The organism is Streptosporangium heterodermiicola (genome assembly GCF_051390675.1).
Classification (GTDB): Bacteria; Actinomycetota; Actinomycetes; order Streptosporangiales; family Streptosporangiaceae; genus Streptosporangium.
Map to the genome: position 1 here is coordinate 56,468 of NZ_JBPJSR010000008.1, position 227,553 is coordinate 284,020.

Below are 227,553 nucleotides of genomic sequence, written 5' to 3' on the forward strand. Positions count from 1 at the left end.
CCAGACCATCAGATAGTCTTCTTTACCCCCCGTTTTGGAAGGGAATAGCACCATGAAGCGCCTGATCAGCACCGCGGCGGTCCTCCTGTCCGCGGCGCTCACACTTACCGCGTGCGGCGGCGGAGATCCGCTCACCAGCGCCTCCCCCGCCCCCGCGGGTTCCGGGTCGGCCTCGGCGCCGGCGGCCGGGGGGAAGGTCATCATCGGGTCGGCCAACTTCCCGGAGAACGTCCTGCTCGGTGAGATCTACTCGCAGGCCCTGGCCGCCAAGGGCGTCCAGGTCGAGGAGAAGTTCAACATCGGCAGCCGCGAGGTCCTGTACGACCAGGTCAAGAGCGGTGGCCTGACCATCCTGCCGGAGTACATCGGCTCGCTCCTCGCCTTCGTCGACAACACGACCACGGCGAAGTCGAAGGACGACGTCGTCGCCGGTCTCAAGGAGAAGCTCCCCGCCGAGCTGGAGGTCCTCACCCCCGCCCCGGCCGAGGACAACAACTCGCTGACCGTCACCAAGGAGACCGCCACCAAGGACGGTCTCACCACGATCGAGGACCTGGTCAAGGTCGCCAAGAACTACTCGGTGGGCGGCCCGCCGGAGTTCCAGACCCGCCAGGAGAAGAACTTCAAGGACACGTACGGCCTGGAGTTCAAGGAGTGGAAGAAGACCGGCGACGCCACCGCCGACGCCATCAAGGACGGCACCGTCCAGGTCGGCAACGTCTTCACCACCGACCCGAAGATCATCGTCAATGACCTGGTCTCCCTCCAGGACAACAAGAGCGCCTTCGCGGCCGAGAACATCGCCCCCCTGGTCAACAAGGCGGGCGTGAACGACACCGTGAAGACGACCCTCGACGCGGTCTCCGCCAAGCTCGACACCGCCGGCCTGGTCGCGCTGATGAAGCGCGTCGCGGTCGACAAGGACGACGCCGAGATGGTGGCCAAGGACTGGCTCACCCAGAACGCCCTGCTCTAGGTTTCTATCAGCGGTTTCACCGGAAGGCGGGTGGACGTCCACCCGCCTTCCGGCGTTCTCACCGGCCGTCGTCGGGCCGGTAGCGCGCTGAGCGACCGGCTGCGGAGACGATGGCCGCGCCGTCGAGTCCGACGGTGGTCAGCTCGATGCCGCCCAGCGGCCACTCCACGGCGAATCCGAAGTCCTCCGCCGGCGGCGGCCACGGCCACAGCCCGAAATGGCTGAAACCGAGCCGGCTCCCGCGCCGGCGTGCGACCGGCCGAGGGCGGGATGGCCGGCGGGTTCCGGGATGATGGCCGGATGAACGAGTTCGTCGAGTCCATGGCCCAGGTGGTGACCGGTGTGACGGTCGTCACGGTGAAGGACGAGCGCGACGACGTGGGGGTGACGGTCGCCACCTTCACCTCGCTGTCGCTGGACCCGCCGCTGGTGATGGTGAGCCTGGACAACACTGGCTATCTCAACGAGCTGCTGCTCCGGCACGACCGCTGGGCCGCCAGCGTGCTGTCGGCCGGGCAGAAGGCGATCGCCAGCCGCTTCGCCACCGCGGGTCGTCCGGGGGCCAGGTTGCTGCTCGCGGGCACGCCGCACCACCGGGGAAAGCTGAGCGAGGCCCTCGTCGTGGACGGCGGTGTCACCGCGCTGGAGGCCGAGACGGTCAAGGTCGTCCCGGCCGGGGACCACACGATCTTCATCGCCAAGGTGCTCGGGGTCGACTACGTCGACGCGTCGGTCCTGCCGCTGGCCCGCTACCGGAGCCGCTACCGCTGACCCGTCCGTCAACCGGGACGTCGCCCGCCCCCTGGTTCGGGAGAGGCGGCTCCTCGCGCGGAGGACGGCTTCTCGCGCGGGAGGAGTGCTCCCCGGAGAAGGCCGCCCGGTCCGGGCGGCCCTTCCGCACAAGGCCCCGCACAAGGCCCCGCACAAGGCCCCGCACAAGGCTCAGCGTGGGGCCGCCGTGTCGGACGTGCTGTCGTCCGGACGCGACGGCCTCACGGAGAACGCGGGAGAGCGAGGGAGAACGGGGTCAGCGGATCGTCCAGGAGCCCGGGAGCATCAGCGGCCCGTACGACGGCAGGCCCAGCTCGCCGGCGAGGTGGGCGAGCGGGCCCCAGGCCTCCAGGCGGACCTGGGCCGTCGCGGCGGTCCTGTCCTCGCTGGACTCCGGGGGACGCAGCCGCTCCAGGGGGCTGAGCTTGGGGTAGACGCGCACCGGGGCGTCGACGGGCAGCCCGGCCTTCTTGCGGGCCAGGGCGAGGGCGTCCTCCAGGCCGCCGAGCTCGTCGACGAGGCCGCCCTCCAGGGCGTCCGCCCCGGTCCAGACCCGGCCCTTGGCCAGCTCGTGGGCCCGCTCGCGGGACAGGCCGCGACCTTCGGCGACCTTGTTCACGAAGTCGTCGTAGACCCGGTCGAGCCAGGCGTTGACGCGCGCCCACTGCGCCTCGGAGAAGGCGTTGCTGGGGGAGAGCATCCCGGAGTTGGCGCCCTCGCCGACGATCTCCGAGGAGACGCCGATCTTCTCCAGCAGGCCGCCGATGACCGCCTTGCCGCCGAACACGCCGATGGAGCCGGTGAGCGTGCCGGGCTGGGCCACGATCGCGTCGGCGGCCATCGAGACCATGTAGCCGCCGGAGGCGGCCAGGTCGCCCATCGAGATCACGATGGGCTTGCCCGCCTGGCGGGTGAGCACGACCTCGCGCCAGATGGCGTCGGAGGCCGTGTACGAGCCACCGGGGCTGTCGACCCGGAAGACGACCGCCTTGACGTTGTCGTCGCGCCGGGCCGCGCGCAGGGCCGCGCAGATGGTGTCGGAGCCCATGGCGCCACCGCCGCCCAGCGGGCTGCGGCCGCTGCGGCCGAGCCGGATCGCGCCGTTGCCGCGGACCAGGGCGACGGTCTGCTCGCCGGGGTGCGGGAGCTTCTTCGCGGACAGCGCCTTGGCGTAGCGGCCGACGTACAGCAGCAGCGTGTTGTCGCCGAAGGCCTCCTTGACCTCGTCGTAGACCTCGTCGCGGTAGGCCAGCCGGTCGACGAGCCCGGCCTCGACGGCCTCGGCGCCGATGAACGGGCCCTGGTCGATGAGCTCGCGCACCCTGGCCGGTTCGAGGCGGCGCCCGTCGGCGATGCCGGCCACGACCTGTTCGGTGATCGACTCGGTGATGCGGCCCATCGACTCGCGGTGGGCCTCGGTCATGTGGTCCTGGGTGAAGGTGTTGGCGGCCGTCTTGTACTCGTGCCGCTGGCCGATCTGGTACTCGACGCCGAGCTTGCCCAGCGCGCCCCGCAGGAAGCGCTGCTCCATCGCGACGCCGGTCAGCCCGACGTCGCCGGACGGCTGGAGGTAGACCCGCTCGAAGGCGCTGCCCAGGTAGTAGGGGACGGTGCCCCCGCCGAGCTCGCCGAAGGTCTCGGCGAACGCGACGGTCAGCTTGCCCGAGGACCGGAAGTGGATCACGGCCTGGCGGAGCTCCTGGACGATCGCGAGACCCAGCGGCCGGCCGCCGATCTTGACGATCAGCGCCTTGACCCGGTCGTCCTTCCTGGCGCGCTTGAGCCCGGCCAGCACGTCGGTCAGGCTCGTCTTGCGCATCGCCAGGACGGCGCTCAGCGGATCCGCCGGGGGACTGCCGTCGGTCAGGCCCTCGGTGAGGTCGAGCTCAAGGACCAGTGGAGCGGTACGCCGCTGCTTGAACCGGTCGACAGTGTCGATGATCACCTTGGTCGCGTCCATGCTCCTCACCCTAAGCGACACATACCGGGCTTATGCGGTCCGGCGGGTGTTCACCTGCTTTCGTCCCCCGGGGGTCTCCACGATCTCCGGGGCCCACGCGGTCCGGCGGGCGTTCGGGGCCTGTTCGATCCCCGGGGCCGTGAGGCGGGTGCCCACCCGACTCACGGCCCTGAGGCGCCTACGCGATCCGGCGGGCGTTCACCTGCTTCTTGAGCATCGAGGTGGACGCGGTGGGGGAGCTGCCCTTCAGGCGTGCCTTCTCCACCGAGGTGAGGACGGTCTTCAGGGTGGCCGTCTCCTTGATCTTGGCGGTGAAGTTCACGCCGCCGTTCGCCCAGTTCAGCCAGGCGGCCAGCAGCTCGCTCTCCAGCTTGGCCTTCGACGTCCTCTTGGCCGGCTTGAGCACCTTGTACGCGGCGGCCGTCGTGGCGGCGGGCGTGACCTCGGCGAAGACCTTGCTGGCCTTGGTCACCATGCCGAGGTAGCAGCCGAGCGTCGCGTCAGCGATCTTGCCCTTGCCCCGGGTGACCTCCACCGCCCACTGCGCGGCGCTCAGCGTCCTCGTGGACTTGCCGCGCGTGCACACCGTGGGCGCCGTCGTCCTCGCCGGGGGGACGGTCACGGTCACGGTGATTGTCACCGTCGGCAGCGGTACCGGCGTCGGCGCCGGGTCGCTCGGCGTGGCCGACGGGGAGGGGCCCGAGCCGGGTTCGGGGCTGGGCTCCTCGGACGGCTCTTCCGACGGTTCCCCGGAAGGCTCCTCGGACGGCTCGTCGGAGCCGGCGGGGGGATCCTCGGGGGCGGGCGGCGTCTGGGTGACGGGAGGACCGGGGGTGCCCCCGGCGATCGCGGCGCCCAGGTCGAGACGCGGGGTGGTCACCGTGCCGTAGGTGATCGGGCGGCCCGTCGTCTTCAGCTGCTCGGCCAGCGCGTCCGGGGCGCCCGGGGCCTTCTGGGCCACCAGCGCCAGGGCGCCGGTGACGAACGGGGTGGCCATCGAGGTCCCGCTGTAGACCTGGTGGCCGCCGCCGGGCACCGCGGAGTCGATCTCAAGACCGGGGGCGAAGAGGTCGAGCACGGAGCCGTAGTTGGACCAGTAGGGGACGGCGTCGTCGTCGCCCGTCGCGCCCACCGTCACCGGGCCGGAGAAGCAGCCGGGAGCCCCGGCGCCGGGCACGCCCTCGTTCCCCGCGGCGGCCACGACGGCCACGCCCTTGGCGCGAAGGTCGTCGACCCGCGTCTTCATCGCCGCCAGTTCGGGTTCGGCGTCACACGTTCCCTCGTAGAGGCCGCCGCCGAGGCTGAGGTTCACCGCGGCGATGTTCCTGCCGCCCTCCTTGAGCTTCGCGACGTGCTCCATGGCGAGCAGGAGCGTGGACTCGAACGCGGTCAGGCAGGCCCCGCCCCCGTCGGAGCAGTCGTTGATCCTGCTGAAGACCTGGATCGCCACGATGTCCGCGTCGGGCGCGACGGCGTGGGCGATCCCCGCCACGTGGGTGCCGTGGTCGCACAGGTTGACCTCGCCGTTGAGGCAGGCGGGGGTTTTCGCGTCGGCGGACCCGGGGTCGCTCGTCTGCCCGTTGGGGCACAGGGACTGCGCGCCGTCGTCCGTCGCGGAGAAGCAGGCCTGCTCCACGACCTTGCCCCCGAAGTCGGGGTGGGCGGCGTCGATCCCGGTGTCGATGATCGCGATCGTCTGGCCCTGGCCCCTGGTCCCCGCGGCGTGCGCCTTGTCCGCGCCGATCACCTGCAGGCTGGTGGCGAGCGAGCCCGAGGTCAGCGCTCCCAGCGACGTGGGGGAGTACGTGCGGTCGCGGCGGATGGAGAGGACGCGCGGGTCCTCGGCCAGCTTGGCGAGCGAGTCGCCGGTCCCCTCGACCACGATGAACGAGGTGTCCGCGGGTTCGAGGACGACCTCGGCGTCGGGCAGCCGCCGCGCCTCCCCGGCCACCGGCGCCGCCTCCGCGGGGGCCGCCAGCTCGACGATGACCCGGGCCCCGTCGTCGTCGGAGGCGAGTCCCGCCTCCAGCTTCGGCAGCGGGGGTGGGGGCGTCGCGTCGACAGGGGGTGGGGCCGGTGTCTCCTGGCCGTCCGGGGCCGCGGGGGGGCTCACCGGTGGGCTCGCGCTCGCGGAGGCGGCCGGCGGTGCCGGGGAGTCCTCGGCGAGGGCGGGTATCGCGGGAGCGATGGTGAGAACCAACGCCATGGCCACGAGAGCTCGAAGTCGCACACGTCCTCCGGGGGGTCAAACGGGCGTTTCGGAGTCTAAGCAGCCGTATGCGGCGCGTGAATACTTTGCCCCAGATTTGGAGGATCTTCGGAGAAAAGCTCGACCCCCCGCGGCGTAGCGCACACGGAGGGTCGAGTGGTCGAAATATTACTTGAGGCCGTTGGAGATAGCGGTGATCAGCTCACCGTTGGTGGTGTCGCCGCTGGTCTCCCAGAAGAACGCCCCGCCCAGACCCTGGTTCTTGGCGTAGGTCATCTTCCCGGCGATGGTGGCGGGGGTGTCGTAGCTCCACCAGTTGCCGTTGCAGAAGGCGTAGGCGGTGCCGGCGACGGTGCCGGTGGCCGGGCACTTGGTCTTGAGGACCTTGTAGTCCTCGTTCCCGGCCTCGTAGGTGCCCTGGGCCGCGCCGGTGGCGGAGCCGCCGGGAGCCGCCTGGGTCACGCCGGTCCAGCCGCGTCCGTAGAAGCCGATGCCCAGCAGCAGCTTGCTGGCCGGGATGCCCTTGGACTTGAACTTCTGGATCGCCGCGTCGGAGTAGAAGCCCGCCGTCGGGATGCCGGTGTAGGAGGTCAGCGGGGAGTGCGGAGCCGTCGGGCCCTGAGCGTTGAACGCGCCGAAGTAGTCGTACGTCATCGGCATGAGCCAGTTCAGGTTGTTGATGGCACCCGCGTAGTCGGCGACGTCGATCTTGCCGCCGTTGGAGCCGTCGGCCGTGGTCGCCGCGGTGATCAGCGCGCTGGAGCCGAACTTGGTGCGCAGCGCGGAGATGACGTTCTTGAAGGCGTTCGGGCCGCTGCTGTCACAGGTCAGGCCACAGGCGTTGGGGTACTCCCAGTCGATGTCGATGCCGTCGAACACGTCGGCCCAGCGCGGGTCCTCGACCAGGTTGTAGCAGGAGTCGGCGAACGCGGCCGGGTTCTGCGCGGCCTGGGTGAAGCCGCCGGACCAGGTCCAGCCGCCGAAGGACCAGATGACCTTGATGTTCGGGTAGGCCCTCTTCAGCTCGCGGAGCTGGTTGAAGTTGCCGCGCAGCGGCTGGTCCCAGGTGTCGGCCACGCCGTCGACGCTCTGGTCGGCGGTGTAGGCCTTCTCGTAGTCGGCGTAGGAGTCACCGATGGTGCACCGGCCGCCGGTGGTGTTGCCGAAGGCGTACAGGATGTGCGTCAGCTTCGAGGCGGAGCCGTTCGTGACCAGGTTCTTCACGTGGAAGTTGCGGCCGTAGACGCCCCACTGGGTGAAGTATCCGACGATCTTCTTGCCGCCGGGGGGCTGGACGGTGGGGGTGACCGTCGGGGTCGGGGTCGGGGTGGGGGTCGGCGTCGGGGTGACCGTGGGCGTCGGGGTGGGGGTCGGGTTCGTGGGGCCGCCGGTGCAGGCGGCGCCGTTGAGCTTGCAGTTCAGCACGCCGGTGATGCCGCCGGGCGCGCCGTTGAAACCGAAGCTCGTCGAGGCGCCCGCCGCGAGCGCGCCGTTCCACGCCTTGTTGACGAAGGTGTAGTGGTTGCCGCTCTTCGTCATGTCGGCGTCCCAGGCCGAGCTGATCGAGGTGCCGGAGGGGAGGTCGAACTCGACCTTCCAGCTGGTCAGCGCGCTCGTTCCGGCTTTCACGACGACCTTGCCCTCGAAACCGGAGCCCCAGTTCGAAGTGGTCGAGTAGGTCGCGGTGGCGGGTGTGGCGGCCGTCGCCGTGCCGATCCCCAGGGGGACCAGCAGCGCCGCCGCCGCGATGAAGGAGCCGATGGTAATTCGTCGCAAGGGTCGCTCCAGGTCAGAGAGTGCCAAGTCCCCGTATTCATAGGAAAGTTTCCTATTAGTTTCCTGAGCGTAGGTTCTCGTACGCCGACGGTCAATGCCTTGTTCGGGGATATAAGGCCGATTTAAGGTTTTCGGCCGGGCAGGTGGCGGCGCGGGTGCCGGAAGCATGGAGCGCGAAACGGGCCGGTCGCGCGAGTGCGCGACCGGCCCGTTTCCGACTGGTCCGTCAGAGGGTCAGGCCGGCCCGTGAGAGAGCCCGCTTGGTCAGACCGGTCCGACGCCTGATCGATGAGTCCGATGCCCGGTCAGGCCGGTTCGGCCTCCCTGCGCTCCTCCGGCTCCCCGGGGCCCTTCGGCTCGTCGGCGACGGGCAGCACGGTCACGCCCCGCTCCTCCAGCCGCTCCCGTACGATCTCCCGTTCCGCGGCCTCGATGATCTCCACCGCGCGCTCGTCCACGGCGGGCGCGAGCTCGCCGGGGTGGCGCAGCCAGAGGGCGCCCAGGGGCGGGACGCGCAGGTTGGCGGAGTACGGGAGGCCGTGCCGGGGTTCCTCGACGGCCTCGACGGCGCCGAGGTTGCCCACGCCGCTGCCCGCGTAGTCGTAGGCGTCGGTGTTGAGCACCTCCTCCCACGCCCCGGGGAAGGGCAGCCCGAGACGGTAGTCGTCGTGCGGCGCGCCGGAGAAGTTGGCCACGCACGCCACCACCGAGCCGTCCTCGGCGTAGCGGAGGAAGGAGAACACGTTGCCCAGCGCGTCGTCGGCGTCGATCCAGCGGAAGCCGTCGGGAGAGGCGTCCACGCTCCACAGCGCCGGGGACTCCTTGTAGACGCGGTTGAGGTCGCGGACCAGCCGCTGCACCCCCCTGTGCCCGTCGAAGTCGAGCACCCACCAGTCGAGCCCGCGCTCCTCCGACCACTCCGAGCCCTGGCCGAACTCGCCGCCCATGAACAGCAGCTGCTTGCCGGGGTGGGCCCACATGAAGGCGAACAGCGCCCGCAGGTTCGCGAACCGCTGCCACTCGTCGCCGGGCATCTTGCCGAGCAGCGACCCCTTGCCGTGCACCACCTCGTCGTGCGAGAGCGGCAGCGTGAAGTTCTCCGAGTACGCGTACATTAGCGAGAACGTCATCTGGTGGTGGTGGTACTGGCGGAAGACCGGCTCGTGCTTGAGGTACGCGAGCGTGTCGTGCATCCAGCCCATGTTCCACTTGAAGCCGAAGCCGAGCCCGCCCAGGTGCACCGGCCGCGAGACGCCCGGCCACGCGGTCGACTCCTCGGCGACGGTGATGATGCCCGGCGCCTCCCGGTAGGCGACCGCGTTCATCTCCTTGAGGAACGCGACGGCGTCGAGGTTCTCCCTGCCGCCGTACTCGTTGGGCGTCCACTCGCCCTCGCGCCGCGAGTAGTCGAGGTAGAGCATCGAGGCGACCGCGTCGACGCGCAGCCCGTCGATGTGGAACTCGCGCAGCCAGTACACGGCGTTGGCGACCAGGAAGTTGCGCACCTCCCTGCGGCCGAAGTCGAAGATGTAGGTGCCCCACTCGGGGTGCTCGCCCCGCGCGGGGTCGGCGTGCTCGTACAGCGGGGTGCCGTCGAACCTGGCCAGCGCCCAGTCGTCCATCGGGAAGTGCGCGGGCACCCAGTCGACCAGCACGCCGATGCCCGCCTCGTGCAGGCTGTCGACCAGGTGGCGGAAGTCGTCGGGGGAGCCGAAGCGGGAGGTCGGGGCGTAGTAGGACGTCACCTGGTAGCCCCAGGAGCCGCCGAACGGGTGCTCGGCCACCGGCATCAGCTCCACGTGCGTGAAGCCCATGTCCACCACGTAGTCGACCAGCTCGACGGCGAGTTCCCGGTACGACAGGCCGGGCCGCCACGAGCCGAGGTGCACCTCGTAGACGCTCATCGCCTCCCGCAGGGCGTCGCCCTCCGCGCGGCGGCGCATCCACTCGTCGTCCCGCCAGGCGTACTCCGACCTCTCGATCACCGACGCGGTCGCGGGCGGCACCTCGGTGCGCCGGGCCATCGGGTCGGCCTTGGCCCGCCAGACCCCGTCCGCGCCGAGGATGCTGAACTTGTAGCGGTCACCGGGGCCGAGACCGGGGACGAAGAGCTCCCACACGCCCGACCTGCCGAGCGAGCGCATCGGGTACGCGCCGCCCTCCCAGTGGTTGAAGTCGCCGATGACCCGGACGCCGCGCGCGTTGGGCGCCCACACGGCGAAGGCCGTGCCGTCCACGTCCTCGTGCCGCATCACCCGCGCGCCGAGGGTCTCCCAGAGCCGCTCGTGGCGCCCCTCGCCGATCAGGTGCAGGTCCACCTCGCCCAGCGTGGGCCAGTGCCGGTAGGGATCCGTGGTCTCGTACGGCTCGGCGTCGGCGTAGGTGATCCGGAGCCGGTAGTCGGGGATCTTGTCGACCCCGGGCAGGGTCACCGCGAACACGCCGTGGGCCACGTGCCTCATGTCGTGGGCCTCGCCGTCCACGAGCGCCTGGACCTTCCGCGCGAAGGGGCGCAGCGTCCGGATCGTCACGCCCTCGGGACCCAGATGCGACCCGAGGATCGAGTGCGGATCGTGGTGCGCTCCGCCCGCGAGCCGGTCCAGGTCCAAGTGCGCGTTCATGGCTTACTCCCGTAGATCGATAGCCCCTACCTTGCCCTACTCGGGTGACCCATCCCATGCCCCTGTCCGCTATCACCATGCGCGTTGGGAAAACGTGCGGATCCAGGAGAGAGAAAAGTCACGATTGTCGGTTATGTGGGGCACATCACAACGCCGTTCGCCGACCGTATCCGATCATCGGCGGCGTCGTGCGCGAGTTCCGGCCGCCACCGGTGACCGGCGCCGCCCGAAACGATGGGAACGGCCGCTCGGCACGGTTCGGTACAGGTTGGTACGGCGAGAAACGACCCGGTCAGTACGGGTTCTTGGCGGTGACGTCGCGCGGGGTGATGCGGAACCCCTGCCAGTGGCTCGGCATCGGGTCGGCGTCCTCGTCGCGGGGGACGTGGTGGAAGCCGACGTTGACCCACAGCACCGGGTCGGCGAGCCGTTCCCCGTTGGTGTAGCGGTCGACGGACCTGGCGCACCGGGGGGACGGGTTGACCGTCGCCAGGCGCTCGCAGGAGCGGTAGTCGGTGACGTAGAGATCGGCCCGGGTGAAGGCCTCGTCGGCGGGGCCGCGGTACTGGGCGGTGTCGGAGTTGTTGATCTCCCAGGAGACGCGGTGCCCGTCGGCGTTGCGCACCTTCCCGTCGACCACCCGCCACCAGCGCATCGGCCTGCTGACGGACCTGGCCTCCGTCGCGAACGCCGTCCGCGCGATCTTCCGGCTCGCGGTGCCGGAGCCGCTGAAGTCGTACTGCTCCACGACGTCGTCCGCCCGGCCCGCCACGTCGAAGTCCAGGCGCCAGAAGATGTTGTGGGTGTGGCTCGCCTCGAACCCGCTCGCGCCCACCCCGATGGGCCAGCCGTGCTCGGGCGTGGTGGCGAACCCGGCGAGCGACCCGGTGGCCCCCACCCGGGGGGTGATCGCGCCGTCGTCGGAGAAGGCCCATTCGGCGAGGTAGGTGTACCAGCCGACCTGGAAGGCGGCGAACACCACCAGGTCACGCCCCTGGGCCGTCAGGTTCAGCCCCTCGGGGACCGCCTTCAGGTGCGCGTGCCCGCGAGCCCTCGTCGTCACGCAGACGAACTGCTCGCGACGCTCGCCGAGCGGGCAGTCGGCGGCCCGCAGCGGGATCGCGGTGTAGCCAAGCGACCCGATGTCGTGGTAGCGGGGCCGGCCCCTGTCGTACGGCACGTGGATCTGGGCCAGCGAGGTGCTGCGCAGCACGGTGATCGGCCGCTGGCCCCTCGGTGTGTAGACGATCCTGGTCAGGGTGAGCCCCTCGACGTTGCGCATCTCCCAGCAGAGCTGCCAGCGCGCCCCGTTGGGCAGGGTCTTGTCGACGCGGTACGGGGCGTTGCAAGGGGCGGCCGGAGGCCGCGCGCCGGTCCCCGGCGTCGCCTGTGGCCGCGCCGGGGAGCCGGACGAGGTGGACGAGCTGGACGGCCGCGGCTGCGGCAGCGGGGGTATCGGCGCGGAGAGCCCCCCGGCGAGCAGGGCGCAGAAGAGGGTGAGGCGGAGGAACACGGATTACCACTCCAGGGTGTGGATCTTCTTGGCGGACAGGTCGACGACCATCCGGCTGGTGTCCAGCCAGGTGCCGTCGGGCAGCCGGACGAACAGCCGCAGGCACCGGTGGACCTCGCACTCCCTGGCGGGCCCGCTCTCGCCCGACGGGGTGAAGATCAGCCCGCGCAGCCCCAGGTCCACCGCCGACCGCAGCGCCCCGCCCCCCGCCCTGGTGTACGCGTCGCGGGCGATCTTGCCGTATCCCGGGTGGGACAGCAGGAGACCGGCGGCCGTCGTCTCCTCCTCCTTCGACGGCGGCGGCTGCACCCCCCGCGCCACGGTCTCCCGCACGATCTCGCCCCGGCCGAGGTCGACGGTCCGCACGATGAGGCGGTCGCCGCCGTAGTCGTAGAGGTACGCGTCGGCGCGGCGGCTGCCGGGGGAGTCCTTGTCGTCGTCGCGCTCCACGTAGAGGAGCTTGATCCGCCCGGCGGCCAGGTGCGATCTCGACCCCGCCGACGCGATCGTGGTGGCCTGGGCGACCTCCTGGCCGGTCAGCGGGTCCTCTATCGCGGGCAGCCGCAGGGTGGACCTCGCGGCCTGCGACCCCTGCTCGCCGGAGAGGAACAGCGCCGCCCCGGCGACGACGGCCACCCCCGCCCCCGCGACCGTCATCACCATCAGTCTTCGTCCCATGAACGCCCTCTTTACTCACCGTTGACTTTTCCTTGCGAAGAGTAGCGATCGGTGAGTGTCCCGGCGGGTCCAAAGGCGTATTGCGCTTTTGGTTTATGTTGTTGAGGTTTGCGAGCTTTTGTCCGCATTCTGGATCGGGAGGGCCGGAGCTCCCCGGCCGGGCCCGGGAGGATGCCCGGCCCTCTTCACCTGCGGCTCATCCGGTGCTGGGACCGCTCCCTCCGGTCCGCGGCGCCGTGGTGGCCGTGACGGCCGGGCCGGCGTCGTACGGCGACCGCTCTCCCCTCGGTCCCACTTGGCAAAATCGGATGGGTTGCACCGATATTTTGCTTCTTGACGGATATGTCCGCCTCTAGCGAAGATCTTGCCGATAGCGCGCTTATTTCCAGGTGTCCCCCAACCTGAGACGTGCGCCAACTGGAGGAATCTTTCATGAGGAGCCCCCTCACCGGCAGGAGGGCCGTCCGCGCCGCGGTCGTGCTCGCCCTGCCTCTCGCCCTCAGCCTCAGCTCGATGCCCGTGCTCGCCGACCCGTCCCCGCCGGTCAGCGAGGTCGTCCCCGACCGGCGGTCGACCGCCGAGCAGAACGGCGTGGCGCTGCTGCGCGTCATCGTCCCCGACCAGGCGGCCGTCGACCGGCTCACCTCCCTGGACGTCGACCTCGCGGAGTACAAGAAGTCCGTCGAGGGAGGCCTTGAGGTCCACGCCGTGCTGAGCCCCCCGGAGGCCCAGAGGCTGCGTGACCTCGGCTTCGACGTACGCGGCGCCATCTCCGACCAGAGCGACGTCGCGGAGAACAAGGCGGAACGGCGGGAGGCGCTCAAGGAGGCCGCGGAGGCGGCGGCGGAGGTCGACACGCTGACCCCGCTCCGCGCCGAGTGGTTCACCAGCCTCGACGACCAGCGCTTCCTGTCGGTGGAGGTGAAGTCGAGCGCCGTCGACGCGGAGACCGTGCTCACCGCCGCCTGGGACAGCGGTAAGAAGACGCCCCCCGACTCGGGCGGCACCGCGACGATGTCGCGCTTCACCGACGCCGGTCAGTACATGTACCACCGGTTCAGCGCGCCGCTCTCCCTCACCGCGGTCCCCGCCAAGGTCACGATCACGAGCAGCCGCGGCGGCTCGGTCACGGTCCCGGTGACCAAGTGGCTGGGATCCCCGCGCAAGGCGCCGAAGCCCCACTACGTCGCCGACTTCGTCGACCGCTACATGGACCCCACCGAGCTCACCGGCCGGATCACCGCCCTGGCCGCGGAGTTCCCGAAGATCAGCCAGATCGTCGACCTGCCCCACAAGACGAACGGCTACCGCCGGGCGGCGCAGGCGCAGTTCGGCACGGTCGCGGCGAGCACGTTCTACGTGAGCTCGAAGGCGTACGGGCACGAGGGCGGCAACGACATCAGCCTCGCCCTGGTCAAGCCCGACGCCGCCTCCAGCCCGCTGAGCGTCTCCGCGAGCGGCAAGGACGTCGTGGTCAACCTCGGCACGGACGCGTCCTCCGCGGTCAGCAGCACCGCGATCCAGGTGGTCGAGGCGCTCAACGGCAACAGCGCGACGTCGGCGCTGCTGACCGCCGCCACCTACCGGGGCAACGCCGGTACCGGCCTCGTCGAGGCGGCGGTCGCGACGAAGCTGACCGACAACCTGAAGGCTCCGGCGACCGTCTCGCGCGACCCGTTCCAGACGAAGGCGCTGCGCATCGGCAAGAAGCGCGACGGGTCGAAGACCGGCGTGTTCCTCTACTGCCAGGAGCACGCCCGCGAGTGGGTGACCCCGCTGGTCTGCCTGGAGACCGCCGAGCGGCTCCTGCGCAACTACGCCCGTGACAACCGGACCAAGAAGCTCGTCGACGACCTCGACATCTTCATCCTGCCGACGTCCAACCCCGACGGCGGGCACTACAGCATGTACGACTACAACATGCAGCGCCGCAACCTGACCAACCACTGCCCGGTCAACGCGGCCGACCCGGCGCGGCGCAACTCCTGGGGCGTGGACCTGAACCGCAACTTCTCGGTCGGTTCCGTCTTCGACGGCTACAGCGGCGCCTCGACCACCTGCACCAGCGACACCTTCGCGGGCCCGGCCGAGCTGTCGGAGCCGGAGGCGCGCAACGAGGTCTGGCTCACCACCCAGTACCCGAACATCAAGTTCGCGATGAACACGCACTCCTACGGCGGCTACTTCATGTGGCCTCCTGGCGCGTACAAGGCGGCCGGGCGGGAGCTGCTGCCGAGGGTCGACTACGGCACGGAGAACTTCTTCTGGGACGCCTCCGACCACATCCTCTCCGCGGTCCAGTCGTGGCGCGGTACGGGCATCTGGCCGGGCCGCACCGGTCCGGTGCCGGACGTGCTGTACTCCGCGGCCGGCAACAGCGCCGACGAGCACTGGTTCAACCGGGGCATCATCGGCTGGGACTTCGAGGTCGGCGCGGACGTCTACGACCCGGCGACCAAGCAGTTCCGGGCGGTCGGCTTCCAGCCGGACTTCGCCGAGGGGCACGAGGAGGCGATGGAGTTCGCCAGCGGCCAGATCGGCATCCTGGAGATCGCCAGGTCCTTCGCCGACGACGACGACCGTCCCAGGTCGGAGCTGAAGAAGACCGGCTGGACCCCCACCTCGTCCACGTTCACCTTCGCGACCGACGAGCCCGCCAACGTGTACTACACGCTGGACGGCAGCCGCCCGACGCTGAGCTCCACCAAGCTCGCCGCCGCGGGGACGCGCGAGGGCGCGCAGCAGATCACGGTCACCAAGAACACCGAGGTGCGCTGGTTCGCCGTCGACATCGCCGGGAACGTCGAGGACGGCTACCGGCCGGACGGCCACGGCAACAACTACCGCAAGGAGAAGGTGAAGATCACCAAGGCTCCCTGATTCTCACCCGCGAGCCCGCATGCCCGTGAGCCCGCGAGCCCGCATGTTCGTGAGCTCGTGAGTTCGTGAGCCCGCACGTTCGCGCGGCCGCCGGTCCACCGACCGGCGGCCGTCGCTCGTGCCGGTCGCGGTCGCGGGCACCGGCCTCCACACCGCGCCCCGGCACATCGACGGCCGACGCGGAGCACCCGTCATCACCCGGGAGCACCGGTCACCACCCCGCCCGGGTCACGTCCGTCGCCTGGGGCACCTCACCCGCCCGACGGAAGCACGTCCGGCAGGAGGTCCCACTCCTCCCAGGAGATCTCCCTGCCCGGCCAGCGCACCGAGGCGTACGGCCACGCCTCGTCCAGCCAGGCGCGGACCACCGGCTCCAGCTCCTCCTCCAGGCCCGTGCCCTCCTCGTCGGCCCGTACCCAGAACGACACGTCCGCGTCGGCCCCGCGCTTCTCCGGGGGATCGACGTAGACACACCCGAGCAGGCGGGACCCGTCGGGGCTCATCACCGCGTAGTTGAACGACCTGCGCAGCAGGGCCTCCTTCTGGTGCCAGGCCAGGTCGATCAGGTTGTCCTCCAGCGTCATGTCGCCGGGCGGCCAGCCCCACAGGGGGAAGCGCTCCCGCAGCCGGGCCGCGCTGCTCATCACGGCGTCGAAGTCACGCACCGCGTCGTGAATCGTGATGGGCCGGATGTGGAACCTCTCATGCTCCACACCGGCGGGGATCTCGTGGGTTCTCGGGAGGAAGGGCATGCGGCCACACTGGCGCATCCACCTTGGCGCCCGCTGAACTCCCGCTTGCTCGAACCACGGGGTCCGAGCCGCTTCCCGGACCGCCCAACGGACCGTCCACCGGCTCGGGAAGCGGTCCGGGGAGCGGTCTGGGGAGCGGCTCGGAAGTGGCTCAAGGAGCGGTCCGGGGAGCGCCCCGGGGAGCGGTGAGAGCGCGGCGCCGATCGGTCGTTCCCGGCCGGAGGACGGGACGTCGACGTCAGATCATGCGGAAGGCCTGGTTCCACTGCTGGCTGCAGCTCCACGTCTGGATCGGCGTGCCGAGCTTGTGCTGCTTGCCCTTCGCGTCGAGGCAGAAGCCGTTCAGGACGCTCCGGATCGTCCGGTAGCCGACGTTGTTGTACTTGGGACCCCAGTACCACCGCTGGTTCGCCGCGCCGCTGCAGCTCCACATCTGCACGACCGCGCCCGCCCTGATGTTGAACTCCTTGATGTCCAGGCACTTCCCGTTGAGAACGCTGCGGATGGTGCCGTCACGGTAGAAGTTCCAGAGCTGGTTGGCGTTGTTGTTGCAGCTCCACAGCTGGACCAGCGCCCCGTTCCCGGTGTTGAAGTCCTTGACGTCGAGACACCGGCTGAACTCGACCATCTTGATCCGCTTGCCGGCGACGGCCGACGCCTGGGCCGGTGCCGTCGTCAGCGCGAGCCCCGAGGCGACGACGGCGAAAGCCGCGATGACCTTGAACAGCCACTTCTTTCTCATCCTGTTGTCCCGTTCCTCGCTTGCGCGATGTTCGTCCCGTGGCGGGGGATCGGGCATCAGAATGACACGCGTCAGGTGGCGCGACCTTGCCTGTGCGCGCACAGCACTTGCCTGTACGCGCCCGCTTGTCGCGTTCCAACCCCTGGCCGGCCGGTCGATGGCACCGCGGGCTCCGCCCCGGTCACCCCGTGCCGCCGAGCCCGGTCAGGAGGCCGGCCAGCTCGCCGGGGCTCGCCCGGGTGAGGGCGTCGCCCATGCCGACGGCGACCGCGCCCGCGCGGATCCACTCCGGCGCGTCCCGTACGGTCACCCCGCCCGTCGGCATGAAGGGCACCTGGCCGAGGGCGCGGCACAGGTCGCCGAAGGCGGCCAGGCCGATCCCGGACGCGGGGTAGAGCTTGACGACGTCCGCGCCGAAGCTCATCGCGGTCAGCGCCTCGGTGGGGGTGAAGGCCCCGGGCACGGCGGCGGCCCCGCCGTCGTGCGCGGCCTCGATGACGGCGCGGTCGACGTTGGGCGCGACGACGAAGCGGGCACCGGCCTCGATCGCCGCCTCCGCCGCCCGCGCGGTGAGCACGGTCCCGGCGCCCACCACGGCGTCCGGCCACGCGCCGGTCAGCTCGCGGATGAGCCGCAGCGCGCCGGGGGTGGTCATGGTGACCTCGATGAGCCGCACACCCGCGGCCAGCACCTCGGTCGCGGCGGCGCGCGCCTCGTCCTCGCCCGGCTTGCGGATGATCGCCACCAGCCGGTGGGATCTGACCAGGTCGATCATCGATCGAATCCTTCCTGTCCTGAAACGAACGCCTCGTACTCGTGCAGGCGGGGGAATCCCTCGTAGTCGCCCCGGTGGGCCACCACCTGGGCGGCGGTCCACGACCCGGTCCGCAGGGCCTCGGCGAAGGACCGGCCCCCGAGCAGCTCGAACAGGTAGCCCGCGGTGAACGCGTCCCCCGCCCCGACGGTGTCGACGACGGCCGGGGCCGGGTGGGCGGGCAGGTCGATCGGCTCGCCGCCCCGCTCGACGGCGACGCATCCGCGGTCGCCGCGACGGATCACGACCCGGGGGACGCCGAGGCCGGTCAGCGCGCTCAGCGCGTCCGCGCAGGTGGTGGTCCCGCTGATGGCGAGCGCCTCGTCCTCGCCGAGGAGCAGGTCGTCGACGTCCGGCAGCAGCGTGCGGCAGGCCGCCGCGGCCTCTTCGAGGGTCCACAGCTTGCGGCGGATGTTCGGGTCGAAGCTCACCGGCACCCCGTGGTCGCGGGCCAGGCCGACGAGGGTGCGTACGGCCTCGGCGGGGCCCTCGCCGAGGGCGAGCGTGACGCCCGTGACGTGGACGCGGCGGGCTCCCGCGACGAGCTCGCCCGGCACGTCGGCGCCGGTCAGCTCGGTCGCGGCGGATCCGGCCCGGTAGTAGTACACGTTCGTGAGATGCGGGCCGAGCACCTCCTTGACCATCATCCCCGTCGGGGACCCGCCCGTCCGCACGTGGCCGACGTCCACGCCCTCGCCGCGCAGGGTGCGGTGGACCTCCACGCCGAAGGGGTCGGGACCGACCCGCGAGATCATCGCGGGCCGCGCGCCGAGCCTGGCCAGGCCGATGGCGACGTTCGCCTCCGCCCCGGCTATCGACTTGGCCAGGCAGGACGCGCTGTCGAGGCGCTGCCCCTGCACGTACAGGCTGACGAGTGTCTCTCCGAGGGTGAGGATGTCGGACACCTGAACATCAGGCATTCGCATGGCATTCGTCCTTGTGCTTCTTGTGCTTCTTGTGCTTCTTGTGGTCCTGGTGGCCGGTGTTCCGGAGGCGGGTACGGCGGCGGCGGTTCCGGCCGGTCACCATTCGGCGAACGAGCCGTCGTCGTGGTGCCAGACCGGGTTGCGCCAGGCGTGGCCGGTACGGTCGGCGCGGCGGACCGCCTTCTCGTCCACGGTGATGCCCAGGCCGGGGGCGTCCATCCGGCGCAGATGCCCGTCGACGAAGCGGAACGGCTCGGGGTCGACGACGTAGTCGAGGAGGTCCGCCCCCTCGTTGTAGTGGATGCCGACGCTCTGTTCCTGGATGAGGAAGTTGGGCGTGGCGAAGGCGACCTGCGCGCTCGCGGCCAGGGCGATCGGGCCGAGCGGGCAGTGCGGCGCGAGGAGGGCACCGTAGGTCTCGGCGAGGGCCGCGATGCGGCGTACCTCGGAGACGCCGCCCGCGTGGGAGAGGTCCGGCTGCACGACGGCGACACCGGCCCGCAGCGGTTCGAGGAACTCGGCGCGGCCGTACAGCCGCTCGCCGGTGGCGATCGGGATCGGCGAGCAGGTGACGACGTCGTGCAGGGCGTGGCCCTGCTCGGGAAGCAGCGGCTCCTCCGCGAACAGCGGCCGCAGTGCCGCGAGCTCGGGGAGGATGCGGCGGACCGCCGCCGCGCCCGCCCGGCCGTGGAAGTCGACGGCCACGTCGCGGCCGTCGCCGAGCACCTCCCTGGCGGCGGCGAGCCGTCGCACCACGTCGTCGATCTCGGCCGGGGTGGGCAGGGGGGAGAGGCGGCCACTCGCGTTCATCTTGACCGCGGTGAAGCCCGCCTCGACCTGGGCGGCGACCGCCGCGGCCACCTCGCCGGGCTCGTCGCCGCCCACCCAGGAGTACACCCGGACGCGGTCGCGCACCGGCCCGCCGAGCAGCGCGTGGACCGGGGCGCCGTACGCCTGGCCCGCGATGTCCCACAGCGCCTGGTCGAGGCCCGCGACGGCGCTGGAGAGCACGGGGCCGCCCCGGTAGAAGCCGCCCTTGGTGAGCACCTGCCAGTGGTGCTCGATCCGCAGGGGGTCCTCGCCGACGAGGTATCCGGCGAGCACCTCCACCGCCGCCCGCACCACCTCGGCGCGGCCCTCGACGACCGGCTCGCCCCAGCCGACGACGCCCTCGTCGGTCTCCACGCGGCAGAAGAGCCAGCGCGGCGGGACGAGGAAGGTCTCGACTCGCTCGATCTTCACTGCTCCTCCCTCACGTCCTTCGGGTCCTTTGAGGGTTTCGGGTCCTTCGGGGGCTTCGCCGTTCTTCCTTCGGCCGGGTCTTCCCGCGAGCGGCGGACCCTGGCCACGTCGTGCACGGCCTTGGCCAGCAGCTCCCGCATGGCGCGTTCGGCGGCGTCCGGATCGCGGGCGTGGATCGCCTCGACCACCGCCCGGTGGCTGGGCACCGGGTCGTCGTGGTGCTCGCCCCCGTGCACGAGGAGGTCCCGTTCGGCCAGCCCGGTCTCGATGACGATCTCCATCCGCTCCAGCAGCTCGTTGTGCGTGGCGGCGAGCAGCGCGCGGTGGAAGAGCAGGTCGGCGGCGACGGCCGCGACGGGGTCGCCGTCGGCGGCGGCCATCGCGCCGAGCGCCGCGTCCAGGGCGGCGAGGTCCGCCTCCGTGGCCCTGTCACCGGCCAGCCGGGCGGCGGCGGGCTCCACGATGGTGCGTACCTCGTGCAGCTCGTCCAGCAGCCGGGGGTCGGTGTGCTCGTCGAACTGCCAGCGGATCACATCGCCGTCGAGCAGGTTCCAGTCGGCGCGCGGCCGTACGAAGGTGCCGCGCCGCTGCCGGGCGTCGACGATGCCCTTGGCGGAGAGCACCTTGAGTGCCTCGCGCAGTGCGGTGAGGCTCACCCCCAGCTCCTCCTGCAGGGCCACGATGTTGAGCGTCTCGCCCTCGGCGATCCGGCCGCTCAGGATTCGCCGTGCGACGATCTCGACGGTCTGCCCGTGGACGCCGCGATGTGCGTACCGTGCCAAGGTTTTCGCGCCTTCCCTGTTGGTGGTCGCTGCTGGTGATCGATGTTTCCGGCCTCAGTTAAATCATTAATTATGAAATATAGTGACAGTTGGCGAGGGCCGACGCAACCTTTCCGCTCACGACGCTCACATGACCGGCGAGGAGCGACGCCACGTAACGTGTCGACGAAGGAGGGAGCGTCCTGGGCGACGTCGACTCCGATCGCTCAGGTCGAAAGTCGGCGCGGGGATGACCTCGCGGGTCGCGCCTACCTCTCGCGGCCTAACGCCGGTTCCCCCTCCGGGGCGACGCGGATCGGGTGAGCGGCCGTCCACAGTGCTGGGCATGGACCCCGAATCCCTCGATCTGGCCCGGGCGCAGTTCGCGTTGACCGCCGGAACGCACTTCCTGTTCGTGGCACTGACCCTCGGCCTGGTCACGCTAGTGGCCTGCGTCCAGACCCGGGCGACGCTGACCGGTAGCGAGGTGCACTGGCGGATGACCCGATTCTGGGGACAGCTCTACGTCATCAACTACGCCGTGGGCATCGTCACCGGCCTGGTGATGGAACTACAGCTCGGCCTCAACTGGGGCGGTCTGGGGCACTTCGCCGGTAACGTCTTCGGCTCGTCGCTGGCCCTGGAGACACTGATCGCGTTCTTCGTGGAGTCCACCTTCCTCGGTCTGTGGATCTTCGGGTGGGGGCGGCTGAACCGCTGGGCGCACCTGGCGCTGATCTGGGGCATCACGCTGACCGCCTACGCCTCCGCCTACTGGATCATGGTGTCGAACGGTTTCCTGCAGAACCCGGTCGGAGCCGAGGTCGTCGACGGCGTTCTCCAGCTGACCGATGTCCAAGCGGTCCTCACCAACCCCAGCGCCGTCGTCGCCGTGGGGCACATCCTCGGCGGCGCGATGGTGGCCGCCGGGTTCCTCATGGCCGGCGTCAGCGCCTACCACCTGCGGCGCGACACCCTTGACCGGGAGTTCTTCCGGCGCTCGCTACGAATCGGGCTGGCGGTCACGTTCCCCTTCCTGCTGCTCACGGCCGGCATGGGCGGGACGCACTTCGGGGTGCTGGAGGACACGCAGCCCCTGAAGCCGGCGGCGGCCCTCGGCGGCGATCGGAGCGAGCTCTCCCGGCTCCAGGCGGAGGCGGAGGCGGCGTACGGCCCGGGTGACTATGTGCCCTCTCCCATCGGTGGGGCCGCCTTCTACCTGATGGTGGGCTGCTGGGTGGCGATGCTGGCGGTGTCGGTGACAGGCCTCGTCCTCATGCGCTCCGACCGCCGTATCGCCGCCTCCGGACGGCGGCTCCGGCTGCTGGTGGCGGCGATCCCGCTGCCGTTCGTCGCGATGATCGCCGGATGGGTCTTCCGCGAGACCGGCCGCCAGCCCTGGGTGGTGTACGGCCTGCTGAGGACCGAGGACGCGATCTCCGACATCGCTCCCGTGATGCTGACCGTCTCGCTGATCGTCTTCACCGTTCTGTTCGGTGTGCTCGCCCTGGTCAACTACTGGCTGCTGGCCAGGTTCGCCCGCGGCGGGCCGCGGGCGGCGACGCTGGGGCGGCCGGAAAGAGACCAGCCGGCCGAGCCGTACCTGACCACGACCTTCTGAGCGAGGACACCTGTGGAAATCATCGCCGTCGCGATCTTGGGCTTCTTCACTCTCGGCTACCTCCTCCTCGGCGGCGCAGACGTCGGTGTCGGCATGGTGCTGCCCTTCCTCGGGCGCACCGACCGCGAGCGGCGTCTGGTCGTCACGGCGATCGCGCCGTTCTTCCTCGGCAACGAGGTGTGGCTGGTCGCGGTGATCGGCATTCTGGCCGGTGCGTTTCCCGAGCTGGAGGCCATCTTGCTGCACGGCCTGTATCCGGCCTTCAGCGTGCTGCTCGTGGGATGGGTCGTGCGTGACATGGGACTGTGGTTGCGCGGCCGGGTGGACCGGCGGGGCTGGCGGCTGTCGTGGGACGCCGCGACCGTGACCGGCAGCTGGCTCGTCGCGCTGAGCTGGGGGGTCGTCCTCGGCGAGATCCTGGCCGGAGACGTCGGCAGGCCGGGCGCCGCCTGGGCGGCCGTGGCCGGCGCCGCGGGCGCGGCGCTGCTGTTCGCCTCGCACGGGCTGGCGTTCGCGGCGCTGCGACTCACCGGTACGCCGCACCGGCGCGCGCGGGGGGCGGCCGGCCGGATCGGGGACGTGCGGACGCTGGCCGTGACCTCGGCCGTGATCATGGTCGTGGTTCTCGCGGCCGGCGTCCGGCTGGACCCCACGGGGGCCGCCGCCGACCCGGACTCGCTGAGCTTCCTGGTGCCGGCGATCCTCGTCGTCACGCCTTTCCTCATGGCGGCCCAGGCCTGGTCCTGGTACCTGTTCCGGCACCGCGTCACCGAACCCGTGTACCTGTGAGGAACGGCACCGTCATGGGGCGGCGGAACCGGACGGCGGGTGGCGAGTGAACTCGTGTGCGCGTGTCGAGGTCACCGCGACGGCGATGCCGTACTCGCCTGATGTGATAATGCGAAGCAGGCCCGCGGGCGGCTCAGCGCGTCGCCGAGGGCGCGGCCGGCGGTTCGCCGGCCATCTGTTCCCAGGAGGGCGGAAGCGGTTCACCCGCCTCCCGCGGATCTCCGGCGACCCCGGACAGGCCGCGTCACCGCCTGGCCCCGCCGCATGAGGACGACCTTGCACACCGATGACAGCCGAACGGCCTGGCCGCCGCCGAACTGGGTCACGGACCCGATCCTCGCCGCCGCCTCGGTGGCGGCGGTCGTTCTGATCGGCCACTCCCGGATGGACACGCTGGGCTGGGTGATCGTCCTGGTCTTCGCCGCCGTCCTGCCGCTGCGCCACCGTTACCCGGTGGCGACGGCGGTGTTCATCCTGGTCCTGTGCGCCGCCTACTACCCCCTCAGCCAGACAGACGGCCCCATCTGGCCCGCCCTCGTCGTGGCGCTGTACACCGTGGGCGCCGAGGCAGGGATGGGTGCCGCCGTCGCGCTGCTCGCCGTCGCGCTGGTCACCTTCGCCTACGCCGCGCGCGACAGCGGCACCCCCAACCTCGCCGGAGCGGCCGGCTTCCTGCTGGCCGGCTGGTTCGCCGCGGCGCTGGCGATGGGCGCGGTCGTGCGCAACCGCCGCGCCTACCTGCGCGCCGCGGAGGAACGGCGCAGGGAGGAGGGACGGCTGCGCGCCGTGCGGGAACGGCTGCGCATCGCCCGCGAGCTGCACGACGCGCTCGGCCACAATCTCTCGCTGATCCACGTGCAGGCCAGCTCCGCGCTGCACCGACTGGCCGAACAACCCGAACTGGCGCCGGACGCACTGGCCGCGATCAAGCAGTCCAGCAAGGACGCCCTGCGGGAACTGCGTGCCACCCTCGGCGTACTGCGCCAGGACGACGCGCCGGGGACCGCGGGCCCGCCCGCGGGGCTGGCACGGCTGGACGAGCTCGCGGGAAAGGCCCGCGCGGCCGGCCTGGTCGTCACCGTACGAGTGGACGGAGAACGCAGGCCGGTCGGTCCCGCGGTGGATCTGGCGGCCTACCGCATCGTGCAGGAGAGCCTCACCAACATCACCCGGCACGCCGGCGCCACCCAGGTGGCCATCCGCGTCCGCTACGACCACGACGAGGTGTACGTGCAGATCGACGACAACGGCCGAGGCCGCCCCGAGGACATCGCGGGCACCGGCAGCGGGCTGAGAGGCAGCGGGCTGAGAGGCATGGGCGAACGGGTCGAAGCCCTCGGCGGCCGGCTCAGCACCGGGAACCGGCCAGGTGGCGGCGGCTTCCGGGTGATCGCCCGCCTGCCGGCCGGCCCGGCGGAGCCGTCAGCATGATCAAGGTGCTGCTGGCCGACGACCAGGCGCTGGTACGCGCCGGTTTCCGCGCCATCCTCGACGGGGAGGACGACATCTCCGTGGTGGGAGAGGCCTCCGACGGGGAGCACGCCGTACGGCTGGCACGCGAACTCGGCCCCGACATCGTCCTGATGGACGTGCAGATGCCCGGCCTCAACGGCCTGGACGCCACCAGGCTGATCGCCGAGGACCCGGCCCTCGCCCACGTCAAGGTCATCATCCTGACCACCTACGACGTCGACGACTACATCTACACCGCCCTGCGCGCCGGGGCCGGCGGCTTCCTGCTCAAGGACACCGAACCGGCCGAGATGATCCACGGCATCCGGGTCGTCTCACGGGGGGAGGCGCTGCTGGCGCCCTCCGTCACCCGCAAGCTGATCGCCGAATTCGCCACCCGCAGCAGACGGCCAGCCGTCAGCCCGCGCCTCAACGCGCTCACCGGCCGCGAGCGCGAGGTCATGACCCTGGTCGCGGAAGGGCTGTCGAACGAGGAGATCGCCGACCGGCTCTTCCTCAGCCCGGCCACCGTCAAGACACACGCCAGCCGGATCATGACCAAACTCGGCGCCCGCGACCGCACACAGCTGGTCGTCATCGCCTACGAATCGGGAATGGTCACTCCGGGGTGGATGGACTGACCGGCCGCGACGCCGATCCGCCGTCGGGCCTACCTCGCGAGAGGTAGGCCCGACGCCCTCGCAAGGATCGCGAGAGGTAAGCCCGATGCCCTCGCAAGGATGACGCCCGGAGCCACACCTCGCCGCGAACGTGGAGGCACCCACGACCGTCCGCGAGAAGGGAAGACCCAACGTATGCGCGTCCTCATCATCGGTGCCGGAATCGGCGGACTCTGCCTGGCCCACGGCCTGCGCCGCGCGGGCATCGACGTCGAAGTCCTCGAACGCACCGGCGCCGGAACCCCCGGCCTCGCCGGATACGGCATCCACGTCAACGCCGACGGCAGCCGGGCACTACGTGAGTGCCTGCCGGAGGAGAACTGGGCCCGCTTCAAGGCGATCGCGCCCGAGACCACGCCCGCGGTCCGCTTCTCCGACGAACACCTGCGCACCCTGTCCCTGGTGGGAACCAGGCCGGGAACCGATCCCGCCGTCGTCCAGCGCCGGGCCGTCAACCGGCTCGACCTGCGTGACGTCCTGCTTCGCGGCCTCACCGACGACACCGCGGGCGCCTCGGGCGGCGTCGTCCGGTGGAACAGGGAATTCGTCCGCTACACGCACACCTCCGACGGGCGGGTACGCGTCCACCTCGCCGACGGCGGCCACACCGACGGCGACCTGCTCGTCGGAGCCGACGGCGCCAACTCCCGGGTACGCGGGCAGTACCTGCCCCACCTTGGCCGGATGGACACCGGCGTGCTGAACATCGCCGGCCGCGTCCCGCTCACCCCCCGCGTGGCCACCCGGGTGCCCGCATGGCTGATCGACGGCTCGGTCAACAACATCGTCCCGAACGGGCCGGGCTGGATGTTCGTCTCCGCCTGGCACACCCCCATCCAGGACGCACCCGCCGGCCAGATCGTCTGGGCCTACGCCGCGGCGCGCGACTCCTACCCCGAGAACGTGCTGGAGATGGAACCGGCCGCGCTACGCGACCTGGTCGTCGCCCGCACCGAGGGCTGGCTGCCGAACCTGCGAGCCCTCGTCGCCGGCAGCGACCCCGCGGGAGTCACCGCGCTGCACCTGCGCTGCATGCCCACGCTCGCCCCGTGGCAGGCCGGCGACGTGACCCTGCTGGGTGACGCCATCCACAACATGACACCCATGGCCGGTGTGGGCGCCAACACCGCGCTGCGGGACGCCCTCACACTGTGCCGCGTGCTGGACGACGCCGAGACCCGGCGAAGCGGCCTGCTCGATGCCGTGTCCGCGTACGAGAGGGAAATGCGCGGCTACGCCAACCACGCCCTCGGCCTGTCGTCGCGCAACGCGCGGAACGCGGCCTCCGAGGCACGGCTGCCCCGGATCGCGTTCCGCACCGCGCTGCGGGTGGCCGAACTCGTTCCGCCGATCAAGCGCGTGATGTTCGCCGACCACCACGCCGTGGCGGCCGGCCGAAGATGAACGCGATTCTCACCGGTGCTCTCCGCGGCGCCACGACGGAGTACGCGGTCGCCGTGCCCGGACGCCGGACCGCGGGCCACCCCGTGGACCCGGTCGTGCTCCACCGGGGGTGACCTCCCGGCCCCGGCGGCCTACTTCGGCGGGCCGTTCCCGGGCGCGTCGTTCCGCCGCAGGTAGGCGAGCACGGCCTGGACCCGCCGGTGGTAGTCGGACGCGGGCGGCAGGTCGAGCCGGACGAACACGTGCCGGATGTGCGCCTCGACGGTCCGCGGCGCCAGATGGAGCCGCTCGCTGACGGCCTGGTTGGACAGCCCCTCGGCCATCAGCCCCAGGATCTCCAGCTCGCGCGCGCTGAGGAACCCGGTCCGGTCGGGCCGGCGGGCGAGCATCGTGGCGACCACCTCGGGATCGACCACGTAGCCACCCGCGTGCACGCGGCGCAGGGCCTCGACGAACGCGTCGACCCCGGCGACCCGGTCCTTCAGCAGGTAACCGACCCCGCGCGGCTCCCCGTCGAGCAGGGCGAACAGGTAGCGCGTCTCCAGATGCGCCGACAGCATCAGCACGCCGGTGCCCGGACGCTCGCGCCGCAGGTCGAGCGCGGCGCGGAGCCCCTCGGTCCGGAAGTCCGGCGGCATCCGTATGTCGATCACGGCCACGTCGGGGGCGTGTTCGGCCGCCGCCGCGTGCAGGCTCGCCACGTCGCCGACCTCGGCGACCACGTCCACGCCCTCGCCACGCAGCGCTCCGGCGATGGCCTCCCGCAGGAAGGCGGAGTCGTCGGCGAGCACGACCCGCGGGGATCCGCCGGTGGGCGTCGGCGGGAGGTCAGCAGGTGTCAACGGGAAGCACCGCCCTGATCGTGGTCCCGCCCGAGGCGGGACTGGTGAGGGTGAGATCGCCGCCCAGCGCGGCGACCCGGTCGACCAGACCCTGCAGGCCCGAACCGCGCGCCAGGTCCGCGCCGCCCCGGCCGTCGTCGCCGACCGACACCGCCAGCACGCCGTCCGCGTACCGTACGCCGATCCTGACGCGTCCGGCCCCCGCGTGCTTCAACGCGTTGGTCAGCGCCTCGGCGACCACGAAGTACGCGGCGGACTCGACGTTCGGCGCGAACGTCGGCAGCGGACCCAGGTCGGTCTCGACGGGCAGCGGCAGCCGCGCGGCCAGCTCCTCCAGCGCCACGGCCAGCCCGGCCTCGGCCAGCAGCGCGGGGTGCAGGCCCTGCGCCAGCTCCCTGATCTCGGCCAGCGCCGCGGTCAGCCCCTCGGCGGCCGAGGCCAGCACGCCGGGCACGGCCGGGTCGTCGTGCCGGAGCCTACGCCGGGCCAGGTTCACCTGGAGCAGCGCGGTGACGAGACGCTGCTGGGCGCCGTCGTGCAGATCGCGCTCGATCCGGCGCCGCTCGGCGTCGGCCGCCTCCACGATCCTGGCCCGTGAGGCGCGTACCTCGGCCAGTTGCGCGGCCACCTGCGCGGCCAGCGACCGGTTCGCCAGGGCGAGCCCGGCCGCCGCGGCGACCGTTTCCAGGACGTGCGGGTCCTCACACAGCAGGGGGTCGTGCACCAGGACGGCCCGGCCGTGGTCACCGCCGCCGATGGGCGTGACGACCTGCGACGGCGCCACGTCCAGGGGCACGCCGTGCCGGTCGACGAGGCCGGGCTCCCCGAGCCGTTCGGCCGCGCCGGGCAGGCCGCTCCGCTCGACCGGGCAGGGCTCGGGCAGGCCGTCCCGCCCGGCGGGGTCCGCGCCGGTCAGGAAGGCCACCCGCAGTGACTCGTCACGCAGCGAGCGGGCCAGCAGGTCCTCGATCTCGCCGGCCTCCTTCGGGTCGCGCAGCCGTCGCAGCAGCCGGTCGACCGCGCCCCGGCCCAGGTAGAAGTAGACCATCCCGGCCAGGAAGGCCAGGGGCAGCGCCGCGAAGAGCACGTCGTACACGTAGACGAACGCGGCGCGCAGCTCCCGATCCTCGTGGAAGACCAGCCCGACCACGGAGAGCAGGCCGCTGCCCAGCATGATGGCGATGGCCGGTGCCAGCAGGGAGCGCATCAACGCCCGCGCGTTCAGCCACCGGCGGGCCAGCACCACGATCAGACCGGCCGACACGACTATCGCCGCGAGCCGGGCCCCGGCCCTCATGACGTCCTCCACGACCAGGCTGTCGGTGATGAGCAGCAGGCCGGGCGCGTTGCCGGGGACGCGGGCGTGCATGTCCACGAAGAGCGCGTTGAGCAGGCCGTTCCCCGCCGCGCCGAGGTAGGCGATCACGGCCAGCGCCCGCTGCGGGCGCGACTCCAGCCGTCCGGTGGGGAACGCGAGCACCAGGTGGGCCAGGAACGGGCCGGACGCGGCCAGGGTCAGCTGGCCGGCGGTGTGCGCCCACGCCACGGGCGACAGCTGCAGGTCCTCGGAGAAGAAACCGATGCCCACCCCCATCATCAGCGGGCCGACCTTGTTCGTGGCGCGCCGGTGGTGCGCCACGATCCCCGAGACGAGGAAGAGCGCTCCGGCGACGGCGTGGACCGTCACCCGGAACATGTCCGCGTCCGGCACACCGGCGGCGATCAGGGTGGTCCACCCGCCCAGCGCCGCTCCGCACAGGGCGACCGTCCACATGGCGCCGTCCCCGTGCCACCAGCGCCGCGATCCGGCCGGGTCGCCCGCCACCCCTGGCCTCACGGGAGAAGTCTCACCCGGCGCCGTCCCGGGGTCAACGCGACAACCCCGATCTGGTCGGCCGTCCAGGTCCCGGGGACAGCGCGACGAACCCCGGGACGATCGGCCGTCCAGGTCCCCGGGGCGACGCGGTGAACCCCGGGACGATCAGCCGTCCAGGACACGGAGTAACTCCTCCACCGAAAGCGCTCTTTTCGGTACGAAGCCGCGTGCGCCGCAGCGTGCCACCAGCGGTCCGTAGTCGGCCGCCTCCCGGATCGAGCTGAGCACGACGTCGGCACCGCCCCCGACCAGCGCCGGGCACACCTCGAAGCCGCTGGCGTCGGGCAGCCGCACGTCCAGCAGCACCACCTCGGGTCGCAGCCTCGCCGCCTCGGCCAGCCCGGCCGAGCCGGTCCCCGCCTCGCCGACCACCCGGAACGCCTCCCCGTCGAGCAGCGCGCGGGCGACCTCGCGGAAGGCCGGATCGTCGTCGACGATCAGCAGGCGTCTGGTGGCCATAGGTCACTGTCGCGCGGAACCGGGGACGCCCGCATCGGTGCGAGCACATATTCGCGGCCCCGATTACGTGGTGGCACCGATGTGCCGCCGCCCGGCTCCGGCGACTCTGGAACGGTCCGACGGGCTTCGGCAACGGACGGGAACCACGGACAAGAACCACGGAACGAATCCCATTGAGGAAAAGGTGAGAACACATGAACCGCAGGACCGCGAGAAGGTCCCTTGAGGTCGCCGTGCTCGGTGCCCTGGCCTCCAACCTGTTCACGATGGCGGTGTCTCCCGCGGCGCACGCGGCCGACGACCATCGCCCACCGAAGATCATCGGCATCACGCCCGACGACGGCGGGCTCCGGGTGCGGTGGGGGCCCGACACCTTCTTTCCCGGCAGCGTGCCGGGAGAGTCGGTGACCGTGCAGTTCGGCGCCTACGCGGAGGGCCACTGGACCGACAGGGGAGCCACCACCTCGCACACGATCTCCGCCGCCCGGGTGAGGTCCTACGCGGGACAGGCCCCGCGTGTCACCGTCTGCTATCTCTGGCCCGGCGACTCGAAGTGCGCCGCCAGCGACCCCATCCCCATCGCCCCGAACCCGCTTCCCCCGGGTACCGGCCAGCTTCGCGGCGTCCCGGCCCCGTACGGCCTGAAGGTCACCTACGGGGACTACCGGGCGACGGTCCAGTGGGTGAACGCCAGTTCCCAGTACAACAAGGTGCTGTTCCGGTACGACCCCGGCACCCAGTGGGACCTGTCGGGCAAGGCGACCAGGGCGACCACCGGAACGCTGGTCCCGGGGCGGACCTACGTGTTCAAGGTGAAGGGCTCCTGGTCCGGCGGCATCACCGGGAGCCGCTACTCGCCCTGGACCGAGCTCAGGTGGACCGCTCCGGCGTACCCGCCCTACCACCCGGGCGGCTCGCAGAAGAAGCCCTACGGTCCCGACACCTGCAAGCAGGGGTACGTCTGGCGCGAGGCCACTCCCGCCGACCGCGTCTGCGTGACGCCCGCGACCCGGAACCAGACCAGGCTCGACAACGCCCAGGCCGCCGCGAGGCGCGCGGGCGCCGGGCCCTACGGTCCGGACACCTGCGAGCAGGGGTACGTCTGGCGTGAGACCACTCCCGCCGACCATGTCTGCGTGACCCCGGCGACCCGGAACCAGGTCCGGGCCGACAACGCCCAGGCCGCCGCCAGGCGCGCCTGACGGCCGGGGGCGGCCGCACGGGGGCGGGCCGGGGAGTCGCGGAGCCGATCGGCTCGGCGGACTCCCCGGCCCACCGTTTCGCGCGGGGGTACGGGGTCAGCTGCAGGTCGAGCCGTTGAGAGTGAACGAGCCGGGGGCGGTGTTGGTGCCGCTGTAGGAGGCGTTGAAACCGAGGCCGACGGACTGCCCGGGGTTCAGGGTGCCGTTGTAGGCGGCGTTGCGGCCGGTCACGACCTGGCCGGACTGCGTCCAGGTGGCGTTCCAGCCCTGGGTGACCCGCTGGTCACCGGGGAAGGCGAACCTCAGCTCCCAGCCGTTGATCGGCGAGGTGCCGGTGTTGGTGACGGACAGGTTGGCGGTGAAGCCGTTGTTCCAGCTGTTGGCGCTGTAGCTCACCCGGCAGGAGGAGGTGCCGGGCGTGGGGGTGGGCGTGGGTGTCGGGGTCGGGGTCGGGGTGGGCGAAGGAGTGGGAGTGGGCATGGGGGTGGGGCCGGGGGTGTTCAGGCCGAAGAACTGGATCGCCGACTCGGCCATCCCGCTCTGCGGCAGGCTGTGCCCGACACCCGGCAGGCTGTAGGACTCGACCTTGACGGTGCCCGTGGAGTCGGCGTACCGGCTGCGGTTCCAGCCCGCCCGGGGCGTGTCGGTGGAGGTCGGCGTCTGGCTCAGGCCGTGGACGTTGGTCCACTGCTTGACCCCCTCGCCCAGGTTCGGGTAGCGAAGGGTGGAGTCCTCGGTGCCGTGCCACAGCTGGACGCGGGGCCGGGCGCCGCTGTATCCGGGGTAGGCGGCCCGCACCAGGTTGCCCCACTCCTGGGGGGTCCTGATGATCGTGCCGTTGGCGCACTCGCTGTTCCACCCCGAGGAACTGGCGAAACAGCCGAAGGGCACGCCCATGAAGGCCGCCCCGGCCTTGAACACGTCCGGGTACAGGCCCAGCAGGACCTCGGTCATCATCGCGCCGGAGGAGGCGCCGGTCACGTAGACCCGCGAGGGGTCCGCGTTGTGGCGCTGCTGGACGTACGCCACCATCGACATGAGCCCGACCGGGTCGCTCCCGCCGCCGCGCCTGAGCGCCTCGGGGGAGGAGACGTCGAAACAGCTCCCGCTGCGGGTGGCCGACGGGTAGATCACGATGAACCCGTACTGGTCGGCCAGCGAGGCGAACTGCGTGCCGGAGTGGAAGGCCGGGCCAGAACCGGTGCAGTAGTGCACCGCCAGCAGGACGGCCGGCCGGGGCGCCACCCGGTCAGGGACGTAGAGGTGCATCCGCAGGTTGCTGGGGTTCGTCCCGAAGCCGGTGACCTCCACCAGGGAGGCGGAGGACGCCGAGGACGTCGAGGACGTCGAGGACGCTGCCGAGGTCGTCAGCGCCAGGCCGAGCAGGAGGGGGAGGGCCGCGCACACCACGCGCAGGGCCGTTCTCATCCGACCGCCTCCCGGTCCCGGTCCCGGTCCCGGTCCCGGTCGGGCCCGGCGTGGAACGTCGCTGTCGGACATCGTCGATCTCCTCTCGGCCACGGCCGAACATCGGAGCCCCCTGACCCTCGCGGTCCCGGTGTTCGACGCCTCACACTTGTCGCCGAAAGTTAAAATTGTTCGCCGAAATTTTCAATCGGCAGGGGAGGGCGCGGACGCGCCTCCGGCTCCGGAGCCCCTCTTCGCGACGTTTTCTCGCAGGTAGAGGTCGTGGGCGAGGCCGGAACCGTCAGAGACACTCCCGTACGGCCCGGTGAAAGTTTCCATTTTCGCCGCCGAGCCGCCGAGTCGCCGCCCCCGAGGTGCTCAGCGGTCGCTCCACCTGATCTCGTAGGGCCGGAGGGTGAACTCCCTGCCGTCCACGGTCGTGGTGACCTCCGCCTTGGTGGTGTTCACCATCAGCAGCTGCCTCGGCTGCGCGAGCACCCGGACCCCGGGGGCGGAGGAGGTGACCTTCTCCAGCTCGGCTCCGGCCGGGAACCAGGTGGCGAAGTCGCTCACCAGCTTGCCGGTGGGGAGCGCGGCACCGGTCCTCGGGTCCCACATGCACCCCTGGCAGGTGCCCTCCTTGGCCTGCGGGTTCCAGTACAGCGCCGTGGCGGCGCCGCTCTCGGCGAACTCGATCATCGAGGCGGCCTGGACGGCGAGCCGCATCGGCTCGGGCCACGTGGTCCTGTCCTCGGGGACGAAGTACCACTCCGCCCACCAGACCGGCATGTCACCGGTCCTCTCCCGCAGCCAGGTGGTTACCGCGCCGAACTTGCCCAGCGCTCCGAACGCGTCGGGCAGCATCTCGTGGGCGTCGGTCAGCGAGGCGCCGTCGACCACGACGAAGTCGGCGCCCCTCTTGTTCTCGAACCAGTACTCGAAGGCGTCCAGGGCGTTCTGGTTGACGACCCCCCATGTCCCCCGCAGCTCGGACTTGCCCGTCCTGTTGCTGTCGAAGCCGAGGTAGGGCCCGCCGACCTGGGCGTCGGGCCTGGCCGCCTTCACCGCGTCGTAGACCTTGTTGTAGAGGGTGGTGTAGCCCTTGAAGTCCGCGGGCTTGGAGTGGTCCTTCCAGAAGCCCTTGAACTCGTTCCAGACCATGAAGTACTTGACGTCGCGATACTTGGTGGCGACGGCCGCCGACAGCTTGGCGAAGTCGTCGAAGTGCTTGGGGTAGGGGGCGTCCTCCAGGTGCTCGTCCCAGCCCGCGTCCGAGGTCGGGCCCTCGGGGCCGCCCTTCATCCAGTCGGGGGCGCAGCAGAGCGTGATGACCTGCGTGCCGCCGGACTTCCTCATGAGGTTCGTCCGGCTGTCGAGGTCCTCCCAGTAGAACTCCCGGGGCCGGGGCTGGGGGTTGAGCGCCCCGAACCCCATGATGTGCTGGTTCTGCAGCATCGGGGTCCGGGCGAGCGTCCCGGCCACCACCTGCTCGAACTCCTCGGTGACGTTGTTGGCGCTCACCCCCGTGTGGGTGAGCCCCCAGCGTGGCCACGCGGGGTCGACCGGCGGCGCCTTCCGGATCGTGGTCGCGGGCGCCGCCGGTGAGGCGGCGGCCGACTGCCGTACGACGGGAACCGCCTGGTCGGCGGTGTCACCGGAGGAACAGCTCGCCGCCACGAGCATCAGCGCGACGACTCCCGCCGCCGAGGCGATCGCCCGCCCGGGACGCCGCCATGTGGATCCCCCGCTACCTGATGACACCTGTACCCACCCGATCTTCAGCATCCGTCTGCGCAGAGCGTTCCACAGGCCGTGTAAGCGCGTCGTACAGGAACGCGGTTCACAGGTAAGTGTTACGGCCCACCTGCGAAAACACCTGCCGGGGTCCCGGGACCGGTGAGCGTGCGCCGCCGGCACCCGTCCCGTGGGCCGGTTCGTCCTTCTCCACCGCGCCCCGGCCGGGAGGGAGGGGACTCCAGGGGCATTGTGTGACCTTGCCCACCCTCACCATTTGTGTGGATTTGTACGCATAACAACGGCGGCTGACTCCCTAGGGTCTGCCGTGTCCGAAAAAGAGTGGCACGACGAAACAGGGCGGGGATCCTCATGAACGTTTTCGAACAGGTCGGCGGCGGGCGTATCTCCTGGCGGCGTGTGACGAGCCGCGCGGCGGTGGGCGCGGCGACCGCGGCGCTGGCCGCCGGCGCACTGGCGGCACCCGCCGAGGCGGCGACCCCCCAGGCCACCCAGGCATCCCAGGCACTCCAGACCGTCCAGACCGTCCAGACCGTCCAGACCGTCCAGACCGTCCAGGCCAAGAAGTACTACTACGCCGCGGGCCTCCTGGGCAGGAACGAGGTGCCGGAGCCCGGCAAGAAGGTCAACGACCGGGACGGCGTCGCGGTCGCGAAGTTCCGCATCCACGGGAACCGCTTCCACTACTTCGTCCAGTGGAAGCGCACCGCCAGGCCCAGCGCCTTCCACATCCACAAGGGCAAGGCGGGCACGAACGGCCCCGTCGTCATCGACCTGCTGTCCAACGGCAGGATCCGTGGCAACACGAGCTTCGGCTCCGTCGTCGTCAAGGACTCCAGCCTGCTCAAGAGGATCAAGAGCAACCCCGGGAACTGGTACGCCAACCTGCACACCAAGCAGTTCCCCGACGGCGCGGTCCGCGGCCAGCTCACCAAGGGCGGCCGCTGGTAACCCGCGGGCGTCAAGGAGCCGCCGAGGCACCGCCACCGCTCGCGACTCCGCGGGGCCGAGGTGAGCCTCCTGGCCGGTGGCGTGTTCCGGTGACCGCTTCTCGGGTGCGCGGGGTCCCGATACGTGCCCCGGCTCAGATGTAGACGTGCTCCACGTCGGCGTCCGGGGCGTGCATCAGGGGGCCGTAGTGGTCGGCGAAGAGCTTGGCGACCAGCTCGCCCCGGCTGGTGATGCCGAACTTGGTGAAGATCGCCTTGAGGTGGTGGCGCACCGTGTGGGCGGACAGGTGCAGGTCCGTGGCGATGTCGGCGGTCGACAGCCCGCGCGCGACGCACTGGGTGATCTGCTGCTCGCGCGGGGTCAGGCAGTACGCCTCGACGATGATCGGGGCGATCTGCGCGGAGTTCGCCGGTTCAAGGACCACCGCCACCGGGCCGGGCACGCCACCGGGGCTGCGCAGGCACGCGGCGTGCACCACGAGCCAGCGGCCCGAACCGCCCCGCAGCCGGGCCGCCGCCGGCCCGGGGTCGCGACCGGCCGCGACGGAGCGGGCGCGGGCCACGACCGACTGCACGGTGGCCATCGGCAGCGGGGTCTGCGGGCGGTCCCACCGTGGTCCGGTGAGCTCGCCCAGCCAGCGTTCGGCGTGCGCGTCCAGCGAGATGATCTGCCCGGACTCGTCGAACAGCGCGGTGCCGGGCGCCTCGGCGGCGATCGGCGGCGCGTCCCCGGTCGTCGCGATGGCGAGCTCGGCGAGCCCGAGGGCCAGCTCGGGCCCCATCGCGGTGACCTGCCTGACGTCACGCTCGGTGAACGGCCGCCTGCCGGTGTCGCGGAACAGGTCCACCACACCCCAGGTGCGCTCGCCGATCCGGAACGCCGCGCGCAGGTTGTCGCCGTAGCCCTGGGGTTCCATGAACTCGCGGTAGCGCGGGCTGCGCCCGGGGCAGCCGCCGGTGACCAGGCCCAGTGTGCCGCCGCCGCTGGGGCTGCGCGCGACGTCGCGGAACAGCAGGACGTCCTCGGTGCCGTACTCCCGCCGCCAGTATCCCTCGCAGTGATCGGGCTCGATGTTCTCGACCCGGAGCGGCGAGATGGGCAGCATCGTGGTGGGGTCGGTGCCGAACCACGCCGCCGCGTCGAAGGGCATCACCTGGCGCAACCGCTGTGACGCCGCGGCGAACAGCTCACCGCCACGACCCGCCGCGCCGGACTCACGGCGCTCTCCCGGCCGTTCGGTGGACATCGTCATGCATCGATGCTGTCACACGGGAACGGCGGCGCGCCTCCCCCGAATGAGGGACCCCACAGCGCCGGGACCGGCGCTTTGAGGGATGTGCCGGGTCCGCGGCCCTGGACAGACTGATGGACGACGGCGATCCCCCCGGCCCCACCGGCCGTGTCGGCCCTCGCCCCGGACGCGCCGTACCGGCATGCCCGTACGGCCCGCCCCGCCTCCCCACGCCCGGCCAACGTGTCCGCGGCGTGGGTTCTATGACCTAAATCACCCTAAACCCACTCAAAACGGAGAGTCTTCATTATGTCTTCCTCGTCGCCCGTGATCGATCTCGATGAGCTCGGCGAGGCGCTCGACGGCGTCCTGATCCGTCCCTCCTCGCCCGGCTGGGACGCGGCGCGGGCCGCCTGGCAGCTCGCCGTCGACCAGCGGCCCGTCGCCGTCGTGCGGGCGGCCTCCGCCCGCGACGTCGTGACGACCGTCGAGACGGCGGCCAGGCTCGGCCTGCGGGTCGCGCCGCAGGCGACCGGGCACAACGCCGCCCCCCTCGGGTCCCTCGACAGGACGATCCTGCTGCGTACGTCGGCGATGCGGGGAGTCGAGATCGACGCCGGGCGCCAGGTCGCCAGGGTCGAGGCCGGCGCGCTGTGGGCGGACGTCACCGCGGCGGCGGCCGCCCACGGCCTGACCGGGCTCGCCGGCTCGGCCCCGGACGTCGGGGTCGTCGGGTACACCCTCGGCGGCGGGCTGTCGTGGTTCGCCCGCCTGCACGGCCTGGCGGCCAACCACGTGCTGTCGGCGGACATCGTCACCGCCGACGGCGAGCTGCGCACGATCGACGCGAGGCGCGACGCCCCGCTGTTCTGGGCCGTCCGAGGCGGCGGGGGCGGCTTCGGCGTGGTCACCGCCCTGGAGTTCCGGCTGTTCCCGATCACCCAGGTCCACGCGGGCACGCTGCTGTGGCCGATCGAGCGCGCCGCCGACGTCCTGGGCGCCTGGTGGGAGTGGGCCGGGTCGGTGCCGGAGACGGTGACCTCGCTGGGCAGGCTGCTGCGGCTCCCGCCGATACCGCAGATCCCCGAGCCGCTTCGCGGGCGCTCCTTCGTCGCCGTCGAGGCGGCGTGCCTGCTGGACCCCGCCTCGGCCGATCTCCTGCTCGCCCCGCTGCGCGCGCTCGCCCCCGAGCTGGACACCGTCCGCCCGACCCCGATCACCGAGCTCGGCGCGCTGCACATGGACCCGCAGGAACCGACCCCGGTCACCGGCGACGGTCTCCAGCTGGCCGGATTCCCGCCCGCCGCCCTGGAGGCCCTGCTGCGCGTCGCGGGACCGCGGGCGGACATCCCGCTGCTCACCGTCGAGCTGCGCCATCTCGGCGGGGCGCTGACCCCCGGGCGGACGGCGGGTGGCGCGGTCTCCGGCATGGACGCGGAGATCGCCGTGTTCTCCGCCGGGATCACCCCGGACGCGGACGCGGTGGCCGCCGTGCACGTCACCCTCGACGAGGTGAGCGCCGCCCTCGCCCCCTGGAAGGCCGAGACCGCCTACCGCAACTTCACCGAACGGTCCGGGCCGAGGTTCGACCGCCTGGAGACCCACATCAGGCTGCAGAGGATCAAGGCCGCCTACGACCCCGCCGACCTGATCCACGCCAACCACCCCGTCACACCAGCCGGGTAGACCCCCGGAACGTGTCCGTGAGGAGCGATCCGGCCGCCCGGGGCATGTCCGGCCGGTTCGCGGCGATCCGCCTGAGGCCCCCTGTCGTGGGGTCATTCCTCCGCGTCGCGGACCAGGAGCGCGATCTGCACCCGGTTCTCGACCGCCAGCTTGGCGAACAGGCTGCCCGTGTGCGCCTTGACGGTCGCGACGCTGATGTGCAGCCGCTGGGCGATCTCCGGGTTGCCCAGCCCGTCCGCGATGGCCCGAGCGGTTTCGAGCTCCCGTTCGGTCAGCGCGGACAGCTGTCTCCGCGCGGCCTCGCGGGACGAGTCGCGAGCGTGGGAGGACCCCGGGCCGGTGGCCGCGGCAATCACCCGTGCCGTGGCCGCCGGGGACAGCACGGGGTCGCCGTTCGCGACGGCCCGTACCGCGTCGAGGATCCGCGCCGGTGGGGTGTCCTTGAGGACGAACCCGAGTGCTCCGGCGCGCAGCGCGCCGAGCACCAGATCGTCGGAGTCGAACGTGGTCAGCATGAGCACCCGCGGCGGGGCCGGTCGGGTGAGGAGTTCCCGGGTCGCGCTGAGACCGTCACGGCCGGGCATCCGCACGTCCATCAGCACGACGTCCGGCCGCTGCTCGTCCACCACGGTGATCGCGGTGTCCCCGTCGGCCGCCTCCGCGACGACGGTCAGGTCCGGTTCGCCGTCGACGATGAGCCGCAGCGCCATCCGTACCAGCTGATCGTCGTCGACGATGACGACACGCACCGGCTCCCGTTCGCCGTCCACTTATGGCCTCTTCTCGTCGGTGGGGTTCGGCCAGGGCAGTCGTGCGGTGAGGACGTACCCGTTGTCGGGTGTGGGGTGGTGGTCGAGCTTCCCGCCGGCGAGGTCGACTCGTTCGGAGAGGCCGAGCAGGCCGAATCCCGATGCCGGTGGTCGCGCGTCTCTCGTGGTGGCCGGGGAGTTGCGGACGCCGACGTCGAGTTCGCCGCCCGCCGTTCCCGCGAGGGTGATGCGCACGTGCGCGCCCGGGGCGTGTTTGGCGGCGTTGGTCAGCCCTTCCTGGACGATCCGGTAGCAGGTCCGCCCGACGACGTCGGGCGGTGTCCCCGTCACGGTGCCGGTGAACGTGACGTCCAGTCCGGAGGCGCGGGCGTCGTCCACCAGGGCGGGGATCCGATCGAGGGAGGGTTGCGGTGGTTCCGGGTGGCCCGGGTCGGCCCGGAGCACGCCGAGGACGTCCCGTAGCTCCTCCAGGGCCTGGTGGGAGCCGTCGGCGATGCCGCGGACCAGCACGCGGTTCTCCTCGGCCGTGAGGTCGCCGCGGTGGTCCAGCACTCCGGCCTGCATGGCGACCAGCGAGATCCGGTGCGCGAGCACGTCGTGCATCTCGCGGGCGATCCGGTTGCGTTCCAGGGCCCGTGCCTGCGCCGCCCGTGCGGCCTGTTCCCGTTCGGCGCTCTCCGCCCGGTCCCGCAGGGACCGCACCTCGACACGCCGCGCGCCGACGGCCATGCCCGCGGCCACCGCGATGCCCGCGATCAGTGCCGGGAACGCGAGCTGGAACCACAGCAGGCCGGGCGGGCTCTGGATCGGAATCGGGTAGAACCTGCCGGAGAACTGTGAAGCGGTCACGAAGGCCAGCCCGACGACCCCGATCTCCACCGGACGGCGACGGGTGGAGATCGAGCCCAGCGCCAGAAGCGCGGCGCCGGTGGCGAGTGTCGACGCGGTCGAGGCGATCACGACCGTCATGGCGACGGCGAGCGGGAACCGCCGCCGCCACAGCAGCGCCGTCAGGCAGCCGAGAGCCACCAGCGGATCACCGGTGAGGAACCACGAGCCCGTCTCGGCCCCCTGCCCCCGCATCAGCACGCCGGTGGAGAGCCAGAACGCCACGCCCACCGCCGCGGCCGACAGCAGCCGCCATGTCTGCTGCCACCACCCGAGCCGTGGCGCGAGGCCAGTGTCCACCTGGTCATTATCGCAACCCCGTGCGGCCGGTCGGTGAGACCGGGGACCGGCGCGCCCTCGACCGGAGTCGAACCACCACCTCGCCCGTGGTCGAAGACGATTCGAGCCTCCGGGCCGATGTGCCGGCCGCGGCGAGCGGACAGACTCGTTCACGTGCCGCGACAAACCGGAAACGAGATGGAGAAACACGATGCGTAAGGGAGGTTTCGCAGCCCTTGAGGCGGCCGGGATGGTGATCACGGCCCTGTCCGCCCAAGCGGTGATCCACGGTCTGCTCGACCAGGACTCCGAGCTGCTGCGGGGCCTCCTCGACCGGGTTCCCGGCGGTCTCACCGGCCGGTTGATCTTCCTCGGGCTCGTCGCGCTCGTCGCGATGACGGCCGGTGGCTGGGCACACGTCCGCCGGGAACCGGACGCCGAGCGGGCCGGTGATTCCGGGGGAATTCGCGGCCGGGAAACGGCCTGACGGGGGAATTCGCGGCCGGGAAACGGCCTGACGCCGTCCGGGTGACGGAATCGCCCCTACGACACCACCGGCGGAACACCGGGAGCGGACGGCCCCTGACACACGATCCGGGACCGGTCCTCACGGTGGGACGCGGCCAGACGGTGGTGGTGGCCTGTTCGACCACGGCACGCGGCCGGCGGGCGTTCCGAACCCGCGTTCCAGCGCGCCCCTCGCACCCTTCGCGCCCCTCGCGCCCCTCGCACCCTTTCAGGAGGACACCAAGATGCACTCACCCCTGTCCCTCACTCTCGCCGCCACCACACTGGCGGCGACCATGATTTCCGGAATACCGGCGGCGTCGTCGTCGGACACCCTGCGGTGGGGCCCGTGCCCGAAGGAGGCCGCCTCGCCCCGTCTCAGGTGCTCGACGCTCGAAGTCCCGCTGGACTACCGGAATCCGGACGGCCGGAAGATCGAGATCACGATCTCCCGGATGGCGAGCGAGAAACCGTCACGGCGCCGCGGCGTGCTGCTGACCAATCCGGGCGGCCCCGGTGCCGGGGGAATCGGCTACCCGGTCATCCTCGCCACCTTCGGGCTGCCGCAGGAGGTGGCGGACTCCTACGACGTGATCGGCTTCGACCCGCGCGGCGTCGGCCGCAGCTCGCCGGTGACCTGCGATCTGACGCCGGAACAGCTGGCACGCGGCAACTTCCCGCCGTACGCGCGCACCGCGGCCGACGTCACGCGGGCGGCGGGGAACGCGCGGGCCATCGCCGAGCAGTGCGCCACCTCGCCGACGGCGTGGATGCTGCCGCACGTCACCACCGCGAACACCGCGCGCGACATGGACCGGATCCGGGCGGCCCTGGGCGAGCCGAGACTGTCGTACCTCGGTGGTTCCTACGGCACCTACCTCGGCGCGGTGTACGCGACGATGTTCCCGGGGCGCGGCGACCGGATCGTGCTCGACAGCAGTCTGGGCCCCCGCGGCTACGGCGTGACGGCCATGCGGTCGTTCGCCCGTGGGATGCAGGACCGGTTCCCGGACTTCGCGGCGTTCGTGTCCGCGCGCCCCGAGTACGGGCTGGGCACCACACCGGAGCAGGTGACCGCGAAGTACTTCGAACTCGCGGAGCGGCTGGAGGCGGCACCGGTCCAGGGCGTCGACGGGACGTTGTTCCGCGGGATCACATTCGACCGCCTCTACAGCGACGCGACCATGCCCCTGCTGGCCGAGACCTGGCGGGCGCTCGACACGGACCGGCCGCTGCCGCCCGGCCCGCCGCTGACCGCGCCGGAAAACGCCACGGCCAGCCGTTACCACGTCATCTGCGGTGATTCGCGGTGGCCGAGGACGGTCCGGAGGTATCAGAAGAACGTCGCGGCCGACCGGCTGAGGTACCCGATGCTGGGCGGGTCCACGGCCAACGTCGGACCGTGCGCGTTCTGGCCGGACGGGCGGGCCGAGCCGCCGGTGCGCATCGGTGACCGGGGCCCGTCGAACGTGCTCATGGTGCAGAACGAGCGCGACCCGGGAACGCCGCTGGCCGACGCCCGGGAGCTGCGGCGGGCCTTCGGGAAGCGGGCCACGATGGTGACGGCCGACCAGGGCGGGCACGGCGTCTATCCCTTCGGCCCCAACACGTGCGCGAAAGACGCGGTGACGCGATTCCTGACCGACGGGAGGCGCCCGGCGCGGGACCTCGCCTGCGCGGTGGAACCGGGCGAGTAGCGGGGGCGGGGTCGTGTCCGAGGAGTGGCGGCGTCATCGGGCCGTACGGCGGGTCGAGCCGGGAGGCGGGCGCCCTCCTTCGCGGGGCCGTACCCGCCGGTGAGACGGCCGAGCCGGCCGGGACGCACGGAGCGTCCCGGGACCGGGGAGGCGTGATCGACGTCCACCGGCCCCGGTGAGCGAAAAGGTGAGCGGAAAACTGTATGAGCGCTGTTATATTAGCGCTATGACATCTTTGGATCCCACCGCCTCGCCAGGACGGTGGGACACGGTCCACGCCCTGCTGACCTCCCTGGACGCCCAGATCGAGTCGCTGTACACCGATCGGGGCATCCGGGGGGTCCGTCCCCGGTTCGCCTATCCGCTGATCCGCCTCGCGCACACCGGGCCGCTCACCATCCGTGAGCTGGCCGGCTCGCTGGGCCGCTCGCACTCCGCGATGAGCCAGACGCTCACCGCGATGCGGCGCGAGGGGCTGGTCGACTCCGAGTCCGGCGCCGACGCGCGCACGCGCCGCGTCACCCTGACCGAGCGCGGACGCGCCCTCATCCCCTTCCTCGAAGCCGAGTGGCGCGCGACCGAGGCCGCCGTCGCCGAGCTCGACGACGAGATCCCGTACGCGCTCAGCGCCGTCGTCGCCGAGCTGGAGCGCGCCCTGGATCGGCGGCCCATGCGGGATCGGATCCTGGCCCACCTCGACGAGCCCCCCGCCGCCCCGGCGTCCCCGGTGTTCCCGGCAGAGCCCCCGGCGTCCTCAGTTCCTTCGACTTCCCCGACGCTCCCGACGTCCCCGACGTCCTCAGTGCCCTCAGCGCCTCCGACGTCCCCGGGCGCCGAGGTGCCGGGGGAGCCGGGCCCGTGACCTGGCGTGAGCGGCTGATCGACGTCCGCCCCCTGCGGGCCAGCAGGCCGTTCCGTGACCTGTGGATCGGCTCCTCCCTCGCCTCGATCGGCCAGCAGATCGCCGGTGTCGCCGTCCTCCTGCAGGTCTGGGAGCTCACGCGCAGCCCGCTCTGGACCGGCGCCATCGGCCTCGCGACGGCCGTTCCCCTCCTCGTCCTCGGGCTGGTCGGCGGGTCACTGGCCGACGCCGTCGACCGCAGGACCCTCGTCCGAGCCACCACCGCGGGCCAGGTCCTGCTGGCCGCGGGCCTCGTGGCGCAGGCCGCCGCGGGCAACCGGTCGGTCCCGCTGCTGCTCGCCCTCGTCGCCGCGCAGTCCGGCTGCGCGGCGCTCGGAGCCCCGGCGAAGCACACCTTCCCCGTCCGGCTGCTCCCCGCCGACCAGGTCGCCGCCGGGCTCGCCCTGCAGAACGTCGCCTTCCAGGCCTCGATGCTCCTCGGGCCCGCCCTCGCCGGTCTCGTGCTCGCGCAGTGGCGGTATCCCGCCGCGTACGCGATCCAGGCCCTCGCCGGTGCGGCGGCGCTGGTCGCGGTGGTCCGGCTGCCGCCGATGGCCGTGCTGCGCGGCGGTGACGACCGGCCACCCGGGGACGGCGCGCGCCGGGGTCCGGCCCGAGGGGGCTGGGGGATCATCCTGCGGCGCCCCGCCCTCTGGGGCTCCCTCGCCACCGACCTCGCCGCCACCCTCCTGGCCATGCCGATCGCGCTCTTCCCGCTGGTCAACGAGATCCGTTTCGGGGGCGCCCCCCAGACGCTGGGGCTCTTCCTGTCCGCGCTCGCGGTCGGCGGGCTCGGCGCCGGGCTGCTCTCCGGGACCGTCACCCGGCTCCGTCGCGGCGGTCTCGTCCAGCTTCTCGCGGCCACGGTCTGGGGCCTCGCCCTCGCCGGATTCGGCCTGGCCGGGCCCCTCTGGCTCGCCCTCGGCTGCCTCGCCCTCGCCGGTGCGGCCGACACCGTCTCCGTGGTCACCCGGGGCGCGCTGGTCCAGCTTGAGACGCCCGACCGGTACCGGGGGCGGGTCTCCTCGGTCGAGCACGTCATCGGGGTCGCCGGTCCCGAGGCCGGCAACCTCCGCGGGGGAGTCCTCGCCTCGCTGACGTCGGCGCCCGTGGCGCTCGTCGTGGGGGGTCTGGGGGCCGCGCTCGCCGTCGTCGCCATCGGCCTGGTCAACCGGCCGCTGCGCGACTACCGCGTCCCGCCCGCGCACGACGGTCCGACGCCTCCGGAGGCGACCGCGACGCCTTCCGCGCAGACGACGGCCCGGTGAGCGGACGACGGGCCGGTGAGCGGCCCGGTCAGCGGCCCAGCTGGAAGGCCGACATCGGGATGTGCAGCCAGGTGGGCCGGTTGCGGGACTCGTACACCACCTCGTACGCGGCCTTGTCGAGTTCCAGGGCGCGCAGCAGGACGGCGTCCTCGGCGCGCAGGTGGCCGCCTCCGGCGGAGTAGCCCGCCAGGAAGGACGAGCGGTTGAGCTCGGCCCACTCCACCGCGCGGGGGCGGAGCTCGTCGGCGTTGGAGTGGTCGGCCAGCAGGTGGCGGGCGGCGTAGTCGAAGGAGCGGAGCATCCCGGCCACGTCCCGCAGCGGGGAGGACAGCGCTCGGCGCTCGGCGATGGGCTGGCCCGGCTCGCCCTCGAAGTCGAGGATGATCCAGTCGTTGTTGGTGCGCATCACCTGCCCGAGGTGATAGTCGCCGTGGACGCGCTGGACGGGCATCTCCCCGGCCACGTCGGAGACCCGCTGGTAGGCCTCCTCGGCGGCGTGGGCGTGCTCGCCGAGCGCGGGCACCTCGGCCACCGCGACGCCCAGGCGGCGGCGGAACTCCTCGACCATCCGCTTGACCTCCTGCGACTCGATCACGTCGGTCGGGAAGGCCTCGGCCATCTCCTGGTGGACCGTGGCGGTGGTCACCCCGAGGCGGTAGGCCTCTGAGCTGAAGTCGCCGCCCGCGTCGGAGGCTGAGGGCTCCAGGGAGCCGTACAGGTCGCGGACGCTGGCCAGGGCGAGGGCCCAGCCGTCGTTGGCGTTCGACAGGAACTCCTGGGTCATCGCCAGAGTGGTGGTCTCGCCGTCGAGGTCGGTCTCGATCCAGCCGTACGGCCGGGCGATGTGCGTGCCGTCGCGGCGGGCCAGCGCGGTGACGATCTCCAGCTCGGGGTTCACCCCGGCGGTGAGGCGGCGGAACAGCTTGCAGATGTAGGTGTCCCCGTACACCAGCGAGGTGTTGGACTGCTCTGCGCCGAGGACCAGGCTGCGTTTGGAGGTGTCGATCTCCACCCCGTCGAGGTGGCGGAAGCGGAGCCCGCCCAGGTCGCGGCCCTCGGCCATGCCTTCGAGCAGGGCGGCGGTGAGGTCGGCGTCGTAGGCGGCGTCGTAGTAGCCGCTACCGATGTGGGCCGGTTTGAAACGGGCCCACTCCGGCGCCTCGCTGCCGAGCAGCAGCTGGTAGCGGTCGCGCGCCCCCGACTGGTGGACGGAGATGATCAGGTGGCGCAGACGTGGTGACAGCTCCACGTCGGAATCGACGGTGAGGTCGTCGATCGGGCGCCCCTTACCGGCGAACCATCGTTGCTGGGTGATCCAACCGGTAAGGAGCTCCGTCAACACGGCTTTACGCCTCCTGGGACGCGGGTGGCAGGGTGAACCAGTAGAACCCATGCCCAGGAAGAGTCAAAAGATACGGAAGCTCGCCAATCGATGGGAAAGGAACTCCTCCCATCGTCTCCACCGGGACCGTTCCCTCGAAGCGGCGAAGATCGAGCTCCACCGGCTGAGGGAACCGGGACAGGTTGTTGACGCACAGCATCCGGTCGTCGCCGAGCTCGCGCACGAAGGCGAGGACGCTCGGGTTGGACGAGTTCAGCTCGGTGAACTCGCCCAGGCCGAAGACCGGGTGGCGCTTGCGGATGTCGATCATCCGCTTGGTCCAGTGCAGCAGCGATCCCGCGCTCCGCTGCTGCGCCTCGACGTTGAGCGCCTGGTAGCCGTAGATCGGGTCCATGATGACCGGGAGGTACAGGCGGCCCGGGTCGCAGTCGGAGAATCCCGCGTTGCGGTCGGGGCTCCACTGCATGGGGGTGCGCACACCGTCGCGGTCGCCCAGCCAGATGTTGTCGCCCATCCCGATCTCGTCGCCGTAGTACAGCACCGGAGATCCGGGAAGGGAGAGGAGTAACGCCGTGAACAGCTCGATCTGGTTGCGGTCGTTCTCCAGCAGCGGGGCGAGCCGCCGCCGGATGCCGACGTTGGCGCGCATCCTGGGGTCCTTGGCGTACTCCGAGTACATGTAGTCGCGCTCGTCGTCCGTCACCATCTCAAGCGTGAGCTCGTCGTGGTTGCGCAGGAAGATGCCCCACTGGCAGTTCTCCGGGATCTTCGGCGTCTGGGCCATGATCTCGGAGATGGGATAGCGCGACTCCCGCCTGACCGCCATGAAGATGCGCGGCATCAGCGGGAAGTGGAACGCCATGTGGCATTCGTCACCCCCGGTGGCGGAGTCGCCGAAGTACTCGACCACGTCGGCGGGCCACTGGTTGGCCTCGGCGAGCAGCACCCGGTCGGGATAGAGCCTGTCGATCTCCGCCCTGACCCGCTTCAGGTACTCGTGGGTGCGGGGCAGGTTCTCGCAGTTGGTGCCGTCCTGCTCGAAGAGGTACGGGATGGCGTCCATGCGGAAGCCGTCGATGCCCAGGTCCAGCCAGAAGCGCAGCACCTCCAGCATCGCGTCCTGCACGTCCGGGTTCTCGTAGTTGAGGTCCGGCTGGTGCGAGAAGAAGCGGTGCCAGTAGTACTGTCCCCGGACCGGGTCGTGGGACCAGTTGGACGTCTCGGTGTCGACGAAGATGATCCGGGCGTCCTTGTAGAGCTCGTCGTTGTCGTTCCAGACGTAGAAGTCGCCGAACGGCCCCTCGGGGTCGTGCCGGGAGGCCTGAAACCACGGGTGCTGGTCGCTGGTGTGGTTCATCACCAGGTCGGCGATGACCCGCATGCCGCGCTTGTGCGCCTCGTCGACCAGCTTCACGAAGTCTCCGAGATCGCCGAAATCAGGAAGGATCTTCATGAAGTCGGCGATGTCGTACCCGCCGTCGCGCAGCGGCGACTCGTACAGCGGAAGCAGCCAGAGGCAGTCGACACCGAGCCACTGGAGATAGTCCAGCTTCTGGATGAGACCGCGGATGTCTCCGGTGCCGTCGCCGTTGGAATCGGCGAAACCCCGGATGAGAACCTCGTAGAAGACAGCTCGCTTGAACCAGTACGGGTCGCGCGGCTTTTCCTCGTCGAAGGTGTTAGGAATTGGCTCAGGTAGCTGACTCACCAGTGACTCCCCGCTGTTCTGCCGGTATAGGCGTACCCGGCCGGCTCACCGCTGGTTCGCCGCCGCGGCACGCAGAGTGAAGACGTGCGCTGGGTTGATGTGGGGATCGAGACGCACGTAGTTGTCCTGCCGCCAGCGATACGACTCGCCCGACAGCTCGTCGTCCACGACGAACTCGGCTTGCCAGTCGAGACCGAGGGCGGGCATGTCCAGCGACACCGTCGCCTCATGGGTGTGGTGCGGATCCAGGTTCACGACGACGAGGACAACGTCGCCCAGGCCGTGCCGTCGTGTGGCCGTGTCGTAGGCGCCGGGCAACCGCTTGGAGAAGCAGATCACATCCGGGTTGTTGACGCTGTGAAACCGTAGATTACGCAGTTCCTGGAGTGCCGGGTGCGCTCTTCGGAACAAATTGAGTTGTGTGATGAACGGGGCAAGGCTACGACCTTCTCGCTCTGCCTCTACCCAATCGCGGGGTTTGTACTGATATTTCTCGCTATCAAGGTATTCTTCGCTACCCGGTCTAACCGGTACATTCTCCGCGAGTTCATATCCGGCGTACACGCCCCACGTCGGCATCGCCGTGGCCGCGAGTACTGCTCTGATATAAAATGCCGGGACTCCCCCGTGTTGAAGGTATTCGTGGAGAATGTCCGGAGTATTGACGAACACGTTGGGCCGCATGTAGTGCGACGTCTCGTGGGAGAGCTCGCCCAGATAGTCCTCGACGTCCGGGCGCGAGTTCTTCCACGTGTAGTACGTGTACGACTGGTGGAAGCCGACCTTGGCCAGCGTCCGCATCATCGCGGGGCGGGTGAAGGCCTCCGCCAGGAACAATACGTCAGGGTCGGTGGTGTGCACGTCGGCCAGCAGCTTCTCCCAGAAAGCCACCGGCTTGGTGTGCGGGTTGTCCACCCGGAAGATCCGCACCCCGTGGTCCATCCAGAGCCGCACGACCCGCCTGATCTCCTCGTAGATCCCCTTGGGGTCCCTGTCGAAGTTCAGCGGATAGATGTCCTGGTACTTCTTCGGAGGGTTCTCCGCGTACGCGATGGAGCCGTCGGCGCGGATGTTGAACCACTCCGGGTGCTCCTTGACCCACGGGTGGTCGGGCGCGCACTGCAGGGCGAAGTCGATGGCGACCTCCATGCCCAGCTCGCGGGTCTTCGCCACGAAGGCGTCGAAGTCCTCGAAGGTGCCCAGGTCGGGGTGGATGGCGTCGTGGCCGCCCTCCTCGGAGCCGATCGCCCACGGGGAGCCGGGGTCGTACGGCTCGGGGGTGAGGGTGTTGTTGCGCCCCTTGCGGAAGCTGTGCCCGATCGGGTGGATCGGCGGCAGGTAGACGACGTCGAAGCCCATCTTCGCCACGGCCGGGAGCCGCTTGGCGGCGGTCTGGAAGGTCCCGGACTTGGGGGCGACGCCCTGCTCGATGATCGCGCCCTCGGAGCGCGGGAAGAACTCGTACCACGACCCGAACAGCGCCCTGCGGCGGTGCACCAGGACCGTGCGCGGGGCCGACCTCGTCACCAGGTCGCGCAGCGGGTGGGCGCGCAGCATCGCCGCCGTCTCCGGCATCTGGGCCACGGTGAACCGGGCGCGCGGGTCGATCTCGGGGTCGCGCAGCCTCGCCGCGACGGCCTGCAGCGCGGCCCGGTGCCCGCAGACGTGCCGCTGCGCCACCTTGGGACGCCTGGCCGCCCGCGCCGCCGGGGTCCTGCCGCTCACCGGCTTGCCGGTCGCGGCCGTCCCGCCGGCGGGGCCGGTCGCCGGCCCGCAGTCGGCGGCCCGCACCGCCCTCGCCGCGCGGTCGAAGAGCCGGGCGCCCTCCTCGCACATCAGGTCGGCGTCCAGGTCACGCGGGATCTTGATTCCCGCGTCGTGCAACCAGGTGGCCACGGGATCGCTCCACGCCTCCACCCGGAACCGCCACTCACCCTCGGTGGGCAGCGTCACCTCCACGCCCCACCTGTCGGTGCCCGGGGCGAGCTCGCCCATGGGCAGCAGGGGGCCGCGCACGCCGCCGGGGCCGGTGAACACGACCCCTGCCGCGACCGCGTCGTGTCCCTCGCGGAACACGGTCGCGGAGATCTCGAAGGTCTCACCCGCGGCGGCCTTGGCGGGGCGGCGCCCGCAGTCGACCGTGGGGTGGATGTCCTGGATTGGGATTCGTCCGATCATCGCGTCTCAAGGTAGCGGCGGCACGCCCGGTACCGCCGGGGAAGTCAGCAAGGAAGGATCTTCGTTTTTTCAAGCATCCCCGGGCGGCCGGTCTCGGGGCAAGCCGAAGCCCGCCCTGATGGGACGGCCGGGTCCCGAGGGCAGTACGTTCTGACTCGTATCTCCGGTGCCCCAATAGTCCAGCTTCATGCGTCCCGCTGGATAGAGTGCGGCACCTCTTACTCTTCCGCGAGTTGTCCTAACAGTTGATCACCTCTCTTTGATGTGTTTGGGGTGGATTGATAGCGGTGAGAGGGAGACGCGTGAGTGTTCGGGTCGCCCTCGTGGCGCTGAGTAACTAGGGTCTGGCACCGTGAGAGCAATCCGCAGGTTCACCGTCCGCACCGTCCTGCCGCCGGAGCTGGCCTCCCTCGGCGAGCTCGTCCTCAATCTGCGCTGGTCATGGCATCCGGAGACACTGGATCTGTTCGGCGAGGTCGATCCGGCCATCTGGGGGCGAGTAGGGTACGACCCCGTCGCCCTGCTGGGCGCCGTGGAGGCCGCCAGGCTCCGCGAGCTGGCCGCCGACCGCCGCTTCCTGAGGCGGCTCGCCGACGCCGCCGACGACCTCCGCGAGTACATGACCGCCCCGCGGTGGTACCAGACCATGTCCGACGCGCCCAAGGCCATCGCCTACTTCTCCCCCGAGTACGGGATCGCCGCGGCGCTGCCGCAGTACTCGGGAGGGCTCGGCATCCTCGCCGGTGACCACCTCAAGGCCGCGAGCGACCTCGGCGTGCCCATCCTCGCCGTCGGCCTGCTGTACCGCCACGGCTACTTCACCCAGTCCCTCTCGCCCGAGGGCTGGCAGCTGGAGCACTACCCCTCCCTCGACCCCGGCGGGCTGCCGCTCACCCTCCTGCGGGAGGAGGACGGCACCCCGGTCCGCATCAAGATCAGCCTCCCCGAGCAGCGGACGCTGCACGCCCAGGTCTGGGTGCTGCAGGTCGGCAGGGTGCCGCTGCTGCTGCTCGACTCCGACGTGGCCGAGAACGACGCCGCCGCCCGCGACGTCACCGACCGCCTGTACGGCGGCGGCGGCGACCACCGGCTGCTCCAGGAGCTGCTGCTCGGCGTCGGCGGCGTCCGCGCCATCCGCGCGTACTGCCGGGTCACCGGGCACGCCGAGCCCGAGGTGTTCCACACCAACGAGGGCCACGCGGGCTTCCTCGGCCTGGAGCGCATCCGCGAGCTCACCGAGGCGAGGCTCTCCTTCGACGAGGCCCTGGAGGCGGTGCGGGCCGGGACCGTCTTCACCACGCACACCCCGGTGCCCGCCGGGATCGACCGCTTCCCTGCCGAGATGATCGGCCGCCAGTTCGGCGGCGAGAACGCCTGGCCCACGGTCCCCGTCGACCGCATCCTCGCGCTCGGCGCCGAGGAGGAGCCGGGCAAGTTCAACATGGCCGCGATGGGCATGCGGCTCGCCCAGCGGGTGAACGGCGTCTCCGAGCTGCACGGCGCCGTGAGCCGGGAGATGTTCCAGAGCCTGTGGCCGGGGTTCGACACCGAGGAGATCCCGATCGGGTTCATCACCAACGGTGTGCACGCCCCCACCTGGGTCGGCCGGGAGATCATGGAGCTGGCCGGCAAGGAGCTGCCCACCCTGGTCGACCGCGCCCAGGGCTGGGAGAGCATCGGCAAGATCTCCGACGGCGACGTCTGGGGCATCAGGGGGCGGCTGCGCGAGAAGCTCGTCGTCGCGGCCCGCGCGCGGCTGCGCCAGTCGTGGATCAACCGGGGCGCCTCGCCGGCCGAGCTCGGCTGGATCGACGACGCCCTCGACCCCGAGGTGCTCACCATCGGCTTCGCCCGCCGGGTGCCCTCGTACAAGCGGCTCACCCTGATGCTGTCCGACCCCGACCGGCTCCGCGCGCTGCTGCTCGACCCCGCCAGGCCGGTGCAGATCGTGATCGCGGGCAAGGCCCACCCGGCCGACGAGGGCGGCAAGAAGCTCATCCAGCAGATCGTGAAGTTCGCCGACTCCGAGGACGTGCGGCACCGCATCGTCTTCCTGCCCGACTACGACATGGCCCTGGGCCAGCTGCTCGTGCAGGGCTGCGACGTGTGGATGAACAACCCGCTGCGCCCGCTGGAGGCGTGCGGCACGTCCGGGATGAAGGCCGCGCTCAACGGCGGCCTCAACCTGTCCATCCGCGACGGCTGGTGGGACGAGTGGTACGACGGCACCAACGGCTGGGCCATCCCCACCGCCGACGGCGTCGCCGACCCCGACCGCCGCGACGAGCTGGAGGCCGCCGCGCTGTACGACCTGATCGAGCACGAGGTGGCCGACCGGTTCTACGACCGGGCCGACGGGCTGCCCCGGCGCTGGCTGGAGATGGTCAGGCACACCCTCGCCTCGCTCGGCCCCAAGGTGCTCGCCGGGCGGATGCTCCGCGACTACGTGGTCGGCCTCTACGCCCCGGCCGCCAAGTCCGCCCGCGCCCTCTCCGGTGAGGGGTACGAGCAGGCCAGGAGCTTCGCGGCGTGGAAGCTCAAGGTCGGCAGGGCCTGGCCGGGCGTGCGGGTCGAGCACGTGGAGGCCTCGGGCCTGGGCGACAGCACCCCGGAGCTCGGGACCTCCCTGGAGCTGAAGGCCACCATCGCCCTCGGCGAGCTGGAGCCCGGGGACATCCGGGTCCAGGCGGCCTACGGCCGGGTCGGCGACCACGACGACCTGGCCGCGCCCTCCTACGCCGACCTCACCGTCGAGTCCGAGGGCGACGACGGCAGGGCCGTCTTCGCCGGGACCATCCCCCTCGACCGCACCGGGCCCTTCGGCTACACCGTCCGGGTCGTCCCCGACCACCCGCTGGTGGCGTCGACCTCGGAGCTCGGCCTGGTCGCGGTGCCCGAGGAGCCCGTCGGCATGACCAACGGCACCCTGCGCTGACCGCGTGACCGTCCGGCGCCCGCGCCGGACGGCGAAGACCCCCGTGCCCCGCCCGGTTTCCGGGTGAGGGGCACGGGGGTCTTCGCGTTCACCGGACTTCGCGGCACCGATGAGACCGGATGAGTCCGGAAGTGTCCGCATGCCGACACGGTGAGTGGTGCGGTGGGTAGGGTTGAGCACTCGATCCCTGGCGCCCGAGAGAGGTTCCCGGCGCCGTGACCCCGGAGCACGCCTGATCGTGCGGCGGCCCGGTGGCGCGTGGCCCGCGGAGGTCGGTGCCGCGGGCCACGCGGAGAGACCCCGTGACGAGGGGTCAGGCGTCAGGCGTTGGCCTCCGGGGCGGCGCGGACCGGAGAGACCCCCATGGCGAAGGGGCGAGGGGACGGGGGATCAGGCGTTCGCCTCCAGGGCGGTGCGGACCGCGGACTCCAGGGCGCCCTCGATCCAGGAGTGCTTGAGCGAGGTGTGCTCGCCCGCGAAGTGCATCGGCGAATCCCCTCCGGTTCATACCTGGCACAGGATCCTCCCTTTCGTAGTCACTCTAAGTAAGCGAATGACTGCTATCGGTTCAATTTCAGGTATGCCGGGGTCTTTCCGGTTGTGGCGTCAACCGGCCATGCGGGACCTGTCTTTCGCGGCTTTTGTCGCAGGGGGCGCGCGGAGGTGTGTGGCTCCGCCGATGGGCGGCCCTGGGCGCGGACGCCGGGCCGACTTGGGCAAAGTCCCTTTTATGTGGCAAAACGCGACAATATACGTCTTTTACGTAGTTCTTTCTTGTATGTGGCGGGAATGGCTACATAGCCGACACCTCGTACACCCTGGAGAGAACAGTGGACGCTTGGACGTTCGAGGGCCAGCCGGGCGCGCTGGGGGACACCACGGTCACGCTGGTCGAGGGCGGCTCCTTCTGCGTGTGCGCCCGCAACGGCGACATCCTCCCCGGCGGGGCGCAAGGCGTCTACCACGCCGACACCCGGATCCTGTCGCGCTGGGAGCTGCGGGTGGACGAGACGCCCGTGGAGAACCTCAAGGTCATCCCCGCCGAGCCGTACCACGCGACGTTCCTCAGCAAGGCGGCCCCCCGCCCCGGGCGGGCCGAGAGCAGCCTGCTCGTGATCAGGGACCGCTACGTCGGGGGCGGCCTGCGTGAGGACCTCACCCTGCGCAACCTGGGGAGCGAGCCCGCCGGGTGCGTGGTCGACATCCACGTCGCCTCCGACATGGCCGACCTGTTCGAGGTGAAGGCCGGACGGATCCGGCACGTGACCGACGTGGAGACGACCTCCGACAGGACGGGACTGCTGATCGTCTCGGCCTGCCGCTCGCGCGGCACCAGGGTGGTGGCCGAACCCGCGCCGTTCGCCGTGCCCGGCGTGCTCATCTTCCGGGTCGTCGTGCCCGCGCGGGGTGAGTGGACCGTGAGCCTGCAGGTCAACCCGATCCTGGAGGGCGAGGAGTCGCCCGCGTGGTTCTCCACCCACCACCCGCTGGAGCACGCGGAGCCCGCCAGGCGCCGCGCCGACTGGGAGCGCCTCAGCCCGATCATCGTCACCTCCGACCGCGTCCTGGCCCGGGTCCTGGAGCGTTCCAAGGAGGACCTCGGCGCGCTGCGGCTCTTCGAGTCCGACAAGCCGGACGAGCCGCCGACGATCGCCGCGGGCGCGCCGTGGTTCATGACCCTGTTCGGCCGTGACTCGCTGCTCACCTCGTGGATGGCTCTCCAGATGGACCAGTGCCTGGCCCTGGGCACCCTCAGGCGCCTGGCCAGGCTGCAGGGCACCGTCGACGACCCGCTGACCGAGGAGGAGCCGGGCAAGATCCTGCACGAGCTCCGTTTCGGCACGCAGACCGGCGCCTCGCCGCACGCGGGCCGCGCCTACTACGGCTCGGTGGACTCGACCCCGCTGTTCGTGATGGTCATGGGCGAGCTGCGCCGGTGGGGCATGTACGGGGAGGCCGTCGAGGAGCTCATGCCGCACGTCGACGCGGCCCTCGACTGGATCCGCAGGTCCGCGGACCCGTTCCTGTCCTACCGGCGCAAGACCGACCACGGGCTGATCAACCAGGGCTGGAAGGACTCCTTCGACGGCGTCAACTTCGCCGACGGCACCATCGCCAGCCCGCCCATCGCGCTGGCCGAGGTCCAGGGCTACGTCTACGCCGCCTACATCGCCCGCGCCCACTTCGCCCACGAGGCGGGCGACAGCGTCCTGGAGGAGCAGTGGAAGGCCCGCGCGGAACGCCTCAGGGACGCCTTCAACGAGCGTTTCTGGCTGCCGGACCGGGGCTACTACGCCATCGGCCTCGACGGCGCCGGGCGCGCGATCGACAGCCTCGCCTCCAACATGGGCCACTGCCTGTGGACCGGCATCGTCGACGAGGACCGGGCCCCCTACGTCGCCGAGCGGCTGCTCTCACCGGAGATGTTCACCGGGTACGGGGTGCGGACCCTCGCCTCCACCATGGGCGCCTACAACCCGATGAGCTACCACAACGGCTCGGTCTGGCCGCACGACAACGCCCTGGTCGCGGCCGGGCTGACGCGCTACGGCTTCACCGGCGAGGCCCAGCGGATCGCCTTCGGCCTGCTGGACGCGGCCGAGGTCTTCGGCTGGCGGCTGCCGGAGCTGTTCTGCGGGTTCGACCGGGCCGAGTTCACCTGGCCGGTGCCGTACCCCACCTCCTGCTCCCCGCAGGCGTGGGCCGCGGCGAGCCCCATCCAGCTGGTCAGGAGTCTGCTGCGCTTCGAGCCGTGGATCCCGTACGGGCGGGTGTGGCTGGATCCCGTCGGCCTGGAGGGCCTGCGGATCCAGGGGCTGCCGCTCGCGGGCTCCCGGGTCACGATCGAGGTCGGCCAGGACGGCGCCACGGTGACCGGGCTGCCCGAGGGGATCACCCTGATCAACGAGCCGCGCAGCCCGCTGACCGCCGCCCTCCGTCAGGTCCACTGACCGTCTCTCCCGCGTCCTCTTGTCCTTGATCCGTAGTGAGGTGGCCATGGTCTCGTCGAGAAACGTCCCCGGATGGTCGGAGGGCATGCGCATCCTGATGGTCGCGCCGCCCTGGTACGACGTGCCGCCCCAGGGCTACGGGGGCATCGAGTCGATGGTGGCCGGTCTCGTCGCCGGGCTGACCCGGCGCGGGCACGACATCACGCTGGTCGGGGCCGGCCGGCCGGGGACCTCCGCGCGCTTCCTGAGCACCTACGGGCGGGCGCCCTCGGAGCGGATCGGCGAGCCGATGCCCGAGGTCCTGCACGCCGCCAAGGCGTACGCGATGACCTCGAAGCTCGCGGTGGACGTGATCCACGACCACACCCTGGCCGGGCCGCTGACCGCGTCCGCGCAGCCCGTCTCGACGGTGATCACCTGCCACGGGGAGGTGGGGGGCGAGTTCGGCGAGTACTACCGGGTGCTCGGCGCCGCCGTGTCGATGGTCGCCATCTCCGAGGCCCAGCGGCGCATCGCCCCCGACCTGAACTGGGCGGGGGTGGTCCACAACGCGGTCGACGTCACGGCCTTCCCGTTCAGGGAGCGCAAGGAGGACTGGGCGCTGTGGCTGGGCCGGTTCAACGAGGACAAGGGCGCCCACCTGGCCATCGACGCCGCCCGCGCCGCCGGGCGTCGCATCCTGCTCGCGGGCAAGCTCACCGAGAAGATCGAGTACGACTACTTCGACGAGTACGTCAGGCCCCGGCTCGGCCCCGACGCCGAGTACGTCGGCGAGGCCGACACCGCGCGCAAACACGAGCTGCTGGGCGCGGCCAGGTGCCTGATCTTCCCGATCGTCTGGGAGGAGCCGTTCGGCATGGTCATGATCGAGGCGATGGCCTGCGGCACGCCCGTGGTCGCCCTCTGCAGGGGCGCCGTGCCCGAGGTGGTCGTGGACGGGGTCACCGGGTTCATCCGGAGCGACCCCTCGGAGCTCCCCGCCGCCATCGAGGCGACGGACACGCTCGACCCGCGCGCCTGCCGCTCCCGGGTGGAGCGCTTCTTCGGCGTGGAGGTGATGGCCCGCGCGTACGAGGCGATCTACCGCAGGACGATCGCCGGGCTGCCGAGGCGGGCGAAGAACGACTCGGGCAGGAACGCGGGGGAGAGCAGGGACCTGGCGATGCCCGTCAACTGAGCCGCGCTCTATGGTGGTTCGCGGCACAGAGATCAACGGGCATCGACAGGGATCGGCGGGGACCACGGCGCGGCCCGCGGGCCCCGGCCGAAGGCGGAAGGACGTCCATGGGTGAGTTCGTGCAGGTGGAGGCGGCCGACGGGGTCGCGACGATCAGGCTGGACCGGCCGAAGATGAACGCGCTCAACCGGCAGGTCCAGCTGGAGATCGCCGAGTGCGCCCGGCAGGTGGACGCCGACGACGACGTGTACGCCGTGGTCGTCTACGGCGGGAACGTCTTCGCGGCCGGGGCCGACATCAAGGAGATGGCCGGCATGTCGTACGCCGACATGGCGGTCCACTCGCAGGTCCTGCAGGACTGTTTCACGGCCGTCGCGAGGATCGGCAAGCCGGTCGTCGCGGCCGTGACCGGCTACGCGCTCGGCGGCGGCTGCGAGCTCGCGCTGTGCGCCGACGTCAGGATCGCCGGGGAGTCGGCCAAGCTGGGCCAGCCCGAGATCCTGCTGGGCATCATCCCCGGGGCGGGCGGCACCCAGCGGCTGCCCCGGCTGGTCGGCCCGGCCAGGGCGAAGGACCTCATCTTCACCGGCCGCCACGTGCCCGCCGCCGAGGCGCTGGCCATCGGCCTGGTGGACCGGGTCGTCCCCGACGAGGACGTGTACTCCGAGGCCCTCGCGTACGCCGCCCGGTTCGCGGGAGGCCCCGCCCTGGCGTTGCGCGCCGCCAAGAAGGCCGTGGACCGCGGCCTGGAGACCGATCTCGACACCGGCCTGGAGATCGAGCGCCTGCAGTTCTCGGGGCTGTTCGCCACCGACGACGCGGGGATCGGCATGCGCGCCTTCTCCGAGAGGTCGAAGGCCGAGTTCACCGGCCGCTGACCTGTCCGCCGACGTAGGTGGAGCTTGTAGGGATTGGTCCTGGATGATCGATGATTGCCGGTATCGTGCCGGGTTATGGTGCGGTTGGTGAAGCGTGCGCTGGTGCCCGCCCCGCTGCGGCGGGCGGTTCTCGGCTGGTTCGACTCCCGGTACATCTCCAGGGCCGACCACCGGCAGGACGTCAAGGACGCCCTCTGGGAGGTCCAGACGCTGGCCAGGGAGGTCACCGCGCTGCGCGCGGAGGTCGTCGAGCTCCGCTCGCGGGTGGCAGGGGTCAAACTCGACCCGGCGCGGGCCGGGCGCTGGGACGACGCCCACCGGCTCGCCCAGGAGACCGCCGTGGCGCTGGACGGGGTGCTCCAGAACGAGGTGCTGCTCTGGCAGGCCGTGGACCGCGCCACCGGGCGCGAGCCGGGCACAGGTGGCGCAGGAGGCGTTGTGAGCAGGGGTACGGCGGGCAGGGGAGACACGGCGTGAGAGTGGCCTGGACGGCCGACGGAGGCACCTGGCGCCTGGAGTTCCGGCTGGACCCCGAGGACGGCGTCACCGGCCACTGCGCCGACGGCGCGGCCCTGAGGCTGGCCACGAACACCTTCAGGGCCGAGCTGCCGCGAGCGCCGCGCGACATCCACCCGGACCTGCTCGCCCTCACCGCGTGGACCGTGGTCGCGCCGTGGACCCGGCGCCGCGTCATCTTCGACCGGCCGATCTCGCCGGAGCTCGCCGGGGCGATCGGCGACGGCTGGGGGATCGAGGCCGGTCCCGCTGGAACGCGACCGCGCTCCGGGGACAGGCTGGCGATCTCCTACAGCGGCGGGGCCGACTCGGTCGCGGTGGCCGCGATGCTGCCCGACGCGCCGTTCGTGCACTTCCAGCGGGTCTCCCACCCGCGCGTGCCCAACCGGTGGACCCACTACCGCTCCGACGTCCTGGCCTCGCTGGCGGAGAAGACCGGCCGCGAGCTGACCGTCGTCCGCTCCGACCTGGAGTTCACCCTCGCCGAGCCCCGCCCCGGCTACCCCGAGCACCACGCGGTCGCCGCGGGCGCGCTGCTGCTGGCCGACGAGCTCGACCTGGGCGGCCTGGCCTTCGGCTACGAGCTGGGGTCGCGCTGGCTGGGCGGCGCCCGCTACATCCACCGCTACACGCCCGACAACCTGATGTGGGCCCCGCACGGAGCCTGGGGGCGGGCGTTCGCCGCCGCCGGGCTGCACATCGTGCTCCCGGTGGGCGGGGTGAGCGAGGCCGTCACGATGCGGCTCGCCCTCGGCTCCGACCTGCGCGGGCAGCTCCGCTGGTGCCTGCGCGGGGTGGGCGGCCCCTGCGGGACCTGCGGCAAGTGCCTGTACAAGGAGCTCATCCAGGCCGCCGTCGAGCGCCGCCCGCTCCGCACCACGATCACCGCGGGCCGCCCGGTCGCCCGCAAGTGGCAGCGGCCGCCCCCGTACGGGGGCCAGGAGATGATCGAGTACGGCTGCGCCCGGGTGCCCGGCATCGAGGACACGGTCTTCGCCGCGGCGGCGCGCCACCTCGGGGCGACCGAGGCGTCCACCGCCTGGCTGGACCGCTGCTACCCGCCCGCGGTCGCGGAGATCCCCGAACCGTGGCGCAAGCAGGTTCACGACTTCGTGGACGGGGAGATCGGTTTCATGAGCGAGGAAGAGGCACGGCGCGTCGAGACCTGGGGCATGACGTGAAGGTCTACGTCTCGGTCGACATGGAAGGTGTCACCGGCCTGACCGACCCCGAGGAGATGCACGCCGGGGGCCGGGGCTACGAGCGCGGCTGCGAGCTGATGACCGGTGACGCCAACGCGGTCGTCGGGGGCCTGTTCGACGCCGGGGCCACCGCCGTGCGCGTCAACGACGCCCACGGCTCGACCAAGAACCTCAGGATCGACCTGCTCGACGAGCGGGCGACCCTGCTGCGGGGGCCCGGCAAGCCGCTGCGGATGGGGCAGGGGCTGGACGCGAGCCACCGGGCGGCCTGCTTCGCCGGATACCACGCGCGGGCCGGTGTCCAGCACGGCGTGCTCAACCACACCTGGATGGGCAAGGAGATCCACAACGTCTACCTCAACGGCGAGGTCTGCGGGGAGACCCGTCTCGTCGCCTCCTTCGCCGGGACGCTCGGCGTCCCCGTGATCCTGGTGACCGGGGACGAGGCCGTCTGCGAGGAGGCGAGGGAGCTGCTCGGCGACGTGGAGACCGTAGCGGTCAAGAAGGGCATAGACAGGTTCGCCGCCGAGCTCCTGCCGCCCGCCGTCGCCCACGCCCGCATCCACGAGGCCGCGGCCCGCGCGCTCGACCGGGTGGCCGACTTCCGCCTCTGCGCCCCCGAGCCGCCGTTCACCCTCGGCGTCGAGTGGAACTCCACCGCCATCGCCGCCGGATGCGCGATCATCCCCGGGGTGACGGCGGCGGGCCCGAGGCACACGGAGTTCACCACCGACGACTTCTCGCAGATCATGGCCCTGCTGGGGATCTTCGCCACGATCGGCGGCCATATCGCCTGCGGCAGCGGCGCGTACGGCTGACCCTTGACGACCCCCGTGAGTGACGAGACAGGTTCACCCCCCGCGGCCGAAGTCGATACCAAGACCGCACCCGGTACGGGAGCGGGCCTGACGCGCAGGGCGCTGCTGGTCGGCGTGGGCGCGGCCGGGGGAGCCGGGGCGATGTTCGCGGCCATGGGCGCGCTCGGCCTCGCGCCCGAGTCCCAGGACAGGAACTTCACACCCCCGCAGCGCTCCGACTTCTCCCTCACCGGCAAGGGGGCGGCCAAGGTGGTCGTCCTCGGCGCGGGCGTCGCCGGGCTGACCTGCGCCTACGAGCTGGGCAAGGCCGGGTACGACTGCACGGTCCTGGAGGCGTCCGGCCGGGTGGGCGGCAGGAACCTCACGCTGCGCGCGGGCGACCGGCTCGACGAGCTGGGCGGCGAGACGCAGACGGCGGAGTTCCAGGAGGGCGTCTACTTCAACGCCGGGGCCGCGCGGATCGCGCCCTGGATGGTCACCATGGACTACTGCCGCGAGCTGGGCGTCCCCGTCGAGATCTTCGTCAACAACAACGCCTCCGCGTACGTCTACACGCGGGGCATGACCGCCCCGGCCCGCGCGCGGGCGGCCCGCGCGGACCTGTACGGATACGTCGGGGAGCTGCTGGCCAAGGCGAGCAACGCGGGCGCGCTGAACCGCCGTCTCACCGCGGACGACCGCGAGCGGCTGGAGGAGTTCCTGCGGCGTTTCGGCGACCTCGGCCCCGACCTCGCCTACCGGCGTGACTCCAGGCGGCGGGGCTTCGAGACCTATCCCGGGGTGGGCGAGGGCGTCTCCGTGGGCGCGGCCTCCTCGCTGCGCGACGTGCTCGCGGCGGGCACCGGCAGGTACGTCACCATGGACTTCGGCTACGACCAGGTCATGCCCATGTTCCAGCCGGTGGGCGGGATGGACACGATCACCGGCGCGCTCGCCGACGCGGTCGGCCGCGACCGGATCAGGACGGGCGCGCCGGTCACCGGGATCAGGAACCTGCCCGACGGCGTGGAGGTCACGCACCGGGACGGCACCGGGGACAACGCCGGGACCGGCGTCGTCCGCGCCGACTACTGCGTCGCGACCCTGCCGCCCCACCTGTTCGCGCGCCTGCCGCACAACCTCGGCACCCCGGTCACCACCGCGCTCCGCACGCCCGTACCCGTCCCCGCCGGAAAGATCGGGCTGGAGTACGGGAGGCGCTGGTGGGAGATCGACGACCGTATCTACGGCGGCGCCTCCGAGACGGACCTGGACATCACCCACATCTGGTATCCCTCCTACGGCTTCCACTCCCGTGGCGGCCTGGTGGTCGGCTACTACAACGTCGAGGAGAACGCCGAGGTCTACACCGGCCTCTCCCACCGCGAACGACGGAACCGCGCGCTCACCCAGGGCAAGAAGATCCACGGGGAGAAGTACCGTGCCGAGCTGCGCTCCAGCGTCTCGATCGCCTGGGGGCGCCAGCCGTACATCGAGGGCGGCTGGGCGAGCTGGCCCTCCTTCGGGAGCGACTACGCCCTGCTGCGGCGCCCGGCGGGCCGGGTCTACTTCGCCGGGGACTGGCTCTCGCACCTGACGGCCTGGCAGGCCGGTGCCATGGAGTCCGCGCGCAGGGCGGTCACCGATCTGCATCACCGGGTGCTCCAGACGCCCTCCTGAGTGTCGCCCCGCCGCCGTAAAGTCTCCGGTGCGAGAGAATCTCCGAAGGAATTCCCAGGGAGGCGAGACGGCGATGGCGATCGGGACGTTGGACTGGACGAGCGCCGCGGGGCGGCCGGACCTGCTGGCGGAGCCGGTGGCGCGGGCGATCGGCGAGTTCGGTGAGCTCGCCGGGGGCGGTGAACCCGGTGGGATCACCGTCGCCGAGATCGACCCGGAGCTGGCCGACACGGCGGCCTTCTGCGAGCGCTACGGCGTGGGTATGGGCGAGTCGGCCAACTGCGTGATCGTGGCGGCCAGGCGCGCGGGGGAGACCCGCTACGCGGCGTGCATGGTGCTCGCCACCACGAGGGCCGACGTCAACGGGGTGATCCGGCGCCATCTGGACGCGCGGAAGATCTCGTTCGCGCCGATGGACGACGCGGTCGCGCTGACCGGCATGGAGTACGGCGGGATCACCCCGCTCGGGCTGCCCGAGGACTGGCCGGTGCTCGTCGACGAGGCGGTGGCGGCCCACCCCGAGGTCGTGATCGGCAGCGGCGTCCGGCGCTCCAAGCTGGCCGTGTCCGGCTCCCTGCTGGCCGGACTGAAAACCGCGCGGGTTCTCCACCTGGCGAACTGAAGCGGAAATGAGATTAAGTGAGAGCGGGAATCGGGAAACCGTCGGGGTTCTATGAACGTTATTCAGTCGGAAAATGTGGCCCGATGGTTCATCTCGTGGGCGAGGTCTAAGCCGATATGGTGCTTCATGCCATGAATCAGGACGACCGATTGGGCCCTTACCGGCTGCTGCGGCGGCTCGGTGAGGGCGGTATGGGCGTGGTCCACCTAGCCGTCGACCCGCAGGGCCGGCAGGTGGCGGTGAAGGTCCTCCGCGCCGAGGTGGCGGGCGACGACGTCGCGCGCCGCCGTCTTTCGCGCGAGGTCGAGACGATGCGCCGCGTGCGCAGCGAGTACATCGCGGAGGTCCTCGACGCCGACGTGACCGGCCACCGCCCCTACATCGTGACGCGCTACGTCGCGGGCAGGCCGCTGGACGAGGTCGTCAAGCAGGACGGCCCGATGGAGCTGCCCGCGCTGCTGCGGGTCGCGCACGGGGTGGCGTCGGCGCTGGCCGCCGTCCACTCGGTCGGGGTGATCCACCGCGACCTGAAGCCCGGCAACGTCCTCATCCTGGACGGCGAGCCGGTCCTCATCGACTTCGGCATCGCGCAGGCCGTCGACGCCACCCGGCTCACCCAGACCGGCATGTTCATCGGCACCCCCGGCTACCTCGCCCCCGAGATCATCGAGGGGCACGAGGCCGGGCCCGAGGTCGACGTGCACGCCTGGGCGGGCACCCTGGTCTTCGCCGCCACCGGCCTGCCGCCCTTCGGCAAGGGCACGCTGGAGATGATCTTCTACAACATCACCGCGGGCAAGGCGAACGTCGACGCCGTTCCCCAGGCGCTCCAGCCGGTCCTGCGGGCCGCGCTCCAGCGCGACCCGGCCAGGCGGCCCGCCGCCGCCGACCTGGCGGCGCGGGTGGCGCGCCTGCTGCCCCGCCCCGGCACCGGCCCCGGCAGGCCCCGGGTGCCCGACGAGATCACCACGGTCGCGGAGTTCGACGACCCCGCCCCCGGCTCCCGCTCCCCGGGCGCCTCCGGGTCCTCGGGCGCCTTCGGCGCTCCCGGCGGCCCCGGCGCTCCGAGCCCGCGCGTCCCCGGGCGCCAGGGCGCCGCGGTCGACGGGCCGGGCGACGTGCCCACCCCCGTCGCGTCACGCCCCGCGGTCCAGCGGCCCACCTCCTGGCCTCCCGCCCCCGTGGTCCAGCCCCAGGAGTACGTCTCGCTGCTCGGCGAGGAGCAGCCCGACCCGTGGCCCACCCGCCGGGTGACGCCCGAGGAGCTGCGCCAGGCCGCGGCGGCCCAGCAGGCCGCGTACGACCTGCCCACCGGCATGCTCGCCCCCGAGGACGTCCCCACCCGCACCCCGAGCGCCGTCCCGGGGCCCGTGCCCGGTCCTTCCGCTCCCGCCGTCGGCGACCAGCAGGCGGCGCGGGCCGACGACGGCGCCACGGCTCCGGTCTCCGACGGGGACATCCCCACCCAGCGGGTCCGCCCCCAGGACCTGCAGGAATACATCCGCCAGTACACCGACCAGCCGGGCCGGCCGGGTCAGCAGGGACAGCAGGGCCGCTCCGGCCAGCAGGCCCAGCCGGGCCAGCAGGGGCAGCAGAGCCAGCAGGGCCGGTCGCCGCAGCCCGGTGGCCAGCCCCCGCCTCCCTACCCGCAGCGGCAGGCCCCGTTCGACCAGCAGCGGACCCCGAACGTCCGCACCCCCACGCCGCCCCCCTACCCCTATCCGCATCCCCAGCAGCAGCACGGCCAGCACGGCCAGCACTCCCAGCAGGCTCAGCAGCCCGTGCCGTCGGCGCTGCACCCCGGCCAGCGTCCGGGGCACGCGTTGCAGCGTTCCAAGGCGTACGGGGTGGCGAGCGTGCTGATGCTGGTCATCATGACGGTCGCGGCGGTCATCGCCCCGGTGATCGTCGCCGCGCTGGTGATCCCGGTGGCGATCCTGCTGCGCGCCGCCGACATCGCCCAGCCGGCGCTCAACTCCAGGAGGGCCGCGGGCGAGGCGGCGGCCGACGTCTTCCGGGTGTTCGGCCAGCCGGCCGCGCTCCTGAAGTCGATCGGCATCACCGTCGCCCTCGTGCCGTACGCGCTCATCCTCGGCCTGCCGGTGACGCTCCTGCTCGCGGTGCTGGCCGGGGGCATGCCGGAGACCAACGCGCTGAGCTGGGGGACCGCCGTCGCGCTCTGGACCGTCTGCGCCGGACCCGGCGTGGAGGGCCCAAGCCGCCAGATGCGACGTACGCTGGCATCACTGCTGCCGTCACGCGGCGCGGCCATCGTCGCCGCCGCGGGGCTGGCGGTGGTGGCGGCGCTGATGGTCTTCCTGGCGATCGGCACCGTGGGAGACGCGGCACGACGGGCGGTGTGGACACCGGTCGACGTCGGAACGGTGGTGCAGGAACTGAAGGACCTACGAAAGAAGGCGGCGTGATGACCGGGGACACGCGGGCGCCCGAGCGGCTGGGTCCGTACCGCCTGCTCAGGAAGATCGGCGAGGGCGGCATGGGCGTCGTCCACCTCGGGCTCGACGAGGACGGGCGCGAGGTGGCCGTCAAGGTCCTGCACCCGCACGTGGCCGCCGACCTCAAGGCGCGCGACCGGCTCACCCGCGAGGTGGAGACCATGCGGCGGGTGCGCAGCCAGCACGTCGCCGAGGTGCTCGACGCCGAGCTGACGGCGAAGCAGCCCTACATCGTGACCCGGTTCGCCCCGGGGCGCACGCTGGAGGAGACCGTCCTGGAGGACGGCCCGCTCTCCGACGGCCAGATCATCCGGCTGGCGCAGGGCATGTGCGCGGCGCTGGTGGCCATCCACGCCGCCGACGTCATCCACCGCGACTTCAAGCCGTCCAACGTGATGATCGTCAACGGTGACCCGCTGGTCATCGACTTCGGTATCGCGCACCTGGTCAACGCGACCCGGCTCACCCAGACCGGCATGTTCGTCGGCACCCCCGGCTATCTCGCCCCGGAGATCATCCGTGACTCCGAGATCACCCAGGCGGCCGACGTGCACGCGCTGGCCTCGACGGTCTTCTTCGGCGCGACCGGCAAGCCGCCGTTCGGCACGGGCAGCTTCGAGGTCGTCTGCTTCAACATCATGGAGGGCCGGGCCAACGTCGACCTGGCTCCCGCGTGGCTGCGCGGCTGGCTGCGGCGGGCCCTCGCCGTCGACCCCGTCGCCCGGCCGTCCGCGACGGAGCTGCACCGGATGGCCCGCGCCCTCGACCCGAGGGTGACGGCCTTCCACGAGACGCCGCCCACCTCTGTCCTCGACAACGGCGGGACGAAGGTCCTCAACACCGACGGCACCAGGGTCCTGGACGGTCAGGCCCCGCCTCCGTCGCCGTCCCCGTCCGCGCCGTCGTCGCCGCCGCGTGGCGGCACCCGCGCGCTGCCGCAGGACGGCGGTTACGCCGACCTGCTCCCGCCGGTCGAGTACGCCAAGCCGGAGCGGCGCGAGCGCAGGCCCAGGCAGGAGCAGGGCCAGGGGTCCGCCGCGACGGCCCCGCCCCCGTACGTCCCGGCCTCCAAGCCGCCGCCCTACGTCCCCGCGCCGCCCTCGGCGCAGGCCAGGGCCGCGGCCCCGCCGCCCTTCGCCGACCAGCGGGTGGCCGGATACCCGGCGCCGCCGCCCACCGGTCAGGCGCGCCCCTACCCGCCGCCGGTCCAGGCGCGGCGCGAGGCCCCCACCCAGGACCGGCACGCCCCCGCGCCCCGCACCCCCCCGCAGGAGCGCTACCGCGCCGCCCACCCGCTGGCGTCGGCGCTGCTGCTCACGATCCTGGTCGCGCTGGCCTGCGTGCTGCCGGTGGTGACGAGCGTGTTCGCGCTCGCCGCCGCGCTCTGCCTGCGCGTGGGCGAGCACCTCTTCGGGGACCTGGCCCAGCGCCGCTCCATCCGGGGCAGCAGCGCCAGTGACCCCCTGCTCGCGGTGCTCGGCACCCCGTGGGCGCTGATCAGGTCCGCGTTCGGGACGCTGGTCACCGGGCTGCTGTCCGCGATGTTCGGCATGTGCGTGTGGGGGTTCCTCGTCTACGCGGGGGACATGAACAAGAACTTCGCGGCCGCCTACGCCGCGGGTGCCTTCGTGGCCGGGCTGTTCGTGCTGCCCGGCGGCGGCAAGCCCCGCAAGGCCGTCGCCCGCGCGCTGAGCGGGGTGATCCGCAGCCCCGGCGCGGGCATGGTGACCACGATCGTGCTGGGCACGCTGGCGTTCTTCGCGGTGATGGCGGCGTTCAGCGTGGTCCCGTCCTTCTCCCCGTGGCGTAACCCGACCGTGGTCGTCAACGAGCTCACGGAGCAGTGGCGGCAGTCGGCGAACGAGGGCGCGATGGGCGCGCTCGACCTCATCGGCGGTCTCTTCGACGAGTTGATGAAGAGCCTCGGCCTCGGATTCCTGACATTCTGGAGATAACGGTCCCGACGGCGGGTCTTCGACGGTCGCCGACCGGTGCGCGATCGCCCTCTCTGCGGCACGATGGAGGGGACCCGCCGGAAGGAGTCGCATGGTTGCGCCGGACGGTGAACGTCTTGGCCCCTACCGCCTGCTGTCGAGACTGGGCGCCGGAGGTTTCGGCGAGGTCCACCTGGCGCTGGATCCCCAGGGGCGCACGGTGGCGGTCAAGATCCTGCATCCCCACGTCGCGGCCGACGAGACGGCCCTGACCAGGCTGGCCCGCGAGGTCGAGACCATGCGGCTGGTCCAGGGCCCGAGGGTCGCCGAGATCCTGGACGCCTCCCTGGAGGGGGCCCGCCCCTATCTGGTCACCCGTTACGTCCAGGGCCGCCCGCTCGGCGCGGTGGTCACCGCCGACGGGCCGGTCACCGACGACGATCTCGTACGGCTGGCGCGCGGCCTGGCCGAGGCCGTGGCCACCGTGCACGCCGCCGGGGTGGTGCACCGCGACCTCAAGCCCGCCAACGTGATCCTGACCGACGGGGAGCCGGTCGTCATCGACTTCGGCATCGCCTCCGCGCTCGACTCGCCCTCGGTCACCGCCTCGGGGGCCGTGCTCGGCACGCCCGGCTACCTGGCGCCCGAGGTGCTGGAGGGCGCCGAGGCGGGGCCCGAGGCCGATATCTTCGCCCTCGGGGCGACGCTGGCGTACGCGTCCACGGGACGGCACCCCTACGGCACCGGCCCGGCGTCGGCGATCGGCTACCGCGTCGTCCACCACCCTCCCGACCTCGACGGCGTTCCCGGCTGGCTGGGGCCGACGCTCGGCGAGTGCCTGCTGCGCGACCCCGAGGCCCGGCCGTCCGCGGACAGGATCGTGACGCGGCTGGGCGGCACCCCCGTCGCGCGCCCCTCCGGGCACCGCCGCGACACCGCCGACGCCCGGAGGGGCGCCCAGGCCGAGGGCGGGCGGCACCGGCCGGCCGCGTTCCGCGACCCCCCGCCGTTCGCGGGAGCGGGCTCCCCGGACTTTCCGGACGCCGTGGCGTTCCGGGATCCCGCGCTGTTCCCGGAGTCCCTGTCCCGGGACGTCCCGGTGCCGAGGAGCAGGCCGCCCCAGGGCGCCGCGAACCCAGCGAACCCAGCGACCCCGGCGGACACCGGGATGCGGGATCTCGGCACCCGGGAGTGGCGGCCGGGGCAGCGGCGCCCGGCGACGGGACGGCCCTCGCCTGAGGAGGCCCGCGAGCGCCGCAGGGTCGTCCTGCACCGCCGCTGGGTCGTCGGCACCGGCCTGCTCGTCGCCCTGACGGCCGCGACCGCGCGGGAACCGCTGCCCGAGGTGGCGCTGCTGCTCCTGACCGGGTACGGCTCGGTGATGCTCGTCGACGCGGGTATCGCCCTGTTCGCCCGCCGGAACCGGGGGCGCATGATCCTCGACCTGGCGGCCGGAGCGGGGGCCGCCGGGCTGGCGGCGCTCCTCAGCACGTTCTTCAGCACGTTCACCCTGGCTCTGGTTCTGGGGACCGTCGTCTTCGTCCTGATCGCGATCCTGGTGGCCAGCTGAGCCTCACCGGGGCCGGGACCCGCGCCGCGTGCGTGGCGCGGAGCTCGCACGCGAATACCGGAATATAGTTCGGTATGGTAGGGGTGGCGGTCCTTGGGGAAGGTCACGGCCGCTCGGCGCGACCCGCCCAACCTGGTGGTTTGCGCCTAAGCTACTGATGGGTAACATGATGACGGGGGGCCGGGACGGTCACACACCGACCGGGCCACCCGCTGCCACACCGCCCGAGGGCACCTGGCAGTCTTGGCAGCGCGTGCACGTACCCCGCGTGCACGTACCGCATCCGGCGTCAACCGCGGCGACGCGGTGGCGCGGGCGAACACGGGAGGTCGGCCACCGGCCATGAACATCGTCGTCTGCGTGAAGCAGGTCCCCGACACGGCGACCGAGCGCAAGCTGAAGTCCGATGACAATACGCTCGACCGCGACGCCGCCGACGGCGTCATCAACGAGCTGTGCGAGTACGCGGTCGAGGAGGCGCTGCGCCTGAAGGAGGCCCACGGCGGTGAGGTGACCGTTCTCACCATGGGTCCCGCCAAGGCGAGCGACACCATCCGCAAGGCCCTGGCCATGGGCGTCGACAAGGCCGTCCACCTGGTGGACGACGCGCTGCACGGCTCGGACGCCCTGGGCACCTCCCACGCCCTGGCACAGACCCTCAAGAAGATCGGTTTCGATCTGGTCGTGCTCGGCTCGGAGTCGACGGACGCCCGCACCGGGGTCCTCGCCGCGATGCTGGCCGAGCGCCTCGGCGTGCCGCAGCTCACCTTCGCCAATCAGGTGCAGGTCGACGGGGGCGCCATCTCCATCCAGCGCGTCACCGACTACGGCTACGACAGGGTCGAGGCCTCGCTGCCCGCCGTCGTCTCCGTCGTGGAGAAGATCAACGAGCCGCGCTACCCGTCCTTCAAGGGCATCATGGCCGCCAAGAAGAAGCCGGTCGAGAAGCTCGGCGTCGCCGACGCCGAGATCGACGCCTCCCAGGTGGGCCTGGCCAACTCCTGGAGCGAGGTCGCAGACTTCGCGGTCGCCCCGCCGCGCGCGGCGGGCACGGTCGTCAAGGACGAGGGCGACGGTGGCGTGAAGGCCGCCGACTTCCTCGCGTCGAAGAAGTTCGTCTGAGAGCGGGGGTTAGCTGGAATGTCCGAGATTCTCGTTCTGGTCGAGCACGTCGAGGGCCAGGTCAAGAAGGTCACCCTTGAGCTGCTGACGCTCGCCAGGAAGCTGGGCACCCCGTCGGCGGTCTGGACGGGCGAGGGCTACTCTCCCGAGGCCCAGGCCAGGCTGGCCGAGTACGGCGCGGAGAAGATCTACCTGGCCGACTCCGCCGAGGTCAGCGACTACGTCGTGGCGCCCAAGGCGGAGCTGCTCGCCCACCTCGTGGGCGAGACGTCGCCGGCCGCGGTGCTCGTCGCCGCGACGGCCGAGGCCAAGGAGATCGCCGGCCGTCTCGCCATCAAGATCGACTCCGGTGTGCTCACCGACGTCGTGGGCATCGAGGACGGCCTGGTCGCCGACCAGTCCATCTTCGGCGGCGGCATCAACGTACGGTCGCGCGTGACCAAGGGCACCCCGATCGTCGCGGTGCGCCCCAACGCCACCCCGGTCGAGGCCGCCGCGGGCGCGGGCGCCGAGGAGCGCGTCGCCTTCACCGTGTCCGACGCCGCCAAGGGCGCCAGGATCGTGGAGCGGGTCAAGGAGGAGAAGGGCGCGCGCCCGGAGCTCACCGAGGCCGCGATCGTGGTCTCCGGTGGCCGGGGCGTCGGCTCGGCCGAGAAGTTCTCGATCATCGAGGACCTGGCCGACTCGCTCGGCGCGGCCGTCGGCGCCTCCCGCGCCGCCACCGACGCCGGCTGGTACCCACACCAGTTCCAGGTCGGCCAGACCGGCAAGACCGTCTCGCCGCAGCTGTACATCGCGGCGGGCATCTCCGGGGCGATCCAGCACCGGGCCGGCATGCAGACCGCCAAGACGATCGTCGCGATCAACAAGGACCCCGAGGCGCCGATCTTCGAGCTCGCCGACTACGGCGTCGTGGGCGACCTGCACCAGATCGTCCCGCAGCTGACCCAGGAGGTCACCAAGCGCAAGTGACCTGGATGGGTCACGACAAGGGGGTACGGGCACGATGTGCCCGTACCCCCTTGTCGGTCCGCGGGTCCGCCTAGGTCAGGCCGCCATGGAGAGCTCGCGCCTGGGGGTCTCCAGCGGGACGGCGATCGCGCGGGAGCGGGGCAGGAACCACGCGGCCACGGCGATCAGCACGCCGAGCACCACGGCGATGCCGAGGCCCACCCTGAGCGTGACCAGGTCGGAGAGGAAACCGATGATCACGGGGCCGAGCAGCAGTCCCGCGTAGCCCATCGCGCCGGTCTGGGCGATGGCCGGTCCGGGATCGCCGGTCGCGCCGCCCGCCAGGGACATGGCCATCGGCGAGACCGTCGCCACGGCCATGCCGACGAACAGCATGGCCGAGACGGCGATCGGTGCCGTGGGAGCCGTGAGGACCACTCCGAAGGTCGCGGCGGTGGCCAGGCCCGAGGCGACCATCATGCCGCGGGCGCCGAAGCGGGCCCGGACGCGGTCACCGGTGAGGCGCCCGGCCAGCATGCCCGCCTCGAAGACCGGGTAGCCCAGGGCGGCGAGCGCCTCCGGGGCGCCGAGCACGTTCCGCAGGTAGAGGCCGTTCCAGTCGGCGACCGTACCCTCGACCATGAACGCGCAGAAGGCGATCACGCCGAGAAGGTAGACCACCGGAGGCATCCGGCGCCGTGCCGGACGCTCCTTGCCCGGGCGGCCGACGCCCGTCACCGGGTCGGGCAGGTAGGAGCGGCTGACGAGGGCAGCCACGGGGAGCGCGAGCAGGGCGACCAGGGTCAGGTGGACCGTGATCGAGAGTCCCGCCGCGATCGCCGCGGTGCCCAGCAGCCCCGCGGAGATCGCGCCCACGCACCAGCCGGCGTGCATGCCGTTCATCAGCGGGCGGCCGTAGGCGCGCTCGACCGCCGATCCCTGCGCGTTCATCGCGACGTCCACCGCGCCGAACGCCATGCCGAACAGGCCGCTCGCGGCCAGGACCAGGGGGAACGACGGCGCCACCGCGAGCAGCGCCAGGGTGATCGCGGTCAGCGGAGCCGCGACCCGCAGGATGCTCCGGCTACCGAAGCGCGTCATCACCCCGCGCATGGACTGCATGGTGACGAGCGCTCCCAGCCCCCACACGAGGAGGGTGGCGCCCACCGATGCCTCGGACAGCCCGAGTTTGTCGGAGAGCGCCGGAATGCGCACGGTCATCGATCCGCACAGCAGGCCTGCGAGCACGAATGTGAGAACCGCTCCGGTTCGAGCCGCTCTCAGGTCGCGGGTCATGACTCAATCCCTTCAATAAATGTTTTGACAAACCGGGGAGCGGGCACACCAAAGTCGGTCGCTTTCGCGCGTGCGAAAGCGACCACCAATCCTTGTGAGTGCTTCCCCTGGTCAGGTGAATGATCAGACGGGTTCCCGCTGCCGGGCGCGTCGCGGCGCCGAGATGATCAAGCAGGTGGTGCCGTCAGGTGGACGGTGCGATCAGGCGGACAGGGCGTTCAGGCGGGCAGCAGGGCCAGCAGGCGCCGTTTCAGGATCTCGAAGTGCTCGGCGTCGTAGAGGTCGGGGTCGTGGCTCGCCACGTCCCACAGGCCCTCGCAGGCCAGGCGCACGATCTGCGCCGCCTCCGGGTCGGGCTCGCTGTCGAGCCCCTCGCGGTGCCAGCGGGCCATCGCCACCCGGAGCGGAGCCAGAAGATAGAGGTTGCCGGAGGCCCCGGTCACCACGGCCCAGCGCCGCAGCCTGCCGCTCTGCACGGCGGCGAACGTGGCCGCCAGATAGTTCTTGGTGTAGGTGCCGTGGCCCTGGACCGCGACGAGCTCGTCGAACTCCTCGATCAGCCGCTCGACCATGCCCTTGATCAGGGCTTCCTTCGTGCCGAAGTGATAGAGAAGGCCGCCCTTGCTGCATCCGGCGCGCTCCGCGACGGTCGCCAGGGTGAGCGCCTGGGAGCCCTGGTCGCAGAGCAGATCCTCTGCCGCGTCCAACAGCTCTTCCCGTCTCATGGCCGTTACTGTACCGTCTGGACGGTTTAGTGGTCAACTCCGGGGATCAGGCCCTCCGCGGGCGCGGATACGCTTGGAAGGTTGACAGCGAGTTGGGGGAGGGGAATGCGGCCGTGAAGTCCGCCTATCTCGATCATGCGGCGACCACGCCGATGCTTCCCGAGGCGATCGAGGCGATGACAGCCCAGCTCGTCCGGGTCGGCAACGCGTCCTCCCTGCACGCCACCGGCCGCCGCACCCGCCAGGTCGTGGAGGAGTCGCGGGAGACCATCGCCGCCGCGCTCGGTGCCAGGCCCAGCGAGGTCGTCTTCACCGCGGGCGGCACCGAGGCCGACAACCTCGCCGTCAAGGGCCTGTACTGGGCCCGCCGCGCCGGGGGTGCCGACAGGATCCTGATCAGCGCGGTGGAGCACCACGCCGCCCTGGACCCCGCGCACTGGCTGAGCGCCCACCAGGGCGCGACCGTCGAGCCGCTGGAGGTCGACGAGCTCGGCCGGGTGCACCCGGGGACCCTCCGCGACGCCATCGAGCGCGACCCGAAGAGCGTCGCCCTGGTCAGCGTCATGTGGGCCAACAACGAGGTCGGCACCGTCCAGCCCGTCCACGAGCTCGCCGCGATCGCGGGGGAGTTCGGCATCCCCTTCCACACCGACGCGGTCCAGGCCGTCGGCCAGCTCCCCGTGGTCTTCGCCGACTCGGGGGCCGACGCGCTCACGCTCTCCGGGCACAAGGTCGGCGGCCCGATGGGCGTCGGCGCCCTGCTGCTCGCCCGGGGCGTCGACCCGGTGCCGGTGCTGCACGGCGGCGGCCAGGAGCGCGACGTCCGCTCCGGCACGCTCGACGCCCCCTCCGTCGCAGGATTCGCCACGGCGGTGCGGGCCGCGGTGGCCCGGCAGGCCGAGAACTCGGCCCGGCTGACCGGGCTCCGCGACGACCTCATCCGCCGGGTCCGCCAGGCGGTGCCCGATGTGATCCTCAACGGCGACCCGGTGAACCGCCTTCCCGGCAACGCCCACTTCTCCTTCCCCGGCTGCGAGGGCGACGCCCTGCTCATGCTCCTGGACGCCAAGGGCGTGGAGTGCTCGACGGGCTCGGCCTGCTCGGCGGGGGTGGCGCAGCCCTCCCACGTGCTGCTCGCGATGGGCGCCGACGGGTTCAGGGCGCGCGGCTCGCTGCGCTTCTCCCTCGGTCACACCTCGACCGAGGAGGACGTGGACCGGCTGGCCGAGGTCATCGGCCACGTCGTCGAGCGCGCCCGCCGCGCGGGCCTGAGCTGAGCCGAGCGCGTCCGCCGGGCAGGCCTTGAGCTGAGTCCGAGCGCGCCCGCCGCGCGGGCCTGAGCTGATGTGCCGTACGGGGGCCGTCGCGGGTCTGAGCCCGATCTCTGAGGCCGGTCCCGGGTGGCGCGGACCCTGCTCCTTCCGGCCTTCCGTTCTCCCGCGGGACTTCCGCGGGGCGGATCGGCGGATGGTTCCGGGCCTCCCGGCCCGACGGGGTGGGCGCCGACGCGGGTACGCTCAGGGGGTTATGAGTCTTCGTGTGCTTGCCGCCATGTCCGGTGGCGTCGACTCCGCCGTGGCGGCCGCCCGCATCGCCGAGGCGGGCCATGACGTCACCGGTGTCCACCTCGCCCTCTCCGCCAATCCCCAGTCCTATCGGACCGGCGCCCGCGGGTGCTGCACGGTCGAGGACTCGCGCGACGCCCGCCGTGCCGCCGACGTGATCGGCATCCCCTTCTACATATGGGACATGGCCGAGCGGTTCCACCGCGACGTGGTCGAGGACTTCGTCAGCGAGTACGCCGCCGGGCGCACGCCCAACCCGTGCCTGCGCTGCAACGAGAAGATCAAGTTCGAGGCGGTGCTCGACCGGGCCCTCGCGCTGGGCTTCGACGCGGTGGCCACCGGGCACCACGCGCGCGTCGCGGACGGCGTCCTGAGCCGTAGCCCCGACCAGGGCAAGGACCAGTCGTACGTCCTGGGCGTGCTCACCAGGGAGCAGCTCGGCCGCGCGATCTTCCCGCTGGGCGACTCCACCAAGGCCCAGGTGCGCGAGGAGGCCGCGCGGCGTGGCCTCATGGTGGCCGACAAGCCCGACAGTCACGACATCTGCTTCATCGCCGACGGCGACACCCGGGGCTTCCTCGCCGACCGCCTCGGCGCGGAGCGGGGGCCGATCGTCGACGAGTCCGGCGAGGTCGTGGGCGGCCACGAGGGCGCCTACGGCTTCACCGTCGGCCAGCGCAAGGGCCTGCGCATCGACCGCCCGGCCCCCGACGGCCGCCCGCGCTACGTGCTGTCCATCGAGCCGGTCTCCAACACGGTCACCGTCGGCCCGCGCTCGTCCCTCCAGGTCACGACCGTCGTCGCGGAGCGGCCGGTCTGGAACGGCCCGGCGGAGGAGCCGCGCGAGCCGCTGGCCTGCACGGTCCAGCTTCGCGCCCACGGAGAGGTGTACGGCTGCCGCGCCCAGCTCTCCGGCGGGGAGGTCCACATCACACTGGACAGCCCGGCCACCGGGGTCGCGGCGGGCCAGGCGGCGGTGCTGTACCTCGGTGACACCGTGATCGGCTCGGCCACCATCGCCTCGGCCTCCTGAGCCCGTTCTCCGGGCGCGTTCTTCGGGCGCGTCCGGCCGCGCCGGGGCGTTGAGCGTCGCGGCTCCAAGGCGCGGCTCCAAGGCGCGGCTCCAAGGCGCGGCTCCAAGGCGCGGCTCCAAGGCGCGGCCCTAGGGCAGGGTGACCGACTCGCCGGGCGTGAGGCGGCGCATGTCGGCCTTCTGCCTGTCCGACTCCATCTCCAGCCACATGTCGACCAGGCGGAGCCCGATGTCGTTGAGCAGGCCGTCGTGGGTGGAGAAGGCGCGGGCGGGGCGGACCTGGCGGAGATACTCCACCATCTCCGACGCCTTCATCCACGGCGCGTTGGTCGGCACCAGGAGGGTGGGCACCTCGACACCCGGCGGGGTGAACGCGTCACCCGGGTAGAAGACCTCCTCGTCCACCAGGAAACCGACGTTGCGTACGATCGGCAGGTCCGGGTGGTTGGGAGCGTGCCACTCGCCGACGACCCTCACCCCGAAACCGGCCGTGTCGAAGGTGTCGCCGTGCCGTACGACCTGGATCTTCGCGGGAACGTCGGTGAGCGCGGCGGCCACGCCCTCGTTGGTCCAGATCCGCAGGGACGGGTCGGCCTCGGCCGCCCGGCGCAGCCGGTCGGCGTCCACGTGGTCGAAGTGCTCGTGGGTGATGAGTACGGCCCGCGCCCCGTCGAGCACGGACTCCCCGCTGAAGGAGCCCGGGTCGATCACGAGGGCGGAGCCGTCCTTCTCCAGGCGGACACACGCGTGCCCGAATTTCGTGAGTCTCATCCCCTCACTTTATGGGCGTGCCGGATCATGGTCCCGTGGGGGGCGGCACCGTCGCGCCCTCGTTCCGGTCTCCGGCGGCGATGCTGTGGAGCAGCCGCGCCAGCAGGCCGGAGAGCTGCTCGCGCTCGGCCGCCGACAGGCCGGAGAGCATCCGTTCCATGCCGCGGAGGTGGTCGCCCACCGCGCCGCCGACGAGTTCGCGTCCCTCGGGGGTGAGCCGTACCCGTACCCCGCGGCCGTCGGAGGGGTCCGGGGCGCGGACCAGCAGGCCCGCCGACTCCATGCGGTCGACGCGGTTGGTGGTCGCGGCGGGTGAGAGCAGCATCGAGGAGGACAGGGCCCCGGCCGACAGTCCCTCGGGGACCCCGGAGCGGTACAGGGTGGCGAGCACGTCGAACTCTCCCCGGTTGAGGCCGTGGGCGCGCAGGGTCGCGGCGATGGCGGCGCCCGCGAGGGTGTCGGCACGGGTCAGGCGGCCGAAAAGGGCCATCGGCCGCGGGTCCACGCCGGGCATCTCCCTGTTCCACTGCTCGATCATCCGCTGGACACCGGCGTCCGGGTCTTCCATGCGCGCTCCTCACGTCTCGGTCCCAATAGTTTGACATCGAAATACCTGGGTGCAACTATTTCTACGTCGAAATTATTTGAGAGGATCACCATGAACGACGCGCAGCGCAACGCCCAGGCCGTACGGGATCTCTACGACGCCCTCGGCGCGGGGGACCTGGAGAGCGCGGGCAGGGCGCTCACCGCCGACTCGGTCCTGCACGTGCCGGGGCGAGGTGCCAACACCGGCGACTACGTCGGCCGCGACGCCGTCCTCGGCTTCGTCGCCCACGCCTTCACCGTCACCGGCGGCACCCTCAAGCTGACCGTGCACCGCGTGCTGTCGGACGACGAGACGGCCGTGGCCCTGACGACCTACACCGCCTCCAGGCCCGACCGTGACCTCCCGCTGGAGAACAACCTCGCCCACGTCATGACGATGCGCGACGGCAGGATCGCCGAGGGCTGGTTCCACAGCCGCGACCAGTACGAGGTCGACGCCTTCTGGGGCGATGAGACCGCCTGAGCCGGGCGTACCCGGACCGTGGTCTCAAGGGGGGCTCCGGGGAAGCGGGGGTGTGCCCGGGAGACCCGTCCCGCGGGTCCGCACCGGGGCGTACGAGGGCGTGATCCAGGGGTTTCGCGGAGCGGGGCCGGAGGGTGGGGCGCGGCGCTCGGCGGGGCGAGGCCGAGAGGCGGAACGCGCGGGAGGCTGCCGGGAAGGGTGCCCCCCGCGCGGTCCGGTCAGGTGATCACGGGCGGCGCGGTGCCGCCGTCACCACCCCAGATGTCCTCGTCCTCGGTGAGCCAGGTGGAGCGTTCGCGGTCCTGGTTCCCCTCGCCCGCCGCGCCGCCCATCGGCATGAACGGCATGCCGCCCATGCCCATGCCGCCGCGGCCGTCGGCCCGCAGGCCACCGGCACCGCCGAAACCGCCGCCGGTCCCGGTGGTGCCGCCGTTGCCGACCCAGGAACTCGGCCCGGCGGGGCCGTTCTGGCCGAACGTGGTGGGGCCCGCGCCCCCTCCGCCGCCACCGCTGTAGGTGGGCAGGCCGATACCGGTGCCGGGGCCCGTCCCTGTCCCGGGACCGAGTCCCGTGCCGGGGCCGAGCCCGGTGCCGGGGCCGAGTCCCGTACCGGGACCGCCCGGCACGGTGGGCTCGAAACCGGCCAGCTTGGTGTTGCGCGGATCGTTCGGGTCCAGGCCCGGGTTCGGGTTGTTCGGGTTGTTCGGATTCAGGACCGCGGGGTCGGTGGAGAGTCCGGGCGGAATGGTGCCGCTCCCCGGCGGGCCGCCCGTACCGGGATCGCCGACGCCGGGGACACCGGGGACGTTCGTGCCGGGACCGCCCGGATAGGCCGGGTTGGAGACGCCGGGATAGTCGCCCACGCCCGGATAACCACCCCCCGGGCCGCCCGGATAACCGCCGCCACCGCCACCCGGATAGTTGACGCCGGGGTAACCGCCGCCTCCCGGGTAGCCGCCGCCGGGATAACCGGCACCGCCGGGGTAGCCCCCGCCGGGATAGCCGCCACCCGGGTAGCCCGGGTAGCCCTCGGTGCCGCCCGGGTAGTTCTGGGTGGTGAGCGGAGGGGTGGTCGCGCCGCTCAGCTGGGGCAGGTCCTTCTCCACGGTCGCGGGAATGCTGTTGTAGAGGTTGACCAGCTCCTGGTTGAGCGCCATCAGGTCCTCACGGGCGAAGTCGTTCGTCGACTTGTTCGTGAAGAGATACGTGTCGCCGATCTTCCCGGTGGCGATGTCGTCCCCCGGGAGGAAGTCGACCGCGTCGAGGAACCCTCCCATCGACGGCCTGTTGACGGCGTACTCGATGTACTTGGGAAGGACCTCCCTGCCGTAGTGGGTCAGTGGTTGCCCGAGCTGGCCGCAGCGGGTGGCCAGCTCGTTGACCGTCTTGTGGACCAGCTGGAGCGCGTTCTGCGCCTCGACGGAGGCGTCGCCGCTCCAGACCTGGGCGAGTTCGCCGGCCACCTGCCTGATCAGGAGGTGGCTGTCGCGCAGTGTGCCCGCCGCGGAACTGTAGGCGTGGCCCGCGTCCTCGATGGCCCGCGGGTTGGTGGCCTCCAGCATGGCCTTGATCTCCTCGGCGCTGTAGCCGCTGTAGTGGCCGCGGCTGCCGATTCCCGGAGTGCCCTCACCGTCGAACTTGATGTGGTGAAGCGCGTGGTCGTTGCCCATCTCCTCAGCTCGTCTTGTTCGTGGTGCTGGCCTGCTCGGCGTTCTGGTAGTTGTAGGCGGCGGCCCGCAGCAGCTCGATCGCGGCCCGGTACTTGGCGACGGTGTCCTGATAGACCGCGCCGATCTTCACGTGGGCCTTGCCCGTTGTCCTGGCGAGGTCCTTGGCGGTGTCCCAGGTGCCGAAGTGGGTCTCGGTCAGGTTGGTCATGGACCGCATGTCCTGCAGGGCTCCCTCGTTCGAGCCCTCCAGGCGTGCGACGTCCTCCTCCAGAGCCTTGAGGAGCTGCTTGATCCGGTCACGCTTGATCTCGACGGCCGGGCGGTTCTTGTCGAGGCCGGGCCAGGGCGACGAGCCTCTGTCTCTGTCGTCGGGAGCTGCCATGCCTCTCTCCCCTTTGCTGAGGGGCCGCGGCACCGCCGCGACCCGGTTGGTTCTCCCCGGTGAGGTGGGGCCCCGGCACCGCCGTGACCCGCTTCGTTCGCGGGATCAGCGCCCGTCGAACATCGTGACGTTGACCTTCTCGGTCGTCGCGAAGTTCTCCCTGCCGATCTCGATGACGCCACCGAGGCGCTGGAGCAGCGCGGCCATCCGGCCGGACGCCGCGTCCCACTGGGCGCGGGCGCCGTAGTAGGCCGTGCGCGCGTCACCCTCCCAGTCGCCGAGCAACCGGTCGAGGTCCCCTTCCAGGTTCTGGAGGGTGCCCTCCAGCATCTGCCACTGCCGGGCGAAGTCGCCGGCAGAGCGGTCCATCTGGCCGAAGTCGACAAGAGTGCGGTCGAAGTCGCTAGCCATGGTGATCCCCGTTTCCGAATCCGTCAGCTGTTGATGTCGGCCCCGAGCCGCCTGGACACGGCGGTCTGGTTCTCCTGGGCCGTCTCGTAGTTCTTCTGGATGTTCTTGAGCTTGATGGACAGGCCTTCGAGCTCGCGCAGGATGTTGGTCATCTCGGTGCTCCAGGCGTTGAACACGCCGTCGAAGGAGACCGCGGACTGGCCGTCCCAGCCGGAGCGCAGCTCGCCCCGGTGACCTTCGAGCTGGGTCTTGATCTGGTTGATCGTGGTTTTGGCGTCGTCGGTCTTCTGTGACGCCTCGCCAAGCCGCGAATGATACGCGGAGGTCTTCTGAACCACGTGACACCTCCATGGTGTTCGACTGGCATGGGACTTTCGATCATTACAAAGTGGACAGCCGTTACGTCTCTCACCAATAACGAACAGATGTACCGTTGGTAACGGGGATCACGGTTGTCCCACGGGCACCGGGATCGCCGCCGCCGTCCGGTTGAGCGCGGGGCCCTGCGGGATCAGGTGCACGATGTGCGCCGGAAGCGGCGCGACGTCCGCGGCGGTGTAGCCGAGGCTCGCCAGCGACTCCGTCGCGGTGATCGCGTGCCGCCGCCCCTGGTCGCTGATGAGGAAGACCGAGGTGACCCCGTCCAGCCTGCCGTTCCCCGGCAGCACGCCCACCAGCGACGCGGTGCCCGGCGGGAGCACGACCTGGTCCACCGAGTCCTGGTCGAACCGGCCCGCAGGCGGCGCGGGGATGCGCATCGTGCTGCCGACGGTGAGCCGCGCCCGGGTCGATCCGCGCTCGGTGTCGGCGTAGACCGCGCACACCGGCGAGGCGGGGTCGGGGGCGACGACCCGCGGCATGGTCGTGGGAAGCCCCGCGGGGTCGAAGCGGGTGGCCGAGCGCCGCATCCCGTTCGCGGTCGCCGCGTCGATCTCCACGGCGCGCACCGGCGCCCTGCCGTACGCCTTCTTGCTGGCCGGGTCCTGGAGCAGGAGGTCGGCCTGGGCGGACGTGAGCGCGGCCAGGCCGTCGGGGAGCAGGACGTACCACTTGGCCGCGCCGCCCGACGCCGCGCGCACGGTGTAGATCCGGCCCGCGACGGAACGCCTGCCGTCGGGGCCGCGCACCACCCTGCCGCGGGCGGCGAGCGCCGGGGCGCGGAAGTCGGGGCCGATGGGCAGCGCGTTGAGCCAGGCCGCGGGGACCTGCCGGGGCTGCTCCTCGGTCAGTGCCCGCAGGCTCTCCTGCGGCACCCGCATCCGCCGGTCCGACCAGAGCAGCCAGGTCTGCGAGCCCTCCTCCACGACCATCGCGGTGTCCCGCCCGATCGGGGTGCCGCCGACCGGGAAGCCGCCGATCAGCGAGGTGTGCGGGGTGCGTGTCCCGGCGGCGTCCACGCCCTCGACCACGCAGGCCGACCAGGGGGCGCGGACCAGCCGGTCGCGGGGCGGCAGCGACTCGGGGGCGCCGGGGATGCCGACCATGAGCCCGCGCGGGAAGCGCGCGAGCGACGCCGTGGAGACCGTGCGGACCGCCACGCCCTGCCCGCCGCCGAGCAGCAGCCGGGCCGAGGTGACGTTGGCGACCGGGATCATCTGGCCCCGCGTCGCGCTGTAGACGAAGGTCGCGCCCGACTCCTCCTCGACGATCACCGTCCCCGGCTCGGTGAGCGCGGTGGCGCCGCCGGGCTTCAGCAGGCCGTAGATGCCGAACGCCACCGCCACCAGCACCGCGACCAGCACGCCGCAGAACGTCGCGACGTTGTGCCTGCGCATCGGCGACTCGGGCACGTCGGGCTCGCCCTGGAGCAGGGCCATGCCCAGGCGCTGCGTCATCAGCCGGTGCGCCTGATAGAGATCACGACGGGTCTGCATCCCACCTCCGCCTCGCCGGATGCGCGGTCGCCGACAGCATAGAAGCTTGACATCCCCTCCCCGCTCGAAGGCGGGGGATTCCAACGGCACCTACCCCATGGGGAGGAGGTCGCGTTGAGGTTCACGGTTCGCAGGCTCACCCAACGGTGAGCCTCCCCGCGCGGCCACCGCGTGCCCCGCGGCGGTATCTCGAATGTTTCTCGCCGCGTTGACGTCGGCGTTGACCCGATGCCCGCAGGCCACGCACCGGAAGAGCGCTTGGCTCTCGCGACTCTCCCCGGCGCGGTGCCCGCAGGCGTCGCAGGTCTGCGACGTGAAACGCGGATCGATCCTCCGGACCCGTCCCGGAGCCTTCCGCTCCAGCCGGGTCACGAGCCGACCCCACCCGGCGGCGAGGATGCCCCGGTTCAGGCCCGCCTTCTGCCGGACATTGCGACCCGGCGCCTCGACCGTGCCGCGAGCAGAGCGGGTCATCGCGGAGACCTTCGACCTCTCGACCGCGATCACCTCGAAAAGGCGCGCCAGATCGGCCGAGGTCTTCTCCACCCAGTCCTTACGCCGGTCAGTCTCACGAGCCTTCGGCCGGGCGATGGCGAGCTTGACCTCCGCGCGCCGGTTCGACCCCCGTTGGGCCCTGGCGAGCTTGCGCTGCAGCCTGAGCAGCCGCCTCCCCTCGGTCTCACGCGGGGTGGGCACGCTCAGCAGCTCACCCGTGGACAGAGCGGCCGACACGGCCACGCCTCGGTCCACCCCGACGATCCCACCCGCATCCGGTGCGGGGATCGGCTCGGGAATCACCGCGAACGCCACATGCCGGCGGCCCGCAGCGTCTCGGGTGACCCGATACGACCTCGCCGGCGCGACGGGACGCGACCAGCGAAACCGCACCCACCCCACCTTCGGGACCCTCACCTCGCCGACCAACCTACCGACACCACCCGACAAAATTTGGAGACCACCATGCCCGACCGTCCCGCGATTCCTCCCCGCCCCACGGGGCGAGGCGTCAACGCCGCAAGGACTTGGCGGTCGGCGATCGGCGCACCGGCCACCGACGGTGAACGGCGGTGGTACCGGACGTTTCCGGTCGTCGGCGACCCCGTGAACAGGCCTTCGAGACGGGTGGGGGGACCGGTTCCGGATGGTAGGAGATGTCCGGGAACACGTGATCACGGAGGCCACATGACCCAGGAGAAGTACGTCACCTCCAAGGCGATCGAGAGCATTCGCAAGGAGATCGAGGAGGACGTCATCCCGAAGATCAAGGAGCTGCACGCGATGCTGGGCGACACGACGGTCGGATTTCCCGGCTGGGGGGCGGTCGGCGAGCTCGCGGTCGGGATGCGCTACCGGGAGGTCCAGCGGGACGTCGGGGAGAAGTTCGACGACGCGGTGGAGGTGCTGGAGTCGTGGACGGCCGCGCTGACGACCGCCCGCGTCAACTGGCGGACCGCCGAGGACAACAGCACCGTCGTGTACCAGTGAGCCGGGGACGGGGGGAACCGAGATGACCGCGAGACCGGGCGGGAGGCCGAGCCCGCTGACGGCGGGCAAGAGCGCCAAAGGTGTGATCACGAACTCCACCAAGGTCCTGTCCACCCTCAAGGGCGGTGCCAGGCTGGCGCCCACGGCCTGGGCGGGCGTGGCGATCGCGAGCACCGCCGTGGCGAACGTGCCGGGCATGGCCGACGCCTACAACAACTGGGAGTCCGTCCATTCGCGCCTGGACACCGCGGTGAAGAGCTACGTCGCCGTCCTGCTCACCAAGGAGAAGGAGGGCTGGATCGCCGACGACAGGGAGGCGTTCGACGACGCCGTCCAGCGGATGCAGGAGGCGCTGGAGAGCCTGCGCGCCTACGTCAAGAACGTCGCCGGGATCGTCGACGAGCTGGGGGACGCCTACCGCGCGTACTGGCTCGCCATCGCCAAGATCGCGGCCACCCTGCTCGCCCTCGCGACGATCGCGGCGGCGATGCTGGCGACCCCGTACGCGGCCAGCGCCATGGTCAACCTGAGGATGCTGGGCACCCTGGCCAGCCAGGTCATCGCCGTCTCGACCGGGGCGCTGGGCAAGCTCGTCGCCTCGGTGGCCGGGAGCATGTCGGTCTACTTCTCCGGCAAGGCGTGGGTCCAGTCGTTCAACCTGGAGCCCACCGGCTCGGCCAAGGTCGACTTCACCAAGGCGAGGATCGACCCCTCGCTGCTGCCGTACCAGGCGGCGCCCACGGGTGCGCCCGGCCAGGCGCCCCAGCTGCCCAAGGGCGGCACGTTCGAGTGGCTGTCCCCCAAGAAAGAGATGCCGGAGCCGTACAAGTGAGCGACCTCCCCCTCGGGAACCCCGAGAACCTGCGCCTGGAGGACCTGGACGCCGTCGTACGGCAGAGCGAGGAGACGCTGCGGAGGCTCGGCGGGGTCTTCGGCGAGCTGGAGACCGTCACCGGCGAGGGAACCGGTGCCGACGGCCTGGCCCGCGCCCTGGTGGACGGCACCGGGCGGATCAAGGAGATCACCCTTGAGCCGCGCATCATGCGCCTGGACAGCCAGGCCGTCGCGGAGGCGGTGACCGAGGCGGTCCGCGCCGCCCAGGAGGCCGCCGCCCGCGCGAACGAGGAACTGCTCCGCGCCGCCACCGGCGGCGACCCGCTCCCGCTGGACATGGCCGACGCCCGCCGCCGTTTCGAGGACATCGGCCAGGACCTGGTCCGTACCCTGGACGACCTGACCCGCGACTGACCGCCCACCGGGCCGACACGGGATTCCTGGGGGAGGGATCCCGGTCAGCCCGACAGGCCCCTGATGGCCGCGTACACGTCCATCACCCCGAGCGCGAGCGGGAGCAGGCCGAGGATCAGGCAGAACTCCACGACGTCCCCCGCGCGTCCCCAGAACGGGGAGGGACGCCGCCGCGGGAGGAACAGCGCCATCCCGCCCGCCAGCGCGGCCGCGCACACCAGGCCGATCGTCACCGCGAAGGCGGAGTCCGGCACGGTGAGCGCCACGCCCAGGGTGAGCGCCAGCAGCCCGGTCAGCCCCGAACCGAGCAGCCAGAGGCGCTGGCCGGTCCCCTGGAAGACGCGGGCGCGCATCAGCAGCGCCAGCGAGAGCGTGACCAGGGTCGCGGGGGCGGTCCACCCGCTCGCGGTGAGCAGAACCGGCAGCGTGCCCAGCGCCACCAGGGCGACGCCCGCGGTCAGGCCGGTCGCGAACCGCTCGGCCTCCGTCGCGCGCCGCCGGATGTCCGCGCCGTCGATGTCGTCGGTGTCGCCGCGCAGTTCCTCGGCGTTGGCGGGCAGCGCGGGCAGCGGGAGCCGCGCCAGCCGGAAGGCCGTCGTCGGGATGAGCGGGGCGCAGGCCAGGGTCACCGCGGCGGCCAGCGCGGCCACCCCGGCGGCGGGCGCCCCGGTGAACATGACGACCGCCGAGCAGATCGTCCCGATCACCGCGGCCAGCCCGACGCCGAAGAAGTTGGGCAGCCCCTCGGCGACGATCCAGCCGGTCACGGTGGCGACCAGCGCGGTCACCGCGAACCCGGCCAGCAGGTTGGGCGCCCCGAACGCGGCGGGACCGGCGGGGGGAGCGGGTACGCAGGCCCCGGCCAGGAAGGCGTGGGGCAGCGCGGTGTAGCCGATGGTCGCACCGGCCCGGCCGTCGCCCACGGCCCTGGAGAGCGCGGCGCCCGCCACGACGGCGAGGATCGCGCACGCCCCGGCGAAGGCGACGACCGGCCCCCAGGGCGGCCCGCTCGCCACGAGCACCGCGAACGCGGCGACCATCGACAGCGCCGCGGTGCCCAGCCCGACGCCCCTGGTGTGCGCGGCCCGCCAGCGGCCGGTCCGTTCCTTCACGCCGGTCGCCACGGTGTCGGCGACGTCGTCGAAGATCGCCTCGGGCAGCTGGGACGAGCGGGGCAGCAGGTAGAGGACCTCGCCGTCCCTGATGCCCAGCTCGGACAGGCCCGCGCCCGGGGGCATGGGGGCCGCGCCGATCCGCTGGAGCCCCCAGCCTCCGGCGGGCGCGACCTCCTCGGCGCTCTCGCCGGTGGCGGCGAGCAGGTCGGGCAGCAGGTGGGAGAGGGGGAGGTCCGAGGGCACCGCCAGGTCGACCCGGCGGCGCGGGGTGACGACGGTGATGCGGCACAGGGGGATTGCGGTCACCTGGTTCACAGGCCGCATGGTAGCCACCTCCACGATCACCCGGCACCCGGCGGGGCCGCGAGACGCACGGTGTTCACCTCGCGATCACCCGCTTTCCGCCGAGGGCCGGGGAGGTTCGCGGTGTCTCTCGCGCGATCACCCGGCTCGGGGGACGTGGGGATACGTCCCGGCGACCACCCGGTCCGCGAGGTTCTCGCGCCCCCTGTTCGCGGCGCGCGCGGTGCCCGCGTGCCCGCCCGGTATCGGTGCCGAGTCGTTCCCGGGGATTCCGTCGACCGTGGGGGACGGTTTCGCTACGGTAATCCGGACGGGACAATATTTGCTTAACTCACATCGGGGGCGAAGTGGGCATCGTGGTCGTCCGGCGTCCCGAGCGGCGTCCACCTCCGGCGCCACCGCGCGGCGAGATCCTGCTGGAGGCGCCGCCCGAGATCCCGGAGACCACCTCGGCCGGGTTCACGCAGGTGCTCATGTACCTGCCGATGGTGGCCGGTGGCGCCGCGATGGGGCTGATGTTCGCCGGGGGCGGCGGCGGGAACCCGATCATGTACGTGGCCAGCGGCATGTTCGCGCTCTCCATGGTCGGCATGACCGTCGGCCAGATGGGCCGGGCGGGCGGGGAGCGCAAGCAGCGCCTCAACGGCCTGCGCCGCGACTACTTCCGCTACCTGTCCCAGACCCGCGCCAAGGTCAGGCGCGCGGCGGGCAGGCAGCGCGAGGCGCTCGACTGGAACGGCCCCGACCCCGACGCGCTCTGGGCGATCGCGCTGAGCGCCCGCCTGTGGGAGCGGCGGCCCTCGGACGCCGACTTCGGCGCCGTCCGGGTGGGCACCGGCTCCCAGCGCCTCGCCGTCCAGCTCATCCCGCCGGAGTCCAAGCCGGTCGAGGACCTGGACGCGATGTCCGCCGGGGCGCTGCGCCGCTTCGTCCGCGCCCACTCGACGGTGGCGGACCTGCCCATCGCCATCTCCCTGCACTCCTTCGCCAGGGTCAGGCCCACCGGCCCAGAGGCGGCCGTCCGCGACATGGTCAGGGCGCTCGTCGGCCAGCTCGCCGTCTTCCACTCGCCGGACGAGCTCAGGATCGCGGTGTGCGCGTCCAAGGAGTGGATGGCCCACTGGGAGTGGATCAAGTGGCTCCCGCACGCCCTGCACCCGCACGAGACCGACGCGGCGGGGCCCGTCCGCCTCATGACCGACGACCTGGGCGAGCTCGACCGGCTGCTGGGCGCCGACTTCAAGAACCGGGCCCGGTTCAAGCCGGGCGTCTCCGCCGAGGCGCTCCCGTACCACATCGTGATCATCGACGGCGGGCACGTCCCGCAGGACTCCCCGCTGGGCGCGGACGCGATCGAGGGGGTCACCCTCATCGACCTCGACGGGACCACCACCCCGGCGGGGGAGAAGACGATGCTCAGGCTGCGCGTCACCGAGGACCTGTTCAGCCGGGTCACCACGGACCAGGCGGGCAAGGAGATCGTCACGCCGCTCGGCAGGCCCGACCGGTTCTCGTACCTGCAGGCCGACGGGCTCGCCAGGCGGCTGGCCCCGCTGCGCGGCTCACCGGCCGGGGCGGGGGGCGGCGACGCGCTCGCCGCCGACACCACGCTGGCCGAGCTGCTGGGGCTCGGCGACGCGGCGGGGCTGGACCCGGCGCTGCTCTGGCGTCCCCGGGCGCCGCGCAACCGGCTGCGGGTGCCGATCGGCGTCGGTACCGACGGGCGCCCGGTCGAACTGGACATCAAGGAGTCCGCGCAGGGCGGCATGGGCCCGCACGGCCTCGTCATCGGCGCCACCGGCTCCGGCAAGAGCGAGCTGCTGCGCACGCTGGTGCTCGGGCTCGCCGTCGCGCACTCGTCGGAGGTCCTGAACTTCGTGCTCGTCGACTTCAAGGGCGGCGCGACCTTCCTGGGCATGGACTCGCTGCCGCACGTCGCGGCCGTCATCACCAACCTCGCCGACGAGCTGCCGCTGGTCGACCGCATGCACGCCGCCCTGCACGGCGAGATGGTACGGCGCCAGGAGCTGCTCCGCGCCGCCGGGAACTACGCCTCGCTGCGCGACTACGAGCAGGCCAGGGAGCAGGGGGCCGACCTGCGCCCGATGCCCACCCTCTTCGTGGTGCTGGACGAGTTCAGCGAGCTGCTCTCGGCCAAGCCCGAGTTCATCGAGCTCTTCGTGATGATCGGCCGCCTCGGCAGGTCCCTGGGGGTGCACCTGCTATTGGCCTCGCAGCGGCTGGAGGAGGGCAGGCTGCGCGGCCTGGACACCCACCTGTCGTACCGGATCGGCCTGCGGACCTTCTCGGCGATGGAGAGCCGGGTGGTGCTCGGCGTGACCGACGCCTACGAGCTGCCCTCGGCGCCGGGCAACGCCTTCCTGAAGTTCGACACCACCGGGATGGTCCGCTTCAAGGCCGCGTACGTCTCCGGGCCCTACACCCCCGAGCGGCGGGTCGTGCGGCGCGAGCGCGCGGAGGGGCGGCGGATCGTCCCGTACGGCCCCGCCTACATCGCGTCTCCCGTGCAGGCCGAGCCCGAGGAGGAACCCGAGGCGGCCGTCGGCGCGGGGCGCGACACGCTGCTCGACGTCGTGGTCCGCAGGCTGGGCGGGCAGGGGCCGCCCGCGCACCGGATCTGGCTGCCGCCGCTGGCCGAGCCGCCCTCGCTGGACCAGATCCTCCCGCCCCTGTCCGTCATCCCGGACCAGGGGCTGACGACCGCGCACTGGCAGGGACGCGGGGGGCTGCACGCGCTGCTCGGCGTCGTCGACCGTCCCTTCGAGCAGCGGCGCGACCCGTACTGGGTCGACCTGTCGGGCGCCGCCGGGCACCTGGCCGTGGCCGGGGGCCCGCAGAGCGGCAAGAGCACCGTGCTGCGCACGCTGGTCGCCGGTCTCGCCCTCACCCACACCCCCGCCGAGGTGCAGTTCTACTGCCTGGACTTCGGCGGCGGCGCCCTCGCCTCGCTGGAGGGCCTGCCGCACGTCGGCGGGGTGGCCAACCGGCTGGACGCCGACCGGGTCCGCCGTACCGTCGCGGAGGTCACCGCGCTGCTCGCGCGGCGGGAGCGCGAGTTCGCCGAGCGGGGCATCGACTCGATCACCACCTACCGGCGCCAGATCGCCGCCGGGACCGTGGACCCGGGCGGCTTCGGGGACGTCTTCCTCGTGGTCGACGGCTGGCTCACGGTCCGCCAGGAGTACGAGTCGCTGGAGCCCACGATCACCGAGCTGGCCGCCCGTGGCCTGAGCTACGGCATCCACGTGGTCGCGGCGACCAACAAGTGGTCGGAGTTCCGGCCGTCCATCCGCGACCTGTTCGGCTCCCGGGTGGAGCTGAGGCTGGGCGACGCCTACGAGTCCGAGGTGAACCGCAGGACCGCGATGGCGGTTCCCGAGGGCGTGCCGGGACGCGGCCTGACCCGCGACGGCCTGCACTTCCTGAGCGCGCTGCCCCGCGTCGACGGCGGCGACCAGATCGACGACCTGCCCGTCGCGACCCGGGCGATGGTCGAGTCCGTCGCCGCCGCCTGGCAGGGCCCGCCCGCGCCCAGGGTGCGGCTGCTGCCCGCCGTACTCGCGCCGGAGAGCCTGCCGGGACCCGAGGAGACCGGCGCGCGCATCCCGCTGGGCATCGACGAGAGCACACTCTCCCCGGTGCTCGCCGACTTCGACGCCGACCCCCACCTGGTCGTCATCGGCGACAACGAGAGCGGCAAGTCCAACCTGCTGCGCCTGGTGGCCGAGGGGATCGTGGCCCGCCACGAGCCCTCGAAGGCCCGCCTCGTCGTCATCGACTACCGCCGCTCGCTGCTGGACGCCGCCTACACCGAGCACCGCATCGGGTACGCGGCCTCCTCGACCGCCGCCACCGAGTTCATCGCCGAGATCAGGGAGTCGCTCATCCAGCGGCTCCCCCCGGCGAACCTCTCCCCCGAGGAGCTGCGGTCGCGCGGCTGGTGGAAGGGGGCGGACATCTACATCGTGGTCGACGACTACGACGTGGTGGCCTCGGGCGCCAACCCGCTCGGGGCGCTGCTCGACCTGCTGCCGCAGGCCCGCGACATCGGCCTGCACCTGGTGCTGGCCCGCGCGATGGGCGGCGCGGGACGGGCCATGTTCGACCCGGTGCTCCAGCGGCTCAAGGACATGGCGACCCCGGCCGTCATGATGTCGGGCCACAAGGACGAGGGCGTGCTGTTCGGGGTGCGCCCGCACGCGCTGCCGCCGGGACGCGCCTATCTCTCCGACCGGAGGAACGGCGTGCGCCTTGTCCAGACCGCGTTCGTTCCCCAGCCCGATCCGGAGAGGTGAACGGGAAGCAACAGAAAAGGGCGTCTCTTGTAACAATGAATGACTAGTTTCACTCCCTCAACGTGTGTGACGTTCAGGGGGCTCTCTTGTCATTTCCTCCGGAGCCGACGGACATCAGTCCGGCCGATCTGAAAAAACGCAAGGAAGACTTCCACACCGAGAGCGACGAGCTCGCCAGGGCCTTCGCCAAGGCCATGGCCGACCTCGACGGCCTGGGAGCCTTCTGGGGCGGCGACGAGACCGGCCAGAGGTTCGCGGGCGCCTCGGGCGGCACGGGCTACCTCGCCGCCAGGGACGAGGCCAAGGCCCACGTCGAGGGCATCAGGGACGGCTATCGCAAGATCGGCGACAACCTGGGCCTGGTCGGCGACAACGTCACCGGGGCCAACTGGGCCACGGTCGGGGAGATGGTCAAGGCGGTCGTCGGCCCCAAGATCGTCGTTCCCAGCGGCAAGGCCGAGCTCGAATGAGCAACCCGCTGGCGGCGGTGGGCGCGTTCGCCAAGGCGAACCCGGTCAAGACCGCGATGGGGGCCGGTTCCATCGGCGGCGCCGCGTTCGTCACGTCCATGCTCGGCGTGGGCTGGCCGGAGGGCGACCCGGACAAGCTGCGTTCGGCGGCGGACATCTGGGACGGCCTCGCCGACACCATCGAACGCACCGGCGCCGACGCGAACGGTGTCGCCGAGCAGGTCTGGAAGAACAACGCGGGCGCGGCCGTGCAGGAGTTCCGCACGCTGTGGACGGGCAAGTTCCGTCCCTATCCCGGCGAGGTCGCCAAGTTCTGCCGCGCCGTCGCCACGGCCTGCCGCGACTACGCCCGCGCCGTGGAGATCACCCGGTACGTGCTGATCGTGCTCGCGATCCAGGCCTGGGTGAACATGGTCTACACGGTGGCCTGGGGCTGGGCCACCGCGGGCATCGGGGCGGCCGTGCAGAAGCAGATCATGGACAGGTTCCTCAAGGGCCGCGCGATCCTGCAGATGAAGCTCTTCAAGATCAGCGTCGAGAAGATCATCTACAACTCGTTCTACTACCTGGGCGACAGCGTGGCCTACGCGGGCGGCCAGCAGGTGCTCCAGTGGAGCATCTTCGAGCTCGCCGGGGTCAAGAAGGACCTCACCGGCAACGACGTCACCGGCACGGGCGAGAACTTCAAGCAGTTCGGCCGGGGCTTCGCCAGCAACATGGCCTTCAACGCGGCCTTCGACCTGACCAAGATCGGCCCCTGGGGCAAGGCGTTCCCGGGCGACGCGGCGGGCAACCTGATGTCCCGGCTGGTCGGCTCGGGGACGTACACCGTGACGGACAACGCGCTCCAGGGAGATCCCGCCCTCCCCACCTGGGAGCAGTGGATCTCCAAGCTCATCGTGCACGGCTCCCGCACGGCCAAGCCACCCGCCTGAACGGGTCACCCGCCTGAACGGGTCACCTGCCTGAACGGGTCACCTGCCTGAACGGGTCACCTGCTCGGACGGGTCACCTGCCTGGACGGGTCACGCTCCTCGGGTGAAGCCACCGGCTCCGAGCCGGGGGTGTCACCGGGAGTCCGGCCCGAGGACGCCGTCCTCGGGCCGGGCCTTCGGCGGGGACGCGCACTTCCCGTCCTGGAAGGCCGGCTTCTGGGTGGTCTTCTGGAAGGTCCTCCGGAAGGCTGGCCCGTATCTCCGCAGGCCCGGCCCCGGGTCTTCGCCCGGCCCCGGGTCTTCGCCCGGCCCCGGGTCTTCGCCCGGCCCCGGGTCTTCGCCCGGCCCCGGGTCTTCGCCCGGGGCCGGGTCCCGCACGCGGGGTCAGTCCCCGAAGGGGTCTTCCAGGAGTGAGTTCAGCAGCGTGCCGGTCTGCTCGGCCGCGTCCCTGGTGGCCTCGCGCGAGGCCGCCAGGATCGCCTCCGCGAGGGCCTCGGAGCCCAGGCGGAGGGCGCGCGGGTCGATGCGCAGGGCCGCCAGCGCGCCGCTGGCCAGCACCTCCACCGACACGTGGCCACCGGCCGCCTCACCGCGCCCCCTGGCCTCGGCCAGGCTCCGCCCGACCTCCTCCATCCGGGTCGTCTGCCCCTCGATCACCGTGAGGAGCCGGTCCGTCTCCGGATCGCCGGTCGGTGAGTACGGCCCGCCGGACACGCCCGGCACGCTCTCCCGCTCGCCGCGCATTACCCGCAGTTCCCCCAGTCGAGAGCGGAGGAACCGGCGGGGCCGCCGCCGTTGAGGCGCACGCACCTGCCCTGGGCGGGAAGGACGACCGGGCCCGCGTAGTACTCGTAGCCGCCGCGGTCGCTCTTGGTCGCGCCGCCCTGAACCTCAAGGGTCACCCAGAGCGGGGACGCGACGCCCACGTCCGTGTTCTTCAGGGCGACCGCGCAGGTGTTCCTCGTGACGCCGTTGAAGAGCTGGTAGACCGTCCCGCCCTTGAACGGGACCTGCCGCTGCACCGAGTAGTTCAGCCCGCAGACCTTCTCCGCGGTGTACGGGTTGGCGCGCTGCTCCGGCGGGGACGACGGCGGCCTCGCGGTGGTGGGCGAGCTCGGCCGCACCGTCGGCTTGGTCGTCCGCCAGGGCTTGGTCGTCCGCCAGGGCCTGCCGGACTGCGAGGGCCTGGCGGCGTGCGAGGGCTTGAAGGACGGCCTGGCCAGGGTCGGCGTCGGCGTCGGGGTGGGTGTCGGGGTGGGCGTGGGAGTGGGGGTCAGGCCCGGGGTTCCCTGGGGCGACGTCGGCGTCGGGGTCGGCGTCGGGGTGGGCCCCGGGGTGCCCGGCGGGGCCGGGGTGGGGGTGGGGCTCGGGATCGGGGTCGGCGTCCCGGTCGGAGGCTGTTCCGGCTCGACCGTCAGGGACGGGCTCGGCGTCGGCGTCGGCTGGACCGCCGTCGTGGACGACGCGTCGGCGGAGGGCGCCCCGGACGTGGGCGTCGGCGCCACCGGCGCGGTCGGGACCGTGGTGAGCGGCGCCGTCGGCACCGGCACCGGAGGATTGGTGTACGCGCCGATGGTCGGGACCTGGGGCAGGCCCGTGGGGGCGTCGCTGGGCAGCTGCAGCGGCCCCACCTCCGCGACCCGGGGGTCGGGCGTCGTCCCCCAGGGCACCGTCACCTTGCCCGCGGGGTCGTCCCCGGTGTTCTGCACCGGGTCCTGTCCCTGCGGCTCGTCCCGTGACTGGTCCGCCAGCCCGAGCGACACCTCGGGTATCGCGCCGTCGGCGGAGGCCCGCTCCAGCTCGCTCAGGGCGGTGTACCGCCCGGCGGCCCACAGGCCCAGCCCGGAGAGCAGGACGATCACGCCGACACAGGCGGCCAGCGCCATCGAGAAGCCGCCCGCCCTCGTACGGTTCCCCGCGGCCTTCGCAGGCGCCGGGTCCGGGGCTCCGGGAGCGGGAGACGCGCCTTGGGGAAGCTGCGGAGCTCCCCAGACCGACGTCGCGGGCTCCGCCTGGCGTGGTACGGCGGCACCGGGGATGTTCTCGTCCGGCGGGGAGTCGTCCCCGCGCGTGGCCCCCGTGATGTCCGTACCCGGCCGCGCCCCCGCGCCGTCACCGTTTCCGATCTCCGTTCCGGCACCCGAGACGGTGCCGGAGACGAGGCCGGGAAGAGGAGGGAGCGCCGGCTCGGAGGCGACGCCGGGGAGGGGAGCCGGCGCGTCCGGCGCCTCGGGCTCGCCGAGCAGGCGCAGCATGGCGGTCTTGGTGTCCGGGCGCTCCTGCGGTCGCCTGTCCAGGCAGGAGACGACGACGGGCCGGAGCTCCGCGGGCAGGCCGGTCAGGTCCGCGGGGCCTTCCAGCACCCGCTCCGGCCGGCCGCCGAAGGGCGGTCGCCCGGTCGCGGCGTACACGACCGTGGCCGCCCAGGCGAAGAGGTCCGCGGGCCTGCTCGCCTCCGGCGCCGAGGGAGCGGCGGCGGCCTCCTCGCGGATGTGCTCGGGAGCGCGGTAGTCCGGCTCCCGCTCGCCCGTGACGGGGTCGAGCCCGACGTCGAAGACGCGGGGACCGTCCGGGCCGAGCAGCACGGTGTCGGGGGTGAGCGACCCGTGGGCGAGGCCGGACAGGTGCAGGGCGGTCAGCGCGGTGAGCGTGCCGGCCGCGAACCGCTCCAGCGCGTCACCGGTGAGCGGCCCGTCCTCGGCCACCGCCTGCCGCAGCGTGGGTCCCTCGACGTGCTCGCGGACCACGTACGGGCGGTCGTCGAACCAGCCGACCTCCAGCAGCCTGGCGGTGTGCGCCCCGGACGCGCGCTTGGCGGCGTGCAGCTCGTTCGTGATCCGCTCCCGCACCCGGGGGTCGGGGGCCTCCGGCTCGGCGGCGAGGAGGCGGATGACGCGGATTGTGTCGTCGTCGGGAAGATGTCCCAGGTAGACGGCGTGTCCTGGATCCGGGTCGAGCCGGCCGACCAGGACGTGTACGCCGATACGCTTGGGATCTTCAGGCAGTAATGGGTGCAAATACCCCATTGCATTCCTTCCAGCACAGCTGTCAATAAAGCCGCTTTAAGCTATTCGGGCACCATCCAACCAAATTTGACGCACTAGATCGTGTTTTTAATACGTTTGTCATGTTTGGTTCTCGACGGAGCCGGGTCGCCAGCCCCTCCGGCGCCCCATCGGGACGGCGATGCCCGCCACGGTGACCAGGACGCCCACGGCGAGCGACCCCAGCGCGACCCAGAGCGAGATCGAGATGGCCCGGGAATCCTCCGGAGGCGCCGGCCGCACCGCGTTCCCCGGCAGCGGGGCCGCCTGGCGCGGCGCGAGCGCCACCTGCTCGGACGGCAGGATCGCCGAGACCGCCAGCAGCGGGTTGACCATTCCCGCCCCGGTGCCCGCCCCCGCGCCGCCGTTGGCGGTCAGCTCGACGCGCCGCCGTACCCGCACGTTGTCCAGCTCCGGGTGGCGGGCGCGGACCAGCGCGACCACCCCGGCCACGTACGGCGCGGCGAAGCTGGTGCCCTCCAGGTCCTCCCGGTAGGCCCGCCCGGCCCAGGTGCTCGTGACGCCCTTGCCGGGGGCGAGGACGGAGACGGGGGTGACGGCGTTGGAGGAGTCGGCCCTCGCCCCGTCGGGACCGGCGGCCCCGACCGAGAGGACCCCCTCGTAGGCGGCCGGGTAGGCGGGCCCCGGGGTGCCGTCCTCCTTCTGCACGTTGCCGGCCGCCGCCACCACGACCGCGTCCATGGCGAGGGCGTAGGTGACGGCGTTGCGCAGGTCGGCCTGGTCGCGCGCCTCGACCGACACGTTGATCACGTCGGCGCCCAGCTCGGCGGCCCGCACGATGGCCAGGGCGAGCCGGGCCACGTCGCCGGTGCCGTCCGAGGTCTGCTTGATGGAGAGCAGCTTCGCCTGCGGCGCGACCCCGGTGAAGGGCACCCCCTTCATCTCGGCCGCCGCGATGATGCCCGCCACCGCCGTACCGTGGCCGAGGCAGTCGCGGGCCCCGGTGGCGGTGAGGTCGATCGACCGGGTTCGCCTCAGCTGGGGATGTCTGGAGTCCACCCCGCTGTCGACGACCGCGACGGTCACCCCGGCGCCCTTGGTCAGCTCCCACACCTCGGGGAGGCTGAGCCGCCGCTGGGCCCAGGACTCCCCGATGCTGGTCGTACCGCGCCCGGGATTGCACCTGACCGGCGCGGCGGCCGTCCCCGCGGTGCCCGCCTCCACCACCGAGGTCTCCGCCCTCGCCGCCGAGACGGCTCCGGCGGTCCCGGCCCGCGCCGCCGCTCCGACTTCCGCCGCGCGCACTTCCGCCGCGCCCACTTCAGCCTCGGCCACGGCCGGTGGGGCCGCGACCGCCGCCAGCACCAGCACCGTGACGAGCATCCGACCGATCACGAAACGCCCCCAGAACGATCCAGAACGACCCAGAAAAACGGCCCCCGGGCGAAACGGCCCCCATGCCGAGACGCCTCCGGGGCGAGAAGACCCCAGAAACGGGTGAATACCGGGCAGCACCCTACTCAGCCTGATCGCGTGCCGTCACGGCGCGACGGGATTCTCCCGGCCGGAGGCGCGACCCGGCGGTCGTAAGCTGGCGTGGGCGGGCGAGCCGGGCAGGCACCGGCGGATCCCGCCCACGTCCCGACGCGGACTCACACGAACTCATTCGAACTCATGCGAAACACCGTGAACCGATGCGAACCGATGCGAGACCAGGAGCAGGCTTGAGCCAGTACCCATGGGGCGAGGCGACCGCGACCGGCATCGGGTCGCACCCGGGAGAGGACCACGCGGAGGCGGTCAGGGTCGCCTTCGGCGAGTCGCCCGCGCTGCCGTACCTGCCCGAGCTGCCCGCCCGCGGTGTCGGCGCCGACATGATCGGGCGCACCGCGTCGCTCCTGCTGGAGCTGCCCGTCGAGGTGCAGCCGTCGGGCTGGCGGTTCGCCGACAGGCCGGGCCGCGACTTCAAGCGCGCCCGCGACCATCTCGTCCGCGACCTCGACGGGCTGGAGGAGGTGGCCCAGGGGTACGAGGGGCCCTTCAAGATCCAGGTGTGCGGGCCGTGGACGATGGCGGGGGCGATCGAGCTCCGGTACGGCGACAAGACGCTCGCCGACCCGGGCGCGGTGCGCGACCTGGTCGACTCCCTGACCGAGGGGCTCGCCGCGCACGTCGCCGACGTGCGCCGCAGGGTGCCCGGCGCCACGGAGATCGTGGTCCAGATCGACGAGCCGGGGCTGCCCGGCGTCCTCACGGGCACGGTGCCGACGGCCTCGGGCTTCGGGCGGCTGGCCGCCGTCGACCGCCAGATCGTCGCCGACCGGCTCGGCGCGGTGCTCCCCGAGGAGACGTTCACGGTCGTGCACTGCTGCGCCCCCGGCGTGCCCTTCGGGGTGCTGCGCACGGCGGGCGTGGGGGCCGTCTCGCTGGACGCCCACCTCATGAGGAGACGCGACGAGGACGCGATCGGCGAGACCGTCGAGGCGGGCACCGCGCTGTTCCTCGGGGTCGTGCCGGGCGTGGACGCCAGGCTCCCCGACGTCGACGTGGTCGCCGGGCCCGCCGTCGAGCTCTGGCGCCGCCTCGGCTTCCCCGTCTCGACCCTCGCCTCGCAGGTCGTGCTCACCCCCGCCTGCGGCCTGGCCGGGGCCTCGCCCGCCTACGCCAGGACGGCCCTGGCCACCTGCCGCAAGGCCGCCCGCGTCCTGCAGGACGGCCCCGGCGAGTGATCCGTACGGGAGCCGTACCGGCTTCCGTACGGCTCCCGCGTGCCGCCCGTGACCGCGCCCGGCCGGTGTCGTACGGGAGCGGCGAGGCTTGTCCAACTCGGGGCAATGGCGGGGTCAGAATGTCGGTGCCCGAAGATACGTTTGTCCTGGGCGACGACGATGGGAGAAGCGGGCGATGGGCGCTGAGGTCGAGGGTGTGCCGGTGGCGGCGCTGGAGCGGCACGCGGAGCTGAGCGAGCTGGTCGAGGAGGCCAACTGGCGTTACCACGTGCTCGACTCGCCCACCGTGAGCGACGCCCAGTACGACGGGTGGATGCGCGAGCTGCGCGAGCTGGAGGAGGAGAGCCCGACCCTCCGCACGCCCGACTCGCCCACCCAGAAGATCGGCGCGCCGATCTCCAGCGACTTCACCCCGGTCAAGCACCTGCAGCGGATGGAGAGCCTCGACAACGCCTTCAACGCCGACGACCTCACCTCCTGGCAGGCGAGGGCCGAGCGGCTGGCCGAGCGCGACCCCGCCCCCTACCTGTGCGAGCTGAAGATCGACGGCCTCGCGATCGCGCTGCTCTACGAGAAGGGCCGCCTGACCAGGGGCGCGACCAGGGGCGACGGCCGCGTCGGCGACGACGTGACGGCCAACGTCCGCACGATCGCCAACGTCCCGCACCGCCTGACCGGCGACGACGTGCCCGACGTGGTGGAGGTCAGGGGCGAGGTCTACATCCCCGTCGAGGAGTTCGAGAAGCTCAACGAGCAGCTGGTCGAGGGGGGCAAGGCGCCGTTCGCCAACCCGCGCAACTCCGCCGCTGGCTCCCTGCGGCAGAAGGACCCGCGCGTCACCGCCCAGCGGCCCCTCTACATGATCGTTCACGGGGTCGGGAAGTGGGAGGGCGCCACCGCGCCCCGCGCCCAGTCGGAGGTCTACGAGCGGCTGAAGGGGTTCGGCCTGCCGGTCAGCGACCTCTACAGGGTCGTCGACGGCCTCGACGACATCAACGCCTTCATCGAGTTCTACCGCGAGCACCGCCACGACCCGGCCTACGAGATCGACGGCGTCGTGGTCAAGGTCGACCGCATCGAGCTGCAGAACAACCTGGGCTCCACCAGCCGGGCCCCGCGCTGGGCGATCGCCTACAAATACCCCCCGGAGGAGGTCAACACCAAGCTCCACGACATCCAGGTCGCGGTGGGCCGCACCGGCCGGGTCACCCCGTACGGCGTGATGGAGCCGATCGTCGTGGCGGGCTCCACGGTCGAGCGGGCGACCCTGCACAACGCCTCCGAGGTGGCGCGCAAGGGCGTGCTGATCGGCGACACCGTGGTGCTGCGCAAGGCGGGCGACGTCATCCCCGAGATCGTCGGCCCGGTCGTCGACCTGCGCGACGGGAGCGAGCGCGAGTTCGTGATGCCGGAGCGCTGCCCGGAGTGCGACACCGGGCTGGCGTACGAGAAGGAGGGCGACGCCGACCTGCGCTGCCCCAACACCAGGGCGTGTCCCGCCCAGCTGCGCGAGCGCATCTTCTTCGCGGCCGGGCGCAGGGCGTTCGACATCGAGGGGCTGGGCTACGTGGCGGCCACCGCGCTGACCCAGCCGCTGCCGCCGCAGGAGCCGCCGGTCCGCACCGAGGCGGACCTGTTCGACCTCACGATGGAGCAGCTGCTGCCGATCAGGTCGGTGGTCCGCGACCCCGACACCGGCCTGCCCAAGACCGATCCGGAGAGCGGCGAGCGGAAGGTCGTCACCTTCTTCGCCAACCAGAGCGGCGAGCCGAGCAAGAACGCCGAGAAGATGCTGGAGCAGCTGGAGAAGGCCAAGGACCAGCCGGTCTGGCGGGTGCTCGTCGCGCTCTCCATCCGGCACGTCGGCCCCCCGACGGCCCAGGCGATCGCCGACGAGTTCCGCTCGATCCCCGCGATCGCGGAGGCCTCCGAGGAGGAGCTCGCCGCCGTCGAGGGCGTCGGCCCGCGGGTGGCCGCGGCGATCCACGACTGGTTCACGGTCGACTGGCACCGGGAGATCGTCGACCGGTGGGCGGCCGCCGGGGTCCGGATGGTCGACGACCCTCCGGCCGAGCAGCTCCCGCAGACCCTCGCCGGTCTCACGTTCGTGGTGACCGGCACGCTCGCCGACTTCACCCGCGACGAGGCGGGCGAGGCCCTGGCCGGCCGGGGCGGCAAGGTCTCGGCGTCGGTGTCGAAGAAGACCTCCTTCGTGGTGGTGGGGGAGAACGCCGGTTCCAAGTTCGACAAGGCGGTCAAGCTCGGCGTGCCGATCCTCGACGAGGCGGGCCTGCGGGTTCTGCTGACCGAGGGGCCCGAGGCGGCGTCGGAGGTGACGGTGACCCCCGAGGAGTAGGGGCCGTCCCGCCGGTGCCTCGAAGCGTTGTGTCTTAAAAACGTGCGAATTACTAGTGACGGAACGTGCGCAATCGGTTTCGCGAAGTGGCCCGTAGGCCGTACTCTCCCATAATGAACTAATGGGGGTTTTGTTACTCATGGCCGACCCAACCGACACCCGCGACACCGGACCGCGACCGGGAACGCCCCTGTGGGCCTACCTCGCCGCCGTCATCACGATCGGGTTCACCGCCCTCGTCGTGTCCCTGCTGGGCATGGACGTGGCCGAGGCCGCGGAGCTCGTCCGCAGCCCGCTGTTCTGGATGCTCGCGGCCCTCGTCGTGCTGGGCGAGCTGCGGCCGGTGGTCCTCTCGTCGTCGATGACGGTGGGCGGCACCTACCCCTCGACCATGTTCACCTTCGCCGCGCTGCTCCACTACGGCCTGCCGGTCGCCGTGCTGCTGCAGGCGGTCGCCATGGTCGTCAACGGGGCCGTCACCCGCAAGGCGAGCCACCGGGTCATGTTCAACATCGCTCAGGTGACGATGGCCTGCGGCGCGGCCGGACTGGTGCTCGGACTGTTCGGCGACCGTTCCGTCACGATGGCCTCCTGGGTGCCCGACGGCTCCGACCTGCTCGCGATCGGGCTGGCCGGGCTCGCCTACTTCGTGGTCCGGGCCCTGCTGGTCTCCGGCGCGGTGGCGCTGCACGAGCGCAGGTCGATCCGCCGGGTGATCAGGACCACGGTCGGCCACCAGAGCCTCGTCTACGCCGGGCTGCTCGGCCTGGCCCCGCTCGTCGTGGTGGTGATGAACCACTCGCCGGCCCTGGTGCCGCTCTTCCTGGCGCCGATGGTGGCGGTTTACTTCACCGCCACCATGTCGGTGCGCCGCGACCACCAGGCGACGCACGACGTGCTGACCGGGCTGCCCAACCGAAAGATGCTCGTGCTCAGCACGGAGGAGGCGCTCGCGGAGGCGCGCGACGGCGAGCGGGTCGGCCTGTTCCTGCTCGACCTCGACCGGTTCAAGGAGATCAACGACACCCTCGGGCACCCGGTCGGCGACCGGCTCCTGCAACTGGTCGCGCACCGCCTCACCCACAGCGTCCGTCCCGGCGACGTGGTGGCCAGGCTCGGCGGCGACGAGTTCGCCGTCCTGCTGCCCTCGGTCAGGGACGCGGCGGCGGCCAGGGAGGTGGCGGCGCGCCTGCGGGTGGCGATCACCGAGCCGGTCCGGCTGGAGGGCATGAGCTTCGACCTGGACGCCTCGTTCGGCATCGCGATCTACCCCGACCACGCGCCCGACTTCGAGATGCTCCTGCAACGCTCCGATGTGGCGATGTACCTCGCGAAGGAGGGCAGGACCGGGGTCGAGATCTACACCGCGGACAAGGACCGCAACAGTCCCGAGCGGATCAACCTCCTCGGCGACCTGCGCAGGGCCATCGACCGCTCCGAGCTGCGGCTGCACTACCAGCCCAAGCTCGACCTGGCCGGGGGGCAGGTGCGGGGGGTGGAGGCGCTGCTGCGCTGGCGCCACCCGGAGCGGGGAATGATCCCTCCCGCCGAGTTCGTGCCGATGGCCGAGCAGTCGTACCTGATGCGCCACCTCACCGGATACGTCATCGACGCCGCGCTGGAGCAGGCCGCCCACTGGTGGCACACCGGCCTGCACGAGCAGATCTCCGTCAACGTCTCGGCCCGCGACCTCCTCGACTGCGCCCTCTCCGACCAGCTGGGGGAGGGCCTGGCGCGCTACCGGCTGCCTCCCAAGGCGATCCAGCTGGAGGTCACCGAGCGCATCCTGATGACCGACCAGGCCTACACCGACGGCGCCGTCCGGGCCCTGACCGCGCTGGGGGTGCCGCTCGCGCTGGACGACTTCGGCACCGGCTACTCCTCGCTGGTCCGCCTGCAGCGCCTGCCGGTCGCCGAGGTCAAGATCGACTCCTCGTTCGTCCGCCGCATGGGCGAGTCCAAGGACGACGAGCGGATCGTCCGCTCCATCGTCGACCTGGTCCGCTCCCTCGGCCTGCGCTCGGTCGCCGAGGGCGTCGAGTCGGCGGAGGTGGCCAAACGGCTGGCCGAGATGGGCTGCGACCTGGGCCAGGGCTGGCTGTTCGCCGAACCCATGTCCGCCGCCGACGCGACCGTGTGGTTGCGCAAGCATCGGGCCCTCGCCACGCACGACCTCGGCTTCCTGCGCCGCACCGAGATCCTCGACCCTCAGCGGGCCTAGCCCCGCCCCGGACTCCGGGGCGTCCGGACACGTTCACGCCCCCGGACGCCCTTGGGCGGCGGCACCCGCTAGTTCCACGCCCGGATGAGGTCGTCGGGGCCGTACGCGGCGGTGAGGCCGGAGCAGGAGACCCCGCCGCGCGAGACCGCGACGAGCGGGATCAGGTCGTCCGTCAGGGCCGCTCGGTGCCTGGCCAGCGCGGCGAGGTCGCGGTCGTCGAAAGAGGCGTTCTCCAGCCACTTGATCGACCCCAGGAAGCACAGCCGCCGGGCGATCGGTCCCCTGTCCGCGCCCACGATGTCGATCTCCACGTCGTTGCTCCTGGTCCAGTGGGAGCCGATCGCGGGTGCCTCCGGCAGCCTGCCGTCGGGGAGCAGCCGGGCCAGTGACTCGCGGACGAGGGGCTCCACGGCCCGGCCTCGCCAGGTGCTCCACTGCGCGGCGACCCGACGCATGGTCAGGTCACCCCTGCGACGCTCGATCTCGGGCATGTGCGGCCGGACGAAGTGGAGCCAGAAACGCAGGTAGGCGTCGGTCACGCGGTATCGGCGCTCCTTGGAGGGGCGGGTGGACAGCGGCAGCTCACCGGTCACGATCCCTTTGGAGGCCAGAAGCTCGGCGGCCCTGGAGAGGGTGCTGTGCGAGATCCCGCCCGCGCTTCTGGCGATGTTGGTGAACGTGCGCTCGCCGCTGCCGATGGCCCGCAGCACCTCGCTCGCCTGGGCGCCGGAGGGGAACTCGGCCGCGAGGGAGCGCTCGGCGGACACCAGGAGGGCCGAGACCGGGTTCGTCAGCGCGGCGTGCAGGTATTCCCGGAGCGAGGCCCCGCGAGGCCACTCCCCGCAGACGAGCGGGAGCCCGCCGGTGACGAGGGCCGCGTCGAACGCGTCGGCGGCCGTGAGGCGGAGCATCCGCTGGATCTCGCGGGGGTTGAGCGGCCCGACGATCATCTCGGTGCCGCGCTGGTGGAAGGGCCGCTCGTAGCTGTTCAGCGCCTCCATCATGGACAGGTCGGATCCGATGAGGATCAGCAGAACCGGCTTGCGGCTGAGGAACCGGTCCCAGGCGCGCTGGAGCAGTCCCTCGAAGGCGTCGACGCGGTCCATGAGATAGGGGACCTCGTCGATCACGACGATGGACGGGCTGTCATCGGGAAGCGCTTCCGCCAGCAGCCGCAACGCTCCGTTCCAGGTGCCGGGCGCCGCCTCGGAGAACGCGTCCCGGCCCGGCAGGTCCGACATCGCGACATCCGCCGTGAACTGGTGGAGCTCGCTCCGGGCGTCCGCCCGCGCCGAGGTGTAGAAGAGCGACGGCAGGCCGCTGCGGCCGATGAACTCCTCGGCCAGGGCCGACTTGCCGATGCGCCTGCGTCCCCGGATCAGCACGCACTGCCCGGGACGTCCGGTCGCCGCCTCCGCCCGGACGCGGTCGAGCAGGGACCCGAGAACCGTCAGCTCGTGCTCCCTGCCGATGAACTCGCCCACGCTTCCCCTGATACTTCCATTGGCGATACTACTGCTGGAGATACTATCGCCAGCGATAGTATCTCCAGTGAACACAGAAGTGTGCTTCCAAGAGGCACGCTCCTGTGCGCTTCGGTGGTCGCGGTGAGGCCCGCGATCTCCTTCGGACTCCAGGGCCGGGAAGATCCGGAGCCGCTTCCGCCGGGTTCGGCGGGCCGGAGGCGGTCTGACCGCCGGGAGCGATAGATCTTCGCTTGGTTGCGGCAGTGTTAATGAGTCGGGACCCTCAGGTCGCGAGCCATAGGATGACAGTGTCCAATTGCCATTCCACGAAACGGGTTCAACGACTCATGTCCGCCATAACCCGCGACGAGGTCGCTCACCTCGCCCGGCTGTCCCGGCTGGCGCTGGCCGACGAGGAGCTCGACCACTTCGCCGCCCAGCTCGATGTGATCATCGGTGCGGTCGCCCGCGTCGCCGAGGTGGCGGCCGACGACATCCCGCCCTCCTCGCACGCCCTCCCGCTCACCAACGTCTACCGCCCCGACGAGGTACGACCCAGCCTGACCCCGGAAGAGGCGCTGTCCGGCGCCCCGGCGGTCGAGGACGGCCGCTTCCGCGTCCCGCGCATCCTCGGGGAGGAAGCATGAGCCTCATCCGCAAGTCCGCCGCGGACCTGGGCGCGCTGATCGCGAGCGGCGAGGTCTCCGCCGCCGAGGTCGCCCAGGCCCACCTCGACCGGATGGCCGCCGTCGAGCCCAAGGTCAACGCCTTCCTGCACGTCGACGCCGAGACGACCCTGGAGCAGGCGCGCGCCGTCGACGCCCGCAGGGCCGCCGGCGAGGAGCTCGGCCCGCTGGCCGGGGTGCCGATCGCGCACAAGGACGTCTTCACCACCAGGGACATGCCGACCACGGCCGGATCGAAGATCCTGGAGGGCTGGAAGCCGCCCTACGACGCGACCGTGACCCGCCGCCTGCGCGAGGCCGGGCTGGTGATCCTCGGCAAGACCAACCTCGACGAGTTCGCGATGGGCTCCTCCACCGAGAACTCGGCGTACGGCGTCACCCACAACCCGTGGGACCTGTCGCGCATCCCCGGCGGCTCCTCAGGCGGCTCCTCCGCCGCCGTCGCCGCGTACGAGGCCCCGCTGTCCACCGGCACCGACACCGGCGGCTCGATCCGCCAGCCCGCCGCCGTCACCGGCATCGTGGGCATGAAGCCGACCTACGGCGGCTCGTCCCGCTACGGCCTGATCGCCTTCGCCAGCTCGCTCGACACCCCTGGCCCGTTCGCCCGCAACGTGCTCGACGCGGCGCTGCTGCACGAGGCGTTCTCCGGGCACGACGTCATGGACTCCACCTCCGTCGACGCCCCGGTGCCCTCGGTCGTCGAGGCCGCCCGCAACGGCGACGTGGCGGGGCTGCGCATCGGCGTGGTCAAGGAGTTCGGCGGCGACGGCTACCAGGCGGGCGTGCTCGCGCGCTTCCACGAGTCCGTGGAGCTGCTGGAGTCGCTGGGCGCGAAGGTCTTCGAGGTCTCCTGCCCGTCGTTCACCACCGCGCTGCCCGCGTACTACCTCATCGCCCCCTCGGAGTGCTCCTCCAACCTGGCCCGCTTCGACGCCATGCGCTACGGCCTGCGCGTCGGCGACGACGGCACGCGCAGCGCCGAGGAGGTCATGGCCCTCACCCGGGCGCGGGGCTTCGGTCCCGAGGTGAAGCGCCGCATCATCCTGGGCACGTACGCGCTGTCCAGCGGTTACTACGACGCCTACTACGGGCAGGCGCAGAAGGTCCGCACGCTCATCGCGCGCGACTTCGAGGCCGCCTTCCAGCAGGTGGACGTGCTCATCTCGCCGACGACGCCCACCACGGCGTTCCCGATCGGCGAGCGCGCCGACGACCCCATGGCGATGTACCTCGCCGACCTGTGCACCATCCCGACCAACCTGGCGGGCAACGCGGCCATCTCCGTGCCGTGCGGCCTGGCCGACGAGGACGGCCTGCCGGTCGGTCTGCAGATCATGGCCCCGGTGCTCGGCGACGACCGCTGCTACCGGGTCGGCGCCGCGGTCGAGAGGGCCCTCCAGAGCCGGTGGGGCGGCGACCTGCTGTCCAGAGCCCCGGAGCTCTAGGGCTTTTCCGGGATTTCGGGGCGAGGACGAGGGGGCGACAGGTGACAGGGAGAACGGCGGCATGATCACTCGGATCGAGATCGACGGGTTCAAGTCCTTCTTGAGCTTCGATCTCGATGTGCCGCCCTTCCTCGCGCTGGTCGGCCCCAACGCGAGCGGCAAGTCGAACCTCTTCGACGCCGTGGGCTTCGTGGCGGCCGAGATCGAGGGTTCCGGCGGGCTGCTCGGGGCGGCCCGAGGGCTGCCGGGCGAGCAGTTCCACCGGGTCGCCCACGGCTCGGCGGTGCCCGGGTTCGTCGTCTCGGTGGAGGCGCTGGTCACCCCGGAGCCCGGCTCCGTGGTGCCGATCAGGTTCGACGTGGGCGCGGAGATGGTGCTGAAGATCCCCAGGTCCAGCGGCGCGGTCGTCAGCCACGTCGTCCAGCGGATCCCCGACGAGCTGCTGGAGCTCATGGTCGAGGACCCCGACCCCGAGGGCACGCCCCGCCGTACGGTCCAGTCGTGGCGCCGCCACTCGCCGTCACCCTCGGCGATGCGCCGCCGCGCTCCCTCGGCGAACCGGGGGCCGCTCGCGGCCGACGGCTCGAACCTGGCCGCCGTCCTCGGGCGGATGGCCGGTACGGAGGCGCTGGCCGACCTCGCGGCCGACCTCGCGGGGGTGGTCCCCGACGTCGTCGGGCTGGTGCCGCGCGTCGAGCGCGGCGAGTGCTCCTTCGACCTGCTCGTCGACGGCCAGGGGGTGGTCCCGGCGGCGCTGCTGTCCGACGGCACCCTGCGGATCCTCGGCCTGCTCGCCGCCCTGCACGACCCCGACCATCCGGGCACGCTGCTGGTGGAGGAGATCGAGAACGGCGTCCATCCGGCCCGTCTGGGCGAGCTGCTCCGGCGGGTGCGCCGCCGGATCACCGCGCCGGGGGGTCCCGAGCCGCTGCGGCAGCTCATCCTCACCAGCCAGTCCCCGATCGTCGTCGCGGAGGTCTACCGGACCGAGCCGGACGCGCTGACGTTCCTCGACACCGCGGTCCGCGTCGACCCCGACAACGACCGGGTGTCGCGGGTGACCGTGGCCAAGCCGATCCAGCCGGACGGCGAGCCCGGCACGTTCGTCTCGCCCCGGCAGGTCCGCAAATACCTGGGCGCGGCGGCATGAGCAGCCGCCCGCTGGTCCCGGGGCTCATCGCGGAGGGGGAGGCCGACGAGGGCTTCCTCGGCATCGTGATCTCCAGGCAGTTGCGCGAGCTCACCTGGATGTCGCCGTACGCCGTCGACGTCGAGGCGACGGAGGTCGTCTCCTGCGACCGGGAGCACATGGTCACCGCGCTGGAGGAGCTCGCGGCCGACTGTCACCTGCTCTTCACGCACGACGACGAGCGGGAGCGCCGCCGCAGGGACGGCGTCCGCTACCACTCGCACTACCTGGTGCCGGTGATCGGGCTGGGCGAGACGGAGGGCTGGCTGCTCGCCGACCCCGCCGCGTGGGCGAAACTGGAGGGCAGCGACCTCAGCAGGCTGCCGGCGCGGCCCCGCGACGTCGAGAGGATCTCCGACCCCGCAGGGGTGCTGGCCACGACCGTCCCCCGGCGCGGCAAACCGGCCCGCGACTACTTCGAGTACATAGGACGCAACATCGATCTCGCCGTTCTGGCCCAGGTGCCCGCCTACGCGAACTGGGTGGCCGAGACGAGGAACGCGTTGAAGGGACTTGGTTATCTATGAAGCAGTTTTATGGAGCAGGGAGTGGTGAACGACAGTGAGCGCTGAGACGTTGATGCCGTACGACGAGGCGCTGGAGCGCTTCGAGCCGGTGCTGGGCCTGGAGACGCACGTCGAGCTGGGCACGGCGTCGAAGATGTTCTGCGGCTGCCCGACCACGTTCGGCGCCCCGCCGAACACGCACGTCTGCCCGGTCTGCCTGGCGCTGCCCGGCTCGCTGCCGACGGCGAACGCCGCCGCGATCGAGGCGACCATCCGCATCGGCCTGGCGCTCAACTGCTCCATCGCCGAGTGGTGCCGCTTCGCCCGGAAGAACTACTTCTATCCGGACATGCCGAAGAACTACCAGATCAGCCAGTACGACGAGCCGCTCTGCTTCGACGGCTACCTCGACGTCGAGGTCGACGGCAAGACCGTCAGGATCGAGATCGAGCGCGTCCACCTGGAGGAGGACACCGGCAAGTCCACCCACGTGGGTGGCGCGACCGGCCGCATCCACGGCGCCGACTACTCGATCGTCGACTACAACCGGGCGGGCATCCCGCTGGTGGAGATCGTCACCAAGCCGGTCCCGGGGACCGACAGGCTCGCCCCCGAGGTCGCCCGCGCGTACGGCATCGAGCTGCGCGAGCTGGTGCGCGGCCTCGGCGTCTCGGACGTCCGCATGGAGGAGGGCTCCATGCGCTTCGACGTGAACGTCTCCCTCATGCCGCGCGGCTCCTCGGAGTGGGGCACCCGCACCGAGACCAAGAACGTCAACTCGCTGCGCAGCGTCGAGCGTTCCGTACGGGGTGAGATCGAGCGCCAGGCCGCGATCCTGGCCGACGGCGGCCGGATCATCCAGGAGACCCGCCACTTCCACGAGAACACCGGCACCACCACCTCGGGACGGTCCAAGGAGGAGGCGCAGGACTACCGCTACTTCCCCGAGCCCGACCTGGTGCCGATCGCCCCCGACCCGGCGTGGGTCGCCGAGCTCAAGGCCGGGCTGCCCGAGCTGCCGGGCACGCGGCGCAAGCGGCTCCAGCAGGAGTGGGGCGTGTCCGACCTGGACATGGCGGCGATGCACAACGCCGACGCCATCGCCCTGGTCGAGGCGACGGTCGCCGCGGGTGCCCCGCCCGCGGACGCCCGCAAGTGGTGGATGGGCGAGCTGGCCCGCCGTGCCAACGAGGCCGGGCTCCCGCTGAGCGCGCTGAGCATCACCCCCGACCAGATCGCCAGGGTGTGCGCGATGGTCGCCGGGGGAGCGCTGAACGACAAGCTGGCCCGCCAGGTGCTGGAGGGCGTGCTGAACGGCGAGGGCTCTCCCGACGAGGTGGTGGCCGCCCGCGGCCTGCAGATCGTGAACGACGAGGGCGAGCTGATGGAGATCATCGACCAGGTCCTCGCGAGCAACGCCGACGCGGCCGACAAGGTCCGCAACGGCAAGGTCGCCGCCGTCGGCGCCCTGGTCGGTGGCGTCATGAAGGCCAGCAGGGGCAAGGCCGACGCGGGCCGCGCCCGCGAGCTCATCCTGGAGCGCCTCGGCGTCTCCGGGTAGTCCACGCCTGGGGTTTCCTTGGAGCCTCCGCGGAGACCCGCGAGCGATGCTTCGGAGAACTCACGCGAAGGTCTCGCGCCGGAGGTTTTACCTGTGGCCCGCGCGAAGGCCCCGCCTCCTCGGCGAGGCCCGTGCCTGGGTGCTCCGGCCCTTCCGGGAGGCGGGCAGGTCCGGCCGGATGGTGTGAACGGTGCCCCCGCCCCTCCTGGCGGGGGCACCGTCGCGACCGGTGTGCGACGGCGCCAGACCCGGAGCGCCGTCCGGTCGCGTTCGGCCCGCGAGCGGCCCCTGGTCGTCCGCACCACCGCTCGCGGGAGTTCAGTGCGTCGGCGCGAGAGGTTTCCGCCGTCGCGGCTGCTCACGGGTCGGTGAAGGTGTGCCGGGCCCGCGTGCCGTGCAGCCTTTCGACCTGGACGGACAGTTCCGAGGCGAGCGCCTCGGGGGAGAAGCGCATGAACGTCTCGCGGACACCGGCCTGTCTCCGCCGCTGAGTGACCGTGGCGCGCAAGGTGGCGTACCAGACGGGGACGCTGAGGTCGGTCACGCAGACGATCTCCCAGCCGGGGTAGGACTGCCGGAGCGCGGCGAGGCGGCGTTCGGCCAGCTCCGCCTCCTCCTCGGAGAACTGCGGCCTTCGCGGGACGGACCCCTCCTGGCTCGTCATCGCGGATCCTCCCGCCGGGCCCCGGCCCGCCACTCGTGCTCGTCGAGCTGGCGGCACAGGCCGCTCGGGGCGGGGTCGTGCAGGGTAGGGGTGCAGACGCAGCCCGGCACCGGACACGGGCCGGTGGCGTACCAGATGTCATTGGCCCACCAGATCCTCCAGGGCGGGAACGCGTGGCCGATGCTCGTCGCGAGCGCGTCGGCCTGGCCGCCGGTCAGCGGGGGCGGATCCCCGACGCCCGGCGCGTGTGGTGATTCCGTGTTCCGATGCATGTACATAGCGTCACCGTCACGAGGGGTGGCGAAGTATCACTGGTTGTGAAACCCGTACGTGCTACGGCAGGCCGAGCCAGCTCGCGAAGCCGCTGAGGCTCCGGGGGCGACGCCGTTCCAGATCGACGAGCATCCGGACGGTTTCACGGACCATCGGATGGTTGCGCGTCTGCTGGGGTGCGACACGGCGGGCGGCCAGCAGCGTCTCCAGGGCCTTCTGGCGATCGCCGTGGTAAAGCCAGCCACGTGCCAGGTCGATGTAGTGGTGGCCGAGACGGACCGGCGCGACCGTCGGGGGGAACGTGGCGTGCCGGGCGCGACGGACCGCCTCGCCGCCGTCGTACATCTCCACGGCGGCCGTGACCTCATGCATGATCACATTGGAGGGCCCAAATTCGAGACCGTAGTGGTTCGCGTCCCCGCCCAGGGCGCGGGCGGCCTCGCGTGCGTGCTCGATGTGGTCGAACGCGGTCTGCCGGTCCGCCGCGCGGGCGGCGAAGATCGCGGAACGGAGATGGGCGGCGCCGTACACGCTCAGTTCGGCGGGAGCCAGGCGGCCGAGGTCCTCACCGATGTCCCGCCGGACCCGATCCAGAAGCGTCAGGCCCTTGTCGTAGGTGGCCGTCGCCAGGAACAGGGTCGAACGCTGCCACTGCGTGCGGGCGACGCGCAGCGGATCCTGGGACGCCTGGGCCGCCCACGCCACACGATCCATGGCGGAGCTTCGCAGGTCGAAGTATCCCAGCGTGTAGGCGATCGCCGTCACCCCGGTGTACGCCTCGGACAGCAGCCCGAAAAGCTCGTCGCGTCGCGCGCCCTCGCTGACATGCGCGGCTCTCGTCAGCTCCTCCAGGAGTCCCGGAAGCATCTCTCCCAGCTGGGCGTACCTGGCCTGCCTGCCCAGCGCGGACGCGCGGCGCACGTCCGCCCGAAGCCGCTCCATCGACGGCGGCGAGATGTCCTCGTCGGGCAGATCCCACGTGAGGAGCGCGCGCCGAATCTCGGGAACACACTGGTGAATCCGGTTCTCGCGCGCATCGGGATCGAGGTACGGCTGACCTGTCAGCTCGCCGAGCCCGATCCGCAGGGTCCGGGCCACGCCGGTGACGAGAGCCTGTGTGGCCGGTTTGTGCCCTCGTTCGACCTGGGCGATCAGGCTCTTGGAACAGGGCACGCGGTCGGCGAGTTGCTGTTGCGTCAGGCCGCGCAACTTGCGGGCCCGGGCAATCCGCCGCCCAATTCGATCTTCGGCGGAGGGGTTCGCACCGTCATCACGCATGAGCAGGCCCCGCACGTTTCCGTAATGGTCTCGACGACCTCAGGCTACGTTCGGGGCCTTCGCGTGTCATGGGAACAGCTGGTCAGGGGGTACGAGATCCGCTTGCGGCTGCCCGCCGCCTCCGGTGATCACGGGCCACTCCGGCCGGGCCGACAACGGAAACCGTGAACAGCCGCTCCCGAAACCCTGGCGGTGCCCCGCGAGCGCTCCGACGTTCGCGAGGACGGCCGTTCCAGACGCGGCCCAATTCGATCGCGCCACCCCGGGGTTCTGATCAATTCGTACCGGTCTCGTACCGCGTGGGGTGAGGTCAGGCGGGAGTGGCCTGGGCGGCTACCAGGTTCGCGTATGTGCCGCCGACGGCCATCAGCTCGTCGTGGGTGCCGCGTTCGACGACGCGGCCGGAGTCGACCACCAGGATCAGGTCGGCGTCGCGGATCGTGCTCAGCCGGTGGGCGATCACGATCCGGGTCTGGGTGAGCCAGAACAGGTTGGACTCGATGGTCGCCTCGGTGGCGCTGTCCAGGCTGCTGGTGGCCTCGTCGAGCAGCAGGATCTTCGGCCGTGACAGGAGGGCGCGGGCCAGGGAGAGCCGCTGGCGCTGGCCGCCGGACAGACCGCCGCCGTCGGTCAGCATCGTCTCGTACCCCATCGGCATGGCCATGATCTCCTCGTGCAGCGCCGCGACCTGGGCCGCGGCGGCCACCCGCTCCAAGGGCGCGTCGGGGGAGTTCAGCGCGATGTTCTCCCGGATCGAGCCGCTGAACAGGGAGGATTCCTGACCGACCACACCGAACTGGCGGCGCAGGGTGCGCAGGTTGAGCTCGGAGGCGGGGACGCCGTCGTAGAGGATCTCACCCTCCACCGGGGTGTGCAGGGTGAGCAGCAGCCTGGCCAGCGTGCTCTTGCCCGAACCCGAGGCGCCCACCAGGGCGACCTTCTGCCCCGGGCGGATGGAGACCGAGACGTCCCGCACCACCCACGGGCCACGGGGGTCGTGCCGGAAGCCCACGCCGCGCAACTCCACCGCGCCGCGCAGCCGCAGCACCTCGATGCCGTCGCTGGCCTCGGGTTCCGAGGCGAGGATGTCGGACAGGCGGTCGAAGTGCGCGCCCGCCTGCTGCAGGCTCTGCAGGCCGGTCATCAGCGAGCCCAGCGGGATCAGGGCGCCGAGCGCGACGGCGTTGAGCGCGATCAGCGCGCCCACGGTCAGCTCCCCGTCGAGCACCCGCCACGTGCCGAGCCACAGCAGGCCGAGCGGGGCGACCACCCGGATCGCGGACAGCGCGGCCTCCACCAGGCCCTGGGTGAGGCCGCTACGCACGTCGGCGTTGAGCTGCCGGGCGAAGTGGGCCGACCACTGCTCCACCGCCCGGTTCTCGGACCCGGACGCCTTCAGCGTCTCGATGCCGGTTATCGCCTGGATCAGACTGCTCTGCGACGCGGAGAAGGCGGTGAGTTCCTGCTGGGTGAGCAGGTTGATCCGGCGGGTGGTGGCCAGGACCAGGAGGCCCTGGGCCACGACCACCCCGCTCAGCGCCAGCCCGAAGACGGGATCCCAGACGTACACGAGCACGAGGTAGCCGACGGCCAGCGGGCCGTCCAGCAGCGCCGCCACGATCTGGCCGGTGAGGATGTCGCGCAGCGTGGAGACGCTGGCGGCCCGGGTGAGCAGGTCGCCCTTGCCGCGTTGCGCGAAGTACCGGTACGGCAGCGCCACCAGGTGGCCGATCACCCCCTCGGTGAGCTCCTGGTCGGCACGGGCCCGTACGGCCACCAGCAGCGCCGCCCGCAGGTAGCCGATCACGAACTGGGCCACCCCGGCCAGCAGCACGGCCCCGCCCAGCAGGGGCAGCAGGTCCGCTCCCCGCGACGGGATGACCTCGTCGATCAGCAGCTGGGAGAGGAGAGGCAGGGCCAGCCCCAGCAGCTGCAGCAGCAGCGAGGCCGCGATGACCTGCGCGAGCAGGCCACGGCGGCGCCGGAACAGGGTACGGACGAACTCGCGCCGCCAGGCGCTCGCCATCGAGGACGTGCCGCGGTGGAACCCCTCACCGGGTTCGAAGACCAGCAGCACACCGGTGAACCCGGCGCTGAACTCCTCCGCCGTCAGGCGGCGGCGGCCCCGGCCGGGGTCGACGAGGTCCACCCGGTCGGGTGACCAGCGCTCGACCACCACGAAGTGGTTGAACTCCCAGTGCGCGACCGCGGGGAGCGGCACGCGCGCCAGGTCCTCGGGCGCGAGGGAGAAGGCGCGCGCCTTCAGGCCGTGCTCGCGGGCGCCCTCCACGATGGCCTTGGCGCTCAGCCCGTCCCTGCCGACCTGGAGCCGTTCGGACACCTGGTGCAGCGTGGTGCGGTGGCCGTGGTGGCAGAGCACCATGGCCAGGCACGCCGCGCCGCACTCGGTGGCGGTGTTCTGCATCAGGACCGGTACGCGACTCCTCATCCGCCCGCTCCCGGGGCGAGGACTCCGCTTGCTCCCGGCGCGAGGACTTCGCCCGCTCCCAGCGCGAGGGCGACGAGCGCGGCACCGGCCGCCAGGACGACGGCCACCGCGATCCACAGCAGCAGGAACGACGGGCCGCTGATCACCAGCGGCATCCGGGCGGCGGAGCGGGCCGCGACATGCCGGCGCATCGCCTCCTCCCGGTAGACGAGCCGCCCCTGGCCGCCTCCCGGGGGAGGAGCACCTTCGGATGCGGGACCGGACTGCGGCGAAGTGACGGGAGTGGTCGCGGGGGACTGCGGTTGAGGCCCGGTGGTGGCGGTCGCCGCCGGGAACCGCGGCTCGGAGGAGGCGGGAGGCGCGTAAGGGGGGCGCGTACGGTACCCCTCGGCGTCCTCCCAGTGCCTGACCCGGTGCCGGCCGGGCGCGGAGACGGCCTGGGTGCTGTCCGGATCGATCACGACCAGTGCCATTCGACCGTGGCCGCGGCGCGGCGCTCCGCCAGCCAGCCGGTGAACGCGGCGCGCCCGGCGGCGGCCAGTGTCTCCGCGTCGCCGGTGGCCGGGCTCCTGGACAGGACGGCACCCGTCAGGAAGCCGCCGTCGGGCAGCTCCACCGGGCCGACGACCCGGCCGGGCTCCGCACCGCGCAGCACCTCCGGCAGCTCCGCCTCCCAGCGGGTCGCGAACGTCACCACCGCCTCCCCGGGCGAAGTCGCCTTCGCCTCCCCGAGCGAGGTCACCACCGCCTCCCCGGGCGAGGTCGCCGCGACCCGCTCCGGCGACGGCGCCACGACCTCCCCGTACGAGGTCACCGCGGCTTCTCCAGGAGAAGCCACTACCGGAGAGGTGGTCGTCTCCCCGAGGGAGGCGAGGGCGGTGAGGAGGTCGGTCGTGGTGCCGGCGGTCACCTTCTCGTCGCCGGTGACCCACACGGCCCTGACCCGGGCGAAGTCACCGGGGCTCGCGGCCAGGTGGCCCGCGGCCAGTTCCGCCTCCTTGTCCCGGCGGAACCGGCGGCGGCGGGCGATCTCGATGATGTACGCCTCGAACCGCTCGCCCGACATGCCGGCCTCGGTCATCCAGGCCAGGGTCGACGCGCGGTCGTGCAGCCCACGGCCCCTGCGGAACTCGTCGGCCGTGGTCTGGAGGTCGGCGGCGGTGAGCGGCGCGCTCTCGGCGTCCCCGGTCGCGTCCCCGGCGGCCTCGACGAGCAGGCACTGGTCGACGATCTCCCGGTACGGCGACGCGTCCCGCCGGGAGAGCGAGCGCAGCATGGTCAGCGCCTGGGGGACCGTCACGTCCACGTCGTTGACGCTGACCAGGTGCCCGGCCGCCCAGTGCGTCGAGTGGTCGATCAGCCAGGGCACCCCGTCCTCGGGAGAGGCGGTCAGCGCGACCGTGCCGCCGTCGGGGTGGTCGAGGAGCAGGTCGTAGTCGACCACCGGGGTTCCGGGGCGCCGGTCGACGACGAGCTGTGCCCGGACCTCCGGATACCGTGCCGCCCACTCGCCGACCGCGCGGTGGGCGTCGGCGACGCCCGCGTTCCGGCGGGGCAGCGTACGAAGCAGGGAGGCCCCCGACTGCAGGGCCTTCGCGAAATCGGTCACGGTGTTCCTCCGTTCATGAGCCAGCCCGCGATCGCGTCGCTGACGGGCAGCCCGGTCCACAGTTCGACGAACCCCCACGCGCCGTTGGAGTTCAGCTCCAGGAAGACGTACTCGCCGCCGGGGGTGACGATGAAGTCCAGTGCCGCGTAGGTCAGGCCGACGTCGGCGACCAGCCGGGCGCAGCGCGACGCCACCTCGGCGGGCAGCTCGTGCACGCCGTACCTGACGCGGTCGTTGTCGTAGTGCCGCCAGTCGTCCCTCGCCGTCCGGGAGGCCGAAGCGTCGATCTCGGCGGCGAACACCCGCTCTCCCACGACGATCACCCGCAGCTCGACCGCCTTGGGGACGTACGGCTGCAGGATCACCGGCTCGTGCTGCACCCGGTGCCGGGAGGCCAGGTGGCGGCGGGTGACCACGGTCGTGAACGCGCGGTGCTCGGCGCCGTCGACCTGGAACGGCTCGGCGGTGATCTGCTTGGCGACCAGCCGCCCCGCCGATTCGTACGCGCCCGCCAGCTCCGCCGGGTCGTTGGTGTAGACCGTGTCGGGTACGGAGAAGCCCAGCTCGATCGCCCGCGCCATGTGGAAGATCTTGTTGTGCGCGCGGCGCTCGTCCGCCCGGCGTCCGGGCAGCCAGCGTGCGGGCAGGAGGCTCCACACCCCGTCCAGCATGAACTCCGCCTGCTGGTCGACGTGCGCGCGGTGACTCGGCTCGGTCACGGTGCCGGCCGCGGAGGGCGCGCTCGGCCGGCTGCGCCAGACCGCGGTGACGCGGGACAGGTCGATCGTCTCCGTACCGGTGTCCAGCAGCAGCCGTCGCTCCCCGCCGGAGAACGACGCGGTGATCCGGCTGCGGCCGGGGAAGTCGCCGGTGTCCCACCACAGCACCGGCGTTCCGGCGCCGTCCGCGGTGGTGGCGGTGGCGGCTGTGTCGCCGTGCGCGACGGTGGCTGTGGTGTTCGTGTCGTCGTGCGCGGTGGTGGTGGTTGTTGTTGTATCGCTTGTGTCGCCGTCCGGTCCCACCAGGCGAGCGCCGCGCCGCCGGAGTGCGGTCATGACCCTCTCGACCGCCCCGTCCCCTCGCCTGCTGATGATCAGAATCACTGCCCGGTCCCGTCTCGAAGGCACGGCGGAACGGATCTCCCGTTCCGCCGTGCCGTGTTCATCCGATGTGCCGTCCGCCGAAGGCCCGGCCCGTCTCACGGCGGGCGGGCTTCCGGTGCCGGCGGGCCGGCCCGATCAGCCGGTGGACTCGCGAACGCAGCCCTCCGGGCGGTAGGTCAGCACCCACCCGCCGGGCAGGCCGCCGGAGACCTGGCCCAGCTCGGCCTCGGTCAGCGCGGCGCCCTCGAAGGGCAGGTCGTCAATCGTGAACTTCGACATGATCGTTCCTGTCGGCCGTGTGAGGTGGCGGGGGCGTGCGCGCGGACCGGTGGACTAGTACTGCCACCACTCGCACGGCAGGTCCTTCTTCCACGCGCTGACCGACCACTTGCCGCCGGAGACCTGGCCCAGCTCGGCCTCGGCGAGTTCGGCGCCCTCGAAGGGCAGGTCGTCGATCGTGAACTTCGACATGATCATTCCTCTCGGCCGCGTCACCGCGACCCCCGTTGGTCTTCCGGCCTCGGTGTCGAGAGCCGGTCACCGGGTCCCCGTCTTCGGTCCCCGGTCACATGGAGGAATCTAGGAATGATCACTTGTGGACCACTTGTGCTCTGCTTGTGACGCGCGGGGGCGCGCAGGGGCGCGGCTTGCGACGCGCGAGGGTGCAGCTTGCGACGCGCGAGGGTGCAGCTCGTGACGCGCGAGGGTGCAGCTCGTGACGCGCGGGGGCGCGGCTTGCGACGCGCGGGGGCGCGGCTTGCGACGCGCAGGGGCGCGGCTTGCGACGCGTGGGGGTGCAGTTCGTGACGCGCGGGGGCGCACGCCTGATGGCCGCCATGGGACGTGCGCCCCGGACGGCGCGAGCGTCGGCGCCCTGTCCGCCGGTCGGCGGGGCCGGTGGACAACCGGCACGGGGCCACACGCTCGGCCCTGGCGTACGACGCCGTAGGACACCGGGCGGCCCGCGAAGGTCGAAGGGCTTTTTGGGCGTTTGCTTCCCCTTAATTGCCAGGGCCTTTTTATGTGGTAATTCATATTTCTGAAACTGAATAGGTATTGACGAAATTCTTGGTGACTTGCACAGTAATCACTGCAGTCACACCTTTCACTCCGACATGACCTGACCTCGCGATCGGAAGAGCGTTCAATGAAAAGGCTTCTGACATTCGCCGCCGTGATGGTGACGGCTGTCGCGGGAATGGCCGTCGCCGCCGTTCCCGCTCAGGCGACCCCGGTGAGCAGCGCTTCCGCCCTGTCGGCGGTCCCCGGTGTGGACGCGGTCGTCATCGCCGACGGGGTGCGCCTGCGGTCGAGTGCCGGAGGATCGACGGTCATCGGCTACCTCTACTACGGCGATTACGGGCAGATTCTCAGCTCGTCGGGCGGCTGGTGCAGGTTCCGGCTGGGCGCCAGGTCGGCCTCGGGATTGCCGTCCGGCACCACGGGATGGGTTTCCTGCACCTATTTGGCCAGGGAGGACGGCCAGAAGTTCGACGGCCCGGCCGTCGACACACTGCGGGAATAGCCCCTTTCCCGGGATGAGCCCGGCCGCCCGGCTCCCCACGGCCGGGCGGCCGTTCCCCGTTACACGGCCCCGGAGCCGCGCCCCCTGCCGCGAGGTTCCGGAGCCGCGACGCCTCGAAGCCGCGTCCTCGGTCGCGCCGCCCCGAAGTCACGCCCCTGCCATGACGCCCCGGAGTCACGTCCCTGTCGTGACGCCCCGGCGCCGCGTCACCCGTCCAGGAGCTTGAGGCCGACGACGCCGGCCAGGATGAGCGCCAGGCAGGCGAGCCGGGCGGGAGCCGCGCTCTCGCCCAGGGCGGCGATGCCCACGGCGGCCACCCCGAGTGTGCCGAGCCCGACCCAGACCGCGTACGCGGTGCCCATGCTCAGGGTCCTGAGCGCGAAGGTGAGCATGACGAAGCTCACGACCGCCGCCGTCACCCCGACGAACGCCGGCCAGAACCGGGTGAACCCATCCGAACGTTCGAGCGCGGTGGCCCAGACGATCTCCAGGGCGGCCGCCGCGAGAAGCAGAACCCAGGCCATCGCGATCAGGCCGTGGCGCCCGCGTCGACGGTGACGACGGCGCCGGTGATGTTCCCGCCGCCCTCTCCCGCCAGGTGCGCGACGGTGGCGGCGATGTCGGCGGGATCGCAGTAGCGGCCCAGGGCGGTGAAGCGCCGCTCCTCGTCCGCTCCTGGCCCGTCGGCCGGGTTCATCTCCGTGTCGGTCGAACCGGGCTGGACGAGGTTGGCCGTGATGCCGCGCGGGCCCAGGTCCCTGGCGAGTCCCTTGGTCAGGCCGACCAGCGCGGACTTGCTCATCGCGTAGAGCGTCCATCCCGGGTACGGCACGCGCTCGGCGAGACTGCTGCCGACGCAGATGATCCGGCCACCCCCGCCCATGTGCCGGGCGGCCGCCTGGGCCAGCACGAACGAGGCGCGGGAGTGGATCGCGAGGACGCGGTCGACCTCGTCGAGCGTCACCTCCTCCAGCGGCCCGAACGAGGCGACGCCGGCGTTGCCGACCACGATGTCGATCCGCCCGAACTCGGCGACCGTCCGCTCGACCGCGGCGACCAGTGTGCCGGCGTCGGCGGCCTCCGCCGCCACGGCCAGCCCGCGGGCGCCGGCCGCCTCGATCTCCTTGACGACCGCCGCCGCCCGCTCCGCCGAGCGCGCGTACGTGATCACCACGTCGGCCCCCTCGGCGGCCAGGCGTACGGCGACGGCGGCGCCGATGCCACGGCTTCCCCCGGTGACGAGCGCGACCTTGCGTGTCATGTGTGCTCCTTAAGCGGAATCGGTTCCGCTTAACCATAAAGCGGAACCGATTCCGTTTACAAGCCTCCAGTAGCCTGTGATCGTGGACGTCGTCATGAACCCGCGCCGCGAACGGGTCGACGCGGCGCGCAACCGCGTGAAGATCCTCGCCGCCGCCGCAGACATCGTCGCCGCTCACGGCGTCGAGGGACTGTCGATGGCGGAGGTGGCCGCCGCCGCCGGAGTCGGCGTCGGCACGCTGTACCGCCGGTTCGGGGATCGCTCGGGGCTGGCGTACGCGCTCATCGACGAGCGGGAACGCGAGTTCCAGGAGGCGTTCATCGAGGGGCCGCCACCCCTGGGGCCCGGCGCCGGCGCGCCCGCCCGCATCCGCGGCTTCCTGCACGCCCTCGCAGACAGGACCGTGGAACAACTGGACCTGCTGGTGATGGCCGAGACGGCGACACCGTTCGCCCGTTTCGGCGGTGCCTACGAGGCCTACCACGCGCACCTGTCGATGCTCGTCACCCAGGCCAGGCCCGGCGCCGACGCCCACGTCCTCGCCGACGCCCTCCTCGCACCGCTGGCCGCGCCGCTGCTCGCCCACCGCCTGCGCGACCGCGGGGTGACGGTCGAGCGCGTCAAGGCGGGGCTGGACGACCTGCTGGCCGCGTTCACCCCCTGAGACGTTCATCCCCTGAGACGTACGCCGCGCGAGGGAACGGAAACGGGCACGGACGTCCGTCCGTGCCCGCGTGTAACGCTCTCGGGGTCAGGCGCCGCGACGGGCGGCCGCCTTCCTGATGAGGGGCGTGCACAGCGCCAGGAGCGAGACGACCAGCAGCGTCGCCGCGATCGGGCTCCTGACCAGCACCGTCACGTCGCCCGCGCCGATGGCCAGGGCCCGGCGGAGCTGGATCTCGGCCATCGGGCCCAGGATCAGGCCGATCACCGCCGGGGCCACCGGCAGGCCGAAGCGCCGCATCGCGAAACCGAGCATGCCCAGGATGTAGAGGATGACCAGCTCCACCCAGGAGGAGTTCAGCGCGTAGACGCCGAGCGCCGCGAACAGCACGATCCCCGAGTAGAGGTAGGGCCGGGGGATCCGCAGCACCCGGGCCCACAGCGGGGCCAGCGGCAGGTTGAGCACCAGCAGCATGGTGTTGCCCACGAACAGCGAGGCGATCATGCCCCAGACCAGCGCCGGGTTGTGGTCGAACAGCTGCGGGCCCGGCTGCAGCCCGTACTGCTGGAAGGCCGCCAGCAGGATCGCGGCCGTCGCCGAGGTGGGCAGGCCCAGCGTGAGCAGCGGGACGAGCGTGCCCGCCGCCGAGGCGTTGTTGGCCGCCTCGGGACCGGCGACCCCCTCGATGGCGCCCTTGCCGTACTCCTCGCGGGCGACCCCGCGCGCCAAGCGCTTCTCGATCGAGTACGACAGGAACGTGGGGATCTCCGCGCCGCCGCCCGGCAGCGCGCCGAACGGGAAGCCGAGCGCGGTGCCGCGCAGCCACGGCCGCCAGGAACGCGACCAGTCGGAGCGGCCGAGGAACGCCCGGCCGACCGGGACCACCTCGGGCCGGCCGTGCCGCAGCCGCGAGGCGACGTAGAGCACCTCGCCCAGGGCGAACAGCCCGACCGCGACGATCACCACGTCGATGCCGTCGAGCAGCTGCGGGATGCCCAGGGTGAGCCTGGCCTGCCCGGTCTGCTGGTCGATGCCGACGAGCCCGATGACCAGGCCGAGGCTGAGCGAGGCCAGCCCTCGCACGACGGAGCGGGACAGCACCGACGACACCGCGGTGAAGGCCAGGACGGCCAGCGCGAAGTAGTCCTCGGGACCGAAGGAGATCGCGAAGTCCACCACCAGGGGCGCCGCGACGACCAGCAGCCCGGTGGCGATGGTGCCCGCGACGAACGAGCCGATCGCCGCCGTCGCCAGCGCCTGGGCCGCCCGGCCGCGTTTGGCCATCTTGTTGCCCTCAAGGGCGGTGATCATCGAGGAGCTCTCGCCGGGCGTGTTGAGCAGGATCGAGGTGGTCGACCCGCCGTACATGCCGCCGTAGTAGATGCCCGCGAACATGATGAACGCGCTCGCCGGGGGGACGGTGAACGTGATCGGCAGCAGCAGCGCCACGGTCATGGCCGGGCCGATGCCGGGCAGCACGCCCACCAGCGTGCCCAGGGTGACGCCCACCAGCGCGTAGAGCAGGTTCACCGGGGTGAGGGCGGTCGCGAAGCCGTCCATCAACAGCTGGAAGGAGTCCACTCAGATCACCCCGGACAGCAGCCCGGCCGGCAGCGTCACGCCGAGGCCCCTGACGAACACCAGGTAGGTGAGGGTGGACAGCACGATCGCGATGACGCCCGCGCGCAGCCGGTGGGCCGCCCCGAGCGTCACGGACAGGCCGAAGAAGAGCAGCGCGCCCGCGATGACCCAGCCGAGCAGGTCGAGCAGTCCGGCGAAGGCGAGGAAGATGACGCTGACCAGCGCGACCGTCCGCCAGTCGGCCCGCGTGCCGGGGTCGATGTCCTCGGCGTCCTCGGGGTCGCCGCGACCTCCCCTGAGCACGTCGACCACGTAGAACAGCCCGATCAGCAGCATCGACCCGCCGACCAGGGCCGGGAAGAACCGGGGCCCGAGACCGAGGGTGGAGCCCGCGGCGGTCACGTCGGCGGTGCCGACGATCACGAACGCGCCCAGCGCGAGGACCAGCACCGCCAGCCCCAGCTCCGGCCGCCGCCACGACCACCCGGTGTCGTCGCCCTCGGCCGCCGTACCGGGACGCGCGTCCGTGCCGCTCCCGGAGGCCGGGTCGCTTTCGAGGCCTGAGGCGCTTCCGGGATTCGTGCCGGTTCCGGAGTTTGTGCCGCTCCCGGAGCCGTTCCCGGGATCCGTGTCGCCCCCGGACCCGGTAAGGGGACCGGGGGTGCCGGCGGCACGGGGGGTGCCGGGGGTGTCGGGGGTGTCGGGGGTACTGCCGGTGCCGCCGTCGCCCGCACGGGCAACGGCGGCACCGGGTTCGGATCCGGTGCCGTGGTCACCGGCACCGGTGGCGCCGGTGCCGGTGGGACCGGACTGGTCTTCCGCGGGAGGCATCAGGAGACGAGGCCCATCTCCGCGATGACGGCCTTGACCTTGGTCTGCTCCGCCGCGAGGAAGTCGGCGAACGGCTGCCCGGTCTGGAAGACGTCGGTCCAGCCGTTCTTCATCACCGCGTCCTTCCACGCGGGGGAGTCGTGCATCTTGGTGACCAGGTCGGTGAGCGCCTTCTTCGCCGCGTCGTCCAGCCCGCCCGGCGCGACGAACCCGCGCCAGTTGGCCAGCTCCACGTCCAGGCCCGCCTCCTTGATGGTGGGGGCGTCCACGTTGGCGAGCCGCTCGGGAGAGCTGACGCCGAGGGCGCGCAGCTTGCCGGACTTCACGTGCTCGGCGAACTCGCCGATGCCGGAGATCCCCATCGCGACCTTCTCGCCGAGCAGCGCGTTGAGCGCCTCGCCGCCGCCGGAGTGGGCGATGTAGTTGACCTGCTTGGGGTCGATGCCCGCGGCCTTGGCCATCAGGCCCGCCACGATGTGGTCGGTGCCACCGGCGGAGCCGCCCGCGATGGCGATCTTCGTCGGGTCCGCCTTCCACGCCGTCACCAGGTCGCCCAGCGTCTGGTACGGCGACCCGGCGGGAACCACGACGATCTCGTACTCCTCGGTGAGCTTCGCGATCGGCGTGGTGTCGGCCAGGGTGACCTTCGACTTGTTCTGCTCGACCGCGCCGACCATGACCAGGCCCATGGTCATCAACAGGTCGCCGTTGCCCTTCTCGCCCGCGAGCTGGGCCAGGCCGATGGTGCCGCCCGCGCCGGGCACGTTGTAGACCTCGACCTTGCGGGACGGCTCCGCGGACTTGAGCGCCTCCCCGGCGACGCGGGAGGTCTGGTCCCAGCCGCCTCCCGGCGAGGCCGGCGCCATGATTCTCAGCGCGCTCGTACCCGAGCCGCCACCGGAACCGCAGGCGGTGAGGGCGGCGAGGGACAGCACCGCGAGGGCGGCCAGTCTCCGAAGACGCATGGTCAGCTCCAAACAAACGTAAAGAAAGCGTGGTGAGGATGGTGACCCCGGGAGGTCCCCCTGTCGATCCTTTGCGTGGTTGCCGTCGTATCGGTCATATTGGTCACACCTCCTCGCGACCTCGCCGTTACCTCAGACTGCTTTCATCGAGGTCCCTGACCAGGGAGTTAACTCGTGCGGCGCATACTCAACGCCTCGCTCGGCACCCAGCTTTTCGTGTTGCAGACCGTGATCGTGTTCCTCGCGGTCGGCGGCACGGCGGGCGTCTGGATGGAGCACACCCGCGTCCTGCTGGACCGCCAGTACCAGCAGCGCGCCCTGGCGATCGCCGAGTCGGTGGCGGGGCTTCCCCAGGTGCGCGAGGCGTTCGACCTGCCCCGGCCCGAGCTGAGCCTGCAGCCGATCGCGCTCGGGGTGCAGGCCGCCACCGGTGCCGACTACGTGGTGATCGCGAATCGCGACCAGATCCGCTACGCCCACCCCAACGCGGCCCTGATCGGCAAGAAGCTGTCCACCGACGGCTCCGAGGTCATGACGAACGGGGAGCACTGGACCGGCATCCAGACGGGCACCCTCGGCCGCTCGGTGCGCGGCAAGGTCCCGATCCTCGACTCCTCGGGGCAGGTCATCGGCCTGGCCTCGGTCGGGATCCTGGAGGGGACCGTCGCCGACCAGCTCGGCGAGGCGCTCCCGCCGCTGCTGTGGACGGTCCTCGCGGTCCTCGTCGCCGGGTCGGCCGCCGCCGCGCTGATCGCCCGGCGGGTACGCCGCCAGACGTTCGGCCTGGAACCCGCGGAGATCGCGGCGCTGCTCGAACAGCGCGAGGGCGTGCTGCACGGCGTCAAGGAGGGGGTGCTCGCCCTCGACCTCCAGGGACGGGTGACGCTGGTCAACGACGCGGCACGCGACCTGCTCGGCCTCTCCCAGCACGACGTCGGCCGGAGCCTGCGGGAGATGCCCCTGTCCGACCGGATGCGGGACGTGCTGGACGGCGTGGACCCCGGCGACGACCGGGTGGTGCTCCACCGCGACCGGGTGCTGGTGCTCAACCGGACCCCGGTGGCGGTACGGGAACGGCAGAGCGGCTGGGTGGTCACCCTGCGGGACCGCACCGAGCTGGTACGGCTGGCGCGCGAGCTCGACCAGGCCAGCACGACGACCGGCGCGCTGCGCGCGCAGGCCCACGAGTTCGCCAACCGGATGCACACCGTGGTCGGCCTGCTGGAACTCGGCGAGCACGAGACGGCCGTCAGCTACATCACCCAGACCACCGAGGCCTACAGCAGGCACGCCTCGGGCATCAGGGAGAAGGTCGCCGACCCGACGCTGGCCGCGCTGCTGCTGGCCAAGTCGGCCGAGGCGGCCGAGCGGGGCGCGACCCTGGTGCTGTCCGACGACTCGCGGGTGGAGGCGGGCATGCTCGGCGACCCGCACGACGCGGTCCTGGTCGTCGGCAACCTGGTCGCCAACGCCCTCGACGCGCTGCAGGAGACGGGGGGGACGGTGGAGGTCTCGGTCCGTACCGAGGCGGACGGCCTGCGCGTCCGGGTCGGCGACTCGGGCCCGGGGATCACCCCGGGCCTGGTCCACGAGGTGTTCAGGGAGGGCTTCACCACCAAGGCCGCCCACGCCGGGCCGCGCGGCCTGGGCCTGGCCCTGACCCGCCAGGCGTGCGCGCGCCGGGGTGGCTGGGTGCGGGTGCACAACGCGGGCGGAGCCGTCTTCACCGCGCTCCTGCCCACCGGCGAGCCTTCGTTCCCCGCCAACGGGCGGCCCTCCTCGTCCCGCACAGGCGACCCCGGCGAGTCCGGCGACCCCGCCGAACCCGCGCCACCCCCCGACCGGGGATCCACGGACCGGGAGGTGCCGAGATGACAGGGAACGGGCACGCGGGGGAGATCCGCGTCCTGGTCGTGGACGACGACTTCATGGTGGCCAGGATCCACGCCGGATACGTCACCAGGATGCCCGGCTTCACGGTCGCCGACGTCGTCCACACCGGGAGCGCCGCGATCGCGTCGGCCGCGACGCGCAGGCCCGACCTGGTACTGCTCGACATCTACCTGCCGGACATGTCAGGACTCGACGTTCTCGCGAAGCTCAGGGAGGCCGTGCACCCGGTTGACATACTGGTGATCACCGCCGCGCGGGACGTGGCCACGGTCCGGGCGGCGATGCGCGGCGGCGCGGTCAACTACCTCATCAAGCCCTTCACCGCCCGCGCCCTGGCCGAGCGCCTCGAACAGTACGCCGAGATCCGCAGGCAGCTCGCCACCCTCGGGGACGAGGCCCGCCAGGACGAGATCGACCGGCTCTTCGGCGCGGTCAGGGGAGTGCCGCCGCCGCTGCCCAAAGGGCTGTCCGGCACCACCTGTTCCCTGGTCGCGGCGGCGCTCAAGGAGAGCGGCGGGGACCTGTCGGCGGCCGAGGCGGCGACGATCACCGGTCTCTCCAGGGTCAGCGCCCGCCGATACCTGGAACACCTGTGCGCGGCGGGTCAGGCGGAACTCCGCCCGAAGTACGGCACCGCGGGAAGGCCGGAACACCGTTACCGCTGGACAGGCTGATTTGTTACTCCTTTTGGGACGGCGGTTGACCAATGTGGTTTAAGGTTGCCGGAGGTGGAAGCTGCGAAGCAGGAGGATACGGAGGCCGTGCGGAACGCCGGAGCGCCTGTGAACCCGCCGCCGGACCCCTTTGAGGCAGTGCCACTTCCCTCGGGCCCCGTCCCGCCGGGCGCCCGCGGCCCGCGACTCCCTCCCGGCGCGCAGCCCGGCCACTCCCCGGCCGCCCACCCTCAAGGCTCTCACCCTCAGGGCGCCCGCCCTCAGGCCGGGCACCCCCAGGGCGGATCCAACCTTCCGCCGGGCGTCTCGCCCGACATCTTCGGTCCCACCGGAGCCGGAGGATCTCCGGGCCTCGGCGGTCCCCCCGGTCCCGGAGGCCCACCCGCGTCGGCGGCCCGCGGGACGACGCTCCCGCCCGCCCCCCGGCCCCCGCAGCCCTGGCAGATGGCCCTCCCGCCGGAGCGCCCCTTCCAGCGTGACGAGCCGACGCTCGTCCCCGGTGGCGACGGAGGGTTCCCGCAGCCCGACGGGCTCCGCTACGAGGAGCCGCCGCCGCGCCGCCGCAAGGCCCGCAGGCTCCTCCTGATCGTCTTCGCCGTGCTGTTCGTCGTCGGGCTCGCCTACGCGGTGCCCGCGGTCATCATGTCCGGCCGGATGCTGCCGGGCACCACGGTGCGGGGCATCGACATCGGCGGCCTGACCGCGACCGAGGCGGCCGACAAGCTCAGGGACCGCCTGGCGGGCGACGCCTCCGGCGAGATGACCCTCCTGGCCGCGGGCAAGCGCCACGACTTCGACCCCGTCAAGTCGGGGCTGGAGTTCGACGTGGTCGCCACCCTCAACCAGGCGCCCAGCGGCTTCCCCAGCCCCGCCCAGGTCTGGCGGGCCCTCACCGGCACCACCAAGCTGGAGCCCAAGGTCTCCGCCGACACCGAGAACATGCGGACCGCGGTCGAGAGCCTGGCCAAGAAGATCGACCTCAAGGTCCGCGAGGGCTCGGTCACGTTCGAGGGCGTCGAGCCCGTCGTCGTGACGCCCCGCGACGGCAGGGAGCTGGAGCGGGAGGCCGCGATCGCCGCGATCACGGACGCCTTCCTCGGCCCGTCGAAGGAGGTCCGCCTCCCGGTCTCGGTGATCAAGCCGATGGCCACCGAGGCGACGGTCAAGAAGGCCGCGGCCGAGGCCGACGGGGCCCTGTCCGGGCCGGTCACCCTGACCTTCGCGGGCAAGCGGGTCCAGCTTCCGGTGGCGACCCTCGCCGCCCACCTGTCCTTCAAGCCCGACGGCTCCGGCGGCATGCGGCCGGAGTTCGACGCCAGGAGCGCCGTGGCCTCCGTGGAGGGGGACCTCGTCGACCCGGTCCTGGCCCCGCGCGACCCCACGTTCCAGATCGTCGGGGGAAAGCCGAAGCTGGTGCCCGGCCGCAGGGGCAAGGGCGTCGACGACGAGCGGCTCGCCTCGGACGTGGCCGAGATGATCACCGGCGGCGGCGACCGGACGATCCCGGTGCTCCTGACCACCGTCAAGCCGCGGATGTCCGACGCCGAGGCGCGCAAGCTCGGCATCAAGGAGCGGATCAGCCAGTTCACCACGCCGTACGAATGCTGCCCGTCCCGGGTCACCAACATCAGGACGATCGCCAAGCTCCTGGACGGCTACCTGGTGAAGCCGGGCGAGACCTTCTCGCTCAACGGCGTCATCGGCCAGCGCGACACGGCCCGCGGCTTCGTCCCCGCCCCCATGATCCAGGGCGGCAGGCTGGTCGACTCGGTCGGCGGCGGCATCTCCCAGTTCGTCACCACCATGTACAACGCGGTGTTCTTCGGCGGCCTGGAGGACGTCCAGCACGTGGCGCACGAGTTCTACATCTCCCGCTACCCGGCCGGGCGCGAGTCCACGGTCTCCTGGCCCGAGCCCGACTTCCGCTGGAAGAACGACTCGCCGTACGGGGTGCTGGTGAAGACCTCCTTCAACGACAGCGGGGTCACCGTCGGCTTCTGGAGCACCAAGCGCTACGAGATCGAGTCGATCTCGTCCGAGAGATACAACGTCACCCCGTTCAAGAGCGACACCGACAGCGGTCCCGACTGCATCGCGATGGTCGGCCAGAACGGCTTCACGATCGACGTCTGGCGCGTCTTCAAGCAGGACGGCAAGGAGGTCAAGCGCGTCAAGAAGACCACGGTCTACCGTCCCGAGCTCGACCTGAAGTGCGTTCCCGAGTCCGACGAGTAGCACCCGGGGCACGGCCGGAGCGGACCCTCGCCCGTTCCTCCCGAAGCGCGTTCCCGAATCCGAGGAGCACCCGAAGCGCGGGCGGAGCGGGCCCGCGCCAGATTCCCACGACGCGCCGCCTCCCCTCCGGCCCGGCCGGCGGGGCGCGCTCCCGGGGCGGCGTCACGGGTGCACGCCCGGATAAGTCACGGGTACACGGCTGGATAATGCGTCCATGAAGATCTGGGTCCCTTCCAAAGCCGCGGCCGATGTCCTGTGCGACCTTCCGGAAGTGGAGTGCGTCGTCTACGACGGCACGGAGCCGGTGCCCGAGGGGGTGGGGGAGGCCGAGGTCTGGATCCCGCCGCTGATGCCGGTGGCGGACCTCCCCGGCCTGCTCTCCCGGATGACCGGCCTGCGGCTGCTGCAGACCGTCACGGCGGGGGTCGACGCCTACCGGCCGCACCTGCGGGAGGGAGTGACGCTGTGCAACGCCAGGGGTGTGCACGACGCGGGCACCGCCGAGTGGGTGGTGGGAGCGATGATCTCCGTGCTCAGGGAGTTCCCCGGGTTCGTCCGCGCGCAGCTCCGGGGCGAGTGGACCTACCACCACACCGGGGTGCTGGCCGACTCCACGGTCCTGGTCGTCGGCTACGGCTCGATCGGCGAGGCGCTGGAGCGGCGGCTCGACGGTTTCGAGGTCGACGTCGTCCGGGTGGCGAGGACCGCCAGGCCCGGGGTGCACGGCCTGGACGAGCTGCCCGCCCTGCTGCCGGGGGCGGACGTGGTGGTGCTGCTCGTCCCCTCGACGCCCGAGACGACCGGCATGGTGGACGCCGGTTTCCTCGCCGCGATGAGGGACGGCGCCCTCCTGGTGAACGCGGCCAGGGGGCCGGTGGTCGACACGGACGCGCTCGTCGCCGAGCTGCGGAGCGGCCGGATCCTCGCCGCGCTCGACGTCACCGCCCCCGAGCCCCTGCCCGGCGACCACCCGCTGTGGACGGCGCCGGGGGTCCTCATCACCCCGCACGTCGCGGGCAGCAATCCGGCCTCGGTACGCCGCACGCTGAAGCTGCTCCGCTCCCAGCTGCTGCGTTACCTCGCGGGCGAGCCGCTCAAAAACGTGATCACGGGTTCCTACTGACCGGCAAAGGAATCCGGACCGTGGCTGCCTCGTGACCTGCGGTGCGTACCGTCGGTAATAAGTGATCTCCGTGGCTCGCGCGGTTATCAGATCGGTGACGACTACGGCGTTGTCACCCCTCGCGCGGACCGGACGGCACACACTGGCCCTGTGCCGGTGCGAGCGCCGAGGACGAAGGACGACGTGCTCGCGCGGGCAGCGCGACCGCGGCGAGCAAGGGATGCCGCGAAAGCGAAACACATCGACGAGACGCACCAAACGACACTGATGGGCAGACGACATTGATCCGCTGGCGTGACCCCCGGGTACCGCTGACCGCCGCCGCCGTAGGCGTGGTGGGGCTCGTGGCCGCTCTGGTCAGCGGCGCTCCCGCCGTGGTCGTCGAGGCGGTGGCGGGCGTCATCACCGCCGCGGCCGCCGCGGGCTCGCTGTTCGCCGCCGCCTCCAGGACGGCCGACCGGCGCAGGGCGCTGGCCTGGCGCTGGCTGGCCGGCGGCTCGGTCACCTGGCTGGCCGGGGTGGGGGTACGCCCCATCGCGGACGGCGCGCCCTTCGTGGTGACCTTCGCCGACCTGGTGCTCCTGGCCGGTACGGCCATGATCGCCGTCGGCGCCGCGCTGTCGGCGGCGAGGCCCGCGCGCGGGCACGCCCTGCTGCGCGACCTCGCCGACTCCTACGTGTGCGCCGCCGCCATCATGGTGATCCTCTGGGTGTCGCTGGTGGGCCCGGTCTACGGCGACGCCGGTGACGCGGGCGACGCCGCGGTCAGCTTCGCCTCGCCGCTGTTCTGCCTGATCCTCGCCTGCGTCGTGGGCCCCGCGGTGGTGCCGATCCGCCGGTCGGCCTGGCCGGTCGGTCTCGCCGCGCTCGCCGTGCTCGGCGCCGTCGCGACCTCCGAGACGATCACCGCGCTCGCCCGGGTGAGCGGTGACACGCCGTCCCTGACCTGGGTGTGGCTCGCCCCCGCCGCCTTCCTCGTGCTCGCCGCGGTCCCGTGGAGCGGGCCCGCGACCAGGCGGCCCGAGCCCGCGGACGACGAGCCGTCCGTCCGCGAGAGCACGTCGTCGCTGATCGCGGCCGTGCCGCTCTTCCTCGTCGCCGTGGCCACCGTCGTGGTGCTCCTCCGCGTGATCAGCGGCGGGGTGCAGGGCCCTCCGGCGGTCCTGGCCTCGGTGTGCGCGTCGATCGTCGCGGTCCTGCTGGTCCGCCTGTTCGTGACGCTGCTGGAGACCGGCCGGCTGCGGAGCCTGCTCCACCTCGGCGAGCGGCAGCTGCACGACCTCGCCGAGAGCGCCGGGGACGTGGTCCTGCTGTGCGACTACGACGGCGTGGTGCGGCAGATCGGCGAGGGCGTCGAGATCACGTACGGCTACCGCCCCGACGACCTGGTCGGCGGGAAGATCTTCGACTACATCCACCCCGAGGACGTGCCGGGGATCCAGGAGGCGCTGCGCGCGATGAGCCTGGAGGAGGAGGCCGAGGAGGGGCCGGGGGCGTGCATGGTCGCCTGCCGGGTCCGGGCCTCCGACGGGACCTGGCGGCCGGCCGAGTCGGTGGCCACCCGGCACGTGCGCGGCGAGGACCTGCTGCTCGTCACCACCCGCGACATCAGCGACCAGGAGGCCCTGCGCAGCCAGGTCGCCCACCTCACCTTCCACGACGGCATCACCGGCCTGCCCAACCGCGCCTACTTCGAGGAGCGCACCCGGGAGGTGCTGGCCCGTCCGGGCGCGAGCAACGTCGCGGTGGTCTTCCTGGACCTCGACGGCTTCACCGCGGTGAACGACTCGGTGGGCCACGCCAGCGGCGACTACCTGCTCGGCCAGGCGGCCCGCAGGTTGCGCGCCGCCGTACGGGCCGACGACACCCTGGCGCGCTGGGGCGGCGACGAGTTCGCGGTGCTGCTTGAGGCGCCGGTCGACGCCCAGACGGCGGTCGACCTGGCCGAGCGGCTGGTCCGCACGGTCTCGTCCGAGCCGTTCCGGGTCGCCGACCGCGACATCGCGCTCACCGCGAGCGTCGGGGTGGCCTTCGCCGCCGACGACGTCTCCTCGGCCGACCTGATCCGCAACGCCGACGTGGCGATGGCGAGGGCGAAGGAGCTGGGCGGGCGCCGGGTCGAGGTGTTCGCCGCGCACATGCACGCCGACGTGGTACGCCGCCTGGAGCTCGCCGCCGACCTGCAGCGGGCCCTGCTGGAGAACCAGTTCGCGATCGAGTACCAGCCGGTGGTCGACCTGGCCACCTCGCGCGTCACCGCCGTCGAGGCGCTGGTGCGCTGGTGCCGGGGCGGCGAGTTCGTCCCGCCGGAGCAGTTCCTCGGCCCGGCCGAGGACACCGGCCTGATCGTCCCGCTGAGCGAGTGGATCCTGCGCGAGTCCTGCCGGGAGGTGGCCGCCTGGCGCGCCTCCGCCTGGGAGATCGGGCTCTCGCTCAACCTGTCGGCCCGGCAGATCATGGCGCCGCGCTTCGTGGAGACCGTCGAGGCGGCCCTGGTCGAGAGCGGGCTGCCGCCCAGCGCGCTCACCCTGGAGGTCATCGAGGAGATGCTGGTCGAGGACGCGGAGGAGACCATCACCCGGCTCTCCGAGCTGCGCGCCCTCGGGGTCCGGCTCGCCATCGACGACTTCGGCACCGGGTACGCCTCGCTGGCGTTCCTGCGGCAGCTCCCGGTCGACATGATCAAGATCGACCCGTCCTTCGTGTCCGGGCTCGGCCGTGACGAGACGCTCACCCTGCTGACCCGCACGATCGTGCGGCTCGGTCACGACCTGGGGCTGATCGTGGTCGCCGAGGGCATCGAGCGGCCCGAGCAGCTGGAGCTCCTGCGGGAGATGGGCTGCACCCGGGGCCAGGGCTTCCTGGTGGCGCGCCCGATGGCCGCGCGCGGCGTCGACTCGCTGATGCGCACCAGCCTCTCCAGCCTCGGCACTCCCGCGTGATCTCACATCTCGGACTCTGAGATATGTGTCCCATGAATTTGACGCGGGGGTGCTTCATCGGCCAAGGTGGAGGCATGCGTATAGGTGGGATCTCATTCTGGGCCAATGGTCCGGTCTCATTGCGGGTACTTTGCTGGCGCGCTGGTCGCTGAGCCGAGACTCTCACCTGCGCGCCGCCCCAGCTCCGCCGACCAGGCGGAATGGGGCATTTTTTATGCCATCAAGCATGCTCAGCCACAAGGAACGAGCCGATGACCGAACAGATGACAGGAGCCCAGGCCCTCGTGAGGGCGCTGGAGCACGTCGGGGTCGACACTGTGTTCGGGATCCCGGGCGGCGCGATTCTCCCCGCCTACGATCCGCTCTACGACTCGGTCAAGGTCCGGCACGTGCTTGTACGGCACGAGCAGGGCGCGGGTCACGCGGCCCAGGGCTACGCGCAGGCCACCGGCAAGGTCGGGGTCTGCATGGCCACCAGCGGCCCCGGCGCGACCAACCTGGTCACCCCGATCGCCGACGCGTACATGGACTCGGTCCCGATGGTCGCGATCACCGGCCAGGTGGCGAGCAACGCCATCGGCACGGACGCCTTCCAGGAAGCCGACATCTCCGGCATCACCATGCCGATCACGAAGCACAACTTCCTGATCACCGACCCGAACGACATCCCCAGGACGATCGTCGAGGCGTTCCACATCGCCTCGACCGGGCGGCCGGGGCCGGTGCTCGTCGACATCGCCAAGGACGCGCTCCAGTCCAAGATGACGTTCCAGTGGCCGGTCGTCATGCAGCTGCCGGGCTACCGCCCGGTGACCAGGCCGCACTCCAAGCAGATCCGCGAGGCGGCGAAGCTGATCGCCGAGGCCAGGCGGCCCGTCCTCTACGTCGGTGGCGGCGTGCACCGCGCGGGGGCGTCGGCGCAGCTGCTTGAGTTCGCCGAGCTGACCGGCATCCCGGTGGTCACCACCCTGATGGCCAGGGGCACCTTCCCCGACAGCCACCCGCAGCACATGGGGATGCCCGGCATGCACGGCTCGGTGTCGGCGGTCGGCGCGCTGCAGAGGTCCGATCTGATCATCGGGCTCGGCGTCCGCTTCGACGACCGCGTCACCGGCCAGCTGTCCACCTTCGCGCCGCACGCGAAGGTCGTCCACGCGGACATCGACCCGGCGGAGATCTCCAAGAACCGGCACGCGGACGTCCCGATCGTGGGCGACTGCAAGGAGGTCATCTCCGACCTGATCAACGTGGTGCGCGGCGAGGAGCGCAAGGGCGACTACGCCGACTGGTGGACGGCGCTCAACGCCTACAAGGCGACCTACCCGCTCGGCTACGCCGAGTTCGAGGACGGCTCCCTCGCCCCGCAGTACGTCATGGAGCGGCTGGGCGCGCTCGTCGGCCCGGACGCGATCTACACCGCGGGCGTCGGCCAGCACCAGATGTGGGCCGCGCAGTTCATCGGGTACGAGAACCCCGGCACGTTCATCAACTCCGGCGGCGCGGGCACGATGGGCTTCGCCCTGCCGGCCGCGATGGGCGCCAAGATGGGCAGCCCCGAGACCACGGTCTGGGCCATCGACGGCGACGGCTGCTTCCAGATGACCAACCAGGAGCTCGCCACCTGCACGATCGAGGGTGTGCCGATCAAGGTCGCGATCATCAACAACGGTAACCTGGGCATGGTCAGGCAGTGGCAGACGCTGTTCTACAACCAGCGTTACTCCAACACCGACCTGCAGACGGTCCGCCGGATCCCCGACTTCGTCAAGCTCGCCGAGGCGTACGGTTGCGTGGGGCTGCGGTGCGAGCGTCCGGAGGACGTGGACGCGACGATCAAGAAGGCCATGGAGATCAACGACGTGCCGGTGGTCGTCGACTTCGTGGTCCACCAGGACGCCATGGTGTGGCCGATGGTCGCGGCCGGGACCAGCAACGACGAGATCAAGTTCGCGCGCGACATGGCGCCCGTCTGGGACAGCGAGGACTAGGCATGAGCAGGCACACGCTCTCCGTGCTGGTGGAGAACAAGCCGGGCGTGCTCGCGCGCGTCGCGGCGCTGTTCAGCCGCAGGGGGTTCAACATCGACTCGCTGGCGGTGGGGCCGACCGAGCACGCGGACATCTCCCGGATGACCATCGTGGTCAACGTCGCGGACCTGCCGCTGGAGCAGGTCACCAAGCAGCTCAACAAGCTCGTCAACGTGCTGAAGATCGTGGAGCTCGACCCGGCGCAGTCGGTGCAGCGCGAGCTCACCCTGATCAAGGTGCGGGCCGACGCGGAGAACCGTTCCAGCGTGCTGGAGCTGGTCAACCTGTTCCGGGCCCGCTGCGTCGACGTCTCCTCGGACGCGGTGACCATCGAGGTCACCGGCACACCCGACAAGCTGCAGGCCTTCATCAAGGTGCTGGAGCCGTTCGGCATCAAGGAGCTTGTCCAGTCGGGCATGGTGGCCATCGGCCGCGGCGCCCGTTCCATCACCGACCGTTCTCTCCGGGCCCTGGACCGGACCGCGTAACGCGTACGAGAAACCCGAAAGGTTAAGCAAGTGACTGAGATCTTCTACGACGACCAGGCCGACCTGTCGATCATCCAGGGCCGGCACGTCGCCGTTCTGGGATACGGCAGCCAGGGTCACGCCCACGCGCTCTCGCTGCGCGACTCCGGCGTGGACGTCCGGGTCGGTCTGCCCGAGGGCTCCAAGAGCCGGGAGAAGGCGGAGGCCGACGGCCTGCGCGTGCTCACGCCCTCGGAGGCCGTCGAAGAGGCCGACCTGACCATGATCCTCGCGCCGGACCACATCCAGCGCCACCTGTACGCCGACCACGTGGCCCCGAACCTGGTCGAGGGCGACGCGCTCTTCTTCGGGCACGGCCTCAACATCCGCTACGGCCTCATCGAGGCGCCCGAGGGCGTGGACGTGGCCATGGTCGCCCCCAAGGGTCCCGGTCACCTCGTGCGCCGTCAGTACACGGCGGGCCGCGGCGTGCCGTGTCTCGTCGCGGTGGAGAAGGACGCCAGCGGAAACGCCCTGGACCTCGCGCTCTCGTACGCCAAGGGCATCGGCGGCACCCGCGCCGGCGCGCTGAGGACGACCTTCAAGGAGGAGACCGAGACCGACCTGTTCGGTGAGCAGGCCGTGCTGTGCGGCGGCGTGTCCGAGCTGATCAAGGCCGGTTTCGAGACCCTGATCGAGGCGGGCTACCAGCCCGAGGTCGCCTACTTCGAGTGCCTGCACGAGATGAAGCTGATCGTCGACCTGATGTACGAGGGCGGCATCCACAAGATGTACTGGTCGGTCTCCGACACCGCCGAGTACGGCGGCTACTCCCGCGGCCCGCGCATCGTGACGCCGGAGACGAAGAAGGAGATGCAGCGCATCCTCGCCGAGATCCAGTCCGGCGAGTTCGCCAAGGAGCTGGTGGACGAGTTCGACGGCGGCCAGAAGAAGTTCACCGCCTATCGCGACGAGCTCGCCGAGCACCCGATCGAGAAGACCGGCGCCAAGCTCCGCCCGATGATGAGCTGGCTCAAGTAACGGAGCTCGGCTCACCGGCCTCAGCCGGCTGAGGCCGGTGAGAGCGACGGCCCGTGCCCCCGCGACTTCACGTCACGGGTGCACGGGCCGTTTCTACGTGTTCAGCCTCTACTTGTTCAGCCCGATCCGCCTAGTGCTTGGCGAAGTTCTGGGTCCAGTAGATGCCCCGGGAGCTGTTGGCCACGCCCACCCCGAGGTGGGTGTAGGCGCAGTTCACGATGTTGGCCCGGTGACCGGCGCTGTTCATCCAGGCGGTGACCACCTCGGCCGGGGTGCGCTGGCCCATCGCGATGTTCTCGGCCCAGGCCCGCATCGGGCTGAACCCGCTCGCCTTGATCCGGGCGGTCATGTCGCGGCCGTCCTGCGAGGTGTGGCTGAAGTAGTTCTTGGCCGCCATGTCGTCCGAGTGGCCCTGCGCGGCCGAGCGCAGCTGCGGGTCGGAGACGAGCGCGCCGCAGCCGTTCCTCTGCCGCTCGATGTTGGTCAGGCGCACCACTTCCTCGGACAGGGAGGATCCCGGCGAGGAGTTGGGAGGCGTGCTGGGGGTGGTGCTGGCCGAGGGGGACGGCGCCGGGGTCGGCTTGGTGGTGCCGGTCGGCGTGGGGGTGGGGGTGGGGCTGGGGGTGGGGGTGGCTGTGGGGGAGCAGTCGCTGAGCCTGACGGGCTTGGAACGGCCGCCGTTGCCCCGGTAGTCGGTGACGACGGTGTAGTAGACGCCGGGGGCGCAACGCAGCCTCACCGTCACCCGCCCGTTGGTTCCCTTGCGGGACGCGCTCTTGACGATCGGGTCGTTCCCGGCCACGGCGCGCTTGATGCGGACGCGGACCAGGGCGGTGTCGTCGCAGCCCAGCCGCGCGGCGGAGGCCTGGATCCGTCCGGCGGGGGTGACGTACGGCTTGGCGGCGTACACACGGCACTCGGCCTGGGGAGCGGCCGCGGCGTGAGCCGTGGCGATCGGCGTGCTGAGGGCCGCCAGGCTCCCGAGGCAGAGTAGTGCCCCTAGCGGTCTGCGCATGTCGGTTCCTCCAGTTGGTTAGACGCTGGATGGACTCCGCATTCTGTCGGGGACGGATCCGTCTTGTCAGCAAATTACGGACATTAACTGTGAGTCCCAGGTAAACCAGAGTGATCGCAGAGGCGTCTGGGCCCGGTGACGCTCGGGCTCGCGTCCCGAGCCCCCAATACGGATATTTCCCTCTTTAGGTGACCTGAGCTGGACATATGCCGCATGGGTGGAGATCGTGGCGCCGGATCACGAGGGGCGGGCGGCGGCCCGGCCGCCCGGAGCCACCGGCCTGGAGGGGCCGAAATATTCTCGTCTTTCGGCGGGCCGCCCCGCCCCAGGGCTTACCGGGCGTCCGCTCGCTGCGATTGAATGTGGCATGGTCTCCCCGGCGCCCTCCCCCGCCGTCGTCACCGTGTCGCGCGGCGTGCGCGTCGGCTACGGTGTCGGCTCGATCTGCACCGCCACCTTCTCCACGGTCCCCGGACTGCTGCTGCTGTTCTACATGACGAACGTGCTCGCGGTTCCCGCCTGGATCGCCGGCGTCGTGGTCTTCCTGCCCAAGCTCTGGGACATGTTCATCAACCCCTGGGTCGGCCAGCGTTCTGACCGGACGGTCTCCCGCTTCGGCGCCCGCCGCCCCTGGATGCTCCTGGGCGCGGTCACCCTGCCGGTGACGTTCGCCCTCACCTTCGCGGGCCCCCCGCTCACCGGCGTCTCCGCCGCCCTGTACGTCGCCTTCTTCTACTTCCTCACCGCGACGGCCTACGCCTTCTACGAGGTCCCGTACAAGGCGATGCCGGCGGAGATGACCGACGACTACCACGAGCGCTCCTCGCTCCTGCAGTGGAAGATGGTCTTCGTCGGCCTGGGGATCCTGCTCGCCGGGGCCGGCGCTCCGGCGATCGCGGGCACCGACCTCTCCGGCCACCGGATCATGGGGCTGCTCATCGGCGCCGTGCTGCTGCTGTCGATGCTCGCCGCCTTCTTCGGCACGGCCCGCGCCCCGGTGATCGCGCGGGCCGAGGCGGAGCCGTCGATCGCCGCCCAGTTCGCCGCGGCCCGGTCGAACAAGACGTTCATGGTGCTGCTCGGCCTGAGCTGCGCCCAGATGTTCTCGGCCGGCGTCATGCTGGCCGGCGCCCCTTACTACGCCACCTACACGCTGGGCGACCCGGCGGCGACCACCACCCTCTTCCTGGGCATCGTCGGCCCGCTGCTGATCACCATGCCGCTCTGGGTCTGGCTGTCCAAGCGCTACGACAAGCGCGGCGCGATGATCCTGTCGTCGGCGCTGTTCCTGGCGGGCACCGTGGGGATGGCCCTCTCCGGCTCGCTCGGTTCCGCGTACGCGCACGCGTGCGTGCTCCTCGTCGGCATCGGCTACGCGGGGCTCCAGCTGCTGCAGTTCTCGATGCTCTCCGACGTGATCGTCCATGACGCCCTGGTCACCGGCAAGCGCAGGGCCGGGGTGTTCACCGGGCTCTGGACGGCCGCGGAGACCGTGGTCTTCGCGTTCGGCGCGCTCGTGCTCGGCTGGCTGCTGGCGGCGACCGGTTTCGTCGAGTCCGACCCCTCGACCCCCGTCGCGCAGCCCGAGTCGGCGACCACGGCGGTGCTGTACGGCACGACGCTGCTGCCCGCGATCCTGATGGGGATCAGCATCCTGCTGACCATGCGCTACACCCTGACGGCCGCGAAGATCAAGGAGGCCCAGGACGCCGCCGCCACGACCCCGGCCGGCGCCGTCGAGGCCCAGGAGAGCTGAGGCCCGATCGGGCGTCAGAGCATCTGGGGCGTGATCATCAGGAAGCCGCAGTCGCCGAAGGAGACGACGTCGCCCGGCCGCACCTTGGCCGGGCCGACCAGGCGCCAGTCGTTCAGCCGGGTGCCGTTCAGCGAGCCGAGATCGACCAGGACCCAGCCCTCCTCGTCGCGGCGCAGCTCGGCGTGCACCCGGGAGACGGTCAGGTCGGCGAGGACCAGGTCGCAGGCGGAGCCGCGGCCCACCACGTAGCGGGTCCTGCCGTCGCCGGGCAGCGCGAGCCGGGGCAGCCTGGGGCGTCGCCAGGCCGACTCCACACGCTTGGTGAAGTCGGAGGCGGAGGCGACGGCCTCGGTGACCATGCGGCGAAACCGGCCGCGTTGCGGCAGGTCGGCGACCAGATTGTCGAGCTCGCCCTGGTTGCGCGCACGCAGGGCCATGTCGACGCGGCCGAGAAAGGTGTCGTGCGACAGGCGTCCCTCGACGGCACGGTCACGTAGCTCGCTGATCGCGCGATCGCGGTCCCCGTCGGAGGCGCGGGCCGGGGGATGCGTCGAGCTCATCCTCCGAGTATCGGCCCCAAGGGCGGAACCTGTCCAGAATATGCAGATCTCTTGCCTCATGGATACTGCGTATGCATACTCGGTATCCATGGCGATCCGACAGGGGCCCTGGCTCTGCCGAGCCAGGGCCCCGTTACGGCTAACCAGTTGCGCACCGAGTCCGAGGCGTCGACAGGGGCGACCTGGCCACTCAACATCGGCCAGGTCTACACGACGCTCTCCCGCCTGGAACGCGACGGCCTGGTGAGCTCCGGCGAGCAGGACCAGCAGGGCCGGGTCGTCTACTCGATCACCGAGGCCGGTCTGGCCGAGATCGAGCGATGGTTCGGCACCCCCGTCGCCCAGTCGGACCGGCCTCGGGACGAGTTGGTCATCGAGCTCGCCCTGGCGGCAGGCAAGGCCGTGGTGCTCGACCCGCGGGCGGTACGTGGAGGGAAGCTGGTGTTCACGACGGAGCTCGGGAAACGCACCACGCACTCGGTGCCCGCCGTCGTCCGGCGTCCGCCGGGGCGAACCGCTGGTGACCGCGGTGCTTCCCGTCTCGCTGGCGGCCAAGATCGGTCTCACCGTCGGTTACGACACCCTGATCGCCGACCCGGCCGCGTCGCGTACGACGCCGGAGCGGGAGGAGCGGTTGCGCGACGTCACGCGGACCGTCAGCGCGTCGGCCACCATCACGGTCGAGCGGGGTTTCCAGGACCGTCTGGCCGCGACGCTGCTCGCCTTCGCGCTCGGTGCCGCCGTCCTGGTTCTCGGAGGCACGTTCGCCGCGACCGGTCTGGCCGCGGCCGAGGGCCGTCCCGACCGGGCCACGCTGGCGGCGGTGGGGGCGACGGGCCGTGTCCAGCGCCTGCTCGTCGCGGGGCAGGCCGCTTTCGTCTCCGGCCTGGGCGTGGCGGGCGGGGTGGCCGTCGGGCTGGCCTTCGGCGTCGCGGGTGTCCTCAGCATGGCGTCCGCCCGCAGGCCGTTCGCGGGGGGCATGCCGGAAGACCTGGCCGGCGCGGCCTCGTTCGTCGTCGACGTGCCCTGGCTCCTGCTGGGAGGCGTCCTGCTCGGCCTGCCCCCGCTGGCCGGGTTGTGCGTGCGGACTGGGGTGGTGCTCACGCGCCGCCCGACCTGAGCGGCCGTTCGGGGAGGGGCTGGCGCACCGGGTCCGTCCCCGGTGCGCCTTCCGCCCAGGGCGGTCAGTCGGTGACGTCGGCGCAGACCACGTGGGCGCCCAGCTCGACCATCCGCTGCTCGCTGCGCGCGTCGGCGACCCTGGCCATCAGGATCGGCGCCTCGCTCGCGGCGAGCTGCGGCAGCCGGGCGCGCACCCCGCGGTGGATGTCCCTGACCACGTCCTCGGCCGCCGACATGTGCACCTTCACGTGCAGCATGATCCCCGGCGCGCCCGAGGAGGTGCTGGCCTCGGAGATCCACACGTGGTGGACGAGCGGGTAGTCCATGAGCAGCTGCGAGATCGCGGCGCGCAGCGCGGGCAGGATCGGGTGGTCGCACCGGCGGTATCCCGGGTCCACCAGCTGCATCGGGCCCGACAGGTGCGGCCGGGGCGCCGGGATCCACGGCTGGGAGGGCGCGGCGGGCACCGGAGCTCTCGGCGGGCGCGCGGTCGCGGGACGCGAGACCGTGGCCATCGCCCCGGTCGCGTACGCCGTCGGCGCCGCGCTCGACAGCGCGGGCGTGGGGCCGCTGCGCGTCGAGAGCAGGTAGCGCTGGAGATCCTCGATCGGCACGGCCGCGGCCGCCGGGCCCGCCGCGTCGATCACGATCTCCCGCACGCCGGTGACGCGCTGGATGTCGAGGATGGTGTCGGCGTCGCACGCCGACAGCGAGTGGCTGCCACGGTGCCGCGCGTAGGTGTCCGCCGAGGTGTATCCGAGCAGGACACGATCACCGGCCTGGGTCGTGCCGAGCACGACGGAGCGGTCGGGTCGCACGGCAACCAGGAGTCCCCATTCGGCCAGCGCCGCAAGCAGCCGATGCGGATCGCCGTGCTGCGCGAGCACGTTGCCGAGAGCGGGGTTCCCGATGCTCATATGAGGAACGATAGGTAGTGGACCACGGCTTATCAGGGTAATCGCGAAGTTTTCCTGGGATCAATACCAACTTGAATTTTGTGCGCATGAGATCTGTCAAGACGGGTAACCGTCTCCTGTGTCGCTGAGTCCCCTCGCGTCCCGCGCGTCTCCGGGAGCGGTCGGCCCGCCATTGAGGCGTCTCGGATCGCGGGACACTCGTGAACGCGTTCACAAGCGCCGATAGACTACGTGAGGTCCGTGCACCCCTCACCGTCTAGTAAGGATCCAGCCTGTGAACAAGCCCGTCGTACTGGTCGCTGAGGAACTTTCCGAGGCCGGTCTCGCGGTTCTGGGCGCGGACTTCGAAGTCCGCCACACCGACGGCGCCGACCGTGCCCAGTTCCTGCCCGCCCTCGCCGACGTGGACGCGCTCATCGTGCGCAGCGCCACGCAGGTCGACGCCGAGGCGATCGCCAACGCCCCCAAGCTCCGCGTCGTCGCCCGTGCGGGCGTCGGCCTGGACAACGTCGACGTGGAGGCCGCCACCAAGGCCGGTGTCATGGTCGTCAACGCGCCGACCTCCAACATCACCAGCGCCGCCGAGCACACCGTCGCCCTCATCCTCGCCTCCGCCCGCAACGTCGCCCAGGCGCACTCCGCGCTCAAGGGCGGCGAGTGGAAGCGCTCGAAGTACACCGGCGTGGAGCTCGACGAGAAGGTCGTCGCGATCCTCGGCCTCGGCAAGATCGGCCAGTTGGTCGCGCAGCGCCTCCAGCCGTTCGGCGTCGAGCTGATCGCCTACGACCCCTACCTGCAGCCGGCCCGCGCCGCGCAGATGGGCGTCCGGCTGGTCTCGCTGGAGGAGGCCCTGAGCGAGGCCGACTTCATCACCGTGCACCTGCCCAAGTCGAAGGAGACCATCGGTCTCATCGGCGACAGGGAGCTCCACACGGTCAAGCCGAACGTCCGCCTCATCAACGTCGCCCGCGGCGGCATCATCGACGAGAACGCCCTCTACTCCGCGATCAAGGAGGGCCGCGTCGCCGGCGCCGGCATCGACGTGTTCCCGAAGGAGCCGGTCACCGACAGCCCGCTCTTCGAGCTCGACCAGGTCGTCGTCACCCCGCACCTCGGCGCCTCCACCCACGAGGCCCAGGAGAAGGCCGGCACCCAGGTCGCGCGCAGCGTGAAGCTCGCGCTCGCCGGGGAGTTCGTGCCGGACGCGGTCAACGTCCAGGGCGGCGCCGTCGCCGAGGACGTCAAGCCGGGCCTGCCGCTGGCCGAGAAGCTCGGCCGGGTGTTCACCGCCCTCGCGGGCGAGGTCGCCACCAAGCTCGACGTCGAGGTGCGCGGCGAGATCGCCTCCCACGACGTCCGCGTGCTGGAGCTGGCCGCGCTCAAGGGCGTCTTCACCGACGTGGTCGAGGACTCGGTCACCTACGTCAACGCCCCGCTGCTGGCCAAGGACCGCGGCGTGTCGGTCGAGCTGATCACCAGCTCCGAGAGCCCCGACTGGCGCAACGTCGTGACGGTCCGCGGCGTCCTCGCCGACGGCCGCGCGATCTCGGTCTCCGGCACCCTGGCCGGGCCGAGGCAGATCACGAAGATCGTCGAGGTCAACGGCTACCAGATGGAGATCGAGCCGACCGACCACCTGTCGTTCTTCACCTACACCGACCGCCCCGGCATCGTCGGCGTGGTCGGCCGCATCCTCGGCGACCACTCGATCAACATCGCCTCGATGCAGGTGGCCCGTGACGTCAAGGGCGGCAAGGCGCTCATCGCGCTCACCGTCGACACCGCCATCCCGGCCGAGGTGATCGACCAGATCGGCTCGGAGATCGGCGCCGACAGCGGCCGCTCGGTCGACCTGGCCGACTAGCCGGAAAAGCCCAGGTGGCCGCCACCCCGGAGACCGGGGCGGCGGCCACCTCTCGTCTCAGCATGTGAGAAGTGTGTACGCCGGACGAGACGGTGTTTCCACCGCCGGGTAACCTGGAGTGAAATGCGCCAGGTTCTCGTAATTCCTACCTGCCGCGGCGAGGCCTGACAGGGGCAGGCCGGCGACTCGCCGCGGTGTCGTGGCGCGTGCCGGCTCCAAGCCCCCGCCGCCGGTCCGTGATCCGGACCCGCGACATCAGGCCTGGTCGGAGTCCCGACCGGAGTCTCGACCACCTTCCTTGCTGGCATGCGACCGAGACGAGATTCGCCATGTACGACATGTATCCCTGGAACCGTCCCGACGAGACCGAGGACGAGGCCGCCGACGCGCTCCAGACCGCTCTGGACCGCAGGGACAACGGTGGTGTCCCCACCCGCTGAACCCGTTCTCGCCGCCGGGGTCTCCACTGTCTCCCGGCGGTGATCCGCCGGCGTGTCTCATCCGCCGGTCACGGTCTCGGTCGCGAGCTCGACCCGCTTGGCCAGCTGAACACCCTGCGGGTCGGGGCGCACCGCGCCGGCGAAGGACTCGCGGCGCCAGGAGTCGAGTTTCTCCTCCTTGACCACGTCGCCGGTCTGCGGGGCGTGCACCATGTAGCCGGGTTTCGTGATCATGCCGACGTGGCCGAGGCCGCTGAAGAAGACCAGGTCACCGGGCTTGAGATTCTTCCAGGCGATCTTCTTGGAGAAGGCGGCGTACTGGTCGTTGGTGACGCGGGGGAGCTTGATCCCGGCGGCGCCGTAGGCGCGGAGCACCAGGCCGGAGCAGTCGAAGCCGCCGTGGCCGGTGCCGCCCCAGACGTAGGGCGTTCCCTGCTTGGACAGGGCCCACTTCACGGCTTTCTGCCAGGCGGGCCTGACGGCCACGGCCTTCAGGGCCTCTCTCAGCGCGGGGGTGTTGAGCGCGGCGGGCCCGGGGGCGGGGGGCGGGGAGGCGGCCAGGGCGGCGGGTGAGGTCGCGCACACCGCGGCGCCGACGACGATCATGGAGGCGGAGATGGACAGGACGCGGGGGAGAACTGTGCCGGACAGGATGATTCCTTCCATAAGGCCGGCCGGGTGAGCTGTCGGGCTCGGGCGTGGAGGCCGCCCTACGGCGCGAGAACGCGCTGATTCGCCCCAAGGAATCCACCTGACGACGGCCGGGAACGGCGCTCCGGGGGAGGAGCGGGGTTCCCGAGGCCAGGTAGATCCCGTAAAGAGTGGTTCCCCGGCTCCGTGCGGGCCCGGTAAGGGGATGGCCCGTACGGATTAGGCATTGATGTGAATGGGAGGACCATAACCAAACCTCACGAAACGGTCAATAGGAAGCAAAAATGGACAAAACGATCAGGGGGTCCGACGGGCGAGCGTGTCCGGAGGATGAGACCGTTGTTCGATCACCGAGACGGACCGGTAAGGTGCCTGCATGGATTCGCGTAACATTCGCCTGGCGGTCATCCCCGGGGACGGAATCGGAGTCGAGGTCGTCACCGAGGGGCTGAAGGTCCTCGAAGCGGTCGGCACGAAGGTGGAGACCACCACCTACGACCTCGGCGCCAAGCGCTACCACGAGACCGGCGAGACCCTGCCCGACACGGTCCTCGACGAGCTGCGCGGATACGACGCGATCCTGCTCGGCGCGGTCGGCGACCCCAGCGTGCCCCCGGGCATCCTGGAGCGCGACCTGCTGCTCAAGCTCCGCTTCCGGCTCGACCACTACGTGAACCTCCGCCCGGTCAAGCTCTTCCCCGGCGTCGAGACGCCGCTGGGCAGGGCCCGCCCCGAGGACATCGACATGATCGTCGTCCGCGAGGGCACCGAGGGTCCGTACGCCGGCGCGGGTGGCGTCATGCGCCGGGGCACGCCGCACGAGATCGCCACCCAGGAGTCTCTGAACACCGCGTACGGCGTCGAGCGCGTCGTGCGCTACGCCTTCGACAAGGCGCAGGGCCGCCCCCGCGGGAAGCTGACCCTGGTCCACAAGACCAACGTGCTCACCTACGCCGGTGACCTCTGGGCCCGCACCTTCGACCGCGTCGGCCTGGAGTATCCCGACGTCCAGACCGACTACTGCCACGTCGACGCGGCCTCGATGTTCTTCGTCAGCCAGCCCGAGCGCTTCGACGTGATCGTCACCGACAACCTCTTCGGCGACATCCTCACCGACATCGGCGCGGCGATCGCCGGTGGCATCGGCCTCGCGGCGAGCGGCAACGTCAACCCCGACCGCACCGCGCCGAGCATGTTCGAGCCGGTTCACGGCAGCGCCCCCGACATCGCGGGCCAGGGCAAGGCCGACCCGACCGCCACGATCCTGTCGATCGCCATGCTCCTCGATCACCTGGGCCTGGCCGCCGAGGCCGCCAGGGTCGAGCGGGCCGTCGCCGACGACCTGGTCGAGCGGCTGACCGGCCGGGCCGGCCGGACCACCCGCGAGATCGGCGACGACATCACCGCCCGAGTAGCCGGCTGAGGAAGCCGCCCTCCTCGACCCCGACGCGCCTGGCGGCTCACCCGAGCCGCCAGGCGCGTTTTTGTTTCTCCAGCAGTGCCGGTTTTCGGCATGGATGGAGTAGTTTCCCGTTACCCGGTCCGACGCAGAATGGACCCAAGGGTAAGCCAGACACCAAGAGAAGGATCCGTGCGATGACCACCGCTCAGAAGCTCAGCTTCGACGTGCAGCTCTCCGACCACGCTCGCACCGCGGCAGAGCGCGAGCAGGTACTGGCGAGCCCCGGGTTCGGGCAGGTCTTCACCGACCACATGATCTCGATCGACTACACCGAGGGGCAGGGCTGGCACGACGCCGAACTCGTGCCGTACGGCCCGCTCAGCCTCGACCCCGCGACGTCGGTCTTCCACTACGCGCAGGAGCTTTTCGAGGGGCTCAAGGCCTACCGCCAGGAGAACGGCACGATCGTGACCTTCCGGCCGGAGGCCAACGCCGCGCGCTTCAACACCTCGGCGGCGCGGATGGCGATGCCCGAGCTGCCCGAGGAGACGTTCGTCGAGTCGCTGGAGCTGCTCGTCCAGACCGACCGCGAGTGGGTCCCGACCACGCCGGGACACAGCCTCTACCTGCGCCCCTTCATGATCGCGACGCAGCCGGCGCTCGGCGTCAACTACCCGTCCAGGACCTACAAGTACATGGTCATCGCCTCTCCGGCGGCGGCCTACTTCGGCGGGGGCAAGGCCGTCACGGTCTGGCTCTCCACCGAGTACACCCGCGCGGCCCCCGGCGGCACCGGTTTCGCCAAGTGCGGCGGCAACTACGCGGCGGCCTTCGTGGCCCAGCGCCAGGCCGTCGAGCAGGGCTGTGACCAGGTGGTCTGGCTCGACGCGGGCGAGCACCGCTACGTCGAGGAGATGGGCGGGATGAACCTGTTCTTCGTCTACGGCGACCGCCTGCTGACCCCGGCGCTCACCGGGACGCTCCTGCCCGGCATCACCCGCGACTCGATCCTCTCCTTCGCCTCCGACCTCGGCCTCCACGCCGAGGAGGGGCGCCTGTCGGTCGAGGAGTGGCAGCGGGGCTGCGAGACGGGCGAGCTCAGCGAGGTCTTCGCCTGCGGCACCGCCGCGGTGGTCACCCCGGTCGGCTCGGTCAAGGGCGCCGACCGCGCCTGGACGATCGGCGACGGCACCCAGGGCCCCGTCACCTCGAAGATCCGCGAGGAACTCGTGGGCATCCAGTACGGGTCCCGTCCCGACCCGCACAGCTGGGTCCACAAGATCTGCTAGTCCCGTACGGAGGGATCCACGGAGAGGTCCGCGGGGGGATCCACGGAGAGTTCAACGGGACCGGTCGGCTGAAGCGCCGCCGGTCCCGTGCGAAGGAGCTCACGGAGAGGTCCGCGGGGGGCCGGTCGGCCGGGTGCCTGCCGGTCCCGCCCGGACGGGGCCTTTGGAAGGGGCCACTGGGACCGGTCGGCCGGGGTGCCTGCCGGTCCCGCGCGGAGGAGACCCGGCCGCCCACCCGGCCGGGCCCCCGCCGGGCGGATCTATCCCTCGATCAGCTTTCCGGTGTCGATCGTGAGGTCCCAGGGGGCGGGGAGCTCAAGGGGCTCTCCGAGGATCACCTGGTGTTGCTGCTGGTATCCACGCTCTCCGGGGTGGCTGAGCAGCCGGGCGAGATTCTGGGGGGCGTCGATCACCAGATGGAGCGGGACACCCGCGATCGCGCAGTTCCCGGGCTTGGTGACATGGTCGTCGTCCCGGCTGCTGGGGGAGACCACCTCCACGACGAGCAGCGTTTCCTCGGCGTAGACGTTCTCGTCGTCCCACATGCGGGGAGATTTCGGCACGACAAGGAGGTCGGGCCGATAGCGATCTTTCTGGACACCCAGGAAGAGCTTGACGTCGTATACGGGATGCCAGCCCTGCGCCGTGGCGAACGGGATGAGCTGGATCAGCAACTGCAGGATGGCCTTGGCATGGTTGAGCGTGGGCAACTCCCTCACCACGATCCGGCCGTTGATGAGCTCGACCTTGCGATCAGGCCACTGATCACAGGTCTTCTGGTAGTGCCGTTCGAGCTCCTGGTGGTTGGTGGACATGGGCTTCGCCTCGCGACGGTCCAGGGTCTTGGCCATGAGGTCCATCCTTCCCTTCGCGCGGGTGAGCGCAACGCGTTTGTCGCGTCACCTAAAGTAATCGGAAAGACTTCTCCACGCCCGCGATTCGGGAAAGTTCTCGTCAGTGCTTTCGAATCATGGTGAGGCCGTCGGCGATGGGGAGCATGATCGAGGTGACCCGCTCGTCGGCGCTGACCATGTCGTTGAACTCGCGGATGTGCCTGACGGTCTCGTCGTCCCGGCTGGGGTCGGCGACGTGGCCGCTCCACAGGGTGTTGTCGACGAGGATCACCCCGCCGGGGGCCAGGCGGGACATGAGGATCTCGTAGTAGACGGGATAGTTGACCTTGTCGGCGTCGATGAACGCCAGATCGACGGCGGGGTGCTCGGGAAGTTCGCGCAGCCGCTCGGCCGCGGGGCCGATCCTCAGCTCGATGCGGTCCGCGACCTGTGCCTTGTCCCAGTGGTTCCTGGCGATCGCCGTCCACTCCTCGCTCACGTCGAAGCAGGTGAGCCCGCCGCCGGGGGCGAGCCCGCGGGCGAGGCAGATGGAGGAGTATCCGGTGAAGGTGCCCACCTCCACCGCGTTCCTGGCCCCGCCGAGCTGAGCGATCATGGTGAGGAAGCGCCCCTGGTCGGGGGAGATCTGCATCGACGCGTTGTTGCCGGTCAGCTCGCGGGTCTCAAGGGCGAGCGCGTCGAGGACGTCGTCGGGCTGGGTGGTGTGCGCGAGCAGATACTGCCCCACGGTGGGGTCGAGATAGGTCGCCTTCATGGGGCCCATTCTCGCCCGTGCCGGACGGCGGCGGGGGGCGATTCCGGGCCGTGTCCGGGTCTGTCCGGGGCCTGATCAGGTCTTGCCCGAAGTCCCGTCCGGGCCGGTCTCCGGGCTCGTGGCCGGGTCGTGCCGGCACGCCGCGGGTCTCGGATCCTGAGATCGATGTGTCAGACGGTGTCGGCGTATGGCAGACTCCGAAGCATCATGTTCTACGGTCTGCTCATTATCGGCAGGCGCGCTGGCTGAAAAGGGACACCGCCAGCGCGCAGACCTCTCACGTCCGTGAGGGGTCATTTTTGTTTCCAGAAGCCGGATGAGCGCGCGGCGAATCATCGAACCCGCGAAGGAGAACGACATGGCCGACGATCGCTTCCACGTGTACGACACGACTCTGCGTGACGGTGCCCAGCAGGAGGGGCTCAGCCTCACGGTGGCCGACAAGCTGACCGTCGCGCGTCACCTGGACGGCCTGGGCGTCGGCTTCATCGAGGGAGGTTGGCCCGGCGCCAACCCCAAGGACACGGAATTCTTCAGGCGCGCTCAAACAGAGCTCGACCTGAAGCACGCGCAGCTCGCCGCGTTCGGCGCGACCCGCCGGGCAGGTGTGAAGGCAGCCGACGACCCGTTGGTGGCCGCGCTGCGCGAATCCGGCGCGCCGGTCGTGACCCTTGTCGCCAAGAGTCACGACCGGCACGTGGAGCTGGCCCTCCGCACGACCCTCCAGGAGAACCTCGCGATGATCCGCGACACGGTCTCCCACCTTCGTGCGGAGGGGCAGAGGGTCTTCCTCGACGCCGAGCACTTCTTCGACGGCTACAAGTCCAACCCGGACTACGCGCTGGAGGTGCTGCGCACCGCCGCCGAGGCGGGAGCCTCGGTCATCGCGCTGTGCGACACCAACGGGGGCATGCTCCCCGACGAGCTGGCCGAGGTCGTGAACGCGGCCGTCGGGACGTCGGCCAGGATCGGCATCCACTGCCACGACGACACCGGCTGCGCGGTCGCCAACTCCCTGGCGGCGGTGAAGGCCGGGGCCACCCACGTGCAGGGCTGCGCCAACGGCTACGGCGAGCGCTCGGGCAACGCCAACCTGTTCACCGTGGTGGCCAACCTGCAGCTCAAGCGGGGATTCGACCTCGTGCCTGCGGAGGCGCTGGCCGACATGACCAGGATCGCCCACGCGATCACCGAGGTCACCAACGTCACCCCCAACTCCCACGCCCCCTACGTGGGCGTCTCCGCCTTCGCGCACAAGGCCGGGCTGCACGCCAGCGCGATCAAGGTCGACCCCAATCTCTACCAGCACATCGACCCCGCCGAGGTCGGCAACGACATGCGCATGCTCGTCTCCGACATGGCCGGACGCGCCTCGGTGGAGCTCAAGGGCCGCGAGCTGGGCTACGAGCTGGCCTCCGACACCTCGCGGGAGCTGGTGAACCGGGTCAAGGAGCTGGAGTCGAAGGGATACACCTTCGAGGCCGCCGACGCCTCCTTCGAGCTGCTGCTCCGCGACACCGTCGCGGGCGAGCGCAGGCGTCACTTCCAGGTCGAGTCCTGGCGGGTGATCGTCGAGCGGGCCCGGGGCGGCGAGGTCGTCAGCGAGGCCACCGTGAAGCTGTACGCCAAGGGGGAGCGGATCGTCGCCACCGGCGAGGGCAACGGCCCGGTCAACGCCCTCGACCGGGCCGTACGGCTGGGGCTGGAGCGGCTCTACCCCGAGCTGGCGGGGGTCGAGCTGATCGACTTCAAGGTGCGCATCCTGGAGGGCACGCACGGCACCGACGCCGTCACGCGCGTGCTGATCACCTCCAGCGACGCGGCCGGGGAGTGGTCCACGGTCGGGGTCGACGAGAACATCATCGAGGCCTCCTGGCAGGCGCTGGAGCAGGCCGTCACCTACGGCCTCCTGCGCGCGGGCCACGACGCCTGACACGGCCGTTCGGGCCACCGGCCGTTTCCCGGCCGGAGAGCACCGGGAAACGGCCGGAGAGACCGGTCGGGAGAGGTCGGCGCCGCTCGCGCCGACCTGGTCACCAGGCCGTACCGACTTCCCGGTGGCGTGGGAGAGACCCGTCAGGAGAGGTCGGCGCCGCTGACGCGGAAGCTCACCCGGCCCTCGGAGGTCTCCAGGCTGACCTTGCCGCCGGAGCAGGAGAGCGACGGCTTCCCGCTGCCGGGCACCACGACGGTCAGCACGGGGTCGCCCGAGGCGGGGGAGACGACCGCGGGGGCGGGGTGTCTCTGCAGGTAGGCGGAGGAGACCCAGCCCTGGTACGGGTTCTTCTGGCCGCTGACCACCTTCAGCCCGGCGACCGGCCGGCAGGAGGGCATCGAGACCTGGACGAGCGTCGCCTGCCAGCCCGTCTTGTCCTTCACCACGACCTGGCCGCCACCGCTGGAGACGGTGGACAGGTCACGGGAGAAGTGCCAGACGTTGCGGACCTTCGAGCCCTTGGGGACCGTGTCCAGCACGGCCATCGCGTCCCGGTCGTGGTTGACGAGCACCGAGCGGGTCCTGGGCACGCCGTAGGCCCTGTCGGTCAGCCGGTAGCTCTGCCGGTCCTGCCCGATCGAGGACCTGCTCAGCGCGGTGGCGGTCTTGCCGCGGAACCTCGCCCCGGCCACCATCGACGTGTTGTGCGCCTCGGGGGACATCGTCCAGTTGCGGTAGCCGCTGTTCTCGTACGAGTCGAAGCCGGAGTCGACCAGGACGTCGCGGCCCTGGGCGTAGTAGGTCACGCCCAGGTGGTCCTCGTGGCCGTGGTACTTCGTGCCGGGCCCGAAACGGATGGAGTAGAACGCCGAATCGGGCTTGTCCCAGGCGGTGCGCCCGTAGACGTAGCCGCCGCCGAACACCCGTACGGCCTGCTTCGGGTGGTCGTAGCCGACCGGCCGCACGTCCGCGCCGCCGTCGCCGATCGGGACCATGAACCCGTTGGGCTGGGTGGAGTGGGAGATGAAGTCCTCCAGCGACTCCCAGCGCCGGGAGATGTCGCCGGGCACCTTCCGCCCGCACGCCTTGATGTTGTCCATCGCGACCTTGAGGCGGTCGTAGACGTAGAGCGCGTAGCGCGGGGCCTGCTCGCGCAGCGCCCCCTGGGAGTCGACGTCGAGCTTCACGGTCTCGGTGAGCCGCCTGATCGCGAGGCTGGACCACTGGTCGCGGCCGTAGCGGCAGCCGATGCCGAGCAGCGCGATGTCCTGGTCGATGCCGTGGTTGTGGCCCTTCTCGTACAGCTTCGGGTCGGAGAGCATCTTCGCGTGCTGGGCGAGGCTGCCGGAGAGCCACGAGCCGCTGACGTGCTTGCTGAGGCAGACCAGCGCGGGGGCGCGCAGCGCGATCGGGTGCTCCTGCCAGGCGTACGGGCTGGTCTTCGCGCCACCGCGGGGGTTGTCGGCCACCCAGTCCTTGGCGATCTCGACGGCCCGCGTCAGGTACGCCTCGTTGCCGTTCGTCTCGTAGTCGGCGACGAGACGGCCCATCCAGCGCAGCGAGTGGAAGACCATGCTCCACGAGCGGTTCCGGTAGGGGTCGGTGCGCCAGTCGACGTCCTTGCCGACCTTCACGGGGGCGAGGTCGAGGAAGTCGACCTGGCCGTTCATGATGTCCGTCGCCGTCGGCGTGGCGGGCAGCCAGTCGCCCTGGCACTCGGCTGTGCGTTTCGCCTCCCTCGCCTCCGCGGTACCGACCGTGACGCCGCAGGTCATCAGGAGGATGATGCAGAGAGCGAATGCTTTTGTGCGGCGGCGCACGCCAGTTCCTTCCGGGCGGGACGAGGGGGGCGGATCATGCTGTCCGAATCCCACCAAACCGGTCAAGCTGGGGTGGTCCCTTCTGAAACATCGTTAGCAACTAGATGCGGGTCTCCCAGCTTCCTCACAGCGTTCACAGCGTTCACAGGGGTCCCCGGGGTCACAGGGACAACAGGGGTCGTGGGGCTCGCGGCTTTCGCGGGTCACACGGCGTTCCCGCCGCTCTCGCCGCCCTCACAGTCCCGCGTCCCTCCCGCACGCCGACGGGCACTCGCCCGCCCCGCCCGGCCGGTTGCCCGTGGCACGATCTCGTCGGTCGATGTCTGTCCTGCCACTCGCGGACGCCGCCGTGTTTCGGAAGGCTGAGCGGTATGAGATTCGCCGACATCGTCATCCCCGACACACCGGCCGCCCGAGGCGCGCTGGAGGTGGCGACCGCCTACTGCTCGCCGGCCCTGCTCAACCACTCCGTCCGCGCCTACCTGTTCGCGGCGGCCTACGGCGCGATGAACGACGTCGCCTTCGACGACGAGCTGCTGTACGTCGCGTCGATGATGCACGACATCGGCCTGGTCAAGGAGTTCGACAGCCACACCGTGCCGTTCGAGGAGGCGGGCGGCCACGTCGCTTGGGTCTTCGCCGCCGGGGCCGGGTGGCCCGTCGAGCGCCGCGTGCGCGCGTTGGAGATCGTCGTACGCCACATGTGGGACAAGGTCGACCCCGAGGAGGACCCCGAGGGGTATCTGCTCGAACTGTCCACCGCGCTCGACATCTCCGGGCGGCGGCCGGAGGACTTCCCGGCGGAGCTCCGCGCGGAGGTGTTGCGGCGCTATCCCCGGCAGGGGATCGGCCCGGAGTTCACCGCGTGCCTCGTCGGCCAGGCCGCGCGCAAGCCGGACAGCCTGGCCGGACGGTTCGTCCGCGCGGGGGTCGCCGAGCGCATCGCCGCCAACCCCCTGGACCGCTGAGGGCTTCCCGCGAGTGAACCGCTGAAAGCTCCCGGTGGGGGGCCGGGCCCTCTGAACCGCTGAAAGCTCCCGGTGGGGAACCGCGCCGCTGGATCGCTGAGGGCTTCCTGCCAGGAGCCGAGCCCCCTCGAACCGCTGAAAGCCCCCCGCGGGAAGCCCGGTCCCCTGGACCACTGTGGCTTCCCGCGGGGAGCTCGGGCCGGCTCTCGCCGCCGGTCAGGCTCCCGGGGCGGGGCCGGTGCTCTGGACGACCTCGAAGGACCACAGTTCGGCCCCGGTGGCGGCGGGTCCCTGCCCGGGGCCGTGCCCCTGGGCCGGGCCCTGCCCCTGGCCGTGCCCGTGGCCCTGGGCCGCGCTGTGGGCGTTGCCGTGCCCCTGTCCCTGGCCGGCCTCGGCGGCGGCCTGGGCGTGGCCCCGCTGGAAGGCCTGGCTCTCGGTCCAGCGCTTGAAGTCCTCCTCGGAACGCCAGCGGGTGTAGACCAGGTACCGGTCGGTGCCGTCCACGGGGCGGAGCAGCTCGAACCACTCGAACCCGTCCGCGGACTCGACGATCCCCGCCCGGCTGGAGAAGCGGCGTTCCAGCTCCTCGCGCATCTCCCCGGACACCGTCAGCGCGTTTATCTTCACGACCGAAGGCACATCGTCTCCTTGAAGCGTTGGTTTCCCTGATCACTCTATGATCGGCGCTCCGTCACACGGGTCAGGCGACGGTCCTCCGGCGGCGTGGCGCGTCCTCCAGGCTCACCCGGGCGACGGCGGGCATGCGCTCGGCCTCCAGCGCCTGGCGCATGTGCGGGATGACCACCCCGCCCAGCTGCTCGCGGACCGCGCTCATCGGCGCGTCCTCGGCGACCGTCACCTTCATCCGTACGGCGGGGTGCGCGCTCGTGCCGATCATGTCGGCGGTGGCGTTGATGATCGCGGGGTGCGTGCCGGCCTCGGCGGCCGCCGCGTCGGTGACGCTGCCCGTGTCGACCTCGGTGACCCCGTCGGGGCCGCCGTCCAGGCGCATGCCGCCCAGCTTCTCGCGGCGTCCCTGGGCCAGCAGCCAGCGCAGGCCGAACAGCGCGAGCACGATGCCCGCCGCCGCGATCACCCACCACAGCCACGGGTCGTAGGTGGCGAACGGCTGGCGTACCGAGCCGTCCACGAGCGGGCTGCGCGCCGGCGCCTGCGGGAACGCCCTCGCGCCGCGTGCGATCGCCAGGGCGCTGAGGACCATCAGCGCCAGTCCCACGATGAGCAACCCCAGCCGGTTGCCCCGGGCGGTCTTGTCGTCCATGGCGCTCACTTCCCTCGCAGGTACACGCGGACGGGATACTTCCAGACGGGGGAGAGCGCGGTGATCCGCAGGTTCACGGCCTCCCGTACGGCGTCGGCCAGCCCGCGGGTGTCCCGCATGCCGCTGTCGGCCGCGACGTGCACGGCCTTTCCCCGCAGGCGCACCCGGGCGTGCTCGATCCCCTGCACCTGCTCGGCCGCGTGGGCGAGCGACCGGGCGAAGCCCCGGCGCTGCATGCCGATGGCGAGGTCCTTGTCCCCGGTCCTCACCGGGATCAGCGTGGGCCGCCCAGGAACGATCGCGAGCAGCACCAGCAGCAGGCCCAGCAGCCCGGCCAGACCCGCGCCCGCCATCACCCGAGGGTCGTTCCACGGTGTCGACGCCGCCCAGGACAGCATCCGGTCGTACGGCACCAGGCGGAGCGGGCGGCCCAGCAGCGCGGAGATGACCTCCAGCGCGAGGAGGAGGCCGAGCAGGGTCATCAGGATGGCCGTGATGACCGAGGGAACCACCCGGCGCGGGCGGAACGCCCTGACCGCCGCGCGATCCGCGGAGGAGTCCTTCGCCACCGTGCCGTATATCGGCGGTGGGGAAGGCCCGTCCGTGCCGTACGCCGACGGTACGGCGGGTTCCGTGCCGTACGCCGGTGGTCCGACCGGTTCCGTCGTGCCGTACGCCGGTGACGCGGCCGGATCCGTGGTGCCGTACGCCGGTGGTGCGGCCGGTTCCGTCATCTCGGGACGGTGTGCGGGTGTCGTCTCACCGGTCGGTTCCGATCTGGGGTCCGGCTCCGCCGGGCCGGGTACCTGCCTGGCCATCATCGCTCCTCACGTAGCGGGACGATGTCCTCGGTGGGGTTGTCGGCGGGGTCGCCGACGGGCGGCGCGGGCCGGTCCGGGGCCCGCTCAGAGGTCTCGGCGCCGGTCCGGCCGACGCCGTCCGCCGGATCTCCTCCGGCCGTCACGGCGTCCTCCGGCCGCGAGGTCCCACGATCACCGTGATCGTCGTGGGCGGGGGTCACGTTGGTGACGAGGACGTCGATGTAGCCGACGTCCTTGCCGGTGAGGGCCATCACCCGCCGGGCGACGTGGTGCCTGACCTCCTCGGCCACCTCGCGGATCGGGGCCGGGTACTCCACCGTCACGTCCAGCCGGAGTGTCGTGAGCTCGCCGTCGAGGGTGGCGCGGGTACCGCCGCGAAAGGACAACGGCCCCCGCTCGCCGACCTCCCGTACCCGTGCCACCTCTCCGGCCGCGCGGGCCGCGATGCGCGACACCACCCGGTCGGATATATCGGTCCTGCCGCGCTGCTCGGCCGGTACGGCCTGCCGCGACGGCTGGGCGGGTACGGCGGATCGCGTGGGCCGCCCGGTCTCCGCTAGGGCGGGGGTGTTCATCGACGTCTCGCCGCCAGCCGGGACAGGTCGACCTCTCCGGTCTCCGCGAAGCGGCCGACGAGGAATCCGACGGCACCCAGTACGAGCACCAGCAGGAACGCGCCGAGGCCGCCGAAGGCCGCCGCGAAGCCCAGAAGGACACCGACGATCGTGCCGACCACGGACCACACTGGGAAATTACTCATGTCAAACCTCCGATATGGACGTTTATCGGCCGGTCGCCCACCATCGGGGCGATCGCCGCTCGCACTCCGTCGGCGATCTCCGGTAGCGGGCGCCCCATCCTGGCGACGATCGAGATCTCCACCTCGTCCTCGCGCAGCGCGACACCGGGCAACCGCTCGCCGGGCAGGTAGGTCGCCACGGTCCCGAAGGGCCCGCCCGACAGGTCCACGACGTCGGGGCAGCGCCGTACGGCGTCGGCGATCCTGTGCGCGAGGCCGGACGCCCCGAGGACCGGATCCTCCGGTTCACGGGTGACGACGGACGTCTCGCGTACGGGATCCGATGTCGGCCGCGTCGCGGTGGCCGCCCCGCGGGCCGGGTCCCCGGACTCGCGCGGTGGCCTCGCCGTCTCCCCGGTTCCCGGGCCACGACCTGGTTCCTGACCACGGCCTGGTTCCTGAGTACGACCTGTTTCCCGGCTTTCCCGGCTTTCCCGGACACCGCCCGTCTCCCGGCTCTGGCCCGCCCGTCTCCGGGCGGGGTCCTCCGGCTCGCGTGCGGGCGCGGCCTTCTGCCTGGGTACGGCGGCCGGCGTGCGGGACGGGTCGTTCGGCCGGTGCGCGGGTATGGCCGTCGCCGGTGTCGGAACGGAGGTCCTGGCGGGCTCCTCCGGTCCGCGTGCCGGCGTGGCCGTCTCGCGACCGGGTCCCCCGCCCTGCGGAGGCGTGGCCGCCCCGCCGCCGGGTTCCCCCTGTCGCGTGGGCTCCTGCCGCGTGGGTTCCTGCCGTGCGGGCTCCTGCCGTGCGGGCACGGCCGTCTCGCCGCCGGGTTCCCCGTGGCGCGCGGGTGTCCCGCGGCCCGGATCGGCCGGCGCCGGAGGAGTCACGGTCTCGCGGGCCGGGTCCCCGGGCTCGCGGCCCGGTCCCGCCGCACCGCCTGCCGGGCCGCTCACTGGACGCGGGGCTCCGACTCGGACGACTCTTCCTGCCTGTCCTTGTCCTGGCCGGGCATGTGGACGTCGGAGACCTTGATGTTGACCTCGGTGACCTCAAGCCCGGTCATGCGCTCGACCGCCATGATCACGTTGCGGCGTACGGCGGCGGCCAGGTCGGGGATGGCGATCCCGTACTCGACGACCACCTCCAGGTCGGCGGCGGCCTGCCGCTCGCCCACCTCGACCGAGACTCCCTGGTTGGCGCTCTTGTCGGCGCCCACCATGCCGCGTACCGCGCCGAGAGCGCGTGCCGTGCCCGCGCCCATGTTGTGCACACCAGGGATCTCCCTGGCCGCGAGGCCCGCGATCTTCGATACGACCCCGCTGTCGATGGTGGTGGTCCCCTTGGAGGTGACCAGGCCACCCTGGGATCCGGGACTGTCGGTGCGTGCCCTGGGCACCGTGGCCTCGTCGCCCTTGGGCCTGTTCACCGTGCTGGATTCGGTCACGTCCGTTCCTTCCCCCGTAGGAAGGCCCTCTGGCCTCCCCGATGCCTCTCAGGCGGTCATACCCCCCATATGCTTATAAATCAGGACATAGCTTTTCTTGGAGCAAAGATGGCGCTATCGATAAAATCGGATTCATAGACATTTTTAGTTGTATATGGTGCAGGCTTCCGGGTGGTGGGATGAGGAGGCACGGGCACGGTCCAGCGGGACCCTGAGCGCGACTAGCCTTGTCGTGTGCGTATAGCGAGGTTCTCCACAGGAGACGGTGTCGGGTTCGGGGTGGTCGAGGGAGGCCCGGGGGAGGAGTTCATCTCCGGGATCTCCGGTCACCCGTTCGGGCCGATCCAGTTCACCGGCGAGCGATACTCGCTCTCCCAGGTCAGGCTGGTCGCGCCCATGCTGCCCAGCAAGGTCGTCGCGATCGGCAAGAACTACGCCGACCACGCCCACGAGATGGGCGGCGAGATCCCCGACGAGCCGCTGGTCTTCCTCAAGCCGTCGACCTCGGTGATCGGCTCGGGCGAGGCCATCGCCTACCCGACGACGCTCTCCCAGCGGGTCGACTACGAGGGAGAGCTGGCGGTGGTGATCGGCAGGCTCTGCCGCGAGGTGCCCCGCGAGCGGGCGCACGAGGTCATCTTCGGCTACACCTGCGCCAACGACGTCACGGCGCGGGACCTGCAGAAGAAGGACGTCCAGTTCACCCGGGCCAAGGGCTTCGACACCTTCTGCCCGCTCGGCCCGTGGATCCAGACCGAGCTCGACCCGGGCGACGTCGGCATCGTCACGTCGGTGAACGGCGAGATCAAGCAGAACTCGCGCACCTCCAAGCTCATGTACGACATCCCCGCGCTGATCGCCCACGTGAGCGCGGTCATGACCCTGATCCCCGGTGACGTCATCCTCACCGGGACCCCCGAGGGGGTCGGCCCGCTCAACGTCGGCGACGAGGTCAGCGTCTTCATCGAAGGAATCGGCACTCTCAGCAACCGGGTGGTCTCCCGTGATTAGGGTTCGTTTCGCCCCCTCGCCGACCGGCATGTTCCATGTCGGCGGCGCCCGCTCCGCGCTGTTCAACTGGGCCCTCGCCGAGCAGGCCGGCGGCAAATTCGTGCTGCGCGTCGAGGACACCGACGCCGCGCGCAACCGGCCGGAATGGACCGAGGGCATCATCTCGGCGCTCGCCTGGATCGGTATGAACGAGGACAGCCCGGTCTTCGAGGGCCCCTACTTCCAGTCGTCGTACGAGAAGCAGCACCGCGAGGCCGTGGCCGGGCTCGTCGCCGACGGCCGGGCCTACTACTGTACGTGCACGCGTGACGACGTGAAGGCGCGCACCGGCTCCGAGCACCAGGGCTACGACGGCTTCTGCCGCGACCGCGGCCTGACCGAGGGCGCGGTCCGCTTCCGTACGCCCGACGAGGGCGTCACCGTGGTCCAGGACCTGGTCCGCGGCACCGTCGAGTTCCCCAACAACGCGATGGAGGACTTCGTCGTCGCGCGCGGCGACGGCTCCCCGCTGTTCGTGCTGGCCAACGTCGTCGACGACGTCGAGATGCGGATCAGTCACGTGGTCCGGGCCGAGGAGCACCTGTCCAACACGCCCAAGCAGCAGCTGCTCTGGGAGGCGCTCGGCGTCACCCCGCCCACCTGGGCGCACGTGCCGGTGATCGTCAACGAGAAGCGCCAGAAGCTGTCCAAGCGCCGCGACAAGGTCGCCCTGGAGTCCTACCGCGAGGAGGGCTACCTGGCCGAGGCGATGGTCAACTATCTGATGCTGCTCGGCTGGGGCCCCGGCGACGACCGGGAGATCATGCCCTGGTCGGAGATGGTGCCGCTGTTCAAGCTGGAGAACGTCAACCCCTCCTCGGCGTTCTTCGACGAGAAGAAGCTCCGCGCGTTCAACGGCGAGTACATCCGGGCGCTGCCCCTGGAGGAGTTCGCCGCCCGCTGCGAGCCGTGGCTGGAGCCCGGCTGGGACCGCGCGACCTTCGCCAAGGTCGCCGAGCTCGCCCAGACCCGCATCGCGGTCCTGTCCGAGATCACGGCGAACGTCGACTTCCTCTTCCTCGACGAGCCCGTCTTCGACCAGGCGTCGTGGGACAAGGCGATGAAGAACTCCGCCGTGGAGATCCTCACCGGCTATCTCGCCCGCCTGGAGACGGTCGACATGGACCCCGACTCGCTGAAGACCGCCCTGGAGGAGGTCGGCGCCGAGCAGGGTCTCAAGCTCGGCAAGGCCCAGGCCCCCGTGCGGGTGGCCGTCACCGGCCGGACCGTTGGCCTGCCGCTGTTCGAGTCGATCGAGGCCCTCGGCCGCGAGCGCTCCGTCGAGCGCCTCCGCGCCGCCCTCGCGAAGCTCCAGGCCTGACCGGACCTCACGGATAGGGAGCCGGGCCCGGCCCGAAGGCCCGCCCCGGGCGTTCGCCGGGGGCGGGCCTTCGCCTGCGATCAACGCTCGACGGTCACGGGTGGCCGGAGCCCGCGCCCCGCCCGGCCCCCGTCCCCCGCGCGGCGAGGTCGTCCCAGAAGGCGAGGTTGTGGGCCGAGGCGCGGTCGAAGGGCCCGATACCGCCCCGCCCCGGGGACAGCTCCTGCACGTACGGCGTGCCGTCGCCGGGGCGCACGCGCCTCCAGGCGGGCAGGCCCGGCCGGTTCGGGTCGCCGGTGGCGGCGAACCTCGACCAGTAGTCGATCATCGTGTCCCCGAGCCGCCGCTGCGCGGGGGTGAGCGGAGCGGACTCCCAGCCGACCCCGAACAGGAACGACAGCTCGGAGCCGTGCGCGGCGAGCGGCCTGATCCCGTGGGGCGGCGGGAGGAGCGGGGGCGCCGTACGGTCGGTGAACTCGTAGGAGAAGGTCGGCACGTGCCGGGCGAGCAGCAGGTCGGTGTCGCGCGCCGGCCAGGCCCAGTCCAGGTCGCTCATGATGGCCGCGACCGCCTGGAGGGGCGGGCCGTCGTGGGTGCCCACCGGGTACCGGGCCAGGACCTCGGGCCCCGCGGCGCCGAACCTGGTGTTGACGGCGGCCTCGTAGCCCTCCGCCGTCATCGGCTCCTGGGAGATCAGCGGGGCGAACAACGTGCCCTCGTCCCGGGTGATGCCCGTCAGCACCGGCACCCGGTGGAAGCGGCCCTCCTGGAGCACCTTCGCCGGGTCCTCTGGCAGCACCGCGTTGCCGTACCCCGGCAGCGGGAGAGGCTGCTGGGCGAGCAGGTCGGTCACCGGCTTGCCCCGCAGGCAGGCGGGCGCGGTCCCCGGGTCGGCGCACCCCAGCAGGGCGGCCAGATACTGCCCGTAGCCCTCGTAGGAGGCCTTGGGCAGCCACAGGGGCAGATCCAGGACCGGCCTCAGCGGGGTGCCGTCGAAGCTCCCCGCCCCGCACGGGGTGCTCTGGGTGATCGCCCGGTGGAACAGCCCGGCCGCCGAGGGGGAGGTGAGCTGCGCGCACACCGAGTGCGACCCCGCGGACTCGCCGGCCAGGGTGACGTTGCGCGGGTCGCCGCCGAACGCCGCCGCGTTGCGCCGCACCCAGCGCAGGGCCGCCTGCTGGTCCTCGATCCCGAAGGACCCGGAGTTCTCCAGCCCGGGATGGCCGAAGAACCCGAGCATCCCCAGCCGGTAGTTGACCGTCACCACCACGACGTCGCCCCGCCCGGACAGCTCGCGGGCGTCGTAGTCGCTGCCCGCGCCCCTCGTCAGGCCCCCGCCGTGCAGCCACACCACGACCGGCCTGAGACGGCTCCCGCCGCCCCGCGCGGGCCGCGATGGCGCCGTCACGTTGAGGTAGAGGCAGTCCTCCGCCTCGCTCGCCGGCAGCCCCCAGTCGTCGGTGGTCTGCGCGCACCGGCTGCCGGGCGCGGTGGCGTCGCGCACCCCCTGCCACGGGGTGACGGCCCGCGGCGACCGCCAGCGCAGCTCCCCGACCGGCGGCGCGGCGTACGGGACGCCCTGGAAGAGCCGGTGACCGCCGGCCTCCGCGCCCCGCACCCATCCGGCGTCGGTACGGACCGTCGTACCTCTCACGGAGGGGGCCGAGGAGGCGGCTTCCCGCCCGGCCGCGGCCGGGTCGGCGGCTCCCAGTGACAGCGCTCCAACCAGACCGGCGACGAGCGCGGCACCGATCCTGTTCCGTGGTCGTCTCATGACCTTTACGATGCCCGCCGGACGTGTCGCGCGCACTGGCTCTGCGCCCATCGCCGGGGTGCGGTTTCCCGCACCCCCGCGATGGACGAAGGGCCACGCGGGCAGGGGGGCTAGGTCAGCAGGCCCCGGCGCTTCAGCAGCGGCTCGATGCGCGGGTCGCGCCCGCGGAAGTCGCGGAAGGCGTCCATCACGTCCCGGGAGCCGCCCACCGACAGCAGGGTGGAGCGGAAGTGGTCGCCGTTCCCGCGCCCGAGGCCGCCGTTCTCCTTGAACCAGTCGACGCTCTCGGCGTCGAGCACCTCGCTCCAGATGTACGAGTAGTAGCCGGCGCTGTAGCCGCTCACCCCGCTGAAGAAGATGTGCGCGAAGTAGTTGGTCCGGTAGCGGGGTAGGACCAGCTCGAAGGCGATCCCGGCCCGCTCCAGGGCCGCCTTCTCGAACGCCTCGGCGTCCTCGACGACCTCGCCGGCCGCCAGCTTGTGCCAGGACCAGTCGAGCAGCGCCGCCGCGAGATACTCGACGGTGGCGAAACCCTGGTTGAACTTCTCGGCGGCCCTCATCTTCTCCAGGAGCTCCGCGGGCACGGGCTCGCCGGTCTCGTGGTGCCTGGCGAAGTTGGCGAGGATCGACGGCCAGGTGGCCCACATCTCGTTGACCTGCGAGGGGTACTCCACGAAGTCGCGCGGCACCGCCGTGCCGGAGACCCGGGGGAAGCGCACGTCGGAGAACAGGCCGTGCAGGGCGTGACCGAACTCGTGGAAGGCGGTGTTGACCTCGTCGAACGTGAGCAGCGTCGGCCCCTCGGCCGGCTTGGTGATGTTGAGGTTGTTCATCACCACGGGCCGCTCGTCGAACAGGTGCGACTGGTCGACCAGGTTGTTCATCCAGGCCCCGCCGCGCTTGGTGGGCCGGGCGTACGCGTCGAACAGGAACAGCCCGAGCGGCGAGCCGTCGGCGTCGAACACCTCGAAGACCCGCACGTCCGGGTGGTACCCGCCCAGGTCGTCGCGCTCGGAGAAGGCGACCCCGTACAGCTCGCCCGCCGCGTGGAAGATCCCGTCGCGCAGCACCCGGTCCAGCTCGAAGTACGGGCGCAGGTCGGCCCCGTCGAAGTCGTAGCGGGCCTTGCGCACCCGCTCCGCGTAGAAGGACCAGTCCCACGGCTCGATGGGGAAACCGGCCTGCTCGCTCAGCGCCTCGGCCTCCCGGCGGGCGTTGGCCACCGCCGGGCCCACCAGCTTGCCGAGCATCTCCTCGACGGCGTCGGTGGTCTTGGCCGTCTGGTCGGCGACGGAGTAGGCGGCGTGGCTGGGATAGCCGAGCAGCGCCGCCCGCTCGGCGCGCAGCGTCGCCATCCTGGCCGCCGACGCGAAGTTCTCCGGGGCCCGGCCCGTGGACAGCTCGTACAGCCTCCTGCGGGTCTCCCGGTCGGTCAGCTCCGCCAGGGCGGGCTGGTTGGTGTGGTTGAACAGCGTCAGGACGTACGAGCCGTCCTTCTCGATCGCCTTGATCGTGCTCTCGGAGAGCCCGTCCAGCAGCCTGACGTCCTCGACGACCAGCGCGGAGGCGGTGGAGGCCGTCAGCAGGTTCTGGGAGAAGGTCGTGGCGAGCCTGCTCAGCTCCTCGTTGAGCTCCCTGAGGCGCTCCTGGTCGGGCTCGGACAGGTCTGCCCCGGCCCTGACGAAGTCGACGCGGTACTTCTCCAGCAGCCACGCCTCCTCGGCGTCCTCGGTGGTCACCTGTTTGATCCGGGCGTACAGGGAGCGGTCGAGGCGGACGGAGTCGGCGTGCTGGGTCAGCCTGGGGGAGACCTCCGTCTCGATCTCCCGGATGCCGTCGGTCGCGTCGGAGGCGGAGACGCTGAAGAAAACGGTCACGGTCCGGTTGAGAATCCGTCCCGAGCGCTCCAGGGCCTCGATCGTGTTGGCGAACGTCGCGGGCTCCGGATTCTCGGTGATCTCCCGCACCTCACGCAGCTGGTCGGCCATGCCGCGCTCGAAGGCGGGAAGGTAGTGCTCCTCCCTGACCAGGGCGAACGGCGGAAGCCCGTAGGGCAGCTCGCTGGGGGTGAAGAACGGGTTGTCGGTCAAGGTGGGAACTCCTCACATGCGGCCGGATCTCTCCAGCAGCGTTACACAGGGGACCTTCGTGGCGGCAGCCGGGTGATACCGCGATTCGGCCGACGGCAATCGTTTTGGTCTTGACCCCCAACCTGGGCTATTCTTTCGGAGTCGCCAGCGAGTCCCGCAAGGGGGTCCAGCGCGGTGGGGTATGGTGTAATTGGCAACACGGCTGATTCTGGTTCAGTTGTTCTAGGTTCGAGTCCTGGTACCCCAGCTGCATCTTCTCTGGAAGATGCCGCAGATTCGGTCCCCTCCGAATCTGATGACAGTGTGTAGGGTCCCGTCGTCTAGTGGCCCAGGACGCCGCCCTCTCAAGGCGGTAGCGCCGGTTCGAATCCGGTCGGGACTACCACTGTCTCTCGCAAGGCTCCGTCGTCTAGTGGCCTAGGACGCCGCCCTCTCAAGGCGGTAGCGCCGGTTCGAATCCGGTCGGGGCTACGTCGTGAACCCCGGAAGCGATCGCTTCCGGGGTTTTCGCATTTCCGGATTTCACGAAATTCCCGCACCCCCGTTCCGGGGCCGCCTTCGCGTTTCCCCGCTTTCCTGCGCTCCCTGCTCGGGTGGCCCCCGGAGCGCGGGACGCCCTCCCCGGCGGGCGGGCCCATCCCCTACTGTGCAGATACTGTGCAGAGTACGTAATCCATACCCAGGTACGACCCCTCGCGATGGTGGAGCCCATGTCGACGACGCCCCAGACCCAGCCGACGATCTCGCGGACCCACTCGTGGGCGCCGCCGACAGTCCCCGCCGACGTGGCGGAACTGTCGGGCCTGGAGTTCCTGGAGCGGCTGGCCGACGGCCGCATTCCCCCGCCGCCGATCGCGAGCACGCTCGGTTTCCGGCTGATCCACGTCGAGCGCGGCCTGGCGGTCTTCGTGGGGGAGACCGGCGAGCACCTCTACAACCCGCTCGGAAGCGTGCACGGCGGCTATCTCGCCACCCTGCTCGACTCGGCCCTCGGGTGCGCGGTCATGACGGAGCTGCCGCCCGGTAAGGCGTACACGACCGTCCAGCTCGGGGTGAACATGGTCCGGCCGGTCCACGCGAGCACCGGGCCGCTGCGCTGCGAGGGCAGAACCCTGCACGTGGGCCGGACCGTCGCCACCTCGGAGGCGCGGATCGTGGGCGAGGGCGACGGCAAGCTGTACGCCCACGCCACCACGACCTGCGCCGTCTTCCCCCTGCGCTGATCAGTCTGACCGTCTCCAGCCGTCACTTGGCCGCCCCCGGCCTTTTCGCGCGAGGGGCCGAGGCCGGGTCCCGCTCCGGAGCCGGTCGTCCGGGCTCCGGGGCGGGACCGGAGGGCTAGTTCTGTCCCGAGCGGGCCTTGAAAAGGGCCCGCTTGGCGGCCTTGCCCACCTGCTTGTCGGGGTGGGCCTTGCCGATCGCCTCCAGCAGCTCCTCAAGGTGCGGGTGCGGCACCTTCCAGATCACTTCGAGCAGGCTGACCAGGTTCGGGACGTTGCCGATGTCGTCGAGGCTGCTGACGAACTCCGGGCGGCCGAGACCGGCGGAGATGGTCAGCATGTCGAGGATGAGCCAGTGGGTGTCGGCCTGGGTGGGCGTGGGGGCGTCCTCGACGCCCAGCTGGGCCAGGTGGGTGGCCGCGTACGGCCGCAGGGACGGCTCGTCGAGGGCCTCTCGCCACGCGGGCACGGCCACGTCGCCGAGCGAGCCGACCATGCTGGCCGCCTGGACCCGGATCAGCGCGTCCGCGTCGTCCTCAGCGGCGGCCTCCAGCAGGTCCCTGGCGGCCTGCTCGGGGGCGCGCAGCTCCATCCAGGCCGCGAACTCGGCGTCCGCCTCCTCCTCGGGAAGCTCGGCGCCGAAGGAGAGCAGGTCGAGGGCCGTCATCGCGTCGATGGCGGGCCGGGCGTCCAGCTCGATGTCGGCGTCGTCCACGAGGTGGACCACGCCCTCCATGCCGAGCGGCGTCAGCCGCACCTGGTCGTGCTCCACCTCGACCATGCCGTATCCGGCGAGCCAGTCGAGCACGGGGTTGAGCGGGTCGCCGTACTGCGCGGTGGCGGCGGACCAGGCCTCGGTGCCCAGGTCGTCGTACTCGGCGGCGGCCTCGGCCAGCTCGGTGCGGAGCTCGGCCAGCGGCTTCGAGCCCGTCGCGAGCAGCACCCGGACCAGCAGCGCCCTGGTCAGCCCGGACAGGGCGATCGTGGCCTCCTCGTCCTCCAGCTCGGGGTCGCCGTAGTCGATGGAGTGCAGGCCCGCCATCCACGCGTCGAGGGCGTCGTCGTCCTCCTCGAAGGGCCACTCCGCGGTGTCGGCGTCGACGCTGACCGTGTCCTCCCCCTCGGGCTGGAGGAAGTCGAGGTCGATCGCGAGGTTCCAGATGTTCCAGAGGGCGGGGACGGAGTCGGCCAGCGACGCGCCGCCCTTCTCGGGGACCGGGAGCTTCAGGACCGCCAGGGCCTCGACGATCTCGGCGTCGTCGAGCAGGCTCGTCTCGCCCACCCGGCGCTCGGTCCCGACCCAGACCGCGAGGTCGCGGGCCTTGGCGATCAGGGTCGTCCCGCGGGTGGCCGCGGCCAGCTCGCTGTCCGGGCGGAGCCGGATCGTCGGCAGCTCGGAGAGCTCGTCGGCGAACGGCTCGAAGTCACCGAGCCCCTCGGACTCCTCCTCGTCGTACTCCTCGTCCTCGTCGTCCTCGACGACGAGATCCTCCATGGCGTCGACGAAGTCGTCCTCAAGGCGGTCGAGCTCGGCGAGCAGGTCGCCCAGCGAGGCGGAGCCCTTGGCCAGGTGGTCGGACTCCGACAGGAAGGTCAGGTAGGCGCGGATCGCGGGCACCATGCCGTCGGCGGCCGCGTCGGGGTCCTCGACGACCTGTGGCATCCGGTCGAGGAGCACCGTGCGCAGGTCGGACTGCTTCCACCGGCCGACGTCGTCGGAGGCGATCAGGCGGTGCCAGAGCGCGACAGAGCCGACCAGATTGGAATCGCTGCCGGGTGCGTTCTCACGCGCCCAGAGGATGAAGTTTTGGAGCAGGGGACGCAGTTCAGCCGCGGCTGCCTCGATGCGATCTGTCACCTTCCCAGCCTAGGGGGCCGGAGGGGTGCTCGCCTCCTCATATCGCCCTCCGGTGGGCCGGTGTCAACCGCCACGGCCCTCCGGTCAGGTGATCCGGCCGCCTCGGCGTGTACGTTCGCTGTCAGCCGACCCTCGGCCGGTCCTCCAGTCGATCCCCAGCCGGGCCTCGGCCGGGCCGTCGCGGGCCCGTCGCCGGTCCTCAGTTGGCGCGGCGCATCGATTCGGTGATCCGCTCGGCGGCGGTGACCACGGGGGCGGCGTGCAGGCGGCCGGGGGTGCGGGTCAGGCGCTCGATCGGGCCGGAGACCGACACGGCGGCGACCACCTTGCCGCCCGCGCCCCTGATCGGCGCCGAGACGCTGGCCACGCCCTGCTCGCGCTCGCCGACGCTGTGCGCCCAGCCCCTGCGCCGTACGCTCGCCAGCGTGGCCGCGGTGAACTTGGCCCCGCGCAGGCCCCGGTGCAGGCGGTCGGGCTCCTCCCAGGCGAGCAGGATCTGCGCCGCGGAACCGGCGAGCATCGGCAGCGCCGAGCCGACCGGCACGGTGTCGCGCAGCCCGCTGGCGCGCTCGGCGGCGGCGACGCAGACCCGCTCGTCGCCCTGGCGGCGGTAGAGCTGCGCGCTCTCCCCGGTCAGGTCCCTGAGCTGGGTGAGGACCGGGGAGGCGACGGCGAGCAGCCGGTCCTCGCCGGCGGCCGTGGACAACTCGGACAGGCGTGGACCCAGCACGAACCGGCCCTGTGTGTCGCGGGAGACGATCCTGTGGTGCTCCAGCGCGACGGCCAGCCGGTGGGCCGTGGGCCGTGCCAGGCCGGTGGCCTGAACGAGCTGCGCGAGGGACGCCGGACCTGCTTCGAGGGCATTGAGCACGAGGACGGCCTTGTCGAGTACGCCGACTCCGCTAGAGTTGTCCATACACCGATACTGCCGTCTCGACATATGAGAAAGCAAGTGGGAGTGGGACAGCCGATCGCAAGGAGGCGACATGGGCCGCACGCTCGCGGAGAAGGTATGGGAGCAGCACGTCGTGCGACGCGCTGAAGGAGAACCCGACCTGCTCTACATCGACCTGCACCTCATTCACGAGGTCACGAGCCCGCAGGCGTTCGACGGCCTGCGCCTGGCCGGCCGCCCCATCCGGCGCCCCGAGCTCACCATCGCCACCGAGGACCACAACGTCCCGACCGTACGCGGGCCGATCAACGACCCGGTGTCGCGGGTGCAGGTCGAGACGCTGCGCAAGAACTGCGCGGAGTTCGGTGTCAGGCTCTATCCGATGGGCGACGCGGGCCAGGGCGTGGTCCACATCATCGGCCCGCAGTTCGGCCTGACCCAGCCGGGCATGACGATCGTGTGTGGCGATTCTCACACCTCCACCCACGGCGCCTTCGGCGGCATCGCGTTCGGCATCGGCACCTCCGAGGTCGAGCACGTGCTGGCCACGCAGACGCTGCCCGCCTACCGGCCGAGGACGATGGCCATCGAGGTCTCCGGCGAGCTGCCGCCCGGCGTCACGGCGAAGGACCTGATCCTGGCGATCATCGCCAAGATCGGCACCGGCGGCGGCCAGGGATACATCGTCGAGTACCGCGGCGAGGCCATCCGCAAGCTCTCCATGGAGGGCCGGATGACCGTTTGCAACATGTCCATCGAGGCGGGCGCCCGCGCGGGCCTGATCGCCCCGGACGAGACCACCTTCGAATACCTCAAGGGCCGCCCCCACGCTCCGTCCGGCGCCGACTGGGACGCCGCGGTCGCGTACTGGAAGTCGCTGGTGACCGACGAGGACGCCGCCTTCGACACCGTCGTGGAGATCGACGCCTCGACGCTGACCCCGTTCGTCACCTGGGGCACCAACCCCGGCCAGGGCGCCCCGCTGGGGACGTCCGTGCCGCGTCCCGAGGACACCGACGACCCGGCCGCCGCCGCCCGCGCCCTGGAGTACATGGGCCTGACGGCCGGCACCCCGCTCCGCGAGGTCCAGGTCGACACGGTCTTCGTGGGCTCCTGCACCAACGGGCGCCTGGAGGACCTGCGGGCCGCGGCCGACGTGCTGCGCGGGCGCCGGGTCGTCACGCGGACGCTGATCGTGCCCGGCTCGATGCTGGTCAAGCTCCAGGCCGAGCAGGAGGGGCTGCACGAGGTCTTCAAGGAGGCGGGCGCCGAGTGGCGCGAGGCCGGCTGTTCCATGTGCCTGGGCATGAACCCCGACACCCTCGCCCCCGGCGAGCGCAGCGCCTCGACCTCCAACCGCAACTTCGAGGGACGCCAGGGCAAGGGCGGCCGTACGCACCTCGTGTCCCCGCAGGTCGCCGCCGCGACCGCCGTCACCGGCAAACTCACCGCGCCCGCCGACCTGTAAGGAGTCCTCGCGATGGAAGCGTTCGTCACCCACACCGGCCGGGCCGTGCCGCTGCGCCGCAGCAACGTCGACACCGACCAGATCATCCCCGCCGTCTGGCTCAAGCAGGTCAGCCGGACCGGTTTCGAGAAGGGCCTGTTCTCCGCCTGGCGCGAGGACCCCGGTTTCGTGCTGAACGACCCGGCCCACGAGGGCGCCACGATCCTGCTCGCCGGACCCGACTTCGGCACCGGCTCCTCCCGCGAGCACGCGGTCTGGGCCCTGCAGCAGTACGGTTTCCGCGTCGTGATCGCGGCCCGCTTCGGGGACATCTTCCGTAATAACTCCACCAAGATGGGTCTGCTCCCGGTCGTCCTCCCGGGCGAGACCGTCGAGGTCCTGCAGGCCGCGGTGGAGGCGAACCCCACCCTGGAGATCACCGTCGACCTGGGAGAACGCCAGGTCCGCTGGGGCGCCGAGATCGCCGCGTTCGAGATCGACGACTACACGCGCTGGCGGCTCACGGAGGGCCTGGACGACATCGGGCTGACCCTGCGCAACGCCGACGCCATAGGGGCATACGAGAATGGTCGGCAGCCATGGCTGCCGACGACCGTCTGACGAGTTCAGAACACGAGCTGGCGTGGCGGTTGCGCGAGGCGCACCGCCGCGTCCGGTCCCTGCCCGTCCCCGCCGAGGAGAGAAAACGTCTCGCCCGGCGCCTTCTGGCCATCTGCGATTTGGCCAAACGCGACCTCGAACACGCCGCCGGGCGTCTTGATTTGTTCCTTCTCGGTATTGATGTCGTGGTTTCAGATACGCCAAGCACTGGAAACATTGCGGAAGGTGATTGAGTCATACGGCTCCGTCCCCTAATTTCAAGCGGGCAAGGGGTTTCTCATCGTGATCGTTGATGAGAGATCTGTGATGAGACCCCTCGCCGTGACAAATCGGGTGAGACGGGTTTTCTGCCTCGTGACCCACTCCCGGACATCGGTAAGCAGGGGGAGCAACCTTATGAACAAAAAGGAACTCGTCGACGCCATCGCGGATCGGGTGGGCGACAAGAAGACGGCCACCGAGGCCGTGAACGCGGTGCTCGACGCCATCCAGACCGCCGTCGCGAGTGGCGACAAGGTCTCGATCACGGGGTTCGGTGCTTTCGAGATGGTGCACAAGCCGGCCCGCACCGCCCGCAACCCTTCGACGGGGGCCGAGATTCGCGTCGCCGAGAGCTGGGGGCCGAAGTTCCGGCCGGGTTCCGACTTCAAGGAACTCGTCAACACCGGCGGCAAGAAGGCGTCCAAGAAGAGGTAGGCCTCGGGCACAGGCGCCCGGACTCCCGCGACGGGAGGCCGGGCGTCCGGCTTTCCCGGCGCCGCCTTCCGGGACCGTCCGTCCGGGGCCGCCTTCCGGGACCGTCGGCCCGTCCGTCCGGGGCCGTCCAGGACCGTCTGTCCGGGGCCGTCTATCCGGGAACGGGGAAGGTCGAGAGGGTGACGTAGGTGACGTCGTCGCCGTCCATGACGATGTTGACCCGCTGGCCGGACCTGAGCAGCCGCAGCGGCCCCGCGTCGAACGCCGCCGCCCCGAACGGGATCTCGGTCCCGTCGTCCAGGAAGACCGACCCCGACCGGGTCGCCGGGTCGAAGATGCGCACCGTCGCCTGCACCCGCCCAGCCTAACTCCCGTCCGGGCGCCCGTCCCCCGCCCACGGCGCCCGCCTCATCCGCGATCCGTTCCCCGGGACTCGCCCCCCTCCGGGCTCGACCGGTCCGGGCTGGACGCCGAGATTTTTCTCGCCATCGCCAGTGTGCGGTGGCCGACGCCGAGGGTCAGCGCCAGGCGCAGGTCGTCCGGGGTGTCCACGTCGTGGCGGACCGACTCCACCCCGTCCACACAGAGCTCCTTGGCGCCGCGCCGCAGGTGCCGGTCCCGCGACTCGCCGCCGAACCCCGGCGTGAACGGCACCCCCGGCCGTACGCCGTAGAAGGTCGTGCCGATCTCGGCGGCGTCGGGCAGGAACATCTGGCCGAACTCCGCGGCGGCGGTCAGCACGCGGGCCAGTTCCGCCGGGCGGAGGGCGGGGAGGTCGGCCTGGAGGGCGCCGACGGGGTCGCCGGGCGCCAGCCGCACCGCCTCGCGGGCGCCGTGCCGCAGGGCGGCGTTCAGCCCCTCCTCCGGGTCGCCGACCACGTGCGCGCCGACCTCGCCGAGCGCCTTCGCGGCCACCGGATCGCCCGTCACCACGACCACCCGCGCGACGAGCGCGCAGCTCAGCGCCGCCTCGACGGTGTCGCAGGCGATCGCCACGGCCAGCGCGGCCCGGTGCGGGCCCGCCGCGGCCGACAGACGGGTCTTGGCGGCGACCAGCGTCTTGACCGGGACGACGAGGGTCCAGCCGGAGCTTTCCGAAGCAGACATAGCCTTAAGCATCTCGCCTCGACATCCCCGGGAGCCAACCGGGAGACTTGGGGCGCATCCCGCTCATATGGAGGAGCCCATGAGACGCCCCGGATGGCCTTCGCGATTCTGGGTGGCCTTCGCCGTCACGATCGTCAAGCCGATCTCGTGGCTCCTGGTCAAGAAGGACTGGCGGCACAGCGACCGCCTCCCCCGGACGGGCGGGATCATCATGGTGACCAACCACCTGTCGTGGCTGGACCCCATCCTCGTCGCGCACTTCCTCTACAACCACGGCCGCTGGCCGGTGATCCTCGCCAAGTCGGGTCTCTTCTCGGTGCCGCTGGTCGGCCCCCTGGTGAGGGCGCTGCAGGCCATCCCCGTCTACCGGGGAAGCTCCGACGCGGCGCGCTCGCTGGAGGAGTCGCGGCGGCGGCTCGCCGCCGGGGCGTGCGTGATGTTCTACCCGGAGGGCACCTGCACCCGCGACCCGGAGTTCTGGCCGATGGAGGGCAAGACCGGCGCGGCCAGGCTCGCGCTGGCCACCGGCGCGACGGTGATCCCCGTCGCCCACTGGGGAGCCCAGGAGATCCTGCCGTACGGCGCCAGGAGGCCCCGCCTGCTGCCGCGCAAGACCTTCCGCGTGCGGACGGGACCGCCGGTCGACCTGTCGAAGTACGCGGGACACGAGGGAGAGCCCGTCTCCGCCGACGTCCTGCGCGAGGCGACCGCCGACATCATGGCGGCCATCACGGCCCAGCTGGCCGAGATCCGCGGGGAGAAGGCCCCCGAGACGCCGTTCAGGCGACCGTCCGACAACTGACTTCGGCGTACGGTGTTGACACCTCCCCTCCCCGAAGGGAGGGGATTCCCACGGTCGCCCGTGAGAGTTCCTGATTCACCGCCGGTCGCCCGCCAGGAGAAATCCCTTGAGGTTCCACAGCAGTCCCACAGGCGTCCCGCCTCTCCGCCGGCCAGGCGGCGAGGAGGCCGCCGGCCACACCCGCGCCGCCGACGCCGGGCGCGGTACCGCGCCGCGTTCTCTCCCCCGCCCCGAGGCGGGGGTTCCCAGGCCCGAGGAGAACCGATGACCAAGGCGGCCGTGTTCGGCACGGGCTCGTGGGGGACGACCTTCGGCATGATCCTCGCCCGGGTGGGCACCGAGACGACGCTGTGGGGACGCAGTCCGGAGATCGTCGAGGCGATCGACAGGCGGCACGAGAACCCCGACTACCTGCCGGGCGCGGTGCTGCCCGAGACGCTGCGCGCGACGACCGACCCCGCCGAGGCCCTCGAAGACGCCGACTTCGTGGTGCTCGCGGTGCCCTCCCAGACCCTGAGGGAGAACCTGACCCGCTGGAAGCCGCACCTGCCGCCCGACGCGGTGCTGGTCAGCCTGATGAAGGGCATCGAGCTGGGCACCACCAAGCGGATGAGCGAGGTGATCTGCGAGGTCGCCGAGGTGCCCCAGGAGCGGGTCGCGGTGGTGTCGGGCCCCAACCTGGCCGGTGAGATCGTCCGGGGCCAGCCGGCCGCCACCGTGGTCGCCTGCACGGACGAGCGGGCGATGGAGCGGCTCCAGGCGGCCTGCTACCTGCCGCCCTGGTTCCGCCCGTACACCAACCCCGACGTCATCGGGGTCGAGCTCGGCGGGGCCGTCAAGAACGTGATCGCCCTGGCGGTCGGCATCTCGGCGGGGATGGGGCTCGGCGACAACGTCGGGGCGATGCTCATGACGCGCGGGCTGGCCGAGATCTCCCGGCTGGGCGCGGTGCTCGGCGCCGACCCGCACACCTTCGCGGGACTCGCGGGTATGGGCGATCTTGTGGCGACCTGCGTGTCCCCATTGTCGCGGAACCGTACTTTCGGGGAGAATCTCGGGCGAGGTATGACGCTGGACGAGGTCATCGCCGCGACGAAACAGACCGCCGAGGGGGTCAAATCCTGCGAGTCGGTGCTCGAACTGGCCAGAAAGCACGACGTGGAGATGCCGATCACCGAGGTGGTGGTGGCCGTCGTCCACGACGCGATGCCCCCCAGCGAGGCCGGGGTGCTCCTGATGTCACGGACCCCCAAGCCGGAACGGTACGGCCTGTGAACGGACAGCGTGGTCGATGAACAGACGGATGCGCAGGCGCAAGGGCGAGAACACCCGGTCGGTGCACCTGCCCGCTCCGGAGGCGCCCCGGCAGCCGCCCCTCGGCCTTCCCGTGTGGCGCAGTTCCGCCTGGGGCTTCGGCGACTCCGCCGAGTACGCAGAGGTGTTCGACGAGAAGAGCTCCGGCTACGCGTACGGCCGGATCGACAACCCCACCACCGCCGCCTTCGCCGCGGCGGTGGCCTCCCTGGAGGGCGCCGCGGCGCCCGAGGACGTGGCGGGGCAGGCGTTCGCCTCGGGGATGGCCGCCGTCAACGCCGTCCTGATGACGTTCCTGCGCGCGGGCGCGCACATCGTGGCCCCCACCCCGCTGTACGGCGGGACCCACTCGCTGATCACGAACGTGCTGGCCAGGTTCGGGGTCGGCGCGGACTTCGTCGGCCACGGCGAGCTGGCCGGGGTGCAGGCGGCGATCAAGCCCAACACAAAGATCATCTACGCGGAGACGCTGTCCAACCCCACCATGGCCGTCTCCGACATCCGGGGCCTCTACCGGATCGCCCGCGCCGCGGGGGCGCTGCTGGTGGTCGACTCGACCTTCGCCACCCCGATCGTGTGCCGCCCCCTCGAACACGGCGCCGACCTGGTGATCCACTCCGCGACCAAGTATCTCGGCGGTCACGACGACTGCGCCGGGGGCGTGGCGGTCGGCCGCCCCGACCTGATCGCCCAGCTGCGCGAGGTCAGGATCGACACCGGAGGAACCCTCTCTCCCGACGACGCGTTCCTGCTCCGCCGGGGGCTGGAGACCCTGCCGCTGCGGGTCCGCCGGATGTGCTCCACCGCGATGGTCTTCGCCGCCGCGGTGGCCAAGCATCCCGCCGTACGCCGGGTCGACTACCCGGGACTGCCGGGACACCCCGGCCACCAGCTCGCCAGGCACCTGTTCGACTCCGGTCCCGAGGGCACGAGATACGGCGCCTGCGTCACGGTCACCCCGCGTGGCGGCTACGACGCGGGGGTGGCCCTGGCCGACGCGCTCAAGCTCGTCTCGATCGCCACCTCCGCCGGGGGGACCCGTACCAAGGCCGCGCACGTGGCCTCGGCCACCCATCGGCGGCTCGGCGAGGGATCGGGGGTCGACGCGGCGGCGGTCAGGTTCTCGGTCGGGCTGGAGGACGCCGAGGATCTCATCATGGACGTCACCCAGGCCCTCGACTCACTACCCGCATCGGGTAGGTAGGCGCGTCTAACAGCCGGATTGCCCCCTAACAGGGGGTACATTCGGTCATCATGAGTGAGCAGCACGAACCTCTACCGAGGGTCGCCGTCGTCTTCGGCGGTCGCAATTCCGAGCACGCCGTCTCCATTCTCGGGGCGGGAAGCGTGCTGGGGGCCATCGACAGGTCCAAGTACGAGGTGGTCCCCATCGGGATCGCCACGGACGGCCGATGGGTGCTCGCCTCGGGGGAGCAGCGATACGAGATCGAGAGCGGTGAGCTGCCCGCCGTCGACGCGGCGGGCGCGACGCTGGCGCTGGCGTCCGGCGGCGGCTCGCTGGTGGCGTACGACCCCGGCAGCATCCCCGTCGAGCTCGGCCAGGTCGACGTCGTCTTCCCCGTCATGCACGGCCCCTTCGCCGAGGACGGCACGATCCAGGGACTGCTGGAGATGGCCGGGGTCCGCTACGTCGGCTCCGGGGTGCTGGCCAGCTCGGTCGGCATGGACAAGTCGTACATGAAGCTGGTCCTCGCCGCCGCCGGACTGCCCGTCGGCCCGTACGTCACGATCCGTGACCGCGACTGGCGGACCGACCGGGGCCGGGTCCTCAAGGAGGTCCAGGAGCTCGGCTGGCCGGTCTTCGTCAAGCCCGCGCGCGCCGGGTCCAGCCAGGGCATCTCCAAGGCCGCCACCCTGGAGGAGCTGGAGCGGGCCATCGAGTTCGCCCGCGAGCACGACCCCAAGGTGCTCGTCGAGGCCGCCGTCACGGGCCGCGAGATCGAGTGCGCGGTGCTGGAGTCGCCGGGCGACGAGGCGCCCAGGGCGAGTCTGCCCGGCGAGGTGCTGGTCCACGGAGACCACGAGTTCTTCGACTTCGAGGCCAAGTACATCGGAAGCGACATGTCCCTGTCCGTGCCCGCCGACATCCCCCAGGAGACGGTCGAGCAGCTGCGGGCGATGGCCGTCCGCGCCTTCGAGGCGCTGGGCTGCGAGGGCCTGTCACGGGTCGACTTCTTCTACACCCCCGACGGACGGCTGATCGTCAACGAGATCAACACCATGCCGGGCTTCACCGCGATGTCGGTGGCGCCGCAGCTGTGGGCCGCCACCGGGGTGCCCTACGCCGAGCTGGTCGACCGGCTGATCCAGCTCGCGCTCGGACGCTCACCCGGCCTGCGGTAGGGCTCTCGACGCGGGCCGCCCGGAAGGTCCGGGGCGCCCTTGACGGAGACCCGGCAGGTCCGAGGCGGAGCGCTCCTGGTACGGACGCCCAGCCGGTCCGAGGCAGAGCGCTCTTGACGCGGGCGCTCAGCCGGTCTGCGGCAGGGCGCTCTTGATGGGGATCGCGAGATCGACCAGCACGTTCTGCGGGACGTGCTCCCGCGCGATCGTCACCTCGACGTAGGCCTCCCTGCCGATCGCGGTGAACAGCGTCGGCCTGGCCGGGTCGGCGTACCACGCCACCCCGTCGATCTCGGGCACCTGGTCGGTCGGTGACATCGTCACCGGCCGTGGCACCCCGCAGCGCAGGGCGATGCGCGCCTCCCCCCACACGGCGACGTAGGGGGAGGCGGGCGTGGACTCCGTACGGTCCGCGCCGTCGAGTTTTCCCGGGAGCCGTTCGGCGAGCACCCGGCACGCGGCGGCGGCGGGCCCCCCGGGGACCGGCGGCTCGACCCGGACGGCGCCGCCGCACCCCGCCAGGATCAGCAGGGCGCAGGCGCCCCCCGCCAGGCGGGCGGACCGCAGTGGCATGTCACGTTCCAGACGATCGGATGCGGATTCGGGGACCCGGCCGCGAGTCCCGGCCCGAACCCGTACGCGGGCTCGGCCGTGGACTCACACGCGGGCTCGGTGTGGCCTCGCGGGTGGCCTCAGATGTGCACGATGGGACACGTCAGCGTGCGCGTGATCCCCTCCACACCCTGGATCTGCGCCACCACGAGCTTCCCCAGCTCGTCGACGTTCCGGGCCTCGGCGCGCACGATCACGTCGTACGGTCCGGTGACGTCCTCGGCCTGGGTGACACCCGAGATGCCGGAGATCGCCGAAGCCACGTTCGCGGCCTTGCCGACCTCGGTCTGGATGAGGATATAGGCCTGCACCATAACGACCTCCCGGGCGATTGGATCAGTGCCGAAGGGCCACCGTACCCTGTGATGAACAGGAGGTGTGCCATCACAGTCGGAGATCTCGGCGAATTCGGGGTTGTTGCACGTATTGCCGGACGTTTGTCGCAAGGTGGGACCGTACTGCTCGGTCCCGGGGACGACGCCGCGGTGGTGAGCGCTCCCGACGGGCGGGTCGTCGTGACGACTGACCTGTTGATTGAGGGTAGGCACTTCCGGCGCGATTGGTCCAGTGGCTACGACATCGGCCGCAAGGCCGCGGCGCAGAATCTCTCCGACGTCGTGGCGATGGGGGCCGGCCCCACCGGCCTCGTGGTCGGCCTCGGGATGCCCGCCGACGTCACCACCGGCTGGCTGGACGACCTCACCGACGGCTTCCGCGACGAGTGCGACCTCGTCGGGGCGAGCGTGGCGGGCGGCGACATCACCCGCTGCGACCTCGTCGTGGTCTCCGTGACCGCTCTGGGCGACCTGGGCGGCCGGGCGCCCGTCACGCGGTCGGGAGCCCGTCCCGGCGACGTGGTCGCCTTCACGGGCCGCCTCGGGCACGCCGCCGCCGGGCTCGCGCTGCTCCGCGCGGGCCTGGCCGGGCCGGTGGAGCTGATCGACGCCCACCGCCGCCCGTGCCCTCCCTACGCGCGTGGCCCGGAGGCCGCCGGGCTCGGCGCGACGGCCATGCTCGACGTGAGCGACGGCCTGCTCCAGGATCTCGGCCACGTGGCCGAGGCGGCCGGGGTCGCGCTCGTCCTCGACCCGGAGGCGTTCACCCCTCCGCCGGTGATGCGCGAGGCCGCCCGGCTGCTCGGCGTCGATCCACTGGACTGGGTACTCTCCGGCGGCGACGACCACGCGCTCGCCGCGACCTTCCCGGCCCACGTACGGCTCCCGGAGGGCTGGAACGTGGTGGGTCACGTCATCGAGGGCGAAGGTGTGCAGGTCAAGGGCCTTTTACTCGGCCACGGAGGCTGGGATCACTTCCGGGAGTGACACTTACCACTTCCTGCGACATCTGTGAAAATTGCGACAAACGTTTATCTAACTGGTATGAAGATGGGCGGTCGAGATTCCCTTCGAGAAAGGGGCCATATGGGCCGCCACGGTGGAAACGGGGAAGAGGCTTCCCCGAACCGGGGTAAACGCGAGCCGGAGTTCGCTCCGGAACCAGGCTGGGCGGACGAGCCGATCGGGCGCCGGCTCCGTCCCGAGGAGTCGGTGGCGACCGAGACCCGGACGGGTTTCCTGGGGTCGGGATGGAGCTCGGAGCCCGAGCTGTCCGGTTCGTCCGACGCCTCCCCCGCGTTCGACCCGTGGCCCGATGACGAGGAGCGGCCCGGCGGGCGGATCAGGAAGACGGTGCTGATCGTCGCCGCGGTGGCCGTGGTGCTCGGCGGGACCGTGGTCGGGGTCCGGGCGCTGGCCGGCTCGGGGAGCCCCGCCGACTGCCCGCCCGCCGGTTGCGTCGCGGCGGCGTCGAACCAGCCGGTGCCGGAGGACGACACCGCCGACGAGCCCGTGGCGGAGGAGCCCTCGGAGGAACCGGCGCCGGAGGACGAGCCCTCGGAGGCGGGCGACAAGACGCCGAAGCCGGGTGACGGGAGGGCGAGATCCACGCCGGCCCCCGAACGCACCTCCACCCGTGGCGGAGGCGGGGGAACCTCCACCCCCCGGCCCACCCCGACGAGGAAGGCCACCCGCGCGCCGTTGGACACCGACGAGCCGTCGTCCTCCGACGAGCCGACCGACGAGCCCTCGCCCAGCCTCACCCAGGAGCCCCTCGTCGTCGGTGACCGGACGCCGGCCACCGGGGAGCCCCTGAGCAGCGCCGGTCCCGACCCCGTGCCCAGCGAGACGGCCTCCAGCGCCGCCCCGCTCGCCGGGGGCGCCGCGATCACGGTCGACGCGGACGTCGTGAGGGACAGGTCGCGAAGCTACACCGTCGAGCTCGTGGTCGCCGCGAGCGAGAACGTCGAGCGCCTCCAGGTGAGCGTGCCGGTCAGCGGGGAGGTCACCGCGGTGAGCGGAGCCGACTGGGAGCAGGTCGGCGACAGCCTGCTGATCGAGTCCCCGGAGGGCCTGGGGGCCGGCGAGGAGCTCCGGGTCACCTTCACCGCGAACGGTGACGCGGAGGTCCCGAGGAGCTGCCGGAGCGACCAGGGAGAGTGCGCCGTCGCCTGACCGGCGCGTCATCACGACGGAACCGGCCGGACCGCTCAGGCCGGGAGCCGGTCGGGGACCGGCCGGGAAGCCGCTCCGGTCCGGGAGGGCGGGGCGGGCGTTCCGGTTCACGGAAGCGGGGCGGGAGGCCGTTCCGGTTCACAGGGGCGCGAAGGGCAGCCGTTCCGGTTCGCGGGAGCGGGACGGGAGGCCGTTCCGGTTTACGGGAGCGGGACGGGAGGCCCGGCGTCAGGGAACTGCGGGAAGCCGGGGGAGCGCTTCGCGGGCCGGAGAGGGGCTGGTTGGATGGGGAACATGACCGTTTCGACCCCCCCTCGCGTGCTGACCGTCGCCGGCTCCGACTCCGGAGGCGGCGCGGGTGTCCAGGCCGACCTGAAGACCATGCTCGCCCTCGGCGTGCACGGCATGAGCGTGATCGCCGCGGTGACCGCGCAGAACTCGGTCGGCGTGCAGGGCTACTGGGAGCTCCCCCCGGAGGCGGTACGGGCCCAGCTCGACTCGGTGCTCGGTGACATCGGGGCCCAGGCGGTCAAGACCGGGATGCTCGCCTCGCCGATACTGGTGGAGACGGTGGCCGAGGTCCTGGCGGGGCTGGACGTGCCCGTCGTGGTCGATCCCGTCGGGGTCTCCAAGCACGGCGACGCGCTCCTCGCCCCCGAGGCGGTGGAGACGGTGAGGACGCGCCTGCTGCCCACCGCCACGGTGGTCACCCCCAACCTGTGGGAGGTCCTGCAGCTCACCGGGGTGAAGGTCGAGGACGAGACCGACCTGCGCCGGGCCGCCGACGCGATATTGGAACTCGGGCCCGCGTGGGCGCTCGTCAAGGGCGGCCACCTGCCGGGTGCCCCGGTCGACCTGCTGACCGACGGCACGCGGGAGTTCCGCTTCACCGCCGAGCGCCACGACAACCGGCACACCCACGGCACGGGCTGCACCCTGGCCTCCGCGATCGCGTCCTACCTCGCCCTCGGCGAGGACGTACCGCCCGCCGTGGAGAAGGCGAAGGCGTACGTCACCGGCGCGATCGCGCACGGCTTCCCCCTGGGGGCGGGCATCGGCCCCGTGGACCACGCCTGGCGCCGGCGTGTTTCTTGATCAGTGTTTTTGAGCGGCGTCTCCTGAGCGGCGTCTCCTGAACCGCGTCCCCCGAGCCGTGCCTCCCGAACGGAACGCTCTCCTGAAGGGGGCCGTCTCCCGAGGGGGGCGTTCTCCCGAACCGCGCCCCCCGGCGGGCCGAAAGCCCTCGGGGAACGACGAAGCCCGCCGCCCCATCGAGTGGGACGGCGGGCTTCGTGGAGGTCTGGCTAGCGGGTGACCTTGCCGGCCTTGATGCAGGAGGTGCACACGTTCAGCCGCTTCGGCGTGCCGTTCACCACTGCGCGCACGGGCTGGATGTTCGGGTTCCAGCGGCGGCGGGTGCGGCGGTGCGAGTGGGAGACGTTGTTGCCGAAGGTCGGCTTCTTAGCGCAAACGTCGCAGACGGAAGCCACGGTTCGCTCCTTTAATCAGTCGAGAGGCTCGATCCGCCGCACTGGCGGCGGTCATCGGGCACGCCGGGACGACCGGCTGGCCACACGAGGATATCCGATGTCCGGCCCTGCACGCGAACGCGAGCCGCCGTGAACGGTCGAACGGGGATAATCTCCGGAGGCAACCGTAGCGCATTCCGGGACACGCCACGGCGGGTCTCCTCCGGAGAACGGACCGGGAGCGGGCCGCGAGCGGGCCCGGGGACGAACCGGGAACGAGACCGGGAGGTGCCCGGAGGCCGGTGACGGCGCCCGGCGGGCGCGAACAGTGGCCGGGAAGCGGCGAGCAGGAGCCGGGAGGCAGGAGGGCAGGAATGCTGCAGGTTCTCGATCCGCTCGCGGTGCGCAGATGGTCGCGGCTGGCCGCCGAGACGCTGGGGAGGGCGCGCGAGGAGATCGACGCGCTCAACGTCTTCCCCGTGCCCGACGGCGACACAGGCACCAACCTGCACCTGACCATGCTCTCCGCCGCCGAGGCGCTCGACGGGCTGCCCGACGACGCCGGGGCGGAGGCCACCTGGAGGGCGTTCGCGCAGGGGGCGCTGCTCGGCGCCCGTGGCAATTCGGGAGTGATCGTCAGCCAGGCGCTGCGCGGCCTCGCCGAGGTGCTCAGGGAGGCCGAGGGGCGCGGCGCCGATCTCGGGCGGGGCCTGGTCAGGGCCGCCGAGCTGGCCCGCGCGGCGGTGTCCAGGCCGGTCGAGGGCACGATCCTGAGCGTCCTGACAGCCGTGGCGGCGGCGGTGCGCGACGGCCGGGAGGATCTCGCCTCGGTCGCGAGGAGGGCGGCGGGGGAGGCGCGCTCCGCGCTCCGCCGTACCACGGGGCAGCTCGACGTGCTGGCTCGCGGCGGGGTGGTCGACGCGGGCGGGGCGGGCCTGACGATCATCCTGGAGAGCCTCGCCGCCGTCGTCACCGACTCCTACACCGGCCGGGTGGACATCCCCGCCCCCGCGCACAGGATCGTCCCCGAGACCTCCAGGGAGGCCCGGGAGAGCGGGGAGGGGCCCGGCTACGAGGTCATGTACCTGCTGGACGCCGGGGAGGAGGAGGTCGCCGCGCTGCGCGGGGAGCTCGACGCGCTCGGCGACTCGCTGGTGGTCGTGGGCGGGGACGGCCTGTGGAACGTCCACGTCCACGTGGACGACGCGGGCGCGGCGATCGAGGCGGCGATGAGGCGGGGCCGCCCGCACCGGATCAGGGTGACGTACCTGGTCGGCTCGGGCAGGACCCACCCGGTCGCGCGGGGGAGAGGGGTGGTGGCCGTGGCCGCGGGGCCCGCGCTGGCGGCGGTGTTCGAGGAGGCGGGAGCCGTGGTCGTCCGGCGCGAGCCCGGTTCCAGCCCTCCGCTGGCGGCGGTGCTCGCCGCCGTCCGCGAGGCCGGGTCCGAGGTCGTGGTCCTGCCCAACGACAGCGACACGCGCGAGGTCGCGGCCGCCGCCGCGGAGATCGCGAGGGAGGAGGGCCTGGTGGTCGGCGTCCTCCCGACCAGGGCCTCGGTGCAGGGCCTGTCGGCGCTGGCCGTCCACGACCCGCTGCGCCGCTTCGACGACGACGTGGTGGCCATGACCGAGGCCGCCGCGCACACCCGCCACGGGCACGTGTGGGTGGCCGACCGCGAGGTCATGACGAGCGCGGGCCTGACCGCCCCCGGTGACGTCCTGGGGGTGGTCGACGGCGACGCCGCGCTGATCGGCACGGACCTGGCGGCGACCGCGCTGGAGGTCGTACGCCGCATGGTCTCCTCCAGCAGCGAGCTGGTGACCCTCCTGGAGGGCGCCGACGCCCCCGAGGGGCTCGCCCGCGCCGTACAGGACCATCTGGCCGGGACCAGGCCGGACGTCGAGGTGGTCACGTACGAGGGCGGGCAGGGCGGCTACCCGCTGCTGATCGGGGTGGAATGAGCCGGTGCCGGGCGGCCGGGTGGGCCGGGTAGGCCGTGGCGGGTGAATTCTGTCGCCCGGGCACGGTAGAAAACGGGGGTGACGAGCTTCGACGAGCCGCTGGCGAAGGCACTCGACCCCAAGACGGCCAAGCTGCTGGAGAGCGTTCTCGACCTGCGCACCGTCGGCGACCTGCTGCGGCACTACCCGCGCCGCTACGCCGAGCGGGGCGAGCTGACCGACCTCGACGACCTTCAGGTGGACGACCACGTCACCGTGGTCGGCGAGGTCACCAGGGCGATGCGCAGGCCGATGCGCAACAAGGGCGGCACCTGGCTGGAGGTCGAGGTCGTCGACGCGCGGGGCAGCAAGATCTACCTGTCGTTCTTCGGGAAGACGTCCCACATCGCCGAGACGCGGCTGAAGCCGGGCAGGCGCGGCATGTTCGCCGGGAAGGTCGGGGCCTTCGGCCAGGGCGAGAAACGCAAGTGGCAGCTCTCCCACCCCGAGTTCGAGATGATCGAGGAGAGCGAGACGGGCGCCGAGGAGTTCGCCGCCGCGCTCGTGCCGATCTACCCGGCCGGCAAGGACGTGACGCCCTGGGCCATCCGCAGGGCGCTGGGCGTCGTCCTCGACACGATGGGCGAGCTCGACGACTCGCTCCCCGCGGAGCTGCGCGCCCGGCACCGGCTCCCAGGCCTGTCCGAGGCGCTGCTGGCGATCCACCGCCCCCGCGACCACGCCGACGTCGCCAGGGCGCGCAAGCGGCTCAGGTTCGACGAGGCGTTCCTGCTCCAGGCGGTGCTGCTGCAGCGCCGGATGGCCGCGGCCTCCTGGCCCGCCACGCCCAGGCCCGCGACCTCCGGCGGGCTGCTCACCGACTTCGACGGGCGGCTGCCGTTCGAGCTCACCGAGGGGCAGCGCGACGTGGGCGAGGAGATCGCGGCGGACCTGGCGCTGCCCCACCCCATGCACCGGCTGCTCCAGGGCGAGGTCGGCGCGGGCAAGACGATCGTCGCGCTGCGGGCGATGCTCCAGGTGGCCGACGCCGGAGGGCAGGCCGTGCTGCTCGCCCCCACCGAGGTGCTCGCCCAGCAGCACCACCGGTCGATCTCGGCCATGCTCGGCGACCTGGCCGCCGGCGGCATGTTCGGCGGCACCGCGGTCGCCCTGCTGACCGGGTCGCTGGGCGCCGCGGCCCGCCGCTCCGCCATGCTCGACGCGGCCTCGGGCGCGGCGGGCATCGTCGTCGGCACCCACGCGGTCCTGCAGGAGCGCGTCCAGTTCGCCGACCTCGGCCTGGTCGTGGTCGACGAGCAGCACCGGTTCGGCGTCGAGCAGCGCGACGCGCTCCGCGAGAAGGCCGGGGGCGGTCGCCCGCACGTGCTCGTCATGACCGCCACGCCCATCCCCCGCACCGTCGCCATGACGGTCTTCGGCGACCTCACGGTCTCCACGCTCTCCCAGCTGCCCTCCGGCCGTGCCCCGATCACCACGCACGTGGTCCCCGCGGCGGAGAAGCCGCACTTCCTCGACCGGGCCTGGACGCGGCTGCGCGAGGAGATCGAGCTGGGCCGCCAGGCCTACGTCGTGTGCCCGCGCATCGGCGACCTGGAGGGCGACGAGGGCGACATGTCGAAGGCCGACGACGAGCGCAGGCCGCCGCTGGCGGTGCTCGACGTGGCCGAGACGCTCGCGCAGGGGCCGCTGCACGGGCTCCGTACGGAGGTGCTGCACGGCAAGCTCCCGCCCGAGGAGAAGGACGCGGTGATGAGGGCCTTCACCCGGGGGGAGATCGACGTGCTGGTGGCGACCACGGTCATCGAGGTCGGCGTCGACGTCCCCAACTCCTCGGTCATGGTCATCATGGACGCCGACCGGTTCGGCGTCTCCCAGCTCCACCAGCTCCGCGGCCGGGTCGGCCGTGGCGGATTGCCCGGATTGTGCCTGTTGGTGACCGACTCCCCGGGGGGCACACCGGCGAGGGCGCGGCTCGACGCCGTGGCGGCCACCCTGGACGGCTTCGAGCTGTCCCGTGTCGACCTGGAGCAGCGCAGGGAGGGTGATGTGCTCGGTGTGGCCCAGTCGGGGCGCAGATCGTCGCTGAAGATGCTCAGGCTCCTCCGCGACGAGGACGTCATCCACGCCGCGCGCCTGGACGCCGAGGCGATGCTGGAGGCCGATCCGGAGCTGGCGGGGCATCCCGTGCTCCGCGCGGAGATCGACAGGCTCCTCGCGGACGAGCGCGCCGAATACCTGGAGAAGACCTGACGGAACGGGGGCGTCGCCCCCCGGCCCAACTGCGGGGACGGCCTCCCCCCGAATGCCGTCCCCGCTTGGGCCCACTCCCGGGTCAGGTGCCGAGAGCACCGGCGTGCGGAAGGGCTCACGATCACGCCGGTCGGCCTCCCCCTGGGTCACTTGGAGGCCGCAGGAATCATCATGCAAGGGACCGGCACCGGACGGAACGACCCTTACGCTTTCGTCGCCACTCCTTGCCCACTCTTGACCTAGATCACCTACCAGGACCCTTTTGACCTGCGGTTATGTGATGCGTCGCGACACGCCGGTGGTGCGTACGGCGTCGCGGGGGCGGGAGCGTGAACGGCGGCCGGAACGGCACTGAGAGGATGACGGGGTGAGCCGAGTCATCGCGGGAAGCGCAGGAGGACGGCGGCTGGCCGTCCCGCCGGGGCGGGGGACACGCCCCACCAGCGACCGGGCCAGGGAGGGGATCTTCTCCACCGTGGGGTCGCTGATCGGCCCGCTGGAGGGATGCCGGGTGCTCGACCTGTACGCGGGTTCCGGGGCGCTCGGGCTGGAGGCGCTCTCCCGGGGGGCGGAGCACGCGCTTCTCGTGGAGTCCGACGCGAAGGCGATCCGGACGATCAGGCAGAACGTCACCTCGCTGGGGCTTGCCGGCGCCGAGGTCGCCGCCGACAGGGTGGAGCGGCTGCTGGCCAGAGGCCCGGGAGGCCCGGGAGGCGCCGGAGACGGCGAGAACACCGCGAGACCGTACGACCTCGTCCTCGCCGACCCGCCGTACGCGCTGGGCGCCGAGGAGGTGGAGGCGGTGCTCGGGCTGCTGCGCGACCGGGGCTGGCTGGCCGAGGACGCGCTGGTCGCCGTGGAGAGGGAGAGCAGGGGGAAGGATCTGGTCTGGCCCCCTGGGTACGAAGAGGAGAGGGTCCGTCGTTACGGCGAAGCGTCCGTTTGGTACGGTCGCGCCGCCGGGAATCCTTAGAGCAGGGGGTCCGCCTTGCGTCGCGTTGTCTGTCCGGGATCGTTCGATCCCGTCACGAACGGTCATCTGGACATCATCGGCCGGGCTTCCCGGCAGTACGACGAGGTCGTCGTGGCCGTACTGATCAATATCGAGAAGAAGAGCCTGTTCACGGTGGAGGAGCGCATCCAGACGCTCCAGACGGTCACCAAGGAGTACGGGAACGTCCGCGTGGACAAGTTCCACGGCCTCCTGGTCGACTACTGCAAACAGCAGGAGATCCCCGCCATCGTGAAGGGCCTGCGCGCGGTCAGCGACTTCGACTACGAGCTCCAGATGGCGCAGCTCAACTACCGGATGTCCGGGGTCGAGACCCTGTTCATGGCCACCGGCCCCGAGGTCTCCTTCCTGTCGTCCAGCCGTATCAAGGAGATCGTCAAGTACGGCGGGAGCGTGGCCGGGCTGGTACCCGATCTTGTGCAGGAACTCCTGGTCGAACGGCTCAGGGGCTAGGCCCTGCTATTCTCTTATTTCGGCCTTGCACGACGGCGATGATGCGCCATGCCTAATGAGAGCGGAATGACTCAGCACCTTGACCCCCGAGCCCCATGGGTGATCTCGACCCATGACCTGGGGCGGCGACCAGGGTCGATGCGCCGGATGAATCTCGCTCTCCCGGCACCGGCGGACATCGGCGTCGACATGATCGGCGTCCCCAAGGACGCCGACGTCGAGCTGGACATCCGGCTTGAGGCGGTCATGGAGGGTGTGCTCGTCACGGGCACTGCGCAGGCCCCACTGCGGGGGGAGTGCGCACGCTGCCTGGAACCGGTCATCTCGCTAACCGAGGTGGACTTCCAGGAGCTGTTCTTCTACTCGGCAGAGGATGCTGCCGAGAGTGACTCGCTTCTCGACGGTGAGCTTCTCGACCTCGAACCCGTGTTTCGCGACGCGGTGGTGCTCACACTGCCGTTGAGCCCGGTCTGCGGTGAAGACTGCACCGGGCTCTGCGTGGAGTGCGGGGTCAGGCTGGCGGACGCCGAGCCTGGCCACGGCCACGAGGTGGTCGACGCCCGCTGGGCGAAGTTGCAAGGTCTGATTCCGGAACATAACAACGATCAGGAGAGCTGACGTGGCTGTCCCCAAGCGCAAGATGTCGCGGAGCAATACTCGCTCCCGCAGGTCGCAGTGGAAGGCCGCCGCGGTTTCGCTCGTGAGCTGCCCCCAGTGCCGCTCGCCGAAGCGTCCGCACGTGGCGTGTCCGACCTGCGGCACTTACAACCGCCGTCAGGTGATCGAGCCCTCCGCCTGATCGCATTCTGACCGACGGATGCCGGCCGGGTCCCCCACGGGCCCCGGCCGGCGTCACCGTCTGCACCCCCTGCGATGGCGGTCCGCCCGCGGCTGTGGTGGACGCCGGGGTTCGCGGTAGAACGCGTGCCCTCCCGGCGCCCACCACATCTTCGGGCACCTCTCGTTCCTTCCTTCGCCATCGCGCATTCGCTGATAGAACGTGCGAGGAGAAGCCGTGGGTACGAGCGTGAAGCCGATCGCTGTCGAGTTCGTCAAGGAAGAGCTGGAGCGCCTCCTTCTGGTGCGCCTTGACGTCGCCATCCTGGAGCGGGCGCTGACGCACCGCTCCTACGCGTACGAGAACGGCGGCCTGCCGACCAACGAGCGCCTGGAGTTCCTCGGCGACTCGGTGCTGGGCCTGGTCGTCACCGACACCCTCTACCGCAACCACCCGGACCTGCCCGAGGGGCAGCTGGCCAAGCTCAGGGCCGCGGTGGTCAACATGCGCGCCCTCGCCGACGTGGCCCGCTCGCTGGGCCTGGGCCGCTTCCTGCGGCTCGGCCGGGGCGAGGAGGGCACGGGAGGCCGCGACAAGTCCTCGATCCTCGCCGACACCCTTGAGGCGCTCATCGGCGCGGTCTACGTCAACAGGGGCCTGGACGAGGCGTTCCGCGTCGTCCACCTGCTCTTCGACCCGCTCATCACCCGCTCCGCCTCGCTCGGCGCCGGGCTCGACTGGAAGACCTCCCTGCAGGAGCTCACCGCGTCCGAGTCGCTCGGCGTGCCCGAATACCATGTCGAGGAGAGCGGTCCCGACCACGCCAAGTCCTTCACCGCGGTCGTCCGCGTCGGCGGCGAGGCGTACGGTTCGGGGTCGGGGCGCTCGAAGAAGGAGGCCGAGCAGCAGGCCGCCGAGGCCGCCTGGAACCGCATCCGCGAGGACCGCGAGCGGCGCGAGGCCAGCTGACCCGCGGGCAGAGCCGCCCTGAGCCGATCCGAGTCGCCCGAGAGAGGGGACGCATGCCCGAGCTGCCCGAGGTCGAGGTGGTACGCCGCGGCCTGGAGCGGTGGGTCTCCGGCCGGGTCGTCGCCCGCGCCGAGGTGCTCCACCCGAGGGCGATCAGGCGGCACGTCCCCGGCGCCGTGGAGTTCGCCGCCCGCATGGAGGGCCGCACGGTCGGCCCCGCCGAGCGCAGGGGCAAATACCTGTGGCTGCCCCTGGACGGCTCCGACGCGATCCTGGCGCACCTCGGGATGAGCGGCCAGCTGCTGGTCGTGGAGCCGGACTCGGCGCCGGAGAAACATCTTCGCGTCCGGATCGGCTTCACCGACGGCGGCCCTGAGCTGCGCTTCGTCGACCAGCGGACCTTCGGCCACGTGCTGGTGACCGGCATGACGCAGGCCGGTGGCCGGGCGGTGCCCGAGCCGATCGCGCACATCGCGGCCGACCCGTTCGAGAGACAGTTCGACGACGACGGCTTCGCCCACCGGCTGCGCGCCCGCCAGACCGAGGTCAAGCGGGCACTCCTGGACCAGTCGCTGATCAGCGGTGTCGGCAACATCTACGCCGACGAGGCCCTCTGGCGGGCCAGGCTGCACGGCGCCCGCCCCACCGCGACGCTGACCCGGCCGAAGGTGGCCGAGCTGCTGGCCGCGGCCCGGGAGGTGATGTCCGCGGCCCTGTCCGAGGGCGGCACATCCTTCGACAGTCTTTACGTGAATGTCAACGGGGAAAGCGGTTACTTCGATCGTTCCCTCGCGGTTTACGGTCGGCGCGACGAACCCTGCTCCCGGTGCGGCGCGCCGATCGTTCGTGAGTCGTTCATGAACCGTTCCTCCTACAGCTGCCCCCGCTGCCAGCCCAGGCCGAGAGGGACCGTGGCGTGACGGACGTACGGCTGACGGCCTGGGTGCGGGGACACGTGCAGGGCGTGGGTTTCCGCTGGTGGACGCGTGCCAGGGCGCTGGAGCTCGGCCTGGCCGGCTGGGCGCGCAACACGGACGACGGCCGGGTGGAGGTGGTCGCGCAGGGCCCGGAGAAGGCGTGCGCCACCCTGCTCGGCCTGCTCAGGGACGGGCACACCCCCGGCCGGGTCGACGGGGTCGTCGAGCGCTGGAGCGAGACCAAAGGCGGTCTCCAGGGTTTTGTCGAGCGCTGACCCCTTCCCCAAAGCGCCCAAAATAAGGTATAGTTGACCGTCGAGAGTGCCTACTGGTGCATCCATCCGGAGCGTTCAACTTGACCGTCTCCCTCACCGGTGCGACTCTTGATAAAGAACCACGCGCACCCCTCCCGCGGTAAAAGAAGTGCGCGAACCAGTCTGGTCACTCAGCGTGGAGGACCCTTTACTATGGCGAAGGCTCTACTCGGCCACGTCGGCGGTCCCGACCCTCGTATGGTCTCGGAAATGCGTCGCCTCCAGCAGCGCATCCGTGATCTCGAGGGAGAGCTCACCCGGCTCCAGGCCCAGAACGACGAACTCGCGGCCGGCACCCGCGACGAGGAGTTCAACCGTCTGCAGGATCGCGAGCCGGCTCTCACCTAACGGGGGCCGGGACGTAACACACAGTCCAGGGACGCCTCTTGGGGCGTCCCTTGTCATATCGATACGCGCGTCACAACCGTCACGCGCGTCCTATATGCCGTGCCAGGAAGGCCAGCTGCTCGGGTAAGACCCTGCGGCGGTAGGCCGTGTCCTGGCACCCTTCGGTAATCCCTCCCTCGGCCGTGGCACCCAGTGCCTTCAGGCCCTTCAGCATGGTCTGGGTCTGCCGGGCCCACGCGTCGCGCTCGCCGCACCCCAGCCACACCGGGATGTCCACGAGCTCGCGCAGCGGCGCCTGGGCCGCGCTCACCGTGGGCGACGCCGCGACCACGGCCCCCACCTGTTCGGGGCCGAGCTCCGCGGCGAGCCTCAGCGCCCCGGCGCCTCCGGCGGACCAGCCCATCAGCCCGATCTTCGCGGTGTTCATCCCGTTCGTGGTCAGGTACGGCAGCAGCGTGCCAGGGATGTCGGCGGAGGGCCAGTCGTCGATGGAGGCCAGCGCGAAGCGCCCGCCTCCCGCGGCCAGATAGCGGTCGATCGCGTAGACGTCGAACGGCGTGCGCGCGTCACCCGCGGCGCCGTGCAGCATGACCACCACCGGGAGCCCGTCCCCCGCTCCCGGCGGCATTCCGATGATCACGCGCCGCCGGTCGACCCGGCTGCGCTGGAGCGTTCCAGGCGAGGTCACCGGAGGTTCGGGGACGGCGCCGCAGACGATCTGGGCGTACGCGTCCCTGAAGCCCTCGGGCCCGGCCGCCAGCGCGGCGCCGCCGAGGCCGAGCGCGGCCAGCCCGCCGCCCACTAGGAAGGCGCGCCGTCTGAGGAGACCCCTGCCGCCCGATGGGTGTGACGGAGCCTCGCCCTCACCGCGTTCCGCGTCCATGCAGGGCACCATAGGCGGTGCGCGGGCGGGCGCGGGTGAAGAACGGTAGTCTTCCCGCGTGACCGAAGCCGTGGGCTGACTCGTGGGCTGACAAGCCAAGACGCGTTCACCGGAGCCCGGGACACGGCGCGTGACACGCCGGACGGAGCGGCCGTGCCGTGGATGGGGGGTTTCGTTGTACCTCAAGACCCTTACCCTGCGCGGGTTCAAATCCTTCGCCTCCGCCACCACGCTCCGGTTCGAACCGGGCATCACCGCCGTCGTCGGCCCCAACGGATCCGGCAAGTCCAACGTGGTCGACGCCCTGGCCTGGGTGATGGGCGAGCACAGCGCGAAGTCGCTGCGCGGCGGCAAGATGGAGGACGTCATCTTCGCCGGGACCTCCTCGCGGGCCCCGCTGGGACGCGCCGAGGTCACGCTGACCATCGACAACACCGACGGCATGCTCCCGATCGACTACACCGAGGTGACGATCAGCCGCCTGATGTTCCGCGCGGGCCAGAGCGAGTACGCCATCAACGGCGACACCTGCCGCCTGCTCGACATCCAGGAGCTGCTGTCCGACTCCGGCATCGGCCGCGAGATGCACGTCATCGTCGGGCAGGGCCAGCTCGACCAGGTGCTGCACGCGGGGCCCGAGGAGCGCAGGGCGTTCATCGAGGAGGCCGCGGGCGTCCTGAAGCACCGCAAGCGCAAGGAGAAGGCGCTGCGGAAGCTCGACGCCATGCAGGCCAACATGACCCGGGTCCAGGACCTCACCACCGAGCTGCGCCGCCAGCTCAAGCCGCTGGGCCGCCAGGCCGAGATCGCCCGCAGGGCCGCCGTCATCCAGGCCGACCTGCGCGACGCCAGGCTCCGGCTGCTCGCCGACGACGTGCTCACCCTGCGGACCACCCTGGAACGTGAGATGGCCGACGAGGAGGCCGTCCTCACCCGCCGCGCCGCGGTGGAGGTCGAGCTGGAGCAGGGCCAGGTCGCCGAGTCCGAGCTGGAGGCCGCCGAGGCCGAGGCCCAGCCGCGTCTGGCCGCCGCCCAGGAGACGTTCTTCCGCCTCTCCTCCCTCCGCGAGCGTCTCAGGGGCCTGGCCGGGCTCGCCGCCGAGCGGCACCGGAACGCCACCGACACCGCCGTGGAGCGGCGCGGGCGCGACCCCGAGGACTACGAGCGCGAGGCCGAGGAGGTCCGCGAGCAGGAGCGGGTCCTGGCCGAGCTGCTCGAAGGGGAGCGGGAGTCGCTCGCCGGGGCGGTGGCCAGGCGCGCCGAGACCGAGGCCGCGCTCGCCGCCGAGGAGCGGAGGCTGGCCGCGGAGGCCAGGGCCGCCGCGGACCGGCGCGAGGGCCTGGCCAGGTTGAGGGGCCAGGCCGGGGCCGCGCGCAGCCGGGCGGGGGCCGCCGAGGAGGAGATCGGCAGGCTGCGGCGTTCGCTGGAGGAGGCCGAGCGGCGCGCCGAGGAGGCCCAGGCCACGCACGACGGCCAGGAGCGTGCCGAGCCGTCCGCCGACCCCGCGCTCGCCGAGGAGCTGGAGATCGCCCTGGAGACGGTCGAGCAGGCCAGGGAGTCCGTCGAGTCGGCCAGGGCCGGGGTCGAGGAGGCGAAGGCGGCCGTCGCGGCCCCCAGCTCCGCGCTCGGCGCGGCCAGGGCCGCCCTCGCCGCCGCCCGCAAGACCGACCAGCAGGCGCAGCGCCAGGTGGCCGCCCTTGAGGCCAGGTTCGAGGCGCTGGAGATGGGCCTGGCCGGTGGCGCCGACGGAGCCGCCGCGCTGCTCGCCGCCGACCTGGCCGGGGTGCTCGGCCCGGTGGCGACCATGCTGTCCGTGCGGCCCGGCGCCGAGGTGGCCGTCGCGGCCGTGCTCGGGGCCGCCGCGGAGGCCGTCGCCGTGGAGTCGCTGCAGAGCGCCGCCGACGCGATCGAGTTCCTCAGGGGTCACGAGGGCGGCCACGCCACCCTCGTCATCGCCTCGGGCGAGGCGGGGCCGGGGGGCCCTGCGGGCTCACAGGGCTCACAGGGCTTGTCGGGATCGCAGGGCTCACAGCGGCCGGTGCCGCTGGCCGGGGCAGAGTGGGCGGCCGACCTGGTCACGGTCTCCGCCGAGCTGCGGGCCGCCGCCGCCCACCTGCTCGCGAACGTGCTGGTCGTCGACGATCTCGCGACCGCGAGGAAGGCGGTCGAGCAGCGCCCCGAGCTGCGGGCCGTCACCCGGTCCGGCGACCTGCTGGGCACCCACGCCGCCGAGGGGGGCTCGGCGGGCGGCACCTCCGCGCTCCAGATGCGGGCCGCCCTCGACGAGGCCGCCGCGGACCTGGCGGAGGCCGGGGTCGCCGCCGAGCGGGCGGGAGCGGAGCTGGAGGAGACCGCCGAGGCCGAGGCGGAGGCGCAGCTCGCGGTCGAGACCGCCCAGGCGCGGGTCGCCGAGGCGCAGACGGGCGTGCAGAACGCGCAGGCCGGGGTGAACGCGGCACAGGCCGCCCTCGACCGGGTCAGGGCCAGGCAGCGTGACGCCGACCAGCGGGTCGCCGCGGTGGCCAAGCGGCTCGCCCAGCTGGGCGCCGCGGCCAAGGCGGCCCGCGACGAGTGCGAGCGCCTGGCCGGGGGCGTACGGGCCGCCGAGGAGGCGCGCGACCGTGACGCGGCCGGTCTCGCCGAGCTGGAGGAGCGGCTCGCCGCGGCCGTCGGCGCCGAGGAGCTGGAGACCGAGCCCACCACCGAGCTCCGCGACGAGCTCGCCGAGATCTGCGCGACGGCCAGGCAGGACGAGATGGAGGTCCGCCTCGCCGTACGGACGGCGGAGGAGCGGGTCAGGGGCATCGAGGGCCGGGCCGACGAGCTGACGCGCGCCGCCGAACGCGAGCGCGAGGAGCGTTCCAGGGCGGCCGAGCGCCGCGAGTGGCGGCGCAGGCAGGCCCGGACGGCCCAGGCGGTCGTCCGGGGCGCCGAGCGGGCGCTGCGGGCGCTGGAGGCCTCCCTGGGGGCCGCCGCCGGTGAGCGCGACGAGGCCGACCGGGCGCGCGGGCAGATCGACGCCTCGCTCAAGGCCGTCAGGATCCGCGTCCGGGAGCTCTCCGGCGAGCTGGACAAGCTGGTCAACCGGGCGCACGGCAGCGAGGTGGCCCGCACCGAGCAGCGGCTCCGCCTGGAGCAGCTGGAGGGCCGGGCGGTGGAGGAGTACGGCGTCGAGGCCGACACCCTCATCGCCGAGTACGGCCCCGGCGAGCCGATCCCGACGGCCGACGGCGATCCCGTCCCCTACGACCGCGACGAGCAGCTCAGGCGGGCGAGGGCGGCCGACCGCCAGATGGCCCAGCTCGGCAAGGTCAACCCGCTCGCGCTTGAGGAGTTCGCGGCGCTTGAGGAACGGCACTCGTTCCTCACCTCGCAGCTGGAGGATCTCAAGAAGACCCGCCGCGACCTGCTGCTCGTGGTCAAGGAGGTCGACGACCGGGTCGAGCAGGTCTTCGGCGCGGCCTTCGCGGACGTGGCCCGCGAGTTCGAGACGATCTTCACGCGGGTGTTCCCCGGCGGCGAGGGCAGGCTGCTGCTCACCGACCCCGAGAACATGCTGACCACCGGCGTCGAGGTCGAGGCCCGGCCGCCGGGAAAGAAGGTCAAGCGGCTCTCGCTGCTGTCGGGCGGCGAGCGGTCGCTCACCGCGGTTGCGTTCCTCGTGTCGATCTTCAAGGCGCGCCCCTCGCCGTTCTACGTGATGGACGAGGTCGAGGCCGCGCTGGACGACACCAACACCCAGCGCCTGCTCACCCTCTTCGAGGAGCTCCGGCAGACGTCGCAGATCATCATCATCACCCACCAGAAGCGCACCATGGAGATCGCCGACGCGCTGTACGGCGTGTCGATGCGCGGGGACGGCGTCACCCAGGTCATCAGCCAGCGCCTGAGGGAACACGAGTCCGTCTGAGCCGGGGAGCGGTTCGAGGATTCGCGGGGTCGGACGGTGACCGTCGGTGAAGGGCCGCGGGCCGGTCCGGAGCACCGGGGTGTCGGAGCATCCCGGGGCGTCTGGAAAACTGTGCTCTTGTGGAAGCCTATCTCGGCATAATCGCGATCATCGTCGTCATCGCCCTGTTGGCGGGGGGCGGCATGCTCCTGCTGTTCAGGTCGGGGGGCAAGAGCGCGCCGCCGCGGGTCGAACCGCCGCGGGCGCCGTCGATCCCCGAGGAGACGCGGGCCCCCGGCCGGGGCACGGTGGACGACGACGCGTCGACGACCACCGTGCCGCCGCCGGCCAGGCCGGTGGAGCCCGCGGAGGTCACCGTCGTCGCGCCGGTGATCGAGGTTCCGCCGCCGTCCGCCGGACGGATGGTACGGCTCCGCGCCCGCCTGGCCCGGTCGCAGAGCACGCTCGGCAAGGGGCTCCTGGAGCTGCTCTCCCGCGACCGTCTCGACGACGACGCCTGGGACGAGATCGAGGAGACCCTGATCACCGCCGACGTCGGCGTGACGCCGACCCGGGCGATGGTCGAGGAGCTGCGCACCCGGGTGAAGGTGCTGGGCAGCCGGACGCCCGCGGAGGCGCGCTCCCTGCTCAGGGAGCAGCTGCTCGCCCAGATCGGCGTCGACCTGGACCGTACGCTGCACGTCACGCCGCACGGCGAGCGCCCCGCGGTGGTCCTCGTGGTCGGCGTCAACGGCACCGGCAAGACCACCACCACCGGCAAGCTGGCGCGCGTCCTCATCGGTGACGGCGGCAAGGTCGTGCTGGGCGCCGCCGACACCTTCCGCGCCGCCGCCGCCGACCAGCTGCAGACCTGGGGCGACCGGGTCGGCGCCGCGGTCGTACGCGGGCCCGAGGGCGGCGACCCCGCCTCGGTGGCCTTCGACGCCGTCGCCGAGGGCATCAGGGAGAAGGCCGACGTGGTGATCGTCGACACCGCCGGGCGGCTGCACACCAAGACCGGGCTGATGGACGAGCTCGGCAAGGTCAAGCGCGTCATCGAGAAGAAGGCCACGGTCGACGAGGTCCTGCTCGTCCTCGACGCCACCACGGGCCAGAACGGGATGCGCCAGGCCCAGGTGTTCGCCGAGGTCGTCAACATCACCGGCATCGCCCTGACCAAACTCGACGGCACCGCCAAGGGCGGCATCATCATCTCCGTCCAGCGCGAGCTGGGCGTCCCGGTCAAGCTGGTGGGCCTCGGCGAGGGGCCCGACGACCTGGCGCCGTTCGACCCCGAGGTCTTCGTGGACGCGCTCCTCGGGGACTGAGTCCCCCGCCCCGCCCCGCGCCCATCGGCTCGGGGCGTCGCGGGCGGTATGGGTGGGGCGCCCTGCCGCCGCCGGGACGGGCCCGCGAGCCGCGATAAGCGTCGCTTATCGCGATCGGATCGTCCGGAACGCTTCACGACCGTGACCGGCGAGCCGTTCCGGCCGTCCATCATGCCGTACGGGAAGGGAAACCGGGCGCGGCGTCCTGGTGAACCGCGAGGGGGTGCCGGCCCGTCTCTTGAGGAGGAGATTAAGTCCCCAACGCGTGGGAAGCGGGGAGACGTGGAGATGGGTGTCGGAGTTTCTCAGGGCGCGGGCCTCGGCCCGGCGGGCGGCCTCGGCCGGTCGGCGACGGGTTTCGGGAGCACGGCGATCGGTGTTTTTCACGACCCCAAAGTGGGCTCTACCTGGGGTTATGTGATGATGGACACACCTTCTACCGAATCCGGGGAACGATGTTACGATACTGAGACTTGTCCGGCTGTAGAGCGTGTCGCACCCGCCGTAGGCACAGCCAAAGATCAGTCCCCTGACCACGTAAAGCTTTTAACGGCCCCCTTACAAGGTGCCTGCGAGCATCAAGTACGCCGTCAGAAAGGGTGCGTCGCGACGTTGCCGGGCGGTAGTGGGGGGAAGAGCACGAGGGGGGTCCAATGATCACGATGACGGAAGAGCAGCGCCAGGACTGGTTCGAGCGTGACGTCGTGCCGGTCACCAGCCAGCTTTACGCGTCCGCGATGCGTCTGACCCGCAACACCGCCGACGCCGAGGACCTGGTCCAGGAGACCGTCACCAAGGCCTTCACCTCTTACCACCAGTTCCGCGAGGGCACCAACCTCAAGGCGTGGCTGCACCGCATCCTGACCAACAACTTCATCAACGACTACCGCAAGAAGCAGCGCTCGCCCAAGCTCTCGGCCACCGAGGAGATCGAGGACTGGCAGCTCGCCGCCGCCGAGTCCCACATGTCCAGCGGTCTCAAGTCCGCCGAGACCGAGGCGCTGGAGCAGCTGCCCGACAGCGCGGTCATGAACGCCCTGCGTGCCCTGCCCGAGGACTTCCGGGTGGCCGTCTACCTGGCCGACGTCGAGGGCTTCGCCTACAAGGAGATCGCCGAGCGGATGGGCACCCCCATCGGCACGGTCATGTCCCGCCTCCACCGGGGCCGGCGCCAGCTCCGCACCATGCTTGAGGACTACGCCCGCGAGGAGGCCGGCCTCCGCGTCTCCGAGGAGGCCCAGGCCGCCTGACCCGCGTTCCCGCCCCTCTCCCGTTCCCTGACTTCACGTACGGCCCGCACCCGAGAAGGGCGCGGGCCGTCGTCCGTGTGGCGGCGGGTCAGTCCAGCGCCATGTGGAGCCTGACCCTCAGCTCGCCGTCGACGCCGCGCACCTGGACCAGGTCGCAGAGCTGGCGGCTGATCCAGAGGCCGTAACCGCGTGGCGACCCGGGCTCGGGAGGGAGGTATCCGGGCAGCGGGACGTCCAGGTCGCCGCCGCCGGAGTCGGCGATCTCGCACACGATCTCGCCGCCGGCCGCCCAGATGGTCGCCCGGCCGTGTCCAGCCCCGTGCTCCACGCTGTTGGCCGCCACCTCCGAGACGCTCAGCACGAGCGAGGCGACCAGGTCGCGCCGCATGCCCACCCGGTGCGCGTGGTCGGTGACGAGGGCGCGCAGCCGTCCCAGCTCCTCCAGGGTGAAGCCGGTGACCACCGCGGACGGGGGCGGGCCGGGGAGGGGGAGGCCGTCCCCCGGCAGCGCGAACCGCTCGGGGGAGACGTAGCGGTCGCTCCGCCGCAGGCCGGCGTCGCTCAGCTCCGCGGGATGGGTGCGCGGGACGTGGTCGAGCGCCAGCGTCTCGTCGTACAGGCACCACAGACTGACCGGGATCCCGGCGAAGGCGGCGTTGAGCACCGACTCGTAGCGGATCCACTCGCGGGACTGCCGCTCGGTCCAGCCCGACCACACCGGCTCCCCGAGGACCAGCGGACGCTCCCGCTGCCGGATGTAGTCGTGATAGGCGGCGAGGGTCCGCGTCGGGTGGGCGTACCACCTGTCGGCGAGGCGGCGGTCGATGAGACGGGTGTCGGTGCCGAAGGCGTCACCGATCAGGTCGAGCCCGCGCTCGCCCGCGACGACCAGGATCCGCCGGCCCTCGCGGAGGGCACCGGCGATCAGGGGCTGGACGAGTCTCAGGAAGTCGGAATCGGAGCCGTACGCGACAGCCGTGTGCGCGAACGGCCCGCCGGAGTCGAGGAACGCCCGCTCGGGCTGCACGGGGATGACCGTAACAAGCGTCCGGCTTCAACACAACAGAGTCGGTCGGCGACATCGGGTCAACCGGACGCGATCAGCGCGACCGCGGCGAGGGTGAAGCCGATTCCGACCACCTGCACCGTGTTGAGGCGTTCCCCCAGGAAGTGGCGGGCGAGCAGCAGGGTGCTCGCCGGATAGAGCGAGACCAGGACGGCGACGAGGCTGAGCATCCCGCGCTGCTGGGCGAGCACGAAGAGCACGTTGGCGGCCATGTCGAGCGTCCCGGCCGCGAAGATGACGCGCAGCGTGCCGGGCCCGGGGCGCAGGGCGCGGCCGGTGGCCAGCGCGAGCAGGGCGATGGAGGTGACGGAGGTCAGGCGCGCTCCGAGCAGCGGCCACATGCCGGCGTCCGCCGGGGCCTGGGCGATGATGACGAAGAAGCCGCCGAACCCCGCGCCCGCGGCGAGCGAGGCCAGGATCGGGCCGTACCCCCGGGTGGCCTTCCTGTCGGAGGAGCCCCGGCTCACCAGCAGGACCGCGAGCAGCGCGAGGAGCACCCCGCCCAGCGCGACCGGCTCGGGGCGCTCCCCGACGGCGAGCCCGAACAGCACGGGCAGCGCCGCCGAGACGGTCGCGGTGATCGGCGCGACCACCGACATCACGCCGGTGGCCAGCGCCCGGTAGAACAGCACGATCCCCGCGGTGCCGCAGAGCCCGGAGAACGCGCCCCAGGCGAGGGCGGCGGGCGTGGGCGCCTCCGGCAGGAACGGCAGCAGCGCGACGATCACGGCCAGCCCGGCGACCTGGGAGAGGACCACCACCGCGAGCACCCGCGACCGGCGGGTGGCCAGACCGCCGAGGAAGTCCGCGGTGCCGTACACCAGCGCGCAGGCCGTCGCCAGCATCACAGCCGTCACGTTCCACCTCGGTTCAATAGACTGCACTGGTAGGACAATATATGAAGTGCAATGGAGTGCAAATCGAGTTCACTACACTGAACTCATGGATCCAGAGACGATCACCGCCGCGGTCGCCAACAACGTGCGGGCGCAGCGGGCGCACCGGCAGATGACCCTCGACGAGCTCGCCGCGCGCTCGGGAGTGAGCCGGGGCATGCTCGTCCAGGTCGAGCAGGGCAGGACGAACCCGAGCATCAGCACGCTCACCCGCATCGCCGACGCGCTCGGGGTGACCGTCGCGCGGATGGTGGAGGTCGCCGACACGCCCGTGGTGCGGGTGGTCAGCGGCGCCGACGTCGTCACCTTCCCGCACGGGAAGTCCAGCACCGCGCGGCTGCTGGTCGGCACCGACGCGCCCGCCATCCTGGAGCTGTGGGACTGGCGGCTCGCCCCCGGCGACCACCACGACGGCGACGCCCACCCCCCGGGCACGCGCGAGATGCTGACCGTCCTGGAGGGGCGGCTCACCCTCTCGGTGTACGGCAAGAGCCACCTCGCGGAGACGGGCGACGCGGTCGTGTTCAGCGCCGACCGGCCGCACAGGTACGCCAACGAGGGGGACACGCCGCTGCGGTTCATGATGGTCGTGACCGAGCCCCGGGAGACGCCCGACCGCTCCTGACGCCTGCCCCGGAGGGCTTCACGGGGTTTCCGCCGGTCCTGGGAGCTTCAAAGCCCTAACTGCCCCCATGGTGAGGATGCCGGGGTGGTTTCCGCCGGTCCTGGGAGCTTTAAAGCTCTAACTGGCCGCATCGGATGAGACATGGCCACCAGGCGGAGCATCTCGCCGGATGTGGCACGAAGTGGCGCGTCGGTACGGGCAACCGGCCGTTGATGTCCCATCCTGGTGGAATACCCGGTCATGATCTTGCGGGGGGACCCGGCCGGGCCGCTCGCCGTCCCCGCGGCGCTTTCGGGGGGAAGCATGCGGGTGTGGCGGGTGTGGGTCGTGCCGGTGGCGTTGCTGTTCGCGATCTGGGGCTGCACCTCCCCGATCACCCTGGTGGGATCGGTGGAACCCGCGGCCGTGGCACCCCCCGCCCTCCCGCCCGCCCCCGTTCCCGCCCCGGCCCCCGTCCCGGGACTCGGACCCGGCGCGGCGCGGCCGCACTGGGCACGGAACGACATCCCCGTCTCCCCGCGGGCGCGCCGGATCAACTGCGACCGGATCAGGTGCGTGGCGCTGACCTTCGACGACGGGCCGGGGGCCTACACCGAGTCGTTGCTCGACATCCTCGCCGGATACCGGGCCAGGGCGACCTTCTTCGTCATCGGGCGGATGGCCTTCGGCGACGGCGAGAACACCCTCCGCAGGATGGTGACCGAGGGGCACGAGCTGGGCAACCACACCTGGGACCACCCGCAGCTGCCCCTGCTGTCACAGACCGCGATCAGGGAGGAGCTGGGCCGTACCCAGTGGCTCGTCAAGCAGGCGACCGGGGTCACGATGATCCTCATGCGCCCGCCGTACGGGCTGACCGACCCCAGGGTCGCCGCCGAGAGCCGCCAGCTGGGGCTCGCCCAGATCCTGTGGGACGTCGACACGCTCGACTGGCGTGACCACGACCCCTCGGTCGTCGCCCGGCGCGCGATCGGGGCCGGGCCGGGTTCCATCGTGCTGATGCACGACATCCACCGTTCCACGGTCCAGGCCGTCCCCCGGGTGCTGGACGACTTCGCCGCCAGGGGGTACAGGTTCGTGACGCTGTCCGAGCTGTACGGTGGGCGTCCCGCGCCGGGCAGGAAGTACTACAGCAGCCGGTGACGGGGGCCGGTCGAAGGCCCGCGGAGAGAACCGGCGGAGGAGGCGTGAACCCGCCGCGCCCGTTTCCCGACTGTCCCGGGTGAGGAGGCAGGGTGACCGACGAACTGCTGGTGGTCCGGTGCCGGCTCGGCGAGCGCGAGGCGTTCGCCGAGCTGGTGCGGGCCTGGCACGATCCGGTGTGGAACTACGTACGGGGCATGCTGGGGCCCTCGCGGGCCGACGACGTGGCCCAGGAGGTCTGGGTGGCCGTGGTGCGCGGGCTGCCGCGCCTGAGGGAGCCGGGCAGGTTCGCGCCCTGGCTGTTCACGATCGCGAGGCGCGCGGTGGCCGACCGGCTCCGCGAGGAGTACGCCAGGCCGGAGGTCCCGGCGGAGGAGGAGCGGGCATCCGCCGACCCCGGCGACCTCGCCGATCCCGCCGACGCCCTCGTGGACCGCGCGGACCTGCTCGCGGGCCTGTCGGGGCTGCCGGTCAGGGAACGGGAGGTCCTCGTGCTGTTCTACCTGCAGGACCTCTCCCTGGAGGACTGCGCGCAGATCTGCGCCGTCCCCGTCGGCACGGTCAAGTCACGCCTGTCCCGCGCGCGGCGCATGCTGCGCGACCGGCTCACGGAGAGGGGATACCGGAGATGAACGCGGAGGACATGATCGGCAGGCTGTCGGGGCCGCTGTCGCTGCGCCGCAGGATCGGCAACGTCGCGGCACTGCTCGGCGGCCTGGGCGGCGCGCTGTTCACCGGCCTGCTGTGGGCCACGGAGCCCGCCCTGCCGGGCCGTACGCACCTGGCCTTCGGCGCGCTGGTCGCGATCGGCCTGAGCTGGGCCGGTTACGGGGCCTGGGCGCTGACCCGCAGGACGCCACTGTTCGCCCTCGACCGGGTGATCGCCGCCTGGCTCGCGGTGGCCGCGACGGGCCTGCTGACGGCGGGCACGGCCGCCGTCGCGGCCACGAGGGGCACCTGGGCGGGTACGGCGGGGGTCGCCGTCGCCGCGACGCTGGCCGTGCTCGCGGTGGCCGTCCTGCTCAGGGCCCGCGCCGACCGCGCCGCCCTGCTGCGGCGCAGGCGCGAGCTCGGCGGCTGAGGCCCGCCACGGCCAGGGCCGCCGCGAGGCAGGCCATCGGGATCGACGGCAGCACGTAGCGGTGGTCGAAGTCCAGCACGGCGATCGGGGCGAGGAGCAGGAAGACGGCCACCGCCCACGGCAGCAGGGCCGGGCGCCCCCGCCCGATGGCTCCGAGGCCGCCGAGCAGCAGGAGCACGCCGAGCAGCGGGCCGTGCAGGACGCCGGGATAGTGGTACGTGCCCAGGAGGCTCCCGTAAGGCTCGGCCGACGACATCCCCCGGATGTCGCCGTCGTACTCCTTCCGCACCTGGTCGATCAGCGGGAAGGCGGGCAGCGGCCAGGAGCCGACGGGGAACGTCAGGGCGGGGGAGACGCGCAGGGGATGGCGGACCGGGGTCGCCGCGAAGGTGAGCGAGGTGTCGCGGGCGACCTCGCGGAGATAGTCCAGCGGCTGGGCGGCGATGGCGCGCAGCGCGAAGGACCTGGCCAGGTCGTTGTGGGCGAACCGGCCTCCCGGCAACCTGTTGAGCGAGGCGCCGGGAGCCCAGACGTACTCGGACGCGGCGTCGACGACGGTGCCGTTCGGGCAGAGGACCGCCTCCCTCGCCGGTGGCCTGATCACCGAGCAGTCGGCGAACGTCATCGTGCGCGCCCACAGCGCCACGCCGTCGGAGCCGCTGAGCGCGAACCGCCCGTGGTGCTGCTGGTACCAGCCCGCGTAGGCCGCGAGCGGCAGCAGCCCGGCGACGGCCAGCGCCACCACCCGTCGCCGCCCGGCCCGCCGCAGGAGCAGGTGGAGCAGGACCAGTCCCAGCAGCGGCACCGCGGCCGTGCGGGTGAGCCCGGCCAGTGCCAGCAGCAGGCCCGCCACGGCGGCCGCCCGCGCCGACGGCCTGGCCCGCCACATCAGGACCGTCAGGGCGGCGGTGATGAGGAAGATGAGCTGGGTGTCGGACAGCACGGCGTGTTCGAGCCTGAGGAAGGCGGGGTTGAACAGCACGGGCAGGGCCGCCAGGGTGGCTCCCCACCCGGGGAGCGAGTGGCGGCGCAGCACCAGATAGATCATCAGACCCGTGCCGAGGCCCATGGCGTGCTGGACGCCCGCGACGAGCTCCACACTGTGGAAGGGCAGCAGCAGCCGCAGCAGGAAGGGGTACCCGGCCGGGTGGAACGCGCCGGACGGTTCCAGGTGGACGGCCGTGTTCAGATAGGTGAAGGAGTCGTACCAGTAGAGCTGGACGGTGTCGTAGCCGAGCATGACGAGGCCGCGGAGCCCCGCCGCCATGACGATCACGACGGTGAACAGCCGGTGGCCGCCGAGAGCGTCGCGGAGGGCGTGGAGAGCGCGGAGGGCGCGGAGGCGGTCGCGTGGACCGCCCCCTTCTGGCGGGGCGGGCAGGGCCCGGGTCCCGCCGGGTGAGGTGAGCATGGATGGATCCCCCGTTCCGAGGCCGGGGAATTCCCGGCACGGTGGGAGCAGTCCAGCGATCAGCCGATAATCTTGCCGTCACCGAAATCGGTTATGTCCGCGTTATGCCGTCTATGGCACGCTGGCGCGATTCGGAGCCGGGGGAGGCGTCTTGCGGGTGCTGGTCGTCGAGGACGAGCTGATGCTCGCCGACTCGATCGCGGAGGGATTGCGCGGGGAGGCGTTCGCCGTCGACGTCGCCTACGACGGGGAGGCGGCGCTGGAGCGGCTGCGGCTCCACGACTACGACGTGCTCGTCCTGGACCGTGACCTGCCGGGCGTGCACGGCGACGACGTGTGCAGGACCGTGGTCGCCGACGGGGCCCACGTGCGGATCATCATGCTCACCGCGGCGGGCGACGTGCGCTCACGGGTGGCGGGCCTGTCCCTCGGGGCCGACGACTACCTGCCCAAGCCGTTCGCGTTCGAGGAGCTGACGGCCCGCGTGCACGCGCTGGGCCGCCGCGTGCGGCCCGCCGACCCGCCGCTGCTGGAGCGGGCGGGCATCAGCCTGGACCGGGCCCACCGGCAGGTGTTCCGTGACGGGCGCTACGTGCCGCTCGCCCGTAAGGAGTTCGGTGTGCTGGCCGAGCTGCTGCGCGCCGGTGGGGCGGTGGTCTCCAGCGAGACGCTGCTGGAGAAGGTGTGGGACGAGCACACCGACCCGTTCACCAACACCGTGCGGACGACGATGATGAAGTTGCGCCGGAAGATCGGCGATCCACCGGTCATCGAGACCGTCACGGGCGTGGGATACCGCATTCCATGAGGAAGAGCGTTCGTTTCCGGTTCGCCGTGGCCTGTGGCACGGTCTTCCTCTACCTCGGTGTCGTCCTGGTCGCGGGACTCGCCTTCCTCGTACGGCAGAGCCTGGAGCCCCGCGACGGGTTGCGGCATCCCGACTACATCCGGGTCGCGGACTTCCACTACAGGCCGGAACATCCCGAGTACCGGGTGGCGGAGCAGCGGGTCGCGCAGGTCAGGCGCGTCTACCAGGCCGACACGATCAGCAAGGTCCTCACCGTGGGCGGCCTCACGGTGCTCGTGGCCGCCGGGGTCGCGACGGTGGTCGGCTGGCGGGCCGCGGGCTGGGCGCTCCGCCCCGTCAGGTCGGTCACCGAGAGCGCGAGGGACATCGCCCAGAGCCATGACCTCACCGGCCGCATCACCTACGCCGGGTCGGACGACGAGGTCAGGGAACTCGTCGACATCGTCGACACCATCGTCGGCCGCCTGGCCCGTTCCTTCGACGGCCAGCGGCGCTTCGTCGCCAACGCCTCCCACGAGCTGCGCACCCCGCTCACCATCAACCGCACCCTGGTGGACGTGGCGGTCAGGCGGCCCGACGCGACCGAGGACGTCAAGCGGCTCGGCGAGTCCCTGCTGCTGGTCAACGCCCGGCACGAGAGGCTGATCGACGGCCTGCTCGCCCTGACGGAGGGCGAGCAGGCGGTCCTCGACCGCCGCCCCTTCGACCTGACCGACGTGGTCGAGCACGTGCTCGACCTGGCGGGCAAGGAGGCGGGAGAACACGAGGTGACCATCCACCGGCTGCTGGACCCCGCGCCGACCGCCGGTGAACCGGTGCTGGTCGAGAGGCTCGTGCAGAACCTCGTGGAGAACGCGATCCGGCACAACCACGGCGGCGGCCAGGTGTGGGTGACCACCAGGCAGCGCGCCGACCGGGTGGAGCTGGTGGTGGCGAACACCGGGTTGCCCGTACCGCACTACGAGATCGAGACGATCTTCGAGCCGTTCCGGCGGCTCCACGGCGACCGGTTGCGTTCCGATCGCGGCAGCGGCCTGGGACTGTCGATCGTCAGGGTCGTCGCCGAGGCCCACGGCGGCACCGTGACCGCGGGCTCCCGCGAGGAGGGCGGCCTGACGATCACCGTCGAGCTGCCGCGCGAGAGCCCCTGACGCCCGGTCATCGGGTGCCCGCGGGTATCGGGCGAGCCGGGTGCCCGCCGCTATCGGGCGGGCCGGGGGCGCGGTTCGGGGATTTCGGGGATTTCGGGGATGAGGCGGGCAGGCCGGTCCCTCGGCGCGGGGAAGCCCTCCCAGGGCTTCCCGGGCGGCCCGATCCGGTACGGCGCCGCCCCCCCGGGAGGGAGCCGTACCGGAAGGGACGTCAGCCGAGCAGCGTCACGAGCGCGGCGAAGGCCGCCCACGCGAGGAGCAGGGCCAGGTGCATCCGGCCGGTCAAAACCTGCATGGTGATCCCCCTTTCGGTACGGAATCCTGCCCGGCCGCTCTTGTGGAACGGTTGGGAATCACTGGTTCCTGGTGATCACACCGCAGGCGACGCGCCCGCCGGAGTCTCCCGCCTTGAGGGTCTCCGCGTCCGGGCCGACACCGCTCGGAGGGCCCTGGTGGCTGTAGCGGTCGGGAATGTTGGAGTGGTTGTCCGGCAGGGCGTGGACGACGACGGAGCTGCCGTCGGCGTCGAAGAGCTGCGCCACCCGGAAGCGGTCGGTCACGACGGTCGCCTCGCCGGTGCCGTCGGCGGCGACGAGGAGGTTGGGCAGGTCTCCGGAGTGCCCGCTGTGCGCGACCGGCGGGATGGTGAAGTGCGGGCCCGCGCTGGCGAAGGGGCTGCGGGTGACCGGGTCGATCGCCCCGGGGTCGCAGACTCCCTTCGCGTGGACGTGGAAGCCGTGGTATCCGGCGCGCAGGCCGGCGACGGTGACCGTCAGCCTGGACTTGTCGCCCGGCCTGTGGTCGATGCGCAGGAAGCCGATGTTCTTCCCGGCCGTGTTCTTGATGACGGCCTTGGCCGACGGCGCCGACCCCTGTGAGATCCCGGGTGTCCGCGAGGTCGCCTGGGCGGCCGGCAGGGTACCGGCCGCCAGCGCGCCGAGCGCGACGGTCAGGGCGAGACAGGTTCTGTGAAACATGAGATATCCCCCGTACGAGTCCTGGGCTCCCCTGCCGTGACGGGGAGCGGCCAGCACAGGGTTCCTACCCTTCGGGGGACGGGAATCGAGGGCACCACGCCGCCTCACCAGGCAAAGTCGTGGCGTGCGGGGTCGTTCGGGGATCAAACGGAACCGTCCCGCCGGGTGTGCCCGGCGGGACGGTGTGAAGCGGGCGCCGTGGAGCGGAGGCGGCGCGGTGGGTCAGGTGCGGCAGGTGGGTCAGTTGGTCCGCTTGGCGCGGGCGGTGGTCCGGGCGCGGGTCGAGGCGTCGAGGACGACCTTGCGGATGCGCACGTTCTCCGGGGTGATCTCCACGCACTCGTCCTCGCGGATGAACTCCAGCGCCTGCTCCAGCGAGAGCTGGCGCGGCGGGATCAGCGTCTCCGTCGTGTCGCTCGTCGAGGAGCGCATGTTGGTGAGCTTCTTCTCCTTGGTGATGTTCACGTCCATGTCGTCGGAGCGCGAGTTCTCACCGACGATCATGCCCTCGTAGACCTCGGTGGTCGGCTGGACGAACAGGACGCCGCGCTCCTGCAGGTTCAGCATGGCGAACGGGGTCACCGGGCCCGGCCGGTCGGCGACCAGCGAGCCGTTGTTGCGGGTGCGCAGCTCGCCGAACCACGGCTCGTAGTCCTCGAACACGTGGTTCACGATGCCGGTGCCCCGGGTCTCGGTGAGGAACTCGGTGCGGAAGCCGATCAGGCCGCGGGCCGGGACCACGAACTCCATGCGGATCCAGCCGGTGCCGTGGTTGGTCATGTGCTCCATGCGGCCCTTGCGGACGGCGAGCAGCTGGGTGATCGCCCCGAGGTACTCCTCGGGACAGTCGATGGTCACCCGCTCGACCGGCTCGTGGACCTTGCCGTCGATGACCTTGGTGACGACCTGCGGCTTGCCGACGGTCAGCTCGTAGCCCTCGCGGCGCATCTGCTCGACCAGGATGGCCAGCGCCAGCTCGCCACGGCCCTGCACCTCCCACGCGTCGGGACGGTCGGTCGGCAGGACGCGCAGCGACACGTTGCCGACGAGCTCCTTGTCGAGCCGGTCCTTGACCATGCGGGCGGTGACCTTGGAGCCCTTCACCCGGCCGACCAGCGGCGAGGTGTTGGTGCCGACGGTCATGGAGATCGCGGGCTCGTCGACCGTGATGAGGGGCAGCGGGCGCGGGTCCTCGGGGTCGGCGAGGGTCTCGCCGATCATGATGTCCGGGATGCCGGCGATCGCGATGATGTCGCCGGGACCCGCCTCCTCGGCGGGCTTGCGCTCCAGCGCGTCGGTCATCAGCAGCTCGGTGATCTTCACCCGCTGGATGCTGCCGTCGGTGCGGCACCAGGCGACCTGCTGGCCCTTCTTGATGGTGCCCTGGTGGACGCGGCAGAGCGCGATCCTGCCCAGGTAGGACGAGGCGTCGAGGTTGGTGACGTGCGCCTGCAGCGGGGCCTCCGGGTCGTACACCGGGGCCGGGATCGTGCTCTTGATGACGTCGAACAGCGGCTCAAGGTCCTCGGAGTCCGGCATCCCGGCGTCCTCGGGACGGTTGAGCGAGGCGCGCCCGGCCTTGGCCGAGGCGTAGACGATCGGGAAGTCGATCTGGTCCTCGGTGGCGTCCAGGTCGATGAAGAGCTCGTAGACCTCGTCCACGACCTCCTTGATCCGGGCGTCGGGGCGGTCGACCTTGTTGATGCACAGGATGACCGGCATCTTGGCGGCGAACGCCTTGCGCAGCACGAAGCGGGTCTGCGGCAGCGGCCCCTCGGAGGCGTCGACCAGCAGCACGACACCGTCGACCATGGACAGGCCCCGCTCGACCTCGCCGCCGAAGTCGGCGTGGCCGGGGGTGTCGATGATGTTGAGCGTCATGCCGCCGTGCTTGACGGCGGTGTTCTTCGCGAGAATGGTGATCCCCTTCTCGCGTTCGAGGTCGTTGGAGTCCATGACGCGGTCGTCCACGTCCTGGTTGACGCGGAAGGCGCCCGACTGCCAGAGCATGGCATCCACGAGAGTGGTCTTGCCGTGGTCGACGTGCGCGATGATCGCGATGTTCCGCAGGTCGTCGCGGCTGTTCAAAGGCATGATGGAGTCTCACTCTGTGATCGTGGAGGCTGGCCGCGGACAGTGCGGCCCTCCCATTTTAGTTGATCCGGACAATCGCTCTCACGCCTCCGGCAGATGAAGTGCGCCAATTCACCCTCCGGACACCTCTCCGACCCCCCTGCGGTGACCCGGCGGCGACCCGTGTCAGGTACGGCGGACCGGTCCGCGGCCGGGCGTCCGGCACTCCCTAAGCTCGGATCCATGCCTCTCGCACCGTCGTTTCCCGTAATGCTGAGAACCCGGGACAATCTGCGGATAGACGCCGCCCACACCCCCTCGCGCGGCGCGGACGACCTCGGGATCGTCCTGGCCCACGGGTTCACCGGATCGCTCAGGGACCGCGCCACGCGCCGCATCGCCCACGTGCTCAGCGGGTTCGGCGGGGTGGTGGCGTTCGACTTCAGGGGACACGGCCGCTCCGGGGGCCGGTCGACCGTGGGCGACCTGGAGATCCTCGACGTGGAGGCGGCGGTACGGCACGCGCGGCTGGTCGGCTACCGGCGGGTCGTGACCGTCGGGTTCTCCATGGGCGGCGCGGTCGCCGTACGGCACGCGGGGGTGATGGGCGGCCCGGACGCGGTGGTGTCGGTGAGCGCGCCCGCGCGCTGGTACTACCGGGGGACCAGGCCGATGCGGCAGGTGCACTGGGCGATCGAGAGGCCGATCGGGCGGCTGGCCGCGCGGCTGGGCAAGCGCACCCGGATCATGAAGGGGGTGTGGGACCCGCTGCCGCTGGCGCCGTACGAGGCGGCCGCGAAGATCTCACCGGCGCCGCTCCTGGTCGTGCACGGCGACGCGGACCGGTTCTTCCCCCTCGACCACGCGTACCAGATCTACGAGGCCGCGAACGAGCCGAAGGAGCTGTGGATCGAACCCGGCTTCGGCCACGCGGAGTCGGCGGCCACCCCGGAGCTGGTCCGCCGCATCGGGAGATGGGCCGCGGCCCGTTTCGGTCACCCGGAAGCTGTCTATCCTCGTGAAGATTGACCGTATGCCTCGCGAGAATTGACCGGACGGCGATGTCGATGTGACGGCGGCGGGCAGCGGCGCGGAAAGGGACACATGCGGAGCATCTACGTTGCGGGTCTTGGGCGGGGAGACGGCAGGCAGATCGTCGAGCTCGGCCTGATGGAGCTGCTGACCGGGCGGGCCGACCGCATCGGGGTCTTCCGGCCGATCACCGGGGGCGGCGAGGACCGCACCCTGGAGCTGCTCAAGGCCAGATACCGCCCCGCCGCCTCGGCGACCGGGGTGACCGCCGAGGACGCCGCGGAGATCTACGCCGAGCGGGGCGCCGAGGAGCTCATCGGCCGCCTGGTCGCCCGCTTCCACACCCTGGAACGCGAGTGCGACGCCCTGCTCGTGCTCGGCAGCTCCTTCGACACCGACGACCTGCCGCGCGAGCTCGCCTTCAACGCCCGCCTGGCCGCCGAGTTCGGCGCACCGGTGATCGTGGTGGTGGGCGCGCACGGCGACGACGCCGAGGAGATCGCGACGGAGATGCGTACCGGCTACCAGGTCTTCTCCGACCTGGGCTGCACGGTGCTCGCGGTGATCGCCAACCGGGTGCCCGAGGGCACGGTCATCGAGTGCGACCTGCCGGTGCCCAGCTACGCCGTCCCCGAACACCCGTCGCTGTCGGCGCCGACCGTCGGGCAGGTCATGCGGGCGGTGGACGCCGAGCTGATCCAGGGCGGGGACGGCCTGTCGCGCGACGTGCTCGGGTTCGTGTTCGGCGGCGCCACGCTCCCGGTGTTCCTGGAGCACCTCGCCGACGGCGCGCTCGTGATCACGCCGGGCGACCGCGCGGACCTGCTGCTGGTCTCGCTGGCCGTCGAGGCGGCCGGTACGGCGAGACCGGCCGGGGTCGTCCTCACGGTGGGGGAGAGGCCCACCGAGGCCGTACGGGAGCTCACAGCCCGTCTGGCGCCCGGCGTGCCGGTGCTCGCGGCCAAGGAGGACAGCTTCACCGTGGCGACCACCCTGGCCGGGCTGGAGGGACGGCTCACCGCCGACAACCCGCGCAAGATCGAGACGGCCCTCGGCCACTTCGAGGCGCACGTGGACGCGGCCGGTCTGGCCGACAGGATCGAGCTGACCCGCTCCGAACGGGTCACCCCGATGATGTTCGAGCACACCCTGCTGGAACGGGCGCGGGCCGACCGGCGGCACATCGTGCTGCCGGAGGGCGAGGACGACCGCATCCTGCGGGCGGCCGACATCCTCCTGCGGCGCGGCATCGTCGACATCACCCTTCTCGGCAGGGAGGACGTGGTCCGCCGGAGGATCGGCGACCTCGGCCTCGACCTGTCGGGCGTGACCGTCACCGACCCGCTCACCTCGCCGCTGCGGGAGTCGTTCGCCGCCGAGTACGCCGAGCTGAGGGCCCACAAGGGCATGACCGCCGAGCTCGCCCTGGACGTGGTCGCCGACGTCAACTTCTTCGGCACGATGATGCTGCACCGGGGCCTGGTGCACGGCATGGTCTCCGGGGCCGCGCACACCACGGCCGCCACGATCCTGCCCGCCTTCCAGATCATCAAGACGGTTCCCGACACCTCGGTCGTCTCCTCGGTGTTCTTCATGTGCCTGGCCGACCGGGTCCTCGTCTACGGCGACTGCGCGATCAACCCCGACCCCGGCGCCGAGACGCTCGCCGACATCGCGATCTCCTCGGCCCGTACGGCGAGGCGGTTCGGCGTCGAGCCGAGGATCGCGATGCTGTCCTACTCCACCGGCGAGTCCGGCAGCGGCGCCGACGTCGACAAGGTCCGCGCCGCCACCGCCCTGGTCGCCGAACGGGCGCCCGACCTGCTGGTCGAGGGGCCCGTCCAGTACGACGCGGCGGTGGACGCCAGGGTCGCGGCCGCCAAACTGCCCGGGTCACAGGTCGCGGGGCGGGCGACCGTGCTGATCTTCCCGGACCTGAACACCGGCAACAACACCTACAAGGCCGTGCAGCGCTCGGCCGGTGCCGTCGCGGTCGGGCCGGTCCTGCAGGGGCTGCGCAGGCCGGTCAACGACCTGTCGCGCGGGGCCCTGGTCACCGACATCGTGAGCACCGTCGCCATCACCGCCGTACAGGCGCAGGAGGTCACCCCGTGAGCGAGCGAGGCGCCCCGAGCGACCCGGGCGAGGAGCCAGGCCGGGTGCTGGTCCTCAACTCCGGGTCCTCCTCCCTGAAGTACCGGCTCCTGTCCGGCGCCGAGCGGCTGGCCTCGGGAACGGTGGAGCGCGTCGGCGAGCCGGGCTCCCCGGTGGCCGGCCACCGGGCGGCACTGGAGGCCGTCGCCGCCCGGCTGGCCGCCGACGGCCTGGGGCTCGACTCCCCCGAGCTCACCGCGATCGGGCACCGGGTGGTGCACGGGGGCACGGCCTTCACCCGGCCCACGCTGATCACCGACGAGGTGGTCAGGGGGATCGAAAAGCTCGTCCCGCTCGCGCCCCTGCACAACCCCGCCAACCTGGCGGGCATCGAGGTCGCCCGGCGGCTCCGCCCCGACCTGCCGCAGGTCGCCGTCTTCGACACCGCCTTCCACGCCACGATCCCCCCGGCCGCCTCGACGTACGCGATCGACCGCGAGGTGGCCGCGCGGCTGGGGGTGCGGCGGTACGGCTTCCACGGCACCTCACACGCGTACGTCTCCCGCGAGGCCGCCCTCCTCGCGGGCGGGCCCGGGGCCAACGTGATCGTCCTGCACCTCGGCAACGGGGCCAGCGCCTCGGCGGTGTCCGCAGGGAGGTGCGTGGACACGTCCATGGGCATGACCCCGCTCGAAGGTCTCGTCATGGGGACCCGCAGCGGCGACCTGGACCCGGCGGTGGTCCTCTACCTGGCACGCACCGGAGGCATGTCCCTCGACGAGATCGACACGCTGCTCAACCGGCGCAGCGGCATGCTCGGTCTCTGCGGCGACAACGACATGCGCGCGGTGACGGAGCGGCTGGCCGAGGGCGACCCGGACGCCGAACTGGCCGTCTCGGTCTACTGCCACCGGCTCCGCAAGTACGTCGGCGCCTACTACGCCGTCCTCGGCACGGTCGACGTCATCGCCTTCACCGGCGGCGTCGGGGAGAACTCCGCCCTGGTCAGGGAGCGGGCGCTGGCCGGTCTCGGGGCGCTCGGCATCGCCGTGGACCCGGTGCGCAACGCGCGCGGCGACACGCTGATCTCCGCCGACGACGGGGCCGTGAAGGTCGCGGTGATCCCCACGGACGAGGAGTTCGAGATCGCCCGGCAAACTCTTTCCGTCGTTTCCCGAACCAATCGCGGATAAAAGACGTCTACCACGACAGCGGATGAATGGAATCCGCCGGGAGAAGTCCGCGGGACCCGAACCATCGCTCGGCGCTCGTCGTGGGACATACTTCTCGTGGTCGGATGGTCGCCCAGCGTCGCGGGGGTGCGCTGGGCGGTCCATCCGGCGATGTGCCCGTACGGCTCGTCACGAGCCGTACGGGCACACCCGAACGGTTTTCGCGGGGCCTGACCCGGCGCGTCCCGGGGCGGGCGGACCCGGCCCGCCGGCGGGGCGTCTCAGCCCAGGCGGGCGATCGACTTGTACTCCAGGTAGGCCGACAGTCCCTCCGGGCCCAGCTCGCGGCCGAGGCCGCTGCCCTTGAAGCCGCCGAAGGGCGAGCTGTTCTCGATCATGAAGAGGTTGACGCCGTAGGTGCCGGCGCGGACCTGGCGGGCGACGTCCATGCCGTGCTCGGTGTCGGCGGTCCACACCGTCCCGGCCAGGCCGTAGTCGCTGTCGTTGGCGATCCGGATCGCGTCCTTCTCGTCCTCGTACGGGATCACCGCCAGGACCGGCCCGAAGATCTCCTCACGGGCGATGCGCATCTCGTTGGTGGCTCCCGCGAAGACGGTCGGGGCCACGTACCAGCCACGCTCGTGAGGGCGCTCCAGGCCGCCGACGACGGGCTTGGCGCCCTCGTCGATGCCGATCTTGATGTAGCCCTCGACCCGCTCCTGCTGCCGCTTGGCGACCATCGGGCCGATGCCGGTCGCCGGGTCGGACGGGTCGCCGACCGGCATGCCCCGTACCATCGCCGAGACCGCGTCCACGACCTCGTCGTAGCGGTTGCGCGAGGCCAGGATGCGGGTCTGGGCGACACAGGCCTGGCCGTTGTTCATCAGCGAGGCGATCGACAGGAAGCCCATCGCGGAGGGCAGGTCGCAGTCGTCCAGGATGATCGCCGCGGACTTGCCGCCCAGCTCCAGGGTGCAGCGCTTGAGCTGCTCGCCGCAGATCGCCGCGATGCGCCGCCCGGCGGCGGTGGAACCGGTGAAGGCGACCTTGTCCACGTCCGGGTGGGAGATCAGGTACTCGCTCGTCTCGCGCCCGGCGGCGACGATGTTGACGACGCCGTCGGGGATGCCCGCCTCCTTGACCATCTCGGCCAGCAGGTAGGAGTCGAGCGGGGTCTCGGGCGCGGGCTTGACCACGATCGTGCACCCCGCGACGAGGGCGGGGGCCAGCTTGATCATGATGACGAACTGCGGGACGTTCCACGGGACCACGGCGGCGACCACGCCCACCGGCTCGCGGCGGACGGTCACGGTGCCGAAGGTGCCGGGGCGCTCCTCCTCGACGGGGAAGGTCTTGCCCAGCTCGGCGTAGTACTGGAGCATGCCGAGCGGCTGCGGGGCCTGCGCCAGCTGGGAGAAGGTGATCGGGGAGCCCATCTCCAGGGTGATGAGCCCGGCCATCTCGCCCTGGCGGGCCGCGTAGATCTCGGCGAGCCTGCCGACGACGGCCGCGCGCTCGGCCATCGTCATCCTGGGCCACGGGCCGTGGTCGAACGCCTGGCGGGCGGCGGCCACCGCCCGGTCCATGTCGGCGGGGGTGCCGTCGGGAACCCGGCCGACGACCTCCTCGGTATGGGGGGAGACGACGTCGATGATGCCGGTCCCGGCGGGGGCCACCCAGTCGCCTCCGATGAAGAGCGTGTCGTGCTGGCGCATGATGTGTTGCCTCCTGGTGGGCGGGCCAGAGTCGTGATTCTCGGACGGTTCCATCCGCTGGGCAGGGCGCCACGCGCCCCGCCGCTGCTTGAGACCGAATCATGTTCTGTCGCTGATGACAAGGGTGGTCGGTGTCTTCGTGCCCTGAGCCGAGACGTCCTCGCGCCTCGGGCGGGGACAGGCTTGGGTCTTGCGCTTGAGACGCCCCGCTGAGACGCCCCGCGCCCTGAGCCGAGACGTTTTCGTCCCCCGGGTGGAGGGGTGCGTTCTGTGTGAGGATTCTCCAGAGTGACAGGAGTGACATGTCCCATAGTGCTTGTTTAAATCACCTTAAAACGGTAGATAGTTCATCAATGGTGCGCGAGTTCCTCCGTTCCGGTGGCGAGCTTCAAGATCGTCTCCTATAGTTTCGCTCCGTCCATGAGGGGGCTCCGGAGGTGAGCGAAGCGTGAGGCCGACTCGCGCAGCCGCATTGGCTGCCGCACTCACCGTGCTGCTCCTGTCGCCCGCCGTCGCCGGTGCCGCCCCCCTCCGGGCCGCCAAACCCAGCCCCGAGGCCGAGCTCAAGAAGCTGACCCAGGAGGCCGCCGCGCTCAACAAGAGCTACCGCGGCCAGGTGCAGAGCCTTGAGGAGACCCGGGTCCAGGCCAGCAAGGCCACGGCCAACGCCAAGAGCCTCAGGCGCGCCCTGGCCAACGCAGAGACCGACGTCGTGCGCTTCGCCCAGACCACCTACATGGGCGGCGCCCTCGACGACGGCAACCTGCTGAGCTTCCAGGGCAACGCCAACCTGGCCCTCGGCCAGGCCGCGACCATGTCCTACCTGGCCAGCCGCCGCGCCACCCAGCTCAACCGGGTCAAAGAGCTCATCAAGAAGGCCAAGGCCGCGGAGAAGTCGGCCGACACGAAGATCGTCAAGCTCAAGAAGGACATCGCCGACCTCAAACGGCAGCGGGTCAGGATCGAGAAGCTCCTGGCCAAGTACGGCTTCCAGACCCCTTCCGGCAGCGGCGGCCTGACCCCCCGTACGATCACCATGCGCAACCTCGTGCTGCAGACCTTCCCCATGCCGTACGGCTACGGCTGCCTGCGCTCCGGCGACCCCGGCGACCACGGCAGCGGCCGGGCCTGCGACTTCATGATGAGCACCGGCGGCAGCGTCCCCGCGGAGGACGCCATGGACCGCGGCAACCGCCTCGCCCAGTGGGCCATCGACAACGGCAACCGCCTCGGGGTCATGTACATCATCTGGCAGCAGAAGTACTACGACGTCCGCACCGGCGCCGGCTGGAAGATGATGTCCAACCGAGGCGGCAACACCGCCAACCACATCGACCACGTCCACATCTCGATGTTCTGAGCTGCCAGGCTTCTGACCTGCGGTGATCTCGTTGTGTGGGACTCTCAGGGCACATCCAGGGCACTTCGGCCCGTCGCCCACGCGTCCTCGATGACCTGCCTCATGCGGTCCTCGCTGGAGGGCATCAGGTGTGTATAGGTCCGCAGGGTGAATCCGGGGTCGGCGTGCCCGAGGAAGTCGGCCACGGCCTTGATGGACACCCCCCGCTCCAGGAGCACCGAGGCGAAGTGGTGGCGGAGCATGTGGAAGCCGTTCTCACGGGTTGTCGGGATGCCCGCCTTGATCAAGGTCGGCTTCCAGACGAAGCGGTTGAACTCAGTCCGGTTGATCAGGCTGTGCAGCCTGGTCGTGAAGATCAGCTCTGCCGAGTGCGGCGGTCCTTCCAGCATCCGCCAGGGCAACGTGATCTCGACCGGCGGGAAGGCCAGTTGGTGATCGGAGAGACGCAGGGCAAGGCTCTCCGGCAGGGGAACGTCACGGACCTTGCCGCCCTTGGGTGGGGCGAAGAGCATATGACGGCCGTTCAGCATCTTGACCTGCCGCCGCACGTGGACGACTCCGGCCGCCAGGTCGATGTCATCGACAGCCAGGCCGAACGCCTCACCTTGACGGAGGCCGAGCGTCGCAGCCGCCTGGACCATCACCTCGTAACGTCGTGCGACGGCACCGGCGACGGTCTTCACCTGCTCCACCGACCACGGCGTGATCTTCTTGGATTCCGCTCTCGGCGGCTTCACCGATCCCGCATGACAGGGGTTCTTAGGGATCACCCCGTCATCCACGGCGGCGTTCAGGAGTGCGGACAGGTGAGCGAAGACGGTCCGGACGTAGTTCGGGGCGAGCTTCTTCTGAAGACCGCGCAACCACGCCTGAAGAAGGCTGGGACGCAGCGCCCGCAGTTCCCTCTCCCCGAGGATGGGATAGACGTGGAGCCGTAGACGGATCTCCACCAGCTCGTACGACGACCGGTCGAAGGTCTGGGCCTCAAGCTCTGCGTACCCACCAGGAGAGCCTTAGAGGAACCACGGGGACTCAGGGGCACAACGAAATGGCTCCTACCTGTGGCATGGCGAGTTAGAAAAAACGAAACGGGGTTTTCCAAATGGGTGATTAATCATAACGATTTGCACTATGATCGCACCTACCCTTAAAGTGTGAATCTTGCGTATGCAGAGTTAGATTGGCATGCATTCAAAAAATATTCGTCGGACGTTGGAAGAAAATAGAAAGATAGTCGACATTTACATGACGCTCAATATTTCTCTTGCCACTCGATCTGTCGCAGTGCAAACTTCGGACTTTCGCCTAACATATAACGATACAGGAGGGATTCGTAGTAGCTCAGCGCAAAAGCAAGTAGTCCTTCACTACGCAGAATGGTCTGGATTGCTATGCTACACAGGCGTCGCTGAATGGGGTAGTCATAAGATCGCTGAATGGCTAGGAGGAGCGCTTGCCCATAAACCCGGAAACCGATCAATGAAAGAAGTGGTTGAAGGAATAAGAGATAAGGGGAGTGTGTGGCTAAGACGAATACCGGAGAAGTATAGGAGGCATACGTTTACGCTTCTTGCATACGAGCGAAAAGTGCCACACATATATGCTATATCAAATTATCAGAGCTTGCGTGGTCCGGACCTTCCTGTGCCTGCTGATCGGCTGTTCGTGACTCATGTCCGTATCCGAAAAGTGGAGTGCTTTGTTACTGGACAAAGATGTGCAACAGATGAAGATGAGATCGCTGACCTGACAGACGAGATTGCGCGCCACCGGACACCCGAGGCAATGCGAATCCTTGCTGCTAAAGTAAACAAAAGAGCAGCAAGTAGATCAGAAAGGAAAGTGAGTGAATCTTGTGTTTCTTCTCACCTGCTTCCAGACGGATCTGGGGAATCTCAAGTATTCGGCAACATCGATGATCTGTTCATCCCTTCCCTAATTATCAGAGGGATAGATACCGCACCATATGGGCCTCAGGTTTTGAGAGAGTCAGGGCAGTCATCGAAAGCAAGGTTAGTAGGAGCTACTTGGGCGAAGAACGGCGGATCATCTGCCATGATAGTTGCTCTTCGCCCTTTATCCAACCAGGCCGGTACAGGCTGGGAGATGACATGAAAGTGAATGTGATCCAGTCATGATAGAGGAAGAACCGCCGACTTCAATGGTGTTTGATTATGGGTTTCCAAGGCTACCTAAGATCGACCAAGAAAAATTGGTCGGCGAAGCGTTAATGGATAAATACGAAACCGATGGCGACACAAATCTCGTTGGTAACATTGCCTGTGATCCCGACCCGCCTGACAGGCTATTTCATTATGGCGTAACGAGAATAGGAGTGGAACTCACAGAGGTAGATCAGAACTACAATCGAAGAACCGAGGACATCAATTTTGTTAACGACATTTATGTGGAGTTTAGAAAAAGGAATATCGAGAACAGATATGAAGGGCTGACGATTTCCGTCCTCTCTTTGGATGAAGGTCTAAAGCGGCGCGGGCTTCGCCGGCGCGATAGTAGAAAAGCCGCAAAGGAGCTGGTCGATCTCGTGCAGACATCTACACAGTCAGCAGATGAGCTCGAAGGCATTTTTGCTCGCCGCCTTAAAGTCGACTCCACTGGAAATCCAGCTTTGTCGCTCATCACTGGCAGTATATAGGCCCGAAACATGACATACGACGATCTGATGGAAGAGCAGCGCCTCTCGTAATCATGTCAGGCGGCCGAGTCTACACCGAAGCAACTAAAAGCGACATCATTGCTGATTATGTCGCTACCATAGCGAAAAAAGCGCGACGAAGGAGAGAGGCTGCTACCTATAAGGAGCATAAAATAGATCATTCAATTCTCGCTTTTCATGATCACTCTCGCGGACAAACGTACCAGGGATTTCCCGAGCTACATGAAGAGTGTCTTCGAGAAGCGATATCATGCTCACCCGTAGAGGCAAATACTTTCAACGAGATCCTTTTTTTATCCTTCGGCATATTCGATTGTGAGATGATACGCTTGCTCGGCCGTAGAGCTAAGGCATATCCACACTGCTAGGACCTGAAATCATTGGTCGACAGTCGGTCTCACTTTGCTTCAATCGTTGGACGCGCATGACGGTAATCCAAATAGGCCTCTTTTGCCTCGCCGAGGGATTCCTTAATATCTTTAAGGGCTTGATTGTGCAGCTTGGGCTCTTTTTTCTTGTCGATCAAATAGATGAGTGAAGCGTAAAGATCGACCTTTCTCTGGTGTACTTGGAATTGGGTTACCGATTTCGTCGGCGTTGGCGGTTCTTCCTCCAGCATGGCTGCTTGTCTGTCCAGTTGACGCAATTCATCTTGAATCAAAAGAAGGGCGAGTCCGTTCGATGGCCTTTCCCCAACGGGCCATTCTGGATTCGGTGATACTTGCTTGTATCGAGTTAGCCAGAAGTCTAACTGTCGGGAATCCATGGGAAGCCCTGTAGGTATTTGGCGAGCAGTGCGCAGACGGCGCCGAACCTCCTTGGAGGTCTGATCTAGACCCTGTGCGAGCTCGTCTTCGTTCCGACCTTGGGCAGCGAGGTAGGCCGTCCCCATGTTTAACACTTGCTCTGAAAGTAAATTTATCTGAAGGATGGTTTGGGTGAAGGACTTATCGTCTACGCCGGTTGGACTATTAACGATGGGAACCGCCACCAGCCTGGCCGCTTGATCGGCAAGAGCCTGTGCGAGACGGCAAACTTGTAGCCGTGCCTCATGCGCTGACAGCGTCGGTGTGGATTTTCCTGGCTGCTGCCGCTTGCTACGATCCTGGGTATCGCGCGCCATGGACTCGGCAAGCTTATCCAGCTCACTCATGGCGTCCTCAACAGCTTCAATCGTCATATAAGCCTCCGGCAGGCAGGTGAGTACTTCCGCTCGCAACCACTTCTTTGGGCGCTTCTGAATAGGTTCTGGGAGATTACCCCGTTTCACATCCTGATATATAGCTGCAGAGGACGGTATCCCTGTCTCTGCCATCAGCTCCTGTTCGTCGATCAGTTCCTCTTCGCTGAAGCCGTTGCCAACGGAGGGCGTGTTCACTGGTTCCCCTTCAGAGACAGGGTGAGATAAGCCTCCAGAGCGAGCAGGGGGATCAGAGCACTCACAACCCTCCGTACCTTCTTAGCTGACAGCAGGACGAGGATCAGCACCACGATGAGGGTCACCCAGGGCAAGCCCGGCATCAGAATGACGCCAAGATCTCTGAGGGGGGCCATGTGTTCGATGGAAGCCTCGGCAGGCATCGGATCTCCTCTAGGTCGCGGATGTTCGTGGAGCCCCATCATGTCTGTAGTACGCGGCGAGCAGACTCGGCATCGAAAAATACGTCTCAATCCAACACAGTTGTCTGGGCCTGTGAGCTGGGCAAACGAAGTCTTTCCGATCTGCGATCGTGCCAGAACGGGCAGTGCTCATGGTGATGGGTCCACTTATCCAAGAGCGACAGCTGTCCCCATCGAGTCACAGTCGGCCCGGCGTGACATCCAGTGCGAGTGCCAACGGTCCGCCCAACCCGGAACTTAACGGGGGCAACCGTCGCGTCCCACGCATCCTGCGGGAGGACCGTCTACGCACTCACTGTGTCTGGCACCTACTGGCACAGATACTTTGCGAGGAAGATCGACTCTGGTGGTGGCGAGCGGTTCACGTATACGTAAGTGATGAGCCAGTTGGGTCGCAGTTCACCACAGTCCGCGGTCGTTTCAGGTTGACTGGCCATACTCATAGGTTCAGGCTGAATCGACCAGGAGGGCACGATCCAAGCTGCTAACGCGCTTTGAGCGGAGATGCCGGGGCCAGTCAGCAACGCCACAGGACATAGGCGCGATGATCTTCAGCGTAGGGAAGCCATGGCGGGGACTCGTTCTACTTCCTGCGCACAGTTACCGCTGCTCGCGGCGCGTGAAAGATCAGACGCAATATGAAGGTGTCCAGCGTGAACATGTCGGTGCCGTCCCAGTCGAACTGCCCGACCTGCCCTGGTGAGGCATCAGGAGCAGCGGTCACGCGGTCATGGCCCTCCTGGTCCTCATGCCAATCGACGAGGCGGACGTCCTCGAACCGGAAGACCACCACAGGAGTCTTCGACAGTTCGGGCGGAGTCCACTGTGGGTCGTAGACAAACTCCAGCTCCAACGTCGGCGGCCTGCCGGGCTCGTAGGTCAGGCGCCTGAAGTCGGTATCGTGAAGGTAGACGTGGGCATCCTCCTCGGTCCAGAACTCGTACAGCCCTCCCCGGGACGTGATGCCACGATCCTTGTCCTTGGTAACGCCGGCGAACTCGGTCACTGACATGAGGACATGGTCCTACAGAGCAGAACGATCTGGCCGGTCCCCACGGAGTGGTGACAGCAGCGCTGACAGCAACGTCCCCACACGTGGACTCACTTCGGCTACCCTCTACCACCCTCTGACCACGGTCTCCGCTACCCCACCAGCGTGATTGGTCCGCCTGAAAAGCGGCCGGTCGGGCCTGTCGCGTCGTCTCCGATGCTCAAGCCTGGTGGTCCTGCGCTCCGGGTCGGCTTGCCACTGGTCACATGGTGAACCGTTGGCGCAAAGCAGGGAAGAGGTGATTCGGTCGCCGAATCAGTATCTGTAGTGATCCGTTCATATCCGGTAATCGCCCGTTGGCTAGTGGACCATGGTTCATTATGAAGAACATGAGAGACGGGCGAATGGTGGCGTTGACCGGCGCGGCGGTGGCGGGAGCCGGTTGCACTTTGGCCGGGGTGCTGTTGGTGCGTGCCGGGCTGGATGACGCCGACAAGTGGGCGAGCATCATCGGGATGTGTATCGCGGCGGCCGGGTTGCCACTGGCGGTCTACAGCATCGTCCTAGCTCGCCGCTCCGCTACCGCCCTACCCTCTGGTAGAGAGGAACTGCCGCAGACCCGGACCCAGCCCATAGCGCCCCAGGAGAAGGCCAAAGATGGGCCTGTCGTGTCCAACTCCACCATCGAAGGACCCAACATCCAGGTCGGCCATGCTGGCGGGGATGTGGACATCCGCTATGAGCGCTGAAGCCGCATCCGCCCCCGGCGGGTTCCCTTCCGGCGCCCCGTCGGTGTCCGGGTCGCTGATCGGCGGGCCCAACATCCAGATCGGGCATGCTGCTGGGGATGTGCTGATCATGCTGGATCGGCCCGGCTACCGGCTGGAGATGCTCAGGGATGCTCCGCCGGTGCGTCTGCCGCGTTCTCGGCGCGGTCCCAGTTACCTGCTGGACGTGCAGCGCCAGGTAGTGCCCTACTGGTCCCGCCCCGCCGAAGAAGAGGCCTTGATCGCTTGGCGAGATGCCCCGGACGAACCCGTGTCGGTGGTCTTGTTGCATGGCCCCGGGGGGCAGGGTAAGACGCGCTTGGCCGCCCACTTGGCCTCCACAAGCCACGCCGCAGGGTGGGCGGTGGCCCAGGCAGTAGAGAAAACCCCCCGCCTCCGCAACGGCAGCGGCGCGGCCGAGTTAACCGACGGGCAACCGCTGCTGGTGGTGGCCGACTACGCCGAACGCTGGCACTCGTCCACGTTGGCTCAAATGATAGACGGCCTAGCTTGGGATTTACCCGGCCGCACCGTCCGCCTGCTGCTGCTAGCTCGCCCGGGAGAAGATCTGTGGCAGAGCCTATGCGCGCAACTGGACCGCACTGGCGCCGACCTGGCCGACCCCATCGCCCTCGGTGACTTCACCCCCGCAGCCGACCGGTCGCAGGCCTACCGCCAGGCCGCCACCGCGTTCGCCGCACACTTGGAGCACACCGGCCCGGTGCCGGGGCCGCCGGCGGACCTGCACCATCCCGATTACGCCTCAGTGCTGACCTTGCACATGGCCGCCCTGGCCGCCCTCTACGCCGCCCAGCAGGAGACCCCCGCCCCGGACCGGCCAGGCCTGTCGGACTATCTGCTCAATCACGAGATGCGCTACTGGCAGGCGATGGCACCCGCTTTCGCCTCTCCGGCCGTCATCGAGCGCATGGTGTTTCTAGCCACCCTGTTTGGTCCTCTGGAGGAGACGAGCCAGGCACGGATCCTGTTGCACCGCGCCCACCTGGCCGACGGTCCGGCCCAAGCTGGGCTGCTCCTGGACGCCCACCATCGCCTCTACCCTCCTGCAACACAGGCCCGGCCCGGCCACGTGTCCAGTGAGCACCTAGGCCACGACGGCGGCCTTGCTGGGGGCGGATTTTTGCTGCCGCTGCGCCCGGATCGGTTCGGTGAGGACTTCATTGCCCACCACCTGCGCCATCACGCCGCCGAGGCGGCTCAGATTCTGACTCCCCTCGCTGCTGTTGCCGCTGGCAACTTCAACGATGGGCAGAGGGAGGCTGACAGGCTGTCTCAAATGGCGCTGCGGCGCTGCCTGATCGTGCTCACCGCCACCGCAGCCCGCTATCCTCAGGCCCGCACGCTGCTATTGGAAATGCTGGGCCAGCGGCCAGAGCTGGCCCGGTACGCCACCGCCGAACTGGTCGGATTCATCATCGACCACGCTGAGCACTCCCTAGCTATGTGCCTTCATAACGCCCTGCCCGACTACAGCACCGACCTGCTCCAAGCCGCTGGCAATCTCGCCCACCACATACTGCACGCTCTGCCCGCTGATGCATCCCCCGCGTTGCGTGCTTCTCTTCTTTCAGCCCTGGGGATCCGTCTGTCGCACGTGGGGGACATCCGGGGAGCATTAGAGCCTTCGCGGGAGGCGGTAGAGGTCTATCGTCGGTTGGCTGAGATGGAGTCGGAGGCTTACCTGCCCGGCCTGGCAAACAGTTTGAGCAACCTGGGGACCCGGTTATCGGCGGTGGGGGATATCCGGAGGGCGCTGGAGGCTTCGTGGGAGGCGGTGGAGATCTATAGCCGACTGGATCAAGCGAATCCGGTTACTCACCTACCCCGCTTCACGTTGGCCCTGAACAATTTGGCGACTCAATTGTGGGAGGTGGGGGACAAACGGAAGGCGGTGGGGCTCATACGGGAGGTGGTGGAGTCCTATCGTCATTTGTCTGAGGCAGATCCAGCGGCTTACCTTCCCGACCTCGCGATGAGCTTGAATAACCTGGGGACTTTCTCGTCGGGGGTAGGAGACATCCGGGAAGCGGCGGAATCGGTGCAGGAGGCGGCGGAGCTTTACCGTCGGTTGGCTGAGGTGGAACCGGAGGCCCATCTGCCTGGCCTCGCGATGAGCTTGAGCAATTTGGGGTCGCAGTTAGCAGAGTTGAGGGACATCCGCGGAGCGGTGGAGCCGGTGCAGGAGGCTGTGGAGATCCGGCGGCGGTTGGCCGAGGCGGAGCCGGCAGCCTACCTGAGCGACCTGGCGAAAAGCCTGACCAATCTGGGAGCTCGGTTGTGGGAGGTGGGGGACAAACAGGGGGCAGTGGTACCAGCCCGGGAAGCGGTGGAGGTCTATCGCCGGTTGGCCGAGGTGGAACCGGAGGTCTACCTGCCCGGCCTCGCACTGAGCTCGAACAACCTGGGGGGCTGCTTGTCAGGGGTCGGGGACAAGCGAGGGGCGGTGGGATCGGTGCAGGAGGCAGTGGAGGTCTATCGTCGGTTGGCCGAGGCGGAGCCGGAGGTCTATCTGCCCAACCTCGCAACCAGCTTGGCCAACCTGGGGGGTTGCTTATCAGAGGCGGGGGACAAACGGGGAGCGGTGGAGCTGACACGGGAGGCGGCGAAGCTTCACCGTCAGTTGGCCGAGGCGGAGCCGCAGCTCTACCTGCCCGACCTCGTTATCAGCCTGGCAAACCTTGGGACCCTCTTGTCAGGGGTAGGGGACAAACGGGGAGCGGTGGAGCTGACACGGGAGGCGGCGAAGCTTCACCGTCAGTTGGCCGAGGCGGAGCCGCAGCTCTACCTGCCCGATCTCGCGCTGAGCCTGTTGAGGTATGCACGAGCATGCAGCGAGTCTGAACCGGACCTCTCCGCAGGACTCTCGGCAGCGGAGGAAGCCATCAGCCACTTCCGCCAGTTGGCCGAGGAACTCCCTGAGGCATTCCACAACCTGCTGAGCGCTGCCCAGAACGTGGCCGCGGATATTCGGGCCCGGCTTACGCCCGTCATCCGCCGTGACGGCATCGGTGACCTCTACCGTAACGCCCCGTGCCCGTGTGGATCGGGTAAGAAGTACAAGCGCTGTCATGGCACGGCTGGCGGTGTCGCGATGGCACCGGACAGTGGAACGGAATCATGAGGTACATTCAGCAACCGGATGGTTCACCCCGTCAGAAAATCACTGCGGATCGTTTTGCCGAGTGAGCGCAAACATCGCCATTGGACGACGGTGGATGGAGACAGAAGATAATCATCCTGAATATTTCACGCAAAACGCCTGATATACCCGAGGAAGTTCAAGGTTATCTTGTCTGGCACGAGCGGGGCATACGCGGCCCTAGTCGATGAGGCGCGGTGTTCCGTCGCTGTTCCGTGGAGCGCCGAATGTAGTAAGAAGCTATACGAGATGGTCGTAGGCGTAGTCCCTACGCAACACGATAATCGGGTTGTTTGCGCAGATAGACGTAACCAGTTGCGGAGATCACTCAAATCTACGAGGGAACCAACCGCAGTTGCGATACCCGTAGGCTCATGTCCCGCCTGGTAGAGTGCCTGCTGTACAGCACCCGAATGCGGTAACACAGCCTCCCAGGCCCGCACGATCAGTCGTCATCACACGCTTGAGCAGGGCCTCTTAAGGTTGCTCTTGTTCCGTCGCTATTCTGTGGGGCACCGGAATCAGCGAGAAGCGATGTGGGATGTTCGCAAGCGTAACCGCTGATCATCGACAAGATCGAGCTATCTTCGCAGGTGGCCACGTCATGGGTCGGAGGTCACTCAGATCTACGAGGGCAGGGCACATCCAGGGCACATGGGCGCCAGAAGCAGCACGAAACGATGAGAATCAGTGAACGCCAAAAGCCCAGCTCAGAACACCTTCCAAGAGATCACCGCAGGTCAGTCGTCATGGCGGATCAGATCTCGATGTTCTAGTGGCCGGCCGAGTTTGATCGATTTCGTTGACCCCGTAGATCCGTCGGCGAAACCGCGAACGTGAACCCGTGGTCAATGAGGTGGGGCACTTCCCGGCTTCGGAGAGGGGCGTTTGTCATCGTGCGGTCCACAGCCACGCGTTGGTCGTGAAGCCCTTGTTGCTCACGTGGCAGGGGGTGAAGTCGAACGGGTCGAGGGCGGGGTGCCCTTCACGCACTGTGTATCGGTGGAGGAGGTCCGAGACCAGGACCGCGAGATCGGCCTGGGGGTGGTCGCGGACGGCCTGGCGCAGGGGGTCGCTGTCGAGCATGCGGCTGACCTCGACGATGGTGGAGCCGGAGTAGCCGAGTGCCGCCATTCCCACGGGGCCGAGGACCACGGCCATGCGCAGTCTCATGTGGTCGAGACAGCGCCGGTTGTCCTGTGCCAGGCGATCGCGCCAGGCGTGCAGCAGGTGGGGCAGCATGGTGTGCAGTTCCACGGCCTGCGGCAGGAAGACGTTCATGCCGTCGCCGGTGTCCTGCCGATCGGTCGCGGTGGGGTCGAGGCCCAGCTCGTCCATCATCTGGGTGAAAATCGTCACCAGCCGCTCCTGCAGCTCCTTCTTCTGGGGTGAGGAGCGGCCGCTGTATCCGACGATGTCCACGGCGAAGCCCATCCGGACCAGCTCACGCCCGAGATCCCCGCGCTCGCGCGCCTCCGGCCGGCGTGCCCGCTCGTGACATCCGCTCAGGCGTTCCAGCTCGGACTTGACGGCTTCCGCCTGCCAGCGGAGCAGGCCGCGGACGAGGAACCTGCCCGAAGCGGTTTCGAGCCCGATGTCGGCCGTGTTGAGGACGCCGAGCCTGCGGTCGTTGTGGACGGCGACGTCTCTCAGGTCACCGTGGCCGATGGTGACCGTGTCGGAAGTCCGGTAGCTCATGTCGATGTCGGCCAGGTGGGTGCGCCGATCGCTCAGCGCGATGACGGCCGATCCGGGCGTGACGCCGGAAAGCCGGCAGGGAGCCAGGCGGACGAAGCCCTCGTGCTCGTCGAGCAGGCGCATCACGACGTCGACCAGCTTGTCCTTGTTGCCGAACATGCGCTGCGGATAGGGGAGCTGATCGTCCAACGCGCGGCCGATCGGCGCACGGTCGCGCGGGATCCCGCCAAGGGGGTGATGCTCGTCCACGTCGTTCCCCTGCTCGGGAGAGAACGTTCCGACGCAAAGATACGGTGATCTCGCGGGGATGTCAGTCGGCTCCCATGACAACGCGGGGCGCCCGTGTCCCGGGATCCCGGTGGACGTGCGGCCGGGTGCGGCGGGCCTCGGTCTCGGCGACGCCGAGTGTCACGGCCGTTCCAGCCCCTCGTGGAAGTGCCGCCTCAGGCCGCGTAGACGGGGGCGAGGTCGACGAATACGCGGTAGTCCGTGATCAGGCCGTCGTCGCGGGTGTGCCAGATCGACACGGCCACGACGCTCGCCTCCTTGCCGTCGAGCCGCCGGTAGGTCACCTCGGTCTCGGCGATGATGTCGGCGTCCACCCGCCAGTTCCTGACGACGCGGTGCCGCAGGCCGGCGATGGTGGAGAAGAAAGCCCGCAGCCCGGCGGCGATGGTCTCGCGGCCGACCATCGGCTCGGCGTTGCCGAACACCAGCGTGGCGTCCTCGGCCAGCAGTTGTACGAACTCGTCGGGGTCGAACGAGTCGACTATCTCGAAAACGCGTCGCACCACATCGTCGGTCACGCCGCCCCTTCCTCACGCGCTCGGGATCACTGCTGGGGACGATACGGGGCGAGGGGTGACACGCAACTATCGCGAAGGTGGGTATCTCATCGCCGAAGGCTCACCCAGGGCTCGACGGGCCCTGCCGTCCACGCCGGGCTCCACCGGCCGCGGCCGCGGGACCGGCTTCCGCGACGAGGCCCGCGCACGAGGTCCGCCTGCCGGTGAATCCATCTGACCTCGTACGACACCGGCTGAACCACCCGGGGGAACCGTACGTTCCTGGAGCATGAGATTAAGGATGACCCTGCTCGTGGCGCTGTTGTCCCTGGTCGCGGCCTGTGGAGGAGTGGAAGCTGATATGTCGGCGACGCCGGTTGACGAGGGGCCGGCGAAGCCGGTCGCCCTGTGGGGAGCCGAGGGCGGGTTCGTGACCCCGACCACGAACGTGCTGCGCCCGCCGAGGGTGGTGCTGTACGGCGACGGCCTGGTGATCGTCGACGCCAACAGGCAGGTGAAGCTCACCGATGCCGAGGTGGGCGAGACGGTCGCGTCGATGGAGAGGTACCTGACCGGGCAGTCGCCGACCGCGACACCCAGGCCGGGCGCTCCGATGGTGACGGACGTGCCGGCCACCGTCCTCGGGGTGCGAGGGAAGGACGGGAAGATGCTGGAGGTCCGGGTCCCCGCCCTGGAGCAGGTCTCGGACTTCTACCCGAAGGAGCTCCTGGACGCGAAGAAGCTGATGGAGGGTCTGGCGACCCGGGCCGCCGCCTCGGGCAGTGACTACGTCTCCACCCGCGTCCGGATCGTCGCCGAGGGGGCCGCGTCGGCGGAGGGCGAGCCGGCGCCGTGGCCCGTGGGGGTCCCCGAGCCTTCGGGCACGGTGGACCCGGTCTGGCGGAAGGACGTCGAGGGGGCGGCGGTGAGCGCGATCACCAAGGCGGTGCCCGCCAAGCAGGAATACAGCAGGGCACTCTTCAAGACCGGTTCGGGGGCGCTCTTCGTGCTCTCCTGGCGATACTTGCTGCCCGGCGAGTAGTGAGGGCTCCACACGCGTCCGGGGCCCGGCCGGGGAACGGCCGGGCCCCGGTGGCGGCGGGTCCCGGCCCGCCCGTCACCCCGCCCGGCCTGACCGGAACCGCGCCGCCGCCGACGCCGACGCCGACGACGCCGACGACACGGACGACCGACGCGCGGCTGAGGATCAGGCCGGCGGGGTGGAGCCGGGGCCAGGGCAGGGGGCCGGGGCCCGGGTCAGTGGGCCCCGGCGGTGAGTGCCTCCTGGGGGAACAGGTCGTCGAACACCGCGGCCCGGTCGAACGCCATCGCGCGGGTGCGGGCGCGGAGTTCCAGGTCCTGCCGCT

At 71.1% G+C, this 227,553-nt stretch carries 196 protein-coding genes, 3 tRNA genes, 1 pseudogene and 1 riboswitch (2 of these 201 only partly in view); of the genes and pseudogenes, 110 read left to right on the plus strand and 90 right to left on the minus strand.

All coding sequences use genetic code 11. The annotated features are described in order from the left end of the window. The 3 genes from ACSC1Q_RS18780 to ACSC1Q_RS18790 all read left to right on the plus strand — a co-directional run. Window positions 1-16: the final stretch of an ABC transporter permease gene (locus ACSC1Q_RS18780; RefSeq protein WP_436759997.1), read on the plus strand. It extends 656 nt beyond the left edge of the window; the window shows 16 of its 672 coding nt (coding positions 657-672); its start codon lies beyond the left edge, outside the window; it ends in the stop codon at window positions 14-16. Between the two features lie 36 nt (window positions 17-52). Beyond that, entirely contained in the window at window positions 53-976 is a 924-nt protein-coding gene (locus ACSC1Q_RS18785; protein ID WP_436759998.1) for an ABC transporter substrate-binding protein, read from the plus strand. A 300-nt stretch (window positions 977-1,276) separates the two neighbouring features. Further along, window positions 1,277-1,747 carry a flavin reductase family protein gene (locus ACSC1Q_RS18790; RefSeq protein ID WP_436759999.1) on the plus strand — a complete coding sequence of 157 codons (471 nt, stop codon included), beginning with the start codon at window positions 1,277-1,279 and terminating at the stop codon, window positions 1,745-1,747. A 256-nt stretch (window positions 1,748-2,003) separates the two neighbouring features. Here ACSC1Q_RS18790 and sppA read toward each other — a convergent pair whose 3' ends face one another. The 6 genes from sppA to ACSC1Q_RS18820 all read right to left on the minus strand — a co-directional run bounded on the left by sppA (window position 2,004) and on the right by ACSC1Q_RS18820 (window position 12,504). Further along, window positions 2,004-3,707: a signal peptide peptidase SppA gene (gene sppA, locus ACSC1Q_RS18795; protein ID WP_436760000.1), complete on the minus strand. Its 1,704-nt coding sequence runs from the start codon at window positions 3,705-3,707 to the stop codon at window positions 2,004-2,006. Between the two features lie 178 nt (window positions 3,708-3,885). Beyond that, entirely contained in the window at window positions 3,886-5,937 is a 2,052-nt protein-coding gene (locus tag ACSC1Q_RS18800; protein WP_436760001.1) for a S8 family peptidase, read from the minus strand. A 147-nt stretch (window positions 5,938-6,084) separates the two neighbouring features. After that, on the minus strand, window positions 6,085-7,692 hold the full coding sequence (locus ACSC1Q_RS18805; protein ID WP_436760002.1) for a glycosyl hydrolase family 18 protein: 1,608 nt from the start codon (window positions 7,690-7,692) through the stop codon (window positions 6,085-6,087). Window positions 7,693-7,997: 305 nt separating this feature from the next. Further along, window positions 7,998-10,313: a 1,4-alpha-glucan branching protein GlgB gene (gene glgB, locus ACSC1Q_RS18810; protein ID WP_436760003.1), complete on the minus strand. Its 2,316-nt coding sequence runs from the start codon at window positions 10,311-10,313 to the stop codon at window positions 7,998-8,000. A 292-nt stretch (window positions 10,314-10,605) separates the two neighbouring features. Beyond that, complete coding sequence (locus ACSC1Q_RS18815) at window positions 10,606-11,826, minus strand: copper amine oxidase (RefSeq protein ID WP_436760004.1); 1,221 nt, start codon at window positions 11,824-11,826, stop codon at window positions 10,606-10,608. Between the two features lie 3 nt (window positions 11,827-11,829). Then, window positions 11,830-12,504, minus strand: coding sequence for a hypothetical protein (locus ACSC1Q_RS18820; protein ID WP_436760005.1), 675 nt, complete (start codon window positions 12,502-12,504; stop codon window positions 11,830-11,832). 432 nt (window positions 12,505-12,936) lie between these two features. Between ACSC1Q_RS18820 and ACSC1Q_RS18825 the strand changes: the two genes are divergently transcribed. Continuing rightward, window positions 12,937-15,384, plus strand: coding sequence for a M14 family metallopeptidase (locus ACSC1Q_RS18825; protein WP_436760006.1), 2,448 nt, complete (start codon window positions 12,937-12,939; stop codon window positions 15,382-15,384). Between the two features lie 251 nt (window positions 15,385-15,635). On the opposite strand, the gene ACSC1Q_RS18830 is transcribed toward ACSC1Q_RS18825, so the two are convergent. The 6 genes from ACSC1Q_RS18830 to ACSC1Q_RS18855 form a co-directional block, all read right to left on the minus strand. Continuing rightward, a complete protein-coding gene (locus tag ACSC1Q_RS18830) occupies window positions 15,636-16,136 on the minus strand; it encodes a GNAT family N-acetyltransferase (RefSeq protein WP_436760007.1) in 501 nt (166 codons plus the stop codon). Window positions 16,137-16,374: 238 nt separating this feature from the next. After that, the gene (locus ACSC1Q_RS18835) at window positions 16,375-16,878 is read right to left on the minus strand and encodes an RICIN domain-containing protein (RefSeq protein WP_436760008.1); all 504 of its coding nucleotides are present in this window, start codon (window positions 16,876-16,878) and stop codon (window positions 16,375-16,377) included. Window positions 16,879-17,059: 181 nt separating this feature from the next. Then, window positions 17,060-17,653: a bifunctional 4-hydroxy-2-oxoglutarate aldolase/2-dehydro-3-deoxy-phosphogluconate aldolase gene (locus ACSC1Q_RS18840; protein ID WP_436760009.1), complete on the minus strand. Its 594-nt coding sequence runs from the start codon at window positions 17,651-17,653 to the stop codon at window positions 17,060-17,062. Beyond that, window positions 17,650-18,618, minus strand: coding sequence for a sugar kinase (locus ACSC1Q_RS18845; protein ID WP_436760010.1), 969 nt, complete (start codon window positions 18,616-18,618; stop codon window positions 17,650-17,652). The genes ACSC1Q_RS18840 and ACSC1Q_RS18845 overlap by 4 nt, the downstream gene beginning before the upstream one ends. A gap of 96 nt (window positions 18,619-18,714) precedes the next feature. Continuing rightward, the gene (dgoD, locus tag ACSC1Q_RS18850; protein ID WP_436760011.1) at window positions 18,715-19,860 is read right to left on the minus strand and encodes a galactonate dehydratase; all 1,146 of its coding nucleotides are present in this window, start codon (window positions 19,858-19,860) and stop codon (window positions 18,715-18,717) included. Further along, the gene (locus tag ACSC1Q_RS18855; RefSeq protein ID WP_436760012.1) at window positions 19,857-20,642 is read right to left on the minus strand and encodes a FadR/GntR family transcriptional regulator; all 786 of its coding nucleotides are present in this window, start codon (window positions 20,640-20,642) and stop codon (window positions 19,857-19,859) included. The genes dgoD and ACSC1Q_RS18855 overlap by 4 nt, the downstream gene beginning before the upstream one ends. A gap of 325 nt (window positions 20,643-20,967) precedes the next feature. Between ACSC1Q_RS18855 and ACSC1Q_RS18860 the strand changes: the two genes are divergently transcribed. The 5 genes from ACSC1Q_RS18860 (at window position 20,968) to ACSC1Q_RS18880 (ending at window position 26,567) form a co-directional block, all read left to right on the plus strand. Further along, window positions 20,968-22,242, plus strand: a complete 1,275-nt coding sequence (locus ACSC1Q_RS18860; protein WP_436760013.1) for a cytochrome ubiquinol oxidase subunit I — start codon at window positions 20,968-20,970, stop codon at window positions 22,240-22,242. Window positions 22,243-22,254: 12 nt separating this feature from the next. Continuing rightward, window positions 22,255-23,031, plus strand: coding sequence for a cytochrome d ubiquinol oxidase subunit II (locus ACSC1Q_RS18865; protein WP_436760014.1), 777 nt, complete (start codon window positions 22,255-22,257; stop codon window positions 23,029-23,031). Window positions 23,032-23,307: 276 nt separating this feature from the next. Beyond that, window positions 23,308-24,462, plus strand: a complete 1,155-nt coding sequence (locus ACSC1Q_RS18870) for a sensor histidine kinase (protein ID WP_436760015.1) — start codon at window positions 23,308-23,310, stop codon at window positions 24,460-24,462. Further along, on the plus strand, window positions 24,459-25,124 hold the full coding sequence (locus ACSC1Q_RS18875) for a response regulator (RefSeq protein WP_436760016.1): 666 nt from the start codon (window positions 24,459-24,461) through the stop codon (window positions 25,122-25,124). Before ACSC1Q_RS18870 ends, ACSC1Q_RS18875 begins: the two co-directional genes overlap by 4 nt. A 174-nt stretch (window positions 25,125-25,298) precedes the next feature. After that, a complete protein-coding gene (locus ACSC1Q_RS18880; protein WP_436760017.1) occupies window positions 25,299-26,567 on the plus strand; it encodes an FAD-dependent oxidoreductase in 1,269 nt (422 codons plus the stop codon). 131 nt (window positions 26,568-26,698) lie between these two features. Here the strand turns inward: ACSC1Q_RS18880 and ACSC1Q_RS18885 are convergent, their stop codons facing one another. The 3 genes from ACSC1Q_RS18885 to ACSC1Q_RS18895 all read right to left on the minus strand — a co-directional run bounded on the left by ACSC1Q_RS18885 (window position 26,699) and on the right by ACSC1Q_RS18895 (window position 29,744). After that, window positions 26,699-27,409: a response regulator transcription factor gene (locus ACSC1Q_RS18885; protein WP_436760018.1), complete on the minus strand. Its 711-nt coding sequence runs from the start codon at window positions 27,407-27,409 to the stop codon at window positions 26,699-26,701. Then, a complete protein-coding gene (locus tag ACSC1Q_RS18890; RefSeq protein ID WP_436760019.1) occupies window positions 27,396-29,246 on the minus strand; it encodes a sensor histidine kinase in 1,851 nt (616 codons plus the stop codon). Before ACSC1Q_RS18890 ends, ACSC1Q_RS18885 begins: the two co-directional genes overlap by 14 nt. Before the next feature lie 144 nt (window positions 29,247-29,390). Further along, complete coding sequence (locus tag ACSC1Q_RS18895; RefSeq protein WP_436760020.1) at window positions 29,391-29,744, minus strand: response regulator; 354 nt, start codon at window positions 29,742-29,744, stop codon at window positions 29,391-29,393. 194 nt (window positions 29,745-29,938) lie between these two features. Here ACSC1Q_RS18895 and ACSC1Q_RS18900 point away from each other — a divergent pair, with 194 nt between their 5' ends. After that, entirely contained in the window at window positions 29,939-30,946 is a 1,008-nt protein-coding gene (locus tag ACSC1Q_RS18900) for a hypothetical protein (RefSeq protein ID WP_436760021.1), read from the plus strand. A gap of 96 nt (window positions 30,947-31,042) precedes the next feature. Here ACSC1Q_RS18900 and ACSC1Q_RS18905 read toward each other — a convergent pair whose 3' ends face one another. Both ACSC1Q_RS18905 and ACSC1Q_RS18910 read right to left on the minus strand, forming a co-directional pair. Next, window positions 31,043-32,374, minus strand: coding sequence for an extracellular catalytic domain type 1 short-chain-length polyhydroxyalkanoate depolymerase (locus ACSC1Q_RS18905; protein ID WP_436760022.1), 1,332 nt, complete (start codon window positions 32,372-32,374; stop codon window positions 31,043-31,045). A 357-nt stretch (window positions 32,375-32,731) separates the two neighbouring features. Continuing rightward, a complete protein-coding gene (locus tag ACSC1Q_RS18910; RefSeq protein ID WP_436760023.1) occupies window positions 32,732-34,114 on the minus strand; it encodes a xylan 1,4-beta-xylosidase in 1,383 nt (460 codons plus the stop codon). Window positions 34,115-34,459: 345 nt separating this feature from the next. On the opposite strand from ACSC1Q_RS18910, the gene ACSC1Q_RS18915 reads away from it, so the two are divergent. Continuing rightward, window positions 34,460-35,059 (plus strand): CHRD domain-containing protein, encoded by a 600-nt coding sequence (locus ACSC1Q_RS18915; RefSeq protein ID WP_436760024.1) that lies wholly within the window; start codon window positions 34,460-34,462, stop codon window positions 35,057-35,059. Window positions 35,060-35,192: 133 nt separating this feature from the next. Here the strand turns inward: ACSC1Q_RS18915 and ACSC1Q_RS18920 are convergent, their stop codons facing one another. Continuing rightward, window positions 35,193-36,311, minus strand: a complete 1,119-nt coding sequence (locus tag ACSC1Q_RS18920; protein WP_436760025.1) for a helix-turn-helix transcriptional regulator — start codon at window positions 36,309-36,311, stop codon at window positions 35,193-35,195. Between the two features lie 306 nt (window positions 36,312-36,617). On the opposite strand from ACSC1Q_RS18920, the gene ACSC1Q_RS18925 reads away from it, so the two are divergent. Beyond that, window positions 36,618-37,976 carry an FAD-binding oxidoreductase gene (locus ACSC1Q_RS18925; protein ID WP_436760026.1) on the plus strand — a complete coding sequence of 453 codons (1,359 nt, stop codon included), beginning with the start codon at window positions 36,618-36,620 and terminating at the stop codon, window positions 37,974-37,976. A 92-nt stretch (window positions 37,977-38,068) separates the two neighbouring features. On the opposite strand, the gene ACSC1Q_RS18930 is transcribed toward ACSC1Q_RS18925, so the two are convergent. Then, entirely contained in the window at window positions 38,069-38,746 is a 678-nt protein-coding gene (locus ACSC1Q_RS18930; protein ID WP_436760027.1) for a response regulator transcription factor, read from the minus strand. Continuing rightward, on the minus strand, window positions 38,747-39,934 hold the full coding sequence (locus ACSC1Q_RS18935; protein WP_436760028.1) for a sensor histidine kinase: 1,188 nt from the start codon (window positions 39,932-39,934) through the stop codon (window positions 38,747-38,749). Between the two features lie 190 nt (window positions 39,935-40,124). On the opposite strand from ACSC1Q_RS18935, the gene ACSC1Q_RS18940 reads away from it, so the two are divergent. The 4 genes from ACSC1Q_RS18940 (at window position 40,125) to ACSC1Q_RS18955 (ending at window position 44,286) form a co-directional block, all read left to right on the plus strand. Further along, window positions 40,125-40,400 carry a hypothetical protein gene (locus ACSC1Q_RS18940; protein ID WP_436760029.1) on the plus strand — a complete coding sequence of 92 codons (276 nt, stop codon included), beginning with the start codon at window positions 40,125-40,127 and terminating at the stop codon, window positions 40,398-40,400. 265 nt (window positions 40,401-40,665) lie between these two features. Further along, window positions 40,666-42,117, plus strand: coding sequence for an alpha/beta hydrolase (locus ACSC1Q_RS18945; protein WP_436760030.1), 1,452 nt, complete (start codon window positions 40,666-40,668; stop codon window positions 42,115-42,117). Between the two features lie 226 nt (window positions 42,118-42,343). Next, window positions 42,344-42,979, plus strand: a complete 636-nt coding sequence (locus tag ACSC1Q_RS18950; RefSeq protein WP_436760031.1) for a MarR family winged helix-turn-helix transcriptional regulator — start codon at window positions 42,344-42,346, stop codon at window positions 42,977-42,979. Further along, window positions 42,976-44,286, plus strand: a complete 1,311-nt coding sequence (locus ACSC1Q_RS18955) for an MFS transporter (RefSeq protein ID WP_436760032.1) — start codon at window positions 42,976-42,978, stop codon at window positions 44,284-44,286. The genes ACSC1Q_RS18950 and ACSC1Q_RS18955 overlap by 4 nt, the downstream gene beginning before the upstream one ends. 28 nt (window positions 44,287-44,314) lie before the next feature. Here the strand turns inward: ACSC1Q_RS18955 and ACSC1Q_RS18960 are convergent, their stop codons facing one another. The 3 genes from ACSC1Q_RS18960 to ACSC1Q_RS18970 are packed head-to-tail and all read right to left on the minus strand — an operon-like array spanning window position 44,315 to window position 49,514. Next, complete coding sequence (locus ACSC1Q_RS18960) at window positions 44,315-45,628, minus strand: maltokinase N-terminal cap-like domain-containing protein (RefSeq protein WP_436760033.1); 1,314 nt, start codon at window positions 45,626-45,628, stop codon at window positions 44,315-44,317. Window positions 45,629-45,632: 4 nt separating this feature from the next. Further along, window positions 45,633-47,336, minus strand: a complete 1,704-nt coding sequence (treS, locus tag ACSC1Q_RS18965; protein ID WP_436760034.1) for a maltose alpha-D-glucosyltransferase — start codon at window positions 47,334-47,336, stop codon at window positions 45,633-45,635. 45 nt (window positions 47,337-47,381) lie between these two features. Next, on the minus strand, window positions 47,382-49,514 hold the full coding sequence (locus ACSC1Q_RS18970) for an alpha-1,4-glucan--maltose-1-phosphate maltosyltransferase (RefSeq protein WP_436760035.1): 2,133 nt from the start codon (window positions 49,512-49,514) through the stop codon (window positions 47,382-47,384). Between the two features lie 352 nt (window positions 49,515-49,866). Here ACSC1Q_RS18970 and glgP point away from each other — a divergent pair, with 352 nt between their 5' ends. Next, entirely contained in the window at window positions 49,867-52,449 is a 2,583-nt protein-coding gene (glgP, locus tag ACSC1Q_RS18975) for an alpha-glucan family phosphorylase (protein ID WP_436760036.1), read from the plus strand. 390 nt (window positions 52,450-52,839) lie between these two features. Here the strand turns inward: glgP and ACSC1Q_RS18980 are convergent, their stop codons facing one another. Further along, complete coding sequence (locus ACSC1Q_RS18980) at window positions 52,840-52,935, minus strand: FAD-dependent oxidoreductase (protein WP_436760037.1); 96 nt, start codon at window positions 52,933-52,935, stop codon at window positions 52,840-52,842. Window positions 52,936-53,279: 344 nt separating this feature from the next. On the opposite strand from ACSC1Q_RS18980, the gene ACSC1Q_RS18985 reads away from it, so the two are divergent. From ACSC1Q_RS18985 to ACSC1Q_RS19045, 13 genes are all read left to right on the plus strand, one after another. Then, window positions 53,280-55,400, plus strand: coding sequence for an amylo-alpha-1,6-glucosidase (locus ACSC1Q_RS18985; RefSeq protein WP_436760038.1), 2,121 nt, complete (start codon window positions 53,280-53,282; stop codon window positions 55,398-55,400). An 85-nt stretch (window positions 55,401-55,485) separates the two neighbouring features. Continuing rightward, window positions 55,486-56,577, plus strand: a complete 1,092-nt coding sequence (locus ACSC1Q_RS18990) for a glycosyltransferase family 4 protein (RefSeq protein ID WP_436760039.1) — start codon at window positions 55,486-55,488, stop codon at window positions 56,575-56,577. 107 nt (window positions 56,578-56,684) lie between these two features. Next, window positions 56,685-57,455, plus strand: coding sequence for an enoyl-CoA hydratase/isomerase family protein (locus ACSC1Q_RS18995; RefSeq protein WP_436760040.1), 771 nt, complete (start codon window positions 56,685-56,687; stop codon window positions 57,453-57,455). Window positions 57,456-57,542: 87 nt separating this feature from the next. Next, window positions 57,543-57,932, plus strand: coding sequence for a hypothetical protein (locus ACSC1Q_RS19000; RefSeq protein WP_436760041.1), 390 nt, complete (start codon window positions 57,543-57,545; stop codon window positions 57,930-57,932). Further along, complete coding sequence (locus ACSC1Q_RS19005; RefSeq protein WP_436760042.1) at window positions 57,929-59,152, plus strand: DUF6395 domain-containing protein; 1,224 nt, start codon at window positions 57,929-57,931, stop codon at window positions 59,150-59,152. Before ACSC1Q_RS19000 ends, ACSC1Q_RS19005 begins: the two co-directional genes overlap by 4 nt. After that, window positions 59,149-59,991: a M55 family metallopeptidase gene (locus tag ACSC1Q_RS19010; RefSeq protein ID WP_436760043.1), complete on the plus strand. Its 843-nt coding sequence runs from the start codon at window positions 59,149-59,151 to the stop codon at window positions 59,989-59,991. Before ACSC1Q_RS19005 ends, ACSC1Q_RS19010 begins: the two co-directional genes overlap by 4 nt. Window positions 59,992-60,006: 15 nt before the next feature. Further along, window positions 60,007-61,650 carry a flavin monoamine oxidase family protein gene (locus ACSC1Q_RS19015; protein ID WP_436760044.1) on the plus strand — a complete coding sequence of 548 codons (1,644 nt, stop codon included), beginning with the start codon at window positions 60,007-60,009 and terminating at the stop codon, window positions 61,648-61,650. A gap of 73 nt (window positions 61,651-61,723) precedes the next feature. Continuing rightward, window positions 61,724-62,272 (plus strand): YbaK/EbsC family protein, encoded by a 549-nt coding sequence (locus ACSC1Q_RS19020; protein WP_436760045.1) that lies wholly within the window; start codon window positions 61,724-61,726, stop codon window positions 62,270-62,272. Window positions 62,273-62,403: 131 nt separating this feature from the next. Then, window positions 62,404-64,698 (plus strand): serine/threonine-protein kinase, encoded by a 2,295-nt coding sequence (locus tag ACSC1Q_RS19025; protein WP_436760046.1) that lies wholly within the window; start codon window positions 62,404-62,406, stop codon window positions 64,696-64,698. Then, a complete protein-coding gene (locus ACSC1Q_RS19030) occupies window positions 64,698-66,683 on the plus strand; it encodes a serine/threonine-protein kinase (RefSeq protein ID WP_436760047.1) in 1,986 nt (661 codons plus the stop codon). The genes ACSC1Q_RS19025 and ACSC1Q_RS19030 overlap by 1 nt, the downstream gene beginning before the upstream one ends. Before the next feature lie 91 nt (window positions 66,684-66,774). Next, window positions 66,775-68,232 (plus strand): serine/threonine-protein kinase, encoded by a 1,458-nt coding sequence (locus tag ACSC1Q_RS19035; RefSeq protein WP_436760048.1) that lies wholly within the window; start codon window positions 66,775-66,777, stop codon window positions 68,230-68,232. Between the two features lie 342 nt (window positions 68,233-68,574). Next, on the plus strand, window positions 68,575-69,354 hold the full coding sequence (locus ACSC1Q_RS19040) for an electron transfer flavoprotein subunit beta/FixA family protein (RefSeq protein ID WP_436760049.1): 780 nt from the start codon (window positions 68,575-68,577) through the stop codon (window positions 69,352-69,354). Between the two features lie 18 nt (window positions 69,355-69,372). Beyond that, the gene (locus ACSC1Q_RS19045; protein WP_436760050.1) at window positions 69,373-70,326 is read left to right on the plus strand and encodes an electron transfer flavoprotein subunit alpha/FixB family protein; all 954 of its coding nucleotides are present in this window, start codon (window positions 69,373-69,375) and stop codon (window positions 70,324-70,326) included. Window positions 70,327-70,401: 75 nt separating this feature from the next. On the opposite strand, the gene ACSC1Q_RS19050 is transcribed toward ACSC1Q_RS19045, so the two are convergent. Next, on the minus strand, window positions 70,402-71,601 hold the full coding sequence (locus ACSC1Q_RS19050) for an MFS transporter (protein ID WP_436760051.1): 1,200 nt from the start codon (window positions 71,599-71,601) through the stop codon (window positions 70,402-70,404). 218 nt (window positions 71,602-71,819) lie between these two features. Next, on the minus strand, window positions 71,820-72,326 hold the full coding sequence (locus ACSC1Q_RS19055) for a TetR/AcrR family transcriptional regulator (RefSeq protein ID WP_436760052.1): 507 nt from the start codon (window positions 72,324-72,326) through the stop codon (window positions 71,820-71,822). A gap of 113 nt (window positions 72,327-72,439) precedes the next feature. Between ACSC1Q_RS19055 and ACSC1Q_RS19060 the strand changes: the two genes are divergently transcribed. Then, window positions 72,440-73,603 carry a cysteine desulfurase family protein gene (locus tag ACSC1Q_RS19060; RefSeq protein WP_436760053.1) on the plus strand — a complete coding sequence of 388 codons (1,164 nt, stop codon included), beginning with the start codon at window positions 72,440-72,442 and terminating at the stop codon, window positions 73,601-73,603. Window positions 73,604-73,853: 250 nt separating this feature from the next. Then, window positions 73,854-74,924 carry a tRNA 2-thiouridine(34) synthase MnmA gene (gene mnmA, locus ACSC1Q_RS19065; protein WP_436760054.1) on the plus strand — a complete coding sequence of 357 codons (1,071 nt, stop codon included), beginning with the start codon at window positions 73,854-73,856 and terminating at the stop codon, window positions 74,922-74,924. A 129-nt stretch (window positions 74,925-75,053) separates the two neighbouring features. Here the strand turns inward: mnmA and ACSC1Q_RS19070 are convergent, their stop codons facing one another. Both ACSC1Q_RS19070 and ACSC1Q_RS19075 read right to left on the minus strand, forming a co-directional pair. Continuing rightward, window positions 75,054-75,695: an MBL fold metallo-hydrolase gene (locus ACSC1Q_RS19070; protein ID WP_436760055.1), complete on the minus strand. Its 642-nt coding sequence runs from the start codon at window positions 75,693-75,695 to the stop codon at window positions 75,054-75,056. Window positions 75,696-75,720: 25 nt separating this feature from the next. After that, the gene (locus ACSC1Q_RS19075; RefSeq protein ID WP_436760056.1) at window positions 75,721-76,263 is read right to left on the minus strand and encodes a MarR family winged helix-turn-helix transcriptional regulator; all 543 of its coding nucleotides are present in this window, start codon (window positions 76,261-76,263) and stop codon (window positions 75,721-75,723) included. 90 nt (window positions 76,264-76,353) lie between these two features. Between ACSC1Q_RS19075 and ACSC1Q_RS19080 the strand changes: the two genes are divergently transcribed. Then, window positions 76,354-76,767 carry a nuclear transport factor 2 family protein gene (locus ACSC1Q_RS19080; protein ID WP_436760057.1) on the plus strand — a complete coding sequence of 138 codons (414 nt, stop codon included), beginning with the start codon at window positions 76,354-76,356 and terminating at the stop codon, window positions 76,765-76,767. A gap of 218 nt (window positions 76,768-76,985) precedes the next feature. Here ACSC1Q_RS19080 and ACSC1Q_RS19085 read toward each other — a convergent pair whose 3' ends face one another. The 6 genes from ACSC1Q_RS19085 to ACSC1Q_RS19110 all read right to left on the minus strand — a co-directional run bounded on the left by ACSC1Q_RS19085 (window position 76,986) and on the right by ACSC1Q_RS19110 (window position 82,379). Continuing rightward, entirely contained in the window at window positions 76,986-78,437 is a 1,452-nt protein-coding gene (locus ACSC1Q_RS19085) for a WXG100 family type VII secretion target (RefSeq protein WP_436760058.1), read from the minus strand. 4 nt (window positions 78,438-78,441) lie between these two features. Beyond that, on the minus strand, window positions 78,442-78,819 hold the full coding sequence (locus ACSC1Q_RS19090) for a hypothetical protein (RefSeq protein ID WP_436760059.1): 378 nt from the start codon (window positions 78,817-78,819) through the stop codon (window positions 78,442-78,444). A gap of 105 nt (window positions 78,820-78,924) precedes the next feature. After that, window positions 78,925-79,230 (minus strand): WXG100 family type VII secretion target, encoded by a 306-nt coding sequence (locus ACSC1Q_RS19095; RefSeq protein WP_436760060.1) that lies wholly within the window; start codon window positions 79,228-79,230, stop codon window positions 78,925-78,927. Window positions 79,231-79,253: 23 nt separating this feature from the next. Further along, entirely contained in the window at window positions 79,254-79,568 is a 315-nt protein-coding gene (locus ACSC1Q_RS19100) for a WXG100 family type VII secretion target (RefSeq protein WP_344746036.1), read from the minus strand. A gap of 108 nt (window positions 79,569-79,676) precedes the next feature. Then, window positions 79,677-81,104, minus strand: a complete 1,428-nt coding sequence (gene eccB, locus ACSC1Q_RS19105) for a type VII secretion protein EccB (protein ID WP_436760061.1) — start codon at window positions 81,102-81,104, stop codon at window positions 79,677-79,679. A gap of 90 nt (window positions 81,105-81,194) precedes the next feature. Further along, window positions 81,195-82,379 (minus strand): RNA-guided endonuclease InsQ/TnpB family protein, encoded by a 1,185-nt coding sequence (locus ACSC1Q_RS19110; protein WP_436760062.1) that lies wholly within the window; start codon window positions 82,377-82,379, stop codon window positions 81,195-81,197. On the opposite strand from ACSC1Q_RS19110, the gene ACSC1Q_RS19115 reads away from it, so the two are divergent. From ACSC1Q_RS19115 to ACSC1Q_RS19125, 3 genes are read left to right on the plus strand one after another with little or no spacing between them, the layout of a single operon-like run. After that, complete coding sequence (locus ACSC1Q_RS19115) at window positions 82,287-82,589, plus strand: hypothetical protein (protein ID WP_436760273.1); 303 nt, start codon at window positions 82,287-82,289, stop codon at window positions 82,587-82,589. The genes ACSC1Q_RS19110 and ACSC1Q_RS19115 overlap by 93 nt on opposite strands. Window positions 82,590-82,611: 22 nt before the next feature. After that, window positions 82,612-83,421 (plus strand): hypothetical protein, encoded by an 810-nt coding sequence (locus ACSC1Q_RS19120; protein WP_436760063.1) that lies wholly within the window; start codon window positions 82,612-82,614, stop codon window positions 83,419-83,421. Beyond that, window positions 83,418-83,837 (plus strand): YbaB/EbfC family nucleoid-associated protein, encoded by a 420-nt coding sequence (locus tag ACSC1Q_RS19125; RefSeq protein ID WP_436760064.1) that lies wholly within the window; start codon window positions 83,418-83,420, stop codon window positions 83,835-83,837. Before ACSC1Q_RS19120 ends, ACSC1Q_RS19125 begins: the two co-directional genes overlap by 4 nt. A gap of 44 nt (window positions 83,838-83,881) precedes the next feature. Here ACSC1Q_RS19125 and eccD read toward each other — a convergent pair whose 3' ends face one another. Beyond that, entirely contained in the window at window positions 83,882-85,267 is a 1,386-nt protein-coding gene (eccD, locus tag ACSC1Q_RS19130; protein ID WP_436760065.1) for a type VII secretion integral membrane protein EccD, read from the minus strand. A gap of 335 nt (window positions 85,268-85,602) precedes the next feature. Here eccD and eccCa point away from each other — a divergent pair, with 335 nt between their 5' ends. The 3 genes from eccCa (at window position 85,603) to ACSC1Q_RS19145 (ending at window position 90,976) form a co-directional block, all read left to right on the plus strand. Beyond that, on the plus strand, window positions 85,603-89,571 hold the full coding sequence (eccCa, locus tag ACSC1Q_RS19135) for a type VII secretion protein EccCa (RefSeq protein ID WP_436760066.1): 3,969 nt from the start codon (window positions 85,603-85,605) through the stop codon (window positions 89,569-89,571). An 86-nt stretch (window positions 89,572-89,657) separates the two neighbouring features. Beyond that, complete coding sequence (locus ACSC1Q_RS19140) at window positions 89,658-90,041, plus strand: hypothetical protein (RefSeq protein WP_436760067.1); 384 nt, start codon at window positions 89,658-89,660, stop codon at window positions 90,039-90,041. Further along, a complete protein-coding gene (locus tag ACSC1Q_RS19145) occupies window positions 90,038-90,976 on the plus strand; it encodes a WXG100-like domain-containing protein (protein ID WP_436760068.1) in 939 nt (312 codons plus the stop codon). Before ACSC1Q_RS19140 ends, ACSC1Q_RS19145 begins: the two co-directional genes overlap by 4 nt. Before the next feature lie 384 nt (window positions 90,977-91,360). Here ACSC1Q_RS19145 and ACSC1Q_RS19150 read toward each other — a convergent pair whose 3' ends face one another. The 3 genes from ACSC1Q_RS19150 to ACSC1Q_RS19160 all read right to left on the minus strand — a co-directional run bounded on the left by ACSC1Q_RS19150 (window position 91,361) and on the right by ACSC1Q_RS19160 (window position 95,376). Further along, window positions 91,361-91,720, minus strand: a complete 360-nt coding sequence (locus ACSC1Q_RS19150; protein ID WP_436760069.1) for a YbaB/EbfC family nucleoid-associated protein — start codon at window positions 91,718-91,720, stop codon at window positions 91,361-91,363. Beyond that, entirely contained in the window at window positions 91,720-94,002 is a 2,283-nt protein-coding gene (locus ACSC1Q_RS19155) for a protein kinase domain-containing protein (RefSeq protein ID WP_436760070.1), read from the minus strand. Before ACSC1Q_RS19155 ends, ACSC1Q_RS19150 begins: the two co-directional genes overlap by 1 nt. A gap of 99 nt (window positions 94,003-94,101) precedes the next feature. After that, the gene (locus ACSC1Q_RS19160) at window positions 94,102-95,376 is read right to left on the minus strand and encodes a S8 family serine peptidase (RefSeq protein WP_436760071.1); all 1,275 of its coding nucleotides are present in this window, start codon (window positions 95,374-95,376) and stop codon (window positions 94,102-94,104) included. A 329-nt stretch (window positions 95,377-95,705) separates the two neighbouring features. Here ACSC1Q_RS19160 and ACSC1Q_RS19165 point away from each other — a divergent pair, with 329 nt between their 5' ends. From ACSC1Q_RS19165 to ACSC1Q_RS19175, 3 genes are all read left to right on the plus strand, one after another. Then, complete coding sequence (locus ACSC1Q_RS19165) at window positions 95,706-96,710, plus strand: methionine synthase (RefSeq protein ID WP_436760072.1); 1,005 nt, start codon at window positions 95,706-95,708, stop codon at window positions 96,708-96,710. Between the two features lie 175 nt (window positions 96,711-96,885). Then, window positions 96,886-99,066, plus strand: a complete 2,181-nt coding sequence (ligA, locus tag ACSC1Q_RS19170; RefSeq protein ID WP_436760073.1) for an NAD-dependent DNA ligase LigA — start codon at window positions 96,886-96,888, stop codon at window positions 99,064-99,066. Window positions 99,067-99,205: 139 nt separating this feature from the next. Next, the gene (locus ACSC1Q_RS19175) at window positions 99,206-101,287 is read left to right on the plus strand and encodes a putative bifunctional diguanylate cyclase/phosphodiesterase (protein ID WP_436760074.1); all 2,082 of its coding nucleotides are present in this window, start codon (window positions 99,206-99,208) and stop codon (window positions 101,285-101,287) included. Between the two features lie 68 nt (window positions 101,288-101,355). Here the strand turns inward: ACSC1Q_RS19175 and ACSC1Q_RS19180 are convergent, their stop codons facing one another. Continuing rightward, window positions 101,356-102,771 carry an ATP-binding protein gene (locus tag ACSC1Q_RS19180; protein ID WP_436760075.1) on the minus strand — a complete coding sequence of 472 codons (1,416 nt, stop codon included), beginning with the start codon at window positions 102,769-102,771 and terminating at the stop codon, window positions 101,356-101,358. Between the two features lie 329 nt (window positions 102,772-103,100). Between ACSC1Q_RS19180 and gatC the strand changes: the two genes are divergently transcribed. The 5 genes from gatC to gatB all read left to right on the plus strand — a co-directional run bounded on the left by gatC (window position 103,101) and on the right by gatB (window position 108,143). Next, complete coding sequence (gene gatC, locus ACSC1Q_RS19185; protein ID WP_329085297.1) at window positions 103,101-103,400, plus strand: Asp-tRNA(Asn)/Glu-tRNA(Gln) amidotransferase subunit GatC; 300 nt, start codon at window positions 103,101-103,103, stop codon at window positions 103,398-103,400. Then, window positions 103,397-104,887, plus strand: a complete 1,491-nt coding sequence (gene gatA, locus ACSC1Q_RS19190; RefSeq protein ID WP_436760076.1) for an Asp-tRNA(Asn)/Glu-tRNA(Gln) amidotransferase subunit GatA — start codon at window positions 103,397-103,399, stop codon at window positions 104,885-104,887. The genes gatC and gatA overlap by 4 nt, the downstream gene beginning before the upstream one ends. A 61-nt stretch (window positions 104,888-104,948) precedes the next feature. Beyond that, entirely contained in the window at window positions 104,949-106,037 is a 1,089-nt protein-coding gene (locus ACSC1Q_RS19195) for an AAA family ATPase (RefSeq protein WP_436760077.1), read from the plus strand. Then, the gene (locus ACSC1Q_RS19200; protein ID WP_435288491.1) at window positions 106,034-106,603 is read left to right on the plus strand and encodes a hypothetical protein; all 570 of its coding nucleotides are present in this window, start codon (window positions 106,034-106,036) and stop codon (window positions 106,601-106,603) included. Before ACSC1Q_RS19195 ends, ACSC1Q_RS19200 begins: the two co-directional genes overlap by 4 nt. A gap of 34 nt (window positions 106,604-106,637) precedes the next feature. Next, window positions 106,638-108,143 (plus strand): Asp-tRNA(Asn)/Glu-tRNA(Gln) amidotransferase subunit GatB, encoded by a 1,506-nt coding sequence (gene gatB / locus ACSC1Q_RS19205; protein WP_436760078.1) that lies wholly within the window; start codon window positions 106,638-106,640, stop codon window positions 108,141-108,143. A gap of 358 nt (window positions 108,144-108,501) precedes the next feature. Here the strand turns inward: gatB and ACSC1Q_RS19210 are convergent, their stop codons facing one another. From ACSC1Q_RS19210 to ACSC1Q_RS19250, 9 genes are all read right to left on the minus strand, one after another. Next, complete coding sequence (locus tag ACSC1Q_RS19210) at window positions 108,502-108,807, minus strand: hypothetical protein (protein WP_436760079.1); 306 nt, start codon at window positions 108,805-108,807, stop codon at window positions 108,502-108,504. Next, window positions 108,804-109,079 carry a hypothetical protein gene (locus tag ACSC1Q_RS19215; protein ID WP_436760080.1) on the minus strand — a complete coding sequence of 92 codons (276 nt, stop codon included), beginning with the start codon at window positions 109,077-109,079 and terminating at the stop codon, window positions 108,804-108,806. Before ACSC1Q_RS19215 ends, ACSC1Q_RS19210 begins: the two co-directional genes overlap by 4 nt. Window positions 109,080-109,140: 61 nt before the next feature. Then, the gene (locus tag ACSC1Q_RS19220; protein WP_436760081.1) at window positions 109,141-110,358 is read right to left on the minus strand and encodes a helix-turn-helix domain-containing protein; all 1,218 of its coding nucleotides are present in this window, start codon (window positions 110,356-110,358) and stop codon (window positions 109,141-109,143) included. A 310-nt stretch (window positions 110,359-110,668) separates the two neighbouring features. Next, window positions 110,669-112,807, minus strand: a complete 2,139-nt coding sequence (locus tag ACSC1Q_RS19225) for a peptidase domain-containing ABC transporter (protein ID WP_436760082.1) — start codon at window positions 112,805-112,807, stop codon at window positions 110,669-110,671. Further along, entirely contained in the window at window positions 112,804-113,268 is a 465-nt protein-coding gene (locus tag ACSC1Q_RS19230; protein ID WP_436760083.1) for a hypothetical protein, read from the minus strand. The genes ACSC1Q_RS19225 and ACSC1Q_RS19230 overlap by 4 nt, the downstream gene beginning before the upstream one ends. Further along, complete coding sequence (locus tag ACSC1Q_RS19235) at window positions 113,265-114,416, minus strand: TIGR04500 family putative peptide maturation system protein (protein WP_436760084.1); 1,152 nt, start codon at window positions 114,414-114,416, stop codon at window positions 113,265-113,267. The genes ACSC1Q_RS19230 and ACSC1Q_RS19235 overlap by 4 nt, the downstream gene beginning before the upstream one ends. Further along, the gene (locus tag ACSC1Q_RS19240) at window positions 114,413-115,519 is read right to left on the minus strand and encodes an MvdC/MvdD family ATP grasp protein (RefSeq protein WP_436760085.1); all 1,107 of its coding nucleotides are present in this window, start codon (window positions 115,517-115,519) and stop codon (window positions 114,413-114,415) included. Before ACSC1Q_RS19240 ends, ACSC1Q_RS19235 begins: the two co-directional genes overlap by 4 nt. A 135-nt stretch (window positions 115,520-115,654) precedes the next feature. Beyond that, the gene (locus ACSC1Q_RS19245) at window positions 115,655-115,798 is read right to left on the minus strand and encodes a putative ATP-grasp target RiPP (protein WP_436760086.1); all 144 of its coding nucleotides are present in this window, start codon (window positions 115,796-115,798) and stop codon (window positions 115,655-115,657) included. A 54-nt stretch (window positions 115,799-115,852) separates the two neighbouring features. After that, complete coding sequence (locus tag ACSC1Q_RS19250; protein ID WP_436760087.1) at window positions 115,853-115,990, minus strand: putative ATP-grasp target RiPP; 138 nt, start codon at window positions 115,988-115,990, stop codon at window positions 115,853-115,855. A gap of 676 nt (window positions 115,991-116,666) precedes the next feature. Here ACSC1Q_RS19250 and ACSC1Q_RS19255 point away from each other — a divergent pair. Further along, the gene (locus ACSC1Q_RS19255; protein ID WP_436760088.1) at window positions 116,667-117,044 is read left to right on the plus strand and encodes an SH3 domain-containing protein; all 378 of its coding nucleotides are present in this window, start codon (window positions 116,667-116,669) and stop codon (window positions 117,042-117,044) included. Window positions 117,045-117,250: 206 nt separating this feature from the next. Here the strand turns inward: ACSC1Q_RS19255 and ACSC1Q_RS19260 are convergent, their stop codons facing one another. Then, window positions 117,251-117,568, minus strand: a complete 318-nt coding sequence (locus tag ACSC1Q_RS19260; RefSeq protein WP_436760089.1) for a DMT family transporter — start codon at window positions 117,566-117,568, stop codon at window positions 117,251-117,253. Between the two features lie 5 nt (window positions 117,569-117,573). Then, window positions 117,574-118,305, minus strand: a complete 732-nt coding sequence (locus tag ACSC1Q_RS19265; protein ID WP_436760090.1) for an SDR family NAD(P)-dependent oxidoreductase — start codon at window positions 118,303-118,305, stop codon at window positions 117,574-117,576. Between the two features lie 82 nt (window positions 118,306-118,387). Here ACSC1Q_RS19265 and ACSC1Q_RS19270 point away from each other — a divergent pair, with 82 nt between their 5' ends. Continuing rightward, a complete protein-coding gene (locus tag ACSC1Q_RS19270) occupies window positions 118,388-118,969 on the plus strand; it encodes a TetR family transcriptional regulator (protein ID WP_436760091.1) in 582 nt (193 codons plus the stop codon). Window positions 118,970-119,056: 87 nt separating this feature from the next. Here ACSC1Q_RS19270 and ACSC1Q_RS19275 read toward each other — a convergent pair whose 3' ends face one another. Genes ACSC1Q_RS19275 through ACSC1Q_RS19285 form a run of 3 tightly spaced genes read right to left on the minus strand, consistent with a single transcriptional unit; the run spans window position 119,057 to window position 122,346 of the window. Beyond that, on the minus strand, window positions 119,057-120,550 hold the full coding sequence (locus ACSC1Q_RS19275; RefSeq protein ID WP_436760092.1) for a tripartite tricarboxylate transporter permease: 1,494 nt from the start codon (window positions 120,548-120,550) through the stop codon (window positions 119,057-119,059). Further along, a complete protein-coding gene (locus tag ACSC1Q_RS19280) occupies window positions 120,551-121,381 on the minus strand; it encodes a tripartite tricarboxylate transporter TctB family protein (protein WP_436760093.1) in 831 nt (276 codons plus the stop codon). Continuing rightward, window positions 121,381-122,346 carry a tripartite tricarboxylate transporter substrate binding protein gene (locus ACSC1Q_RS19285; protein ID WP_350969451.1) on the minus strand — a complete coding sequence of 322 codons (966 nt, stop codon included), beginning with the start codon at window positions 122,344-122,346 and terminating at the stop codon, window positions 121,381-121,383. The genes ACSC1Q_RS19280 and ACSC1Q_RS19285 overlap by 1 nt, the downstream gene beginning before the upstream one ends. A gap of 174 nt (window positions 122,347-122,520) precedes the next feature. On the opposite strand from ACSC1Q_RS19285, the gene ACSC1Q_RS19290 reads away from it, so the two are divergent. From ACSC1Q_RS19290 to ilvC, 8 genes are all read left to right on the plus strand, one after another. Continuing rightward, window positions 122,521-124,221, plus strand: a complete 1,701-nt coding sequence (locus ACSC1Q_RS19290) for an ATP-binding protein (protein ID WP_436760094.1) — start codon at window positions 122,521-122,523, stop codon at window positions 124,219-124,221. After that, window positions 124,218-124,913 carry a response regulator gene (locus ACSC1Q_RS19295; RefSeq protein ID WP_436760095.1) on the plus strand — a complete coding sequence of 232 codons (696 nt, stop codon included), beginning with the start codon at window positions 124,218-124,220 and terminating at the stop codon, window positions 124,911-124,913. Before ACSC1Q_RS19290 ends, ACSC1Q_RS19295 begins: the two co-directional genes overlap by 4 nt. A gap of 444 nt (window positions 124,914-125,357) precedes the next feature. Further along, window positions 125,358-127,148 carry a VanW family protein gene (locus ACSC1Q_RS19300; RefSeq protein ID WP_436760096.1) on the plus strand — a complete coding sequence of 597 codons (1,791 nt, stop codon included), beginning with the start codon at window positions 125,358-125,360 and terminating at the stop codon, window positions 127,146-127,148. A 214-nt stretch (window positions 127,149-127,362) separates the two neighbouring features. Then, entirely contained in the window at window positions 127,363-128,271 is a 909-nt protein-coding gene (locus ACSC1Q_RS19305) for a 2-hydroxyacid dehydrogenase (RefSeq protein WP_436760097.1), read from the plus strand. A gap of 335 nt (window positions 128,272-128,606) precedes the next feature. Beyond that, the gene (locus ACSC1Q_RS19310; protein ID WP_436760264.1) at window positions 128,607-131,213 is read left to right on the plus strand and encodes a putative bifunctional diguanylate cyclase/phosphodiesterase; all 2,607 of its coding nucleotides are present in this window, start codon (window positions 128,607-128,609) and stop codon (window positions 131,211-131,213) included. A 200-nt stretch (window positions 131,214-131,413) separates the two neighbouring features. Further along, complete coding sequence (locus ACSC1Q_RS19315) at window positions 131,414-133,201, plus strand: acetolactate synthase large subunit (protein WP_436760098.1); 1,788 nt, start codon at window positions 131,414-131,416, stop codon at window positions 133,199-133,201. A 2-nt stretch (window positions 133,202-133,203) separates the two neighbouring features. Next, a complete protein-coding gene (gene ilvN, locus ACSC1Q_RS19320; protein ID WP_389914869.1) occupies window positions 133,204-133,728 on the plus strand; it encodes an acetolactate synthase small subunit in 525 nt (174 codons plus the stop codon). Between the two features lie 39 nt (window positions 133,729-133,767). Beyond that, window positions 133,768-134,748, plus strand: a complete 981-nt coding sequence (ilvC, locus tag ACSC1Q_RS19325; protein ID WP_350969650.1) for a ketol-acid reductoisomerase — start codon at window positions 133,768-133,770, stop codon at window positions 134,746-134,748. A gap of 130 nt (window positions 134,749-134,878) precedes the next feature. Here the strand turns inward: ilvC and ACSC1Q_RS19330 are convergent, their stop codons facing one another. Next, window positions 134,879-135,763: a CAP domain-containing protein gene (locus ACSC1Q_RS19330; protein ID WP_436760099.1), complete on the minus strand. Its 885-nt coding sequence runs from the start codon at window positions 135,761-135,763 to the stop codon at window positions 134,879-134,881. A gap of 367 nt (window positions 135,764-136,130) precedes the next feature. Here ACSC1Q_RS19330 and ACSC1Q_RS19335 point away from each other — a divergent pair, with 367 nt between their 5' ends. Then, complete coding sequence (locus ACSC1Q_RS19335) at window positions 136,131-137,519, plus strand: MFS transporter (RefSeq protein ID WP_436760100.1); 1,389 nt, start codon at window positions 136,131-136,133, stop codon at window positions 137,517-137,519. Window positions 137,520-137,533: 14 nt separating this feature from the next. Here the strand turns inward: ACSC1Q_RS19335 and ACSC1Q_RS19340 are convergent, their stop codons facing one another. Further along, the gene (locus tag ACSC1Q_RS19340; RefSeq protein ID WP_344749304.1) at window positions 137,534-138,079 is read right to left on the minus strand and encodes an FHA domain-containing protein; all 546 of its coding nucleotides are present in this window, start codon (window positions 138,077-138,079) and stop codon (window positions 137,534-137,536) included. On the opposite strand from ACSC1Q_RS19340, the pseudogene ACSC1Q_RS19345 reads away from it, so the two are divergent. Continuing rightward, window positions 138,065-138,337 (plus strand): annotated as a pseudogene (locus ACSC1Q_RS19345) (PadR family transcriptional regulator); the annotation flags it as partial. The gene ACSC1Q_RS19340 and the pseudogene ACSC1Q_RS19345 overlap by 15 nt on opposite strands. A 262-nt stretch (window positions 138,338-138,599) precedes the next feature. After that, window positions 138,600-139,199 carry a hypothetical protein gene (locus ACSC1Q_RS19350; protein ID WP_436760101.1) on the plus strand — a complete coding sequence of 200 codons (600 nt, stop codon included), beginning with the start codon at window positions 138,600-138,602 and terminating at the stop codon, window positions 139,197-139,199. Between the two features lie 64 nt (window positions 139,200-139,263). Here ACSC1Q_RS19350 and ACSC1Q_RS19355 read toward each other — a convergent pair whose 3' ends face one another. Next, window positions 139,264-140,118: a hypothetical protein gene (locus tag ACSC1Q_RS19355; RefSeq protein ID WP_436760102.1), complete on the minus strand. Its 855-nt coding sequence runs from the start codon at window positions 140,116-140,118 to the stop codon at window positions 139,264-139,266. Between the two features lie 274 nt (window positions 140,119-140,392). Here ACSC1Q_RS19355 and serA point away from each other — a divergent pair, with 274 nt between their 5' ends. Beyond that, window positions 140,393-141,982 (plus strand): phosphoglycerate dehydrogenase, encoded by a 1,590-nt coding sequence (serA, locus tag ACSC1Q_RS19360; RefSeq protein ID WP_436760103.1) that lies wholly within the window; start codon window positions 140,393-140,395, stop codon window positions 141,980-141,982. Window positions 141,983-142,479: 497 nt separating this feature from the next. On the opposite strand, the gene ACSC1Q_RS19365 is transcribed toward serA, so the two are convergent. Next, window positions 142,480-143,088 (minus strand): C40 family peptidase, encoded by a 609-nt coding sequence (locus ACSC1Q_RS19365; RefSeq protein ID WP_436760104.1) that lies wholly within the window; start codon window positions 143,086-143,088, stop codon window positions 142,480-142,482. Next, a riboswitch (cyclic di-AMP (ydaO/yuaA leader) is annotated at window positions 143,076-143,309 on the minus strand. Its footprint overlaps the gene before it by 13 nt. A gap of 140 nt (window positions 143,310-143,449) precedes the next feature. Between ACSC1Q_RS19365 and ACSC1Q_RS19370 the strand changes: the two genes are divergently transcribed. After that, a complete protein-coding gene (locus ACSC1Q_RS19370; RefSeq protein WP_436760105.1) occupies window positions 143,450-144,496 on the plus strand; it encodes a 3-isopropylmalate dehydrogenase in 1,047 nt (348 codons plus the stop codon). 173 nt (window positions 144,497-144,669) lie between these two features. Next, entirely contained in the window at window positions 144,670-145,764 is a 1,095-nt protein-coding gene (locus ACSC1Q_RS19375) for a branched-chain amino acid aminotransferase (protein ID WP_436760106.1), read from the plus strand. A 260-nt stretch (window positions 145,765-146,024) separates the two neighbouring features. Here ACSC1Q_RS19375 and ACSC1Q_RS19380 read toward each other — a convergent pair whose 3' ends face one another. Both ACSC1Q_RS19380 and ACSC1Q_RS19385 read right to left on the minus strand, forming a co-directional pair. Continuing rightward, complete coding sequence (locus ACSC1Q_RS19380; protein WP_436760107.1) at window positions 146,025-146,615, minus strand: Uma2 family endonuclease; 591 nt, start codon at window positions 146,613-146,615, stop codon at window positions 146,025-146,027. Window positions 146,616-146,718: 103 nt separating this feature from the next. Continuing rightward, the gene (locus ACSC1Q_RS19385) at window positions 146,719-147,372 is read right to left on the minus strand and encodes an O-methyltransferase (RefSeq protein ID WP_436760108.1); all 654 of its coding nucleotides are present in this window, start codon (window positions 147,370-147,372) and stop codon (window positions 146,719-146,721) included. A 358-nt stretch (window positions 147,373-147,730) separates the two neighbouring features. Between ACSC1Q_RS19385 and cimA the strand changes: the two genes are divergently transcribed. Beyond that, a complete protein-coding gene (cimA, locus tag ACSC1Q_RS19390; protein WP_436760109.1) occupies window positions 147,731-149,305 on the plus strand; it encodes a citramalate synthase in 1,575 nt (524 codons plus the stop codon). Between the two features lie 143 nt (window positions 149,306-149,448). Here cimA and ACSC1Q_RS19395 read toward each other — a convergent pair whose 3' ends face one another. Beyond that, on the minus strand, window positions 149,449-151,083 hold the full coding sequence (locus tag ACSC1Q_RS19395; protein WP_436760110.1) for a heparinase II/III domain-containing protein: 1,635 nt from the start codon (window positions 151,081-151,083) through the stop codon (window positions 149,449-149,451). Window positions 151,084-151,499: 416 nt separating this feature from the next. Between ACSC1Q_RS19395 and ACSC1Q_RS19400 the strand changes: the two genes are divergently transcribed. Then, a complete protein-coding gene (locus tag ACSC1Q_RS19400) occupies window positions 151,500-152,096 on the plus strand; it encodes an HD domain-containing protein (RefSeq protein WP_436760111.1) in 597 nt (198 codons plus the stop codon). Between the two features lie 216 nt (window positions 152,097-152,312). Here ACSC1Q_RS19400 and ACSC1Q_RS19405 read toward each other — a convergent pair whose 3' ends face one another. The 7 genes from ACSC1Q_RS19405 to ACSC1Q_RS19435 form a co-directional block, all read right to left on the minus strand. Beyond that, entirely contained in the window at window positions 152,313-152,735 is a 423-nt protein-coding gene (locus tag ACSC1Q_RS19405; protein ID WP_436760112.1) for an antibiotic biosynthesis monooxygenase family protein, read from the minus strand. Window positions 152,736-152,796: 61 nt separating this feature from the next. After that, window positions 152,797-153,378: an Asp23/Gls24 family envelope stress response protein gene (locus tag ACSC1Q_RS19410; protein ID WP_436760113.1), complete on the minus strand. Its 582-nt coding sequence runs from the start codon at window positions 153,376-153,378 to the stop codon at window positions 152,797-152,799. Between the two features lie 5 nt (window positions 153,379-153,383). Beyond that, window positions 153,384-154,112 (minus strand): DUF6286 domain-containing protein, encoded by a 729-nt coding sequence (locus tag ACSC1Q_RS19415; RefSeq protein ID WP_436760114.1) that lies wholly within the window; start codon window positions 154,110-154,112, stop codon window positions 153,384-153,386. An 83-nt stretch (window positions 154,113-154,195) separates the two neighbouring features. Next, window positions 154,196-154,774: an Asp23/Gls24 family envelope stress response protein gene (locus tag ACSC1Q_RS19420; RefSeq protein WP_436760115.1), complete on the minus strand. Its 579-nt coding sequence runs from the start codon at window positions 154,772-154,774 to the stop codon at window positions 154,196-154,198. Next, the gene (locus ACSC1Q_RS19425) at window positions 154,771-154,959 is read right to left on the minus strand and encodes a hypothetical protein (RefSeq protein WP_436760274.1); all 189 of its coding nucleotides are present in this window, start codon (window positions 154,957-154,959) and stop codon (window positions 154,771-154,773) included. Before ACSC1Q_RS19425 ends, ACSC1Q_RS19420 begins: the two co-directional genes overlap by 4 nt. Next, window positions 154,956-155,138: a hypothetical protein gene (locus tag ACSC1Q_RS19430; protein ID WP_436760116.1), complete on the minus strand. Its 183-nt coding sequence runs from the start codon at window positions 155,136-155,138 to the stop codon at window positions 154,956-154,958. The genes ACSC1Q_RS19425 and ACSC1Q_RS19430 overlap by 4 nt, the downstream gene beginning before the upstream one ends. 749 nt (window positions 155,139-155,887) lie before the next feature. Further along, the gene (locus ACSC1Q_RS19435) at window positions 155,888-156,382 is read right to left on the minus strand and encodes an Asp23/Gls24 family envelope stress response protein (RefSeq protein WP_436760117.1); all 495 of its coding nucleotides are present in this window, start codon (window positions 156,380-156,382) and stop codon (window positions 155,888-155,890) included. Between the two features lie 234 nt (window positions 156,383-156,616). On the opposite strand from ACSC1Q_RS19435, the gene ACSC1Q_RS19440 reads away from it, so the two are divergent. Next, entirely contained in the window at window positions 156,617-157,393 is a 777-nt protein-coding gene (locus ACSC1Q_RS19440) for a fumarylacetoacetate hydrolase family protein (protein ID WP_436760118.1), read from the plus strand. Between the two features lie 28 nt (window positions 157,394-157,421). After that, window positions 157,422-158,753: a glutamate--tRNA ligase gene (gene gltX, locus ACSC1Q_RS19445; RefSeq protein WP_436760265.1), complete on the plus strand. Its 1,332-nt coding sequence runs from the start codon at window positions 157,422-157,424 to the stop codon at window positions 158,751-158,753. Window positions 158,754-158,847: 94 nt separating this feature from the next. Here the strand turns inward: gltX and ACSC1Q_RS19450 are convergent, their stop codons facing one another. Both ACSC1Q_RS19450 and ACSC1Q_RS19455 read right to left on the minus strand, forming a co-directional pair. Next, window positions 158,848-160,527 (minus strand): carboxylesterase/lipase family protein, encoded by a 1,680-nt coding sequence (locus ACSC1Q_RS19450; RefSeq protein ID WP_436760119.1) that lies wholly within the window; start codon window positions 160,525-160,527, stop codon window positions 158,848-158,850. Between the two features lie 110 nt (window positions 160,528-160,637). Beyond that, entirely contained in the window at window positions 160,638-162,617 is a 1,980-nt protein-coding gene (locus tag ACSC1Q_RS19455; protein ID WP_436760120.1) for a M3 family metallopeptidase, read from the minus strand. A 175-nt stretch (window positions 162,618-162,792) separates the two neighbouring features. Here ACSC1Q_RS19455 and ACSC1Q_RS19460 point away from each other — a divergent pair. The 4 genes from ACSC1Q_RS19460 to ACSC1Q_RS19475 all read left to right on the plus strand — a co-directional run bounded on the left by ACSC1Q_RS19460 (window position 162,793) and on the right by ACSC1Q_RS19475 (window position 163,840). Then, window positions 162,793-162,864 (plus strand) — tRNA-Gln (locus ACSC1Q_RS19460). A 62-nt stretch (window positions 162,865-162,926) separates the two neighbouring features. Next, window positions 162,927-163,002 (plus strand) — tRNA-Glu (locus tag ACSC1Q_RS19465). Between the two features lie 13 nt (window positions 163,003-163,015). Then, window positions 163,016-163,088, plus strand: a tRNA-Glu gene (locus tag ACSC1Q_RS19470). 239 nt (window positions 163,089-163,327) lie between these two features. Then, window positions 163,328-163,840: a PaaI family thioesterase gene (locus ACSC1Q_RS19475; RefSeq protein ID WP_436760121.1), complete on the plus strand. Its 513-nt coding sequence runs from the start codon at window positions 163,328-163,330 to the stop codon at window positions 163,838-163,840. A gap of 115 nt (window positions 163,841-163,955) precedes the next feature. On the opposite strand, the gene ACSC1Q_RS19480 is transcribed toward ACSC1Q_RS19475, so the two are convergent. Then, on the minus strand, window positions 163,956-165,695 hold the full coding sequence (locus ACSC1Q_RS19480; protein ID WP_436760122.1) for a hypothetical protein: 1,740 nt from the start codon (window positions 165,693-165,695) through the stop codon (window positions 163,956-163,958). Between the two features lie 199 nt (window positions 165,696-165,894). After that, window positions 165,895-166,611, minus strand: a complete 717-nt coding sequence (locus tag ACSC1Q_RS19485) for an IclR family transcriptional regulator (RefSeq protein WP_329085241.1) — start codon at window positions 166,609-166,611, stop codon at window positions 165,895-165,897. A 70-nt stretch (window positions 166,612-166,681) separates the two neighbouring features. Between ACSC1Q_RS19485 and leuC the strand changes: the two genes are divergently transcribed. The 4 genes from leuC (at window position 166,682) to ACSC1Q_RS19505 (ending at window position 169,354) form a co-directional block, all read left to right on the plus strand. Beyond that, window positions 166,682-168,058, plus strand: a complete 1,377-nt coding sequence (gene leuC, locus ACSC1Q_RS19490) for a 3-isopropylmalate dehydratase large subunit (protein ID WP_436760123.1) — start codon at window positions 166,682-166,684, stop codon at window positions 168,056-168,058. 12 nt (window positions 168,059-168,070) lie between these two features. Continuing rightward, window positions 168,071-168,658, plus strand: a complete 588-nt coding sequence (gene leuD / locus ACSC1Q_RS19495) for a 3-isopropylmalate dehydratase small subunit (RefSeq protein ID WP_436760124.1) — start codon at window positions 168,071-168,073, stop codon at window positions 168,656-168,658. After that, complete coding sequence (locus ACSC1Q_RS19500) at window positions 168,637-168,891, plus strand: SCO5555 family protein (protein ID WP_436760125.1); 255 nt, start codon at window positions 168,637-168,639, stop codon at window positions 168,889-168,891. Before leuD ends, ACSC1Q_RS19500 begins: the two co-directional genes overlap by 22 nt. Before the next feature lie 163 nt (window positions 168,892-169,054). Then, a complete protein-coding gene (locus ACSC1Q_RS19505; protein ID WP_350969487.1) occupies window positions 169,055-169,354 on the plus strand; it encodes an HU family DNA-binding protein in 300 nt (99 codons plus the stop codon). A 151-nt stretch (window positions 169,355-169,505) separates the two neighbouring features. Here ACSC1Q_RS19505 and ACSC1Q_RS19510 read toward each other — a convergent pair whose 3' ends face one another. Both ACSC1Q_RS19510 and cofC read right to left on the minus strand, forming a co-directional pair. Continuing rightward, the gene (locus ACSC1Q_RS19510; RefSeq protein ID WP_436760126.1) at window positions 169,506-169,709 is read right to left on the minus strand and encodes a hypothetical protein; all 204 of its coding nucleotides are present in this window, start codon (window positions 169,707-169,709) and stop codon (window positions 169,506-169,508) included. A gap of 53 nt (window positions 169,710-169,762) precedes the next feature. Continuing rightward, window positions 169,763-170,461 carry a 2-phospho-L-lactate guanylyltransferase gene (cofC, locus tag ACSC1Q_RS19515; RefSeq protein WP_436760127.1) on the minus strand — a complete coding sequence of 233 codons (699 nt, stop codon included), beginning with the start codon at window positions 170,459-170,461 and terminating at the stop codon, window positions 169,763-169,765. Window positions 170,462-170,540: 79 nt separating this feature from the next. Between cofC and ACSC1Q_RS19520 the strand changes: the two genes are divergently transcribed. The 4 genes from ACSC1Q_RS19520 (at window position 170,541) to ACSC1Q_RS19535 (ending at window position 174,941) form a co-directional block, all read left to right on the plus strand. Continuing rightward, window positions 170,541-171,263: a lysophospholipid acyltransferase family protein gene (locus tag ACSC1Q_RS19520; RefSeq protein ID WP_436760128.1), complete on the plus strand. Its 723-nt coding sequence runs from the start codon at window positions 170,541-170,543 to the stop codon at window positions 171,261-171,263. A gap of 264 nt (window positions 171,264-171,527) precedes the next feature. Further along, on the plus strand, window positions 171,528-172,538 hold the full coding sequence (locus ACSC1Q_RS19525) for an NAD(P)H-dependent glycerol-3-phosphate dehydrogenase (protein ID WP_436760129.1): 1,011 nt from the start codon (window positions 171,528-171,530) through the stop codon (window positions 172,536-172,538). Between the two features lie 16 nt (window positions 172,539-172,554). Further along, window positions 172,555-173,781: a trans-sulfuration enzyme family protein gene (locus tag ACSC1Q_RS19530; RefSeq protein WP_436760130.1), complete on the plus strand. Its 1,227-nt coding sequence runs from the start codon at window positions 172,555-172,557 to the stop codon at window positions 173,779-173,781. Between the two features lie 50 nt (window positions 173,782-173,831). Then, the gene (locus ACSC1Q_RS19535) at window positions 173,832-174,941 is read left to right on the plus strand and encodes a D-alanine--D-alanine ligase family protein (protein ID WP_436760131.1); all 1,110 of its coding nucleotides are present in this window, start codon (window positions 173,832-173,834) and stop codon (window positions 174,939-174,941) included. A 126-nt stretch (window positions 174,942-175,067) separates the two neighbouring features. Here ACSC1Q_RS19535 and ACSC1Q_RS19540 read toward each other — a convergent pair whose 3' ends face one another. After that, complete coding sequence (locus ACSC1Q_RS19540; RefSeq protein WP_436760132.1) at window positions 175,068-175,514, minus strand: DUF3515 family protein; 447 nt, start codon at window positions 175,512-175,514, stop codon at window positions 175,068-175,070. 119 nt (window positions 175,515-175,633) lie between these two features. Continuing rightward, the gene (locus tag ACSC1Q_RS19545) at window positions 175,634-175,867 is read right to left on the minus strand and encodes an Lrp/AsnC family transcriptional regulator (RefSeq protein WP_344749082.1); all 234 of its coding nucleotides are present in this window, start codon (window positions 175,865-175,867) and stop codon (window positions 175,634-175,636) included. A 51-nt stretch (window positions 175,868-175,918) separates the two neighbouring features. Here ACSC1Q_RS19545 and ACSC1Q_RS19550 point away from each other — a divergent pair, with 51 nt between their 5' ends. From ACSC1Q_RS19550 to thiD, 3 genes are all read left to right on the plus strand, one after another. Then, window positions 175,919-176,875, plus strand: a complete 957-nt coding sequence (locus tag ACSC1Q_RS19550; protein ID WP_436760133.1) for a thiamine-phosphate kinase — start codon at window positions 175,919-175,921, stop codon at window positions 176,873-176,875. 225 nt (window positions 176,876-177,100) lie between these two features. Next, the gene (locus tag ACSC1Q_RS19555) at window positions 177,101-178,063 is read left to right on the plus strand and encodes a hypothetical protein (RefSeq protein ID WP_436760134.1); all 963 of its coding nucleotides are present in this window, start codon (window positions 177,101-177,103) and stop codon (window positions 178,061-178,063) included. A gap of 285 nt (window positions 178,064-178,348) precedes the next feature. Then, window positions 178,349-179,158 carry a bifunctional hydroxymethylpyrimidine kinase/phosphomethylpyrimidine kinase gene (thiD, locus tag ACSC1Q_RS19560; protein ID WP_436760135.1) on the plus strand — a complete coding sequence of 270 codons (810 nt, stop codon included), beginning with the start codon at window positions 178,349-178,351 and terminating at the stop codon, window positions 179,156-179,158. Between the two features lie 209 nt (window positions 179,159-179,367). Here thiD and rpmB read toward each other — a convergent pair whose 3' ends face one another. Continuing rightward, window positions 179,368-179,553 (minus strand): 50S ribosomal protein L28, encoded by a 186-nt coding sequence (rpmB, locus tag ACSC1Q_RS19565; protein WP_012894387.1) that lies wholly within the window; start codon window positions 179,551-179,553, stop codon window positions 179,368-179,370. Window positions 179,554-179,906: 353 nt separating this feature from the next. Here rpmB and ACSC1Q_RS19570 point away from each other — a divergent pair, with 353 nt between their 5' ends. The 10 genes from ACSC1Q_RS19570 to ACSC1Q_RS19615 all read left to right on the plus strand — a co-directional run bounded on the left by ACSC1Q_RS19570 (window position 179,907) and on the right by ACSC1Q_RS19615 (window position 188,534). Then, on the plus strand, window positions 179,907-181,493 hold the full coding sequence (locus ACSC1Q_RS19570; protein WP_436760136.1) for a DAK2 domain-containing protein: 1,587 nt from the start codon (window positions 179,907-179,909) through the stop codon (window positions 181,491-181,493). 78 nt (window positions 181,494-181,571) lie between these two features. Then, complete coding sequence (gene recG / locus ACSC1Q_RS19575; protein WP_436760137.1) at window positions 181,572-183,743, plus strand: ATP-dependent DNA helicase RecG; 2,172 nt, start codon at window positions 181,572-181,574, stop codon at window positions 183,741-183,743. 367 nt (window positions 183,744-184,110) lie between these two features. Beyond that, the gene (rsmD, locus tag ACSC1Q_RS19580; RefSeq protein ID WP_436760138.1) at window positions 184,111-184,716 is read left to right on the plus strand and encodes a 16S rRNA (guanine(966)-N(2))-methyltransferase RsmD; all 606 of its coding nucleotides are present in this window, start codon (window positions 184,111-184,113) and stop codon (window positions 184,714-184,716) included. Between the two features lie 15 nt (window positions 184,717-184,731). Next, window positions 184,732-185,208 (plus strand): pantetheine-phosphate adenylyltransferase, encoded by a 477-nt coding sequence (coaD, locus tag ACSC1Q_RS19585; protein ID WP_344748159.1) that lies wholly within the window; start codon window positions 184,732-184,734, stop codon window positions 185,206-185,208. A 66-nt stretch (window positions 185,209-185,274) separates the two neighbouring features. Continuing rightward, complete coding sequence (locus ACSC1Q_RS19590; RefSeq protein ID WP_436760139.1) at window positions 185,275-185,826, plus strand: YceD family protein; 552 nt, start codon at window positions 185,275-185,277, stop codon at window positions 185,824-185,826. Window position 185,827: 1 nt separating this feature from the next. After that, a complete protein-coding gene (gene rpmF / locus ACSC1Q_RS19595; RefSeq protein ID WP_012894381.1) occupies window positions 185,828-186,007 on the plus strand; it encodes a 50S ribosomal protein L32 in 180 nt (59 codons plus the stop codon). A gap of 264 nt (window positions 186,008-186,271) precedes the next feature. Beyond that, window positions 186,272-186,955, plus strand: a complete 684-nt coding sequence (gene rnc, locus ACSC1Q_RS19600) for a ribonuclease III (RefSeq protein WP_329094214.1) — start codon at window positions 186,272-186,274, stop codon at window positions 186,953-186,955. Between the two features lie 53 nt (window positions 186,956-187,008). Next, window positions 187,009-187,875: a bifunctional DNA-formamidopyrimidine glycosylase/DNA-(apurinic or apyrimidinic site) lyase gene (gene mutM / locus ACSC1Q_RS19605; RefSeq protein WP_436760140.1), complete on the plus strand. Its 867-nt coding sequence runs from the start codon at window positions 187,009-187,011 to the stop codon at window positions 187,873-187,875. After that, window positions 187,872-188,147 (plus strand): acylphosphatase, encoded by a 276-nt coding sequence (locus tag ACSC1Q_RS19610; protein WP_436760141.1) that lies wholly within the window; start codon window positions 187,872-187,874, stop codon window positions 188,145-188,147. The genes mutM and ACSC1Q_RS19610 overlap by 4 nt, the downstream gene beginning before the upstream one ends. 192 nt (window positions 188,148-188,339) lie before the next feature. Beyond that, window positions 188,340-188,534, plus strand: a complete 195-nt coding sequence (locus tag ACSC1Q_RS19615; RefSeq protein WP_344748163.1) for a hypothetical protein — start codon at window positions 188,340-188,342, stop codon at window positions 188,532-188,534. Between the two features lie 79 nt (window positions 188,535-188,613). Here ACSC1Q_RS19615 and ACSC1Q_RS19620 read toward each other — a convergent pair whose 3' ends face one another. Continuing rightward, complete coding sequence (locus ACSC1Q_RS19620; protein WP_436760142.1) at window positions 188,614-189,417, minus strand: alpha/beta hydrolase-fold protein; 804 nt, start codon at window positions 189,415-189,417, stop codon at window positions 188,614-188,616. Between the two features lie 175 nt (window positions 189,418-189,592). Between ACSC1Q_RS19620 and smc the strand changes: the two genes are divergently transcribed. The 3 genes from smc to ACSC1Q_RS19635 all read left to right on the plus strand — a co-directional run bounded on the left by smc (window position 189,593) and on the right by ACSC1Q_RS19635 (window position 195,884). Beyond that, window positions 189,593-193,327 (plus strand): chromosome segregation protein SMC, encoded by a 3,735-nt coding sequence (gene smc, locus ACSC1Q_RS19625; RefSeq protein ID WP_436760143.1) that lies wholly within the window; start codon window positions 189,593-189,595, stop codon window positions 193,325-193,327. Between the two features lie 119 nt (window positions 193,328-193,446). Continuing rightward, window positions 193,447-194,634, plus strand: coding sequence for a signal recognition particle-docking protein FtsY (gene ftsY, locus ACSC1Q_RS19630; RefSeq protein ID WP_436760144.1), 1,188 nt, complete (start codon window positions 193,447-193,449; stop codon window positions 194,632-194,634). 653 nt (window positions 194,635-195,287) lie between these two features. After that, entirely contained in the window at window positions 195,288-195,884 is a 597-nt protein-coding gene (locus ACSC1Q_RS19635) for a sigma-70 family RNA polymerase sigma factor (RefSeq protein ID WP_350969508.1), read from the plus strand. Between the two features lie 88 nt (window positions 195,885-195,972). On the opposite strand, the gene ACSC1Q_RS19640 is transcribed toward ACSC1Q_RS19635, so the two are convergent. Both ACSC1Q_RS19640 and ACSC1Q_RS19645 read right to left on the minus strand, forming a co-directional pair. Then, on the minus strand, window positions 195,973-196,911 hold the full coding sequence (locus ACSC1Q_RS19640) for an anti-sigma factor RsbA family regulatory protein (RefSeq protein ID WP_436760145.1): 939 nt from the start codon (window positions 196,909-196,911) through the stop codon (window positions 195,973-195,975). A gap of 59 nt (window positions 196,912-196,970) precedes the next feature. Beyond that, a complete protein-coding gene (locus ACSC1Q_RS19645; RefSeq protein ID WP_436760146.1) occupies window positions 196,971-197,807 on the minus strand; it encodes an EamA family transporter in 837 nt (278 codons plus the stop codon). 85 nt (window positions 197,808-197,892) lie between these two features. Here ACSC1Q_RS19645 and ACSC1Q_RS19650 point away from each other — a divergent pair, with 85 nt between their 5' ends. The 4 genes from ACSC1Q_RS19650 (at window position 197,893) to ACSC1Q_RS19665 (ending at window position 200,695) form a co-directional block, all read left to right on the plus strand. After that, a complete protein-coding gene (locus tag ACSC1Q_RS19650; protein ID WP_436760147.1) occupies window positions 197,893-198,471 on the plus strand; it encodes a helix-turn-helix domain-containing protein in 579 nt (192 codons plus the stop codon). A gap of 240 nt (window positions 198,472-198,711) precedes the next feature. Then, window positions 198,712-199,614 carry a polysaccharide deacetylase family protein gene (locus tag ACSC1Q_RS19655; RefSeq protein WP_436760148.1) on the plus strand — a complete coding sequence of 301 codons (903 nt, stop codon included), beginning with the start codon at window positions 198,712-198,714 and terminating at the stop codon, window positions 199,612-199,614. A 92-nt stretch (window positions 199,615-199,706) separates the two neighbouring features. Then, window positions 199,707-200,246, plus strand: a complete 540-nt coding sequence (locus tag ACSC1Q_RS19660) for an RNA polymerase sigma factor (RefSeq protein ID WP_436760149.1) — start codon at window positions 199,707-199,709, stop codon at window positions 200,244-200,246. Beyond that, entirely contained in the window at window positions 200,243-200,695 is a 453-nt protein-coding gene (locus tag ACSC1Q_RS19665; RefSeq protein WP_436760150.1) for a hypothetical protein, read from the plus strand. Before ACSC1Q_RS19660 ends, ACSC1Q_RS19665 begins: the two co-directional genes overlap by 4 nt. Here ACSC1Q_RS19665 and ACSC1Q_RS19670 read toward each other — a convergent pair. Continuing rightward, a complete protein-coding gene (locus ACSC1Q_RS19670; protein ID WP_436760151.1) occupies window positions 200,637-202,106 on the minus strand; it encodes a hypothetical protein in 1,470 nt (489 codons plus the stop codon). The genes ACSC1Q_RS19665 and ACSC1Q_RS19670 overlap by 59 nt on opposite strands. Before the next feature lie 151 nt (window positions 202,107-202,257). Between ACSC1Q_RS19670 and ACSC1Q_RS19675 the strand changes: the two genes are divergently transcribed. Beyond that, window positions 202,258-202,914: a response regulator transcription factor gene (locus tag ACSC1Q_RS19675; protein ID WP_436760152.1), complete on the plus strand. Its 657-nt coding sequence runs from the start codon at window positions 202,258-202,260 to the stop codon at window positions 202,912-202,914. Next, complete coding sequence (locus ACSC1Q_RS19680) at window positions 202,911-204,065, plus strand: sensor histidine kinase (protein ID WP_436760153.1); 1,155 nt, start codon at window positions 202,911-202,913, stop codon at window positions 204,063-204,065. The genes ACSC1Q_RS19675 and ACSC1Q_RS19680 overlap by 4 nt, the downstream gene beginning before the upstream one ends. 353 nt (window positions 204,066-204,418) lie before the next feature. Here the strand turns inward: ACSC1Q_RS19680 and ACSC1Q_RS19685 are convergent, their stop codons facing one another. Together ACSC1Q_RS19685 and typA are read right to left on the minus strand one after the other, a co-directional pair. Then, on the minus strand, window positions 204,419-205,042 hold the full coding sequence (locus ACSC1Q_RS19685) for a superoxide dismutase family protein (RefSeq protein ID WP_436760154.1): 624 nt from the start codon (window positions 205,040-205,042) through the stop codon (window positions 204,419-204,421). Between the two features lie 240 nt (window positions 205,043-205,282). After that, window positions 205,283-207,136 carry a translational GTPase TypA gene (typA, locus tag ACSC1Q_RS19690; RefSeq protein WP_350969521.1) on the minus strand — a complete coding sequence of 618 codons (1,854 nt, stop codon included), beginning with the start codon at window positions 207,134-207,136 and terminating at the stop codon, window positions 205,283-205,285. Between the two features lie 249 nt (window positions 207,137-207,385). On the opposite strand from typA, the gene ACSC1Q_RS19695 reads away from it, so the two are divergent. From ACSC1Q_RS19695 to ACSC1Q_RS19705, 3 genes are all read left to right on the plus strand, one after another. Next, window positions 207,386-208,144, plus strand: coding sequence for an alpha/beta hydrolase (locus ACSC1Q_RS19695; RefSeq protein WP_436760155.1), 759 nt, complete (start codon window positions 207,386-207,388; stop codon window positions 208,142-208,144). A gap of 75 nt (window positions 208,145-208,219) precedes the next feature. Beyond that, entirely contained in the window at window positions 208,220-210,262 is a 2,043-nt protein-coding gene (gene pta, locus ACSC1Q_RS19700) for a phosphate acetyltransferase (RefSeq protein WP_436760156.1), read from the plus strand. Further along, window positions 210,259-211,434, plus strand: a complete 1,176-nt coding sequence (locus tag ACSC1Q_RS19705) for an acetate/propionate family kinase (protein ID WP_436760157.1) — start codon at window positions 210,259-210,261, stop codon at window positions 211,432-211,434. Before pta ends, ACSC1Q_RS19705 begins: the two co-directional genes overlap by 4 nt. Window positions 211,435-211,694: 260 nt before the next feature. Here the strand turns inward: ACSC1Q_RS19705 and ACSC1Q_RS19710 are convergent, their stop codons facing one another. Continuing rightward, a complete protein-coding gene (locus tag ACSC1Q_RS19710; RefSeq protein WP_436760158.1) occupies window positions 211,695-213,128 on the minus strand; it encodes an aldehyde dehydrogenase in 1,434 nt (477 codons plus the stop codon). 472 nt (window positions 213,129-213,600) lie between these two features. On the opposite strand from ACSC1Q_RS19710, the gene ACSC1Q_RS19715 reads away from it, so the two are divergent. Then, window positions 213,601-214,488 (plus strand): coiled-coil domain-containing protein, encoded by an 888-nt coding sequence (locus tag ACSC1Q_RS19715; protein ID WP_436760159.1) that lies wholly within the window; start codon window positions 213,601-213,603, stop codon window positions 214,486-214,488. 44 nt (window positions 214,489-214,532) lie between these two features. Here ACSC1Q_RS19715 and ACSC1Q_RS19720 read toward each other — a convergent pair whose 3' ends face one another. After that, window positions 214,533-215,270, minus strand: a complete 738-nt coding sequence (locus tag ACSC1Q_RS19720; RefSeq protein WP_436760160.1) for a tyrosine-type recombinase/integrase — start codon at window positions 215,268-215,270, stop codon at window positions 214,533-214,535. A 697-nt stretch (window positions 215,271-215,967) separates the two neighbouring features. Here ACSC1Q_RS19720 and ACSC1Q_RS19725 point away from each other — a divergent pair. Next, window positions 215,968-216,603 carry a hypothetical protein gene (locus tag ACSC1Q_RS19725; protein ID WP_436760161.1) on the plus strand — a complete coding sequence of 212 codons (636 nt, stop codon included), beginning with the start codon at window positions 215,968-215,970 and terminating at the stop codon, window positions 216,601-216,603. A 19-nt stretch (window positions 216,604-216,622) separates the two neighbouring features. Continuing rightward, on the plus strand, window positions 216,623-217,144 hold the full coding sequence (locus ACSC1Q_RS19730) for a hypothetical protein (protein WP_436760162.1): 522 nt from the start codon (window positions 216,623-216,625) through the stop codon (window positions 217,142-217,144). 418 nt (window positions 217,145-217,562) lie between these two features. On the opposite strand, the gene ACSC1Q_RS19735 is transcribed toward ACSC1Q_RS19730, so the two are convergent. The 3 genes from ACSC1Q_RS19735 to ACSC1Q_RS19745 all read right to left on the minus strand — a co-directional run bounded on the left by ACSC1Q_RS19735 (window position 217,563) and on the right by ACSC1Q_RS19745 (window position 219,797). Next, window positions 217,563-218,543, minus strand: coding sequence for a helix-turn-helix transcriptional regulator (locus ACSC1Q_RS19735; protein ID WP_436760163.1), 981 nt, complete (start codon window positions 218,541-218,543; stop codon window positions 217,563-217,565). Continuing rightward, complete coding sequence (locus ACSC1Q_RS19740) at window positions 218,540-218,746, minus strand: hypothetical protein (RefSeq protein WP_436760164.1); 207 nt, start codon at window positions 218,744-218,746, stop codon at window positions 218,540-218,542. The genes ACSC1Q_RS19735 and ACSC1Q_RS19740 overlap by 4 nt, the downstream gene beginning before the upstream one ends. A 622-nt stretch (window positions 218,747-219,368) precedes the next feature. Continuing rightward, window positions 219,369-219,797, minus strand: coding sequence for a hypothetical protein (locus ACSC1Q_RS19745; RefSeq protein WP_436760165.1), 429 nt, complete (start codon window positions 219,795-219,797; stop codon window positions 219,369-219,371). A gap of 359 nt (window positions 219,798-220,156) precedes the next feature. Here ACSC1Q_RS19745 and ACSC1Q_RS19750 point away from each other — a divergent pair, with 359 nt between their 5' ends. After that, window positions 220,157-220,525 carry a hypothetical protein gene (locus ACSC1Q_RS19750; protein ID WP_436760166.1) on the plus strand — a complete coding sequence of 123 codons (369 nt, stop codon included), beginning with the start codon at window positions 220,157-220,159 and terminating at the stop codon, window positions 220,523-220,525. Next, a complete protein-coding gene (locus ACSC1Q_RS19755) occupies window positions 220,515-223,685 on the plus strand; it encodes a tetratricopeptide repeat protein (protein WP_436760167.1) in 3,171 nt (1,056 codons plus the stop codon). The genes ACSC1Q_RS19750 and ACSC1Q_RS19755 overlap by 11 nt, the downstream gene beginning before the upstream one ends. Before the next feature lie 909 nt (window positions 223,686-224,594). Here ACSC1Q_RS19755 and ACSC1Q_RS19760 read toward each other — a convergent pair. Both ACSC1Q_RS19760 and ACSC1Q_RS19765 read right to left on the minus strand, forming a co-directional pair. After that, window positions 224,595-225,590 (minus strand): hypothetical protein, encoded by a 996-nt coding sequence (locus ACSC1Q_RS19760; RefSeq protein ID WP_436760168.1) that lies wholly within the window; start codon window positions 225,588-225,590, stop codon window positions 224,595-224,597. A 254-nt stretch (window positions 225,591-225,844) separates the two neighbouring features. Next, window positions 225,845-226,207 (minus strand): nuclear transport factor 2 family protein, encoded by a 363-nt coding sequence (locus ACSC1Q_RS19765; protein WP_436760169.1) that lies wholly within the window; start codon window positions 226,205-226,207, stop codon window positions 225,845-225,847. Window positions 226,208-226,475: 268 nt separating this feature from the next. On the opposite strand from ACSC1Q_RS19765, the gene ACSC1Q_RS19770 reads away from it, so the two are divergent. Continuing rightward, a complete protein-coding gene (locus tag ACSC1Q_RS19770; protein ID WP_436760170.1) occupies window positions 226,476-227,228 on the plus strand; it encodes a hypothetical protein in 753 nt (250 codons plus the stop codon). Window positions 227,229-227,443: 215 nt separating this feature from the next. On the opposite strand, the gene ACSC1Q_RS19775 is transcribed toward ACSC1Q_RS19770, so the two are convergent. Continuing rightward, on the minus strand, window positions 227,444-227,553 hold the 3' portion of the coding sequence (locus ACSC1Q_RS19775) for a glycosyltransferase (RefSeq protein ID WP_436760171.1). 1,165 nt of this gene lie beyond the right edge of the window; 110 of the gene's 1,275 nt are visible here — the last part of the coding sequence; the start codon falls outside the window, past its right edge — the gene reads right to left on this strand; the stop codon is at window positions 227,444-227,446.

What these genes read in the sequence shown, in the direction of transcription:
- ACSC1Q_RS19215 (WP_436760080.1), bottom strand. Translation starts at nt 109,079, where the DNA reads ATGCATCGGAACACGGAATCACCACACGCGCCGGGCGTCGGGGATCCG.
- ACSC1Q_RS19750 (WP_436760166.1), top strand. Translation starts at nt 220,157, where the DNA reads ATGAAGAACATGAGAGACGGGCGAATGGTGGCGTTGACCGGCGCGGCG.
- ACSC1Q_RS19040 (WP_436760049.1), top strand. Translation starts at nt 68,575, where the DNA reads ATGAACATCGTCGTCTGCGTGAAGCAGGTCCCCGACACGGCGACCGAG.
- ACSC1Q_RS19620 (WP_436760142.1), bottom strand. Translation starts at nt 189,417, where the DNA reads ATGGACGCGGAACGCGGTGAGGGCGAGGCTCCGTCACACCCATCGGGC.
- ACSC1Q_RS18995 (WP_436760040.1), top strand. Translation starts at nt 56,685, where the DNA reads ATGGGTGAGTTCGTGCAGGTGGAGGCGGCCGACGGGGTCGCGACGATC.
- gatA (WP_436760076.1), top strand. Translation starts at nt 103,397, where the DNA reads ATGAGCCTCATCCGCAAGTCCGCCGCGGACCTGGGCGCGCTGATCGCG.
- ACSC1Q_RS19505 (WP_350969487.1), top strand. Translation starts at nt 169,055, where the DNA reads ATGAACAAAAAGGAACTCGTCGACGCCATCGCGGATCGGGTGGGCGAC.
- ACSC1Q_RS19615 (WP_344748163.1), top strand. Translation starts at nt 188,340, where the DNA reads ATGGCGAAGGCTCTACTCGGCCACGTCGGCGGTCCCGACCCTCGTATG.
- ACSC1Q_RS19665 (WP_436760150.1), top strand. Translation starts at nt 200,243, where the DNA reads ATGAACGCGGAGGACATGATCGGCAGGCTGTCGGGGCCGCTGTCGCTG.
- ACSC1Q_RS19225 (WP_436760082.1), bottom strand. Translation starts at nt 112,807, where the DNA reads ATGAGGAGTCGCGTACCGGTCCTGATGCAGAACACCGCCACCGAGTGC.
- mnmA (WP_436760054.1), top strand. Translation starts at nt 73,854, where the DNA reads ATGAGTCTTCGTGTGCTTGCCGCCATGTCCGGTGGCGTCGACTCCGCC.
- ACSC1Q_RS19535 (WP_436760131.1), top strand. Translation starts at nt 173,832, where the DNA reads ATGAGTGAGCAGCACGAACCTCTACCGAGGGTCGCCGTCGTCTTCGGC.
- ACSC1Q_RS19485 (WP_329085241.1), bottom strand. Translation starts at nt 166,611, where the DNA reads ATGGACAACTCTAGCGGAGTCGGCGTACTCGACAAGGCCGTCCTCGTG.
- ACSC1Q_RS19770 (WP_436760170.1), top strand. Translation starts at nt 226,476, where the DNA reads ATGAGATTAAGGATGACCCTGCTCGTGGCGCTGTTGTCCCTGGTCGCG.
- ACSC1Q_RS19385 (WP_436760108.1), bottom strand. Translation starts at nt 147,372, where the DNA reads ATGAAGGCGACCTATCTCGACCCCACCGTGGGGCAGTATCTGCTCGCG.
- ACSC1Q_RS18895 (WP_436760020.1), bottom strand. Translation starts at nt 29,744, where the DNA reads ATGGCCACCAGACGCCTGCTGATCGTCGACGACGATCCGGCCTTCCGC.
- ACSC1Q_RS19155 (WP_436760070.1), bottom strand. Translation starts at nt 94,002, where the DNA reads ATGGGGTATTTGCACCCATTACTGCCTGAAGATCCCAAGCGTATCGGC.
- ACSC1Q_RS18970 (WP_436760035.1), bottom strand. Translation starts at nt 49,514, where the DNA reads ATGATCGGACGAATCCCAATCCAGGACATCCACCCCACGGTCGACTGC.
- ACSC1Q_RS19355 (WP_436760102.1), bottom strand. Translation starts at nt 140,118, where the DNA reads ATGAGCATCGGGAACCCCGCTCTCGGCAACGTGCTCGCGCAGCACGGC.
- ACSC1Q_RS19220 (WP_436760081.1), bottom strand. Translation starts at nt 110,358, where the DNA reads ATGCGTGATGACGGTGCGAACCCCTCCGCCGAAGATCGAATTGGGCGG.
- ACSC1Q_RS19545 (WP_344749082.1), bottom strand. Translation starts at nt 175,867, where the DNA reads ATGGTGCAGGCCTATATCCTCATCCAGACCGAGGTCGGCAAGGCCGCG.
- ACSC1Q_RS19050 (WP_436760051.1), bottom strand. Translation starts at nt 71,601, where the DNA reads ATGACCCGCGACCTGAGAGCGGCTCGAACCGGAGCGGTTCTCACATTC.
- ACSC1Q_RS18945 (WP_436760030.1), top strand. Translation starts at nt 40,666, where the DNA reads ATGCACTCACCCCTGTCCCTCACTCTCGCCGCCACCACACTGGCGGCG.
- ACSC1Q_RS19520 (WP_436760128.1), top strand. Translation starts at nt 170,541, where the DNA reads ATGAGACGCCCCGGATGGCCTTCGCGATTCTGGGTGGCCTTCGCCGTC.
- leuD (WP_436760124.1), top strand. Translation starts at nt 168,071, where the DNA reads ATGGAAGCGTTCGTCACCCACACCGGCCGGGCCGTGCCGCTGCGCCGC.
- ACSC1Q_RS19245 (WP_436760086.1), bottom strand. Translation starts at nt 115,798, where the DNA reads ATGTCGAAGTTCACGATTGACGACCTGCCCTTCGAGGGCGCCGCGCTG.
- ACSC1Q_RS18790 (WP_436759999.1), top strand. Translation starts at nt 1,277, where the DNA reads ATGAACGAGTTCGTCGAGTCCATGGCCCAGGTGGTGACCGGTGTGACG.
- ACSC1Q_RS19260 (WP_436760089.1), bottom strand. Translation starts at nt 117,568, where the DNA reads ATGGCCTGGGTTCTGCTTCTCGCGGCGGCCGCCCTGGAGATCGTCTGG.
- ACSC1Q_RS19395 (WP_436760110.1), bottom strand. Translation starts at nt 151,083, where the DNA reads ATGACCTGCGGCGTCACGGTCGGTACCGCGGAGGCGAGGGAGGCGAAA.
- ACSC1Q_RS19315 (WP_436760098.1), top strand. Translation starts at nt 131,414, where the DNA reads ATGGGGCATTTTTTATGCCATCAAGCATGCTCAGCCACAAGGAACGAG.
- ACSC1Q_RS19695 (WP_436760155.1), top strand. Translation starts at nt 207,386, where the DNA reads ATGCTGAGAACCCGGGACAATCTGCGGATAGACGCCGCCCACACCCCC.
- ACSC1Q_RS19335 (WP_436760100.1), top strand. Translation starts at nt 136,131, where the DNA reads ATGGTCTCCCCGGCGCCCTCCCCCGCCGTCGTCACCGTGTCGCGCGGC.
- ACSC1Q_RS19725 (WP_436760161.1), top strand. Translation starts at nt 215,968, where the DNA reads ATGAAAGAAGTGGTTGAAGGAATAAGAGATAAGGGGAGTGTGTGGCTA.
- ACSC1Q_RS18840 (WP_436760009.1), bottom strand. Translation starts at nt 17,653, where the DNA reads ATGATCGACCTGGTCAGATCCCACCGGCTGGTGGCGATCATCCGCAAG.
- ACSC1Q_RS19285 (WP_350969451.1), bottom strand. Translation starts at nt 122,346, where the DNA reads ATGCGTCTTCGGAGACTGGCCGCCCTCGCGGTGCTGTCCCTCGCCGCC.
- ACSC1Q_RS18820 (WP_436760005.1), bottom strand. Translation starts at nt 12,504, where the DNA reads ATGGGACGAAGACTGATGGTGATGACGGTCGCGGGGGCGGGGGTGGCC.
- ACSC1Q_RS19045 (WP_436760050.1), top strand. Translation starts at nt 69,373, where the DNA reads ATGTCCGAGATTCTCGTTCTGGTCGAGCACGTCGAGGGCCAGGTCAAG.
- ACSC1Q_RS18830 (WP_436760007.1), bottom strand. Translation starts at nt 16,136, where the DNA reads ATGCCCTTCCTCCCGAGAACCCACGAGATCCCCGCCGGTGTGGAGCAT.
- ACSC1Q_RS18835 (WP_436760008.1), bottom strand. Translation starts at nt 16,878, where the DNA reads ATGAGAAAGAAGTGGCTGTTCAAGGTCATCGCGGCTTTCGCCGTCGTC.
- ligA (WP_436760073.1), top strand. Translation starts at nt 96,886, where the DNA reads ATGGGCGCTGAGGTCGAGGGTGTGCCGGTGGCGGCGCTGGAGCGGCAC.
- ACSC1Q_RS18845 (WP_436760010.1), bottom strand. Translation starts at nt 18,618, where the DNA reads ATGCGAATGCCTGATGTTCAGGTGTCCGACATCCTCACCCTCGGAGAG.
- ACSC1Q_RS18980 (WP_436760037.1), bottom strand. Translation starts at nt 52,935, where the DNA reads ATGCACTTCGCGGGCGAGCACACCTCGCTCAAGCACTCCTGGATCGAG.
- ACSC1Q_RS19550 (WP_436760133.1), top strand. Translation starts at nt 175,919, where the DNA reads ATGAACAGGAGGTGTGCCATCACAGTCGGAGATCTCGGCGAATTCGGG.
- ACSC1Q_RS19570 (WP_436760136.1), top strand. Translation starts at nt 179,907, where the DNA reads ATGCTGCAGGTTCTCGATCCGCTCGCGGTGCGCAGATGGTCGCGGCTG.
- ACSC1Q_RS19075 (WP_436760056.1), bottom strand. Translation starts at nt 76,263, where the DNA reads ATGGAAGACCCGGACGCCGGTGTCCAGCGGATGATCGAGCAGTGGAAC.
- ACSC1Q_RS19680 (WP_436760153.1), top strand. Translation starts at nt 202,911, where the DNA reads ATGAGGAAGAGCGTTCGTTTCCGGTTCGCCGTGGCCTGTGGCACGGTC.
- ACSC1Q_RS19025 (WP_436760046.1), top strand. Translation starts at nt 62,404, where the DNA reads ATGAATCAGGACGACCGATTGGGCCCTTACCGGCTGCTGCGGCGGCTC.
- ACSC1Q_RS19410 (WP_436760113.1), bottom strand. Translation starts at nt 153,378, where the DNA reads ATGGACGACAAGACCGCCCGGGGCAACCGGCTGGGGTTGCTCATCGTG.
- ACSC1Q_RS19415 (WP_436760114.1), bottom strand. Translation starts at nt 154,112, where the DNA reads ATGACGGAACCGGCCGCACCACCGGCGTACGGCACCACGGATCCGGCC.
- ACSC1Q_RS19145 (WP_436760068.1), top strand. Translation starts at nt 90,038, where the DNA reads ATGAGCAACCCGCTGGCGGCGGTGGGCGCGTTCGCCAAGGCGAACCCG.
- ACSC1Q_RS19080 (WP_436760057.1), top strand. Translation starts at nt 76,354, where the DNA reads ATGAACGACGCGCAGCGCAACGCCCAGGCCGTACGGGATCTCTACGAC.
- ACSC1Q_RS19530 (WP_436760130.1), top strand. Translation starts at nt 172,555, where the DNA reads ATGAACAGACGGATGCGCAGGCGCAAGGGCGAGAACACCCGGTCGGTG.
- cofC (WP_436760127.1), bottom strand. Translation starts at nt 170,461, where the DNA reads ATGTCTGCTTCGGAAAGCTCCGGCTGGACCCTCGTCGTCCCGGTCAAG.
- ACSC1Q_RS18875 (WP_436760016.1), top strand. Translation starts at nt 24,459, where the DNA reads ATGATCAAGGTGCTGCTGGCCGACGACCAGGCGCTGGTACGCGCCGGT.
- ACSC1Q_RS19175 (WP_436760074.1), top strand. Translation starts at nt 99,206, where the DNA reads ATGGCCGACCCAACCGACACCCGCGACACCGGACCGCGACCGGGAACG.
- ACSC1Q_RS19295 (WP_436760095.1), top strand. Translation starts at nt 124,218, where the DNA reads ATGACAGGGAACGGGCACGCGGGGGAGATCCGCGTCCTGGTCGTGGAC.
- ACSC1Q_RS18950 (WP_436760031.1), top strand. Translation starts at nt 42,344, where the DNA reads ATGACATCTTTGGATCCCACCGCCTCGCCAGGACGGTGGGACACGGTC.
- ACSC1Q_RS19730 (WP_436760162.1), top strand. Translation starts at nt 216,623, where the DNA reads ATGATAGAGGAAGAACCGCCGACTTCAATGGTGTTTGATTATGGGTTT.
- gatC (WP_329085297.1), top strand. Translation starts at nt 103,101, where the DNA reads ATGTCCGCCATAACCCGCGACGAGGTCGCTCACCTCGCCCGGCTGTCC.
- ACSC1Q_RS19030 (WP_436760047.1), top strand. Translation starts at nt 64,698, where the DNA reads ATGACCGGGGACACGCGGGCGCCCGAGCGGCTGGGTCCGTACCGCCTG.
- ACSC1Q_RS18920 (WP_436760025.1), bottom strand. Translation starts at nt 36,311, where the DNA reads ATGACGATGTCCACCGAACGGCCGGGAGAGCGCCGTGAGTCCGGCGCG.
- ACSC1Q_RS19090 (WP_436760059.1), bottom strand. Translation starts at nt 78,819, where the DNA reads ATGGCAGCTCCCGACGACAGAGACAGAGGCTCGTCGCCCTGGCCCGGC.
- ACSC1Q_RS19685 (WP_436760154.1), bottom strand. Translation starts at nt 205,042, where the DNA reads ATGTTTCACAGAACCTGTCTCGCCCTGACCGTCGCGCTCGGCGCGCTG.
- ACSC1Q_RS19305 (WP_436760097.1), top strand. Translation starts at nt 127,363, where the DNA reads ATGAAGATCTGGGTCCCTTCCAAAGCCGCGGCCGATGTCCTGTGCGAC.
- ACSC1Q_RS18825 (WP_436760006.1), top strand. Translation starts at nt 12,937, where the DNA reads ATGAGGAGCCCCCTCACCGGCAGGAGGGCCGTCCGCGCCGCGGTCGTG.
- ACSC1Q_RS18915 (WP_436760024.1), top strand. Translation starts at nt 34,460, where the DNA reads ATGAACGTTTTCGAACAGGTCGGCGGCGGGCGTATCTCCTGGCGGCGT.
- ACSC1Q_RS19120 (WP_436760063.1), top strand. Translation starts at nt 82,612, where the DNA reads ATGACCGCGAGACCGGGCGGGAGGCCGAGCCCGCTGACGGCGGGCAAG.
- leuC (WP_436760123.1), top strand. Translation starts at nt 166,682, where the DNA reads ATGGGCCGCACGCTCGCGGAGAAGGTATGGGAGCAGCACGTCGTGCGA.
- ACSC1Q_RS19540 (WP_436760132.1), bottom strand. Translation starts at nt 175,514, where the DNA reads ATGCCACTGCGGTCCGCCCGCCTGGCGGGGGGCGCCTGCGCCCTGCTG.
- ACSC1Q_RS18860 (WP_436760013.1), top strand. Translation starts at nt 20,968, where the DNA reads ATGGACCCCGAATCCCTCGATCTGGCCCGGGCGCAGTTCGCGTTGACC.
- ACSC1Q_RS19590 (WP_436760139.1), top strand. Translation starts at nt 185,275, where the DNA reads ATGACTCAGCACCTTGACCCCCGAGCCCCATGGGTGATCTCGACCCAT.
- ACSC1Q_RS19740 (WP_436760164.1), bottom strand. Translation starts at nt 218,746, where the DNA reads ATGCCTGCCGAGGCTTCCATCGAACACATGGCCCCCCTCAGAGATCTT.
- ACSC1Q_RS19500 (WP_436760125.1), top strand. Translation starts at nt 168,637, where the DNA reads ATGGCTGCCGACGACCGTCTGACGAGTTCAGAACACGAGCTGGCGTGG.
- ACSC1Q_RS19375 (WP_436760106.1), top strand. Translation starts at nt 144,670, where the DNA reads ATGACCACCGCTCAGAAGCTCAGCTTCGACGTGCAGCTCTCCGACCAC.
- ACSC1Q_RS19380 (WP_436760107.1), bottom strand. Translation starts at nt 146,615, where the DNA reads ATGGCCAAGACCCTGGACCGTCGCGAGGCGAAGCCCATGTCCACCAAC.
- glgB (WP_436760003.1), bottom strand. Translation starts at nt 10,313, where the DNA reads ATGAACGCGCACTTGGACCTGGACCGGCTCGCGGGCGGAGCGCACCAC.
- ACSC1Q_RS19255 (WP_436760088.1), top strand. Translation starts at nt 116,667, where the DNA reads ATGAAAAGGCTTCTGACATTCGCCGCCGTGATGGTGACGGCTGTCGCG.
- ACSC1Q_RS19055 (WP_436760052.1), bottom strand. Translation starts at nt 72,326, where the DNA reads ATGAGACGGGAAGAGCTGTTGGACGCGGCAGAGGATCTGCTCTGCGAC.
- ACSC1Q_RS19670 (WP_436760151.1), bottom strand. Translation starts at nt 202,106, where the DNA reads ATGCTCACCTCACCCGGCGGGACCCGGGCCCTGCCCGCCCCGCCAGAA.
- ACSC1Q_RS19425 (WP_436760274.1), bottom strand. Translation starts at nt 154,959, where the DNA reads ATGAGTAATTTCCCAGTGTGGTCCGTGGTCGGCACGATCGTCGGTGTC.
- ACSC1Q_RS19210 (WP_436760079.1), bottom strand. Translation starts at nt 108,807, where the DNA reads ATGACGAGCCAGGAGGGGTCCGTCCCGCGAAGGCCGCAGTTCTCCGAG.
- ACSC1Q_RS19475 (WP_436760121.1), top strand. Translation starts at nt 163,328, where the DNA reads ATGTCGACGACGCCCCAGACCCAGCCGACGATCTCGCGGACCCACTCG.
- ACSC1Q_RS19400 (WP_436760111.1), top strand. Translation starts at nt 151,500, where the DNA reads ATGAGATTCGCCGACATCGTCATCCCCGACACACCGGCCGCCCGAGGC.
- ACSC1Q_RS19035 (WP_436760048.1), top strand. Translation starts at nt 66,775, where the DNA reads ATGGTTGCGCCGGACGGTGAACGTCTTGGCCCCTACCGCCTGCTGTCG.
- ACSC1Q_RS19710 (WP_436760158.1), bottom strand. Translation starts at nt 213,128, where the DNA reads ATGCGCCAGCACGACACGCTCTTCATCGGAGGCGACTGGGTGGCCCCC.
- ACSC1Q_RS19420 (WP_436760115.1), bottom strand. Translation starts at nt 154,774, where the DNA reads ATGAACACCCCCGCCCTAGCGGAGACCGGGCGGCCCACGCGATCCGCC.
- gltX (WP_436760265.1), top strand. Translation starts at nt 157,422, where the DNA reads ATGTTCCATGTCGGCGGCGCCCGCTCCGCGCTGTTCAACTGGGCCCTC.
- ACSC1Q_RS19250 (WP_436760087.1), bottom strand. Translation starts at nt 115,990, where the DNA reads ATGTCGAAGTTCACGATCGACGACCTGCCCTTCGAGGGCGCCGAACTC.
- ACSC1Q_RS19525 (WP_436760129.1), top strand. Translation starts at nt 171,528, where the DNA reads ATGACCAAGGCGGCCGTGTTCGGCACGGGCTCGTGGGGGACGACCTTC.
- ACSC1Q_RS19265 (WP_436760090.1), bottom strand. Translation starts at nt 118,305, where the DNA reads ATGACACGCAAGGTCGCGCTCGTCACCGGGGGAAGCCGTGGCATCGGC.
- ACSC1Q_RS19755 (WP_436760167.1), top strand. Translation starts at nt 220,515, where the DNA reads ATGAGCGCTGAAGCCGCATCCGCCCCCGGCGGGTTCCCTTCCGGCGCC.
- ACSC1Q_RS19635 (WP_350969508.1), top strand. Translation starts at nt 195,288, where the DNA reads ATGATCACGATGACGGAAGAGCAGCGCCAGGACTGGTTCGAGCGTGAC.
- thiD (WP_436760135.1), top strand. Translation starts at nt 178,349, where the DNA reads ATGGGGAACATGACCGTTTCGACCCCCCCTCGCGTGCTGACCGTCGCC.
- ACSC1Q_RS19095 (WP_436760060.1), bottom strand. Translation starts at nt 79,230, where the DNA reads ATGGCTAGCGACTTCGACCGCACTCTTGTCGACTTCGGCCAGATGGAC.
- ACSC1Q_RS19340 (WP_344749304.1), bottom strand. Translation starts at nt 138,079, where the DNA reads ATGAGCTCGACGCATCCCCCGGCCCGCGCCTCCGACGGGGACCGCGAT.
- ACSC1Q_RS19655 (WP_436760148.1), top strand. Translation starts at nt 198,712, where the DNA reads ATGATCTTGCGGGGGGACCCGGCCGGGCCGCTCGCCGTCCCCGCGGCG.
- ilvN (WP_389914869.1), top strand. Translation starts at nt 133,204, where the DNA reads ATGAGCAGGCACACGCTCTCCGTGCTGGTGGAGAACAAGCCGGGCGTG.
- ACSC1Q_RS18990 (WP_436760039.1), top strand. Translation starts at nt 55,486, where the DNA reads ATGCGCATCCTGATGGTCGCGCCGCCCTGGTACGACGTGCCGCCCCAG.
- ACSC1Q_RS19280 (WP_436760093.1), bottom strand. Translation starts at nt 121,381, where the DNA reads ATGCCTCCCGCGGAAGACCAGTCCGGTCCCACCGGCACCGGCGCCACC.
- ACSC1Q_RS19330 (WP_436760099.1), bottom strand. Translation starts at nt 135,763, where the DNA reads ATGCGCAGACCGCTAGGGGCACTACTCTGCCTCGGGAGCCTGGCGGCC.
- ACSC1Q_RS18940 (WP_436760029.1), top strand. Translation starts at nt 40,125, where the DNA reads ATGCGTAAGGGAGGTTTCGCAGCCCTTGAGGCGGCCGGGATGGTGATC.
- typA (WP_350969521.1), bottom strand. Translation starts at nt 207,136, where the DNA reads ATGCCTTTGAACAGCCGCGACGACCTGCGGAACATCGCGATCATCGCG.
- ACSC1Q_RS19195 (WP_436760077.1), top strand. Translation starts at nt 104,949, where the DNA reads ATGATCACTCGGATCGAGATCGACGGGTTCAAGTCCTTCTTGAGCTTC.
- sppA (WP_436760000.1), bottom strand. Translation starts at nt 3,707, where the DNA reads ATGGACGCGACCAAGGTGATCATCGACACTGTCGACCGGTTCAAGCAG.
- ACSC1Q_RS19070 (WP_436760055.1), bottom strand. Translation starts at nt 75,695, where the DNA reads ATGAGACTCACGAAATTCGGGCACGCGTGTGTCCGCCTGGAGAAGGAC.
- ACSC1Q_RS19300 (WP_436760096.1), top strand. Translation starts at nt 125,358, where the DNA reads ATGGCCCTCCCGCCGGAGCGCCCCTTCCAGCGTGACGAGCCGACGCTC.
- ACSC1Q_RS19150 (WP_436760069.1), bottom strand. Translation starts at nt 91,720, where the DNA reads ATGCGCGGCGAGCGGGAGAGCGTGCCGGGCGTGTCCGGCGGGCCGTAC.
- ACSC1Q_RS19745 (WP_436760165.1), bottom strand. Translation starts at nt 219,797, where the DNA reads ATGTCAGTGACCGAGTTCGCCGGCGTTACCAAGGACAAGGATCGTGGC.
- ACSC1Q_RS18900 (WP_436760021.1), top strand. Translation starts at nt 29,939, where the DNA reads ATGAACCGCAGGACCGCGAGAAGGTCCCTTGAGGTCGCCGTGCTCGGT.
- ACSC1Q_RS18880 (WP_436760017.1), top strand. Translation starts at nt 25,299, where the DNA reads ATGCGCGTCCTCATCATCGGTGCCGGAATCGGCGGACTCTGCCTGGCC.
- pta (WP_436760156.1), top strand. Translation starts at nt 208,220, where the DNA reads ATGCGGAGCATCTACGTTGCGGGTCTTGGGCGGGGAGACGGCAGGCAG.
- ACSC1Q_RS19200 (WP_435288491.1), top strand. Translation starts at nt 106,034, where the DNA reads ATGAGCAGCCGCCCGCTGGTCCCGGGGCTCATCGCGGAGGGGGAGGCC.
- ACSC1Q_RS19370 (WP_436760105.1), top strand. Translation starts at nt 143,450, where the DNA reads ATGGATTCGCGTAACATTCGCCTGGCGGTCATCCCCGGGGACGGAATC.
- eccB (WP_436760061.1), bottom strand. Translation starts at nt 81,104, where the DNA reads ATGCAGACCCGTCGTGATCTCTATCAGGCGCACCGGCTGATGACGCAG.
- ACSC1Q_RS18905 (WP_436760022.1), bottom strand. Translation starts at nt 32,374, where the DNA reads ATGAGAACGGCCCTGCGCGTGGTGTGCGCGGCCCTCCCCCTCCTGCTC.
- ACSC1Q_RS19650 (WP_436760147.1), top strand. Translation starts at nt 197,893, where the DNA reads ATGGATCCAGAGACGATCACCGCCGCGGTCGCCAACAACGTGCGGGCG.
- ACSC1Q_RS19365 (WP_436760104.1), bottom strand. Translation starts at nt 143,088, where the DNA reads ATGGAAGGAATCATCCTGTCCGGCACAGTTCTCCCCCGCGTCCTGTCC.
- mutM (WP_436760140.1), top strand. Translation starts at nt 187,009, where the DNA reads ATGCCCGAGCTGCCCGAGGTCGAGGTGGTACGCCGCGGCCTGGAGCGG.
- ACSC1Q_RS19115 (WP_436760273.1), top strand. Translation starts at nt 82,287, where the DNA reads ATGACCCAGGAGAAGTACGTCACCTCCAAGGCGATCGAGAGCATTCGC.
- ACSC1Q_RS19450 (WP_436760119.1), bottom strand. Translation starts at nt 160,527, where the DNA reads ATGAGACGACCACGGAACAGGATCGGTGCCGCGCTCGTCGCCGGTCTG.
- cimA (WP_436760109.1), top strand. Translation starts at nt 147,731, where the DNA reads ATGGCCGACGATCGCTTCCACGTGTACGACACGACTCTGCGTGACGGT.
- ACSC1Q_RS19020 (WP_436760045.1), top strand. Translation starts at nt 61,724, where the DNA reads ATGGCGATCGGGACGTTGGACTGGACGAGCGCCGCGGGGCGGCCGGAC.
- ACSC1Q_RS19085 (WP_436760058.1), bottom strand. Translation starts at nt 78,437, where the DNA reads ATGGGCAACGACCACGCGCTTCACCACATCAAGTTCGACGGTGAGGGC.
- ACSC1Q_RS18785 (WP_436759998.1), top strand. Translation starts at nt 53, where the DNA reads ATGAAGCGCCTGATCAGCACCGCGGCGGTCCTCCTGTCCGCGGCGCTC.